Source organism: Desulfomonile tiedjei DSM 6799, assembly GCF_000266945.1.
Lineage (GTDB): Bacteria > Desulfobacterota > Desulfomonilia > Desulfomonilales > Desulfomonilaceae > Desulfomonile > Desulfomonile tiedjei.
On record NC_018025.1, the window covers coordinates 2479872 to 2710557 of the forward strand.

General features: G+C 49.9%; 190 protein-coding genes, 3 tRNA genes, 4 pseudogenes and 1 riboswitch (2 of these 198 only partly in view). Of the genes and pseudogenes, 91 read left to right on the plus strand and 106 right to left on the minus strand.

What is annotated here, in order from left to right; all coding sequences use genetic code 11:
* The 3 genes in view from DESTI_RS10325 to DESTI_RS10335 are tightly spaced (at most 22 nt apart) and all read left to right on the plus strand, a layout consistent with a single transcriptional unit that may run on beyond the window.
* Nucleotides 1–749 carry the 3' portion of a (Fe-S)-binding protein gene (locus DESTI_RS10325; protein ID WP_014809908.1) on the plus strand. 1285 nt of this gene lie to the left of the window's left edge, so 749 of the gene's 2034 nt are visible here — the last part of the coding sequence; its start codon lies beyond the left edge, outside the window; the stop codon is at nucleotides 747–749.
* A 22-nt stretch (nucleotides 750–771) separates the two neighbouring features.
* Nucleotides 772–1563 carry an electron transfer flavoprotein subunit beta/FixA family protein gene (locus DESTI_RS10330; RefSeq protein WP_014809909.1) on the plus strand — a complete coding sequence of 264 codons (792 nt, stop codon included), beginning with the start codon at nucleotides 772–774 and terminating at the stop codon, nucleotides 1561–1563.
* The gene (locus DESTI_RS10335; RefSeq protein ID WP_014809910.1) at nucleotides 1563–2537 is read left to right on the plus strand and encodes an electron transfer flavoprotein subunit alpha/FixB family protein; all 975 of its coding nucleotides are present in this window, start codon (nucleotides 1563–1565) and stop codon (nucleotides 2535–2537) included. Before DESTI_RS10330 ends, DESTI_RS10335 begins: the two co-directional genes overlap by 1 nt.
* 179 nt (nucleotides 2538–2716) lie before the next feature.
* Here the strand turns inward: DESTI_RS10335 and DESTI_RS10340 are convergent, their stop codons facing one another.
* Entirely contained in the window at nucleotides 2717–4342 is a 1626-nt protein-coding gene (locus DESTI_RS10340; protein ID WP_014809911.1) for a DUF8728 domain-containing protein, read from the minus strand.
* 383 nt (nucleotides 4343–4725) lie between these two features.
* Between DESTI_RS10340 and DESTI_RS28720 the strand changes: the two genes are divergently transcribed.
* The 4 genes from DESTI_RS28720 (at nucleotide 4726) to DESTI_RS10360 (ending at nucleotide 13136) form a co-directional block, all read left to right on the plus strand.
* Complete coding sequence (locus tag DESTI_RS28720; RefSeq protein ID WP_014809912.1) at nucleotides 4726–7401, plus strand: ATP-binding protein; 2676 nt, start codon at nucleotides 4726–4728, stop codon at nucleotides 7399–7401.
* 421 nt (nucleotides 7402–7822) lie between these two features.
* Entirely contained in the window at nucleotides 7823–8083 is a 261-nt protein-coding gene (locus DESTI_RS10350) for a GlsB/YeaQ/YmgE family stress response membrane protein (protein ID WP_014809913.1), read from the plus strand.
* Nucleotides 8084–8732: 649 nt separating this feature from the next.
* On the plus strand, nucleotides 8733–11933 hold the full coding sequence (locus tag DESTI_RS10355) for an efflux RND transporter permease subunit (protein WP_014809914.1): 3201 nt from the start codon (nucleotides 8733–8735) through the stop codon (nucleotides 11931–11933).
* Nucleotides 11934–11948: 15 nt separating this feature from the next.
* Nucleotides 11949–13136, plus strand: coding sequence for an efflux RND transporter periplasmic adaptor subunit (locus DESTI_RS10360; protein ID WP_014809915.1), 1188 nt, complete (start codon nucleotides 11949–11951; stop codon nucleotides 13134–13136).
* A 47-nt stretch (nucleotides 13137–13183) separates the two neighbouring features.
* On the opposite strand, the gene DESTI_RS10365 is transcribed toward DESTI_RS10360, so the two are convergent.
* Nucleotides 13184–14293, minus strand: a complete 1110-nt coding sequence (locus tag DESTI_RS10365; protein WP_014809916.1) for a TOBE domain-containing protein — start codon at nucleotides 14291–14293, stop codon at nucleotides 13184–13186.
* 235 nt (nucleotides 14294–14528) lie between these two features.
* Here DESTI_RS10365 and DESTI_RS10370 point away from each other — a divergent pair, with 235 nt between their 5' ends.
* From DESTI_RS10370 to DESTI_RS10430, 11 genes are all read left to right on the plus strand, one after another.
* Nucleotides 14529–15032: a universal stress protein gene (locus DESTI_RS10370; RefSeq protein WP_014809917.1), complete on the plus strand. Its 504-nt coding sequence runs from the start codon at nucleotides 14529–14531 to the stop codon at nucleotides 15030–15032.
* A 154-nt stretch (nucleotides 15033–15186) separates the two neighbouring features.
* Nucleotides 15187–16131 (plus strand): sulfite exporter TauE/SafE family protein, encoded by a 945-nt coding sequence (locus DESTI_RS10375; RefSeq protein ID WP_014809918.1) that lies wholly within the window; start codon nucleotides 15187–15189, stop codon nucleotides 16129–16131.
* 666 nt (nucleotides 16132–16797) lie between these two features.
* Complete coding sequence (tsoR, locus tag DESTI_RS10380; protein ID WP_014809919.1) at nucleotides 16798–17133, plus strand: ArsR/SmtB-type metalloregulator TsoR; 336 nt, start codon at nucleotides 16798–16800, stop codon at nucleotides 17131–17133.
* 17 nt (nucleotides 17134–17150) lie between these two features.
* Nucleotides 17151–17606 (plus strand): LULAXC motif selenoprotein TsoA, encoded by a 456-nt coding sequence (tsoA, locus tag DESTI_RS31675; RefSeq protein WP_336884482.1) that lies wholly within the window; start codon nucleotides 17151–17153, stop codon nucleotides 17604–17606.
* 48 nt (nucleotides 17607–17654) lie between these two features.
* Nucleotides 17655–17915 (plus strand): HSGNPxU motif (seleno)protein TsoX, encoded by a 261-nt coding sequence (tsoX, locus tag DESTI_RS10395; RefSeq protein ID WP_337661136.1) that lies wholly within the window; start codon nucleotides 17655–17657, stop codon nucleotides 17913–17915.
* Between the two features lie 15 nt (nucleotides 17916–17930).
* Complete coding sequence (gene tsoB / locus DESTI_RS10405) at nucleotides 17931–19691, plus strand: rhodanese/DsbD fusion-like selenoprotein TsoB (RefSeq protein WP_332113268.1); 1761 nt, start codon at nucleotides 17931–17933, stop codon at nucleotides 19689–19691.
* Between the two features lie 28 nt (nucleotides 19692–19719).
* Nucleotides 19720–20034: an NEPxGxxU motif selenoprotein TsoC gene (gene tsoC / locus DESTI_RS10410; RefSeq protein ID WP_332369931.1), complete on the plus strand. Its 315-nt coding sequence runs from the start codon at nucleotides 19720–19722 to the stop codon at nucleotides 20032–20034.
* A gap of 165 nt (nucleotides 20035–20199) precedes the next feature.
* Complete coding sequence (locus DESTI_RS10415) at nucleotides 20200–20901, plus strand: 4Fe-4S binding protein (protein ID WP_014809925.1); 702 nt, start codon at nucleotides 20200–20202, stop codon at nucleotides 20899–20901.
* 24 nt (nucleotides 20902–20925) lie between these two features.
* Nucleotides 20926–21438 carry a GcvH-related protein gene (locus DESTI_RS10420; protein ID WP_014809926.1) on the plus strand — a complete coding sequence of 171 codons (513 nt, stop codon included), beginning with the start codon at nucleotides 20926–20928 and terminating at the stop codon, nucleotides 21436–21438.
* A gap of 84 nt (nucleotides 21439–21522) precedes the next feature.
* On the plus strand, nucleotides 21523–22173 hold the full coding sequence (locus tag DESTI_RS10425) for a class I SAM-dependent methyltransferase (RefSeq protein ID WP_014809927.1): 651 nt from the start codon (nucleotides 21523–21525) through the stop codon (nucleotides 22171–22173).
* A 31-nt stretch (nucleotides 22174–22204) separates the two neighbouring features.
* Nucleotides 22205–23056, plus strand: a complete 852-nt coding sequence (locus DESTI_RS10430) for a sterol desaturase family protein (protein WP_014809928.1) — start codon at nucleotides 22205–22207, stop codon at nucleotides 23054–23056.
* Between the two features lie 92 nt (nucleotides 23057–23148).
* Here DESTI_RS10430 and DESTI_RS10435 read toward each other — a convergent pair whose 3' ends face one another.
* Nucleotides 23149–23385 (minus strand): SHOCT domain-containing protein, encoded by a 237-nt coding sequence (locus DESTI_RS10435; RefSeq protein WP_014809929.1) that lies wholly within the window; start codon nucleotides 23383–23385, stop codon nucleotides 23149–23151.
* 317 nt (nucleotides 23386–23702) lie between these two features.
* Between DESTI_RS10435 and DESTI_RS10440 the strand changes: the two genes are divergently transcribed.
* Entirely contained in the window at nucleotides 23703–23954 is a 252-nt protein-coding gene (locus DESTI_RS10440; RefSeq protein ID WP_014809930.1) for a hypothetical protein, read from the plus strand.
* Between the two features lie 147 nt (nucleotides 23955–24101).
* Here DESTI_RS10440 and DESTI_RS10445 read toward each other — a convergent pair.
* The 3 genes from DESTI_RS10445 to DESTI_RS10455 all read right to left on the minus strand — a co-directional run bounded on the left by DESTI_RS10445 (nucleotide 24102) and on the right by DESTI_RS10455 (nucleotide 25346).
* Nucleotides 24102–24178 (minus strand) — tRNA-Arg (locus tag DESTI_RS10445).
* Nucleotides 24179–24240: 62 nt separating this feature from the next.
* Nucleotides 24241–24316, minus strand: a tRNA-His gene (locus DESTI_RS10450).
* A gap of 112 nt (nucleotides 24317–24428) precedes the next feature.
* The gene (locus DESTI_RS10455; protein WP_014809931.1) at nucleotides 24429–25346 is read right to left on the minus strand and encodes a tetratricopeptide repeat protein; all 918 of its coding nucleotides are present in this window, start codon (nucleotides 25344–25346) and stop codon (nucleotides 24429–24431) included.
* Nucleotides 25347–25629: 283 nt separating this feature from the next.
* On the opposite strand from DESTI_RS10455, the gene DESTI_RS10460 reads away from it, so the two are divergent.
* Nucleotides 25630–26232 (plus strand): L,D-transpeptidase, encoded by a 603-nt coding sequence (locus tag DESTI_RS10460; protein WP_041286112.1) that lies wholly within the window; start codon nucleotides 25630–25632, stop codon nucleotides 26230–26232.
* 102 nt (nucleotides 26233–26334) lie between these two features.
* On the opposite strand, the gene DESTI_RS10465 is transcribed toward DESTI_RS10460, so the two are convergent.
* The 6 genes from DESTI_RS10465 to DESTI_RS10500 all read right to left on the minus strand — a co-directional run bounded on the left by DESTI_RS10465 (nucleotide 26335) and on the right by DESTI_RS10500 (nucleotide 32844).
* On the minus strand, nucleotides 26335–26844 hold the full coding sequence (locus DESTI_RS10465) for a DinB family protein (protein ID WP_014809933.1): 510 nt from the start codon (nucleotides 26842–26844) through the stop codon (nucleotides 26335–26337).
* 169 nt (nucleotides 26845–27013) lie between these two features.
* Nucleotides 27014–27628: a hypothetical protein gene (locus DESTI_RS10470; protein ID WP_014809934.1), complete on the minus strand. Its 615-nt coding sequence runs from the start codon at nucleotides 27626–27628 to the stop codon at nucleotides 27014–27016.
* Nucleotides 27629–28255: 627 nt separating this feature from the next.
* Nucleotides 28256–29176 (minus strand): DMT family transporter, encoded by a 921-nt coding sequence (locus DESTI_RS10480; RefSeq protein WP_237671471.1) that lies wholly within the window; start codon nucleotides 29174–29176, stop codon nucleotides 28256–28258.
* 328 nt (nucleotides 29177–29504) lie between these two features.
* Nucleotides 29505–29810, minus strand: a complete 306-nt coding sequence (locus tag DESTI_RS10485) for a hypothetical protein (protein WP_014809937.1) — start codon at nucleotides 29808–29810, stop codon at nucleotides 29505–29507.
* Between the two features lie 716 nt (nucleotides 29811–30526).
* Nucleotides 30527–31888, minus strand: coding sequence for an MFS transporter (locus tag DESTI_RS10495; RefSeq protein ID WP_014809938.1), 1362 nt, complete (start codon nucleotides 31886–31888; stop codon nucleotides 30527–30529).
* A 161-nt stretch (nucleotides 31889–32049) separates the two neighbouring features.
* The gene (locus DESTI_RS10500; RefSeq protein WP_014809939.1) at nucleotides 32050–32844 is read right to left on the minus strand and encodes a methyltetrahydrofolate--corrinoid methyltransferase; all 795 of its coding nucleotides are present in this window, start codon (nucleotides 32842–32844) and stop codon (nucleotides 32050–32052) included.
* Between the two features lie 470 nt (nucleotides 32845–33314).
* On the opposite strand from DESTI_RS10500, the gene DESTI_RS10510 reads away from it, so the two are divergent.
* The 10 genes from DESTI_RS10510 to DESTI_RS10560 all read left to right on the plus strand — a co-directional run bounded on the left by DESTI_RS10510 (nucleotide 33315) and on the right by DESTI_RS10560 (nucleotide 46212).
* Nucleotides 33315–35078, plus strand: coding sequence for a sigma 54-interacting transcriptional regulator (locus DESTI_RS10510; RefSeq protein ID WP_014809941.1), 1764 nt, complete (start codon nucleotides 33315–33317; stop codon nucleotides 35076–35078).
* Nucleotides 35079–35401: 323 nt separating this feature from the next.
* Complete coding sequence (locus tag DESTI_RS10515) at nucleotides 35402–36037, plus strand: cobalamin B12-binding domain-containing protein (protein ID WP_014809942.1); 636 nt, start codon at nucleotides 35402–35404, stop codon at nucleotides 36035–36037.
* 15 nt (nucleotides 36038–36052) lie between these two features.
* The gene (locus DESTI_RS10520; protein WP_014809943.1) at nucleotides 36053–37162 is read left to right on the plus strand and encodes a uroporphyrinogen decarboxylase family protein; all 1110 of its coding nucleotides are present in this window, start codon (nucleotides 36053–36055) and stop codon (nucleotides 37160–37162) included.
* A 195-nt stretch (nucleotides 37163–37357) separates the two neighbouring features.
* Nucleotides 37358–38734 carry an MFS transporter gene (locus tag DESTI_RS10525; RefSeq protein WP_014809944.1) on the plus strand — a complete coding sequence of 459 codons (1377 nt, stop codon included), beginning with the start codon at nucleotides 37358–37360 and terminating at the stop codon, nucleotides 38732–38734.
* Nucleotides 38735–38842: 108 nt separating this feature from the next.
* Nucleotides 38843–39541, plus strand: coding sequence for a DUF1638 domain-containing protein (locus DESTI_RS10530; RefSeq protein WP_014809945.1), 699 nt, complete (start codon nucleotides 38843–38845; stop codon nucleotides 39539–39541).
* Complete coding sequence (locus DESTI_RS10535) at nucleotides 39538–41364, plus strand: ASKHA domain-containing protein (RefSeq protein ID WP_014809946.1); 1827 nt, start codon at nucleotides 39538–39540, stop codon at nucleotides 41362–41364. Before DESTI_RS10530 ends, DESTI_RS10535 begins: the two co-directional genes overlap by 4 nt.
* Nucleotides 41365–41760: 396 nt before the next feature.
* A complete protein-coding gene (locus DESTI_RS10545) occupies nucleotides 41761–42744 on the plus strand; it encodes a vWA domain-containing protein (protein ID WP_014809947.1) in 984 nt (327 codons plus the stop codon).
* Nucleotides 42745–42936: 192 nt separating this feature from the next.
* Nucleotides 42937–44589 carry an RIO2 family protein gene (locus DESTI_RS28725; RefSeq protein ID WP_014809948.1) on the plus strand — a complete coding sequence of 551 codons (1653 nt, stop codon included), beginning with the start codon at nucleotides 42937–42939 and terminating at the stop codon, nucleotides 44587–44589.
* Nucleotides 44590–44657: 68 nt separating this feature from the next.
* A complete protein-coding gene (locus tag DESTI_RS10555; RefSeq protein WP_014809949.1) occupies nucleotides 44658–45413 on the plus strand; it encodes a protein phosphatase 2C domain-containing protein in 756 nt (251 codons plus the stop codon).
* Nucleotides 45414–45564: 151 nt separating this feature from the next.
* Nucleotides 45565–46212, plus strand: a complete 648-nt coding sequence (locus DESTI_RS10560; RefSeq protein ID WP_014809950.1) for a cyclase family protein — start codon at nucleotides 45565–45567, stop codon at nucleotides 46210–46212.
* Nucleotides 46213–46457: 245 nt separating this feature from the next.
* On the opposite strand, the gene gnd is transcribed toward DESTI_RS10560, so the two are convergent.
* The 4 genes from gnd to tkt are packed head-to-tail and all read right to left on the minus strand — an operon-like array spanning nucleotide 46458 to nucleotide 53221.
* Nucleotides 46458–47873: an NADP-dependent phosphogluconate dehydrogenase gene (gene gnd, locus DESTI_RS10565; protein WP_014809951.1), complete on the minus strand. Its 1416-nt coding sequence runs from the start codon at nucleotides 47871–47873 to the stop codon at nucleotides 46458–46460.
* 37 nt (nucleotides 47874–47910) lie between these two features.
* Nucleotides 47911–50748 (minus strand): bifunctional transaldolase/phosoglucose isomerase, encoded by a 2838-nt coding sequence (locus tag DESTI_RS10570; RefSeq protein WP_014809952.1) that lies wholly within the window; start codon nucleotides 50746–50748, stop codon nucleotides 47911–47913.
* The gene (locus tag DESTI_RS10575) at nucleotides 50745–51197 is read right to left on the minus strand and encodes an RpiB/LacA/LacB family sugar-phosphate isomerase (RefSeq protein WP_041287005.1); all 453 of its coding nucleotides are present in this window, start codon (nucleotides 51195–51197) and stop codon (nucleotides 50745–50747) included. Before DESTI_RS10575 ends, DESTI_RS10570 begins: the two co-directional genes overlap by 4 nt.
* A gap of 8 nt (nucleotides 51198–51205) precedes the next feature.
* Nucleotides 51206–53221 carry a transketolase gene (tkt, locus tag DESTI_RS10580; protein WP_014809954.1) on the minus strand — a complete coding sequence of 672 codons (2016 nt, stop codon included), beginning with the start codon at nucleotides 53219–53221 and terminating at the stop codon, nucleotides 51206–51208.
* A gap of 501 nt (nucleotides 53222–53722) precedes the next feature.
* On the opposite strand from tkt, the gene DESTI_RS10585 reads away from it, so the two are divergent.
* Both DESTI_RS10585 and DESTI_RS10590 read left to right on the plus strand, forming a co-directional pair.
* Nucleotides 53723–54919: an HlyD family secretion protein gene (locus tag DESTI_RS10585; protein WP_211213769.1), complete on the plus strand. Its 1197-nt coding sequence runs from the start codon at nucleotides 53723–53725 to the stop codon at nucleotides 54917–54919.
* A complete protein-coding gene (locus DESTI_RS10590) occupies nucleotides 54855–56411 on the plus strand; it encodes a DHA2 family efflux MFS transporter permease subunit (protein ID WP_014809956.1) in 1557 nt (518 codons plus the stop codon). Before DESTI_RS10585 ends, DESTI_RS10590 begins: the two co-directional genes overlap by 65 nt.
* Nucleotides 56412–56544: 133 nt before the next feature.
* On the opposite strand, the gene DESTI_RS10595 is transcribed toward DESTI_RS10590, so the two are convergent.
* The 3 genes from DESTI_RS10595 to DESTI_RS10605 form a co-directional block, all read right to left on the minus strand.
* Nucleotides 56545–57906 carry an IS701 family transposase gene (locus DESTI_RS10595; RefSeq protein WP_014808181.1) on the minus strand — a complete coding sequence of 454 codons (1362 nt, stop codon included), beginning with the start codon at nucleotides 57904–57906 and terminating at the stop codon, nucleotides 56545–56547.
* 568 nt (nucleotides 57907–58474) lie between these two features.
* Entirely contained in the window at nucleotides 58475–63598 is a 5124-nt protein-coding gene (locus DESTI_RS10600; RefSeq protein WP_014809957.1) for a pilus assembly protein, read from the minus strand.
* Nucleotides 63588–64061 carry a hypothetical protein gene (locus DESTI_RS10605; RefSeq protein ID WP_014809958.1) on the minus strand — a complete coding sequence of 158 codons (474 nt, stop codon included), beginning with the start codon at nucleotides 64059–64061 and terminating at the stop codon, nucleotides 63588–63590. Before DESTI_RS10605 ends, DESTI_RS10600 begins: the two co-directional genes overlap by 11 nt.
* Before the next feature lie 641 nt (nucleotides 64062–64702).
* Between DESTI_RS10605 and DESTI_RS10615 the strand changes: the two genes are divergently transcribed.
* Nucleotides 64703–64954, plus strand: a complete 252-nt coding sequence (locus tag DESTI_RS10615) for a hypothetical protein (RefSeq protein ID WP_014809959.1) — start codon at nucleotides 64703–64705, stop codon at nucleotides 64952–64954.
* A 517-nt stretch (nucleotides 64955–65471) separates the two neighbouring features.
* Here DESTI_RS10615 and DESTI_RS10620 read toward each other — a convergent pair.
* The 20 genes from DESTI_RS10620 to DESTI_RS10715 all read right to left on the minus strand — a co-directional run bounded on the left by DESTI_RS10620 (nucleotide 65472) and on the right by DESTI_RS10715 (nucleotide 88394).
* The gene (locus tag DESTI_RS10620; RefSeq protein ID WP_014809960.1) at nucleotides 65472–66938 is read right to left on the minus strand and encodes an NAD-dependent succinate-semialdehyde dehydrogenase; all 1467 of its coding nucleotides are present in this window, start codon (nucleotides 66936–66938) and stop codon (nucleotides 65472–65474) included.
* 607 nt (nucleotides 66939–67545) lie between these two features.
* Nucleotides 67546–68886 carry an acetyl-CoA carboxylase biotin carboxylase subunit gene (locus DESTI_RS10625; RefSeq protein WP_014809961.1) on the minus strand — a complete coding sequence of 447 codons (1341 nt, stop codon included), beginning with the start codon at nucleotides 68884–68886 and terminating at the stop codon, nucleotides 67546–67548.
* Nucleotides 68887–68890: 4 nt separating this feature from the next.
* Complete coding sequence (locus DESTI_RS10630; RefSeq protein ID WP_014809962.1) at nucleotides 68891–69121, minus strand: acyl-CoA carboxylase biotin carboxyl carrier protein subunit; 231 nt, start codon at nucleotides 69119–69121, stop codon at nucleotides 68891–68893.
* A 56-nt stretch (nucleotides 69122–69177) separates the two neighbouring features.
* Nucleotides 69178–70161 (minus strand): 5-oxoprolinase subunit C family protein, encoded by a 984-nt coding sequence (locus DESTI_RS10635; RefSeq protein WP_014809963.1) that lies wholly within the window; start codon nucleotides 70159–70161, stop codon nucleotides 69178–69180.
* 24 nt (nucleotides 70162–70185) lie between these two features.
* Complete coding sequence (locus tag DESTI_RS10640) at nucleotides 70186–71172, minus strand: carboxyltransferase domain-containing protein (RefSeq protein ID WP_014809964.1); 987 nt, start codon at nucleotides 71170–71172, stop codon at nucleotides 70186–70188.
* 87 nt (nucleotides 71173–71259) lie between these two features.
* The gene (gene gabT / locus DESTI_RS10645; RefSeq protein ID WP_014809965.1) at nucleotides 71260–72570 is read right to left on the minus strand and encodes a 4-aminobutyrate--2-oxoglutarate transaminase; all 1311 of its coding nucleotides are present in this window, start codon (nucleotides 72568–72570) and stop codon (nucleotides 71260–71262) included.
* 356 nt (nucleotides 72571–72926) lie between these two features.
* Nucleotides 72927–73679 carry a LamB/YcsF family protein gene (locus DESTI_RS10650; protein WP_014809966.1) on the minus strand — a complete coding sequence of 251 codons (753 nt, stop codon included), beginning with the start codon at nucleotides 73677–73679 and terminating at the stop codon, nucleotides 72927–72929.
* Between the two features lie 22 nt (nucleotides 73680–73701).
* Entirely contained in the window at nucleotides 73702–74661 is a 960-nt protein-coding gene (locus tag DESTI_RS10655; RefSeq protein WP_014809967.1) for an ABC transporter permease, read from the minus strand.
* Between the two features lie 17 nt (nucleotides 74662–74678).
* Nucleotides 74679–76250 (minus strand): sugar ABC transporter ATP-binding protein, encoded by a 1572-nt coding sequence (locus tag DESTI_RS10660; protein ID WP_014809968.1) that lies wholly within the window; start codon nucleotides 76248–76250, stop codon nucleotides 74679–74681.
* 95 nt (nucleotides 76251–76345) lie between these two features.
* Nucleotides 76346–77512, minus strand: coding sequence for a TMAO reductase system periplasmic protein TorT (torT, locus tag DESTI_RS10665; RefSeq protein WP_014809969.1), 1167 nt, complete (start codon nucleotides 77510–77512; stop codon nucleotides 76346–76348).
* Nucleotides 77513–77784: 272 nt separating this feature from the next.
* Nucleotides 77785–78090, minus strand: a complete 306-nt coding sequence (locus DESTI_RS10670; RefSeq protein ID WP_014809970.1) for a hypothetical protein — start codon at nucleotides 78088–78090, stop codon at nucleotides 77785–77787.
* Nucleotides 78091–78397: 307 nt separating this feature from the next.
* Complete coding sequence (locus DESTI_RS10675) at nucleotides 78398–80149, minus strand: sigma-54-dependent Fis family transcriptional regulator (protein WP_014809971.1); 1752 nt, start codon at nucleotides 80147–80149, stop codon at nucleotides 78398–78400.
* A gap of 433 nt (nucleotides 80150–80582) precedes the next feature.
* On the minus strand, nucleotides 80583–81224 hold the full coding sequence (locus DESTI_RS10680; protein ID WP_014809972.1) for a response regulator: 642 nt from the start codon (nucleotides 81222–81224) through the stop codon (nucleotides 80583–80585).
* Entirely contained in the window at nucleotides 81193–81828 is a 636-nt protein-coding gene (locus tag DESTI_RS10685) for a sensor histidine kinase (RefSeq protein WP_041286122.1), read from the minus strand. The genes DESTI_RS10680 and DESTI_RS10685 overlap by 32 nt, the downstream gene beginning before the upstream one ends.
* Nucleotides 81829–81837: 9 nt before the next feature.
* Nucleotides 81838–83013, minus strand: coding sequence for an ABC transporter substrate-binding protein (locus DESTI_RS10690; protein WP_041286124.1), 1176 nt, complete (start codon nucleotides 83011–83013; stop codon nucleotides 81838–81840).
* 384 nt (nucleotides 83014–83397) lie between these two features.
* On the minus strand, nucleotides 83398–84777 hold the full coding sequence (locus DESTI_RS10695; RefSeq protein WP_014809973.1) for an MFS transporter: 1380 nt from the start codon (nucleotides 84775–84777) through the stop codon (nucleotides 83398–83400).
* Between the two features lie 356 nt (nucleotides 84778–85133).
* Nucleotides 85134–85436, minus strand: coding sequence for a hypothetical protein (locus tag DESTI_RS10700; protein WP_014809974.1), 303 nt, complete (start codon nucleotides 85434–85436; stop codon nucleotides 85134–85136).
* A gap of 44 nt (nucleotides 85437–85480) precedes the next feature.
* Complete coding sequence (locus tag DESTI_RS10705; RefSeq protein WP_014809975.1) at nucleotides 85481–86404, minus strand: NAD(P)/FAD-dependent oxidoreductase; 924 nt, start codon at nucleotides 86402–86404, stop codon at nucleotides 85481–85483.
* Between the two features lie 27 nt (nucleotides 86405–86431).
* Nucleotides 86432–86740 (minus strand): thioredoxin family protein, encoded by a 309-nt coding sequence (locus DESTI_RS10710; RefSeq protein ID WP_014809976.1) that lies wholly within the window; start codon nucleotides 86738–86740, stop codon nucleotides 86432–86434.
* Between the two features lie 67 nt (nucleotides 86741–86807).
* Nucleotides 86808–88394: a sulfatase gene (locus DESTI_RS10715; protein WP_014809977.1), complete on the minus strand. Its 1587-nt coding sequence runs from the start codon at nucleotides 88392–88394 to the stop codon at nucleotides 86808–86810.
* Between the two features lie 938 nt (nucleotides 88395–89332).
* Here DESTI_RS10715 and DESTI_RS10720 point away from each other — a divergent pair.
* Together DESTI_RS10720 and DESTI_RS10725 are read left to right on the plus strand one after the other, a co-directional pair.
* The gene (locus DESTI_RS10720; protein ID WP_014809978.1) at nucleotides 89333–91462 is read left to right on the plus strand and encodes a 3-hydroxyacyl-CoA dehydrogenase NAD-binding domain-containing protein; all 2130 of its coding nucleotides are present in this window, start codon (nucleotides 89333–89335) and stop codon (nucleotides 91460–91462) included.
* Nucleotides 91463–91527: 65 nt separating this feature from the next.
* Nucleotides 91528–92736: an acetyl-CoA C-acetyltransferase gene (locus DESTI_RS10725; RefSeq protein WP_014809979.1), complete on the plus strand. Its 1209-nt coding sequence runs from the start codon at nucleotides 91528–91530 to the stop codon at nucleotides 92734–92736.
* Between the two features lie 621 nt (nucleotides 92737–93357).
* On the opposite strand, the gene DESTI_RS10730 is transcribed toward DESTI_RS10725, so the two are convergent.
* The 4 genes from DESTI_RS10730 to DESTI_RS10745 all read right to left on the minus strand — a co-directional run bounded on the left by DESTI_RS10730 (nucleotide 93358) and on the right by DESTI_RS10745 (nucleotide 100792).
* The gene (locus DESTI_RS10730) at nucleotides 93358–94281 is read right to left on the minus strand and encodes a glycyl-radical enzyme activating protein (protein ID WP_014809981.1); all 924 of its coding nucleotides are present in this window, start codon (nucleotides 94279–94281) and stop codon (nucleotides 93358–93360) included.
* A gap of 109 nt (nucleotides 94282–94390) precedes the next feature.
* Nucleotides 94391–96892 (minus strand): glycyl radical protein, encoded by a 2502-nt coding sequence (locus DESTI_RS10735; RefSeq protein WP_014809982.1) that lies wholly within the window; start codon nucleotides 96890–96892, stop codon nucleotides 94391–94393.
* A 41-nt stretch (nucleotides 96893–96933) separates the two neighbouring features.
* Nucleotides 96934–98766, minus strand: a complete 1833-nt coding sequence (locus DESTI_RS10740) for an acyl-CoA dehydrogenase family protein (protein WP_014809983.1) — start codon at nucleotides 98764–98766, stop codon at nucleotides 96934–96936.
* A 298-nt stretch (nucleotides 98767–99064) separates the two neighbouring features.
* Complete coding sequence (locus DESTI_RS10745; protein WP_014809984.1) at nucleotides 99065–100792, minus strand: AMP-binding protein; 1728 nt, start codon at nucleotides 100790–100792, stop codon at nucleotides 99065–99067.
* 816 nt (nucleotides 100793–101608) lie between these two features.
* Between DESTI_RS10745 and DESTI_RS10755 the strand changes: the two genes are divergently transcribed.
* Nucleotides 101609–103579 carry a sigma-54-dependent Fis family transcriptional regulator gene (locus DESTI_RS10755; RefSeq protein ID WP_014809986.1) on the plus strand — a complete coding sequence of 657 codons (1971 nt, stop codon included), beginning with the start codon at nucleotides 101609–101611 and terminating at the stop codon, nucleotides 103577–103579.
* Nucleotides 103580–103645: 66 nt separating this feature from the next.
* On the opposite strand, the gene DESTI_RS28730 is transcribed toward DESTI_RS10755, so the two are convergent.
* From DESTI_RS28730 to DESTI_RS31380, 20 genes and pseudogenes are all read right to left on the minus strand, one after another.
* On the minus strand, nucleotides 103646–104164 hold the full coding sequence (locus tag DESTI_RS28730; RefSeq protein ID WP_014809987.1) for a cysteine--tRNA ligase: 519 nt from the start codon (nucleotides 104162–104164) through the stop codon (nucleotides 103646–103648).
* Entirely contained in the window at nucleotides 104161–105321 is a 1161-nt protein-coding gene (locus DESTI_RS10765; protein WP_083846707.1) for an AAA family ATPase, read from the minus strand. Before DESTI_RS10765 ends, DESTI_RS28730 begins: the two co-directional genes overlap by 4 nt.
* A 517-nt stretch (nucleotides 105322–105838) precedes the next feature.
* Nucleotides 105839–106486, minus strand: a complete 648-nt coding sequence (locus DESTI_RS10770; protein ID WP_014809989.1) for a hypothetical protein — start codon at nucleotides 106484–106486, stop codon at nucleotides 105839–105841.
* A gap of 297 nt (nucleotides 106487–106783) precedes the next feature.
* Nucleotides 106784–108586, minus strand: a complete 1803-nt coding sequence (locus tag DESTI_RS10775) for an acyl-CoA dehydrogenase (RefSeq protein WP_014809990.1) — start codon at nucleotides 108584–108586, stop codon at nucleotides 106784–106786.
* A 137-nt stretch (nucleotides 108587–108723) separates the two neighbouring features.
* Nucleotides 108724–109941, minus strand: coding sequence for an ABC transporter substrate-binding protein (locus DESTI_RS10780; RefSeq protein ID WP_014809991.1), 1218 nt, complete (start codon nucleotides 109939–109941; stop codon nucleotides 108724–108726).
* A gap of 136 nt (nucleotides 109942–110077) precedes the next feature.
* Entirely contained in the window at nucleotides 110078–110788 is a 711-nt protein-coding gene (locus tag DESTI_RS10785; protein ID WP_014809992.1) for an ABC transporter ATP-binding protein, read from the minus strand.
* The gene (locus DESTI_RS10790) at nucleotides 110775–111524 is read right to left on the minus strand and encodes an ABC transporter ATP-binding protein (protein WP_014809993.1); all 750 of its coding nucleotides are present in this window, start codon (nucleotides 111522–111524) and stop codon (nucleotides 110775–110777) included. Before DESTI_RS10790 ends, DESTI_RS10785 begins: the two co-directional genes overlap by 14 nt.
* Nucleotides 111524–112498: a branched-chain amino acid ABC transporter permease gene (locus DESTI_RS10795; protein WP_014809994.1), complete on the minus strand. Its 975-nt coding sequence runs from the start codon at nucleotides 112496–112498 to the stop codon at nucleotides 111524–111526. The genes DESTI_RS10790 and DESTI_RS10795 overlap by 1 nt, the downstream gene beginning before the upstream one ends.
* A gap of 3 nt (nucleotides 112499–112501) precedes the next feature.
* The gene (locus DESTI_RS10800; protein ID WP_014809995.1) at nucleotides 112502–113365 is read right to left on the minus strand and encodes a branched-chain amino acid ABC transporter permease; all 864 of its coding nucleotides are present in this window, start codon (nucleotides 113363–113365) and stop codon (nucleotides 112502–112504) included.
* A 30-nt stretch (nucleotides 113366–113395) separates the two neighbouring features.
* Nucleotides 113396–114160, minus strand: a complete 765-nt coding sequence (locus DESTI_RS10805; RefSeq protein ID WP_014809996.1) for an SDR family NAD(P)-dependent oxidoreductase — start codon at nucleotides 114158–114160, stop codon at nucleotides 113396–113398.
* A gap of 42 nt (nucleotides 114161–114202) precedes the next feature.
* Nucleotides 114203–115441, minus strand: a complete 1239-nt coding sequence (locus tag DESTI_RS10810; RefSeq protein ID WP_014809997.1) for a TetR/AcrR family transcriptional regulator — start codon at nucleotides 115439–115441, stop codon at nucleotides 114203–114205.
* Nucleotides 115442–115454: 13 nt separating this feature from the next.
* Nucleotides 115455–115700 carry an AMP-binding enzyme gene (locus tag DESTI_RS10815; RefSeq protein WP_041286130.1) on the minus strand — a complete coding sequence of 82 codons (246 nt, stop codon included), beginning with the start codon at nucleotides 115698–115700 and terminating at the stop codon, nucleotides 115455–115457.
* Between the two features lie 27 nt (nucleotides 115701–115727).
* Nucleotides 115728–116591: a 3-hydroxyacyl-CoA dehydrogenase family protein gene (locus DESTI_RS10820; protein WP_014809998.1), complete on the minus strand. Its 864-nt coding sequence runs from the start codon at nucleotides 116589–116591 to the stop codon at nucleotides 115728–115730.
* A 118-nt stretch (nucleotides 116592–116709) separates the two neighbouring features.
* On the minus strand, nucleotides 116710–118065 hold the full coding sequence (locus tag DESTI_RS10825; RefSeq protein ID WP_083846708.1) for a thiolase family protein: 1356 nt from the start codon (nucleotides 118063–118065) through the stop codon (nucleotides 116710–116712).
* 922 nt (nucleotides 118066–118987) lie between these two features.
* On the minus strand, nucleotides 118988–119566 hold the full coding sequence (locus tag DESTI_RS10830; RefSeq protein WP_014810000.1) for a Chromate resistance protein ChrB: 579 nt from the start codon (nucleotides 119564–119566) through the stop codon (nucleotides 118988–118990).
* Nucleotides 119567–119628: 62 nt separating this feature from the next.
* The gene (locus DESTI_RS10835; protein WP_014810001.1) at nucleotides 119629–120843 is read right to left on the minus strand and encodes an MFS transporter; all 1215 of its coding nucleotides are present in this window, start codon (nucleotides 120841–120843) and stop codon (nucleotides 119629–119631) included.
* 184 nt (nucleotides 120844–121027) lie between these two features.
* Nucleotides 121028–121450 (minus strand): universal stress protein, encoded by a 423-nt coding sequence (locus tag DESTI_RS10840; protein WP_014810002.1) that lies wholly within the window; start codon nucleotides 121448–121450, stop codon nucleotides 121028–121030.
* 26 nt (nucleotides 121451–121476) lie between these two features.
* Entirely contained in the window at nucleotides 121477–122622 is a 1146-nt protein-coding gene (locus DESTI_RS10845; RefSeq protein WP_014810003.1) for a cation:proton antiporter, read from the minus strand.
* A 196-nt stretch (nucleotides 122623–122818) separates the two neighbouring features.
* Nucleotides 122819–123052, minus strand: a pseudogene (eno, locus tag DESTI_RS31375) (phosphopyruvate hydratase); the annotation flags it as partial.
* Nucleotides 123053–123169: 117 nt separating this feature from the next.
* A pseudogene (locus DESTI_RS31380) lies at nucleotides 123170–123979 on the minus strand (dynamin family protein); the annotation flags it as partial.
* Between the two features lie 126 nt (nucleotides 123980–124105).
* Nucleotides 124106–124168: riboswitch (Fluoride riboswitch) on the minus strand.
* Between the two features lie 211 nt (nucleotides 124169–124379).
* Between DESTI_RS31380 and DESTI_RS10855 the strand changes: the two are divergent.
* The 4 genes from DESTI_RS10855 (at nucleotide 124380) to DESTI_RS10875 (ending at nucleotide 128597) form a co-directional block, all read left to right on the plus strand.
* On the plus strand, nucleotides 124380–125648 hold the full coding sequence (locus tag DESTI_RS10855; protein WP_014810005.1) for a lysozyme inhibitor LprI family protein: 1269 nt from the start codon (nucleotides 124380–124382) through the stop codon (nucleotides 125646–125648).
* Nucleotides 125649–126074: 426 nt separating this feature from the next.
* Nucleotides 126075–126410, plus strand: a complete 336-nt coding sequence (locus tag DESTI_RS10865) for a type II toxin-antitoxin system RelE/ParE family toxin (protein ID WP_014810006.1) — start codon at nucleotides 126075–126077, stop codon at nucleotides 126408–126410.
* Nucleotides 126410–127501: a HigA family addiction module antitoxin gene (locus DESTI_RS10870; protein ID WP_014810007.1), complete on the plus strand. Its 1092-nt coding sequence runs from the start codon at nucleotides 126410–126412 to the stop codon at nucleotides 127499–127501. The genes DESTI_RS10865 and DESTI_RS10870 overlap by 1 nt, the downstream gene beginning before the upstream one ends.
* A gap of 241 nt (nucleotides 127502–127742) precedes the next feature.
* Complete coding sequence (locus DESTI_RS10875; protein WP_014810009.1) at nucleotides 127743–128597, plus strand: DUF4238 domain-containing protein; 855 nt, start codon at nucleotides 127743–127745, stop codon at nucleotides 128595–128597.
* 73 nt (nucleotides 128598–128670) lie between these two features.
* Here DESTI_RS10875 and DESTI_RS10880 read toward each other — a convergent pair whose 3' ends face one another.
* From DESTI_RS10880 to DESTI_RS10895, 4 genes are all read right to left on the minus strand, one after another.
* Entirely contained in the window at nucleotides 128671–129114 is a 444-nt protein-coding gene (locus DESTI_RS10880) for a nucleoside 2-deoxyribosyltransferase (protein WP_014810010.1), read from the minus strand.
* Nucleotides 129115–129194: 80 nt separating this feature from the next.
* Nucleotides 129195–129770 (minus strand): hypothetical protein, encoded by a 576-nt coding sequence (locus DESTI_RS10885; RefSeq protein WP_014810012.1) that lies wholly within the window; start codon nucleotides 129768–129770, stop codon nucleotides 129195–129197.
* Nucleotides 129771–129929: 159 nt separating this feature from the next.
* Complete coding sequence (locus DESTI_RS10890) at nucleotides 129930–130997, minus strand: hypothetical protein (protein ID WP_014810013.1); 1068 nt, start codon at nucleotides 130995–130997, stop codon at nucleotides 129930–129932.
* A 452-nt stretch (nucleotides 130998–131449) separates the two neighbouring features.
* Nucleotides 131450–131638, minus strand: a complete 189-nt coding sequence (locus DESTI_RS10895; RefSeq protein ID WP_014810014.1) for a hypothetical protein — start codon at nucleotides 131636–131638, stop codon at nucleotides 131450–131452.
* Nucleotides 131639–132065: 427 nt separating this feature from the next.
* On the opposite strand from DESTI_RS10895, the gene DESTI_RS10900 reads away from it, so the two are divergent.
* The 3 genes from DESTI_RS10900 to DESTI_RS10905 all read left to right on the plus strand — a co-directional run bounded on the left by DESTI_RS10900 (nucleotide 132066) and on the right by DESTI_RS10905 (nucleotide 133153).
* A complete protein-coding gene (locus DESTI_RS10900; protein WP_041286133.1) occupies nucleotides 132066–132392 on the plus strand; it encodes a phage integrase in 327 nt (108 codons plus the stop codon).
* Between the two features lie 126 nt (nucleotides 132393–132518).
* Nucleotides 132519–132800, plus strand: coding sequence for a site-specific integrase (locus DESTI_RS31735; RefSeq protein ID WP_353743188.1), 282 nt, complete (start codon nucleotides 132519–132521; stop codon nucleotides 132798–132800).
* Nucleotides 132713–133153, plus strand: a complete 441-nt coding sequence (locus DESTI_RS10905; protein ID WP_041286134.1) for a tyrosine-type recombinase/integrase — start codon at nucleotides 132713–132715, stop codon at nucleotides 133151–133153. Before DESTI_RS31735 ends, DESTI_RS10905 begins: the two co-directional genes overlap by 88 nt.
* A 215-nt stretch (nucleotides 133154–133368) precedes the next feature.
* Here DESTI_RS10905 and DESTI_RS10910 read toward each other — a convergent pair whose 3' ends face one another.
* The 3 genes and pseudogenes from DESTI_RS10910 to DESTI_RS28740 form a co-directional block, all read right to left on the minus strand.
* Entirely contained in the window at nucleotides 133369–134232 is an 864-nt protein-coding gene (locus DESTI_RS10910; RefSeq protein ID WP_014810015.1) for a DUF5677 domain-containing protein, read from the minus strand.
* Between the two features lie 126 nt (nucleotides 134233–134358).
* Nucleotides 134359–134565 carry a zinc-ribbon domain-containing protein gene (locus DESTI_RS31905; RefSeq protein ID WP_492222824.1) on the minus strand — a complete coding sequence of 69 codons (207 nt, stop codon included), beginning with the start codon at nucleotides 134563–134565 and terminating at the stop codon, nucleotides 134359–134361.
* Nucleotides 134566–134578: 13 nt separating this feature from the next.
* Nucleotides 134579–137131 (minus strand): annotated as a pseudogene (locus DESTI_RS28740) (zinc-ribbon domain-containing protein); the annotation flags it as partial.
* A 653-nt stretch (nucleotides 137132–137784) separates the two neighbouring features.
* On the opposite strand from DESTI_RS28740, the gene DESTI_RS10925 reads away from it, so the two are divergent.
* Nucleotides 137785–138546: a hypothetical protein gene (locus DESTI_RS10925; RefSeq protein ID WP_014810016.1), complete on the plus strand. Its 762-nt coding sequence runs from the start codon at nucleotides 137785–137787 to the stop codon at nucleotides 138544–138546.
* Between the two features lie 481 nt (nucleotides 138547–139027).
* On the opposite strand, the gene DESTI_RS10930 is transcribed toward DESTI_RS10925, so the two are convergent.
* The 3 genes from DESTI_RS10930 to DESTI_RS29940 form a co-directional block, all read right to left on the minus strand.
* Nucleotides 139028–139789 (minus strand): RecB family exonuclease, encoded by a 762-nt coding sequence (locus tag DESTI_RS10930; protein WP_014810017.1) that lies wholly within the window; start codon nucleotides 139787–139789, stop codon nucleotides 139028–139030.
* A gap of 80 nt (nucleotides 139790–139869) precedes the next feature.
* On the minus strand, nucleotides 139870–140568 hold the full coding sequence (locus DESTI_RS10935) for a hypothetical protein (RefSeq protein ID WP_014810018.1): 699 nt from the start codon (nucleotides 140566–140568) through the stop codon (nucleotides 139870–139872).
* A 117-nt stretch (nucleotides 140569–140685) separates the two neighbouring features.
* Nucleotides 140686–140850, minus strand: a complete 165-nt coding sequence (locus DESTI_RS29940; protein WP_014810020.1) for a DUF1232 domain-containing protein — start codon at nucleotides 140848–140850, stop codon at nucleotides 140686–140688.
* 474 nt (nucleotides 140851–141324) lie between these two features.
* Between DESTI_RS29940 and DESTI_RS10940 the strand changes: the two genes are divergently transcribed.
* The 5 genes from DESTI_RS10940 to DESTI_RS10960 all read left to right on the plus strand — a co-directional run bounded on the left by DESTI_RS10940 (nucleotide 141325) and on the right by DESTI_RS10960 (nucleotide 144774).
* Nucleotides 141325–141567, plus strand: coding sequence for a helix-turn-helix domain-containing protein (locus DESTI_RS10940; RefSeq protein WP_014810021.1), 243 nt, complete (start codon nucleotides 141325–141327; stop codon nucleotides 141565–141567).
* Nucleotides 141560–141793, plus strand: a complete 234-nt coding sequence (locus DESTI_RS10945; RefSeq protein ID WP_014810022.1) for a hypothetical protein — start codon at nucleotides 141560–141562, stop codon at nucleotides 141791–141793. The genes DESTI_RS10940 and DESTI_RS10945 overlap by 8 nt, the downstream gene beginning before the upstream one ends.
* Nucleotides 141794–142141: 348 nt before the next feature.
* Nucleotides 142142–142774 (plus strand): hypothetical protein, encoded by a 633-nt coding sequence (locus DESTI_RS10950; RefSeq protein WP_014810023.1) that lies wholly within the window; start codon nucleotides 142142–142144, stop codon nucleotides 142772–142774.
* Nucleotides 142775–143197: 423 nt separating this feature from the next.
* Nucleotides 143198–143512 (plus strand): helix-turn-helix domain-containing protein, encoded by a 315-nt coding sequence (locus DESTI_RS10955; protein WP_014810024.1) that lies wholly within the window; start codon nucleotides 143198–143200, stop codon nucleotides 143510–143512.
* Nucleotides 143503–144774 (plus strand): tyrosine-type recombinase/integrase, encoded by a 1272-nt coding sequence (locus DESTI_RS10960; RefSeq protein ID WP_014810025.1) that lies wholly within the window; start codon nucleotides 143503–143505, stop codon nucleotides 144772–144774. Before DESTI_RS10955 ends, DESTI_RS10960 begins: the two co-directional genes overlap by 10 nt.
* Nucleotides 144775–145025: 251 nt before the next feature.
* On the opposite strand, the gene DESTI_RS10965 is transcribed toward DESTI_RS10960, so the two are convergent.
* Nucleotides 145026–145544: a hypothetical protein gene (locus tag DESTI_RS10965; protein WP_014810026.1), complete on the minus strand. Its 519-nt coding sequence runs from the start codon at nucleotides 145542–145544 to the stop codon at nucleotides 145026–145028.
* A 9-nt stretch (nucleotides 145545–145553) separates the two neighbouring features.
* Complete coding sequence (locus DESTI_RS10970; protein WP_014810027.1) at nucleotides 145554–146201, minus strand: hypothetical protein; 648 nt, start codon at nucleotides 146199–146201, stop codon at nucleotides 145554–145556.
* Between the two features lie 901 nt (nucleotides 146202–147102).
* Here DESTI_RS10970 and DESTI_RS10980 point away from each other — a divergent pair.
* The 8 genes from DESTI_RS10980 (at nucleotide 147103) to DESTI_RS11015 (ending at nucleotide 155927) form a co-directional block, all read left to right on the plus strand.
* Nucleotides 147103–147786: a recombinase family protein gene (locus DESTI_RS10980; RefSeq protein WP_041286135.1), complete on the plus strand. Its 684-nt coding sequence runs from the start codon at nucleotides 147103–147105 to the stop codon at nucleotides 147784–147786.
* 65 nt (nucleotides 147787–147851) lie between these two features.
* Entirely contained in the window at nucleotides 147852–148427 is a 576-nt protein-coding gene (locus DESTI_RS10985; RefSeq protein WP_014810030.1) for a hypothetical protein, read from the plus strand.
* 115 nt (nucleotides 148428–148542) lie between these two features.
* Nucleotides 148543–148782 carry a helix-turn-helix domain-containing protein gene (locus DESTI_RS10990; RefSeq protein WP_041286136.1) on the plus strand — a complete coding sequence of 80 codons (240 nt, stop codon included), beginning with the start codon at nucleotides 148543–148545 and terminating at the stop codon, nucleotides 148780–148782.
* Nucleotides 148783–149061: 279 nt separating this feature from the next.
* On the plus strand, nucleotides 149062–151854 hold the full coding sequence (locus DESTI_RS28745; RefSeq protein ID WP_014810031.1) for a bifunctional DNA primase/polymerase: 2793 nt from the start codon (nucleotides 149062–149064) through the stop codon (nucleotides 151852–151854).
* A 368-nt stretch (nucleotides 151855–152222) separates the two neighbouring features.
* Nucleotides 152223–152771 (plus strand): hypothetical protein, encoded by a 549-nt coding sequence (locus DESTI_RS11000; protein WP_014810032.1) that lies wholly within the window; start codon nucleotides 152223–152225, stop codon nucleotides 152769–152771.
* Between the two features lie 288 nt (nucleotides 152772–153059).
* The gene (locus DESTI_RS11005; protein ID WP_014810034.1) at nucleotides 153060–153842 is read left to right on the plus strand and encodes a DUF5131 family protein; all 783 of its coding nucleotides are present in this window, start codon (nucleotides 153060–153062) and stop codon (nucleotides 153840–153842) included.
* Between the two features lie 307 nt (nucleotides 153843–154149).
* On the plus strand, nucleotides 154150–154611 hold the full coding sequence (locus tag DESTI_RS31745; RefSeq protein ID WP_014810035.1) for a helix-turn-helix domain-containing protein: 462 nt from the start codon (nucleotides 154150–154152) through the stop codon (nucleotides 154609–154611).
* On the plus strand, nucleotides 154605–155927 hold the full coding sequence (locus tag DESTI_RS11015; RefSeq protein ID WP_014810036.1) for a tyrosine-type recombinase/integrase: 1323 nt from the start codon (nucleotides 154605–154607) through the stop codon (nucleotides 155925–155927). The genes DESTI_RS31745 and DESTI_RS11015 overlap by 7 nt, the downstream gene beginning before the upstream one ends.
* A gap of 18 nt (nucleotides 155928–155945) precedes the next feature.
* Here the strand turns inward: DESTI_RS11015 and DESTI_RS11020 are convergent.
* The 5 genes from DESTI_RS11020 to DESTI_RS11040 all read right to left on the minus strand — a co-directional run bounded on the left by DESTI_RS11020 (nucleotide 155946) and on the right by DESTI_RS11040 (nucleotide 159638).
* Nucleotides 155946–156022, minus strand: a tRNA-Pro gene (locus DESTI_RS11020).
* A gap of 449 nt (nucleotides 156023–156471) precedes the next feature.
* The gene (locus tag DESTI_RS11025) at nucleotides 156472–157497 is read right to left on the minus strand and encodes an efflux RND transporter periplasmic adaptor subunit (protein WP_014810037.1); all 1026 of its coding nucleotides are present in this window, start codon (nucleotides 157495–157497) and stop codon (nucleotides 156472–156474) included.
* Nucleotides 157494–158057, minus strand: coding sequence for an ABC transporter ATP-binding protein (locus tag DESTI_RS11030; protein WP_237671472.1), 564 nt, complete (start codon nucleotides 158055–158057; stop codon nucleotides 157494–157496). Before DESTI_RS11030 ends, DESTI_RS11025 begins: the two co-directional genes overlap by 4 nt.
* Complete coding sequence (locus tag DESTI_RS31220) at nucleotides 158039–158239, minus strand: hypothetical protein (RefSeq protein WP_211213773.1); 201 nt, start codon at nucleotides 158237–158239, stop codon at nucleotides 158039–158041. Before DESTI_RS31220 ends, DESTI_RS11030 begins: the two co-directional genes overlap by 19 nt.
* Before the next feature lie 769 nt (nucleotides 158240–159008).
* Nucleotides 159009–159638, minus strand: a complete 630-nt coding sequence (locus DESTI_RS11040; protein ID WP_014810038.1) for a DUF3157 family protein — start codon at nucleotides 159636–159638, stop codon at nucleotides 159009–159011.
* Nucleotides 159639–160099: 461 nt separating this feature from the next.
* Between DESTI_RS11040 and DESTI_RS11045 the strand changes: the two genes are divergently transcribed.
* Nucleotides 160100–160462 (plus strand): hypothetical protein, encoded by a 363-nt coding sequence (locus tag DESTI_RS11045; protein WP_014810039.1) that lies wholly within the window; start codon nucleotides 160100–160102, stop codon nucleotides 160460–160462.
* A gap of 722 nt (nucleotides 160463–161184) precedes the next feature.
* Here the strand turns inward: DESTI_RS11045 and DESTI_RS11050 are convergent.
* On the minus strand, nucleotides 161185–161796 hold the full coding sequence (locus DESTI_RS11050) for a class I SAM-dependent methyltransferase (protein ID WP_014810040.1): 612 nt from the start codon (nucleotides 161794–161796) through the stop codon (nucleotides 161185–161187).
* Nucleotides 161797–161825: 29 nt separating this feature from the next.
* Nucleotides 161826–163529 (minus strand): hypothetical protein, encoded by a 1704-nt coding sequence (locus DESTI_RS11055; protein WP_014810041.1) that lies wholly within the window; start codon nucleotides 163527–163529, stop codon nucleotides 161826–161828.
* A 498-nt stretch (nucleotides 163530–164027) separates the two neighbouring features.
* On the opposite strand from DESTI_RS11055, the gene DESTI_RS11065 reads away from it, so the two are divergent.
* The 3 genes from DESTI_RS11065 (at nucleotide 164028) to DESTI_RS11075 (ending at nucleotide 167683) form a co-directional block, all read left to right on the plus strand.
* Complete coding sequence (locus tag DESTI_RS11065) at nucleotides 164028–165383, plus strand: cytochrome B6 (protein ID WP_237671490.1); 1356 nt, start codon at nucleotides 164028–164030, stop codon at nucleotides 165381–165383.
* Nucleotides 165384–165550: 167 nt separating this feature from the next.
* Nucleotides 165551–166036 carry a Fur family transcriptional regulator gene (locus DESTI_RS11070; protein ID WP_014810043.1) on the plus strand — a complete coding sequence of 162 codons (486 nt, stop codon included), beginning with the start codon at nucleotides 165551–165553 and terminating at the stop codon, nucleotides 166034–166036.
* 351 nt (nucleotides 166037–166387) lie between these two features.
* Complete coding sequence (locus DESTI_RS11075; protein WP_014810044.1) at nucleotides 166388–167683, plus strand: hypothetical protein; 1296 nt, start codon at nucleotides 166388–166390, stop codon at nucleotides 167681–167683.
* Between the two features lie 19 nt (nucleotides 167684–167702).
* Here the strand turns inward: DESTI_RS11075 and DESTI_RS11080 are convergent, their stop codons facing one another.
* Nucleotides 167703–168305, minus strand: coding sequence for an FmdE family protein (locus DESTI_RS11080; RefSeq protein ID WP_014810045.1), 603 nt, complete (start codon nucleotides 168303–168305; stop codon nucleotides 167703–167705).
* Between the two features lie 64 nt (nucleotides 168306–168369).
* Nucleotides 168370–168978, minus strand: a complete 609-nt coding sequence (locus DESTI_RS11085; RefSeq protein WP_014810046.1) for a flavin reductase family protein — start codon at nucleotides 168976–168978, stop codon at nucleotides 168370–168372.
* A gap of 281 nt (nucleotides 168979–169259) precedes the next feature.
* On the opposite strand from DESTI_RS11085, the gene DESTI_RS11095 reads away from it, so the two are divergent.
* The 8 genes from DESTI_RS11095 to DESTI_RS31225 all read left to right on the plus strand — a co-directional run bounded on the left by DESTI_RS11095 (nucleotide 169260) and on the right by DESTI_RS31225 (nucleotide 178057).
* The gene (locus DESTI_RS11095; protein WP_041286142.1) at nucleotides 169260–170354 is read left to right on the plus strand and encodes a FecCD family ABC transporter permease; all 1095 of its coding nucleotides are present in this window, start codon (nucleotides 169260–169262) and stop codon (nucleotides 170352–170354) included.
* Entirely contained in the window at nucleotides 170351–171139 is a 789-nt protein-coding gene (locus DESTI_RS11100) for an ABC transporter ATP-binding protein (RefSeq protein ID WP_014810049.1), read from the plus strand. The genes DESTI_RS11095 and DESTI_RS11100 overlap by 4 nt, the downstream gene beginning before the upstream one ends.
* Nucleotides 171136–172221 carry an iron ABC transporter substrate-binding protein gene (locus DESTI_RS11105; protein ID WP_014810050.1) on the plus strand — a complete coding sequence of 362 codons (1086 nt, stop codon included), beginning with the start codon at nucleotides 171136–171138 and terminating at the stop codon, nucleotides 172219–172221. The genes DESTI_RS11100 and DESTI_RS11105 overlap by 4 nt, the downstream gene beginning before the upstream one ends.
* 296 nt (nucleotides 172222–172517) lie before the next feature.
* Nucleotides 172518–173090 (plus strand): HdeD family acid-resistance protein, encoded by a 573-nt coding sequence (locus DESTI_RS11110; RefSeq protein WP_014810051.1) that lies wholly within the window; start codon nucleotides 172518–172520, stop codon nucleotides 173088–173090.
* A 374-nt stretch (nucleotides 173091–173464) separates the two neighbouring features.
* Nucleotides 173465–174661 carry a BtaA family protein gene (locus DESTI_RS11115; protein ID WP_014810052.1) on the plus strand — a complete coding sequence of 399 codons (1197 nt, stop codon included), beginning with the start codon at nucleotides 173465–173467 and terminating at the stop codon, nucleotides 174659–174661.
* A gap of 47 nt (nucleotides 174662–174708) precedes the next feature.
* Entirely contained in the window at nucleotides 174709–175476 is a 768-nt protein-coding gene (locus DESTI_RS11120; RefSeq protein ID WP_014810053.1) for a class I SAM-dependent methyltransferase, read from the plus strand.
* A 162-nt stretch (nucleotides 175477–175638) separates the two neighbouring features.
* The gene (locus DESTI_RS11125) at nucleotides 175639–176559 is read left to right on the plus strand and encodes a YybH family protein (protein ID WP_014810054.1); all 921 of its coding nucleotides are present in this window, start codon (nucleotides 175639–175641) and stop codon (nucleotides 176557–176559) included.
* 10 nt (nucleotides 176560–176569) lie between these two features.
* Entirely contained in the window at nucleotides 176570–178057 is a 1488-nt protein-coding gene (locus DESTI_RS31225; protein WP_014810055.1) for a chromosomal replication initiator protein DnaA, read from the plus strand.
* A 518-nt stretch (nucleotides 178058–178575) separates the two neighbouring features.
* Here the strand turns inward: DESTI_RS31225 and DESTI_RS11135 are convergent.
* From DESTI_RS11135 to DESTI_RS11180, 10 genes are all read right to left on the minus strand, one after another.
* Nucleotides 178576–181689, minus strand: coding sequence for an efflux RND transporter permease subunit (locus DESTI_RS11135; RefSeq protein ID WP_014810056.1), 3114 nt, complete (start codon nucleotides 181687–181689; stop codon nucleotides 178576–178578).
* A gap of 12 nt (nucleotides 181690–181701) precedes the next feature.
* Nucleotides 181702–182880: an efflux RND transporter periplasmic adaptor subunit gene (locus tag DESTI_RS11140; RefSeq protein WP_014810057.1), complete on the minus strand. Its 1179-nt coding sequence runs from the start codon at nucleotides 182878–182880 to the stop codon at nucleotides 181702–181704.
* Nucleotides 182881–183334: 454 nt separating this feature from the next.
* A complete protein-coding gene (locus DESTI_RS11145) occupies nucleotides 183335–183829 on the minus strand; it encodes a pyridoxamine 5'-phosphate oxidase family protein (protein WP_014810059.1) in 495 nt (164 codons plus the stop codon).
* Nucleotides 183822–184151, minus strand: a complete 330-nt coding sequence (locus DESTI_RS11150) for a hypothetical protein (RefSeq protein ID WP_014810060.1) — start codon at nucleotides 184149–184151, stop codon at nucleotides 183822–183824. The genes DESTI_RS11145 and DESTI_RS11150 overlap by 8 nt, the downstream gene beginning before the upstream one ends.
* Before the next feature lie 24 nt (nucleotides 184152–184175).
* Nucleotides 184176–185006, minus strand: a complete 831-nt coding sequence (locus DESTI_RS11155; RefSeq protein ID WP_014810061.1) for a cytidylate kinase family protein — start codon at nucleotides 185004–185006, stop codon at nucleotides 184176–184178.
* A 41-nt stretch (nucleotides 185007–185047) separates the two neighbouring features.
* A complete protein-coding gene (locus DESTI_RS11160; protein ID WP_014810062.1) occupies nucleotides 185048–186379 on the minus strand; it encodes a TRAP transporter large permease in 1332 nt (443 codons plus the stop codon).
* A complete protein-coding gene (locus tag DESTI_RS11165; RefSeq protein WP_014810063.1) occupies nucleotides 186376–186876 on the minus strand; it encodes a TRAP transporter small permease subunit in 501 nt (166 codons plus the stop codon). The genes DESTI_RS11160 and DESTI_RS11165 overlap by 4 nt, the downstream gene beginning before the upstream one ends.
* 95 nt (nucleotides 186877–186971) lie before the next feature.
* Nucleotides 186972–188141 (minus strand): TRAP transporter substrate-binding protein, encoded by a 1170-nt coding sequence (locus DESTI_RS11170; protein WP_014810064.1) that lies wholly within the window; start codon nucleotides 188139–188141, stop codon nucleotides 186972–186974.
* A gap of 213 nt (nucleotides 188142–188354) precedes the next feature.
* Complete coding sequence (locus DESTI_RS11175; protein ID WP_014810065.1) at nucleotides 188355–189671, minus strand: (Fe-S)-binding protein; 1317 nt, start codon at nucleotides 189669–189671, stop codon at nucleotides 188355–188357.
* Between the two features lie 3 nt (nucleotides 189672–189674).
* Nucleotides 189675–191063, minus strand: coding sequence for an FAD-binding oxidoreductase (locus DESTI_RS11180; RefSeq protein ID WP_014810066.1), 1389 nt, complete (start codon nucleotides 191061–191063; stop codon nucleotides 189675–189677).
* Nucleotides 191064–191191: 128 nt separating this feature from the next.
* Between DESTI_RS11180 and DESTI_RS11185 the strand changes: the two genes are divergently transcribed.
* Complete coding sequence (locus tag DESTI_RS11185; RefSeq protein ID WP_014810067.1) at nucleotides 191192–191935, plus strand: FadR/GntR family transcriptional regulator; 744 nt, start codon at nucleotides 191192–191194, stop codon at nucleotides 191933–191935.
* A gap of 309 nt (nucleotides 191936–192244) precedes the next feature.
* Here the strand turns inward: DESTI_RS11185 and DESTI_RS11190 are convergent, their stop codons facing one another.
* Complete coding sequence (locus DESTI_RS11190; protein WP_014810068.1) at nucleotides 192245–193885, minus strand: L-lactate permease; 1641 nt, start codon at nucleotides 193883–193885, stop codon at nucleotides 192245–192247.
* Nucleotides 193886–194249: 364 nt separating this feature from the next.
* Between DESTI_RS11190 and DESTI_RS11195 the strand changes: the two genes are divergently transcribed.
* On the plus strand, nucleotides 194250–195320 hold the full coding sequence (locus DESTI_RS11195) for an HD-GYP domain-containing protein (protein ID WP_014810069.1): 1071 nt from the start codon (nucleotides 194250–194252) through the stop codon (nucleotides 195318–195320).
* A gap of 36 nt (nucleotides 195321–195356) precedes the next feature.
* Here DESTI_RS11195 and DESTI_RS11200 read toward each other — a convergent pair whose 3' ends face one another.
* The 3 genes from DESTI_RS11200 to DESTI_RS11210 all read right to left on the minus strand — a co-directional run bounded on the left by DESTI_RS11200 (nucleotide 195357) and on the right by DESTI_RS11210 (nucleotide 198706).
* The gene (locus DESTI_RS11200) at nucleotides 195357–196061 is read right to left on the minus strand and encodes a PAS domain-containing protein (protein WP_014810070.1); all 705 of its coding nucleotides are present in this window, start codon (nucleotides 196059–196061) and stop codon (nucleotides 195357–195359) included.
* 88 nt (nucleotides 196062–196149) lie between these two features.
* Nucleotides 196150–197040, minus strand: a complete 891-nt coding sequence (locus DESTI_RS11205) for a substrate-binding domain-containing protein (protein WP_014810071.1) — start codon at nucleotides 197038–197040, stop codon at nucleotides 196150–196152.
* A 253-nt stretch (nucleotides 197041–197293) separates the two neighbouring features.
* Nucleotides 197294–198706, minus strand: a complete 1413-nt coding sequence (locus DESTI_RS11210) for a sigma-54-dependent transcriptional regulator (RefSeq protein ID WP_014810073.1) — start codon at nucleotides 198704–198706, stop codon at nucleotides 197294–197296.
* Between the two features lie 778 nt (nucleotides 198707–199484).
* Between DESTI_RS11210 and DESTI_RS11215 the strand changes: the two genes are divergently transcribed.
* The 20 genes and pseudogenes from DESTI_RS11215 to DESTI_RS31750 all read left to right on the plus strand — a co-directional run.
* Nucleotides 199485–200807: an SGNH/GDSL hydrolase family protein gene (locus tag DESTI_RS11215; protein ID WP_014810074.1), complete on the plus strand. Its 1323-nt coding sequence runs from the start codon at nucleotides 199485–199487 to the stop codon at nucleotides 200805–200807.
* Between the two features lie 17 nt (nucleotides 200808–200824).
* Nucleotides 200825–202507 carry a hypothetical protein gene (locus tag DESTI_RS11220; RefSeq protein WP_041286144.1) on the plus strand — a complete coding sequence of 561 codons (1683 nt, stop codon included), beginning with the start codon at nucleotides 200825–200827 and terminating at the stop codon, nucleotides 202505–202507.
* Between the two features lie 244 nt (nucleotides 202508–202751).
* Nucleotides 202752–203291, plus strand: a complete 540-nt coding sequence (locus tag DESTI_RS11225; RefSeq protein WP_014810076.1) for a gamma carbonic anhydrase family protein — start codon at nucleotides 202752–202754, stop codon at nucleotides 203289–203291.
* Between the two features lie 282 nt (nucleotides 203292–203573).
* Nucleotides 203574–205538, plus strand: a complete 1965-nt coding sequence (locus DESTI_RS28755) for a sigma-54-dependent Fis family transcriptional regulator (protein WP_052316032.1) — start codon at nucleotides 203574–203576, stop codon at nucleotides 205536–205538.
* A 349-nt stretch (nucleotides 205539–205887) separates the two neighbouring features.
* Nucleotides 205888–207018: an oxidoreductase gene (locus tag DESTI_RS28760; protein ID WP_014810078.1), complete on the plus strand. Its 1131-nt coding sequence runs from the start codon at nucleotides 205888–205890 to the stop codon at nucleotides 207016–207018.
* A gap of 47 nt (nucleotides 207019–207065) precedes the next feature.
* Complete coding sequence (locus tag DESTI_RS11240) at nucleotides 207066–208724, plus strand: (2,3-dihydroxybenzoyl)adenylate synthase (protein ID WP_014810079.1); 1659 nt, start codon at nucleotides 207066–207068, stop codon at nucleotides 208722–208724.
* 52 nt (nucleotides 208725–208776) lie between these two features.
* A complete protein-coding gene (locus DESTI_RS11245) occupies nucleotides 208777–209538 on the plus strand; it encodes an SDR family NAD(P)-dependent oxidoreductase (RefSeq protein ID WP_014810080.1) in 762 nt (253 codons plus the stop codon).
* 21 nt (nucleotides 209539–209559) lie between these two features.
* Nucleotides 209560–210684 (plus strand): acyl-CoA dehydrogenase family protein, encoded by a 1125-nt coding sequence (locus DESTI_RS11250; protein ID WP_014810081.1) that lies wholly within the window; start codon nucleotides 209560–209562, stop codon nucleotides 210682–210684.
* Nucleotides 210685–210872: 188 nt separating this feature from the next.
* Nucleotides 210873–212216: an MFS transporter gene (locus DESTI_RS11255; protein ID WP_014810082.1), complete on the plus strand. Its 1344-nt coding sequence runs from the start codon at nucleotides 210873–210875 to the stop codon at nucleotides 212214–212216.
* A 147-nt stretch (nucleotides 212217–212363) separates the two neighbouring features.
* Entirely contained in the window at nucleotides 212364–213494 is a 1131-nt protein-coding gene (gene oah, locus DESTI_RS11260) for a 6-oxocyclohex-1-ene-1-carbonyl-CoA hydratase (RefSeq protein ID WP_014810083.1), read from the plus strand.
* Between the two features lie 127 nt (nucleotides 213495–213621).
* Nucleotides 213622–214776, plus strand: a complete 1155-nt coding sequence (locus DESTI_RS11265) for a thiolase domain-containing protein (protein WP_014810084.1) — start codon at nucleotides 213622–213624, stop codon at nucleotides 214774–214776.
* A gap of 17 nt (nucleotides 214777–214793) precedes the next feature.
* A complete protein-coding gene (locus DESTI_RS11270) occupies nucleotides 214794–215207 on the plus strand; it encodes a Zn-ribbon domain-containing OB-fold protein (RefSeq protein WP_014810085.1) in 414 nt (137 codons plus the stop codon).
* A 602-nt stretch (nucleotides 215208–215809) separates the two neighbouring features.
* Nucleotides 215810–216982 (plus strand): acyl-CoA dehydrogenase family protein, encoded by a 1173-nt coding sequence (locus tag DESTI_RS11275; RefSeq protein ID WP_014810086.1) that lies wholly within the window; start codon nucleotides 215810–215812, stop codon nucleotides 216980–216982.
* 519 nt (nucleotides 216983–217501) lie between these two features.
* Complete coding sequence (locus DESTI_RS11280) at nucleotides 217502–217714, plus strand: biotin/lipoyl-containing protein (RefSeq protein ID WP_014810087.1); 213 nt, start codon at nucleotides 217502–217504, stop codon at nucleotides 217712–217714.
* A gap of 253 nt (nucleotides 217715–217967) precedes the next feature.
* A complete protein-coding gene (locus DESTI_RS11285) occupies nucleotides 217968–219701 on the plus strand; it encodes an acyl-CoA carboxylase subunit beta (protein ID WP_014810088.1) in 1734 nt (577 codons plus the stop codon).
* Between the two features lie 306 nt (nucleotides 219702–220007).
* Nucleotides 220008–220523, plus strand: coding sequence for a hypothetical protein (locus DESTI_RS11290; RefSeq protein WP_014810089.1), 516 nt, complete (start codon nucleotides 220008–220010; stop codon nucleotides 220521–220523).
* A gap of 439 nt (nucleotides 220524–220962) precedes the next feature.
* Nucleotides 220963–221697 carry a hemerythrin domain-containing protein gene (locus tag DESTI_RS11295; protein ID WP_014810090.1) on the plus strand — a complete coding sequence of 245 codons (735 nt, stop codon included), beginning with the start codon at nucleotides 220963–220965 and terminating at the stop codon, nucleotides 221695–221697.
* Nucleotides 221698–221713: 16 nt separating this feature from the next.
* Nucleotides 221714–222310 (plus strand): phosphatase PAP2 family protein, encoded by a 597-nt coding sequence (locus DESTI_RS11300; protein WP_014810091.1) that lies wholly within the window; start codon nucleotides 221714–221716, stop codon nucleotides 222308–222310.
* 42 nt (nucleotides 222311–222352) lie between these two features.
* On the plus strand, nucleotides 222353–223498 hold the full coding sequence (locus DESTI_RS11305) for a radical SAM protein (protein ID WP_014810092.1): 1146 nt from the start codon (nucleotides 222353–222355) through the stop codon (nucleotides 223496–223498).
* A gap of 12 nt (nucleotides 223499–223510) precedes the next feature.
* Nucleotides 223511–223624, plus strand: a pseudogene (locus DESTI_RS31750) (chromate transporter); the annotation flags it as partial.
* Between the two features lie 372 nt (nucleotides 223625–223996).
* Here DESTI_RS31750 and DESTI_RS11310 read toward each other — a convergent pair.
* The 8 genes from DESTI_RS11310 to DESTI_RS11340 all read right to left on the minus strand — a co-directional run.
* Nucleotides 223997–224785, minus strand: coding sequence for a sulfite exporter TauE/SafE family protein (locus DESTI_RS11310; RefSeq protein WP_014810094.1), 789 nt, complete (start codon nucleotides 224783–224785; stop codon nucleotides 223997–223999).
* Between the two features lie 2 nt (nucleotides 224786–224787).
* Nucleotides 224788–225144, minus strand: coding sequence for a PadR family transcriptional regulator (locus tag DESTI_RS11315; RefSeq protein ID WP_014810095.1), 357 nt, complete (start codon nucleotides 225142–225144; stop codon nucleotides 224788–224790).
* Nucleotides 225145–225473: 329 nt separating this feature from the next.
* Nucleotides 225474–225722, minus strand: coding sequence for a hypothetical protein (locus DESTI_RS11320; RefSeq protein WP_014810096.1), 249 nt, complete (start codon nucleotides 225720–225722; stop codon nucleotides 225474–225476).
* An 88-nt stretch (nucleotides 225723–225810) separates the two neighbouring features.
* The gene (locus DESTI_RS11325) at nucleotides 225811–226038 is read right to left on the minus strand and encodes a hypothetical protein (protein WP_014810097.1); all 228 of its coding nucleotides are present in this window, start codon (nucleotides 226036–226038) and stop codon (nucleotides 225811–225813) included.
* A gap of 208 nt (nucleotides 226039–226246) precedes the next feature.
* Entirely contained in the window at nucleotides 226247–226624 is a 378-nt protein-coding gene (locus DESTI_RS30705; RefSeq protein WP_014810098.1) for a hypothetical protein, read from the minus strand.
* 123 nt (nucleotides 226625–226747) lie between these two features.
* Nucleotides 226748–227509, minus strand: coding sequence for a nitrous oxide reductase accessory protein NosL (locus DESTI_RS28765; RefSeq protein ID WP_014810099.1), 762 nt, complete (start codon nucleotides 227507–227509; stop codon nucleotides 226748–226750).
* 361 nt (nucleotides 227510–227870) lie between these two features.
* A complete protein-coding gene (locus tag DESTI_RS11335; RefSeq protein WP_014810100.1) occupies nucleotides 227871–228413 on the minus strand; it encodes a hypothetical protein in 543 nt (180 codons plus the stop codon).
* A 21-nt stretch (nucleotides 228414–228434) separates the two neighbouring features.
* Nucleotides 228435–230686, minus strand: partial view of an efflux RND transporter permease subunit gene (locus DESTI_RS11340; RefSeq protein ID WP_014810101.1) — the 3' portion only. The gene runs 1612 nt beyond the window's last position; the window shows 2252 of its 3864 coding nt (coding positions 1613–3864); the start codon falls outside the window, past its right edge; its stop codon occupies nucleotides 228435–228437.

The following is a 230686-nucleotide window of genomic DNA, read 5'->3' on the forward strand; positions in this document are numbered from 1 at the left end:
GAGAGCTGAAGAAAGGCGATTCTGCTGACTACCTCTTCTTTGTAGATTCCTGCGGGTCTTTCGATCCGAGAATTCAGGAAATCACGAAAGCATTCGCACGAATTCTGTCCAAAGCTTCCTGTGATTTCGGCATACTCGGTCAGGACGAAACCGAATCCGGAAATGAAATCCGCAGGCTTGGCGAAGAAGGTCTCTTCGAACAGGTGGCTCAGAAAAACATCGATGCTTTTCAAGAGCGACAGTTCAGGGAAATTGTCACATTTGACCCCCACGCTTTCAATGTCATCAAGAATGACTATCCCGTAAAATTTCCTGTCCTGCATGCCTCCCAACTCATGGCTCAGCTCTTGAAATCGGGAAAGCTGCAATTGTCGGGAGATTATTTGCAGAGTAGGGTGGTGACATATCATGATCCGTGCTATCTCGGTCGGCATAACGACATGTATGAAGACCCGAGATTCGTTTTGGGGAGAGTTCCCGGCATGCGATTACGTGAAATGACCAGATCCTTTTCCCGTAGCTTTTGCTGCAGTGGCGGAGGCCTGTTGCTGTGGTACGAAAGCGAAGAAGAAAAAGAACGCATGGGAGAAAAAAGAGTCCGCATGGCTCAGGAAGTCCAGGCGGAAGTGATTGTCACTGCCTGCCCGTTCTGCCTTATCAATCTTGAAGACGCAGTAAAAACGACCGGAAACGAAGGCAAAATCGAGGTTATCGATCTGGTGGAGCTTGTGGACAGGTCATTGACCTGACAGCGGAATATGTGGAGGAGCGATGGATATTATAGTCTGCATGAAATGGACGCCCGATACCTCCGAAGCCGATCTCGCGATCGCCGGGGGAGGCAAGGACATCAAAAAGGATGACCTCAGTTATGATATGAACGACTGGGATCGATTTGCTATTGAAGAGGCTGTCCTTATCAAAGAAAAGACCGGAGGCAAGGTGATAGTGGTAACAGTGGCTCCGGAAGATGCGGAAGAAATGCTTCGAGAAAGCCTTGCCCGTGGAGCGGACGAGGCATTCCACATCTGGGATGAAGCCATGGAAGCCTCAGACGGGTTTGCCACTGCCCGTATTCTGGCTCAGTTCATAAGAAACCGCCCGCATGATCTCGTGCTCACGGGTACTCTCGCGGACGACAACTGCTCGGGTCAGACCGGCGGGATGCTCGCTGCGATGCTCGGAATCCCGGTGGCCACTCTCGCTTCAGGAATACAAGTGGAAGACGGGAAAGTGAAACTCCGCAGAGAATTGGAAGGCGGGCTCTACGAAGCAATCGAAATGGACCTGCCCTGTGTAATCTCCGTGGCAACAGGCTTAAACGAGCCCAGGTTCGTGTCCATTCGTGCAGTCCGCAAGGTTGCGAGTCTGGACATTCCGGTGCTGGAATTGGGCGATGTAGGACTCGATGCTTCTCAAGTGGGCTCAGACGGCTCCAGACTGGAAACGGTTTCCATGTCTTTGCCGCCTGAAGGCGAAGGAGCCGAGATAATCAAAGGCAAAGCTGAGGAAGCCGCTGCACGGCTCGCTGAGATCCTGAAGGAAAAGGGAGGTATCGGCTGATGAATATTTTCGTTCTGGCTGAGCATCGCAATAAACAATTGAGAGATACCACCTGGGAAGCACTGGCAGCGGGCAAGAAGATTGCATCGGATCTCGGCGGCGACGTAACCTGTCTCGTTCTTGCAGACGCAGTGGATGAAATGGCTGACAAACTGGCAAAAGAGTGCCCGAAAGTCATCGCAGTGGAGGATGACCGGTTTGCGACATTCAACTCCGAGGCTTTCATGAAAGCTCTTGCTGCCATCCTGAAAGATCGCGGACCTTTTGTCCTGCTGATGGGAAACTCTAATGCCGTAATCGATCTCGCTCCCGGCCTTTCCGTTGTATTGGATGCCGCACTCGCTATGGACTGCTTCGGACTGGAAGTTCAGGACGGCAAGCCGCTGGCTGTCAGGCAGGTGTACAGCTATAAGGTGAATACCACGGTATCTTTCAAGGATTCCGAACGGATCGTCATTACGCTGCGAGCGGGTTCATTTCCTTATTCACCGGCAGGCAGCGAATCGGGTGCTGTGGAGAAAATCGCATCACCATTGGGGGACGAACCGCTCAAAAAGAGATTTCTCAACTATCTTGAAGCAGAAAAAGGCGATGTTGATATTGCATCCGCGGATATCATCGTTTCGCTCGGTCGAGGCATCGGCGATGAGCCTGACATGGAGGTATTCGAGTCACTGGCCGATACCATGGGCGGAGTGCTCGCATGCTCAAGGCCTATCGTGGACAAGAGTATTCTCCCCAAATACCACCAGGTCGGAACGTCAGGTATCGAAGTAAAGCCGAAAGTGTACCTTGCCCTCGGCATAAGCGGCGCTTTCCAGCACGTCGGAGGAATAAAGGGATCTCCGCTGATTGTTGCCATCAATAAAGACGCCCGGGCGCCTATCTTCCGGGTTGCCCAATACGGCATCGTAGGCGATATCTATGAAGTCGTTCCCGCGCTCGAAGAAAAAATCAAAGAGCTAAAAAGCTGAAAGCAGTAAGATTTGGGGAACCTTCTTTGGAAAGAAGGTTCCCCAAGCCCTTCTAAGAAACTTTCAATATTTTGTCAAACTGCCTATTTCCACAGGAAATAAGCAGTTTGAACAAAGCATTTGAAGTTCTTGGGATGGGGTTCGGGGAAACACTTCTTACAAGAAGGGTTTCCCCGATCTTATTGCCTTGCAACGGGATGGACGAGCCACTTTTTCGTTTCGATAGCTTTATCGATAGTTGGGTTTTTCACAACGTACCAGGCGAAGAAGGTCCTCCCGTCGGATGTAGGAATTTCGATGAGGCAGGAATCTGGCGGGATATCCCGTGGACTGTGGATTATTGCATGCCAACCCCTCATTTCTTGGTATGAGTGAACCCGACTCTCGTTTCCCGGAGTGCGCCGCATTCCTCCTATTACGAGATTAACGTCTCTGGATACCAGGTACGTCAGCTCAGCCCTTTTCTGGTGGCCCGGCACACTGGTCCAGGGAACTCCGTATTTGGCGATGTGCTCGTCAGTAAGACCGTACAGATCTACGGCTCTGAGTCCGGAATAGTAGGGGATAGCTCCCGAAGCTCCCGTGGCAATGGCCACGTCCGAGTCGGCGTTGAACTCTTTTGCGAGAGCACGCCCCATATCGATCCAGTTCCCACCATCAGGGGTAAGGTGTTTTTCCAGGAATGAGATGCTTTCGTACCCGATTTTGCCATTCATCTCAAACGTTATGGCATGATAAGCCGACCCGGTAATAACGAGCAGAACCAAAGCGTATCTGATTTCCATCTGCCGGACAAATTCCACGATGAGCCATGCAATGAACATCATAAGCAACGGGATAATGGGGACAAGGATTCTGAACTCCATGAAATCACCCCCGACAAACACCACGTAACCGCTCCACAGCAGAATCACGACGGTAATAGGCAGAATATGTCGCGGCGACCTCTCCAGAATGAACCTCAGTGAAAATGGCAGAAGTATCACGAAAGGTAATAACCAGTACGCAGCATAGAAACTGAAAAGATACTGTGCTCCACGAACCATGCTCGTTTGCGTGTTGAATTTTGCGTAAAAAGTATTTGGTACAATGTCGCCGTAATAAGAGAGTTTCCACAGAAACCAGGGAAGCACGAGAAGAACTGCCGGAAGGCAAAGCAACACGATTCGGGATATTTGCTCGGATCGTGAGCCTCGGCCCGAAATGGACCGGAAGAGCATGAGAGTAACGGGAATCAAGTATACTGCGGAATCCAGCCGAGTAAGAATAGAGAGGCCTGCAAGAACAGAATACCCTGCCAGCATACCTCCGCCGGCTTTTTTTCGTGTACCGACCATGGCAAGAAGCACACAGCCCATGAGCAGACAGGTCTGCATTTGGGTTTCCAGTCCACCTGTCGCATACGCACTGAAGGTATAATTCGTAGATAACAGCACCAGAGTCAGAAGAGCCGTTGCCTGAGAGTTGCTTATCTCAAGAGCGGTGCGGTACGTCAGCAGTAGAGTGCCTAAGAAAAAAGCCATTCCCAGCCACGTCGCAAATTGCACGACATCGGTTCCCATGAAATGGGGGATAGCCATGAACAGCGTCCACAGAAAATTGGTGTACCCCTCGATACGTTCGCCGGGATTCCACACCAGCCCGTGTCCTTTGACGAGATTCAGGGCATATCTGAAGGAGATAAATGCATCGTCCTGGATGAATCTGTTCATCCAAGCGAGAACAAGCGCTCCGGCTACTATGAACCAGAAGGCCAATCTAGGCCAAAACGGCTTCGGGATTTCGGCAGGAGTACTCAAATTCAAGCCGGCCTCTTTCGATTATTTTTGCGGAGCAGAGTAGATTTCGGATTCATGTTCATCTGAGTGAGCAGATTCTAGCAGGAACTGATGCTGTCGCCACTCAGAAAATAAGAAACCGGCAGGATTTTTCATCAAGCCGGTTCATTATCTTGACACGCCCGGCCGAATTGAACGGACGAGTAACCGATTCGACTCGGAAAACCAATCCATCTTACCGTATTCGGTTGTGATATAGCCAGAAAAACTACTTCTGTGTTGACGAACCGGGTCCTATGCTGTAAACGTACGTCTCCGTTCCTCCATGCCTAAATACTAGATGGCTGAATAACACTGATACAGCATCAATATTCATCTTCACGAATGCCGTATCCTGCGGGAATTTAGGAATGACTATCCGAACCAGATTGATGAGTGGCTACCTTATTTTAACAATGCTCGTAGCAGTGTCAGGTTTTTTCGGCTGGTTCGCTGCACGGGACATGCTCAGTTCTTTTGAGGGAAGTGAAGAACGCGTCCACGCAATCGTTGCCACTGCGACAGATTTGAGCTTGCACGCTAAGAGGCTTCAGACTCATCTCATCTGGTATCTGACCTTTCACAATGAATCTCAAAAGCAAAAGCTTATGGACATTTCCTCTGCCATCAAAGAACACGTGATGGATTTGGACAGTGTGATTAAGATCCCAAAAGCAAAAGAGGTGGCGAAAGAAGCATCCAAAGAGGCTGCTGCTCTGCTCTCCAGTGTCGATAAATTGATAGAAAGCCACGATCGGCAGTACGGGGACACAGGATCCTTTGATATATCTCAGTACGCTGGATCCTTATTGGATGTATCGGATTTATCATCGAAGCTTCGATCTCATGGCGTAAAGCTTGCGGAAATTGAGACGGATTATCTCGACCGGCAAGAAGGAATAATTGCAGCCACTAAATCTATGAGTTTCGCCCAGCGTGCGGAAGGACACTTGTTGCTCTTTCTCACACTGGGAGATGAGGTGGATCGGACGAAGTTTTATCAGAGACTCTCTTCCTTGAAACAAGAGATCGAGGTTTTGGAGGACAGAGTCGTCACGTCGGATGGCGAGCGATTGGTTTCAGAGTTGAAAGCTCATGAGAAGGAATTGTTTTTTGCCGGCGACGCCTTGGTCCACGCTTACGACGACGCTATGACGGGTAAGAAGCGTTTCATTCTTTCTCATCACAGTGAATTGCTCCAGGATCTTCGAAATGCCACTCATCAAATCGATACCATCGCCATGGCTCTGGCACAGATGAAATTGGAATCGGAAATAAGGCCGAAGAAAGTTGCCTTGGCCTATGCTGAGAGTCTCCAGCATAGAATTCTCATGGTTGCTCTGACTGCAATTATCGTAGCCCTCATGCTGGGTTATTGGATTTCACGCGGAATCTTGCGCCCTGTGACTGAACTTACCCGAGCTGCCCGTGAAATAGGTAATGGTGAATTGGGGATACGTTTGGCGGTGCCCGCAGGCGATGAAATCGGGGAGCTCGTCAATACGTTTAACAGAATGTCTGAAGACCTTCTCCGCACGACTGTACGAAAGGATTATGTCGAAAATATTTTCACCTGCATGGCTGAGGCGTTGATCGTAACTTCTGCCGAGGGGCTCGTGAAAAGAGTCAACAAGTCGGCTACGGACCTCTTGGGGTATTCCGAAGAGGAACTCCTGGACAGGCCCATCGAATCTATTGTCTTTGATGGACTGGGAAATAGACTTGCTCACATGGCACATGAAATGGGCTCATGCTCTAAAGGAGAGATTACTCTTCTCGCCAAATCCGGGCAACTAGTTCCGGCAATCTGTTCCATTTCGCAATTCGCAGGCTCAAATGGATGTGTCCAGGGAATAGTCATCACAGCACAGGATATATCCGAACTCAAACGAGCGCAGCAGGAGTTGAAGACTGCTCATGACGAATTGGAGTTGCGAGTTCAGGAACGAACGACCGAACTGGAGATTGCCAAAGAAACTATAACTGCCGAGCGCCAGAAGTTGTTCGACATTCTTGAAACCATGCCGGTTATGGTAATTCTGTTGACTCCAGACTATCATGTCCTTTTTGCGAACCGCAGCTTTCGCGAGATATTCGGCGATCACGAGGGTAGACGCTGCTTTGAATACTGTTTTGGGTTGGAAGCACCTTGTGAATTCTGCGAGACATGCAATGTGCTGAAAACCAATGAACCCCATCATGGGGAGCGTGTAACCGCTGGCGGTTCTATCATCGATACTTACGCTTTCCCATTCACAGATGGGAATGGGGCGCCTCTCATCCTTAAAATAGGTATTGACATCACCGTGCAGAGGCAAACGGAAAAAGATCTGGAAAAGACACTTAACGACCTGGTCAGGTCGAATGCGGATCTTGAACAATTTGCTTACATAGCTTCACACGATCTGCAGGAGCCCGTCCGTTCCGTATCAAACGCTCTACAAATGCTCGAGAAGGAGCATAAGGGCAAATTAGGTCAAGATTCTGACCTGTTGATTCATTTTGCCATAGAGCAATCAAGAAGGATGCAGGCACTCATACAGGACCTCTTAAAGTATTCTCGTATTCAGAGTCGGGGACAAACTTTCACGATGGTGGATACGCAAGAGGTGCTAAAGCACTCTATCCTGAATCTGGAAAGACTTATCGGAGAAAGAGGAACGAAGGTTACGCACTCTGAAATGCCGACAGTATTCGGAGATTCCACACAGTTGCTGCAAGTCTTTCAAAATCTGATCGGGAATGCCATTAAATTCGGGCGTGAAGAATCGCCGCACATCCATGTGTCTGCCGAAAGAGGACCACGCGAATGGTCATTTTCAGTCCAGGACAATGGAATAGGCATCGAAGCAGAATATTTCGATCGAATTTTTGAGGTGTTCCAGCAGTTGAACAGGACGGATACATTTACCGGAACAGGCATAGGACTGGCGATAGTCAAGAAAATCGTGGAACGGCATGGCGGGCGGGTTTGGGTAGAATCCGAACTTGGGGAAGGGGCGATATTTCGTTTTACTATCCCAAACGGCAAACAGGACGAATCCTGATCGAATGGAGCCGATTGGGCGTCCGACACTTGTACAAAGTGATCGTCAATCATCCCTCATCTTGGCACTTAGCCCATCTCCAATGTTTTTCACCGTGCAGAGATCGTCGCCCTGTGGAAGTCCCAAACTTCTCGGGTTTATAGGAATTGCCAAAATTAATGTCCGATTGAGGAGTAGGAGTATTGGTGGGTGCCGTGCCTCCGTGCCGGCACGTCTTAAATATGATCAATGATATCGCCAAGATGGACCGATAGAGACGCCGGTCCCTACCAATATCCTGCTATTCACTCGCGGGATAAACGACAGAATTTTGGGCACTGACTATAGAGCGTACAACGGCAAAACTCCTTATCGCTTCGAAACTTTCCAGCCATTCAGGCCATCATATTAAATAGCCTTTATTCTTGATGGGGGGAATCTCATGGGAATTCTAGCATGGATTATATTGGGGTTAGTAGCGGGTATTTTGGCCAAGTTGATTCTTCCGGGAGACGATCCCGGAGGTTTCATAATCACCATCATTATTGGAATTGTAGGCGGTGTTATTGGGGGATACATCGGCACTTATTTGGGCTGGGGCACTGTTACCGGTTTCAACCTACCCAGTATCGGGCTCGCCATTCTTGGGGCGATTGTGCTTTTGATCGGCTACAGGATTGTTGCCGGAGGCAAGCACATCTGATTCGGTTGATGCCGGATTTCCGGAAAGACGTGTTTGGTGATCGATGATCCACCATCGTCAAAGTCTGTGGCGCGCCTTGATTTGCCGAACATAGTCTGAATCTGACTTCTCTATTGGACACCGGACAGCTCAAGAAAGAGATGATGGACGCCGGCAAATCCCGCGCTACGATCGGACAGATGCTCTGTTTACTCGGACTCACATTCAATGAGGCAATCCAGTGGAGATCTTAGGGCCAGAGCCAATCCTACCGAAGGGGTTCCATTCCCGAAGAAAAATAGTGAACCACAAAGACTTCTTGTCTGCGCAATGACCTCTTATCTCATTTTACGGAATCATACGTACTTTTCTTGAAATTTTGACCGCATGATTTTCGATTTTCTCCTGTATATTATTGTAAGCCGTGGGCTGAAGTTTGGTCTGCGCCAACTCTTAGAAGTTTAAGGATTTCAGGCGTATGGTTCTTCATTAAAATATCGGTCTATCCATTGGGACAGGGCGAGCATCGATGTGAGATATTGTCGGCCATCGCGGGATTCCTGCTTCAGCTATATTAATCTTGGCAGTCTTCTTTTGTGTAGATGATTGCCGCATAGGAGATCGGTTCTTCCCATCTGCTTGTAGGAAAATTTTCGACAGGAAGTGAACTGTGTGGATAGTCAAACTTGCATTACGCAGGCCCTATACGTTCGTGGTCGCTGCTCTGGTGCTCTTGTTGCTGACCCCTTTCGTTTTGCTTCGTACTCCAACTGACATTTTCCCGGAAATCGATATACCGGTGGTGAGCGTTGTTTGGTGGTATAATGGTCTGAGCGCTAAAGAAATGGAGGAGCGCATTGTCTACAACCATGAGCGCATGATCAGCACTCTGGTCAACGATATCGAGCACATCGAATCCACCTCCTACAAAGGTGCGGGGGTCATAAAAGTATTTTTCCAACCCGGAGCATCGGTTGACGCCGGAATAGCGCAAATCACGGCAAGCGGTCAGACTATTTTGCGTTTGCTTCCCCCAGGCGCAACCCCGCCTTTTATTATCAAGTTCAATGCAGCCAGTGTCCCGATCCTTCAGTATAGCCTGGCAAGCAAGAAGTTTTCGGAGCAGGAACTCCAGGACATGGCAATGAATCGCGTTAAGGTCGGTCTTGCGACCGTCCGCGGCGCCTCCGTTCCATATCCCGCGGGCGGGAAAGCGCGGGTCGTTGCCGTAGATATCGATCTTACTGCTCTCAAAGCGAAAAATTTGGCTCCACAGGATGTGGTGAACGCCTTTACCGCTCAGAATTTTGTTCTACCCGGCGGTTCAGCTAAAATTGGGGACACCGAATATGACGTGTCTCTGAACAGCAACCCTACCGTATTAGCAGAACTGAACGATCTCCCGGTAAAGACGGTTAATGGCGCCGTGATTCGCGTGGGCGATGTCGCCCATGTGCATGATGGTTATCAACCTCAGCAGAATATCGTGCGTCTGGACGGAGTGCGAGGCGTTCTTATCACTGTTCTCAAGACTGGGCTGGCATCGACTCTTGGGGTAGTAGATGGCGTCAAAAAGGCAATGCCGCGTATCCTGAGCGATCTTCCGCCTGAGCTGGATGCGAAAGAATTTGCCGATCAGTCTATTTTTGTACGTGCGGCCGTAAACGGTGTAGTAAAGGAAGGCGTTATCGCTGCAGGACTAACGGCGATCATGATTCTGCTCTTCCTCGGTTCCTGGCGCAGCACATTCATCATAGCGCTGTCGATACCTCTTTCCGTTCTGACATCCCTTGCCGTTCTCAGTGCCCTCGGAGAGACTATTAACCTTATGACCCTCGGCGGTCTGGCGCTCGCTGTTGGAATCCTCGTGGACGATGCCACCGTCGAGATTGAGAACGTTCACCGCCAGATGGCGTTAGGCAAGCCGAACGTTCAGGCAATACTCGATGGTGCCCAGGAAATCGCCTTACCGGCTTTTGTGTCAACGCTTTGCATCTGCATAGTGTTCGTGCCAATGTTCTTTCTCACCGGAGTTGCACGTTATCTTTTTGTACCCCTGGCTGAAGCAGTGGTATTCGCTATGCTGGCAAGTTATGTACTATCTCGCACCCTGATTCCGACCCTGGTCATGTGGTTTTATCGCAATATAGAGTATCGCGGCCACGCTCCCGATCCGGACTCGGTAAGGCCCTGGCTTCGACCGTTTGTGGCTACTCAAATCCGGTTTGAACGAGGCTTTTCCAGGTTTCGGGATGGCTATCGGAAACTCTTGGGTGCTGTGCTGGCACATCGGATATATTTCGTGATTATATTTCTGGCGTTCTGCGTAGGTACGTTATTTCTTGTTCCGCAGCTTGGCGAGAACTTCTTTCCGTCTGTAGATGCGGGCCAATTCAGGTTGCACGTTCGGGCACCCGGAGGGACACGGATCGAAGAGACCACCAGGTTCGTAGACCGGATCGAGGCAGTGATCCGAGAGGAAATTCCGTCTGTGGAGCTTGCCGGCATTCTTGATAATATCGGTATTCCCTCCGGCGGCATTCCGCTCGCCTATATCGATAACGGTCTCACAGGCACAGCCGATGCAGACATCCTCGTTTCGTTGAAACGCGGTCACAAAAGCACTGAAGATTACGTGCGTCGCCTTCGTGTCCGTCTTAACAGGGAATTTCCGGGGCTTACCTTCTATTTTTTGCCGGCTGACATTGTGAACCAGACGATCAACTTTGGGTTACCTGCTCCCTTCGATATCCAAATCGTCGGTCGCGATCGTGACAAAAGCAGGGCTGTCGCTGCTCGGCTTGTAGAAAAGATTCGCCGAGTCCCTGGTGCTGTCGATCTGCGTATCCAACAACCGGCTGACCAGCCCGAGTTTCACTTCGCCGTTGACCGAACCAAGGCGTCACAAATAGGACTCACCGAACGCGACGTTGCCAACTCGGTACTCTTGAGTCTCAGCGGCAGCAGCCAGGTACAACCCAATTACTGGCTTAACCCCAAGAACGGCATCCAATATCTCGTCAACGTTAGGGTGCCTGAATATCCAATAGATTCGGTTGCCGCGCTCAAGGCGATTCCGATAAGCGCAAATCGTCCGGAGAAAAATGACGCACAGATTCTCGCTAATCTCACGTCGATGGAACGCGGGAAAGGAGCGCCCATCTTTTCCCACTACAATGTAATGCCCGTAATCGATGTGTTCGGCGGCGTAAGTGGTCGCGATTTGGGCGGCGTGCTGAAGGATATCGGTCCTCTAATCGAAGAGGCGAAAAAGGAGTTGCCAAAGGGGAGTTTCATCATTTTACGCGGCCAGGCGGCCACAATGCATGAAAGTTTCACGGGGCTCGGCATAGGACTGATCATGGCAGTGATCTTCGTCTACTTGCTCTTGGTGGTAAACTTCCAAAGCTGGCTAGACCCGTTCATCATCATCACGGCTTTGCCGGGCGCAATGGCAGGCGTAATATGGGGACTCTATCTCACATTCACGACATTGAGCGTCCCTGCATTAATGGGAGCAATCATGAGCCTTGGAGTTGCAACGGCCAATTCCGTGCTCGTAATCACCTTTGCACGAAACAATCTCCGGCAGGGATATAACCCTGTGAAAGCAGCCTGGGAAGCAGGCGTCGGGCGGCTACGACCAGTCCTCATGACTGCCCTTGCGATGATCATTGGCATGCTCCCAATGTCGCTCGCTCTGGGAGAAGGGGGCGAGCAGAATGCTCCACTTGGCATCGCAGTAATTGGCGGGCTGGTTCTCGCTACCTTCGCCACACTCTTCTTTGTCCCGGTTGTTTTTAGCTTGCTTCACCGGCGTACACCTGTAGGTTCGGCGGTTGAGCAACGCAGTTTGATAGAAAATCAATGACTAAAAGGTGTTGCCATGGATTCAAAGCAAAATGAGCCACATGGGCAGACCGTTGTTCGAAAGGCATCGTCAAAGTCCTGGCTTGCAGTCATCATTATTGCGGTGATTGTCATTGGTGTGATTGCCGGCCTGATACCGCGCTCGCGTCAGCAATCCAATTTGCGTGCTGAGATACTGGAATCGTCTATTCCCACGGTCACCGTTGTTTCGCCCGCGCCAGGACAATCCGGATGTCGTCTTCCGATTCCGGCAGAGATCAAGCCCTGGGTTGAGACGCCAATTTATGCACGTGCCAATGGTTATCTCAAAAATCGATTAGTGGATATTGGTGACCACGTCGAAGCTGGACAGCTCTTGGCCGAGATCGATACTCCGGAGCTCGACCAGGAGCTTGAACGGGCCAAGGCATTGCAAGTCCAGGCCGAGGCAGCACTCGAGCTTTCCAGGGTCACTTCATCTCGCTGGGCGGGCCTTTCCAAAACACGAGTTGTGAGCGACCAGGAAAATGAGGAAAAGCAAGCTGATTTTAAGCTAAAAGAGGCGGCCACCGAGTCAGCCCGTGCTGAGGTCCGCCGACTGGAAAAACTCAAATCTTTCACCAGCGTGCTTGCTCCCTTTGCCGGTACCATAACGGTTCGCAATATCGACTCAGGCGACCTCATCGTAGCAGCCGGAGGCAAGGAACTGTTTCATCTGGCGCAGACTCAGAGGCTTCGGGTTTTCGTCCAGGTGCCCCAGGCGATCGCCCGGAGCATCCATCCGGGCCAGAATGCAGAGATGACTATTCCGGAGATGCCGGGTCAGGTCTTCATAGCCAAGGTGGTCCGGACCGCAGGAGTAATAGCTTCCGATTCGAGGACTCTCCTGGTGGAGCTCAATGTAGACAACCCCAGAAACGAGATTGTTGCAGGAAGCTACGCACAGGTCCGCTTTACCGAAGCGCAGATGGTATCGGCACTGACGCTTCCGGCGAACACCGTCATGTTTCGCCCGGAAGGACCTCAGGTCGGAGTCGTGAAGGATGGTAGCAGGGTTGAGTTACGCACTGTGAAGCTCGGCCGGGACTTTGGCCGGACAATTGAGGTACTCACGGGTGTAGACGAGAAAGATCGCGTCATTGTAAACCCCGCGGACTCACTTGCAAGCGGAGCCGCAGTATCCATAAGGGAAACGATCAAGAAGGAAAAAGCCCAGCGAAGATGATCCGAGTTCCTGTTCGCTTTTCGGCGAACATCATCGGATCTCCGGTGCTAATCCGCACGCAGAATTACGGCAAAGCTGTTGAACACAACCCAAACCTTATCTCCTTCGTTGATAGCGAGCCTGCGCCTGCTCTCCTCTGTTACCAGGGAGCACAAGTCAGTACCGTCTTGGATACGAACGGTAAATTCGGTTGTGAGTTTCCCGCGAAGTATTTGCGTCACTGTGCCGTGAAGCATATTCTCGGCCGTGCATGAAGGTTTTGTCTTAGCTTTCTGCAATATTACCCAGGGGGCTTTTACTTCAGCGGCAATTAACGAGCCTTGTTTGATCCCCAACCGGTTCAGACTGTTATTCGTGATGACAGTGGTGATAATGTCTCCGCCAATGGTGACGAGTTCCACTTGGGACTGAATGTCTCCCTTCTGTATTGTGCTGATTTTACCGAAGAATGTGTTGCGAGCGCTTGTTTTCCGTCTGCTTTCCTTTTCAATAAAATGTCGCTCTACCTGACGGACTTCTTCCTGAGAAAAATCGACGAGAGAAGCTGTGAGATTGGGAGTGGAATGGCCGAGAACTCTCTGAACCACCGGCAGAGGCATGTTGCTCTGCATCAACTCGACTGCGCGCGCCCGGCGAATGGCATTCGGGGAGCCCAGGTCCTGCGCAAAACCGCACTGCACAGCACGTTCATAGAACTTCCTTCTAACATGAGCGGCGTCTACCCTTAATGACCAATTCGCCTCTCCTTGAGAATCAAGATCGGTCATTATCTCCTGAATCTCAGATATCAACTCGGATGAAATCTGAACTTCGCGTTGCGAGGTCTCGATCTCATCAGCATCTCGAAAACGAACAATCTGTTTAGGGATGTCAATATGTTTGCTGAGATCAAGAGCCAACACTTCATTAAGCCGTGCCCCTGTATAACGAATTAGGAGAAAAATCAAAAGAATCCGTTTTCTGGACGCCCTTACATCTGTTCGTGGTGAATCCTGTGCCCATGAGCGGAAAGACTGCTCCAAACTCGCCAGCTCAGTAGGGTCGAGACATTTGGTTTCTCCTGGAGCATAGATGCGGGCGGGATTCAGGAGACCGAAATCTGCACGCTCAAACATGAGATTCGAAGAATCAGATCTCTTATTTTTGCCCTTTTGCATAGTTCAATTCTCACCTTTCCGGGTGATTATCATCTAATGCTTAATAATAGATACTATTAGCACATCACGTTGGCGTGCCCAATAGGGGGTACACAAAAAAACCGCTTGACAAGAATCGGAGAGTGCGTCATTCTATTGACACGAGTTTAGTTAAAAGCGTGTCTATTGGTCAATCACCAACAAAATCAGGAGAATCCTCCCAAAAGCAGCATTAACTCACAAGGAGGTTCGTGTCATGCTTCCCAAGAAAATCCTCTTCTGCACTGATTTTTCGGAGAATAGCGAACCCGCTCGGCAATTGGCTGTGGACTATGCAAAAGCCTTCGGAGCTAATCTGCTCATAACTCATGTGATTGATTCGAGTGGATTTCCAAATTATGTGGACTGGGTGGGTGAGGAACTCGGCCAAATTCTCAATCGGACGGAAGAAACAGCCAATGCTCGCCTCAAATCATTGTCCAAGGAGTGCGAACCAATTACAGGGGGAGTGAGAACCTTCTGTAGAATCGGCTTACCGTCCCAGGAGATTGTCTCTCTGGCGGATGAAAAAGCAGTCGATCTGATAGTAGTGGGCACGCACGGACGGACTGGAGTAAAGCACCTGGTCATGGGGAGCATAGCTCGAAGTGTTTTGAAAACTGCTCATCGACCTGTGTTGATTGTAGAAGCTCCATCCGGCAAGGGCGAATCATCTGAAAGGCCTCATGAAATTCCCGTGCCAACGATCAGATCATGCTAGAGGTTTTGTAGATCGGGCTGGTGTCTTGAAAGCCTGGACAGCAGCCTGATCTTCCATTCGTACGAGCATTTCGCAATCAAGAAAACGCCGGAAGGAGTGTCATAAAGAGAAAGCGCATGTCATTCCTTCATAAACCGGCAGATTGGGGGTCAAGATGATATTCCCTGTTTCTGGAGTTGAAACGGCTATCTGGATTCCACCACTTGTAGGTTTGGTAATTTCCTTTTTCACTTCAATGGGCGGGATATCCGGAGCCTTTCTCATCTTGCCTTTTCAGATGAGCGTACTAGGTTTCACAAGCCCGGCAGTAACCCCAACGAATCTGGTATTCAATGTCGTCGGCATTCCCAGCGCAGTATACAAGTACTTCAAAGAAGGCAGGATGAACTGGCCTTTGGCTTGGAACATCATTGCCGGCACTGTGCCAGGACTTGTGCTCGGGCTTTTTATACGTGTGTGGTACCTGCCGGATCCTAAGGCATTCAAGCTGTTTGCCGGCTGCGTTCTCTTTTACATCGGCGGACGTATGCTTTATCAACTGATTGCCGACCGAAGCACGAAGACATCGGAGAAGGCGGCGGAAATCAAGATGCGCCAGCACGCAAAGGTACAAACCGCGGGCTCAAATCCAGGTCGGCCTGTCATTTGTACGACCAAATGGACCCTTACCTGCACTGAGTACGAATTTTTCGGAGAATGCTTCCGTTTCCATACATTGGGACTTTTTGCTCTTTCACTCGTAGTGGGTTTGATCGGGGGCGTTTATGGAATTGGCGGCGGCGCGATAATAGCCCCGTTCATCGTTTCCTTTTTCGGACTGCCGATTCACACCATTGCCGGCGCCACGCTCATGGGAACCTGTGTCACATCCATCGGGGGAGTCATATTTTATGAGCTTTTTGGTCCATACGTGGCTCTACCGGGTCAATCTGTCCGACCGGATTGGCTTTTGGGCTTTCTGTTCGGCATTGGTGGTTTCGCTGGAATGTATTTAGGAGCCTCCTGCCAAAAGCATGTCCCGGCCGCAATCATTCGACCGGCTCTGGCTATCGTTATAACGGGAGTCGGCGTGAGATATATTATTGGATATTTTACTTGATTCCAAGTGTTAGCTGGGATGGCTTCGTGAGGATTAGCCCTCGGGGAATTTTGTGATTTAATGCCGATCTCATTACGAGAAGTATGTGCAGGACCGATCTCAGCTCGATATCACATCGAGCTGTCTGATCGAAACAGACTATTTCAATGACACGTACAGAGCCTTTTCATTGATCCATATAGATACCCGAATGGACTGAGGTCGCGACTATGATCAGGTCTGTTCTGAGTCGAATGCAGTGCAAGAGTCTCCGCGGACCATAACAGCAACGACATGTTCTTGCAGAGGCAAAGATTCTTGCGTTGACACTGCCGTCTTTGCTGTCGAGCCCAACAGGGCTCCTTCTGAGAAGATTGCATCTTCGATTTTGCATGGATCTTCTGTCGCATTTCCCGATTAATCCAGCACTGCCAATTCACGTTCACACATTTCCTTTTCGGATGCACATCAAATTCATTTCACCCTTAGTTCCATTCGTCCGAGCCGCGGTACCTGACTGTCTTCGGACAGGGGAGGCTTTCGAAACTCGACTTCCGGAAAGTTTTGGGGCCCCGCGCTCTGAATGTTCCAATCCATTTGAAAAATGGCCTTGACAGTTAAGGCTGAAGATGGCATCAATATATCAATGATGATTGATATATTGATGCCGATGGGAGAAGTGAAAAAGTGCCCCCCAAGGAAAGAGACAAATCCCTGGAATTGAACGGTAGCCTAGGCGTGGTCGCATTTGTGGGAAAAAGTCTGTCCGATGAAAACCGTCTCAGAATCCTCTTGTCTCTGTGCAATGGCAGAAAGACTGTCTCCACAATAGTTGAGGAACTGGGCTTGTCTCAGCCTCTCGTGTCACATCATCTCAAAGAGTTGAGGCACTGTCTCCTGGTTAAAGTGGAGCGTAAAGGCCTTTTTGTGTACTACGAGATCGCTGACGAGAGAATCATAGATATAGTGCGACAGCTAGCGCACCTGGCAACAGACCTGCTGTCGCAAAGAGATACATTTTAGCCTTTGGAGAAGAATACATGAGCAAGGGCAAAATTCAGGAACTTGTCGAAACGATGGATCCGCATGAAGCGGCAACAGAACTGGCGGATGCAGCGAAAGGACTCTTTTCTCTGCTGGGCGAAGAAGCGCTTCGGGATTTTCTCACCAAGTTGATTGGAGATGGGGGCCAGGACAAGATCACCGGCCTCGTCCATTTGTGACTGGCCACCTGCATGGACGAAGGTGTCGATCCAACTGCAATGTGTCGGAGTCTAGTGGACAAATTCAGTCAGTCCGAGCAGTTACGCTCGGTGGCTCACCCGGAGATACTTGTGCTGTTCGAGGACTGGCTGGAAGAATTGGAAAACGAGGCAGTAACGATGATCAAACGGCAGGGAGCTATTACTCCTGAAAACCTTTCCAGAGATCTTGGTGTATCGGAATCCGGGGCAATGTTCCTTGTTACCAAACTCAAAAGAGACGGAAAGATTTAGATCTTTCTCATCTATTTCGGTCATTAGATTACGAAAGGAGAAGGCGTAATGTTGAAACTGGTGGTTTTTCACTCGGGAAGGCCAGGCTGAAAGAGTTGCGCCACAGCTACGGTGGTAGCGAAAAAAATGAAAGACCGTTTTGGTGATCAAATCGACTTGCAGATTCATCTGACAGACTCAAAGGAGGCCGAACAATACAAATTGAAAGGCGCTACCAGCGTCTTCATCGACGGCGAGTTTGTACCTCTGGATATAGCAATGTCAGAAGAGAAAATGTCACATCATTTGTATGCCAAAAGCGTTCATTAATAACGGGAGGACTACATGGCAATTGAGGTGAACTGGAAAAGACTTTGGCTCCCCTTCCTGGCCATCATGGTTACGGTGGGAGTTCTCTGGTTCACAAATAGAGCAGTGACACCAAAGGAATCAACCTGGGACGATGTAGTCGCTGAAGCCGGGGAAGGCGGCTACCGGCTCATAAATACCGATGAATTAAAACAAAAATATGAAACGGATTCCCGGAACATTCTGTTGGTGGATACACGCCAGGATTGGGAATTTGCAATGGGCCACATTAAAGGTGCAGTCAATTTCCCAATGGAACCCACTGCGTGGTCCAGATGGCAGAAGAAGGGAAAACTGGCGGAAGCGCTCGGGCCTGACAAGAATCGTCTCATCATCTTCTACTGAGCGGGCCTCACCTGAGTCCGCAGCGACTCAGCCGCTCGTGTAGCGGTGCAACTCGGTTACAAAAACGTATATCGTGACCCAAGAGGTTTTCCCGATTGGAAGGCTGCCGGTCTTCCCGTTGAAAGTATTCCTGCGGATCGGGCAAAGGCCGTATCTGAACCTCCAAATGCCGGGCCCCTGTATGGTTGGGCGATGTTGTGGACGTTGTTGGGGGTCTTCGCAGGTGGGCTGGCTCTCAACTTAACTCCTTGTGTTTATCCCCTGATCCCCATAACAGTCTCATATTTTGGGGGCCGGAGTAGCCAGGGACGCGGGAAACTGGCCGTTCACGGCTTATTATATTTGGGTGGTCTGTCTCTGACAAACTCGGTGTTGGGGGTTGTGGCGGCTCTCACAGGCAGCCTCATGGGGTCGGCGCTGCAGAATCCTATTGTGCTTTTGGTCGTGGCCGGCGTTTTGGTTTTCTTCGCGACGAGTCTTTTCGGATTCTGGGAACTGCAACTCCCGCAGGGCCTTACAAGTGCCGCATCCAGGTCCTATGCAGGGTATTTCGGTACCCTGTTCATGGGGTTGACTCTTGGTGTGGTGGCAGCTCCGTGTCTGGGCCCTTTTGTACTCGGGTTGCTTACCTGGGTCGCAAGCATGGGCAGCCCCTGGTTGGGTTTTCTCATCTTCTTTACCTTGAGTTTGGGTTTGGGGGTTCCGCTTTTCGTCCTGGCGATGTTTTCTGGAAGCCTGGAAAAGTTGCCCGGTTCGGGTGAGTGGATGCTCTGGGTGAGAAAACTGATGGGATGGGTGCTCGTGGGCATGGCCGCATATTTTGTCAAACCGCTGTTGCCATCCCCAGTTGCCGTTATTGTTTTAGCGGCAGTAGCCCTGGCCGCAGGATTGCATCTGGGATGGATCGACACTACCCGAGGAGGTTTCAGGGGATTCGGTGTAGTGCGGAACGTTGTCGGGGTTGCCGGTCTTGTTGTTGGTGTCTTTCTCATCGGTTCGTGGCTTATGATCGGCCCTGGGGTCTCGTGGCAGCCGTATTCCGATGAAGCTTTGGAACAGGCCCGAAAATCCAACAAACCGGTGATCGTAGACTTTTCAGCCACATGGTGCACGCCGTGTCGTGAACTGGAAGATGTCACCTTTCGCGATCCGGAAGTCGTGAGACAAGCTCAAACTCATTTCATCATGATTAAGGTTGACCTGACCACGAACGCCGACCCGCGCTATGAAAAACTCGTGGAGAAGTATTCGGTCAAAGGAGTTCCGACGGTCGTTTTCTTCGACGCAAACGGCCGAGAGCGTGCAGACCTGCGCCTGGTTGACTTCATCCCCGCGGATCAATTCTTGAGCAGGATGACCCAACTGAAGCAATTGTCCAAATCCGGTTCGTGAGAATCGGCAAGAACAAGGAGAAAGAATCATGCTGAAAGTGCACTTTTTTCTGAATGAACCCAATGGCAAGCCTTGAAGACACTTCAAAGAAATGGCGTCCAGGTTGGGCGCAGAGTACCCGATTGAGATCGAGACCACATCAAAACCTTTCGCTGAATATCGGACTGATGAATGGGCAGATACGGATCTACCGTGCGCTCCGGCAATCATGATCGGTGAGGAGATTGTGGCCGAGGGATCGGATGTAACTGAGGAGAAGGTCGCGAACGAGATCAGAAAACAGCTTGGAATGCCCCCACTCGAACCGGAGAAGAAAGGGATTATCGATCGTTTATTCAGATGACACCGATGCGACATTCTGCCCCGAATAGAATGCAAGATTAACGACAGAATCCATAAAGGGATTCGGGCAGATGGAAATTTCTGTAAGAGGTCTTATGAGATGAGCGCTGATCTGTGGAGCCGCCAGTCTCAACGTGATCGAGCATTTGAAAAAAGGAGTGTGTGAATGTCTTCAGAAAAGATGACGAGGAAAAATCGAGCGGAAGGTTTTGTCTCGGCCAGGAACGAATTGAGCTGGATCACGACAATGGTTTTCATTACAATCCTGGCTGTCGGCTGGATTTTTCCGTGGTTTGGCTATTTCGTCCCTCTCTGCATGGCGGGAGCAATACTGCCGGCCTTTGTGTGGGGACGTCGTTGGTGTGACTGGTGGTGTCCGAGAGGGAGTTTCTTGAATCAATGTCTCGATCCTGTCAGTAGAAAGACATCCCTACCCGGATTCATGAGACGTCTTCCGTTCCGGTTATCCATGATGGGAATCATGATGGCAGTATTTTCAACTCGCATTTACCAACTCTGGCCCGATCCGGTAAAAATCGGCGGGTTCTTTATAATGTTCCTTACCATCACCACAGTCGCAGGGGTATTCGTAGGCATAGCCTTCAAGCCGAGAAGTTGGTGCGCTTTCTGTCCTGTTGGAACTATGGCAAAATGGGCTGGCACTAACCGATATCCTTTGCATATCGATGAGAACTGCACTGAATGCAAACTTTGTGAAAGAGTCTGCCCTCTTGGGATCGCGCCGCATTCTTACAGGATTTCAGGTATTGTGGCAGACTGGGATTGCCTCAAGTGCAAACTCTGCGTCGTGAAATGTCCTCAAAAGTGTCTGCATGTCGGCGACGAGGACCTATCGCGGGCAGCGTAGAAATTATCGCAAATGGAGAGAAACATGGGTGTAAGATTTGAGAACTTCCTTGGCCGAGAACTCGTACTGCCTGATGACCGTTCATACGATCCAGCCGAAGGCTTATGGATCAAGAGAGAGGATACAGCAAAGCTGGCCGTCGGCATCACCGAACCGACCGTTCTCATGGGGGGAACGGTGCGGGAAGTCGAACTTCTTGTAGAAGACGGCAGTGAAGTAAGCAAGGGTGAGACAGTCATTCTGGTACTCACCTCCAAGCTCAAATACATAGCTGCTCCCGCTTCAGGCAGGCTGGTCTCTCCCAAGGATTTGGGTTCTCTCCCTGAGAAAATTGTCAAAGATCCTTACGGTTCCACATTATTTTATATTCTGTCTGAAAAAGATGAAATCTCAGACTTGCTCGATGCATCGGGGTATGCGAGTACTCTGAAGGATTCTGACGGCGCACGGAATCCCGGAGGGCACAAGGGCGGCGTTTCGCCCACTTGCAAAGCAGTTTATATGGCGATTGGAGAGCAGAATATCACAAAGAAGTGATTGAGAGAGCAGTTTCTCTGTTACGGAATCCCTGTGCATTGTGCAGTCGAATAGACGAAAGGCGTCGATTTGCTCAGGTTAGCAATGCAAAATAGAAAGCCAAGTCTGTTTGATGTGGACGCTGACCGATACGATCTGTGGTTTGAATCCCGTGGGGGAAAAGCGATCTTTGAAATTGAGAAGAATTGTCTGCGAAAGCTGATTCCAACTGATAAGGATCTATGGTTGGAAGTCGGTGTGGGTACTGGCCGCTTCGCATCATCCCTGGGCATCTCCGAAGGGGTAGACCCATCGCAGGAAATGCTGAGCATTGCAGCGCGGCGTGGTATTTACGTCGTTCGAGGCATCGGCGAAGACTTGCCTTATCGGGATGAGACATTCGACGGAGTTCTCATGGTAACGACGCTCTGTTTCTTAATCGATCCCGAGAGAACGTTGTCGGAGTGCCGTCGGGTCTTGCGCCACACCGGCATATTGGTCCTGGGAATAATGCCTGCTGAGAGTGCCTGGGGACGATTGTACATGAGAAAAGGGAGCGAAGGTCATCGTTTATATTCCAAGGCAATTTTCTATACGTGCGGACAAGTCATTCGTATCTGTGCCGAGGCAAGATTCTCATTTGACAGAGCTGTCAGTTGCCTTTCGACTCCCCCGGGTGAAGAGCCTTCGTCTATCTTAGAGGAAGGCATCAATGAGGGAGGCGGGTTTGTGGCAATGCGTTTCCATAAGACATGATCGGGCTGTCTGCGGAAAGTAGTGGCAGAAAATGAACATGCTCATTATAGAGAACGAGCCGTTCATAAGGCTTGGAGCGTTCCTGGGGATATTTTTCGGAATGGCCTTGGCAGAACTTGTCGCACCACGGCGCCGTCTCCTCACATCCAAAGCTTCCCGCTGGTTCGCCAACATTGGAATAGTGGCCATAAATACCGTCCTGGTGAGACTTCTGTTTCCTGTCGCAGCGGTGGGCATGGCAGTCATTGCGGCTCAAAGATCTTGGGGCTTGTTTAACAATGTCGCTGTTCCGTACTGGATGGCTGTTGTCTTGTCGGTCGTCATTCTCGACTTCGTGATTTATCTCCAGCACGTATTGTTTCATGCAACTCCGATCTTCTGGCGATTGCACATGATGCACCATGCCGATATGGACTTTGATTTCACCACAGGCTCTCGTTTTCACCCAATCGAAATCGTGCTTTCCATGCTCATCAAGATGGCATCTGTTGTCCTCATCGGAGCGCCCGCAGTATCTGTAATCATTTTCGAGGTTCTCCTGAATGCAACATCCATGTTTAACCACGCTAACGTCCGTCTTCCTCTTGGGATCGATCGAGTGTTGCGGCTTTTCGTGGTTACCCCGGATATGCACCGGGTTCACCATTCCGTGTTTCCCTTCGAGACAAACAGCAATTTCGGCTTCAATTTGCCGTGGTGGGACCGACTCATGGGAACGTATAGGGACCAGCCAAGGCTAGGACATGAAGGCATGACAATAGGGTTGAATCAGTTCAGAGACCCATCCCGTCTTACTTTGCTTGGAATACTGGCGCTCCCTTTCGTTGGGAAAACAGGCAATTATCCAATCAACCGGCGTGGAGTTTCCGATGAGGACTCGTGAACGCCCGGAGATTGAACCCGCTCGGATCGTGACACGTCGTCAAATCAAGTCTAATGAAGTTCAATAATAAATCTAAGACAATATGTCTTGTTTCATCCGAATTCTTCTTTGCTGATTTCCCCTTTTGCGTAGCGTTTCTTGAGAACGTCCAGGGCGGTTTCCGAAGGCGTATGAGTATCTGTTTCAAAGCCGCGAGGATTTCGACTGGAATAGCCTTTCCCAAGGTTCAGAACAAGCAGTACTATCAGTACTATGACAAGAAGAGGCCAGATCCACATTCCAAACCATCCGTGCATCCAGAGATCGTTCATCCATGGTCCCATTCCCATCTCAGCTTCCTCCAGGTGAATGGTTGTTGACGAATCCGCATTTGAGGCGGTTTTCCCACCGGTTTACAATCAACTCTAATATTGAATACAATTCTTGGGCCGGTTTCCCGCGTCACCGGACGAAAAGAATCTTCGGTCAAGAAACCATTCATAATCAGGAAACTAATCGCTTTTGATCTTGACCTAAAGATCTTAGAAGCTACATTTTTTAGTAATGAATTAGACTTTATTGAAAGAACTGCATCTGAGATAGAAAACGTGAATACTTGAACGCAAGCTGAAAATGTTAGCTAATTTAGCAAGAAGGGGAGAAAATCATGATAAAGCATTTCTTAGTCGCAGGCATCATTGTGGTGTCGTTAGTTGTAATGGCAATATTCGTTTCGGGAACTGTACAAGCGCGGGACGTAGCTGACGAAGGATTGGCGAGACCTCATATCAACTGCTGTTTGCAGGACGGCCAATGCCTCAAGACCAGGAAGGACAATTGCGCACTTAAAAAAGGCATTGTGGTGCAGGATTGTAGCGAATGTCCCGGCGTATGGGGCCAAGGCAAGAAAGAGAAATAAAGAATCACACGCTGAAAGAGGCACGTACGCATGCCTCTTTCAGCGTTGCCTGCGCGTGGTGAAAAAGTCTTGTTCCGACAGTGGTTATCGATAGGTTATCGCTGATTAAAAAAGGACTCAGAGTTGTCCTGAATCCTTGAGGGTCTCTGGCGCGCCCGGCAGGACTCGAACCTGCGACCTACGGATTCGAAGTCCGGCGCTCTATCCAACTGAGCTACGGGCGCAAGGCGGTAAGCACTAAGATATACGCAAGAAGCGCAAACTCGTTTCTTGCGGTATTTTCATATGGGGAGAGCGGCGGGACTCGAACCCGCGGCCACAGGGGCCACAACCCTGTGCTCTGCCAACTGAGCTACGCCCTCCATAAACCATCAATCTATATGGATTCGTATCCCAAGTCAACAGCGATTTGCTCCAAACGGCAATCATTCGGTTACGCGGGACTTCTCCACCTGCAATTTCTCGGTCCAGCGCTCACCAGAGAGCCCTTGGATGCCGTGTTCTCTTACTTGCAGGTTGAGATCGCCGTCTGAGTTCCAGGCGCGAAATCTTTTCCTGGATCGATTTTCTGAGTTCGTGATCGGGACGCCGTCCCAACGCCTCATGGCACTTTTCCAGGGCTGCATCGTAGTCCTGACGTTCTTCGAGCACCACAGCGAAATGGTAGAGCGCATTGGGATCGCGCGGATCGACTCGAGCCGCTTCCTCAAAATCCCGGCGAGCGGCTTCCGCATTCCCAAGCCTCAAATTCGCAAGGCCTTTCTGTACGTACGCTCCTCTCAATGTGGGAGAAATCCTGACTGTCTGCTCGAAATCTCCAAGGGCCTCTGCAAATCGATCTGCTTTGGAATTGAGTAAGCCCCTGCTGTAGTAGGCCTGGAACATCATGGGATCGAGAGCTATGGCTTTCGTGTAAAGAGATTCCGCAGCGGTGTAGTCTCCCCGCAATACAGCCTGATTGCCCAAATGCCAGCACCGTACGGCAGACGCATCTTCAGGCTGGAGCCGATTTTGAAGAATTGCTATCGAGGTGAGTAATTGATTCTTTGACTCAGTGTTTGTTTCCCCATTCAGGGCTCTGCGGTAGAGCTGAAGGGCCTCCGCGAAGGTCGCGGGTTTCTGCTCGTACATTCCCGCGAGTCTTTTCATTGCGTCCCGGTTAGATGGATCGAAATGCAAGGCCTTCCTGTAATCGTCGATTGCTTTCTGAGGCTGATTCAGCATCTCGAAAACTTCGCCGCGTTCTGCATACAAGGAACTCTGAGAAGGGTTTTTGTTGAGCGCTCTGGAGTAGAGATCCAGCGATTCCCTGTAAGATCCCTCGGAAAAAGCCCGCTGCGCTCGACCGACGAGTTCTTGCGGATCAACATCATCCTGGGCAAGAGTCGGCAAACCGCTGAGAAGCGTGCAAAGAAAACCGAGAATGAGCGACCTTGTGAATCCGGAAATCTGCTGTCTCCTATCTATGGACCGAATATATCTCCTGTGCTAAACAGAGGTATGTCAGCAATCTTGTATCAGGTAATACGTAAAAGAAAAAGGGGTGATACCATTCTCAATCGAAAAGAAGAATATCGGGTACTAAATCTCTTGAACAAGTTCCTGTCGGGCTCACCATGAGGAACTCTCTTCTCCTCCGGAGATTCTGGCTGCCAATGCCGGGAAGGAAGGTCTTTTGAGAGTATCGGTTACTGTTTTGACCATTATCGCGGGATTCTTCATGTGTTCATGGCAAGCCGGTTCTGCCTTCAGCCAAACCGAGACGAATGGCTCCCGAGATGAATTCCGCATCGTAATCCACTGCGGCATAAATGTGCTCCAATTGTGGCGCAAAAACGAAGCGATCAGAGAATATCCCATAGAAACGGGCAAGGGTGGCCTGGGTAAGCAGCGGGGCGGAGATCACTGCACACCGGTGGGCGATTATGAAATCTCCTGGATGGCTTCGCGCAATTCGACAAAAGGATATCGCATTGTTGAAAACAGAAGTTGGTGCAAGGGGAACAAGTTCATCTATGCCGATTCCGGACCCTCGCTGGAAAAATTATGGGCCGAATCGTACGGAGGCGATGAAGCTACCGTAATCAGCATAAATTATCCCAGCGTCAAAGATCGTCTACGAGGATTTACCGGAGATTGCATCCACATTCATGCAGACAAGAAGCTCAAAGATGGCATGCTGACGAAATCGTACGGCTGTATCCACATGTTTCCGAAAGATGCAATGGAGCTTTACGAAATGGTGGAAGTAGGCACTCCAGTCAAAATACTCCCCTGATTTTCCCCGCTTTCAGGGGAGCAGATATGCGAGCGATTTCCCCTGTTCACTGCTCTACCGCTATGATGGAAAATCCGTTTCTCGTTTACCCAATCCGCCTTTTTAATCCGGTTTTCCGGTGAGATACAGATTTCCCGCGGGCCAAAGATTCATGACTTGACGCATAATCGCGATTTCGCCTGTGTGATAGGCAGTGTGGTCCGCCGCAAGGACAATCTCCCGAAAAATAGTATAGTCCGGAGCGTGGGGAATCGGAGCGAACAAATCGGTTTTCTTATCTCGCACGATGGCTTTTAATGCTTCCCTATCTGAGATCACCCCGTTAATGCTTTTTTGCCAGCCTTTTTCGTCCGTCTGCTCTTCCGGTCGAGGACGGTAACCCTCCGGATAGTTCGGTGAAACGTGCTTCGGATCTCGAATGAATTCCAGGATATCCCACTGAGCAATGCGAATATGTTCGACAAAATGCCAAAACGAGTACGGCGTGTTCGGAGCCTTGCTGTTGATGTGCTCCAAAGGAAAATCGGCAAGTGCTCCCATAAAACCAAAATGAGCATTTCCGCCTTCGAGCAAAGCTATGAGTTCTTCCCTGAGAACGTCTTGTGCTTTCACGAAAAAACCCCCTAAGTATTTCTTGTACACGTATCAGTTTACAGGCGTGTTCTGAATACTCCAAGTGAGACAAGCCGGAGCCGTGGAGAAATTATGCTGAGACCCATCGGCGGAATAATTCTGTGGGATTGAGGCGTCTTATTCGATATCGATTGGTGTCGGATTCCGGCTAGTCTATTGCATCCAAAGCAACGGTGATGTCTATCAAGAGGATCATTGCAGGAACGACCAGCCGAAGATCCAAATGCACCTCATCTTCGGGAAACCGGAGCACCCAATCGCTTGGCGTTGCGAATGCCTGAAGAAAGCCTCTTATACCTTTCTTTGTAGTCTTCTCTCGAGGTTCCTTCTCGGTAGTTGCGGCAATACGGTCCTCCTGGATGATGCTATATTGGGAAGTACTGCCGCCAAAAAGGGATTTTCCTATCTTATCGACGCGTGATTCGGAATCGATCACTCGAAATGCCTCATTCTTGAAGGCATCCAAACCGACCCACTTTCCTTTGGAAAGCATGGCTTGACCGATGCTTCCGATGTCCACACCTGCGGCGTCTTTGACGAACCACTGAGTAGGCATGATCTTCCTGTTGGGACGCATAGAAAACCCCGGTTCCCCCGCAGGATCCAGGAAATTTGTCTCGCGGGATGCCACATGCCCCATCACATCGCATGTAAACAAGCAGAGGTCGCTTGCATCTTCCGGTACGATCCGGTACGTATGCTTGTATTCTTTGGGCTTACCTTTGTAGTCACGATCTTTCCGAAACCTCAGGGTCTTGGCCATAACCATTTCACCTTGTATTGTTTCTGCGGTTTTATATACGGAAAGAGGAGCCGGTCAGTCGATAAGGAGGTTGTTCGAATGATAAGCGGGTGCAGACCGGCTCCGAAAGTGTTGGATTTTTTTGCCGTATTCATCTTCTGTCAGGCCATCCTACCGTTTCTCAAATACAGCAGGCACTCTCAAAATCGTTCAGTCCGGAATGCCGCATATCCTCAGGATATCTGCAATAGAATCGGTAGCTTGCCTCATCAGAGTAGGCTTCCGGCTAAAGCCATAAACTATGATAATCATTTTTTCTTTAATCCGTCAATCATAACATCACCATGGCGTGTGCGAGCAAGAATCCTGTTGGCACTCAGGGTGCCGGGAAGTTTTCTTACTATTTTCCTGTTACAACTCGGCGCCTCGTACGTTCCGTGCACGGGGTTCGAGGAGTTTAGAAAATGAGTGCGCGGATGTCATCTGTTATCGAAAACGCATCTAATGCCGTTTCGCCGATATTCAACAAAACCGAGAGCTCCTGTGGGGAAATAAGCCTGTAACGATCCGCCCCCCCCCCCCGTGTGGACCAAATAAGATTGGTGGAAGCGAATTCGAATGAGATGCAGAGAATTCAACCACCAGGCATCAAGTCGATTCTCGAGTGGCAATAATGACCCCCGCCAATATGAGAATACCGCTGAGCGCATGGACAATATGAATCGGCTCCCCCAGAATCATAAGCGCCGCAACTCCGCTGAAAACGGGAAGAGAATAATAGACAAATGCGGAGCGCACAGGACCTATCAGCAGGATTGCTTTGTTCCAACAGAGAAAAGCCAGTAAGGAAGGGCCAAGGGCAAGGTACATGATAGCCGCAACAGAGGTCTCAGAAAGATGTATGTCCTGAGCGCTTCTTAGTTCCCACATGACCCAGGGTACCAGGAAAATAAGTCCGATAATCACAGTAGAGCAGAGGAAGGCCACTGGACTGAGAGCTACCGGCTTGATACGCACGAGAATGCTGTACGTTCCGAAAATCATCGCTGCGAAGAGCATCCACAAATCCCCTTGAGAGAACGTGAGACCCATGAGTCGGGAAACGTCACCTTCCGTGATAAGGAGGATGACACCCAAGGTCGCAGCAATGAGACCCACGATTCTGCGAACCGTGAAAGGTTCGCCGAGAATTAATCGCGCAAACAACACGATGAAGATCGGTGAGGAGACCGCTATCAATGAAAGGTTAATGGCTTTTGTCCAGTGAGCGGCGATGTAAATCAGCGTATTAAAGAGGGTGACCAGCAGGAACGCAGAAAGGCAAACATACCCCAGATGTGTTCGTATGACCTGGATATCGCGGTACAAGGGCCTTACTGCAAAAGGCAAAAGGAAGACGAGTGCGGCTGCCCATCGCAAGAAGTCCAGCGTAGCAGGAGGAATGGAATCGGAAAGGAGCCGAGCGACAATAAAGTTGCCTGACCAGATTGCTGTGGCAACTAATACAAGCACATATCCTATGAGAAGTTTCGACGCGGTCGGCATCAGCGCTGCAAAACTTTCCGGCAAAAGGGGGATTTCGACTGTGGTTTTGATTCTCAGGCGCGTGCATATGCAAGCGGACCTATCCTCGGGTCATCGCCTGTGGCCACATTCTCTTCATCTCTCTTGCGTTCCCGCTCAGAGCAATTTGTTTTCAAAGTTGGACGAAAATCCCCTCTTACCCCCCTTTATAAAGGGGGGTATGGGGGGATTTTGAATGCAAATTGGTATCAGAGCCGTTATGAGACGAAATTCATCCAAAAGATAATGTGAATATGACGTGCCCGGTGGAGCCTTGAGACCTGCTCAATGCAACTCCGGGGCGTCCGTGATGAAACTGGCGCTTCTCCCGGGATTATTGGCCCAGTCTAATTGTACCGGTTCCAGGCACTTTGATTGCTATGCCACCACCACCATATCCAATGCCTACTCCCACACCTGTAGTAGATGTACCTATAGCGCCCCACGCAATGCCGTTCCTCGTGTAATCGTCCGGCACCAGGTCACTTCCGTTCCAATTTCCGGCGCTCCAGCCTTGACCGCCGACACCATAATTAGCTGAAAAACCGTTGAAACCCTGAGCCATAACCTGAAAGCACATTACCAGAAACACTGCCAGTGTGGCTGCCACAATAAAGAAGGACTTTGTTTTGAATTTCACTTTCCCTTTTCTCCCTTCATTACAAACCAGTGAGATCCGGAACTTTATCAAGTTCGCGATCATTGACCCTTTTAGGCCTTTCAATACATGCATCATGGACTGTGAGAATGAGCATATTTCACCTTGTGAGCAATTCCAAGGCCAAAATACTCCCGGCCTCCATTTAATTGCTAAGGTGGCGATAATACAAGAATCCACTATTCGACAGTCTGAGACGAACATCAGGAAACGTGGTGGCATTACCACACAATATGGGAAGGATCCCATAGAAGCGTACAACTATTTCTTATAGCATTTTGCATTCAAGATGCTTGCTGCACTAACCTGGCTCCGCAGGTCAGTGGCACCCCAGTACAGAAACCGACAGCGGTTTTGGGTGCCACGGACCTGCCCTTGCAGGTCCGTGCTTCCACCTCAGTAAGAACTAATTTCACTATAAATTCGTATTAGATGTTGCATTACACGCAAATGAGAACAAGTCGGCCCTGAATAGAGATTATGTAGCAGATGACATAATTTCTGACCTTTTGAATACATTGTGCCCCAAATGAACGGTAGGGGGCGGCGTCCCTGCCGGCCCGAACCGGTTGATTTGTCTTTGAAAAATGTGCCGGCACGGAGGCACGGCACCTACCAATTGCCGAGAAGTGCTTTCCGCAATTGGACACTGTTCCATACACTTGCTATATATGTGGCCGAGCGGAGGTTTGTGTTGATTATCTGTTGATCTCTTCCAGTGTCTTGCCTCTCGTTTCGGGACCGATCAGAAGCACTGTTACAGCACCGAGAAGGAACATTGCCGCTCCCAATGAGAATACGCCGCTTGTGCCGACTTTCTCCAGAATCGCCCCTACGACGAAAGGTCCGATAAGTGCCCCAAGGCGTCCCAGAGATGAAGCAAAGCCGCATCCGGTCGCTCGCGCTCTTGTGGGATAGAGCTCAGGGGAATAGGTGTACAAGAGAGACCACATGCCGAACATAAAGAATTGCATTATGGATCCCCAGATCACCAGGGTCGTGAAATTCGCCGCATTGCCATAAAAATAACATGCAATGGCTGCGCTGATCATGTATCCAGCGACCATGGGCTTGCGACCCAGCTTGTCCACGAGGAATGCCGCGGATAAATAACCCGGAATACCGGGAAGAGAAATGAGAATGACATATTCGGCAGATTTTACAACGGTGAAACCAGCTTTCACCAGCAAGGCACTCATCCATGTCGTTAGACTGTAGAAGCCGAATAGTGCCGTGAACCACAAGGTCCAAATCATGATTGTCCGCAAGCGATACTTTTCCGTCCACAGTTCCAAGAATGCGAATTTGCTTCCTTCAGTCGTGGCCGCCTTGCTGGGCGGGATATCAGGGAGTGGGCTGTCAGTGGCTTTTTCGACATTATGCTCCATCTCCTCGATTACTTTTTTTGCCTGGTTCATGTTTCCGACTGTCTCGAACCAACGAGGAGATTCCGGAATGCCGATTCTTACCCAGAAGAAGTAAAGAGAACCTAGTCCTTGAATGAAGAAAACCGTTCGCCAGCCTGCGACTTGCAGGACCAGGTAAGACAAAACTCCACCTAAAAGGAATGCAATGGGCCAACCGCCTTCGAGAAGCGATATGTAACGTCCTCGATAATTGCTCGGGATGATCTCTGAGAGCATGGATTGCGTCATCGGAAAGTGCGTCCCCATTCCAAGCCCCAGCAACACCCTTGCTGCATAGAATATTTCCACAGTAGGTGACCATGCCAGCAGAAAACTGCCGATACCCCAAAGGGCTATCCCCACGAGCAACATGGTTTTACGACCGAATTTGTCACCGAGAATGCCGGAAAGTCCGGCGCTGATGAACATTCCCAAAAAGCTCATGGTGCCGATAAGCCCTGTCATTTTCGGGCTCAGACTGAATTCCTTACCAATGGGTGAAAGCAAGAAAGTGGTTGTGGCTAAACCGATTGAGCCGAGAATCCAACCTATTTCGTGGTAAAGAAAGAGCTTTCGATGATAGTTGCTTAATGGCAGCCGTTCGAGACGTCCAGCTATATTGCCCACATTATTCATAGTGACGGTAGCATCCATGGCATATCCTTTCAGCGTTGAAGTATTCCTGAAGATTGTCTCTGTATGAGTCTGGTAAGTCGAAGTTGCCTTCGACAAAGCTTCGAGCTTTACCAGACCGCTTGTTCGTACCTCAGCGTTTGTATTCCGGGCCTGAAACACCCCGATCTTTCGATTGTGAGCTATTTCAGCTTGCCCGCTCGAAATCCGCTCAGGTATTCCGCACAGTATTCATCCTGACCAAGAACCGCTTGAGATGCCAGGATGGTAGCCATCATACGTTTATCCAACGGATCGATGATGAACGTATCCATCCCGGCAGTCATGAGCGCAGTAAGGTACGTGCTGTTGAGCAACTTGCGCTCAGGTAGCCCGAAGCTGATGTTGCTCAATCCACAAGTGGTATGTGCTCCGGGAATTTTATTTCTGATGCCGATCACCGCTTCCAGGCATGCCATGCCGAAACTCGCGTCGACACTGATGGGTTGAACTAACACGTCAAAATAGATGTCTTCGTTTGCAATCCCGTCACTATTCAGCTTGTCCGCTAACCTGCAAGCTATTTCAATCCTGCCTGCTGCATCTTTCGGAATACCTTTATCGTCCATGCACAGAGCGACGACTGAAGCCTTGTGCTCTTTGACCACCGACACAACCCCGCTGTATCGTTCCGCTTCCAAGGATATGGAATTTACAAGCGACTTTTTTCGGCTCAAAGGCATGGCCTCCGCAAGAGCAACAGGATTCGGGCTGTCAATACATAAAGGAATATCGGCTACACTCTGGACCAATCCAATCAGCCATTTGAGCAAATCTATTTCTTCATCGACAAAGGTTCCGGCATTAACGTCGATCATCTGTGCGCCGGCCTCCATCTGATCGAGTGCCAACTTCGTCAAAAACCCTTCATCTCGAGCCTTGATAGCATTCGCTGTGGATGGAATGCTGCTGTTGATTTTTTCGCCGATTATTAACATAATGACTACTCTCCATCATGATTAAAGAAGGGAGTTTATCCGCTTATCTGAAATCACTACGTTCGATGTGGATGACACTGTGCAGTGCATAGTGCATGGCAGTATCAACGTATAGACTGAACAAGTAACCCCAATCATCTGTGCCGTGAGTCCCAGCAACTTTTGTACCAGTCTTGCGGAGATGGAGAATAGAGCCGGAAACTCTCTCAATAGAGCGACTATTGATCCGATTGAATCTCAAAAGTGAATGAATTACGAATTTTGAATCAGATTTCCGGGAATCTGCTTTCTGGGGAGCAGTTGCATGATCCGGCGTATTCCCCTGAGCGTTTCCTTGCTCATGGTTGAGCCGTTTCACAGATTACCGTCTGTCTTTGCTTTCCCAAGAAAATGGGAATCACCGATCACTTTTTTACTCGGAGTCTGTAATCACTGGAGTATACTGTCCTCCATTCTTGAGGAGCAACCCAATGGATTTTAATCTTTCGACGGAAGAGTGGCTAAATATTCTCGATTTTTCGCGCAACGGGGTTGTTGTAGTCGATCGGGAAGGCAGAATCGTTTTCATGAACCAAACCGCTGCAAAGGTGGTCGGGATTTCTTCCGAGGCTGCTATCGGGTGCCGAGTGGAAGAAATCATACCGAGTACGGCTCTTCTGGAAGTCATGAAGAAAGGCAAGAATCAGTCACGCCAGAAGATGATGGTAAACGGCAACATGGTTTTTACCGATCGAATGGTTTTGAGAAAAAAAGGAAAAGTCGTCGGCGCTGTAGGAATATTCCAGGACATTTCTGAATTGGAGAAGTCGTCAGCAGAGTTGGAAAGTGTCAAATCCATGTGCAAGGAATTGGATGCAATCTTCGAAGCTGTTGCGGACGGCCTCGTGTTGGTCGATGAAAAGGGTTGTGTCCTCAGAGTAAATCAGGCTTATCAGAATCTTACCGGAATAACCAACGAGGAATACAGAGGCAAACACGTTCACGAGCTTATAAAAGAAGGCTATATCGGTCGATCCCTGAGTGATAAGGTGATTCAGCGGAAAACACCATACTCAGCCATTGATATTCGCAATGGAAAAGAGCTCCTTCTTACTGCCATCCCGGTGTTCAATGAAGAGGGTGACATCATGCGAGTCGTCACGGCTACTCGGGATATAACCGAATTGAGCGACCTGAAGAACAAACTTGCGGAGAGCGAAGCAGCACGAGATCGTTATCTCCAGGAACTCAAGCGATTACATGCCCAATTGCCGTACAAATTCATCATAACCAACAGTCCGACGATCAAACAGAAGATCGAGCTCGCTCTTCATGTTGCCCAAGTCGATTCCAACGTACTGATTCTTGGTGAATCCGGTGTCGGAAAAGATTTACTGGCACGTCTGATTCATCGTTCGAGTAAACGCGCTCTCAAATCCTTCATAGAGATCAACTGCGGAGCCGTTCCCGCCAACCTTCTTGAATCGGAGTTTTTCGGGTATGAGGCGGGTGCCTTCACGGGGGCGTCGAAGGAAGGAAAGCCCGGTCTGTTTGAACTCGCACAGGGTGGCACCCTGTTCTTGGATGAAGTGGGAGATCTACCGCTTGAACTCCAGGTGAAAGTACTTCGCGCGGTTCAGAACAAACAGATTACTCGAATCGGAGGCACAAAAATCATCAATCTGAACGTGAGAATAATTGCCGCCACAAATCGCGATCTCGAAAAGATGGTGGCAGAGCGGACTTTTCGTCAGGATTTGTACTATCGACTGAATGTCGTGCCCATAGTGCTGCCCCCGTTACGTGAAAGGCGTGAAGATATCGCCCCACTGGCAAAGGAATTCCTGGCGAAATTCAACTCGAAATACGGGTACCAGAAATGGCTTCATCAGGATGTCATTACCCGCCTGACAAATTATGATTGGCCGGGGAATGTGCGGGAATTGGAGAACACCATAGAAAGAGCAGTCGTGACGTGCAGGAACGATTGCATCAACTTGGACTGTTTCAGTCTGGCTCCATGCGACGAACCCGCGAAATGCAGGGATATTTCGATGCTGAAGCAGAATAAGGCAGAAGAAGAAAAACAGCTTATCGTAGAGACTTACAGGCGCACTCACAGCACGAGAAAAACAGCGCAAGCTTTAGGAATTTCACAGTCATCCGTAGTCAAGAAAATGAAGAAATACGGGATTTCCGAGAATCATATTGTAGACGATGCTATGAGCAGGGATAGTAATTATGTGATCGAGTGATTCCATTGTGAATCGACAGGACGCAGACTCTAAGTTGCCGGATATTGACGGTTTACTTCTCGATTATCTCAGTGCCCCCTCCACTCGTCCGATTCCAATGTGAATAATGCCGGCACAAACGAGAGCGCTATTTCAGGCTTTTTGTTGTGGCATTCCTTTTGCATACAATTTCGTCGGCCGGTACCAACCATACGGCGCGTAACAGCCAAAGCAAGTAATCACAATCATATCCGAACGTACCTCGACCTGAATGACTGTTGGGCAGGTCACGAGAGAAGTGCGCCCAACGTGAAAAATCCGGAAAACATATGAGGAGGACTCTTATGAGTAACAATTCGGCCCTTGTTCAAAACGTAGTTGCAGGGGATTGGAAAGATATCGCGAGATTAACCAAGGAATCATTGGACTCAGGTACCAGGGCAGAAGACCTTATTCACCAGTTACAGGCTGGAATGGAAGTAGTTGGAGAAAAGTATTCATCAGGCGAATACTATCTGCCGGACATGATGAAATCGGCACGCTGCATGAATATAGCGTTTGAGGTGTTGAAGCCTGTTATGGAGGGTTCGAATGTCGCCTCATTGGGCAAAATCCTCATTGGCACCGTCAAATCCGATATGCATGACATCGGCAAAAACATCGTAATAGGCTTTCTCAAGGGAGTGGGGTTCGATGTCGTCGACCTTGGAACCGATGTCTCCGAAGAGAAATTTGCAGAAGAAATAGAGCGTCAAAAACCGGATATCGTCGGTTTGTCTTCTCTGTTGACGACGACCATGCACGAAATCGGAACAGTGATCAAGACGCTGGAAGACAAGGGGCTTCGATCGAGTGTCAGAGTAGTGGCAGGCGGAGCGCCCGTAACGGAAGCATTTGCGCTCAGTATGGGAGCGGACGCCTACGCGAAAGACGGCGGCCAGGCCGTTAAAATCTGCAAGCATCTTATGGAAAAGAACTGACGAGGAGATCTCATTATGGCTTTGACGCAAAAACAACGCATATTGGACGTCGTTGCCGGTAAAGTAGTCGACAAACTGCCTTTCGGCGCACGAATTGACGTTTGGTACAACTATCATGCAGCCCACGGTTCACTTCCCGAAAAGTACAAAGACTGGAAACAAACGGATATTATCGAAGATCAAGGGGCCGCCGCACAAAAGCGCTTCTTCTCGGTTTGTAAAGAGATATACCACGACATGGAAGTGGTCAAACGCAAAGAGCCGCCGTATGAAATCACTGAATTCAGAACCCCCATCGGAACCTGCTCCATCAGCTTACTCTGGTCTGTCAACGAAGGCCCCTGGTTGGCTTACGAACATGAGAAACTGTTCAAGAGCGAAAAAGATTACCCCATTATCAAATACATTCTCGAACATACCGAGCCCGTGTACGATGACAATTATACAAAAGAATATCAGGAAATGGGCGAACGTGGGATCGTCATGACCGGAACCGGTCTTTGGGGACCTTCACAGCGAGTGATGCGCGAAATAATGGGGTATGAACTCTTCTACAACGAGTACATGGACAGACCGGAAAAAGTCGATGAGCTGATGGAAGCCATGTTTGCGCTGGAGAGAAAGAAGCTCGACATCATACTGAAATCGGACATCGAGATTATCAACCTATGTGCAAACTGGAGTGATGATATCCACACACCAGTGTTCAGACAATACTTCACACCCTGGTTCCGGGAATGCAACGAGAAGATTCACGCAGCCGGAAAGTTTTCCATGGCCCACGCTGACGGAGAGATGCGAAGACTGATCCCCTTGTACTGCGAAACTATGCTAGATATAGCTGAGGCGATCACGCCTGTTCCGCAGACGCAATGTGAACTCGAAGAATTTCGAGCTATGGGTGACCACGTGACATTATGGGGAGGCATTCCTTCCATTCTGTTTGAGCCTAACTTCAGCGATCAGGAGTTTGATGACTACATCAAGAACATGATCAAGAGGATCAAGCCCGGTACCCGCTTCATAATGGGTATGGCAGACAACCTGCCCGTTGCAGCGGATATAGATCGAGTCGGCCGGGTCCAGAGAATCATAGACGAGTATGGCCGATTGCCCATCGAATAAATAGAGCTATGCATTTCTGCTCTCGCATGACTTCATGCTGATTCCACTCAGATAGGGAATCAGGTAGTCTGGTTCATCCGAATATCGTCTTCTCTGAAGACGATATTCCGTCATCCTTTGTATCCTCGGAAATGCATTGTTCTATGATCCGAATCACATCGCGTCAATCTCTCGCACCTTTTCAGGAGAGGTCACATGTTACAGACAGCATGCAAAGCAGAGAATGAATTCAAGGGCCTCAATCTTCCACAGAGGATGGAGAGGCTGCCTATGACGAAATACCAGAGAACGGTATTTCTCATAATAGCAACTGCTTGGTTTTTCGATTCCATGGACCTTGCGATGATGACATTCGTTCTAGCGCCAGTGAGCAGCACGTTTGGCCTCACTCCGTCTCAAACGGGTATCGTAGGCAGCGCCAGCTTGGCAGGAATGGCATTGGGGGCAGGTCTGGCCGGTATACTTGCGGATCGTTTCGGTCGTAAAGTTATCTTTCAGTACAGTATGATCGTTTGGGGTGCAGCAAGCATCTTCTGCGCTTTTGTGTGGAGTTATGAATCCTTCCTGGTGGCTCGTTTCATCCTTGGATTCGGTATGGGAGCAGAATTCCCGATTGCGCAATCGATGGTGTCGGAGACAATTCCCGCGACCCACAGAGGTAAGTACATCGCATTGCTGGAAGGCTTTTGGCCTCTCGGGTTTATTGGGGCAGGGATCTTGGCTTATTTCCTGGTACCATATGCAGGGTGGCGATCGGTATTCGTGGCAATGGGGTTACCGGCAATTTACGTGCTCGTCATACGGCGAGCCGTCCCCGAGTCGCCCCGCTGGTATGAGAGTCGTGGATATTTGGACAAAGCTGAGGAAACGATGCAATTTCTCGAGAAGAAGGTTGAAGCGGCACACGGCCGGCCTCTTCCTCCACCGGTTACAGACGGCGTAAAGGACGAAATTGCTGCGGGTTCTTTTTCTTTGGCAGAGCTATTTACAAAACAATACAGAATCCGAACTCTTATGGTGTGGCTACTGTGGTTCTTTACTCTTCTGGGGTATTACGGAATTACCACGTGGATGGGCAAACTCCTGGTGGAGAAAGGATTCACCATTACCAAATCCATTGAATTCGTGCTGTTGATGACCCTCTGGGGTGTCCCGGGATTCTTTTCTGCTGCCTATTTGGTGGAAAAGCTCGGAAGAAAACCGGCAGTTATCGGATACGTTTTGTTCAGTGGAGTGGCAGCTTATTTTTATGGAAAAGCCGCAAATCAGACTGAGCTCTTCATTGCCGGAGCATTCATGCAGTTCTTCTTCTTCGGCATGTGGTCAGTCCTGTATGCATATACTCCCGAGTTATTCCCGACCCGGGCGCGGGCAACCGGTTGCGGAACCGCATCCACATGGGGACGAATTGGGGCTCTCATTGGGCCGATGCTGGTCCCGATTATCATGGCGCATTGGGGTGTGGAATCCGTGTTCACACTGGGAGCGTTCTCCTTCTTAATGGGGGCTTTAAATGTGCTCATATTGGGGCCGGAAACGAAAGGGAAAATCCTTGAAGAAATAAGTGGATGAGGTGTTCATCAACTGGCACCCACTCTGGCGCTTTTCCTGTTCTTCACTCCATTCTCACATGGATCGACTGTCAACTGCGATAGATCCTGTACACTGACGGAAACCGCAATGAACACTCGAAGAAACGAGAATCCGACAGCCATAATTGCATGCGACGTCATGCGAAAGGAACTCGAAGCTGCTGCCGATGGCTCTCAAATTCAGTTCCATTTCCTGGATCAAGGTCTGCACCGGACGCCTCAAGAGATGGCTGGAATAATTCAGCAAGAAATAGACACTCTTGAAAGCGTTTCGAAAATCGTCCTCGGTTATGGTTTGTGCTCCGGTGGAATCAAGGGTGTTAAACCGCGTGGGGCGCAATTGATAATTCCCAGATGTCATGATTGTATTCCGCTGTTCTTCGGTTCCCTTGAAAAATACGATCTTATGTTCAAAGCAAGGCCTGGCACTTATTACTTGACGCCGGGGTGGGTAGCAGCTAAGAAAGATCCTTTGGGGATCATATATGACGACTATGCTCCGAAGCACGGTCTGGAAACAGCTTTCTGGGTTATGGAGGAGGAACTGAAACATTACACGCATATAGCGCTCATCGATACGAAAGTAGGCAACTGTCCTGAGCTGAAAACCAGAGCTAAAGAAAATTGCTCTATCTTGAAGAAAGATTACGACGAAATAGAAGGGAGTTTAAGCTACTTTGAGCGGCTCATTCACGGTCCGTACACTCCGGAAGAGTTCGTAACGATAGAAGCAGGTGGAGAGATCACAGAAGCACATTTTTTCGGCTATTTGGGACGAAGTCAATGAAAAGCGATCTGGTGCACCTCAAACCCGGGGCTGAAGGAACTGAAACCGTCCAGGACCTTCTGTTGGCGAAAGGATACCAAATCCGGGCGGATTGCGGTGGTAAAGGCGTATGCGGTAAATGCAAAATCCAAGTTCTGAGTAATTCTTCCGATCGCGCAGAGCATGTCGACCCCGGAACAGGCGCTTCACTCCAGGATTGCGACAATGGATACGTGCTTGCCTGCAAAACTAAAGTGCTTTCGGACCTGCTTGTACGGATTCCGGAAGAAACCTGGGAAACCGCAGATTCAAGCTGCAAAACAGATGTGGAATTCACCATTCCATTAAAGCCTGTAGTGGACAGCTTTTCGGTTGACTCTGTAAAGATTGGAGGCGCAAGAGCCAAAGACGTAGTATCGATAATGGGAAATCTTCCCTGGGGGAATCACAGCGATTTCTCTCGGAGAGCTTTAGCCGATTTCTCAACGTGCGTTCGACGCAACGTCCCTTTCACGCTTGTGCGGCACTTCCAAAGAGGAATTGTAAAAGTGCTTCCCTCAATTCAGCATCGAAGCCTCGGTCTTGCCATCGACCTGGGCACGACCACTCTAGCAGTTTACCTGTGCGATTTGAAAACAGGCAAGTTGGTAGTCGCCAAAGCAGCAGCAAATCCGCAGCGAAAGCATGGAGAGGATGTCATTACTCGTATCGAGTTCGCTTCGAAGGACGAACTCAATGTCAAGCTTCTCCAGACAACCGTTGTCGACAGAATAAACGATCTCATCAAACACTGTCTGTCACATGCAGGTGCAGACCACTCGGATATAGATGAAATAGTGGCCGTTGGTAACACGACTATGCAGCACCTGCTCTGCGGTCTTAACCCGCGTAGTTTAGGGCTTGCGCCTTATCTCCCTGTGACGAAAAAGCCTCTGGACTTTGAAGCTGCTGAAATCGGACTGGATTTCAATGAACGAACCAACCTTCACGTTTTCCCATCCATATCAGGGTTCGTTGGCGGAGATGCTGTGGCCGGAGCCTTGGCCGAAAACCTGGAGGATCGTTCAGGCGTCAATCTGTTAGTGGACATCGGTACGAATGGGGAACTGGTCCTCAGCAATAACGGCCGGTTATGGGCAACGAGCTGTGCAACAGGACCGGCTCTGGAGGGAGCACACATTGAATGCGGTATGAGGGCCGTGCCAGGTGCAATTGACTCCATCACATTCATCCCGGAAACTCGAGAACTGCAGTACTCCACAATTGGTGCAGAAAAAGGGGCTCTGCCGGTTGGTATTTGCGGATCGGGGATTATCGACGGCATAGCCGCCTTGAGAGCCGCGGGAATCATTCTTCCAAACGGGCGATTGAACGAAGCCCTTCCAGGGGTGACTTCGGACAATTCCGGGCTGGGGCGATTCTACACGATTGTTCCTCCGGAGAGGACAGCTTCCGGCAGGTCCGTTCATATTACCTTGAACGATATACGGCAAATCCAAACCGCAAAGGCAGCATTGGCTGTTGGGATCAAACTTCTCATGAGAGTCGCCGGGGTAGAAAAAATCGATCGTCTAGTGCTTACTGGTGCTTTCGGAGCACATTTTGACTGGAGAAACGCTGTGTCAATCGGTATGCTGCCTGAAGCAGCCGTTCAAGGTAACATCGATATCACCGAGAACGCAGCAGGGTTGGGGGCTGCCATGGCTCTCATGAACGGTGATTTGCGAAAGAAAGCGGCCGATCTGGCCGAAAAGACAACCGTCATAGAATTGGCCGAACATGCCGAATTCCAGGATGAATTCATAGACGCCCTCGATTTTCCACCTTTCCCTCAGAACACTTGAATTTTGTCATCAGCCCTAAAAACCAATTGCAGACTGGCAGGGGAGGGGGCATTATAAGCGCAAACGAGGCGGCACAGTTCGCTCATGTGTCTTCCCGTTTACGCACTTCGTTTTCACCTCTCTCGTGTTGAACTCTGGCCAGAACTCGTACCAAACCATGAAGCCGGCTCGGGCATGTCTCCGAAGCGAAGTCAGGCGGTGCCGTTCCTAGCGGAGGAGATTTGCCAGGGCCGGCAATGAACAAAATTGTCATCACAAGCGGCTGGCGGACTTGAAACCATTGAGCTCGATCGGTAGCGGTGATATATGCCTCCACGAAAAGCGATCGCCGTGTTTTTGCTCTCTAATGCGTGACCGGACAAGAAGATCGAAATGAGAGAAAAGGAGATAATAACAATGATTCAGCCCTATACAGAAGAAGTCTCTCGAAATAACCCCTTAACCGTGATCTTTCTCGTGGACCAGTCGGGTTCGATGGATGCCCCCTTTGGTGGAGGGATTTCCGTAAGCAAGGCACAGGTCACGTCCGATGCCCTGAACAAGTTACTGGATACATTAGTGATCAAGGCCACAAAGGGTGAGGAAGTGTACAACTACTGCTACGTCTCCATCATCGGATACGGAGAAAAGGTAGGCTCGGCTTTTGGCGGCATACTCGAGAAGAAGGAGCTGATCACTCTGTCGGAATTGCAGGAACACCGCTTGAGGGTGGAGATGAGAACCCGCAAAATATCTGATGGTGCCGGAGGTCTGGTCGAATATGAGGAGCCTTTCTCTGTGTGGGTCGAGCCCAAAGCCGAGGGGATGACTCCTATGAGACGGGCATTCGAGAAAGCTTTACAACTTGTGGATTCCGCTCTGCAGGAGAAGCCCAATTCACATCCTCCCATCGTGATAAATATCACCGACGGCGCCTATACCCCCCCGGGCGATCAGGGAACTCCAGCTTCCATTGCGCGGGAAATTATGTCCAAACAAAACACCAACGGCAGCAATGCGCTTGTGTTCAACAGCCATATCACCCATGAACAGATTGGCGCGATCCTTTACCCTGCTTCCGATACGGGGATCAAGGATGACTACGCCAAAGAACTTCTCTCCATGTCATCGCCCATCCCGCAGCTCTGGCTTTCATTGGCGGCAGCACGAAAAATGGATGCAATAGGGGAGGGGTCACGAGGCTTTGTGTACAACGCGGATGTTGTGACCCTGATCGAATTCATCAATTTTGGAACTCAGATAGCAGTAGGAGGAGAAATATATCCGGGACAAAGCGAACTCCGAGAAGTACGGCCGGATCGATCCTCCGGCTCCGGAGAAGCAATCGGCAAGCCCGACGGTAGACTCGCATCAGGTGAGCCCGATTTGAGCAAGGACTAAGCAAAGAAAATGAGCGCTGCTCTGACACTTGTATGCACAAGACCTCACAAGGGGGTTGGATATGGTTCATACCATTTCGCAGTTATACCAAGATAGCAGAGGATACTCCCAGCCTCCCAGATTATGAAAAGACAAGGGAATCGCTATTCAGAGTAGCGGGCATACAGTTGAGTGCCTTGTCGAGAGGTCGATATGGCGTGGCCACAGATCGTTGAGTTCCGGAATGCGATCCGGAATACGAAAAATCTCAAACATCCGCAGTTAGCGCAAGGGTTCGTTGAAACAGACAAATTCGGGCAGCCTAAGCCGTGGTCCGGAGGAATGGCTGTCGTTTACAAAATCAGGGTGGGAACACTCGATTGGGCTCTCAGAACTTTTCAGGGTGAAACAGATCTTCTCCAGACGTACGAGAAGCTTTCGGAATATTTCAAATTGGTTGAGCATGACAATCCGCTTCGCGCGTATTTCGCTCGCTTTTATTATATTCAAAAAGGCCTTTTTCTGCCTATGTACCCGAAAGATCCTCGCAATCCCTATCCTATCGTGCTTATGCGATGGATCGAAGGACAACCGCTTGATACCTGGGTGAAAGAGAACCTGGATCGACCCGGCGCTCTCCAGGAGATGGCAACAAAGTGGCTTGACATGGTATCGGCCCTGTACTCGGCAGGCATTGCGCATAACGATCTTCAGCAGGGAAACGTTCTGGTAACCCCGGAAAGTGATTTGAGGCTCATCGACTACGATGGGATGTTTGTGCCGTCAATGGAAGGAGAACGAGCGAGAGAACTGGGGCATCCCAATTGGAGACATCCGCGGCGCCGCTCAGACGATTTTGCTCCCTATCTGGATCAATTTCCGGGTTATGTGGGGTACGTCTCTCTCTTGGCTCTTTCGCAGTGCGGGAGCCTCTTTGATACATATCACAACGGACAGAATCTCATATTCACTTTTTCAGACCTTTGTCACCCTGGTTCCTCTTCTCTTTGTAAAGAATTGGGCAACCTGACGAAAACAGCAAATGGGTTCAAGTCGGTATCTGCTATGATGCGAGATTTGGTCGAGTGGGCCGATAATCCTGTCAATTCGAAGACCATTAAACAGCTCCTGGCAAAGCCTCGTCCGGTCGTTGTTCAGCCACCTGTTAGTCGAGCCATTGCCGCTTGCAGCATGTGCGGAGCCAAACCTGCAAATAATCTCATCAACAATCGGCCTGTCTGTCTCAAGTGTTATCACGGTCACTCGACCTCCCATCCGCGGCAGCAGAATATGCCGTTCAAGAGAGTTGAAGTAACCCAGAATGCGGGATCTCAGCCTCAGGGATCTCAGCCTGTTACCAAAAGTGACAGGAGATTCCCGGCAGATTTTCCACCACTGCAAATCACCACTTCTTACGGTATTCCCATAAGTGCCATGAGTGCTGTCGAGGCACGGAGAAGGCATCTCGTCATATTCGGTAAACGGTGGGTGACTTCGCAACAGAGGAGGGAGCTGCGGAAACAGTGGTGGACCATCTTTCTCGTCCGTTCCATAGCTTTGTGCCTTGCCGCTGCCGGTATCGGTATGGCCATTCTCGCATGGGTCGGATCGCCATCCTGGGAAGGATTCCTGGCAGGTGCCGTCTTCGGAAGTGGGTATATGCTGGTGGGCTTTTCCCTGAATCGGTTCAGAAAATGGGCTCATGGTCCAGCCGTGATACTTTTTTGCCTGATAGGCCTGGCCTCTTTGATCCTGATTTTGACCGCTAATTTTCTTCTCGGAGTAGTTTTCTCAGCTTTCCTGGCAGTAGTTTTGTGGGGCGCATTCAACAGGGAGGCTCGAAAGATATTCCCTATCAAGAACTGACAAGAAGAGTCCTATCGAATTTCGCAAACATAAGTGTGTCAGTTTGCTTGTGCAGTGAAGGAGATCGAATGAGTGAACAGACGTTGCTTGTGAGAGGGTGGAGCGTTCCGAAGTATAGCGAGACTCAAAACGAGGACTCCTGGGGCGCTGATACGTGTACCGGGCTCATAGCAATTGCAGACGGTGTGGGAACTGCCTCGTATTCTCGGGAATGGGCAGAAGTCCTTGTAAGCGGTTTTGTCGGCGGACAGTTGGCAATCCCTGAGAGTGTTGCGCTCTTTGAGAATCAGTTGGGGCCGCTCCGTAACCAATGGTGGGGAATGGTTCCATGGGAACGACTGGCGCAAAAGGGATACCCTTATGACTGGAAGGCCAAACAAGGCGGTTTTTCTACGTTTCTCGGACTGAAGATTCAAAATGGAGGGTGGTCGGCCTTTGCGATTGGCGACTGCAATCTTTTTGTCGTTACCTACGATGCAAATTACAGGATTTCATGGCCTGCATCGAGCGATGCCGATTTCGGAAACACACCTGTGTCGATCCGTTCGGTGAAGTTCGGCCGCTCGAACGATCCGCATTCTGATAAGAACGTCTTTCACGCCCTACAAAAACATGAGAGCCGGCTGGAATCGGGAGACTGCATCGTACTGTGCACAGATGCTCTGTCCGCATTCTTGCTTGCCAACAAGAATCGCTCGGAGCTCTGGTGGACCCTGCTGAGTTTCGACGATTCCCAGGAGAACTTTGCTGAATGGATCGGTCTTCTTCGCCGTGAAGGTCTCAAGAATGATGATACCACCGCCGTAGTGATCGAGACGCTCTAACCGAGACGAAGCATTTTATATGAATACGATAATTTGCCAATAGAAACAAACTGCGTGATACATTGTCAATATGCATGAATTGGTAAATCACTTGAATGGGATTTCGAGATCGTAAACAACGTAGCAATGCAGGATGGACACAGGAGCAAACATGAAAATACACGATGTTACCCTTACCATATCCTCATCGCTGCCTATTTATCCCGGAAATCCTGATGTTCGAATTACTCGTGTTCATACAATAGGCAAAGATCATCATTCCAATCTCACCAAAATAGAAATGGGGACTCACACAGGTACACATGTCGATGCTCCCATTCATTTCATCGAAGGATCTGCCGCTGCGGAAGCATTGGATATCAGCGCACTTATAGGGCCCGCGGCCGTAATCGATGCAACCCATGAGAACATTATCTCAGCGGAATGTTTGGAGAGGCTGAGCATACCTGAGGGAATCGAGCGCATTCTGTTTCGTACTCGCAACTCCGCAATGTGGAAATCCAGTCCGCATGATTTTGTACCTGAATTCGTGGGAATCTCGGCAGACGGCGCGGAATGGTTGGTGAATAGGGGGGTTAAAGTAGTGGGAATCGACTATCTTTCTATTGCTCCGTTCAAAAAGGCAGCGCCTACGCATAACACACTTCTGGCTGCTTCGGTCATCCCCATAGAAGGTCTGGATTTATCGACCGTCGATCCTGGTATGTACTTTCTGATTTGTCTGCCGCTAAAAATAGAAGGAAGTGACGGATCGCCGGCTCGAGTGGTGCTCATCGAGGATTTCGAGACGCTCTCTTGATACCATTCGCTTTCAAGCAGCAAACACTGGGGAAACCCTTCTTGCAAGAAGTGTTTCCCCAAGCCCCATCCCAAGAACTCTTAGCATTTGGCTTAAATCATGGTTTTTCCGTGAAAAAACCATGATTTAAGCAAGTGTTAAGAGTTTTTTGGAGGAGTTTGAGGAACCTTTTTTGCAAAAAAGGTTCCTCAAGTATTACTTCTTCGAAAGCGAATGGTGCCAGGGTTTCTTTGCTGATTTTGTAGTTATCTTTCAGGTTGTCCCCATTCAGTGTGAAAGGCGCCGGGTTCATCAATTCGTTCGTACGTGTGGCTTCCGAAGTAATCTCGTTGCGCCTGGATGAGATTTGCCGGCAGCCAACTGCTCCTGAACGAGTCAAAATAGGACAAGGATGCTGCGAAGGCGGGAATCGGGATTCCTACTGCCGTGGCACTCCGTACCAGCTTGCGCAGGCTCCCCTGGCATTCGTTTATTTTCTTGCCAAGTGATTCGTCAAACATCAAGTTGGATAGATCGGGCCGTTTCTCGAAGGCAGAACGAATCTTCTCCAGTACTGCTGCACGAATAATGCATCCACCCCGCCAAATTCGAGCCACATCACTCAAAGGCACGTCGTACTGATAGTGCTTCGATGCAGCACTCAGCAAAGCCATACCCTGGGCGTACGTCATGATCGTACACGCGTACAGCGCATTTCTGAGGTCCTCGACCTGGACCTCGCTTTTATCTTCAAAGCTACCGCACTCTCCAAAAATACTCGCACCCTGTTGCCGGTCGTGCCTGAGGGCAGAGAGATGCCTCATCACCACAGCGGTATCCATGGTCGATAGGGGAATGCCGAGATCCATCGAGTCCTGTGAAGCCCATTTGCCGGTTCCCTTTTGCTTCGCCTCGTCCAAGATCCGATCGATGAGAGGCAGAGACGTCTTCTTATCTCGCTGCAAAAATATTCCACTCGTAATCTGGACCAGATATGATTCAAGCTCACCTTGATTCCATTCTTCGTACACCTGGTGTAAGCGCTCTGCATCAAATTGGAGTCCGCGTTTCATAATGTCGTAGGTCTCGCCTATAAGCTGCATGATCCCATATTCGATCCCGTTATGGACCATTTTCACGTAGTGTCCGGCTGAGCCCGACCCGAGATAAGCCACGCACGGATCGCCGTTTACCTGGGCTGCAGCCGCCTCGAACAGAGGCCGAACCTGCTCGTATGCCTCCTTGTTCCCTCCTGGCATGATACTCGGTCCATACCGGGCTCCTTTCTCTCCTCCTGAAACTCCAACCCCCATGAAATGGATTCCTTTTTCGGAAACATATTCGATGCGTCGATCCGTGTCCGAAAAATGCGAGTTTCCCGCGTCTATTATGAGATCTCCCGGATTTAAGTGCGGTAAGAAATCTTTGATTGCCATATCGACCGGCTTACCGGCCGGAACGAGCATCAGGATGGCGCAAGGGGTTTTCAAGGCAGACACGAAATCCTCCACGGATCCGTATCCCTCGAATCGGCGTTCCATCGCGTCCGTATTCAGGGCTTTTACCTTACTGGAATCGATGTCAAAGCCTGCCACAGAGAAACCTTTGTCGCGGAAGTTCAAGGCAAGATTTCTACCCATAACCCCCAACCCGACCAGTCCTATGTCAGCATAGCGAACCATTGTGTTCTCCCGACCTCGTGGCGATCTTGACCACTTGTCACGATTTGAAAGCCTCTCGCATGATCTGCTGCATTGCCGCCAGGCCCTCATCCGTGTTTCGGCCTAAGTCGATCCGGAGAATCCGCCGGCCATGCCGCAGCAGGGCGTCGAGATCTCCCTTGGCCTGAGCCCTTTTTAGGGTGCCAAAAGTGTACCCGGCGCCCGGTATGCTTATGTCTTCCTTATCCTTTGCAGTGAGTTGCACGAAAATGCCGCTATTCGGGCCACCTTTATGAAACTGTCCTGTGGAATGAAGATACCGGGGGCCGTATCCCACCGTAGTTGCCACATGCAACTTGTCCCTGGCCAGGAGACGCATCTCTTGTAGCGCCCGATCCGTAGCGGAATTCTCTGTAAGGTATGCCTGAAACGCAATGTAGTCGCCCGGAGAGCACTGTCCAAAGAAATCGCGCAGGAGAGAAGATGCTGAAGAGCCCTCTTTGGCATGATAAAATGACAAGGGTCCACTTTTCAGACCTGGAAGCTCTTCTTCGAATGTCCCTTTGGATGTGATTTCCTTGAGCAGACGGTTCGTGTTTTCCTTGCTCTCTTGCACGTTTGGCTGATCGAACGGATTGATACCCATGACTGCTCCGGCAGTCGCAGTGGCAATTTCCCACCGGAAGAATTCCTGCCCGATATCCAATTTATCGCCCATTTGGATTGTTGTCACCGGGTGGCCTGCATCGAGGAGTCGCTTTACACGATTCGCCGCGGAATCGTTCTCTGTGCCGCCTATCTGAAAACAAACGAAATTCCGGTCCGTTCCGTAGACTTCCGGATCGCCCGGATCTTCGCCTGCTACGGGAAGAATGCCGGTGTCTTCTTTCCCGGTGCTCTCTGCTAGAAGTTGCTCGAGCCACATGCCGAAGGTGTTCAGGTCGGGAGGCGTAAGCAATGTGAGCTTGTTTCTGCCCAGGTTCGCAAGCTCACCTATGGCAGCACCCAATGCCACTCCAGATTCCTCTGATATATGAGAAGTGGCGTTGCAGGAGTACATCATGATCAGCGCTCGTTCCAAAAGCTCCGGAACGTCGACACCCATGAGAGCAGCGGGAACGAGCCCGAAGTACGAAAGAGCTGAATACCTGCCGCCGATGTCTGAAAAGTTCAAGAAGATCTGCAAAAAATTACGCTTCCTGGCCAATTCAACAAGAGGCGTTCTCGGGTCGGTTATCGCCACAAAATTGTCTCCTGCTGCAGACCCTTTAATAGATTTGAGCCGTTCATAAAAGTAGTCTCCGAAAGCACTGACTTCTGTTGTCGTGCCGGACTTGCTCGCCACGATGAAGAGAGTCTCCGCGAGAGGTACGGATCGTTCGATCTGCAAGATAGTGCCAGGGTCGGTAGTATCGAGCACCGAAAGAGGCAAGCCGTTTGGAGCGAGGGGAAAGGATCGTGCAAAAATCAGGGGTGCCAGACTGCTTCCACCCATTCCCATATGAACAACATGCCTGAATCCGCTCTTTTTGACTTCGGTAGCAAATCGTTGAAGATGCGGGGCAGCGGAGATCATCTTATCAGCCACATGGAGCCAGCCCAAGGCATTTGAAATCGTTTGACGATCCGCCGGATCGCTTTTCCAGGCCGTAGGATCCTTCCGCCACATACGTTTTACGAAATCCTGCTTTTCCAGGGAACGAACACTCTCGTCTATTGCTTCTCTACAATTCGGAGCCCTCATTTGTTGGTGTTCGGGACGCGCCTCGAGAGCTTCTTTACGCTTTTGCTTCAGCTCCTCCATTAATTTGTCGTATGGTTTGTTAAATTTCTCGATTCCCTCTTCCACCAACCGGCGAGTAACCTCATTCAGGTTAATGCCAATCTGATTAAGCCGATCGAGGGTCTGTTCCGCCTCTTGCACGTTCTCTTCCAGACGCGGAGCTGGTTCGCCATGATCGCGATACGCATTGAGCGTCTCCATGGGGAGCGTATTTACAGTGTCGGGACCTATGAGTGCTTCGACATATTTCACGTCGCTGTAGTCGGGGTTCTTTGTGCTGGTGCTTGCCCACAGCACTCTCTGCGGACGGCCTCCCCGATCGGCGAGTCTCCGGAAGCGATCGCTCGAGAACATTTCCTTGTAAATCTGATACGCTATTTTCGCGCTGGCAATGGCGACGTTCCCGTGAATGGAACGGGCAATATTTGCCGTCTCGCCTCCTTTGTCGGCTATCTCCTCCAGCTTGGGGTCCACCAGGATATCAATGCGGCTGAGGAAAAAACTGGCCACTGAAGCAATCCGATCGATGGGTTGACCGCTGGCCAGCCTGTCCTCGAGACCGGCTATGTACGCTTCGGCGACATCTCGATATCTATCCAACCCGAACAGGAGAGTAATATTCACATTTATGCCTTCACCTATGAGTTGTCGGATAGCAATCAGCCCCTCTCGGGTAGCAGGAACTTTTATGAGCAGGTTGGGACGATTCACAGCATGCCAGTAATTCCGCGCCTGCTTGATCGTATCTTCAGTCCGCCGAGCAAGATTCGGAGCGACTTCGAGACTCACAAACCCGTGACGACCGTCTGAAGCATCGTAAAGAGGCCTGAAAACGTCCGCAGTCTCCTGAATGTCAGCGAATGCGAGAGCCTCGTAAATTTCTATCTCTGTCTTACCTTCCAGCGCCAGAGAGTTGATTGCACTATCATATTCATCACTTCCGGCAATGGCTGTGTAGAATATTTGGGGATTTGACGTCACTCCCCTGAGTCCGTCTTCATCCACGAGCTGCTGCAATTCCCCTGAAAGGAGCATGTCTCGACGAATGTAGTCCAGCCAGATACTCTGACCGAATTCCTGGATTTTCATGAGGGGATTGTTGCTTGTTTTCATGAGTTTTTCCTCTCCAGTGCATCTATTGCAGCCAAACGTCTGCGGTGCCGCTGTTCGCCCGAGAATCGCGCACTGAGAAATGCATGCACCAGATCCCTGGCAAGAAACGAACCTATTACTCGGCCTCCAAGACACATGATATTCATGTTGTCGTCCTCAACTCCCTGATGTGCGGAAAAGACATCGTGAATAAGGGCTGCCCGTACACCGGCGATCTTGTTCGCGGCAATGCTTGCACCAACACCCGATCCGCACACGGCAATTCCCCTGCCCAATGACCCATTGGCCACTTCTATCGCAAGGGGCACAACAAAATCCGGATAGTCGTCATCTTTATTCAGACTGTAAGCACCGAAATCTGTCACTTTGTACCCTGCATCCCGAAGCGCGGCCGTTATCTCTTCTTTGAGATGAAAACCGCCGTGATCGCACGCGATTCCGATAGACATCATTGGATTTACTTTCCTTTTCCCAACATGTTCAGCGCCCGGTTACAGACGTTGTCAACACTGAAGCCAAGTTTCTCGAGTACCGTTTCCCCCGGAGCGGATGCACCGAAGCGGTCCACGCCTATGACTTCGATGCTCGGTCCTACGTATGGTCTCCATCCCAGGGTGGCTCCCGCCTCTACGGCAAGTATGGGTACGTGAGGAGTGAACACGGTGTTCCTGTAATCTTCATCTTGCTTATCGAACAGATTCCAGGATGGCATGCTTACGGCTCGAGCATGAACACCTCTTGAGAGAAGTCTCTCTTGCGCCTGCAGGATGAGCTGTACTTCAGATCCCGAGGCGACCAATATAATGTCGGGCGTGATTCCTTCTTTACTATCGGAGATAATATATCCGCCTTTTTCCACGCCGTTCGCTATATTCGGATATTTGGAGAGATCGAAAACGGGCAGATTTTGCCGGGTGAGGGCCAGGGCTACAGGACCTTCACGATGTTTCAGCGCCACTTGCCACGCCTTTGCGGTCTCATTTGCATCTGCAGGTCTGATAAGCACAAAATTAGGAATGGCTCTCAAACCGACCAACTGCTCAATCGGCTGATGAGTAGGTCCATCCTCTCCCAGGCCTATACTGTCATGGGTAAATACATAAATTACGTGCAATTCGGTCAATGCCGCCAACCGCATCGAAGGCCGCATGTAATCGCTGAAAATGAGAAATGTGGCAACGTAGGGGATGAATCCTCCATGAAGCGCTATGCCGTTGGCTGCTGCACCCATGATGTGCTCGCGGACACCGAAACGCAGGTTTCGTCCGCGGTAATCGTTTGCCTGAAAATCACTCAAGTCTTTGATCAGGGTTTTCGTACTCGGCGCCAAATCTGCCGCTCCGCCTATCAGTTCGGGCATTTTCGGAGCAAGCACATTAATCACCTTTCCCGAAGCGGAACGGGTTGCTATCGGACCGTCATCGGGCTTGAAAGACGGCAGTTCACGATCCCATCCTTCAGGAAACGATCCCGAGATCCGCCTCCTGAATTCGGAAGCAAGATCGGGATAACGTTTCTCGTACTCCTCGAGACTCGATTTCCACTCCGACTCCCGTGCTTTCCCCCTGTCAACTGCTTTGCGAAAATGTGTAAGGGCTTCGTCTGGAATGTAGAAGGTAGGCTCTGTCGGCCAGCCGAGATTTTCTTTCGTCAGCCGAACCTCTTCTTCGCCTAACGGCTCACCATGCGCTGCACTTGAATCCTGTTTGTGAGGACTGCCGTATCCGATATGGGTGCGCATTTCGATGAACGATGGTTTGTTTTTCTCTAACCGAGCTGCTTCGATGGCTGTATGGACTGCATTGAGGTCATACGGATTTCCCACCAGTTGAGTGTGCCAGCCAAAGGCATCGAAACGAGTTCGACAATTTTCGGTGAATGCCAAGTCGGTGCTTCCCTCTATGCTGATCTTGTTGCTGCAATAGCACACGATGAGCTTGCTCAAACGCAGGTGTCCGGCCAGAGATCCGGCTTCTGAGGATAAACCTTCCATGAGGTCGCCGTCGCTGACCATCACGTATGTATAGTGATCCACTATTTTGTGATCGGGTTTGTTGAACTGAGCCGCAAGAGCGGCTTCAGCCATGGCCATACCAATTGCATTTCCCAATCCCTGACCCAGGGGCCCTGTTGTTGCCTCGACACCGGGTGCTTTCCGATATTCAGGGTGACCTGGAGTTTTGCTCCCCCATTGGCGGAACTGTTTAATCTCATCCAATGAGAGATCGAAACCCGTGACATGAAGCATTGCATAGAGCAATGCGCAACCGTGGCCCGCGGAAAGCACGAAACGGTCTCGATCCGGCCATGAGGGATTTGTGGGGTTGTACTTTAAGAATTTGTCCCAGATAACGTACGCGATAGGCGCCGATCCCAAAGGTAGTCCCGGATGGCCGGAATTGGCTTTTTCCACCATGTCTACAGCCAGAAATCGAAGAGTATTTATGCATAATTGGTCAAGGTCAATCCCCATTGCAGTAGCCCTCTCATTGGTTTGTTAAAATGGACTTATTTTGTTAGTTTTTGCATATGTTTTCATGTGCTTGCCAATTCGTCTCCTATGTCGCCTACAGCATGGACAATACGAGCTTTTGGTTCTTTCCTTGTGAGACACTTGTAACAGGAAAATTTCCACAAAATTTGTGAGCGAACAGAGCATCTCCGACCAAAACCAATACAGCGGCACATTTATATGGTTGCACGGCATTGTAAGAAATCGCGGGCAACTCGATAACTAACATTTGAATATCAGGACATGTATTGAAAGACTTGTGTATATGAAAATGACTAATTCGGACCTATCAATTGACGTTTCAGAGTAAATATCATGAAATCTTGACACATTAAGCGGCGTGATTATCATTGTAGTAATGTTATGGAATTTAAGCATGCTGACGCTATGGAAAGAAAATCGACAAAGTTCAATTGGAGATCATATAAATGGCCCGCGCTAATTGTTGGAGTTGTCATACTATTGGCGGCTGGTATTACCTACTTTCTCTTGACCAGGGGACAGGTGTCCACTGACGACGCTTTTGTCGATGGTCATATTTTTATTATCACTCCACGTATTGCAGGTTATTTAACCAATGTTCTGGTGGACGACAATGAGAACGTGACTGAGGGGCAGCCCCTTGTCAAGCTGGACCCGACTCCGTACGAAGTGGCTTTGGCTCAAGCGCAGGCGAATCTTGCCGAAAGTCGGGCTACCCTCACTTCGTTGGAGTTAGGGGTACCTCTGCAGCTTACTCAAACCGCCGAACAGATCAAAGGTGCCCAGGCAGAGTTGGCAAGTTTGCAGAAGACGCTCGATCAACTTCTTAAAGACGAGGATGCGGCAATTCAAGAAGTGAAGCGTTTGGAGGCCCAGTTTGAGCTCAGTTCGATAGACCTGAAGCGGAATACCGATTTGAGAAAAACTGGAGCAATCTCTCAACAGACGCTTGACAATTCGGAAACGAGTTACAAATCGGCGCTTGCTCAGGTCCAGGAAGCAAAAGCCAAACTTGAGTCGGTCAGGAAGCAAAGAGCGGCACAGGAAGCGGACATCCAGTTAAGAGAGGCTAATGTTGCCCTTGCTGCGACAGGAAAAGAACAGGCTGAAATCAAAGCCCGCCAAACAGAAGCGCAGCAAGCGAAAGTGAAGCTCGCCGAGGAACAAGTAAGACAGGCTCAACTGGACTTGAGTTACACTACGATCGTTTCGCCCGCAAACGGCCATGTTACTGAGAAGAAGATCGAACCCGGTCAATATGTGTCTCCAGGCCAGCAGCTATTCGCCGTAGTGCCGCTGCATCCTCCTCAAGTGTGGATCACGGCAAATTATAAAGAGACTCAACTGACGGACGTCCGTCCGGGACAACCGGTGCAGATCGAGGTCGACACATACCCCGGCGTCATTGTACAGGGCACGGTCGATTCGATAATGGCAGGAACCGGCGGAGTGTTTTCGCTGTTCCCACCGGAGAATGCCACCGGAAATTTTGTGAAAGTTGTGCAACGTATTCCGGTGAAAATTACCATCAACAAAGAACAATGGCATCGATTACCGACATTGCGGATCGGCATGAGCGTCATTCCCACAATTTTGACTTCAGAAAAAAGCCATGGACAGGCCCCAGACAAACAAATGGCTGATCACTCTCGCAGTGATGCTCCCAACCCTCATTGAAATCCTGGACACAAGCGTTGCCAACGTAGCATTGCCGTACATTCAGGGCAGTCTTTCCGCAGGACAAGATGAGGTCACGTGGGTTCTGACTTCTTATCTGGTTTCCAATGCTATTGTTATTCCCATGAGCGGTTGGTTTGCCCGGGTATTCGGACGCAAAAAATACCTCCTGATTTCCATCGTAATATTCACGGTAAGTTCCGTATTCTGCGGTTGGGCTACCGGTCTCGGCGAGATAGTGACATTTCGGATACTCCAGGGAATTGGTGGGGGAGGACTCCAACCAATGTCGCAGGCAATTCTCCTGGAGACTTTTCCTGCAGAGGAACGAGGCCTCGCTATGGGTATCTTTGGGATGGGAGCCGTACTCGGCCCTATTTTGGGCCCGTTAGTCGGTGGATATCTCACTGACAATTACTCATGGCGTTGGATATTCTATATAAATTTACCGATCGGCATTCTTGCGTTGGGGTTGATTACGGCGTTCATATTCGATCCGGCCTATCAAGAACGCCGTAACCATGGAGAAAAAATCGATTATGTCGGGATAACACTCCTGAGTCTGGGACTGGGCAGTCTCCAAGTGGTATTGGATAAAGGGCAGAGAGAGGATTGGTTCGAATCGAATTTTATCGTTGTGCTCACAACCATTTCCGTTGTGTCTCTGATTACACTCATTTTTTGGGAATTGCGCCAAGAGAGACCGATACTGGACCTGAGGATTTTTAAAGACCGCAGTTTTGCTACGGCAAACCTGGTCATGTTCCTTACGTTTTTCGCTTTCCTCGGGTCTATTGTCCTCCTTCCGCTCTATCTTCAGACTCTCATGGGGTATACTGCTTTTCTTGCAGGCCAGGTTTTAGGCCTGGGAGGAGTCTTTCTGTTGGTCTTGCTGCCGTTGGCAGGAAAATTAACCGAACGAATAGATGCCCGCTACTTGCTCGCTGTCGGTGCGATAATCACCTCTTATTCGCTCTATTACATGTCAGGATTTAACGGTCAAATAGATTTTCATTCGGCGATTATGGGCAGGTTTATTCAAACGCTCGGCATGCCGTTCATTTTTGTGGCAGTTACGTTCGCGGCAATGGCGTACGTTCCACAAGAACAGATGAATAATGCTTCAGCAATATTCAACCTGCTCAGGAATTTGGGGGGATCTTTCGGTGTTGCATTTGTAAGCACCATGATCCAGTGGAGGTCGCAATTCCATCAAGCTCGACTGATTGAAAATCTGACCCCGTTCAATCCTATTTTCAACCAATCCGTGGAGCAGATGAAATCTTTTTTTGATGTGCAGATGGGAGCTTTTGCGGGAAATATGAAATTGGCGCAGCAGGCGATTTATCTCGAGATGCAGCGGCAGGCTTCTTTGTTGGCATTCAATGACGTATTTTTTCTTGAGGCCGTGATTATGATAGCCCTCATCGGAATTATATGGATTATCCGGAAACCGCCGGTAGGAGGTAAATCGGGTTTGCCGTCACACTGACCTGAAAGAGAGCTCAAGTCAGGTATCCGATTCTATCGATGTCAGGCGATGTAAGTTATCCCAAGGGAATACACCGTTGGGGTTACGGTCATGGGGGCAGCCTCGAAGGCCGCCCAGGCGAAAGATTAGTTATCTATAGTTTCGCGATTCTTGCATGGTCGAGTCCGCGCGTGGAGCGCGGGCCGTTGAGTTTTTCGAACTTATTGATTCGGCTGGCTTTCGAATAAATTCTCAGCGAGAAATGACTCCTTCGAGCTGCTGCCAGCATGTCTGAAAAGGTGAACGACTTTTTCCGGCAGTACCAGGGAGCCGGGTCGGCAACGAGGTTCTTTGCAGTGACGAATTGCCCAACGAACCAAAGCACTACAAAGCAGTAGGCCCAGTAAGCAAACATAGGGGCACGGGTTACCGAGGTCTCTTTCCGACACTGAGGTTCAGCCGCACCCAGGAGGTTCTTGGTCTCTCGATTGGTCATCTCAATGCTAAAGCGTGCAGCGTAGCGCTCGATAATCTGCTGTGGTGCAGCCTGAGGGTCCGTATCGAAAAACACCATATTGGCATGGTGGCCGGCCGGGTCATGGCACAACACGATCGAAAGAGGCTGTTGCCCTGCGCTATGATACCATAGCGCCGTGAACTGATGTATCAGGAGCTTAGTTTGTTTTCCATAGCAGAAGACCCTAATCTCATTCCACCCCAGATTGGGGTCCTGGAACATCGTTTCCAGGGAGGGCAGTCGAGCGCCTCTCTTGCGAGGTCTGCCCATCACTGTAAATGGAGCAGGTTCCAGCACAGCGAACAAAGCTGCATCCTTTCTCAGCCTCCCTGTAATGTGCACATTCTTGGGTCGTGCTTTGAGGATGGTATCGCAGCAGTATCCCAGGTCGAACACAATTCTCAGTCTTTCTCCCTCTTGGAGCCATGAATGAGTCAGATTTATAAGATCCAATCCAAGTTCGGGTTTTGTCTTGTAGGGCAGGCTCTTGGGATTAAACTTGGCCTTTGGCGGCCACCAAAGGCGGGCAGCGTATGGCAGACAAAACATGCGATCGCTGATGCCGGGAAGGCGAATCGCCAGTCCTATGATGACAAAGCACACTCCATACCCCTTTTGCTTAGTATGCTTTGGGAGTGAACCATCATGCTGCCAGCCCGCGCCACAGATCTTCTTGCCAGTGTGCTTGTTCAAGGTGTCGTCAATCACCACAAGGATCTCGATCCCTTCTGCAATCAGCGTTTCTACCAACATTCTGAAGACGAAATAGGAGACAAAGTCAGTCTCCCATCGTCCCTTGCCGAGGAATCGGTAGATGCTGGCGAAGTGCTTGGATTCATGGAGTCTCATGGTCAGAATCACCTGGCTGATAGTGTGCTTGCCCATAGTGAGCACCCAACCGACCACCAGCGCAACGAAGATACGGAAACTCGGTGCGCTGAAACACGCTCTGAAATGAATCTCGTCAATCCCGAACGGATCTGGTATAGATCTCTTCAACTGGCGTTCCTCCTTCCCAGAATCTTTACACAAAACCGGGTATGTGCGGAACGCCTTATTTTTTCAAGGATTATCTCACCATCTAACCGTCCAGAATACAAAAAGGGCGAAACTATAGTAGTTATAGCGATTGCCAAAAACTCTGACGTTTGTCCCGCGCTCCTGCAAGATACTAGTGGGGATCGGCGTCTCGAGACTGTCTCAAAATTCTCGAATACACAACACATCGTGCCACGATTCATCATCCTTGTAGGGGCAGGTCTCGTGCCTGCCCTCCCGCAATGACCGGCACAGAGGCCGGTCACTACCGGGCACCCACGAGGGGCGCCCCTACAATCAGACCGTGAAGATGATGAGAATTTCGTGCCACGATCGGGAATGAATCCCGGCTTTTGAGACAGCTTCTTTCTGTCGGTCCATCCTATTGATATCATGGATTATGTTGAATGTGCCGGCACGGAGGCACGGCACCCACCAATATCTCTGATCCTCAATCGGACACTAATTTTCTCAATTGTTACATCATCCTGAACGACACGAATAGCAGTTCAGGTTTGTCGTTTTTCCGTCATCTTTGTCTCCATCCTCGGAATTGCAGAGGCTTATTCGTTCCCAGATCCGGCTTCAGCTTCTTTATGGTGCCGTCGCTCATCTGGATGATAATGCTGTTGCCTTTGGAATCCAGGACGGCTCTACTGGGAACCCCTGACCCCAGACTTACCTGGTAGCCTACGGTGTTAGTCCCTGTTGAATTGGTAAGAGTGACCGTATCTTCGGAGGGGAAGGGATTGTAGTCCGAGGAGAAAGGTTGGCACATATAGTCGAATACGTACAAGTACCCTTGCCCGGTATACCCGCAAATATCGAATGGCGGCACAAAGGTGGTCACAAAGACCAGGCCGGCCGCCAGCAGAGGCTTGCCCAGCACACGCTCACCCGGCTTGCCTTCCGCCGGTGCATCTGCGGAATCAATCGGAGTCCCGCATCCATCACTCCCTGACTCGCATGGGGCACGAAAATCATAAATGCACTGGTAACAAGAATCGGTACATGAACTGTTCGAGGATTCACAACAGTCTCCCTGGTATAGACCGTATATGGCGGACGTGGTGTCCGACACTGTTGAATCGCTCGACCAATTGCAGTTGGTGTTAAAACCGGTCATGCTGTCGGGAAGTCCGCATTTTTTCACGATTTGGACTTTGAAGTTGGTGCTCCCCACAGTACTCCATGGATCTATCGCAGACGATCCTATGACGGGAAGCCCGTAGATAGTGCTGCCGCTCACTGTGGCGACCGGATCTCTCAGGTTGTACAGTGCCATTTTAGCAGTATCCGTCTTGTCGTCGGTCCCGTAGGTCACATCATCGTACTTACCCGTGCCGAAGATCACTCTCAATGCGGGTATGCTACTGGATGACGCCGATGACGAAGTGCTTTCGAAGCTCGCTACAGGAGCTACAGAAATGGGCTGAAGGGTTGACCTGTAGTAGTTTGAAATCAGATCCGACGAGCTTATCGGTTTGGTAGGCCATATATTCACCTCAACACCAAAGTTCGAATTGCTTGTGGTTGCGTCAGGGAAATACTCGGAGAGATTGAACTTTATCCCATAAAAATATCCGTTCATATCACCTACGTATACCCTGTCTACAAAGCCGTCGTCGCCCACTGCCGAATTTACCTGGTCCCACACATCCAGGGCAAGAACATCCGACATGGCATACGGAATCGTGTTGGCTCCCATCTGCCTGTTAGGAAAGGCTTTTGCGTTGGCATTAATTACTATCGGCCAGATATATTCCAACAGATTGTACCCTGTCTCGATATCCAGCATCAGGAGATTCGGCCAGAACAATGCCATCTTGAAACGGTCATCTATTGCAGGAGTAGTGGTGAAGCTCCTGTCATAAATGTGTATGCCCCCGCCAATGAACACCACCGGTCGATTATTGTTATTCGTATCCCATTGTACGGTTTGGGAGGGAAGGTTAGTGTTTGCGTCCGGCTCTCCCACATAGAATTTCACCGTGTTGGGAACGTGAATGCGTGCTACGTAGGGTTGAGACCAGGCCAAGGGGAGAGTCTTGATACTCTCATAAGCGGCCTTGAATGGAGCGTAAGCCTTGTACGTTGCGGAGCCGCAGGTCGAGGTCGCACAAATCGCCTCGCAATTCGACTGGCACGTAGCTTGAGTCGTAAGACAGGAGGTTTTGCACGCCGTGGTCGAACATTTCGAATAGCAAGTGTCATACGTGCTTTGGCAGTTCGTTGTACAACTGTTTCGGCATGCCTGCATGCAGGTGGTGGTAGAAGTAGTTCCCTGTTCGGCCACTATTCGGTTTTTGAGGACCGAGTATTCCCACAGAACCTTCGGTCCCTTGCTGCTATCTGAAGAATCGGGCACAGGATCGGTGATGTCGATGGCGAAATACACGTCGCCTCCTCCCCGCTCACCTCCTATGATGACACTACGCCAGCATCTCCCTTGAGCATCCGCGCTACTGCCGCAATAATCGGATTTTATGTAGACTTCCCAGTGCCTGGGCCCAAGATCCACCATAGCCCTGTGAACGCAAGGGCTGGTACCGGTGGTCGTGCCGTACGATGTTGACTTCAGTGCTTGCAACTCGGTGAGGAGATTACCGGGAATATACGCCCACAACTCTTTGCCTATGTTGGAGTCGACACCGGGTTCGAAAACCCATGTACTGCCATCGGTCGTCGTTCCCATGAGAAATGCATGGAGCATTCCGTCGTTCGCCCCCACGTAGATGACTTTGGAACGTGTGGATTGGTTTCCCAGGTAAGTCATGTATTCGTTGATATTGGGGTCTCGCTTGGAAACGCTTCCCAATTTGGGTGGACCTACGACGACAGGGGTTGAATATACTATATCTCCAAGAATCCACCCGTTTCTGTTCCGGTATCCGGTTACCGTATTGCCTCGTACCCAGTTGATTATATTGTCCCTTTCCGTGGTGTTGACGACACCCAGATCCGACGTAGAAATGTTCGTGGAATCGAACGTCTTTTGTTTGTATGTGTCGGAACTCGAATCATATACCCACGTGTATATCAATCTCGCGTCCGAGCTTACCGGACTCTGGCTATAGAGTATTTGTCCGGAATCCCAGCAATGTCTGCTCGATGAGGATAGGCCCATGCAAAGTCCGGCGAGATCCGGGTCGGACGTATTCAGGAAGCTGGATAGCTCGAAATCATAATAGGTTGTGTCTCCACTGGTAAACGGAAAATAAGCCTCTATATGTCCTTTCCAGAGGAAATCTGTAGGATTGTCCGGGTCTGCAGCCTGGAACACTCCTCTGACGATGACGTCATCGCTCGAGGTTTCCTGCGAAACCGTTGCTACTGCGCTGGCTGCGGCATTCCCGGTGGTTACCGCTGACATGACTTTCGTGAGCGCTTCTTCCAACTTCCTCCCGTCGTCAGCCTGATAATAGCCGTCCGGTATCCCCTGTGATTCGTAAACACCGTCGCCATCGCGGTCCCACGTGGCATTCCACTCTGCGCAGCATTTGGTGCAAAAGCATGAGGTGCTGCACGTCGACGAACATTCTGAATTGGAAGGATTACAGGCGCTGACAGGCCATGTGAAATTGAGACTGTTGCTGGGGAGACCTGTTTGAGGATAGGGATACGCCTTGCTACTCCCGCAATTTGTAATGTGCTTGAATCCGCCGTACATCGCCACGGCTTTCATGGAATTGTACCCGGTCGTCGTAGTTGAGAAAGCCATAATTGAGTAGACGGTCACGTGTATATCCGATATATCCGAGCGAAAGGTCGTTGATGAGGGATTATGCATGTACTGGGCGGCCTTTACCGGATCCACCGACCCATTCCAGTCGCCATCCGATACGAGCACGACAAAACTGTTGCGGCAATTCACGGCAACCGCGGTACCCAGCGTATTTGTGGTATAGTAGGGATCTGCAGCCGTACCCTTGACTATAAAGCTGGAATTGTCCGCATAGCTGTGAGTGTTTGCCTGCTGAAAGTAGTCACTGGCTTCGTAAAGACCTTCACCCGTGGGCGTCCCGTTATACGGATAAATCTGAGTGAAATCTACCTTCGCACTCGAATTATCGACTCCTTCAAGCGCATTTATCAGGAGACTCTGGCTTGTGTTGTCGCACCCCACTGCAATCTTGCCTCTTTTGTCCGGAGTGCTGCCACTGGATGTAGTGGAGTTGTAATATTCAAATCCGAACCTCACGTATCCGAAAGACTTTTGAATGACTCCGCTTCTGGAGTCTTTCGTTCCGTCTGCCGCTGGTTCCAGTCGAAGTCTCGCTCGACCGGATGGGAAGGCGCCGATTTTGGTGAGAATCGAACCGTTATGTGGATAGCCTGATACGGTGTACGTTGTGAGGTTTACGTTTGAGAAAAGTGTGTACGACGCTTGATAAGAAGATGTGGTCTTCTGATCGTAATAGGTTGCAACCACGTAGTAGGTTCCCGCCGCGAAATCAGTATCTATGCTGGCCGTAGTGGCGGAATTCGAGGTCACGAGATACGAAGATCCACCCCAGTTGTTGGACGGCGCAGCAGAATATATCATGAGGTATGCTTTGTTCGGCCAATTACCCGATAGAGTGAGCTGAACCCTGGTCTTCTGAGTGAGCGTGAACTGCCATGTCTCAAAATACCTGCTCAGATTTTGGGCGCTCGTTGATTTCAACTGTCCGGTGTACTTGCCCTTTATCGTCAGAAACATATCCCTGTCATAGCCGGATGAACTTTTGTAATAACCTCCGGAAGAATTGTAGTCGTTGGGATACGTTGTACTGGACTCAAGGGTGGCTGGCCTCACGTAGAAATCTGCATACAGATAGGATGTGTCCTGGACACGTCTCCTGGCGCCCTGTGGTCTCAAGTAGCAATAGCTGTCATCTGAAGGGCAAATCGATCGACCCCCGATCAAGGCTTTGAGGGCTGCGTCTATGCGGGAAGTGAGAACGAAATTTAAAATATTCCCGCTGATGCCGGTCTGATTACCTGAGCTGTCAAGGACGAAGGTCCCGTTGATTCTCTTTACGACATATCCTGCCGTATCCGCTGTGCTGTTCCACAAAACAGTGTTGTAACTCGATGATGTAACGGTAAATGTGTTCCCGCTGATAGCCGTTACCGTGAAAGCGTTTCCGTTCAGCCCCGTGTGACTCGTCAAATCGGAAAAAGCCACGATATCGCCTACGGCAAAGGTGTGGCCTGCTGCAGTGAAGGTAATCTTGTCCGTGCCGCCGTTAGCGCTGTTCGTTACGCTATATGTGGTGACAGGCTGGGTGCTGGCGAGTTTGAAATAATCATAGGTCGTGGTCGTGGTGGATGGTACATAAACGTAATACTTGTCGGTTTCAAACGTGCCGTAATAGGAATACATCTGATCGTAGGCTTTGTAGATGCTACTCGAATAACACTCCGCAATGTAGTTGGAGAAATAACTGGAAAAGGCATTCGAGACATCGTAATACGCAGGGAATTGCATACTTCCCGAATAATCCATTACAAGCATTACGTTGGGTCTACTGGCGGACCCTACAATAGGGGGAATGCTGCAGGGTGAATACGTAGCGGCAGTTGCCTCGCAAGTGAACAGAATCCCTGTTGCAGAGAAGAGAACCAGCAACGCCAAGATACGGAGGCCATAGTGTATTCTAATATTCATTGGTCCCCTCCTTCTTTTTTAGAACGAGAATGACGACATTACTCTTCTTCTGGCACGTGTAAACCTTGCTCTGGGATTGGACTTGGCTCAATGAGAGGGTCTGGCCCTGGTAATCGCTTATCTTCACGTTCTTGTCGGCCAGACTCAATTTCCAGGTGGTCTTACCTGTCTTGAAAATGGTAAGTGACGATCGGCCGACCTCAACGACCTCAGAAGGGCCGTCCACTGCGTATCCTTCTTTCACGAGATCCTTCACTTTTTGGTCTATGTAGCTCGTGCTTATCTCATCCTGGGAAATGGTTGTCTGGCTGGAAGTAGATGTGGTTCCTGTTGCTCCGCCTGTACCGGTTCCGGCAGCCCAGGTTGGAGAGCATAGTGTCCCAAGAGTCAACGCGGCCGAGAGTACCAGAGCAGCGAGGTCCGAACCGAAACAAATGGGATTTGGTTGTCTCTTTCTGTTCATGAAGATGCCTCCTAAATGGCAACAAAAAGAAGCAGTTGATTGATCGGTCAATCAAGACAAGGCTGGAGCAATAGACGCCACGGTCCTGCTACTAATGTCATTTTGCTTTTTGAAGGGAAATACTAGAGGCAAGATGTGGAGGAAATATGGAGGAGGTGTGTTAACATTGTGGAGTGATGCATTCCTTGAGAAAAGCTGTTCTCTGCAATTTTGCACGCTGCAACGATGCTCGGCAGACGCTCTTATGAAAGAGAATGGAAAAAAGAGCGCACAGAGCGGGACTTCTTTATATAGCAAAATTCATCAGAATAACGGAGAATACCGATCTCCAGCATACAGTCGCGTCAGAGAAGCCGGACAATCGTGAGAAAACACCGGAAACGCGATCCGGACCATCTCAGCGGAGACAGATTCGGGGGGCGATTCGACTCAGAATGTGACCGAGTCACCGAGTGGGTCCCCTTTCTTCGACCAGGATACCAGGGTGATCCGGAACAATTCCTTCATGTCAGTTTTTGATTCAGCTTGCGATACCTTAAGTAGCTTCACGGAAAAGGCCACAAGGTCTCCAAGACGACCTCGCTGCCGATTCGAGCTAAGGGCGATTTCTTCGTCCAAGAAGCAACTTGAAGGAGAAGGCAATGAAGAAAACTGTTCGGTTCATAGTGGTAATGATGGCGCTTATGACTTTTGTATCAGGTACTGTCGCTATGGCGGCGGCCGAATTCTACTTGACCAAGGATTCACAAGGCAAAGTGTCCATAGTGGACAAGAAACCGATGGAGGCAACCTCCATAGTCAAGGGGCCTTTTGCTACCAAAGCAGAAGCCGAGAAAGCCATGAAGGATGTGCAGACTGCAAAACCGGCTACTACGCTCCCCTCAGGCAAATAATACCTGAAAGCGTCTGACGTGCTGAATTTGGGGGGAAGGCACCTTCGCGAGCGAGGCGCTTCCCCGCCAATCATCCTTGATCCAGGGTAACTCAGACTTTCTGCAGACACTCTCCAATGTAAGGGCCAATACCGAGAGCAGGGAACACGAAGCTTGCAATGTACCTGGAGTAGGAAATTAACTCGGCAATATTTCGAAAAGGCTTGTCGGAACCCTCGTCAGGTAATCGTTCAGTTACGAGCGGGCACTAGGGATTCTGCGCCCTGGAAGGACGGCGCAGTAGTAGCCACGGGTGTCAACCCGTGGACATGCGTCATGTCCATAAGCACGGTTCAACGACCCTGAAAGGGTCGACCAAAGGTAACTATTCCCAAATGTCATTGGTGGACCCATTCAGGGTCTTGAAGACAAAGGCTTTGCCGTATCGCTTCCGTGGGTTTGCACCCACGGCTACTATTGGGTAGCCCGCTTCAGGGCTGAAGAAAGCATTCCGATGCGTAACTGAATAGATACCTCGTCACAGAATATTGCCGAGACACACGTACTTGATCTCCAAGTAGTCTTCGATGCCGTACCTGGATCCTTCCCGCCCGATCCCGGATTGTTTGACTCCTCCAAAAGGAGCAACCTCAGTGGAGATGAGTCCCGTGTTAACGCCGACGATTCCATATTCCAGCGCTTCGCTCACGCGGATAACCCTCGCCAGGTCGCGACTATACAGGTAAGCCGCAAGGCCATAAGCCGTATCGTTAGCTATAGAAATGGCATCCTTTTCTGAGGAGAATCGTATGATGGGAGCAATCGGGCCAAAAGTCTCCTCTCGAGCACAAAGCATTTGCGACGTCACTTCAGTCAATACAGTCGGCTCGAAAAATGTACGGCCAAGTTGGTGGCGCTTTCCTCCGAGCGTAAGAGTAGCTCCCAATGTGACTGCGTCATGGATCTGCTCTTCCATTTTCTCTACAGCGGCTTCGTCGATGAGCGGCCCCACGTTCACTATCGGATCAAGTCCGTTTCCAACCTGGAGTCCACTGGCCGCAGCGACAAATTTGTTGACAAACTCATCATAGACGCTGTCCTGCACCAGAATCCGGTTGGTGCACACGCACGTTTGCCCCGCGGCACGATACTTTGACACTATGGCTCCCTCGACCGCTGAACCCAAGTCTGCGTCATCGAATACGATGAAGGGGGAATGGCCTCCCAATTCCAGAGATATCTTCTTTACAGTTCCTGCACATTGTCGCATAAGCAGTCTTCCGACCTCGGTGGATCCGGTAAAAGTGAGCTTTCGCACGAGCGGATTTTCCGTCAATTCTCTCCCAATGATTGAAGAAGAGCCGGTCACAACGTTGAACACCCCTTTCGGAATTCCCGCCCGTTCAGCCAGTTCCGCTAGAGCCAGAGCAGAATAGGGCGTCTGGCTCGCGGGCTTCAATACCATAGTGCAGCCAGCGGCGAGAGCTGGTGCTGCCTTTCGGGCAGGCATTGCGATTGGAAAATTCCATGGAGTGATTGCCGCGCAAACACCTACGGGCTGTTTTATCACTATAATGCGGCTATCGTGCCGGTTAGAGGGAATGACATCACCATAGGTGCGTTTGCCTTCTTCTGCAAACCATTCTACAAATGCTGCAGCATAAGCCACTTCGTCTTTAGCCTCTCGAAAAGTCTTGCCCATTTCTGAAGTGAGGATCATGGCCAAGTCGTCCTGGTTCGCCATTATCAGCTCATTCCAGCGCCGGAGAATTAGGGCTCTTTCTTTTGCCGTCCGATCGCGCCACGCCGGATATGCCGCGTACGCAGCTTCTACAGCGCGCCGCACTTCAGTCGATCCAAGGTTTGGAACTCGTCCGAGTGTCGTACCATCAGCCGGATTAGTCACTACTAAACCAGTCCCGTCGTCTGCATCGACCCACTTACCGTCGATATAGTTTTGCTGTCTAAACAGGGTTTTGTCACTGAGCTTAAGTGATACATTCATTCAAATTTCCTTTGCAGATTCCTTTGCAGACGATCAAATCACTATTGATCGGTTAGAGCGATTGTCAAAAATTCTGGCATTTATTCCGCGCTCGAATACAACCTATTAGTCGGGACCGGCGTCTCGAGATTGTCTCAAAATTCTCGAATGCGCAAAGAAATCGTGGCACGATTGCTATCATGGGGTAGGTTGTCTCTGATTGGCACCTGAGATTCCTGATGGCCAGCGTAGGATGCGGTGACCAGCGGGAACCGCATCAGTCGAGGCCTTTCGCGACCGATGCGGTTCGCTTCGCTCACCACATCCTTGTGAGCTACAATCAGGCCGGGCAGACGATGAGAAATCGTGCCACGATCTGGGGTAGATTTCGATTTTTGAGACACTTTCTCTCTGCCTGTCCATTCCAGCGATATCATTTAATCATATGGAAGATGTGCCGGCACGGAGGCCGGCACCCACCAATATTTTAATCTTCAATCGGACATTGATTCTGACAATTCCTATGAATAGTGGATCCCGTGACACTCGGAACGGACAACGAGCGTTTGCTCGACAAAAAAGCGCACATGCCTCCTACGATTTTCAACGTGGAATTGATACTAGCCGGCTATCCGAAAGACTCCTCCAGGAATGCTGTGGTGAAGTCGCCCTGCTCGAATTTCGGATGCCCGAGTATTTTCAGATTGGCGGTAATGGTGGTTTTAATGCCCTCTATTCGGAACTCACGCAACGCGTTGATGAGGTGATTTCGAGCCTCGGTTCTGTTTTGACCTCTGGCAATCACTTTTGCCAGCAACGGATCGTAGTATGGAGGAACCGAACTGTTGGCCTGCAGTGCATGGTCCACCCTCAAATTCGTGCCTGTTTCGGGAAGTTGTAGCTCCACTATTTTGCCGGGAGAAGGAAGAAACGTTTCAGGGTCTTCAGCGTAGATTCGGGCCTCTATGGCATGGCCTCGCATCCTCACATCTTCTTGACGGAAGTGTAAGGGTTGACCGGAAGCGATTTCCAACTGACACTTCACTATATCCGTATCGGTCAACATTTCGGACACCCCGTGTTCCACCTGAAGTCTGGCGTTTACCTCCATGAAATAGTAGTTCCCGTCCTCGGAACGAAGACCTTCCAAAGTACCGGCGCCGTGATATTCCATCTTTCGAACCATTCGCCTTGCGTACTCGAAAAGCATTTGGCGCTCGTCGTCAGTCACTATGACAGAAGGAGCTTCCTCGATGATTTTCTGGTGTCTGCGCTGAATAGAACATTCCCGCTCGCCAAGCAAGACACAATTACCGTAATCATCGGCCACGAACTGTATTTCGATGTGCCTGGGTTGATGAACGAGTTGCTCTATGTAGCAGGCTGACGATCCGAAGGCCATATTGCCGATGCTGCATGCACGCTGAAAAATTGCCTCCACCTGGTCTTCGGAATCAACTCTCTCGATACCTTTTCCGCCGCCGCCTTTGTCCAGTTTAAGGAGCAGTGGATAACCGTGCTTGCGACCGAATACAACGACTTCTTGCGGATCGTTCACAGGGTCCATGGTCCCCGGAATAAACGGCACGTCTGCACTGTCGGCAAGGTGTCTGCAATAACATTTGGAACTTATGCGTTTCATGACCGTCGAAGACGGGCCCACCCAGGTCAGGCCGGCGTCCGAAACCGCTTGCGCAAATATGGCCCGCTCCGAGAGAAATCCGTATCCGGGATGCACCGCATCGGCATTTGTCGTTTGAGCCGCCCCAATAATCGCGTCCATGTTCAGGTAGCTCAATAGAGGGTTGGCAGGACCGATGGATACGGCCTCATCCGCAGTGCTCAGGTACGCTGCATCCCGGTCTGCTTCCGAAAACACTGCCACGGTTTTTATGCCCATTTCCCTGCAAGTCCGGGTTATCCTCGCGACGACTTCGCCCCGGTTGGCAATGAGCAACTTCTTGATCATAGTTTTAGCCTCCGTTAGGCACTTCCAGGACCACCATCGGCGTGCCGACTTCCAGTTCGTCCCATTCCTTCGACAGAACCTTCGTTACAATGCCGTCCCACTCGGACATGACGGATATTTCCGTTTTCATGCAATTGATGACCGCCACTTCTTGTCCTTTTGCCACCTTATCCCCTTCATTCACGACAACGCGAGCACAGAGTCCCGGAACGCACGCGTCCACATTTTTTTCCATAGCGATTTTCCTTTCTCGTATCAGTCACAGTTTCCCGCACAAGAGCCTTTCCCTTGTTACACCACGGTGTCTTCCACAAAGAGTTTCGTCTGGTCGATACGTGCCTGGATTGCCTCTTCTTGAGAGCACAGTTGAAATTTGATGAAGTCCCTGGCCGGTGTTCCCTGGCCGACCTTCCACAGGTCCGCATTGATCACGTTCAGAGCGCACATATACCCGCCCAGTGTCGGACCGTCGGCAATCAGGAGCACAGGCGTGTTGCCGCAAATGTTCAAAGCTCCTCGCATTGCATACCCATGATCGATTATGTTGGATGGATGGCTTCCTCCGACTCCGCCGTCAGCACGCGAGAAGAAGCTGTCCGGCAGTGCTTCCAATCTGTATGCGGAACGGTTGGAGGTATGCTGGACTTTGAATGAATGAGTAAAGAGATATTCCATTCCCTCTTCGGTGGCATAATCGGGACAGGTGTTAGGCCCTGGAATGGCACGCAGAGTCCATTCACGGGAATACTCAGGGATGAACTCTTGTTTCAGCTTCCTTCCTGTCAAATCACTGAGGTTGCGTGAAGGATTGCCGAATTTCAAGACGTCGCCCGGCTGCAGCTTGCGCCCTTCAAATCCACCATAATTTCCGAATATACAGGTGGATTTGCTGCCCAGATAGGGCTGGACGTCAATGCCGCCGGCAATGCCGAGGTACCATCGAAAGCCGGTCGAACCGATATGAGAGAACTTGATAGTATCTCCCTTGTGCACTTCCACAGATTGCCACATTGCTACTGGCTGACCGTTTATCGTGGGAGGTTGAGGGGTTCCCGTTACGGCAATCACCGTGTCCGCGTTGAATTCTGCCTCGAAAAAACCTGCTGTAACCTCCAAAGCCGCCTCGCCTGGAAGATTTCCGACGAGAAGGTTTGCGTAACCCAGGCCGACATTGTCAAAAGCACCGGACGGTGCCATGCCTTTTCCGAGAAATCCCAGCCTGCCCGGCCAATCCTCCACCAGTGTCTCGATTCCGCCTTGTTTGACTGTAAGCATACTCTTCGTCTCCTTATTGCAGGATCACAGGCGAGGCGCCATTTTGAGACCCTGCACACGTTTGGCGGCCAGTTCCGCGATGCCCTGTTGAACCTCGGCGGAGTTGTACCAGGCCATGTAGTCTTTCACCACGATCTTTCCCTGTTCAATCCTGTATTCGTAGTCGGTTTCCACGTGGACATGTTGGTAGATGTCGACAACTTCTTCTTCGGTGACTTCGTGAAACCTCACCCGGTCGGCAGGCTTATAAAGAAAGGGGCCATCCTTGAATATCGGGTGTTTCTGGTTGAACTGAAATGTCGGAATGGTACGGCCGAAAAGCTGGTACCCGCCACCAGTTGGCGTCGTGTACGTGAAAACGCACGGTCCTCCTATTCCGGCTGCTCCCTCAGGCGTCCAAGTCCGAGGAGGATTGTACTTCGGCACGATCAGAGCGCAGCGGGGATCGGTAGGCCACAGGAAAGCTCCTCCCGGCCAGAAGCCGCCTCCGCTGTTGAACCATTCAGTGCCCAGGAACATGTCTTTGGTTTCCTGAACCGAGACCCCGTTGCACATGGCTATGTATTCGAGATTATGCCCATTAATGACATTCGGGGAGCCGGGCCGCACTTCTTTGAGATACTTGTCTATAGCCTTCTTCGTTTCGGAATCCTCAAACGCAAGCGGCAGATGAATCACCCTCGATTCCAGCACGACGTCGTCGATAGTGGGCATGGAATTTTCAGCTTCTTTGACGTATTCGATAAGCTGAGACGTCTTGAGGACAGTAGGATCGAAATGAAACAGGTTTGTTCGCAAACCCGGGACGGTTTCGATCAGCCCTGCGATCTTTTTGGAGTGGATGATATCGTTCACAGCCAACATACGGAACGAGTCCTGCAATGCCGCACGTTGCTCGTGACCGTATTCCACTTGGATAAATCCATCGCCGGCCTCCCTGAACAAGACTTCAAGCCTTGATGCGGTTTCCGGCATGGTGTCCAGTAGCACCTCATACTTGTTTCGACTCATGTTTTGGTTCTCCCATTAGGGCTTTCGGACTCGACAGGCCGATACGAGATCCCCTCGATTCGGCCGCTTTTTATCGAGCCGCCTTGGTCATGCGCAGCTTACCGCAGCTAGCGCTTCCTCCAGGATGTCCAGACCTTCTTCCAATTGCTCGTCAGTGATCACCAGAGGCATTAAGGTTCTGATGACATTGCTGAATCTTCCACACGCCAGGATGATGAGACCGTGTTCGTGGGCATAACTGACTATCTTGCGTGCCTCCTCATGAGCGGGCTCCTTTGTCTTGCGATCTTTCACCAGTTCCAACGCTGTCATTGCTCCAAGACCCCGAACGTCGCCTATAAGGGGGAATCGTTCTGACATTTTGTGAAAGCGTTGTTGGATGATCTCGCCTATCTTCTCAGCGCGGGCGCTCAAGTCTTGCTCTTCTACAAAATCGAGAACCGCCAAGGCTGCTCTGCACGAAACAGGATTGCCGGAATACGTTCCTCCTAAACCGCCAACCTGAGGTTGCTCCATTATCTCTGCCCGGCCGGTGACAGCCGCCAGGGGCATACCGCCGGCGAGGGATTTAGCTGTGATAATGATGTCCGGAGCTATGCCGTAATGCTCGATAGCAAAGAGCTTCCCTGTTCGGCATATGCCGGATTGGATCTCGTCTGCAACGAAGACGATCCCTCGCTTCTTGCATGACTCGAAAAGGATAGAAAAATACTCCCGTGGAGGTGCCACAAAGCCGCCTTCTCCGAGAACCGGCTCAACCACCATGGCCGCAGTCTCTTCGGCAGCTACGTGATTCAAGAGGAAAGATTCAAAGTGATGTGCGCAGTACACATCGCAATTCGGATATGTAAGTCCGAAAGCGCATCGGTAGCAATATGCGTAAGGCATACGATAAATTTCAGGAGCAAACGGCCCAAAACGAAATTTATACGGCTTCACCTTGCTGGTCATAGTCATGGTGAGCAGGGTGCGCCCGTGAAAGGCATCTTCAAAGACGATAATGGCTGGTCGCCCCGTATGGCCGCGAGCGACTTTAACCGCGTTTTCAACGCCTTCCGCTCCACTATTGACCAATATCGTCTTCTTCTCGAAGTCGCCGGGTGTAAGGCGGTTCAGCCTTGAAGCCAGCTCCAGGTACGGCTCGTACATGACGATGTGGAAGCAGGTGTGCAAGAACTGGTCGGCCTGATCCTTGATTGCAGCTACGACTTGTTCATTGCAGTGTCCCACATTGTTGACGCCTATCCCACCAGCAAAATCCAAGTACCTTTTACCCTCCACGTCCCATATTTCGGCTCCCTTAGCTCTCGAAACAAAATAAGGGGTGACATAAAAAGGACCCCTCGGGACCTCCGAGAACCTCTCCTCCAGGAGTTCTGTATTCGACTTATTGAGCAAAACGACACTCCTCTCGCAAATTTGTTATCTGAAAAGGGTAATGCACGAACTTATCGGACAGCGCTTATCTGCAAGCCGAGCAGTCAATGCATCCCTGTGAACGACAATGATATTCACTTTATGGGTCTGTCATGTCGAGCCTATAAAAGGCATATGCCCTAACTTAGAGCGGTTTTGGTTGTTTGTTCCGGAGGAACACGTGAAAATAGGCCGGCGATTCATCGCCGGTTAAGAAGAAACACCATGGATTTTCGAGTCCCAGAGGGACGACTGATACACAAATTCCCGGCAATGAATTACCGGGCTATTTTCTTTAGTCCCTTCAGGACAAAGAATTACGGCAAAGGCTCATGCCTCTAAAGAGGCGGCGCAGCCACAACTATCCCATTCTCGTGAAAGGCACGCCGAACAGCCGAGACAATCGCTAATGCTCCCGGTGTGTCGCCATGAACACAAACCGAGCTACCTTCAATCGCTATTTCCTCGCCATTTTCGGCGATCACTTTCCGATCCATGACCATCTTGAGAACCCGTTGGGCCACGTGAGCGGGGTCGTGGGCGCCATGTTCGCGCGTGATGACCAGATTACCTTCCGCGTCGTATCCGAGGTCTGCGTACAGCTCGAACACCGTCCGTATGCCCATATCCTCAGCGACCGCCCCGATCGCTCCCTTCTTCATGGCATAGAGATAGAGCTTCGGGTCCACGTCCTTCAGTGCCTGGCAAACGGCTCGAGCAATTTCTTCGCGACGATGAGCCATGCCATACAGAGACCCGTGCGGCTTAACATGATGAAGACGCAGACCGCTTGCTTCGACAAAGGCTTTCAAGGAACCGATTTGATACAGGACGTCGCAGTAGACCTCGTCTGGCGTAAGATTCATTTCTCTTCTGCCGAATCCGGCAAGGTCGGGTAATCCGGGGTGAGCGCCAACCTGCACGCCGCATCGCCGGGCAAAGCCCACCGTCTTCTTCATTACGCTCGGGTCCCCTGCGTGGAAGCCGCATGCCACATTGGCTGCGGAGATGTATTGCATGAATTCTTCGTCATTGCCGAGCTTGTACATCCCGAAGCTCTCACCCATATCCGCATTGAGATCGATTTGCATAGACATGCTCCAGTGTTTCTCTCTATCGGCCTTTCAAAGACAGCCGGAATTGGTCCATGACCACAGCGAAGACCAGAAGACAGCCCATGACCACCATTTGCAAGTAAGAGCTGACATTCATGAGGTCCATCCCGTTCCTGATCAGGACGATCAAAATGGCTCCGAAAATGGCTCCAATAACGTTCCCTTCACCTCCCCGGAGCGACACGCCGCCGATGACTGCCGCAGCTATGGACTCCAGAGGCAAGGCTGCTCCAAGATTCGGTTCACCGGAAGCCACCCGGGCGGTCAGCATCACGCCTGTCAAACCTGCAAGTGCGCCACAGAGTATGTAGGCCAGGCAATTGTATTTTTTCACATGAATGCCCGACAGTCTGGCTGCTTCCTCGTTTCCCCCGATGGCATAAAAGTATCGCCCGACTCGCGTCCTCGTCAGCATGATGTATATTGCGATCACTACAAACGAAGCGACAAACAATGGCACAGGAATCCCACAGAGCCTACCTATGGCCAGGTACTCGTTGAACTGGTCGGGAAGATTGAAGATCGGAACCCCTCCGGAAATGAGAAGGGCCATTCCATGTGCCACTGACATCATGCCCAGGGTCACCACGAAGGGAGAAACTCGGAACAGGGAAATGGTTATGCCGTTGACAGCGCCTAATGCAGTGCCTGTGGCCACTCCCACCAGCACCCCGGCAGTAATTCCTCCCGCGGGATGCGGCAGCGATATGATGGTGTGAGCGGTGACAATGCTGGTCAGGGCGACTGAGGACCCGACTGAAAGATCGAAACCCGCACACAATATAGTGATCATCTGCCCGCAGGTAACCATGACCAGGTATGTTGCCTGTCTACTCACCGTCATCATGTTCGACAGTGTCATGAAGCGACTTTCTGCCAGACTGAAGAGAACGATCAAGGCGACCAGAAGAAACGGGAGCACCCCTACGGATATGAATATTCGTTTTACCGACTCCACCAACTGTCTCCCCTTCCTCAGTGGTATTGCGACGGTGCGCCTGCGCAGGCGGTGCGCCCGCTAAGGCCGTCCCGGATCGCTTGCTGTGTCACAGAACTTGCGAAATCGTAACCGAAACAGCCTGCCAGGACTCTTTCCTCAGTCGCTTCAGAACCGGGCATTATCGAGCACGGTGCCCCTGCGTGCATGACCATAACCGTATGACAGAGATTCAAAATTTCCGGCAATTCCGAAGAGATGAAGATTACAGCCATGCCTTTTTCCGCATAGTCCTTCAATAACCAGTACACGTCCCGCTTGGCTCCCACGTCGATGCCGCAACTTGCCTCGTCAAAGATGAACACTTTGATATCTCTCGTTAGCCCCCTCGCGAGCATAACCTTTTGCTGATTCCCGCCACTGAGATCGTTAACGGTCTGGTCGATGTGGGGTGGGCGAATTTTGAGTCTGTCTATCAGGCTTCGAGCCGTGGATTTCTCGCGGCCGATATCTATGAACGGTCCCTTCTCGAAAAGGGGGACTGCTGCCAGTGTCTGATTTTCCCTCACCGAACGACACAGCACCAAACCTTCCTTGTGCCTGTCCGCGGGGAAATAGAGTATTCCGTTTCTTATGGCTTTTGACGGGTTCATTTTCTCGAGCGGCCGGTCGAAGAGAAGGCTCGATCCGGCTGTAATTCTCTCCAGACCGAAAATTGCCCGCCCGACCCGTGATTTGCCTGCACCCACCAGACCGGCGATACCGAAAATCTCACCCTCCCGCACGGTAAAGCTCACGTCACGAAGCCCACTGGCCGTCGTAAGTCCTTGTACCGTGAGCACCGGTTTTCCCGGAGTGTGGGTAAGAGTTGGAAAAACCTCAGCATATTCGGTGCCGGTCATCAGGGAGATCAATTTTTTTTCATCAGCATCGGCCATCTCGAGTGTGTCTACATATTTTCCATCCCTGAAGACAGTTATGCGGTCACCTATCTTCCTGAGCTCGTCCATGCGATGAGAAATGTACACGACTCCCACACGCTCGCTTTTGAGCTTCCTGATAATCTCGAAGAGCTTTTTGACTTCCTTGTCCGTAAGGGATGCGGTGGGTTCGTCCAGGATGAGTACGGACATCTTCTCTTGAAAGGCCTTGGCAATCTCCACCATCTGACGTTCGGCCCGAGTCAAGTCTGCCACCTTGGCAGTCAGGTCGAGATCGAAGTCAAGGCGCTTCAATGACTCCTCAGCCTTTCTCTGCATGGACTCCTTGTCCAGCAAACCTCCCTTAACGATCTCTCTGCCCAGAAAGAGATTCTCCAATACAGTGAGTTGCGGTACAAGGCTGAACTCCTGGTACACCGCAGAAATCCCTGCCATTCTTGCATCGTGAGGACTCTCGAATATCGTCTGCTCACCGTGGACGAAGATTTCTCCGCCATCCGGCTGGTACGATCCGGCTATGATTTTCGTTAACGTGGACTTGCCTGCTCCGTTCTGGCCGAAGAGAACGTGCACCTCACCTGGCAAAAGCTCAAAGCAAACACGATCCAATGCCAGCACACCAGGGAATTTTTTGGTGATGTTGACAAGTTTCAGTGCGAGATCAGGCACGGTGCATTCTCCTTTTCACGTTACTGCTACTGCAGCAGGGAGGTATCGGGCGACGCTCCTGATTGAAGGAGCGGCACCCTATCGATTGCCCATTGCTATTTCTTGGGCTCCACCTTAAACTCCGGTCGAAAATCCCGAGGCCCAAACAACAACTCATAAGGGTATTGATCGATGTTTGCCTGGGTGAGAGTCGGGATGATCGGGCCTGCTCTGAACGGGAAATCCTTTCCCGCTTTTTGGCCGTTAAGAATCCGAACCATCATATCAACAGCCATCTGTCCTTGAGTCACCGTGAGGTCGGACGGTGCAGCGGCAACAGTGCCTTTCTTAATTTTTTCATAGAGTGGCGGGATGATATAAGTTGACACGACCTTGACGGATTTGGTCCGGCCCGTTTCGGCAAGGGGACCTACCGCTGCGTCGGCTGCAACCGCATTTCCTACCAAATAGTCGATTGTGGGGAAGGTTTTCAGCGAGTTCTCGATGAGATCGAGTTGCACGTTCTTGCCCGTGTCTCCCCACTTGACCGCAAGCATGTTGACCTTGCCTTCAAACTGTTTGATGGCCTCGTTGAACCCATCCAGGGTATCCGGTGCCCAACCCGACCCGGCGGGACCCGGCAAGAAAACTACATTGATTTCCTTCTTGCTCTGGGTCTTCGCATCCGATACGACAAACTCTCCTGCATGCTTACCCATGTCGAAAAACGAGACGAGCGCCTTGCCGGCTATGTCTTGAGCCTGAATATCGTTGATGACTTCTACGACAGGAATTTTCTTCTTGGTTAACTCCGCCACTGCGGGATCCAGCGCCGTATAGGAGATGGAGCCCAGGATGATCCCATCGACTTTTTGCTGCCCGAGGTTTTCCACCTGCGAGACTTGCTTCTCGACTTCCGTATATCCACCGGCAGCGACCAGTTGAACTCCCACTCCCAACCGCTTGGCTTCGGACATGATGCCGTAGTTCACCGCAAGCCAATACGGGTCCTTCAGGTGAGGGAAAGAAACGCCAATGACATATGGTTTGTCGGCCTTTTCAGGGGGCGACCAGTCTTCCGCTTTGGGGCCGTCGAGGCTTGCAGCCGGTTTCCCTGACTTCTTCTGTTTCACATCGTACGTGCCGTAATAAGAATTCACTTTGACCGGCCACCAGGGTTTTTCCGCTGCCAGGCACATGAGGCTGTTCGCCAGAAAAATCCCGCTTACCAGCACAATTGCCGAGACCAACTTTCTCGACGACATAGATCTACCGACACCCATTTGTTTCTCCTTTGCACTCAACGCATTTTCACCCGGACAACTCCCATGAGGCAGTTGTCGGAATGTTTTCCGATTGCACGAGGGCGGTTCTTGAAGTTCCCCGCGTTCGGACAGAGCAAGGCGGTCGCTCCAAACCGGCTGGCGGAACCTGTCAGAAACCTGGCGTTCACCATGCGGATTGACGACTCGTTTTCCCGACAACTCGGCAGTCCGGAGGCTCACTCATCACCGTGAAAAAGGCCACTTCTGAGAAAATGCCTTACAACCCCCTCTTATCGGTCGCGGTGATGGCGAGTCACTGCCTCCGGTGCAGTTTTTAGGTTGATTCCTCGAATGTTCCCGCTGAGCCCTTTTTCGATGAGTTCCAGAATCAGTTTGCGTATGTCTTCCATCAAGACCGACACGATCAGCCACTGGCGGTCATTGTCGTCAACGTGGACTATCTGGCTCTCAACTGACACTCCCCTGTTCTCGAGATACGATCGAGGGTCGAATTTCAATCCTCTCTGCGGGATCTCGATGAGTATGTGTGACAATCCCTGAGGCAAACGCTGAAGGGCGAAATCTTCCGGGCCCATTTTCTCACCAGGACAGGCTACTTTTTCGAGCGGAGGAGTATCAAAAAGTGGGCCAAAGGACGAATATCGGCAGAAAGAAAACGCAAGTGGTTGGAGTGATTGGAGATATTTGATATTAGTGGGGGTGGATGCGTCAGGATTCTAGTCTACAATTTCTACTTTCCTGTAGCCGTAACCGATGCAATATTGCATAGGCGCTGTGGAAGGACGGCTTATTTTGCAGATAGGAGCTTGATTATGCAGAAATGCATTGAATGATGCATAGGTGCATTGATCGTTCGGCCGCATCTCTCTCGTACGCGGACGCTCAACTTCCCAAATATTTCTTCATCTTGCGCGAAATTGTCGATTGATTGATGCCCAGGTGCGGTGCTGCTTTCTGCTGGGAACCGTACTTACGGACAGCTTCTGCAATGTGCTCCAGCTCTAATTGGTCTATCGCCTTCTTTAGAGAGCCCTGTTCAATGGCGTTCTTTAAACGGCCGGGATCGGCATGTCCGCGTACTGATGGTGGAAGCTCGTTCAAGGTGACCACATCTCTTCTACTCAGAACCATTGCTGATTCGACAATGTTTTCAAGTTCTCGCACATTTCCGGGGTATTCGTAGTGGAGCAGTGCATCGAGGGCTTCACTGTCTATGGATCTATCAATGCCGTGCTTGGACCTGAACTTCCTGGTGAAAAAGGTTATCAGATCCAGGATGTCCTGTGTGCGGCCTCTCAGAGGCGGAACTGTCAGAGATACTACGTTCAACCGGTAGAACAGGTCTTCTCTAAAAAGATTCTTCTTTACTTGTTCAGCCAGATCTCTGTTTGTGGCTGCTATGACTCTGGTATCGACAGCCCGAACAGTCGACCCTCCCACACGCATGATACATTTCTCGTCGAGGAAACGCAGCAATTTCACCTGCTGACCCAGTGGAGCTTCGGATATCTCGTCGAAAAATAAGGTACCGCCCTCGGCCATTTCCACCAGTCCCGGTTTTCCTTTTGCTCCGGCCCCGGTAAAAGCGCCTTTTTCATATCCGTACAGCTCTGACTCAAATAACGTGTCTACGATTGCTGCGCAATCAACCCTGACGAATGGCCCTTCCGATCGTTCGGACTTGTGGTGGATGAGTTTTGCCAACTGGCCTTTCCCCACGCCCGATTCTCCATTAATCAGGACAGTGGAATCGAATCGGGCCACTCTGAGTGCCCTTTCATAGATTGATTCCATCTCCCGGCTGCGGCATACGAAAAAGTTGCTCTCGAGGTCTCGAAGCTGAAAGTCCAGCAGCTCGCTTCGGTATTGATCGACCAGAGCTTTACTCTCGTCCAGTTCACGGCGGATGCGATCGAGTTCTGTTATGTCACGATCGTTTATGATGATGACATCAATTTCCCCTTTGGAATTGAGTATCGGGTTGCCGGTGGCGAGCACTCTCTTATCCGCTTTCGTAGTCTGCACCAGAGTTACAGTGGTTTTTCGCTTGAGCACCTCCATGGTGACCGATTCGTCTACGTACCCGTTCGCGACAAGCTCGGCGACGTTCCGTCCGAGGATGTCGTCGGTCTTGCATCCGGTGATCCGTTCGGCAGCTTTATTGAGCTTTACCACGTTACCCTGCCTGTCCGTGATCCACAGGCCGTCGTACGAGGATTCCATGATCGAATCCAGAAGTTGCGCCATTTCTCTGTACGATTCCAGTTCCATGGCGTACTTATCGTACACGAACACTGCTTGAAAAAAAGAGACTACTCCTTCAATTCCGGTTTTGAAACGCAGAGGCAGATGATTGGTTATATAAAGCTTGCCTCCGATGGAACTGCGGACTCCGAGCTGTGGAGTCCCGTCCTGGAAGATCTTCGACATGTCGTCCCAGAGTGAACGTTGAATGTCCCGGGCATGGCACTTTACCAGCTCCTCTTGGGAGCTTCCCAGGAATCTGGCTGCAGCTCTGTTTGCGTACGCCACCGTTCCAGACGGTAAAACGACAATGATTCCGTCCGGCACAATGTCCGTTACGGAACCGAAGACTTCAAGAAGCTCAGAGAGCGTGTTGTGGGGTGTTTGCATCGGTCGGTCGCCAAGCCTGTCACTCGGCTCTGTTTCAGATTTATGTGCAATTGTTACACGTTCCCATGCGGAGACGCAAGGCTCCTGAATTTGCAGTAGCAGGCATCAACGGGAGAGAACAGGAACACATATCGAGTTTCAGGACGATCTGTCGGTGAAATTATCGATTCGAAATAGAACCAACCCTGTTTTATGACGATTCTCTAAAGTAATAGCGGATTACTAAGGATGCCAAAATTAGTGTCCGATTGAAGATTAGGAATATTGGTGGGTGCCGGCCTCCGTGCCGGCGCATCTTCCACATAGTCAATGATATCGATATAATAGACCGGCAGGGACGCCGGTCTCCACTAATAGGTTGTCTTTGAACGCGGAACAAACGCCAGAAATTTTGACAATCGCTGTGTGAAGAGCGACTCCTCGAAATTGGAAGCTATTTGTCGACAATACCATGCTTAACTGCGTAGCGGACCAACTCTACGGAAGTCTTCAGGCCGAGACTCTCCATCATGCTGTATTTATGGAATTCAACAGTCTTCGGGGAAATACCTAAAATCGAAGCGATTTCTTTGACACTGTGACCTTCCGCAATCAATTGCAGGACCTCACGTTGACGTCCCGTCAGTCTGGTGCTTTCGTCAAAGGGCTCCTGGGATTTCTGCTTGTGAAACTGTAGCAGGCTTCCTGCCAAGAGAGGTGTTATATAGGTTCGACCTCTGTATGCGTTGGAAACAGCAGTCACTAGTTCCGAAGAAGCAGAATGCTTCAGAACGTATCCCGATGCTCCGGCCTCGAATGCCTCCGCAGCATACATGACATCCGTGTGCATGGTCAAAATAACCACCGCGATGTTCTTATACTTCTTCTTGAATTGGCGCATCGCTTCGATGCCGTTAAGCAGTGGCATGGAAACATCTGCCACCACGACATCGGGCTGGAGTTTTTCCACAGCCTCGACCAGTGTTCGGCCGTCCTCAACGATGCCTACGAGTTCGAACTCGGGTTCCAGGATACTCTTTAAGCCTTCAGCCACAATGCGGTGGTCATCTGCCAGGAGCACTCTTGCACGTCTCATGCGTTCCTCCTTCCAAGGGCGCTGAAAGCTCGATCACCGTTCCCATGCCCGGCTCGGAGCAGACACTGAGCTTGCCGTTTATGTAGTCCACTCGTTCTCTCATACTTGCGAGGCCTATGCCAGGAGTCTGACGTACACCCTGCGGAACGAATCCGATGCCATCGTCTTTTATGGTAAGAACCAGGTGTCCGTCCAAACTTCGAAGAAAAATACTTACTCGTTTGGCTTTCGCATGCTTCGCTACGTTTCTCAAGCTCTCCTGGATGACTCGATAGACACACAAAGCAGCATCTTCTCGGATAAAGTCAGGGACATTTTCGTGATCGAAATCTACAGGAATGTCTTCCCGGTCGAAAAAGCGTACGCAAAGAGATGTCACGGCTCTAACCAAGCCAAGATCTTTCAGTATTGATGGATGGATTTGTCTCGATAGGGCATGCACGTCTTCAGAAAGTGCGATCAATTGGTCCTTCATGGAACCGATCTTCTTTTGTGCCGATTCCTCGATTCCGCTTCCCCGGATTTCCAGTGTCCCAGCCTCGATGGCTACGGCCGCAAGCCTTTGCACAATGTCATCGTGAAACTCGCGGGAAAGTCTGCTCAACTCCTCTTCTTACGATGAAATGAGTCTTCCGGCAAGCGTTCTGAGATCTTGACGACTTTCCAGGAGTGACATTTCAGCCCTTTTGCGTTTTTGAAGATTGACAAAAAGTGTAACAATCAGGAGGGATTCAAGAGCAATGAGAGTGATTACTGCTATCGCCTGGGCTCGGTAGAGCTCCCAAATAGAGAGTTGACGGTATCGAATTTCACTCCCGTGCGGAAGGTCACTTTCGTTAATGTTCCACCTGCGAAGCTGGCGCCAGTCATAAGCGTCGACCATAGTGCTGGAGCCGAAATCAAAGGGGATTTCGCCGGCCGGTTTACCGCGGAGGATTTGAATAGCCATTTCTGCAGCCCTGCGGCCCTGTAGCCGAAAGCTGGTCAGCGGCCCGCCGACTATCCCATGGCCAAGGTACGATTCGTAAGGAGCGAAAACGGGGAAGCTCGCTTCACTGGATATGAGTTTGATTACATCCCGAGGAATGAAGCTTCTGCCTTTCGAGTCTACGAAAAAAGTTGTGAAGAAAACTACAGAGTCTGCCGGCAGTTTTCTTACTCTTTCAAGGAGACCTCCAATAGAAAGACCTGATAGGTCGGTTATGGAAATCTTCCCCCGAAAAGCCTCCAAAGACTTTCGCAGATCCAGAGAACGAATTTCGTCATTTTCGAATGCTCCGGAGATCAAGACTGCGTTTTTCGTGTCCGGCATGAGAGAGAGTGCTGCATGAATGAGCACGGTTCCATTAGTCGGCTCCAGCACGCAGGTGGACCTTTTTCGGAGTGGCGAAGTCTCGAGCCTGTTCCCAAGTTCCTGGGGAATTGCGCACATGACCACGGGCGTATTCGGAAAGACTTCCTCCGAATTCTCTATCAAGAAATTGGAAGCAGGAACATCGAAGCTGATGACCACGTCTGTTGCGGAATCCGCGTATCGATGGCGCAGAAGTTCCACCAGAGCCTTTCTCTGGTTTGAGTCTCTAAATCTGGTAAGATCGAGGTACTCGACGAACAGTTGAATGTTGAGGTCAGTATTTCTTGAGATTACCTCTCGAATACCTTGCTCAGCCATTTCCGTGGCCGGAAAATCGAGAGGTTCGGAATACAGAATCACAAGCCGCCGGGCATGGTTGATATCAGAGCCAGACTCCGCATCCGGCGCGCCGGAGAGGCTCAGCAAAACCGTCATGATCGCCACGACACGAAGGAATGGCGTAATCCACTCATTTACGGCAGCTTCTGAAGCTTCAGTATCGGTTCGATGAACACAACGCAATGAACTTTTTGGTTGCAAGAGAGTGCCTTTGTTGCAAAGACTGTTGCCCCGGTGTTTCCGTGCTCGCCCGAAAAAAGCTTATACTATTCGCTTTTCTTTTCATAATCCGGGAGGCTGGAAATATCCTTCGCTCCGGACGACGCAGAGCCGTCTAATCACTGCGCTCAGGACACCCCGGCCTTCGCCATCTTTTGTGCGTAACTGCGGAATGGTATTACATCTTTCTTGCTGGAATTCAAGCCATTGAGGAGGCCCAAGAAAGCCTCCTCACAAATTGGGAACGCATCGACAGCGAGTTTATTTAATGTCCTCCAAGGACTTGCCGCCGGTACGCAAGCCCCACAGAAGGACAGGGATAATCGGCAATACGAAGAGAATCCCTACTGCATTGAAAACTCCGGAAAAACCTGCAACCTTATGGATGATTGGGATTACCGGCTGAGCCGCCGAAACTGAAAGTCGAGCCAATCCATTGTGGAACCCCGTTGCGGTATTCCGCATCTTTGTGGGGTACGATTCCGCCGTGTAGGAGAACAAAACAAAACTGACTGCCATGATGAAAACATTAAAAAGGAATCCAAAACCCACCAGCAGGGTGAAAGAATCCAAGTGAGCAAAAACAAATGCAAATGCTGCACAAAGCGCTCCCAGACATAGCAGCGGAATTTTGCGTCCACCGAGGTCCGAGACAAACGATGCAAGGAAACAACCCACGGGCACGCCAATGCTGATGATGGTCGATGCCGTAAGGCTATCCGCCACAGTAAAGCCTTTCATTTTCAGCAATTGGGTGGTCCACGTCGTCAGGGTGAAAGTGGCCGGTGTAATTGTTATGAACAGCAGAATGAGCAGCAGGGTACGTACGATATAACTCTTTGTAAACATCCCATACAGAACTTCGGACATTCTCTCTCTGGGTGGGACCTTAGTGGCTGCTTCTGAAAGGTCTATTTTGCGGTGAGTTATGAATTCCATAACTTCTTCAGCCTCGGGCAATCTTTTTTGAGCCACAAGCCATCTGGGCGATTCTTTCAGATATTTCAATCCGAGGAAGAAACCTATGAGGCCGCATCCTCCTATGTAAAAGATTATCCGATACGCATCAGGCCCCATCGGTATGATCAGTCTGCACAAAAAAGCGATTACCGGCACTGCGCAGAATCCTACCCCAGCCACGCGACCCTGCCATTTACCTCGTGATTCTGCGGGTGCCATTTCTGCGATATAGGCCTGAGAAGTCACCATAAGGCAGAACACCCCGAATCCTGTGAGGGAACGGGAAATTATGAAAATCGTGAAGTCATTGGTAAGTCCGTTCGCTACCGATGCAACGGAAAAAATAAGTATCGAGGCCAGAAAAGTCTTACGACGCCCGATAAAATCTGAAATGACCCCTCCAAGAAAACCGCCGGAAGTCATTCCTATGAAATACCAGAAGACAATCGTCGCAATATCTGTCATCTTCAAATGCCAGGACTCTTGAAGAGCAGGAGCAATGAAACCGAAGTTCCAATTGTCCAGTTGCTCGAAGAAATACGCCATCATAATGATATAGAAGATGAACTTGTGGACTCCGGTCACTTCAAGTCCGTCAAAGTAGTTATTAATGATCTTCCCTTCGGTCGAAGCCTTGGGAAATATCTGCTTTTCAACAGTAATCGCTGCCTCTTGTGACATGTTCGGCTCCTTCTACAATACACTTCATGTGGCTCGTGATGATCTGGGCGCAGGAATCCCCTTCACCGAAATGACTCGGCTCCGCTTCGAACAGTGCTTAACGGGAAGGGTTCACTAAGTAGCTTGCCGTTGCATAGGCGCTGACTTAGAGTGTTTCTTTGTTCGTTGTTCCGAAGGAACAAGTGAAAATAGGCCGGCGATTCATCGCCGGTTAAGCGGTTAAGAGAAAACAAAAAGATTTTCGAGTCCCGGAGGGACGTCTGATACACGAATTCCCGGCAATGAACTACCGGGCTATTTTCTTCAGTCCCTTTGAGACAAAGAATTGGAAGAAAGTTAGCGCCTATGAGCTGCCGTTATGTTCCTGGTGCGTTTACATCCCCGTTGTTGAGCACTTGCCACCTCGCAAGTCTGGCTGAACAATCTTCCAGCATTGCCCTGGTGATCGGTTTTCTGACGCTGATTGTCAGTCCGTTGACCTCTAAAACAGGCACATAATCGATTTTGTTATGTCTCTGTATTTCGAGAAAACAGGAGATAGGCTGAATCTCAAAGTCTTGAACTCCGTAGGCTTTGAGACTCTTCCGCAAGGCTGACTCAGTCTCTTCAAGTTTGACAGTATCGGTATCGAAAATTCGTACAAGTATGCTCGTATCCATTTGATTACCCTGGGGTTATCCGTTAGTGCTATCGTCTCTTGGATTTAACACCGGTCGGAGCTTATGTATCGCTCGCATGTCAATGCGGCAATCGTCCCATCGTTCATGGCCGTGGTCAGTTGTCGATATCGTTTACGATTGAGGTCTCCGGCAGAGTACACGCCAGGGATGTTTGTGCTCATATCTTCGCCGACCAACACATAACCGTCGTCGTCCAGGTTAACTATTCCTTTCAGGAAATCCGTTTCAGGTTTCTGACCTAAAAACGCAAAGATCCCGTCCACCGGTATGGTCTCGCTTACACCTGTTACGACGTTTTCAATTACGACCTCTTTCAGTTTCTTGTTTTCGAGGATTAAGTCGACCACTCTGGTATTTGTTCGAGCCTCGACGTTTTTGTTGTGAAGCAACTCGTCTTGAACGGTTTTGGCTGCAAAAAAGCGATCAGCGACCTCAATGAGCGTGAGATGAGAAATGCCGATTCTCATGAGGTAGAGACTCTCATCAAAGCCGCTATTTCCACCTCCCAAAACGAGGACGCGCTTGCCGGCATAAGGAAATCCGTCGCATATCGAGCAATAATGAACTTGCTCACATTCCGGGAGACTCAGGGGAATCGGCTTGCGACCGGTGGCTACGATGAGAGCTTTTCCGTGATATATGGCGTCATCACTCTCGATAATTTTCTCTGTGCCGGAAATATCCATGGACTGGATCATGCAAACTTCCTCGATAGACACCCCGAGGTGATCTACATGGTCGCGAACCTTTTGCATCAGGTCCATGCCATGAATGGAGATGTACGAAGGAAAGTTTTCGACCATGTATGTGTAATTGCACAATCCTCCGCAAATACTCTTTTCCAGGATCGCAGTCTTAACCCGTGCTCTTGAGAGATAAATTGCGGCAGTCATCCCGGCAATGCCGCCCCCAAGTATCAAAACATCGAATGGACGGACTTCTTTCATCTGAACCCTCTTTTCATCGGTACCGTTCTAAGCGGCTTCGTAAAAAGCAGCCATTTCTCGGGGGTTCATTAACCCATTTTTCTGAGCCGAAATTTCACCCTTCTTGACCACACACACTGTCGGAACTCGTTCCACTCCTGCCAAATCCATGGAGTTAGGACATTCCTCGCTATCCACCGTGAAAACAGGGACCCCCGGGATTATCGCTTGGAACTTTTCGAGCACCTTCAGCATATTTTTGCAGTGTGGACAGAGTTTCTTTACAAATATGATTACTCCGGTTTCCAGACTCTGGACGGTCGATCTGAAATCCATATCTTGAATAGCCGTAAACATGATTCACTCCACTCCGGGCAGAATTTAATGCCGAGGGCCGGGTGTCACAGCCCTCGGTCTCAACAAATTACGAAGTGCGCAGCTCGCCGATAATTGCTTTTAACTGCTGCAAGAGTTCCTTGCCGATTTCAGGTTTGTCTTCGATGATGTTATTTAGCTGAAACGGATCGGAATTCCTGTCGTAAAGTTCATCCTTCGCCGGTAACACTACTTCCGCTCCGGGAGTGCAGGTCCACATTTCTTCCTTCACTTCGACTTTTGCCGACTGCTTTCCTGCGTTGCCTCCACCCAAAGCGTCGTCATAGAAGACTTTGTGCATCTCCGAGATAGACAGGGATTCTTGGTCTTTTAGCCAGTGGATATATGTGTAGTCGTCGGTTATAAGTGACCACGACATCCCGTAGTAGCCGGCGATGGCATAGTCCCGCACCCGGTCCTTTTCACCGTAAGCGATTGGTAACAGGCTGGAGCCCTGAATATCCATCGTGCCGAAAGTTCTGATTCCTTCATGACCTGCTTCCCGGAGAGCCTCTTCATCCAGATAGCCAAGTGCATCCAAAATAGTGGGCATGATGTCTGTGTTTTGGACGAAGCTTCTAATTCTGCGTCCGCCTTTGACTCCTGGTACCTGCATCATGAGTGGAATGTGAACCAGCTCCTCGTATGGCCAAGGTCTGCTCTTACGCATGATTCCATGACCGTGTTCGCCTTCACCCATGGGCTGACCGTGATCTGAACAGATGACAATGAGAGTGTCCTCCATAAGCCCCATCTGTTGTATTTGATCCAGTAGCTTACCGATCCATTTATCTACTACGGTGATCTTCTCTGCTGTGAGGGCTCGGACATGTTGGCATTCACGCTCGGTGATACGACCTTTCACATCGCTCCAGGGTGCCAGCACCAACGGATTGCCTTCATAATCAGGGTCATAAGGACACTTGAGATCCGGATCCCAGACAGAGGGCGGATCCCAGGGCTCGTGAGGATCGAATGAATCGATCCATAAGAAAAAAGGCCTCTTAGGATTGCGCTCGAATCTGAGCCACTTTTCTGCCTCTCTCGCCACCACGGCGATATAATTGTCCGCATCGCTGCGCCAATGCTGTCTGATCTTCAGATAGCACTCTATTTCACGCAGCAGGGCTGAACTCATCTGATCTCTCAAATTACCGTTTTCATCGTACAGCATGGTGGGCGAAATATAGCTTTCGGGTTTCATGCATGGATCGAGCGGTTCGTGGTAAAAGGTTTCATGGTCCAGTTCGTGACCGCTGCAAAACTTGACGTAATCGAATCCACGGGAATAGCCGTATTTCGGTAAGCGAAGTGGTGGAGAGTCGTAAATGAGAGCCGTCTGAACATTGCGGCCCCACAAGATATCGGTAATCGTTGTGTCCTCAAGGCCCAAAGGCTTCCATCCGCCGAAAGGTAGGGTGAAACGACCGGTCAGCAACGATCGTCTTACCGGTATAGTGGGAAGACCCTCCGAGTAGGCGTTTTCAAATAAGATCCCCTTGCGGGCGAATCGATCCAAATTCGGCGTGCTTATCCAGTCGTTTCCGTAACATCCCAGGTAGTTGAATGGGAGCGTGTCGAGCATTACAAAAATTGCGTTTCTGATTGCCTTCTTAGTCGGTGCATCCTCCGGCATGAGTCTCCTCCTTGATTAGGTGTCACTGATGAAGTTCTCTTCGATTTGGTTGCCGCTGTGGCCGGGTATTTTGCTGGAAACTTGGGGGAGATCCCTCGAAAATCTTCCATTCTGTCGTGAAACCTGGCCCATCGCATTATTTCCTGCGATTTTCACTCGTCGTAGTCGAATTGGACCACGTTCACACGGAGAATACACCTAGGAGGATTCCCAGGTTTTTCAGGTATTTTTTCCAGGTTTAATGGATTGGTTTTGTTTGAAGGAATGGAAACCAGGATTTGAGTGGGCTTTATCGCGCAGCGTTAGGCAAAACAAGTGTTGTTCGAAAAGGACGGCTGTCTTGGAGTGATCCAGTAACAAAAAGCCACGTTACGCGTGACTTATGTCAACTATTTCAGGACGTGACTCCACGCAGAGCAGTCAATGACCGAATCAAAATATGATTCTACATATCATAATACACTTATACAAAGGTGTCGGCTGCTCAATCCGTCCCGCAAATGCGCCGTTCATAGGTGACGCCTCATTTGGCAAATTCATCGAGACCCAACTAGCAGTTTTTTCGGGAAGATCGGTTGTGAGTATCAGACTCTGGTGTCCGCAGGCTGGGCTAATTTCCTCATTGTCCGCCATAACACTTTGTCACGGTGTGATGTTACACGTTGTAACCATCTGCCGCCATTCTTGAATTTCAGAATTCCGTGTAGAAGACGTACAACTGCTGCGGCAAAGCCTCATTGCAGTAACGAAGTTCACTAAGGATGCAATCCGGCCTTGGCATAGTTCGTGCTTTCCAAACACCGATCCGGGTTCTCGAAAGAAAGGCCGGAAAAATGGTGGAAGAAAGCCCGTCACAACGCCGGCCCGTCGCTTGTGCATACGTTGTTTGCTCGAGCAGCTTTGAACGCCAATGGGAGCTTCCCAACAGAGGAACGAATATGAAGACTGATTTCATGACCATACATGTGAAAGTACAGGATAACGTGGCGGTCCTCTTCATGAACAACCCTCCGGTAAACCAGCTATCTCAGTCCTTTGTAGATGATCTGGCTGAAGCTGTTTCCAGCGGATTCGACGACCCGACCGTCAAAGGTATTGTGCTGACGGGTACAGGGAAGAACTTCATCGCAGGCGCGGATCTTACAGAAATATACGTGCTGAAGGAAAAGGAGTCTCTGCTGCCTAGAGTAGAGGCTATGTCGGCATTCTTTCACCAGATCGAACTGGGGCCCAAGCCTGTCATTGCAGCGATCAACGGCAATGCGCTTGGTGGAGGATTAGAGCTTGCTATGGCCTGCCACTATCGTGTGGCGCTGCACGGAGTGCAATTGGGTCAACCCGAGGTCAAAGTGGGGCTCATCCCTGGTGCCGGCGGCACTCAACGATTGCCCAGGTTCGTCGGTTTGCACGATGCCTTGGAGATGATGACGGTGGGCGATCCTATCGATAGTCGAACAGCGCTCTCCAGAGGCCTTATTGACGAAGTGACTGAACCGGAACATTTCCTGCGTGTGGCCTTGTCAGCAGCAACCAACCTTGCAGAAGGAACAATATCGCTGGAAAGCAGCCGGACCCGCAATCGGAACAATCGCCTTCCCAGTTCTGCCGAGTTGAAAGCTGTTACCAGCGCAGCAAGAGTTCAGGCCGAGAAGAAAGCCAAAGGCTACCTCGCTCCTTTCAAAGTGATCGAAGCCTTGGAAAACGGTCTGTCACCGGACATTGAAGCAGATATTCGGCGAGAAGGGGAGCTCTTTGCTGAATGCGCACTATCAGACGTGGCTAAAAACCTTATCGGCATATTCCTCAACACCAGAGCCGCGGGCCGGCTAACCCGAATTTCACGCGTGAAACCGGCCGACACCAAACAAGTGGCGGTGCTGGGTGGCGGAGTCATGGGTTCGGGAATCGTCAACCTTTTGCTTCGCAGGGGCTTTGATGCTGTTCTCTGGGACATCACCGAGGAAGCAGTGGATCGGGGTGTCGCGTCCGTACGGAAGACCTTCGAGCACGCCATAAAACGGAAAAAGATGCTGCCAACGGAACTGGAAACGCTCCTCGACAAACGATTGAGGGTGACCACGTCACTTGAGGACATGCAAGAAGCGGATTTGATTATCGAGGCGGTGATCGAGAACATGGACATCAAGCAGAGCATCTGGAAGCAGCTCGAGGAGATCTGTAAGACGGAAGCCGTGTTTGCTACCAACACCTCTGCGTTGCCGATCGCCGAAATCGCCTCAATACTGAAGGACCAGGGAAGAGCGATCGGTCTGCATTTCTTCAATCCTGCCCATCAGATGCAACTTCTAGAAATCATCTGTACGCAAAAGACTTCCGACCTGACGTTGGCTACTTCGGTAGCGTTTGCACGAGCGATCGGGAAGATACCCGTGATAGTCAATGATTCCCCTGGATTTTACGTTTCCAGACAGCTTGGAGGTTTATTGGGAGGAGCTGTCTATCTTATGGCAGACGGCGTGGACTGGAGCCGGATAGAAAATGCCATGAAAGATTTCGGCATGCCCATGGGGCCTGCTGAACTGGCCGACCTCACGGGTATTGACATCAACTATCACGTGTACAAGACCTTCGAGCAACGACTGGGTCCCAGGTACAAGATGCACCCGCTCATGGAGAGTATCTATCAAACGGGATGCTATGGGAGGAAAACCGGGATGGGCTACATGGACTACGGCGGTGATGAGCTGGTTCCCAACAAAAAGGTTCTGGACGTAATACAAAACTACTTGAGCGACAACCATGTGTCTCCCAAAAACGTATCCGATCAGGAGATCATAGATACCATGCTTGCCCTGGCAATAAACGAGGGCGCACTCATAATCGAGGAAGGTGTATGCGACGAGCCTCAGCATATGGATTTGGCGATGATCTACGGTACCGGTTTTCCTCCGTTTCGAGGGGGTATATTCCGCTATGCCGACAAATGGGGCATTGCAAATGTGTACGAGACACTGATCAAGCTTGAAAGACAATTCGGGCCCCGTTTTGAGCCCTCAAATCTTCTCAAGAAGATGGTGGAGGCAGGCCGGACTTTTTATCCCGCGTGAAAGACATCTCACCATTTAATGATCCGCGATGACAAGAAGAAACCACGTGTGCGAGGAGACCATAGATGAGAGACGCAGTGATTGCAGGATACCTCAGGACCGCTCAATCCCGATCCCGACCCAACGATCCCGCCAGAGACGTTTTTTTTAAAACCAGAGCCGACGAGCTGTTAGCCAGGCTGCTTCCGGAACTGATGCGAAGAACGGGCATCCAGCCTGAGGAGATCGACGACTTCATAGTCGGTTGTGCGACAGCGGTTGGGGAACAATGGGCCTACGGAGGTCGGCTTCCGATCTTCTTGGCCAATTTCCCCAAAACACTTGCCGCGAAATTCGTGGACCAGCAGTGTGGCTCTTCCATGGCCGCCATTCACATGGGTTTCCTCGAGATCGCAACAAACAACGCCGACATTGTTATGGTGGGTGGGATGGAACACATGACAAGGGTTCCAATGGGGCAAATGACTATCGGACGAGGGTTGATTTCCCCAAACCTGGCTCTGTTGTCCGCGCCCGAGTATTCGCATTGGGACATGACAACCACGCTCAACATGGGGTTGACCGCTCAGAAGTTGTTTGTCGGCACCGGTCTGACCCGAGAGGACATGGACAAGTGGGCTGTGAGATCTCATCAACTGGCAGCAGAGGCTCAGGCTGAAGGTTTCTTTGAAGGGGAGATTTTTCCCATTGAGGCGGAACAGGCTGACGGTTCGGTCATCACCGTTAAGACGGACCAGGCGGTGCGAGGAGACACGACACTTGAAGGCCTGGCAAGTTTACCGCCAGCATTCAAGAAGGATCATCAGATCACTGCAGGAAATTCGTCTCCGCTCAACGCCGCAGCCTCATCCATGATTTTGATGGCGAAAGAGACGGCAGAAGCAAAAGGAATCAGGCCATTAGCCACGATCAGGTCCATCGGCTTCGCGGGAGTCGATCCCACTGTCATGGGCGTGGGGCCTGTGCCTGCAAGCAAGAAAGCCCTTCAACGCGCGGGCCTCCGATCCGACGAGATTGACTACTGGGAAATCAACGAGGCCTTTTCTATTGTGGCTCTCAACTGCATCAAAGAACTGGGACTCGATCCGGACAGGGTCAATGTCATGGGGGGAGGAATCGCTATGGGGCATGCTCTCGGAGCAACAGGAATTCGGCTTGTAGGAACTCTCGCCCGCATATTACAGCAAAAAGGTGGACGATTCGGATGTGCGAACGCCTGTGTGGGCGGTGGCCAGGGTGTCGCTACGATCATCGAACGAACATCGGACGATTGACGGAAGTGTGCGCAGTGCTTTCGTCCTTCGCGACGCCAACAGACCATGGCCTGGAGAGCGAGAGTCGCATCGCTCGCCCTAAACCCATGCTTGCGGGAGGGCAGAGGAGCCCGTTCCCATGAGTCATAGTATTTGGCAAGAGTTTTGTCCGATTCAAATCCCCCCAACCCCCCATAGGCGTTAAAATAAGAATGGAGCCATATCAAAATCAATGGGTTAGAAAAATCCCCCCTCGCCCCCCTTTACCAAAGGGGGGGAGCAGAAGTTGGCTTTCCGCCCCCTTTTCTAAAGGGGGTTAGGGGGATTTTGGTGAATCAAGCACGTTATTTTAACGCCTATGCCCCAACCCCCCTTTTTTAAAGGGGGGCAAAGAAGTAACTTGCAATTCCCCCCTTAGTAAAGGGGGGTAGGGGGGATTTTATAAAGTCGGAAGGACGTGATCGCAGAATTAAGATTTTCTCTACCCCGTGTAACTGAATGGTTACGGTAATGAGCATAATTTACCAGATTATTCCCCTGTCTCATGCTGGAGTTCGAGACAAAGTGGTGGATCCGCTTGCTGTTGCCCTCTCCGATCAACCGGCAGGATTTGTGGAGCATTCTTGCCTCGTCTCGTTTCACTCAAAGACCCCGTCCCGCCACCCGGACCTGGATTCCACAGCCCTCGGTCGCGCTGCGTAGCAGCTCCATGCGCTCATCACTTGGAGGTTCAACTTCGGTCAGTTGGTAATTCTTTCCAAGCCGCTCATAGTTCCCCAATCCCAGTTTGTGGTATGGCAGCAGCTCTATTCTTAGGAGGTTCTTCCCGAGTTGCGCCGCGAATTTTGCAGTCGCCCTTACGTTTTCTTCCGAGTCATTCAACCCGGGCACAACAGGAATTCTTACGATCAGGGGTCTTTTCTGCGCAACCTTGCGGGCGTTTTCCCGGATCGACCGATTGGAAACACCGGTAAGCCGACGGTGGACTCGGTCGTCCATGTGTTTGATATCCATGAACACCGTATCGGTGTGCTCCAATATGTTGTCCAGGCTCTCCCAAGGGCAATAGCCACACGTCTCCATAGCTGTGTGTATGTTGCTGTCCTTGCATCGCCGCATGAACTCCGAGACGAACCTCGGCTGGAAGGTGGGTTCGCCCCCGCCTACTGTGATCCCGCCCTTTGACCTGCGGAAGAAGGCGCTGTCTCTTGTTACCTCCCGGAACAGATCTTCAGTGCTCAGCCATCTCCCCATCAATTGCAGTGCATTTCCGGGACAGACGGTGAGGCACTTGTCGCAGCGGTCGCATAGCGTGAAATCTGCTCGTACACCGCTGTCAGGGGAAAAGGTGAGTGCTTGTGTCGGACAGGAGGCAGCGCAGGCCCCGCACTTCCGGCAGGCTGAGTAATCATAGGTGATTTGGGCGTGTGGTTCTTGGGTTTGAGGCGAAGAACACCAGAGGCATCTCAGGGGGCAGCCCTTCATAAACACGAGGGTTCGGATCCCGGGACCGTCATGCAAGGCAAATCGCTCTATTCCGAAGATCAGTCCTCGCAGTGGTTCCATGACAGGCTCCTTTCTCGTGCAGATCCTGCATCCTCTGGCGCATGGGCATGGCATTTTGCTCGAACCATGCCCATTGTTGAATCGTTAAAAAGAGTGCCTGTCCTTAGCTTTACAAAGCATGTTCCGTACGCGCGATGATGCTGTCCTGCAACCCCTTGGACAAATTGACAAAGTAAGCGACATAGCCGGCGACCCGCACCATGAGATCCTGGTATTCCTCCGGTTTCTCCTGCGCTGCCCTGAGTGTTGCAGAAGAAACAAGATTGAACTGGATATGGTGAATTTTCAGATCGACAAAGGTCCTCAGTAGCGCGGCAAGCCGGTAAACTCCCTCGTCGGCTGCAACCACATCGGGGCTCAGCCTCAAATTCAGAGTTTCACCCAAGAAAATCGATGCATTATCTATCTTGCCAGCGGAATTCAAGACAGCGGTCGGACCATTGACATCGCTGCCCCGGGTGGGCGAGATCCCGTCAGACAGGGGCTCTCCCGCTTTTCGCCCTGAAGGCAAAGCTCCCATCAGTCTCCCCATCCCAACATATCCGGACAGCGGATTTTGATAGGGTAATACGTGTCCTCCTCTGGTGTTCTTGTGCCTGATCACTTCCCTGCTAAAAACGTCCATTACCCATGCCACCAGTCGGTCGACATAGTCATCGTCGTTGCCGAATTTTGGCGCTTTGAGCAGAAGCTGCCGAATCTCCTCTCTATCCTCGAAGTCGGTTTCCAGGGCCTCTATCAGTTGCTCCATGGTGATCCGCTTCTCCTCGAACACCAGCTTCTTGATGGCTGCGAGGGAATCCCCCACATCTGTTGCCCCCAGGGTCGCCACGCACGGTCCGAAGTTGAACCTGGCTCCACCATCCTCACGGGACACGCCTTTTTCGATGCAATCCTCAATCAGCGCAGACTGGTAAACGGTAGGGTACACCTCAGCCATGGCCAGCTCAAAGGCCCGAATAGCAGCACCGCAGTGCCCGACCATGTAGGCCAACTGTCTCTCGAAGGCCTTTAGAAGGTCTTCAAAGTTTTGGAACTCTGTCGCTTCTCCGGTTTCGAGTCCCATCAACTTCTTGTGAAAACGGCTCATCCCATTAAATAGGACCAATTCCAATACTATGGGCATCTGAAATATGGCACCCACATTATGATCCGATTCGTAGTTGGCCACATGGGGCTCGTTGCACCCGATGGCCCCACTTGTTCGAGCAAGCTCGAGGGGGACTGGCGGACCTCCCAGGGTTCCCCGGGACAGCAGGTTTTCAACAAAAACGTCATTGTTCAGGAACATCGGGTGCCCGGTTCCCAACGAGCAAAGTCGGCACGCTTTAATCAAGAAGTCGTCCGGAGTCTTGCTGTGAATCAAAACGCCGATATTGGGTTCAATCATGCGGGTATGCATCATTCCTTCAAGAAACATGAAGGACAACTCGTTGGTTGCGTCGCTACCGTCTGCTTTGAAGCCACCTACGTCAATATGGAAGGCGGCTCCGGAGTGTGAGACAAAAGGCGCTACGCCCTGGGCAAACCTCATGAGCCAGCAATCGATCAATTCTTGAGCTTCGTCCTTCGTCAATCTTCCTTCACGTATATCGGATTCGTAATAGGGACGGAGGTACTGGTCAACCCTGCCCGGGGATACTGAAAGGATGAGAGGTGTCTCCCACCAGTTCATGATCTGGGTAAACCATACGGATTGTAGCGCCTCCCGAAAGGTGCGGGCTGGATGAGCAGGCACACGGTCACACGTATCGGCAATCGTAAGGAGGTCTTTCTTTCTTGCCGAGTCGCTCTCTTCAGCGGCCATGTCCCGTGCTCGCGCGGCAAAGCGTGTGCCGATTCTCGCAGCCGCTTCCATGGCGATGATTACACCTTTCAAGAAGGCGGTTTTCTTCATGTCTTCGGGCTCGGCTACGTTCAGTCGTGCAATCCTCTCCTCAGCGTCTCTCTTTATGCCAGAGAATCCCTTCTTCAAAACCTTCTCATAGCCGAAGCAAGAATGACCGATATGATGGCGGCTCATCAGATCCGTGATAATCCCCATGCCGAGAGTTTTTACCCGACCGGGTACGTCCACGCGGGGTTGAGCCGGGGGGTTGGAGTTGGTCAGAATACCGATCTTTTCCTCTCGGGGATCCGGGTCACCATACAGCGCCTTTCGGGTTTCCGGGGGCAGCAGTTGATAGGCCCGGGCGAACCAGTGGCGTTTCCAGTTGCCGTCTCCCTTCCAGTAGGGGATGATTTCCTCTTGCAGAATCCTTCTGTCTTCGTCATTGATAAATCGGTAGTGATCGAGTTCAATTTCCATTCGCGAGCCCCTCTGCTCCGCGCTAATCTGCACGGACACGGGGTCACCGGCTACCCAACCGACAAAGGGTTCGTCAGGAAATATGTCCACCGGCGCCGCTTCAACAACCGCAGCAAAGGCCTTGGCCCGTCTCAGGGCCATGGGCTCTCCTTCAGTCTGTTTCATGACTCGGGCAATCGCCAGGTCGGAAAATATATTGTAATTCGGCTCAGATCCCTTGGCTGCGTTGATATAATATGCACGGAGCCTTTCCACTCTGGGGCTCGGCACGGTCGCATACATATCTTCAGGCGATCGTGACATTCGCAATCCTCCGTTTGATGCACTTCCATATGTGATTGATTTCAAAAATCGAATACGGCATCGGGAGCATCGAGCACTGATGTATCCCCAATTTCAATGAGTTCCGCCACGTGCCATACATTTGGAACAACATTGTTCAGGTAATAGCGAGCAGACAGGACTTTGCCCAAGTAGAAATTATAATCGTGGTTATCCGGGCTCAGTTCCTTCATCCGCGATGATGCGATAAGCGCTTGATCCATGAGGAGGTACCCACAATATAACTGGGCCGTGGTCGTAAGAATGCGGCGTGCGTAAACCGCCATGAGTCCCAGTTTATCCGAACGCGCGTACCCGGCGATCGTCGCCTGAATGCTCCGGTAGGCTGCTAGCGCTTTTTCCAGGATCTCGAATTCCTTTTCCCGTTCGCCCCCTTTGTCTTTGTTGGCAGCGATAAATTCTTCCACTTCTTTTAGAATACCTTCGAATATGACGCCTTTCCCCTGCGTCCATTTGCGCCCGATCAGGTCCATGGATTGGATAAAGTTTGTCCCTTCCCATATAGACCAGATTTTGCAGTCCCGTGCAGCGTTCGCCGCGGGATACTCTTCGCAATACCCGTATCCACCGTAAGATTGCAGAGACTCAGCTACTAAACCCCAGACTTCATCGCTGGGATAGGCCTTGCACAAGGGGGTTAGCATGTCCAGCTTATTTTGTGCCCACTCTCTGCGTTCCTTGTCTGGAGCAAATTCTCTGGCATCCTCGAAAAAGTAGCACCTTGAGAGTAAAGCGCGGCATGCTTCAGTGGTGGCCTTACTGAGCATGTACATGCGTTTGACGTCTTCGTGCTTGTTTATCGATACTCGACCTGCTTTGGGGTTGGTCAGGAGTCGGCCCTGAATCCTGTCTCTTCCGTAATCTTTGGCATTCCAGTAAGCGTTGGCGGCTACGGCCACAGATAGACGCCCTGTGTCTAACCGTGCCTCGTTCATCATATTAAACATTTGCATAATTCCCTGCCCGACCCCCTTTTCATCAGGCGGATTCCCGATAAGCCACGCGCGGCAATTGTCGTTGTCACCCATTATAAGCTGGGTTGTGGCGCTGCCCTTAAGGCCCATTTTGTGTTCTATTCCTATGCACTGCACGTCGTTGTCTTCCAGGGTGCCATCGTCATTGACCCAGTACTTCGGCAAAATAAAGAGAGAGAGGCCTTTAGTGCCGGGCGCAGCGCCCTGAACACGCGCAAGATAAAGATGTATGACGTTCTCCACGTCGTCCCGATCTCCTGCCGTGATGAACACCTTTTGCCCCTTGATCTTGTAGAGCCCAGGGATCTCGGTGGGAAAGGCCTTGGAAAGCAAGTCTCCCACGTCAGATCCGGCAGTGGGTTCCGTCATGCCCATGGCTCCTCCCCAGACCCCAGTCAGTAAGTTGGGTAAGAACTTTTGCTTCAGCTCTTCACTTGCGTAAAGTTGAATAACGCGAGCCACCGGCCCTGCGTTCGCCACATAGGCCATGATGGCCGGGTTGGCCGCAGATAGGATTTCCCACACCAATCCGAGAATGGTGAAGGGAAGGGTTCCTTCTCTCTCAACATCAAAATTGCTGGCTCCCCAGCCCTGGTCCTGCAAAAAGCGATGGGCCGCGGCGAATGAAGGGGGAATGTAGACTTTTCCGGCCTCCCAGCGTGCCCCGATCGATTCCCCATCCTGGGCCGTTGGCGCCACCACTTCTTCAGCGACTTTTCTCACCTGCTCCAAGATGAGATCCACATCCTCCCTGCTGTAATTGCCTCCAAAGTGGTCGTAGCTCAGCACTTCATCGAGAGGCAGCCATTCCTTTAAGATGAACTGGATGTCTCTGGTATTATATGCATATTTGTAGGACATTCTCCGGACTTTCCTTTCTCCAAGATTGCTGCGGACTCCTAAGGGCATGAATCATGCCAATTCAGGAACGACTGGCATTGATTACTGTCATTGGGGTAGGGCGTAGCCACGGTAGTCCTCGCATACCCGTCCTGTGGGCTTGTGAGATGTGGCGAAGCCGCTAATGGTCACAATTTGTAACGTCACAACGTTACAAATTGTAATGTTGTGCAACGTGAAAACGGCAAATCCCTCCTACAGACACCGCGCCGTGTTTCCTCAAAGATAGAGATCCTCTTGTGTCCCGTCATGGCCCCGGTCAACAGTTTCTCTGCAATTGCTTTAAGATGATCTCCTTGAGCTCGTATTTCTTCAATTTGTTGGTGGGGGTTCGCGGCAAGTCACTTACGAACCTTATGTGTTGAGGCTGCATGAACTTGGGCATTTTCCCTTCTATCCATTGTCTGAGCTGACCTTCGTCAAGTTCTTCCCCAGGCTGTACGACGACGAATACCACGATGTCATCTTCCGCCCCTTCTGCTGCGGGGATGGGGAATGCCGCGCAACAGTTCACGGAGGGATGGCCGTTGATGATGTCCTCTATATGATAGGAAGAAATGTTCTCGCCTCTGCGCCTGATACAGCCGCTTTGCCGGTCGAGAAAGTAGAAGAATCCTTCTTCATCCTTGAAGCCGGCGTCTCCCGAATGGAACCACTGGTTGCTGAATACTTCTGCCGTGGCTTGGGGTTTGCCGAAATATTCGTCGAAAATGGTATTGGGCAAATGAGAGCGGAAACATATTTGACCTGCCTGTCCGGGGAGGCACTCTTGATCGTCGTCGTTGAGAACAGTCGCTTGCAGAAAGAATGGAGGCCTTCCCATGAAACCTTTCTTGAGCTCTATTTCTCCCGGAACGATGGCCGCTTCGATTTTCTCGGATAGCTCCCGCATTTCTTTGTGCGAATACCCTTTGTAGAGTTCGGGAGGGGTGCCTTCGCCTTCGCGTAACTCCTCGAAGATGCCGGCAAATCCATTCCCTGCTTCTGTCTGTCCGTATCCCGTGATGACAAAGTCAAATCCGAACCTTCGGGCGATCTCATGATGGTTTATGGGCATCGGCTGCATGTACACCTTGTTCAGGGTATTCCGACGATCGTCCGGAGTCTCCTTGGCTTTCACCAACCAGGGAATCATAACGTCCAGCAAAATAGCTGTAGTCGACCCGGAGACTCTAATCCTGTTCCAGAAGTCGCTTGGGCTGAACTTATCCCATACAGCGACTGTACATCCTACCCATGCCGCCCTGACCACATTCTGGAAGGCTCCCCCGATATGATACAAAGGGAGATCGGAGTAAATGACGTCTTTCTGATTGGTGAAATTTCTCCAGAAGGCGGTGTACAGATTCACGTAACGGTGTGACTGAACAACCCCTTTTGCGGGCCCCGTGGTTCCGGACGTGTAGACGATGTTGGCAGTATCTTGAAAGGTGAGGTCAGTCTTCAAATTCGAGGTTTGTCCTGTCAGGAGCGCATCGAATGACATTTCGCTGAACTTGTCGTGAAGCCCAATTCCGGAGACCTGAGGATTGTAGTCGTGGTGGCTTTCTTTGGGCGCATAGACAGCTACCGGGAAATTCCCAACTTGATGTTGTATGTCGTTGACAAGCGGAACCAGGTTTTTCTCGGTTATGATCATCTTGGGGTTGGTATCGTTGATTTGATAGGCCAGCAAGGGTCCCATGTAACTGGTGTTCACAGGGATGAATACCGCTCCAGCCTTCCAGATCCCGAACATGGCCAACGTCGTTGCAACCGGATTCTTTAGAAAGACCAATACCCTGTCGCCTTTGCCAAGCCCCATGGAGATCAGATTGTGCGCAATACTGTTCGTGAGCTCGTTGAATTCCTTAAATGATATGTGCTCGTCTTCTTCCCCATAGAAGAAAAAGGTCTTTTCCGGAATGAGCTCCGCCCACATCTCCAACCGGTGAGCAGCGAATTCACCGTCGCTTTTTGCCAACGTGTCGATGCGATCCTTGTCCATTTTGTCGTTCCTTTCACTGAAGATAGACCTCGGACGGGCAACAAAAGCAATATGCATACCAACATCAAAACGGCTAGTTCTTCGAGCCAAACCCCTCGTTGCAGTGTTACACTCTGTCACGGTGACATGTCCCCTTTCCACAAGGGCGGGGTCTGCGACCTCTTCTGATACCAATGAGCGTTCAAAGAAGTAACATCTGGCAAATTCGGTCCCGGCATGTCTCCGAAGCGAAGTCAGGCAGTGCCGTTCGTAGCGAAGGAGATTTGCCGGGACCGGCAAATAACAGGTTTCTCAATATTCCCTCTATGAGAGCACATTGGTATGATACCGGTTCAGGAACGAATGAGTAAGATCTCGCCTGCACACCGCTACTGGCTTGTTCATCAGTGCCTTCAACCTCCTGATTCAGTCCGCTCATCCGGGTGAGTTTCCGCGTGCTCAGGGGACTGCAGAACGTCCTGGATGAGGCAGAGCCTGGGTTCGGGCCGACAAGCACCTTGACAGCCCTAAACGGATTTGCCAGGATCACACGCGGCATATAGTGTGCAACATAGGCAGAATTGATCCCAGGTGGTATTTGAACGATCTCATACGCAAATCCGTTGAGGTAGGATTCTCCAATAACCCCCCGCACCCAACCCGCCTCCCGGAAAAGGGAGGATGATAAGCGCCTCTTTCCCAGAACAGCGGAGAGGAGGATTAGGCGCTCTTTAAAGCCTGCCAAGGATTATTTGTGAGGAGCCTTGCGCTCAGGGAGCGGGAAACACAGTAGTTGTCGTGGAGAATATTACCACTGTCCAGGCAAAGGGAGTGAATGTGAAAAATCTTCTGAGACCGGAGACAAGGCGCGCCTTGCCCTGGGAAAAGGTTAAGCAAATCTGGAAAGATCTCCACGAAAGGCCGGATTTGCGTAAGGGCTTGCGCCCGGAAATCTATGATTCCTGGGAACGGAGTTACCATTACAACGTGCAGCGCGGTATGCGGGAAACTACGAATTTGATCCCGGAGCGAGAGTTCGCATTCGCAAAAGAAAATTCTAAATACCTCATGGAAACCGCTGTTCCAGTTATGGAACGCTTGTCGGAATTCGTAAGAGGAACCGGATTCGTGGTTCTCTTAAGTGATGCCAACTGCGTCAGCCTCAAGACCATAGGAGATGAAGCCTCCCTGGAATGGTCCAGGCGGGCTAATGTCGTCGAACGCACCGTATGGAGGGAGGAAAAAGTCGGAACCAATGCAGGCCACCTGTGTATGTTACTGGTTAAGCCCATTTCCATATACTCTTATGAGCATTTCTGTTTGTTTGCCATACTTGGAGCAGCGTCATTCGCTCCAATAGTAGATAAAGGACGTGTTATCGGAAGCATCGGTATGGTTGCCCCTTATGAGAGAGTAAGCCACCATACCCTCGGTATGGTGGTGGCTGCAGCAGACCACATTCAGTCGATCCTGGCGCTCAATCGTGTCTCCAAGTACCATCAGGTGATCACCGATTCTATGTCGGATGGTGTTATGGTGGTCGATTTGGACGGAACTATTACCTATATGAACGAGAAGTGTTCCAAGATCTTGCGCGTGGGCTCAACTGATGTGATAGGAGCCAACATCCACAGCATATTCGGGACCAAACCTGAGAACCAGTTTTTTGTCAACACCGTGACCCAGGGCCGAACATTGATCGATGATCTGTTGGTTCTCTATCATGGGAAGAATCAAATCCGCTGCCACATTACTTGCACACCTCTGCATGGGACCAATCCGACGGACATGGGAACGGTGGTCATCTTCCGGGAAAGTGAGCGGATGAACAGCATCGTAGGCAAATGGATCGGCCGAAGCACCAAGATGACCTTTGACGACATTATCGGCAATAACCCTAAATTTCAACACTGCGTAAATATCGCGAAGACCACCTGCCAATCCGATTCCAGCATATTGCTGTTGGGTGAAAGCGGAACCGGCAAAGATGTCATCGCTCAGGCCATGCACAATGAAAGTCCCCGAAAAAACAATCCCTTCCTGGCCATTAACTGTGCAGCTCTGCCCCGAGAACTTATTGCCAGTGAGCTTTTTGGATACGAGGAGGGTGCTTTCACAGGGGCAAAGAAGGGCGGAAATGTTGGAAAATTCGAATTGGCCAACCAGGGCACACTTTTCCTCGATGAAATAGGGGATGTCCCCCTGGATTTACAAGTGGCCTTATTGAGGGTTCTCGAGGAAAAGAGCGTGATTCGCATGGGAGGCAACAAGCTTGTGCCGGTGAATGTCAGAATAATTGCCGCCACCAATCGAAATCTGGAAGAGGAAATAGCCCGCAATCGATTTCGCAGAGACTTGTACTACAGATTGGGAGTGATCAGGCTGATTATTCCGCCTTTACGCGAAAGGGCTGACGATATCCCGCTCCTGGTACATCACTTCCTGGGGCTCATATGCAAAAGATTCGGCAAGCCTTTGAAAAAGGTCAGCCTCCAGGCAATGGAAGCTTTGATGAACTATGAGTGGCCCGGCAATATCAGGGAACTCCAAAACGTGCTTGAGAGCGCTATTCAATTGGCTCCGGACGATGAAATCGATTACGAATTTTTCAAGCAGAACCTGGGTTTTGAGACCCCGCTTCCTGTTACGGCTGAGAGTAACACTTCGGAAGACTCTTCCTCTGAAGAACTGCGTATATTGAGGGAAACCCTTTTGAGGAACCGCTATAACAAGAGCGCCACCGCAAAGGAGTTGGGCGTATCTCGGCAATGTATTTATCGAAGGTTGCAGAAATATAACTTGCTGTAGAGGGAAGTGACGCGGCCAAGCCGCGGTCAAACTGAAACATGTTTTGCGACGAGAATTCACGACATCTCATCGGACAGTCCAACCGTAATTTCCAGGCACATCCGAACAATTGTGCAGGTTACAGTGGACATTCAAATATCTTAGTCTTTGGTTGATTGCAGTGAGTAGATTAGGCCTGATTCTTTTGAAACTCTTGTGCCCCGTTGGCGGGCGGTCTTCCTCTAGAAGCAGTATCACTTTAATGGGCCGGACGGTCTGAGAGTAAAGGTAACTGCAAAATTCAGAAAGTTCCTGGTTTTCGTGCCTGTAAGCACCATATAATACTGCCACAGTATCTCTGACTTTCTTTGCTATTTCCAATACCAATTCATCGTTTGACATTCGTTGCTTGCTTTGTATGCGGTATCTTCTAAAGTCCTTGGCTTCGATGATGAACAGTCCATGTCCGATGGCCAGTACATCGACAGCTTTCACGTCTACAAGTTGGCCGAACCGATTTCGATAAAAAACGCAGTCGTCGTATTTGATAGTCAACCATGAGTCTGGGAATTCAAACGTAAAAGTATCAACTCTTTGCGTCGTCATTGCATTTCCTCCAGAATGGAGGATTGTTCTCTATCATCCTGGCTCAAGACTTCGTCCAATGCAACTATGGTTTGAAGATCTTCGAGAAGTTCGCCTTCTTCCAGTGCTATACCACCTTCCTCTAAGCGCAAGCTGAAAAAGCGAGCAGGAATTTGTTTCTTGGAACGCTCCACCAATAATGACAATTCCTTCATGACAAACAGACTATGTGTCGCCAGTATTACTTGAACGCCTTTGTTGGCTAATTCGGTAAGCGTTTTTGCTAGACTGGTGATTATTTTCGGATTCAAATTAGCTTCGGGTTCATCCCAAAAAAGGATGCCTTTGTTGGTTAATGAGCCATTCGCTGCAAGATATGCCAATGCAGCGACTTTTCTTAATCCTTCAGCAATCAGAGAAATCTCCATTTTCCCTTGACCACGAAGATGCAAATAAAACCGTCCGGAGTCTACTCTGACGAATCCACCCATTATCTCTGTCAAAGGTTTCACAATGTCAGCTATTTCACTAGCGTACTTGCCTCTCAACAAAGGTACACTCAACAATTTACAAAGATCATAATAGGTTTCATCTATATGTATTTCACGTTGCTCATAAAGACTAGCGAAACCTGGATAAAAGGACATAACCTCTTTAGGAGGAAAAAATATTGGAGCATCGTGCGGAGCATTAGCTGGTGACCTTAGAAGAACTACGTCCTTCTGGCTGTTCGAAGCAAAAGAGAAATTCAAATCTCCAGGCGGCCCAAAATCAGCGAAGATCTCAGTCCGAGAACGACCTATACCCCGGCGGCACAAACGACCTAAAGAATCAGGTCTGAATACTCCTACTAATTTTTCGGCAATACGGCGTTGGAACCAAGATTTACTCGACCCTGCCAGCAAGTGCCCTACTGCTTCATCACTGGTCCTTCTAGACTCATGTAGGACGTATGCGACAACATACGCCAATTTCAAAAGATGACTTTTTCCCGTAGCGTTCTCGCCAATTATCACGTTCAGTCCGGGAGAGAAATCCATCTTCAGTCGGGAAAATGCAGTGAAATTGAAGAGACTCAATGAACTCAGGGACACAGTAGTCCTCCAAGGCGAGTGATCAATTACTGGGACTTCAAACCCGGTAACTTTTGCTTGATTAGAGCACATGAAGTTTTTCATCACAAGCTCTTTCTCTGAACAGGCCGTAGGTGCTTTTCAATTTTAGTTTCTTTTCATTCTATAATTTCCCACTCGCAACCCATATTTCCGAGGGGTCATCCTAAGGGGGCAATCTTAAGTGATCACTTAACGGGACTTACGGGTTAGTCTGCCCTTGACTCATGTTGGAGTCTCCTGATTATTGTGTGAGCATGTGGCAGCCTTTACGCATTGAATATCAAAGCCTTCGGGATATTCAACTACAACTGTGTGAGCAGCGTGGATTGTCGCATGAACAATGAGATCAAAAGGGAGGCGAGCATCCCAGGCGAATAGAGCGTATCGAGCGAAAGCTCCGTATGAGCAGGCCTGACCCCAGGTTTCCGGGTTTAGCTTAGTTATATCCAATTCAAGAGCTATTTGTACACGGTTAGCTGCAATTAGACGGGCTGTTATGCTGGCAGTCAGTCACAACATCGCGTACGATGTTGCATTCAAGACATATCTTTTCGCTGCGCAACCCACAGTGGATTGGAGGCTACGTGCTGAGGACATTCCAGAGGACAGGCACAACGAAGCCAGGCACGACGAAGTAATGAAGTAGAAGCACCGACACAAAGGTTAGAAGCCACGCTATCCGGAACAGCGTCGTCCGATTAATCACTACAGTAATCATTTTGTCCAGATGGTCTTCAGCAGCTTTGACACCCCTATCCAGGGAGCTGAGATTCTGATCTTGATGCGGAGGCTGTAATTCACCCCAGATGAACCAGTTAGCGCCCACGAGACAGAAGAAAGTCGTCGCGAACCAGAGCGGGGCTAGCCAAGCAAGACCCTCGAGTGATAAGGGTTGGATCTTCTGCTCCCCTATGCGAAGAAGAAGCCCTGCAGCCACCGCAAGAAGCGCCTGAAACTGCAATAAGCTTGCGAACTTTGCGTCGAGAACCTGAAGATGACCGGCTATGAACTTGATACCACTGACGACCGCATCGGCTTTCGTGCTGGGGCCAAATCGTGTTTTACAGTTTTCGAGTTGAGTGAAGACCTCTACATGACGTCGCCAACGAGCCTTCCGGTCATCGAGTTCAATGAATGGAAATAGAAGGCGCATGACTGGTTGAAATACGTAGAGAACCTCACGGATATTCGTTTCTACCAGATATGGGAGCCCGCCAGGACTAAACATCGTCGAACCCTCCAGGTCAAGTTGCACGCGTATGCAGCGCAAGCGGCCACTGAAACTCTAGCTGAATTCTCGACTACAATCCACACTCACCGAGCTGGCAACCTCGTTATCCGATCCCGTTTCCGGTCCACGATAATACGAGCCGGGTTGGAGACTTAGCTGTCCGTCGGAGTCTGACCACGTGCACAGCACGTGGATTGCTACGCCTCACCAAATACGACCCATTTTCTTGGCCCACAAGCGAGGGGAAAACCGGGAGTAGATTCGAGATTCGACATCGTTTAGGAGACGAATTCATCAGTCCCAAAACAGTGAATCGTTCATCCTTACGGTCAAGCCGTCTGCTTCGAGAAGGCGTTTCACGAGGCCTTCTGTTTTCGGCAGTTCGTAGTGGAAGAAGTACTTGGACGTGAAGATCTTGCCCTCGTAGAACTGCACATCCTGCTCCGGGAGAGGACCTTCCAGTTTGATCGTTGCTGCCATCGCCTGTAAGAGCCATTGCCAGCCCACACTGATGATCCCGAATAGCTCCAGATACAGGGTGGCGTCAGCAAGAAAAACTTCAGTATCTCTCTGCTGACCCATCTGCGCCAGAACCGACGTGACCTCCTGGAGACTATTCAAGGCAGCTTCCAGTCTTTCAGCGTAGTTGCGGAGGTTCGGATATCCCATAGCCGCTTGCGTTGCTTTTTGCACTTCTGCAACGAACAGACGAAAACCCGCTCCGTTTTTCATGACCACTTTCCTGCCGAGCAAGTCAAGTCCGTGGATTCCGGTGGTGCCCTCATGTATGGGATGGATGCGAGCATCTCGGAAGAATTGCTCCACAGGGAACTCATCGCAGTACCCATACCCTCCCAGGCACTGAAGCGCTTGACTCACTGCCAAAATCCCCATTTCAGATGGGTAGGTCTTGGCCACCGGAACGAGAACGTCGAGCAATAGAGCATACTTCTCCCGCTCCTCTCCTTGTGTGACCCTGGCCAGGTCCGCATACTTCGAGCACTGAAGGAGGAGCGAAAGGCCGCCGTCGACCACTGAACGCTGGAAAAGCAGCATGCGCTTGACGTCAGGGTGTTCGATGATAAGGACGGCCGGTTTAGCAGGGTCTGTTTCCGTAAGCTTTCGTCCCTGCTGTCTCTCACGGGTGTATTGAAGCGCGGCATAGTACGCGGCAGAGGCGATTCCTGCTGCCCCCACTCCAACCCCGATGCGGGCCTCGTTCATCATCTGGAACATGTAAGAGAGGCCTTTGTGAGGCTCGCCCACCAAATATCCTCGGCAGTCGTCGTTTTCTCCCATGCTGAGCTGCGCAATCGGGGCTCCCCGATAACCCAGTTTGTGATAGAGACCCGCCACGTTGACGTCGTTGGGTGTCAAACCTCCTTGTCCGTCCGGTCGCAGCTTGGGAACCACGAAGAGCGAAATGCCCCTAACGCCGGGAGGGGCGCCCTGTATTCTGGCAAGCATCAAATGAACAATATTCTCCACTCCATCGTGATCGCTGGCCGATATGAAGATCTTTTGCCCGCGAATCCTGTAATATCCCGCGTCCGTAGGTTCCGCCTGAGTGGTGATCTCAGCCAATGAACTGCCTGCCTGCGGTTCGGTCAGCGCCATTGTTCCTTGCCACTGGCCGGCAAACATTTTGGGCACAAATGTCTCAATGAGTTCGGGGTTGCCGAAGGCTTCTATGAGATGCGCTGCTCCCGTGGTGAGCATCGGGTAGACGCTCGCGGAGTAATTGGCTGCACTAAAAATAAAGAGACAGGAATTGGTTACTATCGTGGGAAGTTGTTGTCCTCCCAGTTCGAATGGCGCATTGGCCGCAATCCAGCCTCCTTCACCGCACTCCCTCATATATGTTTTCACAATGGGGTGAACTTTGACTTGTCCATTCACCATCGCAGGTGGAATCCGATCCATTTCTTCTAGATGTGGCAGGAGCATGTCTCGTCCCATTTTCAGGGCGGTCTCCAAGACCATGTCGAACGTCTCCCTGTTGTGCTCCTGGAAATACTCATATTGCGTGAGCGATTCAGTGTCCAGGACCTCGTATAGGAGGAACCTGAGATTTCGCTCACTGACAAATTTCCTCATCGTTTCACCTCATGTGCAATTGCCTGATGCATTTCCCGCAAGGAAGATCGGGGAGGGGGCTATTGAAGAAAAGTCTCTCCCCGACCGATTTTCGGCAACTTCCAGCGACTGTGCAGTCGCCTCTTCGGAACTGCCGATTACTTCTTCATCCATGGCGGCAACATGTATTCCCCAGTGGCCACGTTGGCAGGCCACACTACTTGACGGCTGCCGTCTTCCCTCCACTGTACCATGGGCAGTTCTCGGTACCCGGGGCCGTACTTGGCGTTGTGAAGGTCATCGAAGACCCATCTTCCCACGACGCCGACCTGATCGGTTTTTTCCAATACGGGGACAAGCTTGGCCGAGTCGCTAGTCTTGGCCTTCTCCACGGCATTCTTGTATATGTACAGAGCGTCGTAGGTATAACCGGAAGTATAACCGGGTGCCTCATTGAAGAGCTGCTTATATTTGTCAAAAAATTCGACAGATTTTGGGGTCAGCGGGACTCTAAAGGAGCCCATTGCCACCAGTGTCTCTCCAACAGCCTTTCCTCCGCTGTCTTTCCAGTAGCGGTCCGATGCACCGGTGCCTGAGACACCCCCGATCATGGGACCCTTAAGGTCGTACCACTGCTTTATGTACAGCGCACCATCCACATGGGCCGAGATCTCATAGATGTAGTCCGCTTTGGCATTCATGATCTTGGTGAAGACAGGGGTGAAATCCTTTGTCTCACCATCGAAGAATTCAGAGTAAACGGTTTCGACACCCTTTTGCTTAAAGAACTCCTCGGCAGCTTTGACCATGTCTCGAGTCCAGAGGGCATTTTCAGCCATAATTGCCATCTTCTTGGCCCCCATCTTCTGGATAGGCAGTTCCCACATGAATTGTTGGAGAGCGTCTATCAAGTCTCCCGACTGATGCATGACTCTGAACCAGTACTTGTATTTCTCCTTATCTGACTTGTACTGATCGGCCAGGGCTTCGGAAGCCGCCCCGGTAGAGATGAACAAAACCTTGTAGCGCCCCATCTGGTCCATGACTGATTTTGCCACTCCGGATGAACACGTTCCGAACACCACCTGGCATTTGTCCTCGATCACCAGCTTCTTGTAGGCCGTGGCGCCGACCTGCGGCTTGTACTCCGTATTGGCAGTGATCAACTCAACTTTCTTCCCCATGATGCCGCCACTGGCATTGATTTCATCGACGGCCATCTTGGCTCCATTCAGAAGACTTTCCCCGGAGGGGGTCTTGAACGGTGCAATAACCCCGATCTTGATCGTCTCCGCAGCCGCGGCGATGCCGACAGACAGCAATACCAGCAAGCTCAATACCGAGAGCGCAAAGCCCCACCACATCCTTCCTCTCATCTTCTCCTCCTACTCTGGTGAATGGTTGGTTGAAAGCGATGTCCCTAATGGGACTCCGCAGCGGTTTATGAATGCTTGCACGGCCAGACATAGCCTGCCGCACGGCTTCATCACGGAGTCAAGATCCGGGAGCGATTTAATCCATGCCAAGATAAGCCTGGAGAATGGATTTCTTGGTGGAAAGCCCGATGCTCAGGCCTTCATCCACGATTCGGCCTTCTTCGAGGACGTAAGCAAATCTACTGAACTCAAGTGCCAACGATGCATTTTGCTCAACCAGCAGGATAGTTACTCCTTCGGCATTCAGGCGTTTGATGACCTCGAAGATGGCATTTACCACGAGCGGTGCCAGCCCGAATGAAGGTTCGTCCAGGGTCAACAGCCGGGGATGCCCCATGATCGCCCTGCCGATAGCAACCATTTGCTGTTCGCCTCCGGAAAGGGTTGCAGCCCACTGGTTCTTCCTGTTGGCCAGAGTAGGAAGATAGTCGTAGACTCTTTCCAGGTCTTGTCTGACCCCATCCGTGTCGCGTCTGAGAAACGCTCCCATCATCAGATTCTGGAGCACGGTCATCTCCGGGAACAGCAGCCTACCTTCGGGGCAGTGAACGATCCCCTGTCTGACGCAATCTCTCGGTCTTGAACGGACCATGTCCTGTCCGCCGAAAAGGATGCTCCCCTGAACGGCGATCAGCCTTGAAATGGAGCGAAGTAGTGTGGTTTTTCCAGCTCCATTGCTGCCTATCACTGCGACGAAGTCACCCTCGTCCACACGGAGATCGAGTCCATGGAGAACCTCGGTACCATGATAGAAGGCCTTGAGATCTCGTATTTCAAGCCAGGCCAAGATCGACTCCTTTTCTTCCCAGATAGGCCTCGATAACCTGCGGTTCCTTTACCACCTCAGCGGGAGTTCCCTGGGCTATCTTTCGACCGAAGTTGACCACCACGACTTTGTGCACCATCTTCATCAGTTCACGTAATCGATGCTCTATAATCAGCACAGTAAGACCGTCACTGTTGAGAGCCTGCACTGTGGCCGATATTCTGGCGATTTCTCTGTGCGACAAACCGGAAAACGGCTCATCCAGCAGGAGGATTAAAGGATTGGTCACCATTGCTCGAGCAATATCCAGCAGGCGCAATTCACCCTGATTGAGATTATCTACCCAGTCGTCGAGCCGATCCGTCAGGCCAAGTGATTCCGCTGTGCGGGCGATGCGGGATTCTACGTCGTCAGAAACTTCCGGAGAGGATCTTGAACGTCGGCAATACGATGGTACATAGAGAGCCTCGATCACCCTCATTCCGAAGAAAGGGCGTACCAGTTGCCAGGTTCGTGAAAGGCCGTGATTCACAATTTCGTGAGGTTTCTTGCCCCTCAGCGGCGTGCCGGACAATGTTATAGACCCGGCATCAACGGCGGTAAATCCTGTGATGCAGTTGAACGCTGTCGTCTTTCCGGCGCCGTTCGGCCCGATTATGCCTGCAATTTCACCCTGCTCCACCGAGAAACTGAGATCGGAGAGAGCCATGAGACCGCGGAAACGTTTGACGAGGCCGTTGACTTCAAGCAGACTCATCACATCTTCTCCTGCCCGTGAAAGAGGAAAGAAAGCATCTTGGATCTCTTGACGAAGCGCAGGTTGACAAGACCTTCGGGGGCCAAATATATTAAGAGGATTAGCAATCCGCTATATATAACTATCCGATACTGCTCTATAACTCTCAAATAGTCGTTGACGAGAGACAGGGCGATGGCCCCGATAAGCGGCCCTACAATGGTCCCCATCCCACCGATCATCGCCAGCAGGACCACAAGGATGGAGATGTGTCCGGAAAGCATCGTAGGCCCGACCTGCATTTGGGAGTGAGCGAAGACAGCTCCTCCAATTCCCCCGAGAAAACCGCTCAGTGCGAACGCTTCTATCTTGTAATAGGCAGTGTTGATTCCGGAGGACTGAGTGGCGTCCTCGTCGGCACGAATAGCCTTAAGTATGCTCCCATGCTTCGATTTGGCGTAAGCCCGGAGCAGCAGATACACAGCCGTAGTAATTACCCACACAACCAGGAAGTCATGGCGAGGGTCGGAGGTCAGTCCGGTCAACCCGGAAATCCCTTCTTCTCCTCCTGTATAGGAATAGAGGAGAAAGGCCAGCTTGAAGAGAATCGATGCAAAGGCAAGCGTAACCATCGCAAAGTACGGCCCTTTGAGACGGAGAGTCAGATAACCGACAATTATTCCCGCAATCCCGGCGGTTAGAGCGCCCAGAGGGATAGTTAGAGCAGGAGACAAGCCAAGACGAAGATTGGCGATGCCCGAAATGTATCCTGCTCCGCCTACAAAGAAAGCAAACCCGAAATTCACATCATGCGTGTAACCGGTAAGTATGTCCCAGCTCATCGCGAACACGGCATAAATTGCAGCCAGAGTCATAATTTCAATGTAGAATATCTGATCCGACAGCACGCCGAAGATGAAACCCGCCGCCAACACAATCAGTCCTGCGGGGGCCTCGTTGCGAAACCAGGAGAGAAACCAGGATTTAGCTTTCATCGATCATCTCATTTTCTGTCCCAGGATTCCGGACGGCTTTACAATGAGAACCAGGGCAATGACTACAAGTGCGAGCATTTCGCTCAGGTGCTCGCCTATTAAGAAAGAAGTGAAGACTTCCGCATATCCCATGAGAAAAGAGGCTATGACTGCACCGACGAGGGAACCCATGCCGCCGAGGATAGCAATGGCAAAGGCCTTAATCAGCGGGAAAAGCCACATGTCAGGGACTACCGAAGATACCGGCGCAATCAGGATGCCCGCACAGGCGGCCATGACTGCGCTCAACGAATAGGTCATGAGCAGAGCGCGATCCGCGTCTACTCCGGCGAGGATTGCTGCGAGCCTTTGTTGAGCTACTGCATCTATTCCCTGTCCCATCCTGGTCTTTTTCAAGAAGAGCCAGAGTCCAGGCAAGATGCAGAGAACCACCGGGATCAGGACAAGTTGTTGATTGACTACTTTGACACTCCCGATACGGGTATTGCCTTCTACGAGGCTGGGAATCGATGCTCCGGAGACCCCGAAAAGAAGTGACATGATCTCGCTTGCAAAAAGGGCCAGGGCCAGGGTCATGACCATGACATACGTCACGGACTGAATATTGGGCCTGAGCAGGACCTGGTAGACCAGAGCGGCGATCAACCCGACTGAAAGCAAGGATAGAGCTGCAGATAGTAGCAACCCGCCCGTGCTCGCACTTTGAAAGACCAGAGAACAGAAGATAAACGTCAGATACGCTCCCAACATGTAATAGGTGCCGTGAGCAAGGTTGAGGATGCCCCCCACGCTGAATACAAGCACAAAGCCCACCGCGATGAGGGAGTACAAAGCCCCGCGCACGAGTCCCAGTATCAAGATTTCCATCGCCTTGCATGAACCTTTCCCGGATTGTTCTCAGAGATATCCGTAGGCGCTCCATCCGCCGTCTACAGGTATGACGGCACCGGTCATAAATGAGCTTTCGTCGCTTGCAAGAAGCACGGCAATGCCCAGAAGGTCGTCGACCTCCCCGATGCGTCCTTGAGGGGTCCTCTTCTGAATGGCACCCACAGGGAGCATGCCCTTGTCTATGATGCCTTGCACCAGTTCGGTCCGGATGTAACCCGGTGCTATAGCGTTGACGCGAATGTTTTTTGCAGCCCACTCGCAGGCGAGGAGCTTGGTCAGCATGTTAGCGCCGGCTTTGCTGGCGCAATAGGCTGCCCGCATGGGAGCAGCGATAATTCCATACATAGAGCTAATGTTGATGATGCAACCGCCGCTTGCCTGGCTCAGCATCTGTCGAGCTGCAGACTGGCAGCCATAGAAGACGCCGAAGAGGTCTGTTTCAAGCGCTCTTTGCCAGTCTTCCGGCTTGAGGTCCTCCGATGGGTGTACCATGGAAATACCTGCGTTGTTAATCATGATGTCCAAGCGACCGAACTCGCTTGCGGTCTTCCTGACTACAGCTTCGAGGCTTTCCGGACGTCTCACATCGACGGTCAGCGCGAGGGCTCGGCCTCCGGAATCCTGTATCCGGCTAGCGATGGAGGCCAACAGATCTTCCGAGCGACTGGCCAACACGACGGTTGCCCCTTCCTCGGCATAACGAATGGCTATGCTCTTGCCGATGCCCTTGCTGGCGCCCGTTACGATCGCGACTTTGTCTTTGAGTTTCATAAAGCCCTTTCTTCGAATTCAGTCGAGTCAATCCTTTGTCGGCTAGTCTCGAACAGTCTGCACTGTCACAGCCGATGCGAGCAGGTCAGTCACCTCATTTATCTCCTCCATCCTGTCAGTGTCGGTGGATTCGCGCACGATGAGCCAACGCAGCGCCAAGTGGCTGAATGCACCCAGAAACATGTTTCTGAAGACCCGTTTGTTGACCGCCGAAGAGAAAATACCCGCTTCTTTTCCTTCTTGGATTACATCCTCAATCACGCTGTAGTATGAACGGAACGCGTCGAACGCTTTTGACCCGTAGAAGCATCTATTGAGCTGGAGCTGCAATAGAAAGATCTTCAAGAATTCGCGTTCACTGAGGAAGATGCCGAAATGGTACTTGATCAACCTGCGAAGCTTGCGGACCGGGTCCTTGATTTCGAATACGTTTGAAACATCCAGCAAGTAGGTGTCGAAGCGCTTGGCCGCGAGGGACAAGAGTATGTCTTCCTTGTTCCGAAAATACTCGTACACGGTAGCGTCCGAGATGCCGACCAGCTTGGCTATTTCCGAGATCCTGGCCTGGCGGTAATCCTTCTCCGCAAACACCTTCTGAGCGGCATTCATGATTGCGTCCATCCTGTTGACTCTCCCGGTCTCTTGAGGCTCATTCAGGCCGATCATGGCGTCCACCAGAGTCATAATGTCTTCGAAATCCGCCTCACTGTCCGGTATCTCGCCGCTTGCAAGAGACCCTACGGCTTCCATATCCAGTGTCCCCAAAATGACGTCTCGGACGAGTTTGGTTTGAACGTCCGCTCGAAACTTGCCTTCCTCGACACCCCGCTCGATTATGGAAGAAAGAATGCCCGAGTACTCCCGGACCAACGAATAGGCAGGCGTATCGTAAAAAGCGTTGGATGAGCGGCACTCCAAGAGTAAGAGTCGTGCATAACCTCTGTGGGTGTCGTTGTACCTCAGATGAAACCAGATCATCTTTCGTAACTGACTCTGCACGTCCTGAATACCGGTGAGTTGTTCCACCAGGATGGCCAAAACCTCCTTCATCCTTTCTCCGGGCACAGAAAAGAGGAGATCCTGTTTCCCTTTGAAGTACTGATAGATGACGGAATCGGCCACTCCAGCCTTTCGAGCTATCTCCGAAATGGATGACCCGGCAAGCCCTTTCTCTGACATGACCTCCTCGGCCGCGCACAAAATCCTCGACCTGGTACCGGATACCTCAGTGTCTCCGGTGTCACGCACAGGGTTCCCCCTATGACCACTTAGCGCCTGCATGTCGTCTCCTCGTCTACTTGCCGTACATCTTACGAAGCACAGATTTCAGTATCTTGCCTGTACCGCCTTTAGGCAGCTCCGGCACTATTTCTGCTTCTCTCAGGGTTTTGAAATGAGCCATTCGTTCCCTTGTAAAGTTCACGATGTCCTGCGAGGTCAACTTTGAACCCGGTTGAAGCACGACGATCCCTTTCGGTATCTCACCCCATTTCGGATCTTCCTTAGCTATAACAGCGCACGGTGTTAGAGTAACATTCATAGTCCGATTCTCCTTCCAAGCCGGGAGTCACAATTTGCCGTACTTGATCCAGCCTATTCCGGCCTTTCTGCCCAGATGCCCTGCGTAGACTTTTTGCTTCAAATTCGGACGCGGCATGAATCGCTCGCCATAGTCTTGGTACAGTATCTCCTGGACCTGCAGACAGAGGTCATTTCCGGCCAAGTCCATGAGAGTGTAGGGACCTATAGGATGTCCGAGGCCCAGCTTGCAGGCGATGTCACAATCCTCTACGGTGACCACCTCTTCTTCGACCAAGCGGCAGGCTTCTATTAACATCGCATGAAGAATCCGGTTAACTGCGAAGCCGGGCACGTCCTTAACCCGAATCGGAGTCTTGCCGATCTTACGGCAGATCTCGAGGGCCTGCGCCGCTGTCTCTTCGCTCGTCTCGAGTCCCACGATGACTTCTACTAACAGCATCACGGACACGGGAGCAAAAAAATGCGTGCCGAGAAAACGGGAGCGGCGTTGAAGTTGCACAGTGGAAGCGAGCTGCGTAATCGGGATACTGGAGGTATTGGTGAAGAGCAGGCATTCGGGCTTGCACACTCGATCCAAGTTCTTGAACACCTCACTTTTGACCTGGAAACTCTCAAAAACTGCTTCTACGACCACCTTTGCTTCCTCGAAAGGATCCCATGCGTCGACGGGAACGATGCGAGCCAGGGTGGCTTCCTTGTTTTGCTGTTCGAATCGTCCCTTGGCTATGTTCCGATCGAGAACAGAACTCAATCGATCTATCCCGCGTTTGGCTAACTCCAAGGAGGCATCCTTCAACATTACTCGGCTGCCTGAAATCGCGAAGCACAGCGCTATCTCAGAGCCCATCAGGCCAGCCCCAACAACTCCCACCTTTTCAAGATTATTCATCGGAGACATCTCTCCCCGCAGACGCGTGACCCGCCTGCACCGGCCAAGTTAATGAGAATTCCCTCAAAACCGTTCAAGCCTCGAATGAAAATCCGATGGCAAAGTCGGAGTGCCACCTCTACGAAACCTTCAGTACACATGCATCACCCTGAGCTAAACCTCCGCAGATGGCGGCCAATGCATAGCCGCCGCCAAGGCGCCTCAATTCGTACATGAGATTCATGATAAGTCTGGCCCCGCTCGCTGTGTTAGGGTGGCCCGTGGCTATCGCACTTCCGTTCACGTTGGTCTTGGCACGTATAGCTTCCGCTTTGGTCTTGTCGTTTCCAGCCAGAAGGAGCGTCGAGACAAGAGGCACGGCAGCGAACGCCTCGTTGATCTCTATGAGCTTGATGTCGTCCAGGGTGAGATCGGTCAGGTCCAACACCTTTCGAATGGCTTTTGCCGGAGCCTCCGGAAGACGATTCGGCAGGATTGCGACAGAGGTCATCGCCACGATTTCGGCCAGCGGCTCCAACCCTAAATCCTTGGCCTTTGTCCGCGTCATGAAGAGCAGGGCAGCGGAGCCGTCATTCAATCCCGGTGCATTGCCCGCAGTTATGCCTTTGCACCCGTAGATGCCGGGAAGAGCGGCAAGTTTCTCCATTGTCACATCACGCCGGAACTGCTCGTCGATGTCGAGAATTTTGGGTTCCCCACCTTTCTGCGGTATCTCGATGGGCATCATTTCATCGCTGAATTTGCCATCATCCCACGCCCGACCATAATTCCGATGGCTTCTCAATGCCCAGGCATCCTGTTCTTCACGAAAAATCCCATGCTCCGCTGCCACGTTATCGCTGTCCACCGAGACAGGGTTGAAGTCTTTGTATCCCAGGGCCAAAAGCGGATCTTCCATAGCCACGTTTCCCATGCGAAACCCTTTCCAGCGAAGGCCCCTGACAATGAGCGGCTCCTGGCTAAAAGAGGTCGCCCCACCTGCGATGGCGGTTTGGATCTCTCCCGCGGCAATAGCCCTACAACCGTAGTGAACAGCGGACATAGCCGATACGCATGCCTTGTCCAGCGAAACCGAAGGAGTCTCAGCAGGCAGGCCAGCCTTGAGCAACGTTTGGCGCGCTGCAACAGGAGTGTAGACGTCTTTGCATACAGAGGTATCGCCCACTCCCCACCAGAGCTCGTCAATCGCGTCCCCTGGCAAGTGCGCTCGGACCAAAAGCTCCCTGATCGGCAGAGCGCCGAGATCGTAGTAATCAAATTCTTTCAGTGCTCCGCAGTATCGCCCGAATGGGGTTCTGACTGCTCCGACAATTACGATTTCCTTATACACTCTGAAGCCTCCTCGGATCTTCAAATGCTGCCCACATGGAGTCTCGGCCAGAAAGATCCGAATAGTGTCAGTTGCTCCACGTTTCGGAATCGAAATAAGACCCCGGTAGGATCGCGCCAGAACGAAGTGGTTCAGGCAGAGCATTCTTGTCGAACTTCCGGATATAGGTCCAACGGCCTTCGAGTCGCGTCTACCCTCCGGTTGACTTGCGACGGAGATGATCGAATCCAAAGAAATACTCGAACGACGTGACTATTCTATAGCGAGCGGTCAGAATTATTGTCAAGTTATTTTTAATTGCTGACATATATTCTGTTGCCCCCTAATCCCTATCTTCGGCGGCAAAACCGTTCATGACTAGCAACCGCGTGGATATCGCGCTGGCTTTAAGAGGCAGGTTTCCAAATGTTTTTGATATATCCTATCTCGCCAGCGGGTAAGCATAAGAGTTATGTACCTGATCTACGAGCAGTGATGGAACATCGAGCCCCTGACTCCCGGTAAGCATCAGTCTAGACCTGTCAGCGATTGGCGGACCGTTTGTTTTTCCGCATGAGAAGCGGGGGATAACGGTCAAATCACCGGGGGGCTGTCAGGATCATAATTTGTATCGTAGCTTATTTTTTCTTGACAAATATTCTGTCACCCTCTACTCTACTGTTAAGCTAGTGCCCCGCGATAAATTACGTTTCCTTTGGTCATGATCCGAGTGACTGCCGATCGGCTGCATCCGCTTACCGTCGATCTCGCTGAGGCAGACTTAGGGGCAGAGCAGACGCCACAATGTGAGTCCCGCCCAAAAAGCTTCGCAGATGGCTCACGGCTTTGATGTTTAACCTATCTCATTTTAACCAGTATTCCGATAGTTATTCGTTTGACAGATCGAGGAATGAGATCACAGCGGAGGCCGCAAGAGGTGCCCTTGTTTTATGACCCTCAGCAATTATCCATAAGATGGGGTGACTTCCTTAAGGTTACCTTCGGACAGAAATACTTCATAATTGTAGATCAGCCTTTGGACGACTGCTCCGGCCAATCTGGTTGAACCCGACAAAATTTCGTCCATTCATTCTTTAGGTTCAGATGGCTCCTTGGCGACGCTTTTCCTCCTTTTTCGATCCTTGAGTTGGCTGTGCTCATAGACTTTCAGTGCGAAATCCTGAAATAGGTTTTCGCAAGTCTTTATTTTTTCTGCGGCTGCCTCGCGCAAGGGTGCTTCCACGATGTCCCTTTTTTCTACCTTTTTCAGCCACAGTTTTAGCTTTTCAAGCTCCTCTTCGTTTTCTTCGACTTCGGCAAAAATGAAATTCTGCCTGCTTATCTCAAATTCGATTTCTTTCGCGTAATCTTCGCATTTACCTATGATCTCACGGTATTCTTCGTCTCTCGATTCTACGAATTCCCTGTTGATCCGATCTTCCTGGTCTCTGTTCAAGACTTTGCCGTCGATGAGCAGACCTTCACCCTTCCAGTTCTCAATATCCTCTATGAGCTTTTTGACTTCATTGACGCGCTCGCTCGAATAAGGAAGAACCCAGACGGATTGGTAATTGACCGCTCCGAGCTTCTTGATCTGCCTCCAAACGGAGACCCTTGCTCGTGACGGGCGTGACGGAAGTGTATATGAAAAAAAGAGCCATCTCATGTAACCATTGTTACCCGGAGTAACATGAGAGTCAATGGGAACTTTCTTTCATCGTCATATGATCAGTGTCTGAATTCCTTTTTAGCCGTCAGGAGGATTGGAACAGAAATGAGTTGCGATGCCATTGAGAACACAATGAGGCTGCTCACGGAAAAATCGTACAGGATGCCCATGAGCGCACTTCCCAGAAACCAGAACAATCCGTAGCCTGTATTAAACACCCCAAAAGCAAAGCCGAGCCTGTTCCTTGGAACCATGCCCGCGATGGCAGCCCTCATTACGGACTCTTGGGCTCCCATGCCTACGCCCCACAAAGCCATTCCTGCGAGAGCCCAATAGAATCCACCCATGAATACCAGAGGAGCAAAAAGCGATGACAGCAGGATGGCTACGACCATCACCGAAAAGCCCAGCCTGTCAAAGAGCCGCCCCAAAAGTAGGGCAGTCAAGGCATCAACACCCATTGCCACAGCATAAAAGATCGGAATCCAGTAATCCGGAACTGCGGCTACTTTCTTGAAGTGATAGGCTATCAGAGGAAAATCAGCGAATCCGGCTGCAACGCAGCCGATGGCAATCACGTAAAACCAGTACGTCTTGGGGAAGCCATTGCTCTGCAACTTGACCGATGCCGGTTCGAGATCCTGGGGATTGGGGTACAGCTTATATGCGGTGAAAAGCACGCTTAATGCAATAAGAGCCGGGATCAGCAATAACCCGAATCCGGACTGATAGTCGCCTCTGAAATGAAAAACAGCAGCCACGACCAACGGGCCGAGAATGGCTCCTATCTGGTCCAAAGCCTCATGCAGACCGAATCCCCATCCCCTCCCAATCCGATCGGAAGCGCAGGAAAGCATCACATCACGGGCTGGCGTTCTGACTGCTTTGCCCATTCTTTCCGCGATCATCAGAACCGCAGCTAGTTCCCAGTGGCCAGCCAGCGCCAAAAGAGGCACTGCCAACAGGTTCATGCCATAGCCCAGGAACACGATAGTCCAATACTGTCGTGTTTTGTCAGCAAAGTAGCCTGACGCAAGTCGCAACGCATATCCGATGAGTTCGCCAAATCCAGCTACTACCCCAACAACTGTTGCGCTTGCTCCTAACATGGCCAGGAACGGTCCAGTTATACTTCGAGCGCCTTCATACGTGAAATCCGAAAACAGACTGACGACCCCGATCAGGACCACGAACTTCGTTGCGCTCATCGGTGAAATGTCGCAGGATTGTCTTGATGCATGTAATTGGCTTTTCATGAGTTTCTGATCGCCCATAGGAAATCCCTCCTATCTGAACCAGTATATGTAACCAATGTTACATATAGAAAAGCCAGTGTCAAGCAACTCGAGTAACCATCGTTACAACCGATGAGATCGTGCTAGGCATTCATTCCAGTCAGAAGAAATGAGAGCATTGTATTTCATAACTATTCCCTTCAAACACGAGACGCGAGCTTGATCACTTCACGATCAGGACAGAGCACGGGGAAAACCTTGCAATATTTCGAGAAGTCCCTCCCCATATACGTTCGAAAATGCGGCTATGGCCGGTGAAGCCCACCACGACAAGATCGAAACCTTGCGATTTGCAGAACTCCACGATCCTATCGACCGCATGACCGGCGACAACATGCCGCTTTATCATCGTTTTTCCAGCCTTAGCCAATTCCCGGGCTTCTTCGTTGAGCTGTTCGAAATAGGCATCCTTCTGGAGTTTAACCTCCTCGAACTCACCGACTGTGGCAACGTATTTCGGGAGGTCGACCTCTACGGATATCGAATGGAGTTCCGCCTCGAAAGCGGAAGCCAGTTCGATAGCCTTCTTCAATGCAATACGAGAGCCTTCAGATCCATCAAATGCAACCAATATTTTCTTAAACATCTTCACCTCTTAGCCAATGCCCGAATTTATTTCTGCCAATCTCCATTTACTTCATGATGCTCGGGTTCGAAGAACCATTGAGCAATGAGTGTGGGGATTACTGCGCTCCCGATTACCACGGTAACTAAGACCGTATACTGTTCCTGCGTTATGATGCCTCGGGTGTAACCGAACAGGGCGGAAATACTGCCAAATGTGAGACCTGTACTCATCAGCAATGTTGTGTACATGCCTATCTTCCGGGAAAAACGAAATGCTGAGGTCAGAGGAAAAACTCCGATAAATTTCGCAGACACCTTAACCACTAGCAAGACAATAATCAAACCGATGCTGGTTAGAATGGCCGGAAGGGATACTATTGTCCCGGCTTTGAGGAAGTAGAAGGGCGTGAGCAGAGCGAACGTTGCAGTGCGAAGATGCCGCACCATTTCCTTGTGATCCTTAAATAATCCGGCCACTACCAGGCCCAGCAGATATGCAGGCAAGACTGCCTCGCTATTTGCGTGTGTAGCAAGCCAGCCCAAACCAAACAGCAGAAAGAAGAGGAGCTTGATTTCCGGCTCGCTTACATGACCGCTGAATACCCTAAAAAACCACCTTGTGAACCATGGCGTGACGATGAGGACTATCGTGGTCACAACGGCAAATATGATTAACCACAAATCGTAATGCGCAAACAGAATACCCAGCGCAACAACGGTCCCAAGATCGGTGACGAAACACGCCGCCAGGATAAGCTTGCCCAATTCTTCCTTGTTCAAGCCTGTTTCCACCATTACTGCATAAACCACTGCAACAGACGTTGTTGACAGTGCTATGCCGCAAATCATTGAAGCTTCGAGGGTCCATTTAGCCACATACAATGCGTAAGCCATTGCACCCAAGAATGGCAGCAAGAAACTGAGAAAACCTATGCTGATGCTCTCTTTGCCGTACTTGCGAAGAACATCGGGTTCGATTTCTGCTCCAGCCAAAAAAGTGAGGAGAATCGCTCCGAAACCCGCCAGAAAACTTATCCATTCTGTTTTGGGGTCCAGCCCCAGAAAGTTTCCGCCTATGACGCCGACACAAATTTCAACGAGAGCTACTGAAATGGCGGTTCGCATCGAGATGACGCTTGCCAGGAGCGCCAGTCCGATCCAAACCGTGGCTATATACCAAGTGTTGTCCATAAAGCCTCCGTGAGTCGTGCAGAATTACTTACGAATTCTAAGCGTGACTATATCCTCAATGTTTTTGAGTGTACTTCGGCAATCCTGGAGGCAACTCACCATATCTGCGAAGATGACGACTTTCGAGTTCAGAAAGTGACACCCAGTTGGTGAAGCACGAACCCAAGATCATTTTGTCCGCGCTCCGAATGGTCTTCAGAATAGCATTGGCTCCAAGTTTGCTTTTGGTGGCGGTTCCATCCAATTCGATCATTAAGCGATCGATTTCCGCCCGTTGCGTTGCAGACATGCCGACCACTTTTGGTGCAATTGTTCGGTTCACATTGTCCACAGCCTTCAGGACGCCTTTCCCACCGTACCGGTTTTTATCTCCATCACGCAATTCAAGTGCTTCATTCTCCCCGGTAGAAGCTCCGGAAGGTACAGAAGCAGGTTCACGAAGAGCATTGGCCTTTTCAGAAACGAGGAATCCCACCAGATGGTTTTCTACTTCGCATAATCCACTGTCAGTCCAAAGTCCTGGATCGTCAATGAGCTTAGAATCTAGTCCCCGGCGAGCCGAGACACAGAAAATGGGATGATCGTTCGATGATTGAGTCTTTTCGGTTAAGACTCTCTTGAAGAAACCTACTGCTTCTTGCAGCTCTTCGGCACTCAGGTAATCAACTTTATTGAATATGAAGAAGAGCCTGGACACTCTGGAGTGTACGTTCTTGAGGAATTCCGCTTCCACTTCGGTAAGAGGTGGATCGGCGGACACTACAAATAACGCTGCATCACATTGAGGGAGAAAATTGAGAGTTGCCTCTGTGTTATGAGTAAAGGTGGAACCAATTCCAGGCGTATCTATGAGAACGACGCCGTGCTGAAGAATCTGGGCAGGATGAAAAATATCCACATGAAGCACACCTAGTCGATTCTTAGGATTCCCTTTTTCAGTGACGAATCCCTCCAAAATCGAAACCAAATCCTTAAGACTCTCACCTGAGAATTCTCTCGCTGGACGATTGTCCTGATAAGATACCCGTACCAAAATCTTGGGACCGTATTGCAGAAAAGTCGGTATGGCCGTGAGCGAAACTACTGAAGTGGGCAGCAGGGCTTCTCCGAGAAATGCATTGAGCAGGGTGCTCTTGCCACGTTTGAACTGACCTAAAACAGCAAGGTGAAAACGCCCTTCTTCCAAGCGTTCCCGCAGAAATAGCAGTTTTTCAGAGTCTCCGATGAACTCTGGCCCCAGTCCATCCACAGTCTTAATGGCTTCACCAACGAGAATTTGAAAATCGAGTGCCGCCCTGGATTCATGTTCAGATGCGGATATTTCACATTCAGAATGGTTGCTCGTTTGAGAATGCATGGCGAATACCCTTCTGGAGCCGACTGTTCCGGTTCAGATCCTGCGACAAAATCAAAGATTTCACGCCAAATAAAAAACCCACCTTTCGGTGGGTTCCACTTATGCCGATCTCCCACCGCACAATCTGTAGCGGTAGGAGTCATCAGCTCATTACGAGCATTTTGGGGGGACTCCATCCCCGTCATCTGTATAATTTCTTGTAAAATTTTTTGCTGTGAAAGTCAAGACGCTGCTGTGAGCTGTTTACAGAATTTCCATGAATCTTCCTCATTATTGTCATCACAGATGCACAAACCGATGGTATGTTGAGCTCTGGGGGAGAAAGGCACTAGGCGGTTGTTTACGCCCTAGATCGGTGAAGAGACAGAGTGTAATCGAACAACGAGCTGGGGACTAAGCCATGAAGATACATACCCTTGTTCCAGGCATATTTCTTCTTCTCATAATTACCGGAAACATCCATGCGGCTAGCTTTGACTGTGAGAAAGCAACATCTGAAGCGGAGAAACTTATCTGCGCAGACCAGACACTCTCCAAAAGCGACGAGGACCTGGCAGCGTTATACGCCGAAACATTGAAACGAGCGGCAGATCCGTTGCTGCTGGAGAGGCAACAGCGAGCGTGGCTTAGCAACGTCCGTGACCAATGCATTGATCCGTCGATCCTTAAGGATGCATACGTGACACGGATAAAGCAGCTTTCATCGGTGCTCAGAACAATGTCACGTGGAACAGCCAAGACGATAAAGTCCGACGCCGAAGCTTGTCAAGTTGTGGTAGATTTCGTTCTCGACAACCTTTCAGTGCCGCCTGAGGACTCTCAGCCAACGATGGAGGAGCTCGAACGTATCTTCGGCAAAGATACACTGGGTACACTCTACGGTTGTAGCCCATCGTATTGGCGTCACGACTTCAACAACGACGGTACCCCCGACCATCTGATCATCTCGGTTCAGGGAACCGCTCACGTGAGCGTTGGCTACGTGCTTTCAGGCAAGAAAGGGTCCGCCGTGCAAGAGGTTGGCGACTATGAATGTTACGACCTCTCGGTTCTCAATGTGGGTACACGATATTATGTCCTCTCTCATCACGGCGGCCGGCTGGGCAAGCTTTGGCGACTCTCCAGAAGCGGGGAATTCATGCCAGTGTGCAAGTTTAGCCCACGAAAAGAGCCGATGGTCGAACTCGTTGCGGGAAAGGAAAACGGAGTTTGTTTGGAAGCCCGTCTGGGCCGTGTTCATCATGCCAGATATGGCCTGACGCACGGGCTTGGGCCTTTGCCCCTGGGAGCCCCAAACTTGTCAAAAGACCCGATAGAAGGGCTGGCTCTTGTGGATATCAATAACGACGGGACACCAGACAACGTGGTCCGTATTGACTTCTCACGTGTTGGAGGACGCGGTTGCAAAGGGAGAGACCTAGCGGTTACGGACGCAACCCGCACCAAGATCCCCGACACGAAACTGAATGAGATTCTGATTGATAGAGCTGAATGTGACTCAAATATGGATGTCTTCGTGTATGAGGGAATTGCATACGTGGATTTGCAGGACGACTCCGGCAACCGTCAGATCTATCGAATTAGAGGCGAAAAGATCGAAACGATCTGCGAATTTAGTGGCCACCTCCTCTATGATGTGGTTGACGTTGTCGAGAAATCAGAGGAATGAAGGCGCTTCTTCTACTCATCGGGAACCTTATGCTATGGATCGGTATTTCTTCGTGTGTGAATCGAGAAATGGATAACTCGGATAGGTAAATGCGGCACTAATCCTTTACATACTGGTTATGAGACTTCTGGAGCGGAATCCCATCCGAGTTATGTGCCTCTTGAAACTTCCGAAACTGGTTTCGGAAGTTTATCGTTCTTCAAGTCAGTCCTTTGTCCTTGCCGATTTCCCATCTCCCGTTCCAATGCTGCCGCTATTGCGACCCTCTCACTTTTAGTAAAATCTTTCCGCATCTCGTTTTCGGCGTATTCACCCTCAAGGATGCTGAGGACAGGGGCCATACTTGAAAGAGATTCTTTTAATAGGCAGAGTCCTCTTGATTTTTCATTACCTATGACGTAAAGTGTTTTCAGGTATGGATAGGAAATGGATATAGATTTCAAGTCTAAGAAATTGATGAAGATTTTCAACTCAGAGGAACGTCTTCGCAAAGAATACGGTCCCGAGCAAGCGCGACTCATCCAAAGGCGGATGTGGATACTTCGCGCCGCACCAACGCTTGCAGATGTACCGACCGATAAGCCAGAGCGAAGACACCAACTGAAAGGGGACAGGAAAAATCAATTTGCCGTGGATTTGAAACAACCGTTTCGGCTTATTTTTGAGCCAAACCATAATCCTATTCCGAGGTCAGAAGACGGTAATATCATCACCAGTAACGTCACTGCGATTACGATACTGGAAGTAAAGGACTATCACTGATGATCACACAAACAGCCAATAAATTTACTCCGGATTATGTCATATCACCTGGAGAAATTCTTGAGGAAACCCTCGAGGCGCGGGGGATCAAAAAGAAAGAATTCGCCGAACGATGCGGCCTCTCGGATAAGACTGTAAGTCTCATAATTCACGGGAAAGCTCCAGTTCTACCAGAAACAGCTATCCAGTTTGAGCGGGTGCTGGGGGTCTCCGCGGCAATATGGAACAACCTTGAAGCCGCGTATCGTTTACACCATGCCAACAAAGCCGAACAAGATAAACTCAATACTCAGCGGCAATGGGCGAAACGTTTCCCTGTCAATGAGCTCGCCAAAAGAGGGTTTATAGAAAAGCCGGACGATGCAATTGATGCCGTCAGGAAGCTCTTGAATTTCTTCGCTGTCGCGTCAATAGAAATTTGGGAGAAGCGCTATGCTTCCATGCTTGTGGCATATAGGCATTCTCCGTCCTTCAAGAGCGCACCCGAAGCTGTAGCTACCTGGTTGAGAATAGGGGAACTGGTGGCAGAAAGAATAGAAACTGCACCATATTCCAGAGATACCTTTCTTGCTGCCTTGAATCAGATAAGAAGTTTAACAAGCTCATCCGATTTTGAACATAAAATGAAGACACTTTGCCAAGAAGCCGGCATAGCATTAGTTTTTGTGCCAGAATTTAAGAATACGCGTCTCAGTGGCGCAACACGTTGGCTCACAAAGGACAAAGCGCTGATCATCCTCAGTCTTCGCCACAAAAGAGATGATCATTTGTGGTTCAGTTTCTTTCACGAGTCTGCCCACATTTTGCACCACGGGAAAAAAGAGACATTTCTGGACGAGAAAGACACACCTGAAAGTGATCAAGAAAAAGAAGCGGATGCTTTTGCAGCGGACTTCTTGATACCTGCCAAGAGTTATCGTGATTTCATAAAGAATAAAATCTTTTCCGAAAAATCAATCAGGTTATTTGCTGAACAGCAAGGCATAGCACCTGGAATAATCGTTGGGAGACTCCAACGAGACAAACAGATTACATATGGTAGCCTCAATCATCTAAAAAGAGTCTTTGAATTCAAGACAGAAATTTCATAAGAAAACTGAAAGGACCCTTCCCATGAACTTCGGCGGCCTCTCATGGAAACGCCTCTCCGGTTACTCTGCGGCCAAATCGCGACTATCCAGACAGATCGGTATCCCGTTCACCAGGTCTGGACGTCAAAGGAAATTCGGTGCCAAAATGGGCTGTATGACTTTGGCCATCCCTCTGACCGCTTTAGTGATATTAGCACTATGGTGGTCGTTCTGAATTACTGCATATCTTGAGATGCGAAAAGTGACCGTAATAAAACAAATTACTCGAAAGCAGCATTATGTTCCAAGATTTTATTTGAAATCTTGGCTTATTCCAGGGTTGGATAAGGTGTGGACGTACGATCTCTACCACAATAAGATCAAAAATCTTAGTCCGTCATCCATTGTTTTTGAAAATTACTATTATGAGCACGATAGAGATTTTCCAGACAACTCAATAGAAGACGTTTTGAAAAAAATGGAGGACAAGACCGCCCCAATTTTACAGGAAATGAATAGCATCGTTCAGCAGCACCCGAATTTTTCACAAGAAAAACAACTCACAAGAGCCTTACAGGATTTTCTTGTTGAAGAAAAACGGAAACAAATCAAAGAATTCGCTGCGTACCAATATCTGCGAATCCCAGGAGCAATGGAACGAAAGGCTTACGAGCTTATACCCGCAAAGATTCCAGATGAAGAGCTCAGAGAACAACTCAAACCCGCCAACTTCGTCACCACAGGATTTGACTACGTTAGAAACAAGTTTTTTCAAAAATTGAGAATGCTGCTTTCCTGTTCATTCGATTATGAATTCTTAACATCTGACTGGCCCTGTTTTGATTTTATGCATTCGCCTTATGCACCAGCACTAGGCGTTGATATAGGCAATTCACGAGGCGTTTTTCTCATATTTCCGCTTCTTCCAAGAGTTCTACTGACTCTCTTTTCACGTTCAATTTCCCCAGGTGTGTTGAGCCCACCTGAACCCATAGTAAGACCGATCTCAGCAGGAGAAGTCAGAAATACCAATACCCTGACAATTCAACAAGCAAGACGATGGGTCATATACAACAAGAATGTAGATTTCGTTCTCAAGGTAGCAAGAAACAGCTGAACCAATATAATCACGTAAATCTGATAAACGAAAGCTGAACTCAGTCGAAAAGGATTACGGTTCCGTCAGAAATTCACCGCTTCCACCCTCTAAACAACCGTCCCCCGCTTCGCTCAATCCACCAAATCACCTGCAGATTGATCGGAATACCGCCAAAATCACCGCAGTTTCGGAAATCCGTTCGTAACCCGTAACATTTCTTCTCGATTCCAGCGGCAAAGCCAATCTCACTAGTAACACCGGAATCGACTTCAAGACCGTCCAGGACGCAACGGATAATGTGGCATTCGCGGATCATATCTTCGTTTGCTCGGCCAATCCGCGCCGCTATATCCCAGAACAGTTTCATGCGTGCCGGCCAATCATTAATCAGCTTTGCCTGCTCAATCTCATGATGAAAGACTTGCTCCCAGGGATCCAAAACGGAATGGCCGAGCTTGACCAGTCTTGTCTTGATTTTGTCTCGATAGCCGCGCCACTCAGGAGAAAAACCGAGAGGGGAGGCGAGATAAACTATGGATACTGGTAACTCCGTCGCAGATTATGAAACCAACAAGACTCCTACCCCGGACGAGATCAAAATTCTCCTCGGTTTCTTCACTTTTGATCAATGCGGAATGCTTCAAACGTTATGAGATAAAAGATATCGTCAACTTCGTCTGTTTCCTGTCTCCGGACTAAGCCTTGTTCTTCAAGCATACACAACAAAATATTGTTAAGCTGATCATCTAGGCCAGTAGCACCAGCAATTTGAGAGGACTTCAATGGCCCGCTGTTTAATGCGTCAAGAGCTTTGTTTGAAGCTGCCACAAATTCATCTACTGAATTATTGATGTGATAAAGATTGATAGTGACTGGGTTGGGAACTTCTGTCTTAATTTCATTATGATCTAAAAAAGAGATGATACCTTTTGTAAGGTCGGATTTCAGAAACTCGAATTGCTCAGTTTTTGCTCTTCGCACGGCCATCCCTGAGAAGAGCGTTCGTCGATCAATCTTGCTGATTCCCACGCACTTGGGAAGGATTGGCACCGCTTTTATTACAAAATCATCTGCTTGTTTATCCATTGTCTGGCTTAAAAAGACACGAAAAAGCTCTTTGTTTTTTTCAATATCGGCAGGAGAAACTTCCTTCACTCGGACAGTCATCGAAATAATGGCAATTTTTTCCATAGACGCTCCTTTCAGATAGTTCCAAATTGTTTTTTCAAAACCTAATCGCTTTTGACCTGGCCTGCGATAGCGAGACTTTCGACCTGACCAGGAGCGCAGGGCTAATGGTTAGAAGATCCCCAGGGCTAGGTTTCTTGCCTCTCCATTAGGGGGTTGCTGTTACCACTTTTGTTTGTCACCAATAGGATTGTAACCTCTAATGGCGTTTAGCTCCTTGATCGCCCCTTCCCATCGATTGCCTAATGTGAGGACATCTGACTTCTCAGAAGGAGAAGCCTCAACAAGTGCCTCCAGATTGTACGATGGCAGTTTCTTGGCTTTAGAGAGGGCGATTGCAGCGGAGGCTTCAGTATCGATTCGCTTTACCGTCTCATGCATCGCTAGAGCAGCTAGCCACGGATCTGTGCTCGCTATAATCCGCACGATCATATGGTTATTTTTGAGTCGGCTGCCCTGGTACTTAAGCCCTTCCACAGCGTCATACGAAAGATTTTTGCCAACGAGATTCTCTAAAGGAAGTGCCCCCGAATCTCTTTGACTAGGTCCAATCACTATCGCATGGACGCCCGGCTTCTCAGTATAATATGCAGCTTTTTCCCCTTGTAAGAAGCGTACACCGAAACTCGCAAACGGAACAGTGTCAGCTCCCTCCTTAATCGCATTATCTATAACCTCGCTCCAGGAGTCTCCAAATACGGATGCAAATTCAACGTAGGGGTTCCCTGGCACAGGAATCTTTTTGCTGACAGCAATGATCGTCTGCAGGGTTTTTGAGAAGTCTGTTTTATCTCTCTTCTTGCTCAGCGAGAGGTCCACAATGATGCTGGTAACGAAATACTCGCTTCCACTTAATCGAAACGTGTCTAGCAATGGAAGACTTTTGAGAGGAATCTCAATTTTTCCGTCATCGTATATGGAAACATCAAATTTATAAACGCGACTGATAGTTAATGATCCCGAAGTACGATCTTTCTTTTGAGAATTAATTGTCATGCGGGCAGTTACCGCTATTTCTTTGTCTCTTGTGATCCATCCATTCTCTTTGAACAAAACGGCTTTTTCAAGATAAATTGAGGCCGTATCGGTCTTGAGATTGAATGCCGACTGAGGTAGACCTTCATCGATTGGAAGAATAGTTGCTCCTCCCGAAAACTCTTCTGCATTAGCAAATGCGAAGACAAATGCTACAAGTGCTAAACAAATAAACCCGCCAAGCATGAGTCTCATTCTGGTCCCCCTTCAGTATAAACAGTAAAAAGGAATCACTGTCGTGAATTACTCAAAGAATCAGACAAGCCTCGAAAAGCTCCCAAATACAGATGATGCTCTGCTACACGCAGGCGTACTTAAAGAACGCCGACGAGACTCTCCTAACTATAGCATGCCTCTCTTGGCGATCTCACATCTTATAGTAGGTAACGAACCGATATCATGCCTGCTCATAGTGTAAGACGTACCCAAGATAACCGTCAATTAAATTCTGGTTCCAAAACAAGAAGATGCGAAAAACTGTAAATTGAAGACCATGCCGTCTATGCAATAATTGAGAGTATTTCGAGTATCGCCACAAAATCGCACCAAAAAATTCTCAGAAATTTGTCACCAATAATTAACCCTCGTATGTGACCGCAATCGGTCGAGAAAATCTGGTTCCAATACCGGGGGGTAGGCGCGTCATCTCACACGCGCTCTGCCGTCTCCGAAAATTCCCGCGCCACCTCATACCATTCATCACTCTCGGGCTCGAGTCCCTCGAGTTTCCGGAAGAGCTCGCAGTTGAGAGAATCAAGCTGGCCTTGGGTGTATCCGTCTGAATTATCAGATCGAAATCCAATCAGGCGCACATAGTAATCATTCAAGCAGGCCATACGGGACAACTCCATTTCCACATTGGGTAATTCAACTCATTATATCATGAGGAAGCGAGCGTGTTCTCTTCCTAAATCCCACTCTTTTTCTATCCTCAAACCCGTAACACTGTCTGTACATGCACCCGCAAAACTGACAATTCTTGTCACCGACTGTCCATTCTGTTTACGTTTGTCTCGCGCTAATTGTGCAGTATTCGAAACTAGTTGCGGTAAAGTGACAATAAGTGCCAATTCGTGTGCCGATAATTGTCATAAAGACGTACTAAGTGCGTAACACTGGAGAGAAAAAGCATTGAGTAACACACTAGAATGTGAATTTAACTAAAATAGATACACATATAGTCACAGTAACAACACAATGTCTGCACAATGTCGTGCGTATTGCTACTTATTCAGGTAATAAGCGAACACATGAAAATCGAAAATGGGGAGAAGGGAAGATTTGGGCGGAGACGAACTCAAACAAGAGCTCACCTTTCGAGATGCATGTAAGATCTTCATAACGGGTCCCGGAATCCATGACAGTCCTGGACGATGGCGCCATGAGCTGTCACTGGCGAACATCGGAGCAAAGATTGGTGTGGACCGCCCGATAAAATCAATTTGGGTACCGGAGCTCGAGCAGTATCAGCATGATCGATTGACAGACAAAGTGAGTCCGGCAACGGTTAATAGGGAACTTACCACACTATCCAAACTCTTTTCGGTTCTGATAAAGCATCGTCTCATTGATGCAAATCCAGTGCGATAACTGGACGGGCTATCAGTTCGTGATGGCGAACGTCAGGTCTACATCAGCTTTGGGGATGTGAAATTAATCATCAGCAAGACTCCAGAATGGTTTAGACCTTTGGCGCTGACAGCGTATTACACTGGAATGAGGCGCGGGGAAATCCTTGGACTCACGAGAAAACAAGTGAATCTTTCCAAGCGAATCATAGTGTTATCTCCCGAAACCACAAAAGAGGCTCATTGGAAACGAGTGCCAATTCATAAGGAGTTGATTCCCATTTTAGAGGGCAGTCTGGAGAGGGGCACTCAAAAAGTAACAAGCCTTAGTAACAAGGTTTTTTGTTCTATGACAAAAAAGGATCTCGTCCACTCGAGCTCGAAACGTTCAAAAATGTTTGGCCACGTGCATGTGATGCTTTGGGGCTGAAAGAACCTTGGCCGCGATTCCATGATCTCAGACACACGTGGCGGACGAACGCACGCCGATCCGGAATGGATTTTCAAATAGCCGAGTCTATTCTTGGACATCAAAGCAAAGCACGATCAGTCAGCGATAGGTACGGCCGAATCGGTGACGAAGAACTAGTGAATGCCATAGATCAGATGACCTTCAACCATGGCGATACGGAAATTCTCGTTGCGAAAGATGTGGCGGGACGTTCGTCAAAAAATAGTAACTCAGTAGTGACTGGAAAGCGGTCCAAAAACAAAAGGCCACATTATCATGTGACCGTGTTTCAACTATTTCAACCGGTTAGTGGTCGGGACGACTGGATTTGAACCAGCGACCCCTGCATCCCGAAGGCTTACAACCAGCTAATCCCAGAGCCGTCTTGCCGAGATTCCCCTGTAAAATCAATAACCATTGAAGGCCATGGACGACCGTCACTGACCACCGAGGGGCCAAAAGGGGCCCAAAAAGTGCCAAAGGAATCTAGGTCCGGCTAGATTTCAAGTTCCATGCGTTTCAAATACAGATCAAGAAAAGTTGGCTGCTATTCTGGCATTCTTGACCAGCTCTTTGTTATGAGATTCTCAACTCTCCTGCACAACGACATTGCATTTTGGGCAACACCCTCATCCTCAAGAATATCTCCTGCCAATGCTAAATTGGCAGTCATCTGGGCAATGGAGTCCATTACTGCAGCATCAGCGTGATTAATGGCTGGGCCAAGCATAAATGTCCGTTGATCTGGATTGTCCTCCACAAGACCGCCCAAACATGCATGAAGACCATGCGTGAAAAGAGAATCAGCTTTGTAGTTTACTAGATAATATTCTTCACTGGCGTGCTCTCTACAGAGGCTGCGGACGCTGGTTCTTGCAAAATTTCGCTGGATCTCTTCGGCAATTAGTCCTCTGTCCTTCGCCAAATCTCCCAGAAGAGAATGAAAGTTTTTCCATTCTTCCAGATTTCTCGGCAGATTCAAGGCGTTGCCCCCTTTTGTATTCAGTCGTCCTAGTTCCGTCTCCATTGAAATTATTTCCTCTTGGACGCTATGAAGCATGTATCCTAAAGCTACTGCCACTGGATTAGAGCTCATGTTCAAGAGCATCAGTCCTATTTCCATCACAGATCTCTTCAAATTCGGGACAACGTCAGCGTAACCAGAAAGGCTCAAAATCATACTTGACACAAAGAGGCGAAAAGACCTGACGACCAGAATTGACACTACGTAATCTTGAGGTCGCTCGGAGGCATAGCTTGTGGGACGATCAACGACTTGCTGAACTATTAGATCAACTTCCGAAACAAAGTCTAGTAGTTGTTTGATCTGCGGCTCGATGGTCCTGGCTGTCTGGTTTATGCTCGACCTAAACCAATTCCAATCATATTTTTCCTCTTTGTCGAAGCCCATTACGGTACCTTTTTCTCGTTTATTCTTTGATGACTCGGATTACTTCGGCCTAAGTACGTCACTTTTTGGATGTACTCAATGTGTGGACACCCCTAAAAAAGTGTTAGCTTATGCAATTGGACTTCCTCAGGATATTTCCTCTCGATCAAGCAGAGCACAGATAGGACAAATTTTACTCCGAACCTGATGCATGACCCTGCGCTCCCATTCATGGCCTTCAGGGCAGATCCACCACACTTTCTTGTCGCTGCCGCCTTTCACATCGTGAGGAGTCAAACTTCCATTCTTAGTCGGGTGCCATTGCTTTGCTATTTGTGGGAACTTTACTGCCAAGTTGTTTAAGTCAGTCACTCTCGTTCCAAAGCAGTTGGGGCATCCCGCCCCTCCCGTACGTCTACAAATAGGGGCTTTCCATTCGTGCTCCCTCTTACAAATCCACCACACTTTTCTTCCACTTTTTGGCGTAAAATCAAAAGGAGTGAGATTTTCATTCCTGGTCGGATGCCACTCCTTAGTCAATTCAGGATGACTTATTGCAAGATTGTGCTCTTCGGAAGGTAGTTTCCCAGCGCAATAGGGGCATCCGATTCCAGCTGCTCTGCTGGCGACCACAGCTTTCCATTCATGACCATGCTGGCATTGCCACCATACTTTCTTGTTCATGCCTGGGGTAACCATATCTGGACTGAGGTCCGTATTTTTGGTGGGATGCCACTCCCTCGCCAATTCTGGAAACTTGACAGCGAGATTATATTCGGAACTCAGCTTCCCTCTATGCATTTGGCTGGGGTCTTTGCCAGCGCAATATGGGCAGCCAGTTCCCCTCGTCCTGTTATTAGGGCTTGCCTCCCACTCGTGACCGTTTTGGCAAATCCACCATAGCTTTCTATTGCTCTTCGGGGTCACCATCTGTGGATTCAAGGCACCATTTTTCGAGGGGTGCCACTGCTGAATAATCTCTGGAAACTTTGTCGCAAGATTATTCTCAGGCAGTGCTCTTTGGCCAGCGCAATAAGGACATCCACGCCCTTTGGTTCGGCTCCCAATCATGGCCTTCCACTCATGACCTTTTTCGCAGATCCACCATATTTTCAGGTTGCTTCCTGGCGTGACCATGCTTGGTTCCAAGTGACCATTATTAGAGGGATGCCATTGGTGAATTAGCTCCGGACATTTTGTGGCAAGATTATGGTCATTCGAAGCTTTCTGTCCAGCGCAGTACGGGCATCCAGCCCCTTTCAAACGATTCTGGATCATGGCCTTCCACTCATGACCTTTTTTCGCAGATCCACCAGACTTTCTTCCCACTATGTGGGGAAAACATTTCTGGGGTAAGAGGACTATTCTTGGTATAATGCCACTGTTTGGCGACCTCAGGAGTTTCCCCCAGCAGAGACTTCTCCAGAGGCGGCCCTGGCAGATAAGAAACTATTCTCCTGAATTCTTTGGGATTAGCAAAGTCGTTTCGCCGCAAATAGTCGGCCACTTTATTTGTGTCCTGTTCATCCAAATTCAAAACTCTACTAAAGACACTAAGAAGGGATTTAACGACATCAACTTCTGGATCCCTCGTTTGTTTGTCTGACAACAGAATGTCATTTTCAGATGATCGGGGGAGACCTTCTCCACGCACTCGGAATAATCGAATGCTCATTCCTTCGAGTTTCTCGTTCTTAAGCGCATCCTGTTCAGTTCTTTCCATATGCCAGAAGGCACCATCATACTCGACGGCTGCTCCGTACTTTGGAATGAAAATGTCGCACTCGATGCCATCAACACGGTGCCGCCACAGCACCTCGTGAAACAGGAATTTTAGTTCAGAAAAGAGTCGAATCTCGGGTAAGGACGTGTTGGGCTTACATTCAGGACAGTTTTGGCCTTTGGCCCTATTCGAGACGCTGGATTCCCATTCGTGACCTCGACTGCATTGCCACCAAACCTTCTTGTTGCTGCGAGGGGTCACAAGACGAGGAGTCAATGCTCCATTCTTACTTGGATGCCATTCTTTCGCCAAATCAGGTAATTTCAGGGCTAAGTTATGGTGCGAATGTGCCTGCTTCCCTATGCATTTGGCGCACTGCCTTCCTTTTGCCCTGTCACAAATAGAAGCTTTCCATTCGTGACCTTTTTGGCATTTCCACCAGACCACCTTTCCGCTTCCCGCAACAACCTGATCTGTTTTCAGCGTGCCATTCTTGGTAGGATGCCACTCAGCTGCTAATTTCGGATATAGGGTGGAGAGGTTGTTGGATATTGACACTCTTCTGTTGAGGCAAAATGGACAGTTTTCGCTATTTCTCCGCTGCGCAGGGCTGGCTTCCCATTCGTGGCCATGTCGGCACAGCCACCAATACTTCCTACTGCTAGCGGGGACAACATCAAACGGTGTGAGAATTCCATTTTTTGTGGGATGCCACTGTCTTGCTATTTTGGGATTGATCACTGCCAGATTGTATTCTGGTGACGCATGCCTGCCTAGGCAGTAGGGGCACCCGCTTCCCTTAACTCGATTACTGGGCGAAGCTTTCCATTCATGGCCTTTCTCACAAATCCACCAAATCAGCTTATTACTCTTCGGTCTCACCTGAAAAGGGGTCAATGAGCCGTTCTTTTGGGGGTGCCATTCTCGTGTGAGCATCGGAAATGTTGCACCCAAGCTCCTTTCTAGACTGACTTTTTGCCCTGCACAATAAGGACAGCCCCTTCCGTTGGACCTCTTTGAGACAGTCGCTTCCCATTCATGTTGCTTTTCACAGATCCACCACACTTTCTGACCACTGCCATGTGTAACATCAGATGGCTTCACGTCGCCGTTTTTTTGGGGGTGCCATTCATTAGCAAGATCGGGGTGGGTGACAGCAAGGCTGGGTTTGTCTGGCAACGTTTCTTGAGGGGACAAATTCCACGACCTCGAATTAGAATGAATTTAGAATTCGGTTTCTTGCCTTTCATGTAATATTGCTCTTGCTTGTCCAATCTTCAAGCAAAAAGTTCCTCGATAGAGCAGTCAATTTGGGTTCCAATTCACTTGCCTCTATAATCATTCGTGTTCCGCACGAACTTGCCGTACGTACGGCATCTTCTCCGAGGCATGCTCAAAAATTCCTAAACTGGTCAACAATAGCAATCTGCTGAGCGAGTCAGTTGTATATTAATGCAATCAAGTAATCCGCAACTGTTAACTGGACCAATTGTCTCGGCAATCAGGGCCTGATTTTTGTTTGGGTTCTCTCACATAATCTTTTCCAAGATGGATTTTCCTCATTTTTTCCAGGTTGATCATTAACAGGATTGGACTCCCAAGATATTTTTTTTGCCTGTACCAGTTGACTAAACGGGATAGCAGACACAGATGTAAAAAGTCACCGTAAGGTGGCTGTTGGCCATCCACGCGGAGGTGTGCGTCCCTATACCCTGTGGCGGTGGGGTCCCTTGGGGGGCAGTGGAAATATAATACACCGTAACAAATTTGTTGTAACAGCCGTCTGGTCTGGCAAATGCCCGCATCAGGCATAGGAAAGGAGTTATATTAAGCTGAAAGGAACGTGAGCCATGGCAAAAAAAGCTAAAGAGTCAAACTCTGCGAAGACCAAAAATAAGAGCACCGATGTATTGTCGGACGACCAGATCAAGAAAATAGTTGGCGAGATCAACAAGCTGGCTATAGATACAGTTGAACGTGGTCAAATGGATATTGGCGATTTGGTGCTTAGTAAGGTCTTTCAGGGAAGCTTGGATGAAGCGACTTCAAAAAGCCCATATAAGAACAAGACGATGAAGTCTATTATAGATCATGACAATCTGCGGGTTAATCGCAGACGATTGGGTGAGTGGGTGAGAGCCGCTTTTCTACGCAAGCAACTCTTAGCGAAAGAAGTGGATTGCTCCAATCTGAGCTATTCACACTTTGCCGTTTTGTTGCAGGTTGAAAACGAAGCAACGCGGGTTAAATTGGCCAACAAGGCAAATAAAAAGAAAGCCTCGGCCCGTAAACTTGCTGACGAAGTAGGCAAGCTTCACCGCGTGGTGCATTCCGAAGAAGATGGCAAGGCCCTTCTGAGGCTTCTGGGTAATCCCGAGGCCCTGATGAAGGACGAGAAAGCCAAAAAGACCCTTGAGAATCAGGAGGATCTGGAAAAATTGCCATTTGATATCCGCATGCTCATTGCGAAGCGGGCGGAAGAGGTGGCCAAACACATGATTGATTCCATGAACCTTCTGAAGGTGGCCAAGAAGAATATCGCTCTCATCGAACTAAGAGAAACCGATGTCATAGACATCGAGGCAACGAATTTGGTGGCTGTAAAAGCGTAATTTCAAATATCCGTGCCCTCGACCCTCCCGAGGGCACGTTACAAGACAACCTCCCAAAGGCACCGAATAAACGACAATCAGAAGCAAACCGAAGATGCCGTACGTACGGCATGTTAAAAAAATAACTCTGATATGGACCGCTGTATACCATCGGAGTTTATCATGGGTAGACTTTTGTGAGTCCCCTTGCTGAAGCTGATGCCGTTCGCATTAGCGTAATAGCATCTGAATAACGAAAAGATGTAGTATCCATGCGGATAATATCCTTAGCTTTCTTATCGGCCGTAATTAGAAGCGCTCCTGGAAATAGCAGAAAAGCAAGGCCCAGCCTTGATTCTTGTAAAGGGGGGTGGGCCCGCCTACAAAGACTCCCATCTGCGGACGTTCGGACATGGCCGAAAAGGCTGGAATATAGGTGTCTGGGCGGGAAATAAAAGACCTTTCGGTCTTTAAGAATTGCATGTAATCGCATATCACATAACTACCATTCTCGGCAATGATCTGCCCATGCACATTGAGCACAATGCCAGTCGTCGCGGGGAAAGAATGCGTGCCGTTCAATAGCGGACCAGACCTGTTTGACAAGCTTTACGAATCTGTCTCTTTCCAGATGAGTGCGGGTAGTCTCGTATCGCACCATCTCAGGGCTCTTGGTCTTTGTGAGCACATCCAGTCGCATCGTAAGGCTGTCAGGATCGAACCCCAGAGCTTCAGCTCCTAAAGAATAGGCCGTGAGCTGGAGATTGCTGTGGACATTATTGTCTCCCAGCTTTTTCGCTGCTGTCTTCAGGTCCGCGACCGTGATCATCCCATCTGGCGATTGCTCAATTAGGTCAATGTAGCCTTGAAATGGTGGCACGCCCTCAATGTTGAACTCAAAGAACTCCTCCACGCCCAGCACCAAAGTATCTGGGCTGACATTCTCGTGAAACACGTCAATAAGTTGCTTTGCTTTCTGAAGCAGAGTTTTCTCATTATCGCCGTTGAAATACTTGATGTTTTCTGCATCTTGCCATGTTGCTCGATACACGTCATGCATCTGGTCAGGCTTCAGAGCTTCTCCTTCGAGGCGGGACTGATAATAGGCACCTACCGCTTCATGTAAAGCGGAACCAAAGGCCAATGCAACGGATGTAAATGCCGGCGGGATGAGTTCCACGTATTGCAGTCTGTATTTCAATGGACAGCTCAGATAGGTGTTGAGCTGGGAATATGAGAAGTGCGTAATAGGTCCTTCTGGCATCGCGCTATTCTCCTTTCTCGGGAACAAGACGCAGTTGTCCTGTTCCCCGTTAAATAGTGGATTTTTTGGTTGTGAGGTTACTAGGCCGCGACTTCAATCTGGAGAGTCTGAATCAAGTTGGAAGCGTCTTGTCTGGTGAGTTCTTGGAATGAAGAGGCATTGAGCGGGCCGAGCAAAGAGGCAATGTCCTCGTCACTATATTGGGCCCGTTTCGTCAAAGCATGTAAAGCTCGAACTTGTGCAGAAGTCACAGTTCCTTTACCGCAATGTTGCGGTTTTGATCCGTTGTCGGGTCGATCAATAGCGTCACTTGACGCTTTTGTTCCTGTTTTGCTGTTTCCGTCACCCTGATCGAACACCTTTTCAGGCTTTTTGTTGATGGTTTGCTCTGCTTCGGGTTCTGCGGAAGCCACATGAGACACTTCCTCTGCTGAAGTGTACTCTACTCCTATTCCTCCGAAGCGTAAGGCCCTTGCTATGGCCCTAGTTTCAGCCAATTCAACCAACGAATCCGAAAGTCTTGAGTCTCTTTGGCCTGATGCAGTCCCAGTACCATTGAATTTTCCTTTCTGGCATTCCACGGTCGCTTTTACCACTACGAAGTCGCTATCCAGCTTCGCGATCTCAGTCTGGATGCTCAGGTGATCATTGTTTTCATGCAGAATACGCAAACGACCCGCGATAATCGGGAATACTCGGTTTTGCCATTCTTGGCCGACTTTAATTTTTCGGTTCACCAGCTCATCTTCTCTGAAAAGTCCATTTCCATTGTTGCTCATGTTGGAACTCCTTTCATGTGGTGTATTTCCATTTCTGAATAAGTTTAAGGATCTCCGCGGTCGCCTGGACGACAATTAAAGCGATTATGGCTATTTCAGATAGCTTCATGCTGCCTCCTATTTTCGACCTCCTGCCAACGCTACCGCTCCTGCTCCTAAACCGACTGCCACATCGTCGGCCCAGCCAACCACTGGAATCACATCTGGAACCAAGTCGATTGGGGAGATTATGTACAGCAAGGCCAGAATGAGGATGTATGTTACGAATCCGCTGTCTTTCATGAGCGTGTGCCTCCTTCTTGATCTTGATGGTCTATCCTTCTATGGATAAACCCTCTAACCCTTAAACAATTATGATTCTGATGGGATATTGATTGCGGACGCGGGTGAACGGGCAAATGTTGGCAATCTACCCATGCTGAACCATTACGTTCTCAAAAATTTCGCAGAGAATCGATTTGGCTAAGCCTAAGGACATGTGTCGTGTGAGATCGCTTGCGACAGGTCGGTACACATCGAGAATGTATCGACGCTAGAATAGCTGAAATCAGAGTAATCCTGCGTCAGTCCGACCATTACTAATGATAAACCTTATTCAAGACTTGATCTGCTCGAATTAATACAAAAAGCCTCCTTTGGCCTGACATGGCAAAACCTTTCACGGATCATCATGACCGTGGGCGGTTCCAATGAATTAACTTCCCATCTGGAAATGGATAGAGGTCTACCTCTACACATAACTACAGGAGGACGATTATGAAATATTACGGCATCAATGCTGTGGCACACGACCTGAAAGTGCACCCGTCGTCATTAAGGCGATGGGAGGAAAAGGCCCTGATTTTCCCAGATCGTTTGCAGATGGGCAAATCTACCCTGCGGATCTACGACGAAGAAGCCCTGCAGGTTTTAAGACTCGCGAAAGAATTTATGGACGCGGGCATGAATGCTAAAGAAGCATTTGAGAAAGCTAATAAGGAGGAACAATGCCATGTTTGATAAAGATATGATCCGCCGAATGAACAACAACGATCTTGACGCAATAATTCGACTTCTGGAATTGAATGAAGACCGTCTCCATGCTTGGCTCATAGAAGATGCCCCGACTGTGGTGCGAGACGATTTGGATGCGTCAGTGAACTATGTGAGAACATTGCGGGAAATAGTTAAGGCCGAGCGACCTGATTACGTGAGTCCCTATGAATCTGAATTGCCCATTCGATAGGGAAGACCTGTCTGGGTGCGTGGCTTCAACTCGCCGTACGTACGGCATGTTTCCTGCCGTGGACCAAAACCGACAGGTGTCGGCATTGATTTTTAATTAAAATCGCAAACATCTTCAGACCTTATTTTTCAAATAATTGATATTACGCCATTTCAGTTAGAGATGAATTTGTGGCCTAGTTAATATGTAGAGACGGAAAATCAATGTGAAAAATTTTTTTGCTGGGGGAATTTCAGAGAGGGTTCAGCTGAATTCATGATTATTACCCCCAGCACTTCATCACGGCGAAAAGGAAAAATTATTATTTTGGGCAAAAGGGGCCGAGCACACACGGCCCGAGGAGTAAACATGTTGAAAAAACCTATGACCATTGAAGAATGGAGAAAGGAGCGTTTGAAAAAGGCAAAACAGGAAAAGGGGTTCATACGCATTCCTATGGAGCTATGGAACGGAGAAGCCTTCCATGCCCTGACCAAGGCAGAGAAATTGATTCTCTTAGAATGTCTGTCCCAACTACGGTACGCCCCCAAGAGCAAACCGAAGCTAAATAAGATCCCCAAAGACCAGCTCTTCGAGAGTGGCCTTGGGGTGCTCTTAAACAAGGGCGAGTTCGGACTGCCTACAAAATATCTTCAGGAAAGAGGGTTTAAGGGCGAGGACACCATAGCACGGGCAAAGAAGAAACTGGTACAGGTCGGATTCATGGATGTGGTAACGCAGGGATCTTTTACCAAAGCTGGGAGATTCAGATACGCGGACAGGTGGCGGACTTATAATTCTGGGGCTCTCATTGCTGAGCAGGGAGAACCTTTCTATGATGTACCACTGCCGGGCTACTGTCATTACCCAAATATTACTAAATACAACTTAGCAATTGCAAGCTCTAGATCTTTGCTAACTGATACTAAAGAAACTGATGACTCAGGTTATGTACAACTAGATCTCTTTAATCAATACTCTAGTTGCTCTGCTAACTCATAATATAGTTGATCATGTACCTACAAATAGGACTATTGATATGGTACATATATGAGATGTGTGATAATCGAATAGGAAGGGTCTGTTACTGATGTGTGATAATCAAAGGAATATGAATAGTGGTTTTGCGATTATCAAAGGAATGTGGGTATACCCGCTGGGATTATCACACTGGACTGCAACTTGTAGTTATAATTAAGACAGTTGAATCAGCAAGGCCTTACATACGAAACAATACCGACACAAAGAAATCAACCATAAGGGGCTCAGAATCAATTCTGAGCGATTTTACATATCAGGGTACATACTGCCCTGCCCAAACAGAGAATTCGCGTCTGCGAGGTTCTCGTTAACCAAACATAAGAAGGCCTCCGCACCCTCCGACGGGGGCCTTCAAACAATTGCTAACGGAGGAAGGAACCATGAATGGAAAGAAAGGAGTTATTGACGGCTGAAGAAGCTGGAGCCTATTTGAATGTGTCAAAGGCCACCATTTTGAAATGGGCAAGAAAAGGCAAAATTGAAAGAGTAAAGATTTCGGCCAAGATCGTGTTATTTAGCAGAGAGGCCATAGATAATTTTTTGAGAGAGAAAACGGATAAGGTAGAATCAAAAACAACGAATCACCAACATGCCGTACGTACGGCAAGTTACCCTAAGGCGGTTCAGAAAGGAGGTGGTAAGAAAAGTTCAGGGGAATCTTGGCGAGACCTCAGACAGGAGGTTTCGTCATGGGATTGATGAAAATCGGCGATAAATACTATGTTTCATTCAAGTGGAAGGGGCACCGCATAAGGACGGTATCCCCAGCCACGAACTCGACAGACGCAAAGAAGATAGAGAAAGCTGTGAAGACGGCATTTACCATTGGCTCTTTTGGCCATTTAGACCCTGACTGTCTTGATGTTGTCCTCAGGACGTATGAGAACAAGGGATGGGCTTTGCCCCCTGAACTTGCACGCCCCGAGCCGACCGAGGAACTGACTTTGATTAGGGCCACGAGAGAATACCTGAAGGCTGACCCCAAACACAGGTCTGAGAGAAACCTCTATGCTATTGACCGCATCACTGAGCACTTTGGCGAGCAGTATCCGCTGAAGGACATGAAGGTTGCCCAGATCAGGAAATACCAGGTGGCTAGACAGAAGAAAGTGGAAAACAGCACGATTAACAGAGAGGTTTCTGTGCTATCTGGGATCATGCGGAACCAGGTTGAACTCGGCCATCTGGAATTCAATCCTTGCTTAATGGCGAGGCGGCTGCCTGCCAATCAAAGGGACTCGTATCTATCCTGGAAGGACTTCAACTCGTTGTTAAAGCACTCCTGGTGGTTGCATGACGTTTTGGTCATGCTTTACTACACGGGAATGCGATTCAATGAGGTGGTAAACCTACGATGGGAGATGTACAAACCCGAGAGGCGCATGCTGATATTGCCCCCTGATACTACGAAAGAGGGAAAAAACCCAAACAAGCTCAGGCTAAGGCCCAAACGTGTTCCTTTAAGGAAAGAGGTCGTCGAGCTTCTGGAATCTCTGCGTAGAAAGCGGGGCGGCAATGTGGTCCAAGCCGTAGGAAAGATCTTCTCCTATACGGGCCGCTTCAAGAATAGCGAGAAGATGTATCACGGGATGGACATCGATCATTCCACGGTAAGGAAGTGCTGGGCACGTGCAATCAAATTGGCTGAAGTGCCTGGGCTCCAAATGCGGGACTTACGTCATACGTGGAAAACGAACGCGCAGAGATCGGGTATGGACCCAACAGTTCGTAATCTGATCGTGGGGCATTCCACCGAGAGGTCAGTGGCCGACAGGTACATACGAGTTTCTGATGAAGAGCTTCTCAGAGCAGTGGACAGTATGAGCTTCGATCATGGATGGACGGAGCTGGATCTCGTCGAGGATACCGAAGAGAAGCTCGATGAAAAAGGGGCCAAAAAAGTGCCAAAAGGTCAGTCAAAAAGAAAAATCAGAGTGCAGCGCTCCATTGCAACACTCTGATTTAATTTAGCTTTTCTGGTCGGGACGACTGGATTTGAACCAGCGACCCCTGCATCCCGAATGCAAATAACAGTAAAAACAGCACTTTAAGAGAATCGCTTCATCAGGCGCTTTTCCCTATGATTCCAAATAGCTGAATGTCTTTATTAAGACCCTTTGAACCTTTTTAATCCCTATTAATTCCCTTCATTTTCGAGCTTGGGAGTAATATGGGAGTAACGGTTTTTGAGCAAATAAAAATGCGGGTTTTACTACCAAGGCCAGAACTTCCCACCTTGATCATCAGCTTTAATCGTCTCCACAGGCGCGATGTCTACAGTATGCACGTCATGGTTAAAATTCCAGAATGAAGTGGATTGTTGAGGCGAATCATCAGCTTTGGATAGGCTGACAGAATCGGTACCAAAGGCATTGTCGTACGATATGGGATCTGGCGCTAATGCGTCAATACGTTTTGACAGGCTGGCAATATCCGATTTGAGCTGGCCTATTGCTGGACTCGAAGAAGAGGATTGTCTACCATTGCGAGCATTCGCACTTTTCGCAAGCTGGCGAACATTATCCCTTATCGTGTTAGCATCTTTGACTGCACCCTGTAATTTTTGCAAAACGCTATTAATACTCATGTTTTCTCCTGTATCAGCTTTAATTATCTGAAATGGTATTTGATTCGCACCTTTAGGCACGAGACTGATAAATTGCACGTCAATGTTCGTCAATTTGTTGACTGGCACCCATTTTTCTGACCATTCGACAGTTTTAATCGCCATTTCGACACCTTATCCAGCTTTGCGAAGCACTTTCTCAGAAATGGGGGTGAGATGGGTACGCGGGTCTCTACTCCCCAAAGGCGCGAGCAGGCATTCCCAGCGCAAGTCAAAGCCTGTCAGATTGGCGAAAAATCGCTCGTACAGCTTCACGACATAGCCCTTATGCTTCTCGCGTGCCGGTCTGTTCGTCTCAATGGATTTGACCAATTCAAGGGTGATTTCGATGAAATCAGGCTCCGGATTCGTTTTCAACCATTTCGACATGACGGCGAAACTAGACACAGATTGCGACCAAATCTTGTAATCGTTGGGTGAGAGAGCAGCTTTCGCAAATGCAATTTGCGATTCCCGCCATGCTTTGCGCTGGTTAGACAAATCGGTCTTTGCAAACTGGCTCAATGCAGCCCTAAAATCCTCGATGCTCCACCCCTGTTCCTGTCTGATTTTCTGGAGTAAACAAATACCCCGATAATTGCGACCACGGTTGATATCCCGTGCATGCTGAACAGTGAAGCAGGTTCCCACAAGAGCCTGTAATTGCGGTGCTGGCATTGCGTCCATAAGCTCAACGCATTGACGGAAACCACGATCTAAAAGGTGATATCGCACTTCGTAAATATCGTTAGAATATGCCTGAATCGAATTAGAGTTTTCCATAATGTATGCCTTTCCTGAGATATCCGTATTCAATTATACCAAAATGAGGTTGTGCTGGTTGTCTCTACCAATTACCGCGCGACCCGCGTCTATTCGCAATTGCTGGACGCACATTACTGTTATCACCCATGCCTAACGCACGCGCTACCAGTTCGCGAGTGAGAGCAGAAATAGTCTTGCGCTGTTCGTTCGCCATATTAACCAATGCATCATGCATCGTTTGAGGCAATTTGAACGTGACCGGGACCGTTATAGGCTGGCTCTCTGTTGCAATCATGGGGATTTCTCCTATCAACGTATCATTTAGCAGGAACTTCCTGCGCACTGTCTCAGCCTGAACTGTAGTATTTAGGCTGATTATCAATTGGTTGCTGCATGGTGACTGTAACAATTAACGAGCCATACAGGTGGAAAAGGTATACTTCACAAAGGAGCATACAGCAAGACATATTCGATGCAAGACGTGCACATAATCGCGGGCAAAATTTGCCGCGCATTGGCCTGAGATATCAACTACCCCGGTTCAGACATCGCTTTTTCCGACGAAATGGTTCCAATGCTGGGGTGGTAGCTAACCTGCTGACATGACAGGCGGAACGCCAATCGTGCTACGCTGGGCGCAACGTGAGCGCTGGTTGATGCCTATCGACCTGGACGTGTGAGCGTATGACACTTCAAAGTCTCATACATGCAAGACACTGAGCGCGCAGTGTATGACATTAATGGTGTCGTCTGTTATGGCTCATTTTACATGTCTTGCACGAGATGCGCGCTGTCATACAAGAGACTGATAGAAAAAGATGCAAGTGTCTTGCAAGTGTATTGCATTTCTCTTGACAGGGTGGAATAAGTGTCATACACTGCAATACATAAGGGATGCACGTTGAAAGGGGTAGAGACAATGAGAGCCATAGGATACGCAAGAGTGAGCAGCAGGGAACAGATTGACGGTACGAGCCTGGAATCTCAAGAGACTATGATTCGCCAGTATGCAGCACTGAAGGGTATGGAGCTGGTTGACGTGCTGGTTGACGCTGGCGTATCTGGTGGCAAGCCTCTCGCCTCAAGACCTGAAGGTGCACGTCTGGCTGAAATGGTGGGCTCTGGTGAGGTTCAGGCTGTCATTATTTGCAAGCTGGACAGAGGTTTTAGAAGCGCCTCCGATTGCCTGAACAATGTTGAGGCATGGGAAAAAGACAGTGTGAGCTTGCATATCCTGAATCTTGGGGGACAGAGCATCGATACGAGCACTCCGACCGGAAAGTTTTTCATTACGATAATGGCCGGTGCAGCCGAACTCGAAAGGAATATGATAAACGAGCGCTGCAATGAAGGAAGGAAAGCGAGAAAAGCAGAGGGAAAAAGGATTGGCGAACTCCCCTATGGTTATGACCTCGCAGACGATGGAAAGCTGGTCGAAAACGAGACTGAGCAGAGAGCATTGACGATAATCAGAGACATGAAAAATGCTGGTAGCTCTCTGAGAACCATAGCGAATCATCTGAATGAGCATGGTTACACCCCCAAGAAATCGCCAGTATGGACTCATGGACACGTTCAAAGCGTTTTAAGACGTGCCGCATAACAGATACGACCATAACGGACTTGGGGGAACTCCCCCCAGGTTCCCTATTATAAGGAAGGTACAACATGGAAAAATCGCAGATTATCGCAGAAATTATCAGGGTTGCTGGTGAGATTGGCTTCAATCGCAAAGATTGGCAGAAATTCGTGGACACATTGAATAAACAGGAGATTACTACCACGACAGGCAAAGCGTGGAGCAAATCCAGTCTTGATATGTTTTGCAAAAGAGAGCACATCGAATTTGCAATACAGCCAAACGCAGTGCAAGACACGCGACCTGATGAAATACAGTGTGCTCCACTGCAAGACAGCGAACCAATTGACGAACCTGCAAGACAAGAGAGTGCATCTGTCATACAGCTAAATGACCATGATGCAGGCGAACTGAACGAATTACTGACATGGTGGAAAGAAAATAAAGGAGTAATGATGCCTAAACCTATTGATATCAGACCCTCATTCAAGAGGGGGTCTGTTCAAGAACAGAAAACTGTTACATTCCGATTCAACCAAGAGCTGCTGAATAGAGCGCGAGAGCTGGCTGTAAGCAAAAAATCTCTGACAGGTGGCACTCTGAATGGACTTGTCGAGGTCTTGCTATGGCAGGCGCTGGGGTCTCCTGACGACTTGATTGACTAAAAAAATATTGACCTCTGGTTTGAACGCGTATACTCCTACCCCCCAAGGGGAAGGTTTACATGCTTTGGCATGTAATAAAAAGTGACTCTGGAAGGTACCTGCACTTTTGGAGGGAATGAAGGTTCCGTTGACTCGCTTAGAATGCCTCAGACGTTTGGCTGGTTTATCGCAGAAAGAATTAGCGCAAAAAATCAATTATGGCTCCACGACGCCAATTTCATTAGTGGAGCGCGAGCGTAAGACCTCGCAAAGAGTTGTTACTGGCAAGTTTAAGAAATTGTTAGAGCAGTTTTTCGATGTTCCTTTTCCCAAATTGGCTGAAAAACTCGATTTATCGAAACTCTTGACCCAATAGTTTTACTGTAATTCGTCGTATCTCTCCCCCTGTTTCCAGGCGTGTGTGACAAGCTACGTGCTGTGTATGACATGCCGGAAAAACTGAAACCCATCTGGTGAGGATGGGTTCCTGGAGAGATTCCGATGGAAAAAATGATGTGATGACCATTTATTTATTCAAAAACTCCCCATTTATCAAGCATTTTTGTCGAATTCGACACGAAAAAAATCGCGTCAAGGTGTGTACGTACTGGTGCGACTTCAATTCATTTTCAATTTTTTACCTGGAGGATTACCGATGGAATCTGCTGGCGCTATTGTTACGACAGAAATTAAGAGGCTGGAATCTATTGTCTCGCCAGACGTGAGCTTGGTAAGTCAAAGCCACGCGAGAGACATAATTACAAATCACCACAATTACAGGTTCCCAGATATATTTGAGAAATACTTCCCTGACTGTTCAAAAAACCAGACGTGTCCAAAATGTGGGGTTGAGGGATACCAAATAAACGAGACTCAGGGGATTTGCGCCAATGAGGACTGTAAAGAGTCTTTAGACGTAATGGACCTGAGAATGATGCGTCACAATCTAACTGAAAGAACCTGCACAAAGACTGACATTTACGCTCTGTACGCTGCTGAAATTGGTTTTTGTGTTGAGCGCAGACCTTTGACCTTAGAGCAGCGAACCTACACAAAAGCTCTCCTGAGTTCAATTCTCAGGTATCTGAGGCTTGGCTGGTCACTCTTTTTATGCTGGTGGATTGTGCCAGAGGAAACAGAGAAGGGGATTCAATACGTCTGCGCATGCTCGAAATGGAAACGTAAAAGCGCGAATACGAAATGTAGTCAGGGAAAACATCCTTTAGGGAGTCTCTACCCAGAAGGGTTCAAGGACGCCACAAAATCGCGTGTGGAGCTGTTTCAGCACGTCTCTAAAAATCCGATGGCGAATCTCGCAGTGGCGACAGGTAGCGTCTCAGGAATTTGGGTGCTGGACGTGGATTTATCCAAAGGTGAAGCGATTGGCCAAGAGAGTCTTGATAAGCTCATTCAGCAATATGGGGAGCTTCCTGACACTGTTGAGGGTATTACTGGTTCAAGTGGACGCCATTTGCTGTTTAAGTGGCCAAAAGGCAAGGTTATCAAATGCAGCAGTAATCAGGTTGCTCCTAAGCTCGATGTCCGCGCGGAAGGTGGATACATCGTCACAGCTCCGTCACTTCATGAAAGTGGATCCGCGTACCGCTGGAAAGAAGGACACGCACCAGGAGAAATCGAGATTGCAGAGGCTCCTAATTGGCTGATTGACCTTTGTGTTCAGGCTGGGGAGAAACAGGAACGTGAGAGCCAAAAGGAGCCAAAACGCGAGAAGCAGAACCACGCTCATTCTTCACGTCATGACAGCGACCCCAGACTAGAAACATTAAAGAAGTTAGACCCTTATCGCGTGATAACTGCATGTGGAAAACAGGCGTATGGCAAGAAAACGAGCGTCCGCGATGAAAAAGACCCCAGCGTGCAAATTAATGACGATTGGTCCCCCCCTGCATTCTACGACCATGGGACCAAAGAAACTTTCGATATTATTGGTTTTGTGGAGCGCTCTCTAGGCCTCAGTTTTATTGAAGCGTGCAATTTTTTGTGTGACCTGGAAGGATTGCCGCGATTCCAATTTGGTTCAAAAGATTATCAGAGGAAGCAGGAAGGGAGTTTCTACAATGAAGGTGGAGTTAAGCGAGAGCCAAACAAGGTCCATATTTTCCCTGATTACGAGACAGCATGCCTATTCGCTGACGTTTGCAGCACTGCACTAATTGGTGGTTATGGCGCTGCAACAGGCAAAGAGAGGCTTCCAGGGAGTATGGGGGACGATTCGCGCGAGGTGTTTATCTTCACTGACGCTGCCAATGATATCCAGGTTAAAGGCTCCCAGAAGCTCGCTAATGGTATTTGTCGATGTAATAAAGAATTGAAACTAGTCGATTTGTCCCCTTTTTTGGGGGGTATCTCCCTGCAATCGTATTGCGCGAAACACGACCTTGACCACGTGAAGACCCTCTTGAGAGGCGTTTCCCAAAAAACAGAGCTTTTCGAGCCTCCGATTTTACAGACCAATACTGGCCACCTGATTCAAGTCAGTAATTATGCAGACCTTGCCAAAAAGGTCTTTCCAAAAATCAACTGGATAGTCCCCAGGATTATCATGGAAAGCAATCTCATCCTATTCGCAGCGCCACCTAAAGGTGGAAAGTCACTATTCTGCACCAATGTTTCGCTTGCTGTTTCGTCTGGTGGCCTAGCGCTGGGAGAACTCCAGTGTATCCAAGGCAAAACGCTGTATTTGGCTCTGGAAGACTCTGAACGTCGATTGCAGGCACGTCTGATAACTATGAATGAGGGTAAGCCTCTGCCTGCTGATGCCTTGTACACCCGCGACTGGCCAGCATTTCCAGAAGGAATTGAGATGCTTCAGCGTTGGCTGGACAAAAATCAGGATTGCAGGCTGGTCATAATCGACACAATTCAGAAATTGAAGCCTCTTTCTGACAAATCGCGAAGCGAATATGCGAACGATTATGCTTTGCTTGGTCCGCTACACCGATTGGCACTGGATCGCAATTTGGCAATCATTGCAGTGCATCACACTCGAAAACAGCAGGCTGGCAACGATTCAGACCCTTTCGAGCGTCCTTTAGGCTCCCAAGCGCAGATGGGAGTATGCGACAGCACAATCATTCTTGAGCGCTCTTTTGGGACAAATGAGGGGACGCTATACATCAAAGGACGCGACATTGAGGAATCGACTTTTACCCTCGAATTCGACGCAGCAACGCTGAACTGGCGATATGTTGGGATTGCGTCAGACGTGAAGCTGTCCAAGGAATCGAAAGAAATTCTGGAAATATTGCGTAAGGCTAAAGGCGTGCCTCTGTCTGCAAGAGATTTCGCTGAAAAGCTCGATGTGAGCAGGCGTACAATCCAGAAACGCTTGGAGCGCTTGGTTGATAGGGAAGAGATTGTCAAAGCTGCTGGCCAGGAAGGAAAGTATCTGCTGTCGCCTGACGAGAGATTCAAGTGTCCATTTTAATCAGAAATTCCTTAGATACCTGTCGCCATGTCGCTATATATAGCAAAGTGTAATAATAATAATAATATAGAGGTATATAAGTGACTACACCCCCCCCCTTCACCCCCTGTCGCTCCTGTCGCCACATGCATAATTACTGGCGACAGGGGCGACACCCAGCGACACCCCCCCCTGTCGCACAGAAGTAATGGATATGACAGGGGATATATACCATTGCGACAGTTTTACGTATATATGGCGACAATGAGTTTTTTCGACTGTCGCTACGAACGAACGAACGAGACGAACGAACGCATTTCTGAAATTGGTTGACTGACGACAGCCTGAATTTCAGGCGAACGATAATTGATACATGGAGGAATTGTGCTATGAAAGGCTTGATTGGCGAGGAGCAGACGTATGGACCCTGGAAACTCTCACGCGAGACAGTGGACCGCTGGCCATTGCTCGACAAATGCTACGCACAATCGATTAACACCGACCTGTCCCGAGCAATCGAGACGGGATTTCTGGTTGATACGGTATCTGGACGGAGACGGTACCGGGATGGAATCCGGGGGATTGTTGCGCATGAGAGATATTATGGCTGGGCATGCTCCGTATTAATCCCGTTCGTATCTTTCGTCCCGAGACGGAAATTGACGTCCGTTCAAATCGATCTGTTACCATCGTGCCAAACATTTCCGGAAACGGTCCTGGACAAGCTCGAAACGCTTCTGATGCAGTATCGGGTACCGCGCGGTGATTACCTGATAGGACAGCGAGTGTCATTCGTGGACGCATTGCGATGCGATGCTGACGAGCTTGGCGCGCGGCTGGTCGAATTCGTGCAGGCCAATGCGAGATACAGAGAGCCTGAACGAACGGAATTTGAGCAAAGGCTGGGAGTTGTCAGGCCAGCACCATTTGCGTGCTAAGAGTGCTCACGTTCAGCATAGTGAAGACTGGCATACCCCCACCCCCAGTAATCGAGGGTTGCGAGAGGTACGCGAGCGGGTGAGACAGTAACGCTAATTCACTATGCTGAATATCCTGACACATAACGAAAATAAAGGCTTAATCATTTCGAGCACTTGCGCGTCTTATAAAATCATGCGTGTGCAGGGAATAAATGATTGACTGGAGTCACTGCCATGATATGACAGGGGAAGGACACGTATACGTCAAGCATTTTAATGATTTGGTTCATTTTGGAGGGATTGACGATGATGAATTTGAGTGGTGCGAGACAGAGTAGTTTATTTGCTGAGGAAACGAGGGTTGAGCAGGTTGAGCAGGTTGTTACTGCGCGGAAGGTTGCCAGGAAGACGTTTAATCGACCTAACGAAAATATCGAATGGACTGCATACTCTTGGAATCCAGTGACAGGGTGTCGATATAATTGCAGCTATTGCTATGCCAGAGGAATAGCGCATCGCTTCAATGGTGAGGCTGGATTTACGCCACAATTCCACGAGGACAGGTTGAACATGCCATACGACACGCCAATTCCACGAGGTGATGAGGCTGGAACCAGAAACGTGTTCGTCTGTTCGATGGCAGATTTATTTGGAGACTGGGTACCATGCGAATGGATTAACGCGATTTTGGACGTATGCAGGCGAACGCCACAAAGGACATACCTATTTCTGACGAAGAATCCCAAGGGGTATTTGGAGTTCAGCTTTCCGGAGAACTCATGGTTAGGTACGACCATTGACAGGCAATCGAGGGTTGAGCAAGCAATTGAGGCATTCGGTCAATTGGAGCATGGCACGAAATTCGTCTCGTGCGAGCCCATGCTTGAGGAATTGAGTTTCGAGAGTTTTCCATTCCATTGGTGCATCATTGGTGGAATGTCTCGCACTGGTAAGCCACCTATGCAGCCAGAATGGAGCTGGGTTGAATCTCTGATGACGACTGCCAGGGAAGCAGGAGCCAAGATATATCACAAGCCAAATTTGATTGTGCCTGCTGGAAGCGAGAGGTTGAAAGAGTATCCGGTATAAAATTCTATTGACACGTTGCGAGAGTTTCGACTACTCAGTGGAGCAAATCGAATCGGTAAAGTTTTGAAAGCGAACAAATTGCATGCTGTCAGTTCCCAGAATTGGCAGAGAACGGGATTTCCCATAGTATTGACGTCAATTGATTGCGATGCGCGTAATTGGATATCCGGTCTGTGTAGCTTCCCTGCTGCACCCTATCGTCTCACGAGAAAGGCACGCGGCTTGACGCGCTGTCTTGAGGCAAGTCGCACCTGTTAAGGTGTCCCCTGCATCGCGACCAGGGATAACGCGGAGGTGACCATGTATAGTGAATCACCTGGACAGAGAAGAGAGCGTAACAGAAGGACCATTTGAAGAAACTTTACAGCCAGTAAAGCAAGACTCCCCCATCCCTACCATTTTACGACCCCAGCAGGTTGCTGAACTCCTGCAAATGTCCACGAAGACCGTTCATGCGTTGTGTCGAGCTGGGAGATTGTCCTATTTCTGGATTAATGCCAAAGAGAGGCGTTTCACTGCTGACGATGTACACGCTTATTTAAGAGCGTGCCATGTGGAGTCGAGCGCTGTTCCTGCTGTTCGTGCTGGACGTGCGCGAGCTCAACAGAGGCGAATTGACGCGACCCCTGCGCAAGATCCTGTTGACACGTCCTGTCATAAACTCTTACCCTCTGACTCGAAAGGGGGTGACAGACAGGCGAGACGCAAGACGAATCATAGGGGAAACACTGATAGAGCGAGACTCAAAGAGGAGTTTCGTTCATGGTAATCATCAAAACGAGCAAAGGTCAGAGTGAGTACGCTCTTTTCTTCTATCCCTTCACAATACGACAGCTTGAAGGGATGGGATTAGAGGCGAAGAAAAAGAAAGTATTGTTGAGGCTTCCAGCATTAAAGTGTCCTTCTGCCAGAGGTGAGAAAGAGGCGAAGAGGATTGAAGCATTGATTTCCAATGCGTGCAAAAACTGGAATTTCAGTGAGCTGGACAGCGCGAGTCGTGAAGCGTGCGGTACAATGTTCAGGTCATTGGGAATCGAAGTACCGGCATCTTTAGGGATTGGACCAGAGCCAAGGCGCGAGTTTACGTTGAAAGATGCAAGCAAGCTATTTCTGACAGATCCAGAAATAAGAGATTCGCCTGGACGCTGGAGACACGAGGCGTCATTACTGAACCTTGTACCAAGGCTTGGCGCGAATACCCCAGTGAAGTTGATTAAGGTGGCGCACCTGAAACAGTATCAGAACGATAGACTGCGCGAGCGTAAACAGGCTTCGACAATCAATCGTGAGCTGGCCACCTTATCGAAGCTGTTCAGGATTCTGGTCGAGAATGACGTGGTGGACGTAAACCCTGTTCGTTCATTAAAGGCACTGTCTACACGGTCAGGCGAGCGCCAAGTGTATCTATCGTTCGCAGATGTGCAGCTAATCGCCTCGCATTGTCCAAAATGGTATCAGGATCTTATTTGGACTGCGTATTACACAGGCGCGAGACGTGGCGAGCTTTTAGCACTGACTCGAAAACAGGTGGACTTGGCCAAGCGCATTATCGTGATTTCACCAATGGCGACAAAAGAGGCGCACTGGAAAAGAATTCCCATTCATCAAGATTTACTCCCCACCATTGAACCATTGGTCAGGTTTGCACCTGCTGACACTGACAACCTTTTTCTGCTGAGAGATAGCAAGGGAGCACGTCCTATTGGTCTTGAGACTTTCAAAAACTGCTGGGATCGTGCATTGACTGCATTGGAGAAGAGTGGAGAGTGGAAACATGCACGTCCACGATTCCACGATTTACGTCATACGTGGCGAACCAATGCGCGAAGGTCTGGTATCGATTTCCAGATAGCGGAAACGATTTTAGGCCACCAAAATAAGGCTAGGAGCGTTTCTGACAGGTATGGACGCATCAGTGATAAAGAACTACTCGAAGCTATAGAGAAGCTCATAGTGGAAAATGGTGAAACTGAAGTCTTGTTAGCACGCGAGATTACAGGCAAAAATGGTCATGGGAGTAATATGGGAGTAACAGTTGAGCATCAGGGAAAGAAAAAAGCCACCCAGTTGGGTGGCCTGTCTTAATGATTTCAAGTAGTTACATGGTCGGGACGACTGGATTTGAACCAGCGACCCCTGCATCCCGAATGCAGTGCTCTACCAGGCTGAGCCACGTCCCGACTCCGCTAAACTACAGGCTTCTCGCGCTCCTGTCAAGTGCCTGCTGATTCTAAGATTGTCCCCGAGCTAACACCCAGCTAACAGGTTTCAAAACGAGGGGGCTGCAGCGGAAATGGGACATGCGTTACCGTAGGAGGTCGAAGTATCACGAACAATCCGGACATTGTCCGATGCGCTCATGGAGTGGACATGACACTAGTCTTTGTAAGGATTGTTTTACTGAATGAGTGCCCTCATCTCGTGACCAAACCCTCCGCCCCGTGCTTCCGAACTGCGTGTCCACAACTTTGGATTTTCCTGCCAGGAACTCGACGGCCAACCGATGGATTTTTATGATAGCAGATTTGCCGGAAAATAACGCCGAAAAAGACCGCCCCAGAATGTCCAGGGCTGATGGCCTATTCGGCCGCAAGCGCCGTTGGCAAGGTCTATGCGGGACATGGATCAATCAATGGTCGCAGGGGACCCGCACGGCATTCAGGAGATCTGCCAATGATTGTAGTTCGGGCCAAGAAGGACACAACCGGCAAGAAGCAACATTAGACTGCCTCAGAGGGTAACTGACCCCACTGCCATCGCTTGCTGATTCCTCGATGAACAAATCCATCTGCTGGCCAACATAGACGGGGCGCGCCGAATTGTTCGGGAATTTGTAAATGACTTGGAGCACGCTCGTGTCCACCCGCTCGGTACTTAATCCGGTGAGATTACGCTTCGGCGTGATGTAGGGCTCGATGCGAACAAACTCCATCGGGATGGGGCGCTGTGTGTCGCCCTTGAGGTAGCCGACGGCGTTGCTGCTGGGTTTTACGCGTGGTGCGATCTGCTCATCCACGTCGGCCCGCACCTGCAGTTCGTCAATCGAACCGAGCAAAATCAGCGTGGTACTCACGCCAGGCATGGCGTACTCACCCGCGCGCGTGTTGACTTGCAACACCGTCCCGGCGATGGGAGCTCGGACGGTCAGCCTGCTGATGAGCGACTCGGTTTGCTCAACAGTGGCGCAAGCGGACTCCACCCGCGCCTGTGCGATGGCGAACTCTTCACGACGCGTGTCGGCCTCGTCACGTGAAACCACATTGCTCGGCCGCAACGATTCCTTGACCTCGTACTGGCGGCGTGCCTTGGCGAGCTCGGCCTCTCGCACATGCAACTCGGCTCGTTGTGTCTTGAGTTGCGCCTGCAGTTCGCGGTCGTCCAACTGGAGTAACGGTGCGCCGGCCTCAACTCTGTCCCACACTTCTACGAACACGGTTTTCACCAGGGAAGACACAGGTACACCAATACTCGTGTTCTCACGCAAGGCTTCGACCATGCCTGCCGCTGCGATGACGTGCTCGGTCAGCTTTTGTACGGGCGCGACGGGCGGCTGCGGCATGGGCTCAACCGCCGTTGTTCTGTGAACCATAAGAATGACTGCTACGATACCAACGACAGCGGCTAACAAGGAAGACTTGCGCAGGAGTATGCTCACGAATCACCTCCTTGAAGTGTTTCAATGTTCGAGTAAGGCGCGACCCGCAAAATGCGTCCGTCTTCCATATGGGCGATGCGGTCGGCGTATTTGTATGTGCGCGGGTCGTGGGTGACGATGATGACAAGACGGTGGGCGTCACTCGCTGTTGCGCGAAGTATTTCCATGACCTGCCTGCCGGTTTCGGAGTCCAGAGCGGAAGTTGGCTCGTCGCAGACAAGCAGCGACGGCTCGTGTACCAAAGCGCGAGCGATGGCAACACGCTGCTGCTGTCCGCCGGAAAGACGTGACGGACGCTCGTTCGCCTTTTCATGGAGGCCGACGCGAGAGAGCATTTCCACGGAGCGAGTCATGGCTTTACCGGATGACACGCCCTGAATGCGGAGCGGGACGGCGACATTCTCCACGACGGTGAGCGTGGGCAGCAGATTGAACTGTTGGAAAATGAAGCCGACATGACGTGCACGAAATTGTGTGATGCGGGACGGCGACAACTGATGCAGATGGTGGCCGAACAAGGTCACTTCGCCCGAGTCCGCGTTCAGAGTGCCGCACAGCACGGAGAGTAGCGTCGTCTTACCACAGCCCGAAGGTCCAACGACAAGAGCATTTCGCCCATGTACGCGGTGAATTCGACGTGCTTAAGCACCGGCGTGACCTGCTCGCCGTTCCGGAACGATTTGTTCACAGCGGACAGATGCACGGCGGCCTTCAGGTCAGTTGTTTGTGCACTCGTGCTCATGCTCATCCTCGGAACACGATAGCTGGTTCAATACGAGACACGCGCCAGACGCTGAGGATCGCCACTCCCGTGCAAATCAGCGTAATCGCTATGAAGACAATCACGGGGATCTGCCAGAGGAGCAGCAAGGGCGCGCGACCTTCCGGCAAGACCTTTCGGCCTTCTCCGCTGCGCACCCACTCATCCCGCGCGTCGACCTTCTCGCCACAGAGGCGCAGAGGCTGTTGAACTTCAAAGTGGAGGCCGATGCACTCCGACGCGATCTGCGCTCATGGCCGGTCGCTTCTCGATTCGCTTCAGAACGTATGCAGTCCCGATAGGCGGCTAGCTGGATGGTCTGACCTCATCGGAGGTTACCATTGCGGAGTTGTTATCGAGGCAAGGCTACGCGACGTGGGATATGGGGGAAGTGGCATCTGGGAAGTGCCGAGGATCGATTTCCAACCAACAAAAATAGAGAGTTGGCATGGATGTTGTCCATCGGAAAAACCAGCTAACACAGCTAACAGAATTTGAAACGAGGAGTGATCAAACGAAACCGAATGAGACGAAACGTCGTGAAATTATTGAAGGTGAGTCGCAATTAAGTGCTATAAGAAGGCCCGACACCAATCCCGAATGCAGTGCTCTACCGGCTAAGCCACGTCCCGGCCGCGTAGAGATCGGCCAAATGGGATGTATTGTCAAGGAGAGGTCAGATGACCATCCCCGTTTCCTCGATTCAGGAAAATTCTAGCTATGCGTTCTCCGCCGCCCCCAAAAACATGCGCTAAGGACGCGTAATCACCAGCCCGCTCAGCAATTCATCGAAATCCGGCTGAAATTCTTCAAGAAGATTTTGAGCCGTATAGGTAATGAGCTGAATACAACCAGCTTTTCCGGTCCAATATATTCCGTAGTATGCAAAAGGAATTCCTTGAATCGAGCCGAGCATTTTCATCTTGAGGAAATTTTGTCCATTCACTCTGACATTTTGTTCGTCAGTTACCTCAAGGTCCTGGGCCACCTTCTTTCCATTATCAATCGCTATCTTCCGGAGGGTCTCTATCGGCACGGAAATCCTCTCAGCAATAACCATCGCTTGGCCTTCTTTGGAGGAATTCACGAGTTGATATTCAGCCACAGGATGCCGTGAATTCGGATTCAACGTCCATTTTTCAGGGTTGTACCAGAGTTCGTAGAAACCGGCTTTCCCTTTAAGAATGCTTGTGGCATTCTTCGTTTTTCTCAATTCCGTACCAGCCGATGATGACTCCTTGTCGGAAGCATACTTCCACGTTCCGTCAGAATTCAGGATGACTTTTCGACCTTCGTCGGTGGTGGCAGTCATCGCGTTAGCACAGACAACGCCGGCAGCGAACAGAACTAACATCATCTTGACTATCGAAAAATAGCGCATGGTTCCAGCCCCTCTGTAATTAGTCAGAACTGCAGATCTGTCTTCCCGATACTGTCAGACATCAGTTCTCATTGCAGAATTGTCATACGTGAGCATCCAGCCCCACTGTAGTTATTAGCTATTCCTTTCCCGTTTTCAAGCTCATTCTCAAAGAAAATGCAGTTTCGACATCGTAACGCCTTACATTTGAACCGGACACTGTGGCTTGTCAGTTACGAAAGTGCAGAATGGCCTTTCCGAACCGAGCATGTGAATATCTTGAGATTCATCACGCTTTGACAAAAGAAAGAGGGTAAGGATACCTCCAGCCTCCCGGACTATGAGAAGAAAAGCGAATCAGCACAAGAACAGAACCTTGTGCTAGGATTTTGTAAGGGAGTCGAGACTCCTTGACTCGCCATCGGCACATTGATTAGGGTCACGTTCGGTAGAGCAATCAACAGGAAAGGGGAATAGTCGTTATGGAGTCTGTCAACATACCGGAAGAGGCTCAAGATGTGATAGAGCGTCTCCTCAAATTGGCGCATCTGATCGAGATGAGCGATCACACTGCCGGGAAAATTGTGACGACGACTTCTTTTTCAAATCTTCCCAAAGTCATGTCAATCCTCCAGGACGTTGATATCGATAAAGGATTGAGGCTCATCCCAGGCCTAAAGGGATATAGGATCAGCGTCTGGTCGAGAACTGCAACGATCAGCTATGACCCTGCCATTTTACTGCCCCGTTTTTGGGAACAGTTCTTTCAAATTAGAAGAAATCCTTCCATGGAGAAGAATGTTCGAGAGAACTTCCGGGCGCTCTTTGTAAATCGATCCTGCTGAAAATTCGGATAGTCCAATCAGTGCCGAGCACAGGCCGTCTGCCGATAGGTAGAGATCGTCCGTCCTCCAAAAAAGAGAGTGGCAGAAGAAAGTGCTCTGCCACTCTCGAATTCGAGGCCGCATGGACAGAAAACCCTGATCCGTGCACCGAAACTCGAAGCGTTTACTGCGTGTTGGAATTGGTTATGTATTGGGTAGAAATAAATTCAGGTGAGGCGACACTGTAATAATTAAAAGATTCGATATGCGAAATCGTAGCAATTTCTGTGGTGAATCAATTTTACAATTCGGGGGTCTGTACCAATAACCCTCTGTATCAATATCCTCCCCTTGGTCTTTTCGCCGAGACCCTCACCCCATTGAACTGCGTCGCCCCACTAGTTTCTTTACACTAAGCAAACACAATGCCAACATTAAGATAACCTATGGTTACAGTAGTTTATGTAAATATGAATGGTTTCATCCTGTGGGTGTGGGCGAAAAACAACCGTAATCCCCATTCCCTGTTTTTCGGCTTAGAAACCTATCTTGATGTTAATTCATTAAGAATAGTCGATTTTTTGTTCTGTCTGTTTACTGATTGTTGTGTGGGAAAAAAACCCGAAGTGCGAAATTGACCGGGCAAAAAAGACTTGTGAAACAGCCAATTACATGAGTTGACACAACACCGGCCTGTTAGTTCCAAGGTTTTCAAGACTTTGACCATAATTCGTTTTGTTGAATCAGCGATTCCGAGTGGCTGAAAGCAGATATCCAAGTTCATCGTCCCGGAGCATGTCGATGCTCATCCCCGCAGCTCGGAAAAGATTGCGCATTTCCGTTTCTGCCGGGAGCATATCATGCAACACCGATACATCGGCTTTGCGGTGAAGATCGTTGATACCGGCCGAATTCATGAAGTGAAAGACAATGAATCTTCCTCCTTTCTTCAGAGCGGTTGCAAGACACCGAAGCGCAGCGGGTTTGTCATCAAAATGGGGGAATACATTGTGACAGAGCACAATGTCATAGTCCTCCGGAGCAAACGGATATGCTTCAACAGGTTCCAGGAGGAGCAACACATTTTCTCGTGTGCGCATGCGTCGCAGAGCTGCTTCTCTCATTTCCCGGCTGATCTCGAATCCGAGAACCATGCCCGTCGGTCCGACAGCTTGGGCGAGAATGGCAGTCAGTCTCCCTGTACCGCAACCCGGTTCAATGACGCGGTGTCCCCGACGGAGGTCTGCATACGCCAGCATTCGGTTTATTTTTGCAATCTCTTCCGCCCCATAGTCCGAGGCAGCCCAGGCTTCATTCACCTGGGAATCAAAGAATTCCGCTTTTGCTCTGTTCATGAGAAAACTCTCCTCAAAGATGCTATGCTCTAAAAATCCACTGTCAGGGAGACACATCCCCCAAGAATGGGGTCTATAGTACGGTCGGGATTTGTGCCGAAAGGATAAGCAGGGGTAGAGTCCGTCTGAGTGTCCCATCCGGGAATGCTTCTGTCAATCGAAGCATATTTGAACCATTTTCCCGGCTGCCAATAAGATATCAGTCCTCCCAGCGTATAGCGTTCCAGCAGCTTCCAATCAAAACCGGTCGTGACTTCCCAGCCCAGGGCTGTATCGGGAATATTTGGCGCGTTCCTGTGCTGTTTATAGGTAAGGACAGGAGTCCATGTTACTGTATCTACGAGCGTCCCGGCGGCATTCACGGTTCTCACTGCTGTGGCTGTCTGATTGGGTCTCAAGTATCCCCACCCGTAGCCGTGGGACGACCGTTCAGCCCAGAGAAAAGAGCTGAAAACATTCAAGTTGGCCGCAACCGAATAATCTACTCGAGAAGCAAGCACCCAGGCTGCATTGATATAGCCGTCTCCATTCACGTTAAATGCATTCACACCGGAACCGTAGGCATAACCGAGCAAATAGCTGTAAGGACGAAACACGTCATATGCTCCTTGACCTGCACCCTGGGTGTACGGTTGCTTGTTTATCAGTGCGCCTCCGCGCCGATCCGGGCCGGGCATAAAAGCATAGAGGAAACTCACCTTCGTCGGACCTGCCATGATTCCTGTTTCGGCCATGTATCTCCACGATTCCTTATATCTTGGGCCCGGAAGTGCCGTCACAAGGGTGTCGATGATTTCATTATAGTAGGCCAACTCGGTATTAAAAAAGAAGCGTCCGTTATTGTATTTAAGATAGAACGTGCCCAGATTCAGCAGTACGTCATATGGATAAAAGGTGTTGCGGGTAGCCGCTCCCGTGGGAGGAACCGTGACTATCAACCCCTGTGATTCCTTGCCCGCATGCCATCGCATGCCGGCCCAGAAGATTCCTATATCGACGGGACCATTCTGATAGTTCGCAAAGACCCGCACTGAAAGCTGTCTCAGATTGTTTTTATCGAGAATGTTGAAGAAATTGTACCGGGAGTTCAGTTCATAATCAGGCTGCAAGAGCCACTGAGGTCTTAGAGCCAAGCTGAGACGGAGCGGACCGTAAGGCGCTATCAGGGCGAGCCCTTCAGTCGTATTATTGCTGTACCCATTGAATTGAAGACCTGTTCCAAAAGCTTCCGGCCTCTTACCGACCGCGATTTGACCGAGAGGCGTCTGCGCGACTACCCACCACATGGTCCATTGCCCATCGGAGGTTGCCACATTAGTGCCTGGCTTGGTATTAGTCAAATAATCGGAATTGTTGGGGTCGCCGTACGCACCAAGGCGGTACTTGCCTCTGAAGCGTATAGCTTTGGTAACGGTGAATTGGGGCCACAGTTCAAGATTCTGATAAGCCTTAACAGCGTCGGATCCAGCAGCAAAGTCGTTTCCTTGCCGTCCGATCTGCCGACCGACCCAGGCATTGACTGCAGTATAATCCCCAGCAGATAGACCTCCAACGCCGACACTTCTATCTACATTGAACTGGCCGAAGAATCCCTGGTTTCCCTGCTGACCGTAGTATTCATACACATAGTTGAACCCGCCGTCCATGGAGAATTCCCAGGCCGAAGCCGGAGAGGAAACGAACGACACGAGGACGATACAAATGAGAACAATGGAAGACCGTACGAAAGGCATACCTCACCCTCCCTCCAAATTGCCAAATCCTGCTGCGGTTCTGACAAAGTGCACCGCCATGGATGGCTACAAAAAATTAAATCATGACATAGAATGCTACGGCAGAAGAATACGTAGCACTATCAAAAATGTCAAGTGTTTTCCATCCGGAAATGTGCTGATTATGTCAGGGATGTCATCCTTGAGCTGCAGGCGATCCGATCGGGCAATGCGCCATTGATGGCCAAACCGGTTTGTAACATATATAACAACCTTGTTTATTGATTTTTGGTTAGTCCCAGTTAAGACGGGCACAATGTCTTGACAGAGAATAGTTGCTCCACTATGATCAGAAATAGGAAGTATTCCTAACAACTGCTATGCAGTGCTTGCATAGGAGCTCATCTTCCGAAATCCTGGAAGAGAGGGCATTAGTAACTAACCCGACAAACAATTGGAAAAGGAGGTACTTTAGTGAAATTCGTACGACCCAAGTTAATCTTTGTTATGGCCTGCTGCATGATTGTGGCTCTTGCTGGATTGATCTATGCTGAATCCAAGAAGGTCCCAAGCAGTTATTCTCCGGTTGTCATCACTGAGCCCTTTGATTCGATTATGACTCGGATGAAGGCAGCCAAACCTGAAATCGAGAAGAAACATACCGACCTGCTCAGTTCTCGTTACGATCTCAGCAATAAGCCGGCCCAGGGCGTTACTATGTCCCGGGGGAAGGCAATACAGGAAGGCGTGCGAGTCAAGCTTCCTCAGGGCGGCGTTACATGGGAGCAGCTCGCTGCCATGACACCCGAGCAGATTAAAGAAAAGAATGTATGGCCTGAAGGCTTCTATCCGCTTCCTCATCCGAATCATCCTGAAGGCGGCATGGTCTTCCCGAAGACGCACATAGAGGAAATCAAGAAACAGGAGCAAAGAGACCTCACGCGCTTCGACCTGGATTTCGACCTGCCGGACCACGTTTTGCCGGAATCTCCTGCTGCAATCTTTTTGACAACAAGACCGGACCTTGGGGACGTTTCCAAGGGTAAACTGGTGACCATCGACAATTACTTCGAGCTATTTAACGGAATTCTTAACCCCAAACAGCTTGAGGGTCTCAGACTTCTTGTTACTCCATTTCCTCAGCAGCAGTTCAACCAGACGGACGATCGTCGTTCCGAAAAGCCTTCTCGTGGAGTCACCTGTTTTGATTGTCACGCAAACGGGCATACGAACGGGGCTACTCACCTGGTGGGTGACATTCGACCCCAGGAATTTCGCCATCGACTCGACACTCCTACACTGCGAGGAGTCAACATTCAGCGTTTGTTCGGTTCTCAACGCGCCCTGAAGAGTGTCGAGGATTTCACTGAATTCGAACAGCGTGCGGCCTATTTCGACGGCGATCCTGTCATAGCAACCAAGAAAGGCGTCAACGTTCTGGAGCGGGGCAGTCAGGTGCATTTCATGGCTGAATTCCAGGAGCTTCTTGACTTTCCACCTGCCCCCAAGTTGGATATCTATGGGAAACTCGATCCCCAAAAGGCATCCGAGCTCGAACTAAAGGGTCAGGAAGTGTTTTTCGGAAAAGCCAAATGCGCAGTGTGTCATCCTGCCCCTTACTATACGGATAACCTCATGCACAATCTGAAAGCCGAGCGATTCTTCAAACCGAAAATGATAAACGGAAGAATGGCTTCCGCTGACGGACCGATCAAGACCTTTCCCCTCAGAGGCATCAAAGAGTCGCCTCCGTATCTTCATGACGGCAGGTTGATCACACTTGAAGACACAGTAGAATTTTTCAACCTCATTCAGGGTCTCAACTTGAATGCAGACGAGAAAAAGGCTCTCGTTGCCTTCATGAGGGCGCTGTAAACCCATAAACGTTCGGCAGGATCGGTGCCAACCTGCTGTCACAGCCCATCATCCTTCAGAGGTCGTTTGAACACCTCTGAAGGATCTTCATTTCGAACTGCCGGGGAACCAGGAACTTTTCGCGAATTGAGGCTACAGAACGTGAAGTACTTACAAGGATTTCTTCAGTGAAACAGTCCAGAAATCAAAAAATTGAGATGTTTCGCACTGTTTGTAAAGAGCACGCTATCAAAGTTACGCCTCAGCGCCTTGAGATTTTCCTTGAAGTTATTTCTGCCAACGATCATCCCTCGGCTGAAGAGATATTCAGACGTGTACAAAAAAGACTGCCTACTGTTTCACTCGATACGGTGTACAGAACGCTCAGCACGTTTGATGAGCAAGGATTGATCGCCAAAGTTCATTTTCTTGATGACAAAACGCGGTTTGACCCGAATACTCAGCAACATCATCACATGAGCTGTATCAAATGCGGCAGTATTACGGATTTCGTATGGCCGGAAATTGACGCGATGTCCCTCCCTTCCGAAGTAGAGGGATGGGGTAAAGTGAGCGACCGACACGTGCTCGTTCGTGGAGTATGCTCACGCTGTGCGGATAAAATCGATCGCGGAGACGGCAAAGATGCTGATACCAGTCCCAACGATTCATAAATTGCGTACAGATATTGTTGATTAGACAGATATTGTTGCTCCATTATTGCCGGCCTGCAAGCCGATTACAAAAAAGGACGGTCATTTCAGGTAAGTAGTTTTCTTCAATATTCCTTAGTCTTATACGAATTGTCCGAAAGAGTGCCGATTGACAAAAGCATTGGTAGGTGCCGGCCTCCATGTCGGCGGATGTTCAAAATAATCAATTGTGTCAATAGAATAGACCGAAAGAGACACCGACCGTGCTTATATCTTGACTTCGAGTGTGAGACGAGCATCAGAATTTTAAACAATTACTCTAACGCACATGAGTTCACTACAATCTGAAGTTGTTCTGAAATGGAGGTTTCCATGGAAATACTCTCCGAGAAGCGGGGCCTTGAGGACATGCTTTCTTTCAGCCTGATGGAGGCTCTCATTGGGCGTAGATCGAGAAGATTTTTCAGAGGAGCGGAAATTCCCGATGGGGTATTTGCATACAAATCTCGTCATGAACCCTTTCCTCTCTCCGAATTGGAAAAGCTCCTTGTGTTGGCTGCATGCGGGGGCAATACCGGGTGGAACTACATGATTTACCGGGCGGAGCACTATGCGCCGTTTCTTTCCAATTATGCCGGAGCAGCGGGAGGCCGCACGTTTCCATCCTCGGCCGGATTTCACACCAGCACGACGTTCTTTACTGATGATGAAGGTGTTTATGTCCTGGATCTACGAGATGCCCCTGCATGTGCAGAACCTGACGAGAGCGGACAAGTCAGTCTGGTGACAGTCCTGGATTTTCTCAAACAACATATCAGAAAGCTCCAGGATGGACGGCTCGGCATTCCCCCTGAGGTTCCTTATACCGAACCTCACAATACGTGGGTTGTCAATCGCCCGGGATCGTTTCTCGTAATACCGGTCGCGGATCTTGCGCAGCATGTTCTCCTCAATATCTGCTACATGCTGCAAAACGGTGTGGTCCTGACAGATGATATTAATAAACGCTCAATACCCGGAATCGAGAAATTCGGCCATATGGTGGATGTAAACAATACTTGGCCGTTGACTTTTGTCGAACAATGGTCGTTGGGAGAAGTCTCTGTAGAAGTGTCATTGAGCTGCTACGCCGGGGCCTTGATGTTGCAGGCAATGGGGCTCGGCGGCTGGATGTTCAACGGCATCGATCCTTTCAGCGTGCTTGGTGCCAGCGGCGATCCTGCTGTCCCGGGGCTGCGATTCCGTTATGACGAGAACGAAAACTGGCCGTACCCGAATCCCACGGGTCTCGAAGGCGTGATGGAAGGATTCTGTCCACCGCATTATAGTTCCATGCGTGAAGCGGTGGAAGCAGTGTGCCGGCGAAAGTTCGGTCCCGGAGGCCCTTTCAACCCAGATACTCCGGGAATTTGGAAGGACAGCCGCAAAGTTCGTTCCGCGGCTCAAGTGCATAATGAAGAATTCAAAGAATGTGTTGCACTACAGGCTCAATACATATTCGACACATTCGGCAAATTCCCCGGGACAGTGCCGTCCATGTTTCTGATCACCGTGCTTCAGGCACACCATCTCGATCTTGAATTTTACGATAAATTCTACAAATCCGGAGCATACCTGAGAACCCACGCAGCCCACATGGAACAATGGCATTCGGAGCCTCAGGACTAATTAGCCGGCGATTCTGCTATCACATGGCTCCTGAACAGGTCTTACACACAAGAACCCCGTCCTTCTGCTCCAGCCTTGATTGCATGGTCGGTTCCTGGCATTGGGCGCAGGATACGGACGGCTCGATAGTCGCTTTTGGAGGCAGTTCAACGGTGACGGATTCGATAGTGAACAGTTCCATCGGATCTCTTTCCAGAATGGCGAGGCTCCTTTGCTCGTGCAGGCTTCGAAACTCGGAGCGTTCCTGTTCGGTTGCCGTGTCCGTCCTTATTTTCTGAATAAGCTCCATGTGTCTTTCATTCGGCTGAAATGCGCCTGCACGAAGCGCCACTCTCACGCCATTTCCCGAGAGACGGCTGACGAGAGAAAACACGTTCTTGCCGTAATCCTTATAGATGAAGTTTCCCTTGCCAAAGGTGCACCCCGTGATGACCTGAACCGCATCGGCACTGCAGGCGTTGGTCTCGACGATTGCTACCAGTTCCTCATCCTCAGAGCGATTTTGTTTGAGCCATTCCATTCCGGCTGTAGCCGCTTTGAAACCGATAGCCAAACCTGGGCATACATGACCGTGAAAATCAACTGCTTTTTTCCAGGCATCGCTTGACTGAGCTTTATTCATGAGAATTGACCTCCTTTTGTGCAATCAGGTTAATTGTAATACTCTCCATCGGTAAATCCAGTATTCAGCAATCGTATTTCTTGGCCAGCGGGTCGTTGCCATCCTCAAACATGGCAGAAAACGGCTCGAAATGGTTTATCTCATGCACAGTACAAAAATTCATGCCTTTTCGCAAACTCGTCATCATGAGAGGCTGTGCTTTGGATAAATCGAGAGTCCCGTCAGGTGTGAGAACATCGTCACAAATCTCCAACCTGACCACTTGTCCCACTATGAGAACATAATGCGTTTCTTCATACAGTGTGACAAGCTTACATTCCATCCAGGCATAGCAACCCGCGATACCGGGAGCCTTAATCAGCTCCGATTTTTTCTCGTCCAATCCTGAAAAAGCGAACTCGTCGGCTTCCGGCGGTATGGGCTTTGCCGTGGGAATCACCTTATTCGCAAGCTGAATGCCCGGCAAGTTGATAACAAATTCTCCGGTATCTCGAATGTTCCGGAGGGTGTCGCGTTTATGGGCGGATGCGGCGCAAATGAGGTCGAGTGGGCGCAAGATCGGCATTATGCAAGACCATGGCGCAATATTCCTGATCCCGTCGACGCTCACCGTCGAGATGAACGTGATGGGAAGGGACATAACTCCCTCTCTGAGAAAGGGTTTCAGAATCATTGGTTTCTCCTCTGCAACTCATATGAACAGACGGCTATTCTTCGTCTCCGGAAATCGCCTTATGATTCGACGCGAGTCCCCATCGGACGACATCATGAATGCTTGACATCGTGGCACAGTTATTGATAATGATAGCACAGAAAGGGCTGCGGTTGTCAAGACGTGCTACTGATCGGCCTCTTCGGATGAATGCATGTGTGCACCGCTGACAGCACATTCCAAGCGGTTCCAGGATATATGCCCGATCTTCCCATGTCGCAGAACGGATAGGTACAGTCTGCATGGAGCGCTCCTCTGTCATTCAAGCATATACGGATTTGATCAGAAGGAAGATGCTGCTTTTCGTAATCTTCTCTTGCGCGGTTGTTGGGCTCGGGTGTTATGCACTGGCTCGAGGTTCGTTCGATATCTCTCCTTTGAGGGTGATTGCGACAGTATTCGGTCAAGGCGAGGGATCGACCGGAGTCGTTATCTGGAACATCAGAATGCCGCGCATTATTGCTGCAATAGTTGCCGGATGGTGCCTGGGGTTGTCCGGTGCGGTCATGCAGTGTCTACTGAAGAATCCGCTCGCGTCCCCATTCACTCTCGGAATTAGCCAGGGGGCAGCTTTTGGAGCTGCTTTTGCCATTGTAGTTCTGGGAGCGGGAGGCGCTGAGGTGGCCGTCGGCCATTCCAGCACTGTCCAAACTACCAGTGCCGCGGGACCTATGACGATAAAGAATATCTACTCGGTGACCTTTTGTGCTTTCATCGGGGCTCTCATCGGAACTCTCGTCATCTTGGCGCTGGCACGGTTGAAGAAGATGGCTGCAGAATCCATTATTCTGGCGGGGGTTGCCCTTTCATCCTTGTTCGTGTCGGGAACCATCCTCGTTCAGTATTTTGCAACAGAAGTCGAAATAGCGTCGGTCGTCTTTTGGACTTTCGGAGATGTAAGTCGATCGAACTGGCGTGAAATAGGTTTCATGACAGCTTCTGCAGTTGTGGTCACGTTCTATTTCGGTCTGAGATTTTGGGACCTGAATGCTCTCTCGGCCGGGGAAGACGTTGCACGCAGCTTGGGTGTGAATGTTGATAGGTTTCGTCTTATCGGCATGTTTCTTACGGCTCTCATAGCCTCACTGGTGACTGCTTTTCTGGGTGTCATTGCATTTCTGGGACTGTTAGCGCCTCATATCGGCAGACGTCTCGTTGGCGGAGATCATAGATATCTTATTCCTCATAGCTGCATAATCGGATCGCTCCTGCTTCTGCTCGCCGATACGATAAGTCGCATTCTGGTAGGCTCCGGCACGTTGCCAGTCGGGGTCCTCACGTCCTTTATGGGAGCGCCATTATTTCTCTATCTTCTGATGAGGGGGTATTCCCGGTGATTCTGTCGGTTAACGATGTAAGCTTTCGATATAACAGTCATCCCGTGCTTCAGGATGTCAGGTTCGAGTTGTCCGAAGGTCAAATACTTGGTGTATTGGGTGTCAACGGTGCAGGTAAATCCACCTTGCTAAAATGCATAAACAAAGTGTTGCGGCCGCAATGCGGCTCGGTACTCTTGGAAGGCAAGGATTTGTCTGCTCTTACGGGTGAAGCGGTTGCACGGCGGATCGGATACGTGCCTCAACGCTTCAGTGAAGACCGGATCACGGTCTTTGACATGGTCCTCCTTGGCCGCAAGCCTCATATCAAGTGGGCTGCAACTGAAAGAGACATGCAGGTCGTGGAAAGAGTGCTCACGTTGATGAAGCTCGGGGAACATGCATTGCGGCCCGTTTCCACACTCAGCGGGGGCGAAGCGCAGAAAGTTGTCATCGCCAGAGCGCTCGCACAGGAACCGAAGGTGCTTCTCTTGGACGAACCTACGAGCAGCCTGGATCTCAAGAATCAACTGGACGTCATGAATCTGATCGCCGATGTAGTGAGGACCGAAGGGATTTCCGTTGTTATGGCGATTCACGATCTCAATCTCACTCTGAGATTTGCAGACCTGTTTCTCATCTTGAAGAAGGGATCGGTGCACGCAATGGGAACCACGGATTCCATGACACCGGAAGTGATAGAGGAAGTGTACGGCGTGCATAGCATCTTGAGAATGGTCGAGGGGTATCCGGTTGTCATTCCGGTCCACTGCTGCAGAGGCGGGGCCGAAGGAGCGTGTTCATGAAGAGACTTTCTTTCGTGCTGTTTGGTGCTTTTCTCGGGTTGCTTCTCGTTCAAGGAGCAGTTTATGCGGAAAGAGTTACCGTATGCGACATGGGAAAACGGACTGTTGAAATATCGTCAAGCGCGCAGAGGATTATCTGTCTGAGTCCTGGAACCCTGAGACAGATTGTGTATCTCGGTGCATCCGATCGAGTGGTTGGAGTCGAAGAATTCGAGAAGACGCGTCCCTCCGGCAGACCATACATTCTAGCACATCCCGAGCTGACGAAGTTGCCGACTATCGGTCCCGGCGGTCCTGGGAGTATCAACAAGGAACCGGACCTGGAAGCGGTCCTCTCCGTTCGTCCGGATGTGATCTTTATTTCCTATATGGAGCCGTCCAATGCGGATGCACTGCAAAAGAAGCTGGGCATTCCGGTAGTTATTCTCTCCCACGGCAGGTTCGCCTCCTTCGACGCACTCATGTACGATTCGCTGAGGGTTGCGGGAAAAGTCCTTAACGCGGAACAGCAAGCAGAAAAGGTGATCTCGTACATTGAAAACGCAAGGAAGGATCTTCAATCCCGCACCGAAGGAATTGCCGAAAATCAGAAACCCACGGTTTACATAGGAGCCCTTGGATACAAAGGGATTCAGGGGATTGAGAGCACAGACCCAAGCTACACCCCTTTGGACTGGGTCCGAGCAAAAAACCTTGCCAAAACGGTTTCACAAAAGGACCATTTGTTTACGGATAAGGAGAAACTTCTCTCGTGGAATCCAGATATCATTTTCATCGATGCTGGTGGCCTGTCACTGGTGAAACAGGATTTTCAGAAAAAACCGGAATTTTATAAAGAGCTGAGAGCATTTCGCGAAAACAAGGTGTTCGTGGTCTATCCGTTCAACTATTATGTTACGAACATCAGCACAGCCGTTGCCGATGCGTACGCCATAGGAAAGATTTTGTACCCCGACCGTTTTGCAGATGTTGATATTCAAGCGAAATCCGATGAGATTTACGGATTTCTGTACGGGAAGCCCCTTTACAAAGCCATGGAAGAATCCTACGGACCTCTTGGAAGCTTACTGCAATTGAACTAGAATTCATCATCAGCGGAAACAGCGGAGTGAAACACGCGGAACGAGAGAATTAATGCTCCATGGGAACTTTTTCACATTTGCGAGCGTCAATAACGTTGAACTGAGTTGAAAGTCATCTGTTTCCGGTGCCAATATCATGCGGACAAAACATTATTGACCTTAATTGATATGTAACCAGCAACAAGAAATTATGGTAACGCTGCACATTTGAAACCTTTACGGCGATCAGGCATCAATTTAGTAAAGTAAGGTAAGTTCATCATCCCAACGGAATCTGCAGGAAGGGGGGAGCTGGAATGCCGGAACTCAGCGAAAATCAATACGGACAATCTCAAGAGAAAGTCTTTGGAGAAGTCGGGCGAAACTGGATATGGCTTCTGGCGCTTGGAATACTGTTCGTTATCCTTGGGTTCATCGGACTGGGAATGACTTTTGCCGTTACTCTGGCGAGTGTTCTCTTTTTTGGTGTTCTCCTGCTGATTGGCTCTGGCGCACAGTTCGTAGAGGCAGTCAAATGTAAGGGGTGGAAAAGCCTGTTGTTGCATGTGCTCATTGCATTCCTCTATCTGATCGCAGGGATCGGCGCGATTGTGGCTCCGTTGGGAGCCTCAGTAATGCTCACCCTCATGATTGCAGGGGCGCTGATCTTTATAGGATTGTCTCGTGCAATCATGGCATTTCAAATGCGAAAATTCGGCTCCTGGCTATGGCTGCTTCTCGGGGGAATCATCTCTGTGGTCCTTGGAGGGCTCATACTGGCCAATTGGCCGGTGTCCGGATTATGGATAATCGGACTTTTTGTTTCAATAGAGTTGATTGTGAACGGTTGGTCGTACATCTTTGTTGCTCTCGCAGCCAGGAATGCATAGGGAATGCTCCTCTAACGAGTTTGCAGATAGGGCATGAATAAACGTCTTCCTTCGTCAGGCGATTCACTCGCACGAAGAGCTGTGCGCCTGCAACTGCGTGATCCTTTTTTCATACGCTTCATTTGAATCTACAAATAGCAGAATCGTAACCAAATCCTTATAATGTTTAGTATAATGCCACTTGACGGTCGGTCGCTAAGGGGTGAATGAAATCTTAGAACCATATCGATCTCGAATATCGGCTTCACCTATCACAGATACGTCAATAATCGCCTGATCTCTCGGCCCGAATAAGCCATGGAGTGCACGAGAATCGAACACATTTTTCGGTGTAGTGCGGGCATGGAGTCCGTTCATGCGTATGGAGAGAATGAATGCAGGTTAATGCTCTTTCGGAGAAGCTGTTCGGGCTCATTCACGGGAACAGCCTAGTGTACAATACGTGCTGGGAAGATCCGCGAATAGATCGTATGGCGTTGGATTTGACTCCACAGGATCGGGTTATGGTCATTACATCCGCAGGCTGTAATGCTCTCGATTATGCGCTGAAGAATCCGGATCGTATCTATGCTGTGGACATGAACCCCAGACAAAATTTCTTGCTGCAGTTCAAGATCGCAGGGATTCGATCCCTGGACTTTGAAAACTTTTTCTCGCTTTTTGGCAACGGGTACTCGCCTCAATCGACCGAAATGTATCGCGATGCTATGCGCAGACATCTCTCTCCGGATGCCCGGAGATTCTGGGACAGAAAGATTTCGTACTTTTCGGGGAAGAGTTGGAGATCGTCTTTTTATTTTCGCGGTTCTGCCGGATTAGTCGCAAAAACGGCGAATTATTACATCGATTATGTCGCAAAGGCCCGCAATCATATCGAAGATATTTTGGAGGCACCTTCTTTAGAGGTACAGCAGCGGATCTATGAAGACCATCTTAAAAGGAAGTTCTTCTCTCCTTTCGTCCGTCAACTAGTCAAAACCAATCTAGTGTTGTATCCCGTGGGTGTTCCCGCTGCACAAAAAGATCTTTTGAACAGGACATACTCCGGAGGAGTGGAAAAACTGCTCACCGATTGCCTGGATTACGTGTTTTCAAGGCTTCCGCTTTCCGACAATTACTTTTGGCAGGTCTATCTGAACGGGAAATATTCGAAATCTTGCTGTCCGGAGTACCTGAGACCTGAGAACTTCAATCGTCTCAAAGAAGGACTTGTTGACAAGATTGAGTGGTTTAACGGGTCGGTATCCGATTTCCTCTCCCAACATGACGGCTCCATTTCGCGTTTCGTTCTTCTGGATCATATGGATTGGCTGGCGGCAAATTATCGCGAAGAGCTGTACAGAGAGTGGCAATGGTTAGTGCGGCGTGCGAGCTCGCCTGCTCGCGTTATCTGGAGAAGTGCTGCGACCGGAATCAACTTCGTCAATCCTCTCGAAGTTCAAATACGTGGCAAAAGTGTGCTTCTGAAAGAACTCCTCTCGTACCAGACCGAACGAGCCGCAACCCTTCATCAGCAGGACCGGGTCCACATGTACAGCAGTTTCTTTATTGCAGATTTGCCGGAAATGTGAAGGCGGCTCAAACGGCCCTCGAGAAATCGGATCTGTGGAGAAGATGAATGGGCGCAGAAAACGGAATTACAAGAATGAAGAACATGTTGCAGGATTTGGAGACGCTCTATCATCTCGTATTTAAACGTATGTATGGAAAGACCCTTCAGGAGCGGCTTAACAGTTTCTATAGAGGGCAGGAGTCTCACTATGACAGTTTTCGCGAACGCCTCCTTTCGGGTAGGGCGGATCTCTTCAATCTTGTTACCTTGAAACCGGGAAGCATCTGGGTGGACATGGGCGGAGGAACTGGGGCAAGCTTCGAAGCCTTGGGCACGAAGATGACCATGCTGAAGAAGGCATACGTCGTGGATTTGTGCGAACCTCTTCTTGAAATGGCACAACAGAGAAAAAAGCGTAACGGATGGGATAATATGGAGATAATCCATGCAGATGCTTTGAGCTTTATACTGCCCGGAAATGAACAAGCGGATGTGCTCTCGTTTACGTATTCTCTTACCATGATCCCGGAATGGTATGCGGCAATCGATAGAGCAGCAGCTATGCTGAAACCGGGTGGATGTTGCGCTGCTTGCGACTTCTTCATCGGAAACCCGTTCCGTATTACTGAAAAGCAGAACCCTCACAATTGGACAACGCGCTTATTCTGGCGGGTTTGGTTTGAAACGGACGGCGTATTCCCCAGTACCGACCATGTCCCTTACCTGAGCCGCCGGTTCGAAGTGCAATACTACCGCCAGGATCGGGCCAAACTGCCATATCTTCCTCTTGCCTCCGCTCCTTACTACCTGTTCGTCGGGATAAAACCCGAATAGATTTTCCTCGGATCCGCTTTGCACGAGCCTAAACTGCCAAAGGGCGGCAGGATTTCAGAACCATTGCAGAAATGGCTTTTGGGCTCTCGTCTTGACTCGGCCTGCACGCACATCTATCCTGAAACATAGGAGCAGAACCGAAAGAGAGGAGGGGGATTTTTCATGTACAAAGTTATGACAAGTTTGTGCATAACGCTTCTTCTTGCAGGCCTTGTCTGTGCCGCGGAACCCGGTAATCCCACAAAAAACGATCAGGAAATCCGTAAAGCCGTGGAAGAATACGTGCAGGCGTACAATCAGGGCGATGCTACGACTTTGGCATCACATTGGAGCCGAAAAGGTGAATTCGTCTCAGCTTCCGGGGAACGCCTCAAAGGAAGGGACAAAATAAAACCGGCACTGGAAAAATTTCTCCAGGACAACAAGGGTATCCAATTAAAAGTGGCACTCTACGATGTGGAATTTAAATCTTCGGATCGCTCGGTCGCAAAAGGTATTGCGCTGGTTCAGAGGCAAGGAGACGAGCCCGAGGAAACTCACTTCACAGCCGCTTTCGTCAAAGAAGATGGCAATTGGAAACTCTCGAGCGTTGATGAAGAAGAGTCTTCCGTCCCCTTTGCCACCATTGCTCAATTAGGGCAACTCGAATGGCTACTGGGGGACTGGGTAGACAAAGATGAAGACGCCACGGTCGAAACATCTTTCAGGTGGGCCAAGAACTATGGATTCATCAACGGAACCTTTCGGGTCATCGTCGATGGCAGATTGGATGTAGAGGGAACTCAGGTGATCGGATGGGACCCCGAAGCCAAGACAATTCGTTCCTGGGTCTTTGATTCAAACGGCGGTTTTGCTGAAGGAACCTGGAGCGGTAGTGAAAATCGATGGACGGTTAAACTGAAGAGCATACTCCCGGACGGTCGAAAAGCCTCTTCCGTCAACGTGTACTCGTACGTCGATCCGGGCTCGTTTACTTGGCAGTCAATAGGACGGGAAGTAAACGGTGAGCCGTTGCCGAATATCAACCCGGTGACCGTGGTCCGCAAAGAGGTTCGTTCAGCGGTCTCAGGAGCAACGAGGTGAGGGAAAGATCATGAAAAAATCAGTCATCGTTAGTATTCCGATTCTGCTTCTTTTCTGTGGTTACCTCTTCCTTGAAGACGCCTATTCTCGTGGCGGTCGCGGTGGCGGTTTCGGCGGTGGCGGTTTCGGCGGCGGCCGTGGTGGGGGATACAGTGGCGGATACAGGGGAGGGGGAGCTTCCTACCGAAGTCCCTCCATGAGCTCTCACTCGAGACCCTCTGTTTCCCGTTCCAGACCTTCCAGCCAGGTATCGAGACCGCAGCGATCTTCAGGACAACAAAGACAGGTAGCCCAACGCCCTTCCACACCAGCAACCAGACCTTCACCCGGAAAGGGAAGAGTAGACGGAAGACCTGGCCCGAGTGCATCGGCAAGGCCAAGCCAATCCCAGGTCCAGCAATTTCTGAATCTTCCGCAACAACCCCGCAGTGGTTTGTCCGATATGGGGAAAGTTGGGATAGGTGCTGCTGCCGGCGCACTTGGATATGCCGGCGCCCAGCAGTTGTTGGGAGGGGATCGTCCTGGAGCCGGCGACCGTCCAGGCGCTGGCGATCGAATGGCTGGAACCCTTCCCGCAGAGAGACCCGGCATGGGACAGCGACCGGGAATAGGTGACCGACCGGGCATAGGCGACCGACCCGGTATAGGCGATAGACCTGGACCAGGTGAGAGGCCCGGTATAGGCGATAGGCCCGGAGCAGGCGAGAGACCGGGTATAGGAGAGAGACCGGGTGCCGGCGATCGACCCAGTGCAGGCGACCGACCAAGGCCGGGAGAGAGGCCATCCCAACTGCCTTCACATCCCCATGCAGATCAGATAAGAGAGAACTTCCAGAATCGGCATGACAATATGTTCACTCCGCAGTGGTGGAAAGATCATCCACACCTGGCACACGCCTATTGGGATCACAACAGACATCCCTGGAATTACTGGTGGAGAGCCGCGACCTGGGCTGCGGTAGGAGCAGCGGTGTACGGTTCTGCCGGTGGTTACAGTGGCGAGCCGGTGTACTATGACTATGGCGAAAATATCTACTATGAAGGCGATCAAGTGTATGTCGGAGGGCAACCCGTTGCCACTGCCGAACAGTATTATCAGCAGGCCAGCGATATAGCGGCTTCAGCTCCTGCAGAACCGCAGGCCGATGCTGACTGGCTTCCGTTGGGAGTATTCGCTTTGACAAAGGAGGGAGCTTCCGATTCAAACATGGTGTTGCAGCTTGCGGTCAACAAAGAAGGCGTGATAACCGGAACCTATTACAATACCACTACGAACACCACAAGACCCATCAAAGGAATGGTTGACAAGAAAACCCAGCGTGCCGCGTGGACCTTTGCTGATGGAAAGAACACCGACATCATAATGGAAACGGGGCTTTACAATCTTACTCAAGATCAGACCGAAGCTCTCATGCATTTCGGTAAAGACAATACGCAGCAATGGATGATGGTGCGACTCAATCAACCAACTGCAGAATCGGCGAAAAAGACAGAATAGTGATAGGCTTGTTGTAGGACGTTTGTGCAAACGGACCCGGGGAATCTCCGCCAAGAAGATTCCCCTTTTTCTTTTCTGTTTATCGTCAGTGCCAAAAACTCTGTCGTTTATCCCGCGTGTGAATTACAGGATATTGGTAGGGACCGGTGTTCTGTCCCGAGACTGTCTCAAAAGTCGAAATTCATACCAAATCGTGGCACGAATTCTCAGCATCTTCACGCTTGATTGTAGGGGCGCCCCTCGTGGGTGCCCGGTAGTGACCGGCCTCCGTGCCGGTCATTGCGGGAGGGCAGGCACGAGACCTGCCCCTACAAGGATGATGAATCGTGGCACGATTTTTGTGCATTCGAGAATTTTGAGACACTTTTTCTCTGCCGGTATATCATGGCGATATCATTTATGAATATTGAAGATGTGCCGGCACGGAGGCCGGCACCCACCAATGTTCTTTTTCTGAATCAGACATTAGTTCTGGCACTTACGATAATTGGATTCCCATTGCCTAAAAATTCATACGATCAGCCTTGGGGTGGTTGGTACTCGTTCTTCCGGCGACCTTGCATCAGGACATAAAGCGCGGGAGTAAAGAAAACTCCGAGGATTGTCACCCCCAACATTCCGGCGAACACCACCGTTCCCACCGAAACCCGGCTCACGGCACCTGCTCCCGATGCTGAAACAAGAGGTAATACTCCCAGAATGAATGCAAATGATGTCATGAGAATAGGGCGAAACCGCAGCTTCGATGCTTCGACCACCGCTTCGTACAATCCCTTTCCTTTTGCCCTGGTATCTCGTGCAAACTCCACGATGAGGATAGCGTTCTTGGCCGACAACCCGACAAGAAGCACAAGTCCGACCTGAGTGTACAAATTGTTGTCAAGTCCTGCGATCAGGAGGCCGATTGCCGAACCCAATACCGCCAAAGGCACAATGAGAACAACAGCAAGCGGATCGGTCCAACTCTCGTATAGTGCCGCGAGGACCAAGATAACGACAAATATCGCGACCAGGAAAACTATAGAGCCTTTTCCTGCAGACTTCTTTTCCTCGAAAGCCATATTCGTCCATTCGAATGACATTCCCGGTGGAAGGACTTTTTTCGCGAGCTGTTCCATAGTATCGAGAGCTTGTCCCGAGCTGAATCCGGGAGCCGGAGAGCCCATGACTTTTGAAGTGGGGAACAGGTTGTAACGGTCGACACGCATGGGACCGACCTCATAGCGTGCGCTGACCAGCGTTCCCAATGGAATCATCTTGCCTTCACTGCTTCTGACGTACAATTGGGAAATGTCCTCGGGATTCCTTCGGAATGCGCTCTCAGCTTGAGCCCTCACTTGCCAGGTTCGGCTGAATTTAGTGAAATCATTAACATATGCCGATCCCAGGTAGGTTTGAAGAGTGTCAAACACGCTCTCGAGCGGCACTTTCAAAGCGAGTGCTTTCGTTCGATCAATGTCCAAGTATACCGCAGGATAGGTCGCTCGGAACGTAGCCACGACCGATGTAAGATCGGGTTGACTGTTGGCCGAGCGGGCCAATTCATTACCTGCCTCTTGCAGAGCTGGGAACCCGAGGTTCGCTTTATCCAGCAGTTGCATCTCGAAGCCGCCACCAGTTCCCAAGCCGATCACTGGAGGAAGCGTGAAGGGAAAAATGGTACCCTCAGGGATTTTCTGGAATTGAGCGTAAAGCTCTTTCATTATGACGTCTCTCGAGCGGCCTTTCGCAAGACGTTCTTCCCACGGCTTTAACGGAACAAAAAACGTGGCAAGATTCGACCTTGCCGAGTCGATCATCGAATACCCGATCAGCGCTCCCCAACTTTCCACGCCATCTGTCCGGTCAAGAACCTTGCCTACCGCTTGTGCGGTTTCGTACGTCCGATTCAGGGTAGCTCCATCCGGCATCTGAACATTCACGAGCACCAGTCCGTCATCTTCCAACGGGAGAAATCCGCCGGGAATCTTCTGAAATGCAAGCACTCCGATAACGACCAGTCCGACGAACAGGATCATGGCTATCCCGATCCGTCTGATTGCAGCAGATACGACACGGGTGTACCAGTTGGTCGTTCGGTCAAAAACCGTGTTAAAGCCTCGGAAGAAGAAATTCTTCGATCCATGCCCCGGTTTCAGGATCAATGCGCACATGGCCGGGCTCATGGTCAATGCATTCAGCGCACTGAAAAACGTAGAGATGGCAATAGTAAGAGAAAATTGGCGAAACAGTTGCCCGGTGATCCCTCCCATGAAAGCCGGAGGCACGAAAACCGCCATGAGAACCAGTGTGGTGCCGATAATCGCACCGGTGACTTCTTCCATGGACCGAATGGCAGCTTCCTTGGGGTTCATGCCGTGCTCTGCCATGTTGCGTTCGACGTTCTCCACCACCACGATTGCATCATCCACGACAATGCCTATGGCAAGCACCAATCCGAAGAGCGTCACCATGTTGATGGAAAATCCCATGAAAGGCATTACCGCGAAAGTACCTATGAGCGATACGGGAATAGCAATGAGCGGTATCAGAGTCGCCCGCCAGTTTTGCAGAAAAACGAACACCACTATGACAACGAGAAGAAACGCTTCAAACAATGTCTTGATTACTTCGTGAATCGAAGCATCTATAAAGTCTGAAATCTTATAGATCACACGGTACTCAAGCCCTTGCGGGAAAGTCTTCTTGAGTTCATCCATCGCTTTGGTCAAATTCTCGGTAACTTCGATAGCATTGGAACCTGGAGATTGATACACGATCAGAGTGGCTGCAGGCTGGCCGTTGAACAACGACTGGAAATCGTAAGCTTTGCCGCCCAGATCGACCCGCGCGACATCCTTGACTCGAATGGCCCGAGTGCCTTCGCCGGTTTTAATAATGATATCAGAAAATTGCTCAACATCGGTGAGCCGTCCCAGGGTGTTCACGTTGATCTGGTAGGCTTGATCCTTGGGAACCGGAGGCTGTCCCAACTGGCCGGAAGCAACCTGCACATTCTGCTGCCGCAAGGCTTTTACTACATCATCCACCGTTATGCCTCGTGCACGCAGTTTATCCGGGTCCAGCCAGATACGCATGGAATAATCCTTGGTAGGGAACGTCGAAATGTCCCCCACGCCTCGTATTCTCGAAAGGACGTCTTTTACGTTAATGGTGAGATAATTTGTGATGAAGAGATCGTCGTATCGGCCTTCCGGAGAATAGAAAGAAATGACTGCCACAAGTGCGCTGGACACTTTCTTGGTCGTGACTCCTTGCCGTTGAACTTCTTCCGGTAATTGCGAGAGAGCTGCCGATACACGGTTCTGTGTGAGAACCGTATTCATATCGATATCCGTTCCTAACTCGAAGGTTACGTTCAGCGTGTACGAGCCGTCAGCGGAGCTCTGGCTCGACATATAAAGCATGTTCTCAACGCCGTTCACCTGTTGCTCGATAGGGGCTGCGACCGTCTCTGCGATTACTTGCGGGTCCGCTCCAGGGTAGTAAGCTTTTACTTGTACTACCGGAGGTACGATTTCCGGATACTGCGCAATTGGAAGTGACAAAATGGCAACTGCACCGGCGAATACGATGACGATCGAGATGACTGAGGCGAATATGGGTCTTTCAATAAAAAAACGACTGAACATGATGAGCCTCGATTACTTTCCGGAAGACGGAGCCGCTTTGCCGGTCTCCTGGGATGGGGCTGAAATCGAGGACTCCTTGGGAGCTACCTTCAAACCGGGTCGTGCCCTCTGGATGGCATTCACGACCACCCAGTCGTCTTTTGTGAGCCCTTCCTGGATGACTCGAAGAGTGCCTTCCAATTGTCCCGTCTTGACGGGCCGCAATTCCACTACGTTGTCCTTGTTCACCAGGAGAACGTACCTTCCACCCTGGCCGATGCCAACCGCAGTTTCAGGTACAAGGACTGCATCCTTCTTCTCGATCGGAACACGGATTCGACCGAACAGACCGCTGACAAGCAGGCCTTTGTCGTTCGCAAAGATAGCTCGTACCCGCAGAGTGCCCGTGCTCGGATCGACCCGCGGGTCAACAAAATCTATTCGGCCCTCGTGGGGATATCCGGTCTCATCCGCAAGCTGAAGATAGGCAGGTGCTCTATTTCTGTCCGATTCTGCTTCTCTCTCAATATTGGGAAACTTGCGAATCAGCATGAGAATGTCCCGCTCGCTGACATCAAAGTAGACATATACCGAGCTGTCGTTCACTATTTCAGTGAGAAGGGTCTTGTCTTTTGCTCCGACAAGATTTCCTATATCCACCATGTTACGACTGACACGTCCATCAATGGGAGCGGTTAATTGCGTGTACGCGAGATCGAGTTTGGCTTTTTCGAGGTCAGCTTTTGCGATTCCCACCTGAGCCAGAGCGACCGATTCGTCTGCATTCTGGATGTCGTACTGAAGCTGGCTGATGGAGGCCGAGGCGAGCAGTTGTTGAGCACGCTTGAGATTTGCCTGTTTCAGTTGGAGGTCGGCTTCTTTACCCTTCAGGGCAGCCTGAGCCTGATCGACCTGGGCCTGGAAGGGGCGCGGATCTATGACAAAAAGCAGATCGCCTTTTTTTACTCGAGCCCCGGATTCAAAATGAATGCTCTGCAGCCATCCCTCAACTCTGGCTCTGACCTCGACAAATTCCAATGCGGCAGTGGTTCCCGTAAACTCAAGAAACTGGGTGACTTCCTTCTTGAGCGGTTTACTTACGTAGACCTCAGGCAAAGAAGGCGTCGCAACTTGCGGTTTTTCGCTGCAGCCTACAATGCTCAAAGAAATGAAAGCGATGAGGATTAGAACTCCCGGCAATCTCATGGTCATGAACCAGTCTCCTGATTGTGTTGAGGATAATATATGAACTATAGGACTGTTACAGCTCTGGGGTCAACAAAAAGACTTATTCGAGACCGCGGGAGGCTGGAGGTATCCTTCGCTCCGGACGACGCAAAGCCGTCTAATCACTGCGCTCAGGACACCACAGCCTTCGCTATCTATAACTGATGACATAATTTCTGACCTTTTGAACACTTTGTGCTTTGAATGAACGGTAGGGGCCGGCGTCTCTGCCGGCCCGACCTGGTCGACTTGACATGAAAAATGTGCCGGCACGGAGGCACGGCACCTACCAATTGCCGAGAAGTGCTTTTCGCAATTGGACACTGTTTATCATTTCCTACCAGTGTGCATAGCGAGGAAATTGTACTACTGTGAAAGACTGAAATAAAGAACGATTGTGCTGGAACCGGCAGCTTGGTAAAGCCATGTACGGCAAGAGCTAAATGACGTTTCCGTTTCGGATTTCCAATTTCTGTCTTTTTCCAAATCCGACTTCATTATCAACAAAGAAGACGTAGTCCGGCCGAAATACATACAGAGCAATTTTTGCCATCTTACCCGCGAGACCGTCAGCAATCAGTCCGGGTCGAGAAATGAAATCCTTGACGAAAGGATACCGGAGTAAATAGGTCGTCAATGCACGGGTCTTTGCGGTAACACCTGTGATTGGCTCGACGAGGCCCTCCAATTGCAGCCCTTTGATTTCCTTCCAGCCCTTGTAATCTCCGTGAATTGTTGCCGCTGCCCTGGGATTTTCTGCGAGGAATGTTGCATGTCGGGATTGGGGAGAAGAGAAGAATATGAGATCGAACCCATCTCGTGCATAATAAACAGCAGCCACCCATGGTTGTCCTTCGCTGCAGCATGCCAGAGACATAGTGGTGTATGAGTCCATGAACTGGAGCACGGTTTTTTCCAGATCTTGATTAGTCATGCACCTGCTCATCATTGGAAAGGCTGCCTCGCCCGTCTAAGCGCAAGTAGTACTTTTCGGTTGTCGTCTTTCCCACCACTCCTTCACTCAGCATAAATTCGATGGCTTTGGCATGATAGTTTCTCATTCCGATGCGCAGCGGATTGTGCCGGGCGTACGGTAACTCCACTGCGCTGACGGGATCGAGGGCCCTATGCTTTTGCAGATCTCGAATTATGTAGCCAGTGGCACGTTTGATCCGGTACGCTACGATGTACCGGGTGAGGACAAATACACCAGCCAATCCAAAAAGACCGAGAGCGATTTGCAGGTATTCAGGCATACTTTTTCAATTCATGTCGTTGACTTACACGCGAAAAGTGAGGTCGGTAACTTTTAATTCGTTCACCACTTGCGTGACTCCGGAGTATTCCGCAGCAATCTTTTCCACCCTGGCCCGGTCAGCCTTTTCGCGTATGCGTCCGGATATCCGAATTACGCCCCCGGGTTCGGCGCTGATCTCAACGTTACCAGCTACTGCAGAAGTGAGCTTCCTTCGCACGAGGGCTTCAATTCTTTTTGCCAGAGCCATATTCTTCAGGGTTTCCACAAGCTGGTCGCCATCTGGCCGTTTATCCATTTTGCCGATTGCATGCACGATTACGTCCGCAGCATTTTCTGCAGTGTAATGATCGGTATTGATAAGCAGATTGTACAGCATTAAGTCTGTAGGATCCTTATCAAAAACCGTTTTGATCAGGGTGATTCGTTCTGCATCGTACTTGTCTACGTAATATTCTGCTTCTTCCAAGGGAATTCCGAGTTTTTGCATAATGCGCTGAACGCGATTGACGCGAGAGGCAATAACACCCACACAAAACACACCGGGAAGATCGTGAAGCACGATCTGGGCTCCCCGACCGACCATTACGACGTTTCCCCTGCCGGCCTGCTCGTAGGTGAGTGCTTCGAAAAGGCTTTTATGGGAAGGTCTGTCAAAAAAGAGACGCTCGAAGAAGCCAGGGCCGTGTTCTGTCTCGTACAAAGTGCACGCTTCGCGGTATTCGAGATCGCAGCTCATGGCCAGCTCATGCAAACCAGTGCGTCCGACAAATTCCAGCCCCATTTTCTCCGCTACTTTGGACGCAATATCGTCTCCATACGAGCCGACGAGCCGTGATACGGTTATGATATTCATGTAGACTCCCCTTGGATTTGGAGCATTGCCCAATCGGTTGCTTATTCCCCGAAAAGGGCGGTTGGAAGATACATTATCAAAGGCTGATACATAACGCACGCAATCAATCCAATCCATTGCAGACAAATAAATGGAATCACACCCTTGTAGATGAGGCCCATGGTCATTTCAGGCGGGGCAATGCCTCTCAAGTAAAACAGCGAATACCCGAATGGTGGCGTAAGAAAAGCCATCTGAAGATTCACGCAGATGAGAGTGCCGAACCACAGTGGATCGAACCCGAGTTCTTGAGCAACCGGCGTAAACACCGGAATTACAATGAGCAAAATCCCTAGCCAGTCAATGAACATGCCGAGAAAAAATACGATACCCATCATGATAAAGAGAACCACATAGGGGCTTACCTGAAGGCCTAATAATACACTCGAAACCGCATCACCGCCCCCAAGACCCATGAAGATCGACTGAAACGCGTTTCCTCCGAGAAACAGAACCATGACCATACAGGTGATCTTCATCGTGGCTGTTGCGGAATCCACAATTGCAGCCCATGTAAGGCGTCGATAGGCAAGGGCCAAAAGCATTGCCCCAATCGCACCAAGACCTGCAGCCTCCGTTGTGGTCGCTATTCCGGCCACGATACTTCCGAGGACCATGAAAATCAGAAACAGAGGCGGAATCAAGGAAGTGAATACCATCCCAAGCTTTTGCTTTGCTGATTGCGTTCGCTCTTCTTTGGGAAGCGGAGGCCCCATCTTAGGGTTAAGACCGCAGCGAACAGCCACATAGATGATGTAGAGAGAAGATAACGTCAATCCGGGTAACATTGCGGCAGCGAACAGCTTACCCACGGATATGTTCGTTAGTCCGCCGTACACCACCAGCATGATACTGGGAGGAATAAGAATTCCCAGAGTACCACCAGCGCAGATGCATCCGGCGGTCATGGGGATGTCATAGCCCCGCTTCAACAGATTCGGTGCAGCAAGAAGCCCGATGGCAACTTCCGTCGCGCCTACCACGCCCGTTGATGCCGCGAACACAGTACAAACAAGGATTACGGCAATTCCGAGTCCTCCTCGTACAGGCCCCCACAGGACGTGCATGGTATGAAAGAGCTTTTCCGCCACCCCGGAAGCATCCAGCATCTGGGCCATAAAGATAAAGAGAGGGACAGCGACGAGAACGTACTCCTCCATGACTCCATACGTTTTATTGGCAAATATACCGAAAATCTGATCCGGAGAACCTCCCCACCCAAGAAGTCCGAACAGGACCGCCACCGCACCCAGTGAAAAAGCCAGGGGATGTCCCATGAACAGCACCACGAAAAGGGTCCCGAACATGGCGACGGCAACGAATTCAGGGCTCATATCTCTTCCCCTTTCAGCCTATAGATATCTCGCACGAAGTTGGCCGCTCCTTGAAGGAAAAGTAACAGGAGCCCGACGGGCATAACTGTCTTGTACAGGTAGAGCGGAGGTTTCCATGCACTCCAGCTATGTTCCCAGCTTGCCCATGAATGTGCGGCGTACGATACGGCAGCGTAAGAAAGGCCGCCAACAAAAGGAACGAATAATAGCCAGAATGTGATGACTGACAGCCAAATTTGAACTTTTTCCGGAAGCTTCTGGGACAAAATGTCTATTCGGACGTGACGATCATGGAGGTGCGTATAAGCCGCACCGAGCATGAAGTGAGCTCCGTAAAGCCAAACCGTGACTTCAAAAGCCCAGACGGTAGGAGAATGAAATATTTTCCTGGCTATAACTTCGTACACCACCACGAAGACAAGCGGCAAGATGAGCAAGGCCATGTTCTTACCAAAGAATTCGTTGAACACGTCCACAGCGCGGACGAACTTCTTCATCGCGGTTCCCCTTCTAAAAATCTCGATGAGGTTGTGGCCCCGGAGAGGTCAAGCTCTCCGGGGGAGGGATGCTCCAGGGTCAACAGACGAATCGCCTACTGGTAGAGTTGCCCCTTGATGAGCTGCTCGTGCGGCCACGGCGCTATGCCGCCTCGCATTTTGCGCCAGGGGGCAAAGTCTTTTTTGAACTGCTCTTGCGAATCCAGGACTTTCTTCACATCGGGACTCTTGGCACCCAGGTCATCGAGGTACTTCTTACTGACCCTGGCGAATTCGATGATGGTGGCATCGTCCATCTGAACGTATTCCACTTTCTTGCCCATTTGCTCGATTGCCCCGATATTGAGGTTTTCGATCCAGGCCGTGGACCAGAGTTGCGTCTCTTTCGCACAGATCTCAACGATAGCTTTCAGATCGTCCGGGAGTTCGTCCCATTTCTTCTTGTTTATGAAGATATCTGTCTGACAGCTCGGCTGATGCACACCCGGCTCGATCACGAATTTTGTGATCTCGTGGTACCCTTGTGGAAGATTGATTGCCGGGCTACTGAATTCGCATCCGTCAATGACGCCTCTTTCCAATGCCAGGTAGATTTCCGGGCCCGGAAGCGGTGTCACGTTGGCGCCGAGCAGGTTCAGGATATCCTGGTACCACCCCACCGTCCTTACCTTCATCCCCTTGAAGTCTTCCATCTTCGTGGCCTTTTTATTTGAGTGAATACCAAGTTCCTGACCGGAATTGCCACAGAAGAACCCAACCATGTTGAAGGGTGCATAGAGGTCGTTCAACATCTTTGCTCCGCCGCGCTCGTAGTACCAAATGTTGTATCCCTCTACATCAAGACCGAACGGAACGGAGGCAAATGCCACAAAGGCCTCGTTCTTCCCTTTCCAGTAACCGGGCCAGGCATGGCCCATGTCGAGAGTGCCCTTTGACACGGCATCGAAGGTCTCCATTGCGGGTACGATCGCACCGGTCTGGAAGACCTTGATATCAAGCCGACCGCCGCTTGCAGCTCGTACGCTGTCAGCGAAATGAATCAGGAAATCGTGGAAGATCAGACCTCCCCAGGGGTCACTCGCACGCCAGGTAAACTTCTTGTCAGATGTGGTCCATCTCTTCCCTTTCCATTCTTTGGCTCTCTGATCTTCGCCGAATTTCTCGATTTTTTTCGCAGGTTTTTCCTGAGCAAACGAGTTGCTTGCCGTGATGCCAAAAGCGAACGCAGTCACGAGCACTAATAACGCCAAAGCCACTCTTTTCATAAAGCCTTCCTCCATGGTTTTTGTTGAGATGTTAGCTATTTACTCACAAGGGCACTTTATTCGGGAAAATCGCCTCCTCTCTACCGGGAACCGGCAAATGTAGAATAAAGGACGAAGCCGACCGCTCATGTAGTCGTTTTACTGACAGTTAGAATGACAACCTGTTATGAGGAACTGTCTCCGAACCACGAAGCCAAACTCCCCCCCTGGAAATCACGCTTCTTTGTGCTCCAATGACATACGGATAACCTGAGATATGTGCGACAATGACCAAGATTTTTTCCACTGCTCCCGGGCGAATTGAAGCTGCATAAGACAACCCGGATTGGATGTTATCACCCGATCTGCACCAGTCTTATCGATAGCTGCAATCTTCGCCTCAAGTATCTTCATGGAGCGTTCACGATGGGTGATATTGTATATCCCCGCAGATCCGCAGCACTGACCTTCATCCGGAACATCGACCAGGAAGAGGTCCGGAATTCGACGCAAGAGCTCTCGCTGAGGCGAGACAAGATTCTGACCGTGACGCAAATGACATGGATCGTGGAAACACACCTTCTCGCCAAGGGAACCAAAGTCGCTATGCGGGCCGAATGCGGAAACCAGGAATTCCGAAATGTCTTTGACTTTTCCCGAGAACATCTCGGCTCTTTTCGAAGCCCGAGTCACCGGAGCCAGAGTCTCTCTATACGACTTGAGTTCCATGCCGCATGCGGCGCAATCACTCACGATGGCGTCTACATCATGTCTCTCGAAAAGAGACACATTGTGTTCGGCCATCTCCCGGTAGATCTTGCGTTCACCTTCCGCAATATTGGGTGTGCCGCAGCATTGTTGGCTCTTGGGCACTATTACCGTGTAACCGGCTTGTGTCAGACAATGAATGGTGTCTCGACTGATGTCCGCAAAGACCAAATTCATTGCGCATCCGAGAAAGAAACCTACTTTGCCCTTTTCCTGACCTGCAGCGGGTATAATTTCCGGGATCGTATCGATCAGCGGTCGATCGGGAAGTCGGGGCAAAAGCGACTCCATAAAATCCAGGTCTGACGAGAGCGATTGGAGTATGTGAGATCGGCGAACTAACCGTTGGATTCCGAGATTCTGATATAATCGCAAAGGGGAAAGATAGCGGGAAAGCTTCGTCTGATCGCGAATGGCAGATTCGAGAATGAAACGCTTCAGAAGCGGTTGTGGGGTGTGCTGCTCGATTCTGTGGCGTGCTTCGAGCACCAATTCACCTACTTTTACTCCCGCAGGACAGACTGTCTGACAATTGCGACAATCCAGGCAGTGGTACATATGCCGGGCGAACTCTTCTTCAGGCGTCAACCGTCCATCGATTACTGCCTTGATCATGGCCACTCGGCCTCGCGGTGACTGCGTTTCGATTCCATCTGTGCGGTAGGTAGGACAATAAGGGAGGCATGAGCCGCATCGCATGCATTGCAGGACGTCTCCGTAATCATGAATGTCCAGCGTGGACATGGACTTGGCTATTTTTTCAACGTTCATGTGCTTTGCCACGAATTATCTCTCGGTGGGGAGGAATATCTTACCGGGATTGAGCCGGTTTTCCGGATCGAATGCATGCTTGATCCGTTTCATCACTTCAAGTGCTTTGGAACCCACCATTTTGGGAAGGTACTTGGCCTTACTAATCCCGGTGCCGTGCTCTCCGGATATAGTGCCTCCGAGAGCGATTGCTTTCTCGAAGATGACCTCGTACGCTTGTTCGACACGATGGATTTCGTCTTTGTCTCGCTCGTCGGTCAGGCATGTCGGATGAAGATTGCCGTCGCCGGCATGACCGAACGTGCCAATGGTAATGCCGTACTGTTCAGCCGCTTGCCTGATGGTCACCATCATCTCAGGAATTACCGGACGAGGAACCGTGATATCTTCAAGAATAGTTGTAGGTTTTACCCGAGCAAGAGCACTCAGAGCATTCCTGCGGGCCGTGAAAAGCTCTTCGGACTCTCTCGCATTTGCTGCAATCCTCAATGAGCGCACTCTATTCGCCGTACACGCTTCTCTGATAATTTCCGCTTCTTCTCGCACGACCTCCGGATGCCCGTCAGTCTCGATGAGGAGGAGCGCTTCAACGTCCCGCGGTAGGCCGATGTTCACGTGATCCTCCACGCAGTTGATCGTTACGGAATCCATCAGCTCCAGCGTGGAAGGAATGACTTTACGGGATATAATGGCTGAAACTGTGCGGGCGGCGTCCACAATGTCGTCATACAAAGCCAGAAAAGTTGTCTTTGTTTTTGGTTTCGGGATCAGTTTAAGAACTATTCTGGAGAATATGCCGATAGTCCCCTCGGTTCCGATCAAGAATTTGGTGAGATTATACCCGGCAACGTCCTTGAGGCACTTGGTTCCATACCGGATTTTGGACCCGTCGATAAAGTAAGTATCGAGCGACAGGACGTAATCACCGGTGACTCCGTATTTGAGTCCCCGTAAGCCACCAGCATTCTCGGCAACATTTCCGCCGATTGTGGAAATCTTCATACTGCCCGGATCGGGAGGATAGAAGAGACCTTGAGCTTCCACAAGCGCGTGAAGATTTGCAGTGATCACCCCCGGTTCCACTGTTGCAGACATGTCATGAGCATCTATTTCAATAACGCGATTCATCGAGGTCGTAACGATCAGTATCCCCCCGTTCACCGGCACAGATCCGCCACTCAATCCTGTGCCGCTCCCTCGAGTGGTTACAGGTAATCCTTCCTGTGCAGCGAATTCCAGAACAAGTCGAATATCTTCCTCGGAATCGACCAACGTAACGACGTCAGGTTTGTGATAGAGCAGGGGGGTTGCATCAAATGAATAGCAGAGGAGCTCTGCATCAGAATCCAGGACTTTGCGCTTACCAAGGATATCCCGAAGCTTACTTACGAGAGGGGAAACCATGATGAATCCTTACCAGCAAAGTGGTATGACCAGTTTAATCATAGAGTCATCAAACTTGTCAAGTATTTTTACAAAGACAGGAACCAAAGGACTTGACAATTCATGTGCCTTTGCTTATGTAAAAGCGTATGAATGCTAAACGCAAAGCGCCCGCCGAACCCGTTTTCGAGCCTATTCGCCTGGAACGTATTTCCCACAAGGTAGCAAGTCAACTGAAGAAAGCTATTGGAGCCGGGGTTTTCAGGGTGGGGGATCGTCTTCCCTCCGAACGAGAGTTGGCCGAGCAGATGGGGGTCAGTCGACCGTCCGTTCGGGAGGCCATTCAGCAACTGGAAATACAGGGATTTGTCGACATTGTGCATGGAGGCGGGAGTCTGGTCAAGAATATCGCCGAGCAGGAAATCCAGCAACCGATGGAACTCGTGCTTGGAGATGACAAGCAACGCGTGCTCGAATTGGCGGAAATCAGAGCTTACATGGAGTCATTGGCTGCGAGGAAAGCTGCGGAGAATCGGACCGAAGAAGAACTGAAGCGAATACGGTACTACCTGAAAGAAATGCAACGCGATTTTGAGAAGGGGCAAATTCGGTACGAGGTTGATTTCAAATTTCATACAGAGATAACGGCAGCTTCGCACAATATGATATTCCTCCATCTAATGAGCAGTATTTACCGGCTCATGAATTTCTCGATCAAAGTTCATAGAGAACAGATGTTTCTCAGCAAAGATTCTCAGAAAAAGATTCTCGATCATCATATGGCCATATTCAAAGGTATCCAGAAGAAAGACCCGGAGGCTGCAGAAGCCGCTATGAAGGAGCACCTCCTGTTCGTCATCGAAGAATTTCGAAGATGGTCTGCTTCGCAATAGCGCTTGCCCCATTCATCCCGCCCGCACCCGCGTAAAACCTTTCCCCCACTTAAGTCTATAGTGCTTCTCAGAAGTTTTGAAGTAATCCATAAAGAAGAGTCTTAGTAGCGCCCGGCGTCCCTGCCGGGCACAATCAACCAATTGATTTATTTACATATTGTCCACCGGCACGGAGGCCGGTGGCTACTAATTTTCGATGAATCGCTTTTCACAATCCGCGATTACTCTTGAAAATCACTACAAGTCTCATCATCTCGAGTGTAGTGTAAGATGTGCTCCGATGTCAGGAATTTAGAGTGTTGAGACAAGTCACTTAACCACCAGGTACGTAAAGGGAGGCACATACGCCATGAGGAAGACCAGCAACCCTACGATTACCGCCAAGACAATGCTGTGAAAAAAGACATATCGCAGGATATCTCCTTCATGGCCGTACCATTGGGTTGCAGTGCTGGCCACGACAATACTTTGAGCGTCAATCATTTTTCCCATAACTCCACCGGTACTGTTGGCAGAAGCCATGAGATTCGAGCTGAGGCCGAGTTGCTCTGCAGATATGCGTTGCAGACTTCCAAAGAGGACGTTGGAAGCTGTGTCCGAACCTGTCAGAGCGACACCGATCCAGCCGAGGAGCGTTCCGAAAAAAGGGTAGAATGGTCCGGTCATGGCAAAGGTAAGCCCCAAAGTCGCATCCAGTCCTGAATAACGAGTGGTAAAGCCCAGTGAAAGCATGGCGGCTATCGTAAGTAACGAAAAACGAATTGATCTGATGGTCTGGAAATATACTCTGAGAAGATCTCGCAAAGAGTATCCCAAGAGAAGTCCCGATATTACTGCGGCCACCAGAATTGCCGATCCTGTAGTGGTTAGCAGGTTAAAAGAGAACACGGCCGGCTCGGCAGTTGGAGCAGACACCACAGGAGGCATCCGTACGACCGTTCCGTCCAGGCCGGGCACCGATATCTTCGCCGAGAAGATTCCATCCAGGAAAGCTTTCACCTGAGGAAGTCCCCAGACGAAGACCAGAACACTCAGGATTACCCATGGCATCCACGCCCTTGCTATCTGTCTGGTAGAGTATCCGTGAGATCCTCGTGCGGAAGCTTCGGAATCATAGCCGTTCAATCCCCAGATGTGCTGGGGATGCCAATACAGCAGAAATATGGTCGTCACCGCCATAGAACAGACAGAAGAAACGATTCCCACGAGCCAGGGCCCATGGAGGTTGGAAACCAGCACCTGTGGAACAGCAAAGGAAATCCCTGCGACAAGAATAGCCGGCCAGACTTCTAACATTCCTCGAAAACCGGCAAACACCCATACCAGCCAGAACGGGATCAGAACTGAAAATAGTGCAAGCTGTCTACCTGCCATTGCGCTCAGAGCCAATACATCCAGATCGGTCACCGCTGCCAGTGTGATAATGGGAATCCCCAGTGCAGCGAAAGCCACAGGGGCTGTATTGGCAATAAGCGACAACCCGGAGGCTTGCAGCGGTCCGAAACCGAGTCCGATGAGAATTGCAGAAGTGACTGCTACGGGCGTCCCGAAACCTGCAACGCCTTCAAAGAACGCTCCGAAAGCAAAAGCGATAAGTACGAGCTGCAGCCTGCTGTCCTGAGTGATTCCGGTCAAACTGTGCTGCAGGACCGTGAACTCACCTTTTTCTTTTGTAAGCTGATAGAGGAAGATCACGTGAAGAATGATCCAGCCGATGGGCAGAAGTCCAAAAGCTGCCCCGTAAATGGCTGTCGCAAAAGCAATTCTCGCAGGCATTCCAAAAACGGAGATGGATACGGTCAGAGCTGCGGCAAGCCCCATGAGAGCCGCCCAATGTGCCCTCACTCGAAAGACGGCCAAGGTTCCGAGAAGCACTACCACGGGGATTGAGGCAACCAGAGTTGAGAGAACAAAATTGTTCAGCGGATTGTACACCTGTTCCCAGGCCATCCAAATTTCTCCTCGCAATGATATTAAACGGCGATGATCTGAAAGCGGCACGACGTACCGTTAAGTTCACAATGCTGAACCATGACGTCGTTTGGCTCCTGAGCGTACCTCATCTTACGTCAGGCAGTCAATCGGAATCTTCTGCGCAAGCCAATCATTTGCAGTCTCCCAAAGGGCCTGTAACATGGGCTTCATAAGACGAGGAACTACGATAGAATGACAATTCTTGGATCGGTCTGGTGGATAACAGATAACAGTATTAAACGCCTCTGCTGCATCTATTCGGTTGAAAGTGGCGAAAATTCCCTGTAAATTCATTGATGCCACATATTACGTCAGATTTCGATTTCAACCGGGAGATCTCATGGATAGTGCATCAGCAGTCAAGATCTTAATTGTGGATGATGAGCCGCATATCTGCGAACTCCTATCGCGTTGGATATCTGCTGAAGGTTATCACTGCACTTTGGTCCACGATGGTGAAGCTGCAATAAGAGAGCTCCAAAAAGAGGCTTACGCATTGGTCGTAAGTGACATCATGATGCCTGGAATGTCAGGATTAGATCTGCTGACGATTGCCCACAAACTGTTTCCGGATTCCGCTTTCGTCATGGTGACGGCTGTTGACGATCGAAAGACAGCCATCCTGACGCTGGAACTCGGAGCCTACGGGTATGTTATCAAGCCCTTCGATCGCAACGAAATATTGATAAATGTTGCAGGAGCTTTGGAAAGACGGAGGCTCCAGATTCTAAGCCGAGAGTACGAGCGCAGCCTTGAATTACAGGTGGAGAAACGGACGAAAGAAGTGCGAGACAGAGAGGAAGAGATCATCCTCCGTCTGATTTCTGCGACGGGATATCGTGATGATGAAACTGGCGCTCATGTGAAAAGGATCGGGCTCTATGCAGCGGAAATGGCCACAGCGTTCGGATGGAGTCGTCTCCAAATAGAAGAATTGAGGCTTGCAGCCCCCATGCATGACGTTGGAAAAATAGGCATTCCTGACAGCATTCTCCGGAAACCGGGAGGATTGGATCCTGAAGAATTCGAAATCATGAAGACACACACGGAAATTGGAGCCAAAATACTTCACGATTCCAACGTCCCACTTATCAGGATGGCGCAAGAAATTGCTTATTGCCATCATGAGCGATGGGACGGTTCGGGGTATCCCAGAGGACTATCCGGAGAGGAAATTCCGCAATCAGCCGCAATAGTTGCAGTTGTTGACGTCTATGACGCTCTGACTCACGACAGAGTCTACCGACCGGCACTTTCGGAAGAAAAAGCATTGAACATAATGATGGGCGCAAATACCGGACACTTTGGCAAAGAGATCTTTGACTGCTTCTTGAGTCTTCTGCCAATTCTTCGCGAAATCAGAGAGACCGTGAAAGATGAAGTCATTCATGATCGAATATCTTCCGTGTAGCGAGATCGCATTCAGATCATCCGGAGAATCCCCATCCTAATGCTTTGCCGCTGCAAAGTTTTCCAAGAGTACTTGCTGTTTCGTCATCTCGTGTCGCTCTCTCTCAGTCTGTAGGTTAGCGGTAGTCTCAGCCAATTGTTTCTGCAAACGGTTAATTCTCGCCTTGTACTCAGCGAGTTCTTTCCTCAGGCGTTTTTGACCTTTCTGAAACGTATAGTTTTGGGTTCTGTCGGAAGTGATGTCCTGAATTATAGCCATTATGTGGCGATCCGCGGAAAACCGAACAGATCGCAAATGCAGCCGCGCCCATATTCTTTTGTCCCCGATCTTGAGGATTGCTTCCGTGTGCACGGGTTTTCTATCTGCAAGAACCTTTTCCAGGAGCGCTGTGGTCTTTTCCTTGAGAACGAGAGCTTTGTCCGGATCGTCGGGAACAGGCAACGCATCAATGAACCGTGAACCTTGTAGGTTCTCGCAATTAGAACTGATAGAATTCAGTGCGCCATTCGCATAAACAACGAAGAACCATTTGTCTATGAGCATGATGGGGATAGGAATCGCCTCGAGCAATTTTCCGAGAGCGGTGCTGCCAATACTCCTGAGATCGAAGAGTCCGGAAGAAGTGAATTCCGGAGAAAACAGATTCTTCAGATCGATGGAGCACGTTGGTTCATCTCGAAGTCCCAAGTTTTGAGGGCATTCCTCCAGCGTATCGAAGCTGTAAAATGTTTGAGATGTCATATTCTATCCTTATCTTGAATGCAAATTGGATGATTGCTGTGGATCGATGAAATAATCTTTGCGTACAGATCCACTCGTTGCGTTGCTTTTACCGGGTAGTCAGCATCACCGGTTTTTGATCTTGAGAGATCGCCGGAATTACGCCCGAATTCGAATTCGTCGTTCTGTTGGGAACCATTGGGTAAGAGCCGTCTGCCAGGGTGAATCTGCTGGGCATTACGGGTTGCGAGTTTTCATCGTTCTTCACCGCAATCTTCCGGAGCGATTCATGCCCCAACAAAAAGTTCAACTGTTCCATGTTCTGGGTCGGGAGAAAACCGACGCCACCCTTTACTCGATCTACATAGGGAATGATGAGGCTGACATAACGAACTCGAGCAGCTTTGGGAGTCAAGGTAGCCTTGAGCATGTCTTCTATTTTTCCGGTGCTTTCCTGCCACGTGAACACTTTGATCTCCATGTCCGGCCCGCCGACTTGACTCCAGTTGGTATATTCTCCCGAAAACACCTTTCTCAGTTGATCGACGGTCAGAACACGCACGGGATTTTTCGGATTCGTCACAATGGACACCAGTTCACCCCGGGCCAGTTGATCTGCTGCAGCCGTGTCGGAGGCATTTTGTGCCGGACGATGTACTGCCGGATCGGCTGGACGCTGTGTCAACATCTGTTTCCCCAGAACAGTCATGGCGTGTACGGTATCGAAATTTTGGTGCGAAATTTCCGGCTTGCCGGTCTGAGCAAGAAGCTCCGCAAGTTCAATGGGCTGTTTTCCTGAGGTCAGTTCTTTCTTCACATCTGCTACCATTTGCTTCGCGACTTCTTCCATGAGTTCTTTCTTGAGGCGATTGATCACGTCTTTGGGAAGAGCCTGGACCAGGTGCTTTGTCAAATCGCTCATTATGGAAACCTCCTGGGCATTTGCTCCTGTGACTGACGCAATCGCGAAAACCACTATTGCTACAAGAAGTCTTTTCATTTTGAGGTCTCCTTTCCACGGGAATACACCTACTAAGGTATTCTCATAGGCAATTTATATGCCATGCGTCCGTTTTGCTTTCACAGCAGGCTTTGGAGACCGCAACGTCACCCGGACAAACATGATTCAAAGTGAGTATGGTGTGAAAATTTGTGGGATTCGTCCCATATTTTCATGGGACAAAATCATCGACCGAAGGGAAAATACGCGGCAATGCGTCGTTCGAATCAGCAGGGAAGGGGTAGCAGACCGCTCAGTTATCTTCTGTGTTGATGCGGTATTGTTTTATCTTGGCATGAATCGTTGTGTAATCTATTTGCAGGAGACGCGCTGCTTTGGCTTTGTTTCCGCCCGTTTTTCGTAGGGCTTCCTCCAGAATGCGCCTTTCTATTTCAGTAGTGCTGCGGCGCACGAGCTCCTTGAACGAGAGCCCTGTCTCCAGGATGGATTCCATAGAATCGGAGTTGTTTTCGCACCCATCCGTGAGAGTGTCTTCAAGACCGAGGTGGTCCGGATCGATGAAATCCCTGGCTTGCAGAACCGCTCGACGGACCGCAGATCTCAATTCCCGAACGTTCCCGGGCCAGGCGTGGTTCACGACCGTATCAGATGCTGATGGAGAAAACCCTTTGACTTGCTTGCCTAATTCAATATTAGTGGCTTCAAGTATACGATTTGCGATATGCAAAATGTCTTCTTTGCGCCCGCGAAGCGGAGGGATAGTAATAGTGAACTCACTCAATCTATAGAACAGATCGCGACAGAATGAACCATTCCGTACCCCTATGTTCAGATCTTCATTCGTTGCTATCAAAATTCGTACATCTACTGTTACCGGCTTCTTGCCTCCAACCCGAAAAAAGCTCTTTTCCTGTATGGCTCGAAGCAGCTTGATTTGAGATCCGAGGGGCATATTTCTGATTTCATCCAGGAAAAGCGTGCCTCCTGCCGCCAATTCGAATTTTCCCGGCTTTGCAGCATTCGCTCCCGTAAAAGCTCCTTTTTCATAGCCAAATAATTCGCTCTCGAAGAGAGTCTCAGGAATGGCACCGCAATCGACCGGGACCATCTGGGCTTGAGCCCTTTGACTTGCATCGTGAATAGCGCGGGCTACCAATTCTTTACCGGTACCGGTTTCTCCTTGGATGATGACCGAGAAATTGGATGGGGCTACCAGGGCTATTTCCCCGACGATTTTGGTCACCGCATCACTCGGCCCCATCATTTCCTGCAATCTCAAAATCGCAGCATTCTGGTTTTCATCACAAAAGGTCCGTTTGGCGAGACTGGGTCTTCTGTCCTCCAAGGCTTTCCTGATTTTTGAAAGAAAGTCCTGGAAATTAAAAGGCTTTTCAACATAATCGAATGCGCCCAGCTTGACTGCTTCGACTGCTCCGTCAATCCCTCCCCATGCGGTTATCATGATCACCGGCAGATTCGTGTCCAGGGAACGCGCTTGCTTCAGCAGTTCCATACCGGACATGCCCGGCATCCTCACATCGGTGATCATCAGATCCGGCATGCCGAGCCGTATCATCTCGAGCGCGGTAAATCCGTTATGTGCAACTATCGGCGAGAATCCTTCCTTTTCAAGTAGCCGAAAAATAAGATCGCAAATGTCTTCTTCATCGTCAACGATCAGAATTCTTTCTTTTTGACGACCCATATCATCAACTCCTAGCAAACGAACCTCATGGTAGAGAATGGACCAGAGGAAGGCTCATCATGATTTTCATATAAAATATACTTGGAACAAACAAACATACAAGGCTTGTACTGCTGGCAATACAAAAAAAGCTCGGGCGGACCCGAAACGAGAGCTGAAAAATGTGCACACCAGTGCTCCACCCCCAAGCCACATGAACTTTTCGGAATTGCTACTTGGAAGACGCCATCCACTGAGGACTTCGTCCTGTGCGTCCCGCTGCATACGCATCCAAGAGTTGGTTCAACTCGTGTTGTTCAGACATCTACGAAATAGACCAAAATAGGTTAATTGACAAGAAAAATCATGAAATTTCACCCCATATGCAGTATTCTGATATCCAGTTGTTAAAGAGGACACTGAAATCGTGAAAGGCGGGAACCTTTTATCGGGCCGAACAAAGGGTTTCCCCTCAACTTCTCTGTATCGGTCGTCTCTGTCGGATTCCAATTGTGCACGAGCTGACGATCCATACAGGAATCCTTGGAAGAATTTCGTTGACAGCTACTTAAATTGTGCTAAATAGCGACGCCATCCCTGCTCAGTGATGACGAACGGTTTGCGGAACGTGTCGGGATTCGTGACCTCAGAGCGACCGGATTTCTGTACGCCGGAAAGAACTCAAGGCGAAGGGGAAGCGAAGAGTGGTTCCAATTTCCGGAAATCTTCAACGCTGGAGCTATGGCATTATTCCCAACTGCGATGCTGAGCCGTAATTAACCTCAAAACGGAAGGGACCATGGAATCAAAAGAAGTCCCGGGAATTTCTACAGACGTGATGACTGGAACGGGCTGGTTCCGTAGGCTGGTGAGATCTCTACCCAATTATTACAGCACCTTGGCATTGATATTTTTCAATTGTCTGTTATTATTTGTAATTATCAATCTGATTGCAGATGCTGCACTCGAAATGCACTCGCAAAAAAAGAAAGCGGATGCACAAAAGGGAACCCCGTGGTCGTACAGAAGGTTTCACGATTCGTTGACCCGAGTGTATCCGGGTCTTACGAACGACCAAATATCGAAACTAATGGTTGAAACTCGACATCTCAGACAGGAGTACGAATCGTATACCGAATTCAGAGAGAGTCCCTGTAATGGAGAATACGTCAACGTAGATGTCAAAGGTTACCGACCCATAAAGAATCAGGGACCCTGGCCCCCGACTACCGACAAGTTCACCATTTTCGTCTTTGGCGGCTCTACAGCCTTCGGATACGGCGTTGCCGATGATATGACCGTGGCATCACGCATGCAAGATCTGCTTGCATCCGAGTACGGAATCGCTGCAAACGTGTACAATCTCGGCCGTGGCAGCTATTTTTCCGTTCAGGAACGCGTGCTCTTCGAAAAACTGCTCCTTGCCGGATACGTGCCGGATATGGCGATCTTTATCGATGGGCTGAACGACCTGACACTTTACGACGGTGTGCCGGCTCGTACGCGAAACCTGAGGGCATTCATGGATGAAGGAGAAATACCTTTAATAACGAAAGTTATCAAAGGACTTCCACTCATGAAGGCCACCAAGATCGCAATGTCGTCACACGATACCGGGGATGTAAAGATCCAGGATCTGTTCAAAATAGCTTCTCCTTCGGATCGATCCAGCATAATGCAAGGTGTGGCAAAACGCTACTTCTCGAACATCAAGCTTACGGAGGCAATAGCAGCGGGTTACCGCGTGACTCCGGTTTTTGTCTGGCAACCGGTGCCTGTCTATGCATATGATCGTAAATACTGTATCTTCGGTGAATTCGATTACGAAGGGCAACTTCCAGCCTTGAAGCCCGGATACGATTTTATGGCGCGGACGTTTGCAGAGCATCCTCCAAACAAGAATGTGATCTGGGCCGCGGACATTCAACAGAATCTGAAAATGCCTCTGTATGTCGATGCAGTTCACTACAGTCCGGAAATGACCACCATTCTGGCCAAATTCATTCTCGACACTGTCATGAGTCGCGGTCTTTATGAGGAATCCCTGAATCGCCGACAGAACCGCATCGATAAGAGTCACTCTTTCGAGAAGCAATTCCAAGCGGGCCCCGCGCAGGAATGACTCGTGAGGAGCGACTTGTGAACACTGCCTTCCATTCTTGTTCCTCTGAAAAGTATTGGGAAGACAGAATTCGGCAGATTTTCTGGATTGTCGGAATACTGGCCGGCGCCACTCTTACCTACACTACTCGCCACTTCATCAATGGTGACGCCATCAACTACATCGAAATGGGAGAGGCGTTCCGTCAGGCAAATGTCCGGGATTTTGTCAATCTCACTGCAAGTCCGGGCTATGCAGTTTTGCTGGGTCTCACGCAAAGCCTGCTGAATACGAATCCCTGGACCGAGATCCCCTTGTTGAAAGGAGTCAATTTTGTCCTGCTGTTAATTGGCATGTGGGCATGCGATTTTCTCCTCCGCTCTCTGAGGAAGAGCTACGCACCCTTGAGCGATAAGGGGATGCTCCTGCCCTGGTTCATGATAATGGCCCTTGCCTATGCAATGTTCCTGTTTTGTGCTCTCGTTTGGATCACTCCGAAATTGGTTGCTCCTGACATGGCCACCTTCTCCACGACTCTATTGTCTATGGCCATGATTCTGCAGATTCGAGAGAACCCGCAATCATATCGGCCATATTTGTGGCTGGGTGTCTTGCTGGGTATAGCGTATCTCTTCAAAACCTTCTTCTTCTCGTTTTCGCTCATATTCCTGGGGGCAGCCGTCATAGCCTGTGGTTCGATCCAGAGGGCTATTCCGAGAATCACGCTTGCACTCGTATCTATGATTTTGGTGAGCGCTTTGTGGATAATCCCCTTGTCCATGAAACTCGGGACCTTATCCTACGGAGAAACAGGACCGCTCAATTATGCAATATACGTGAAAGCAGAAGGAAAGGGACGTTATTGCCCCGTCATTCTCGACGACCGTCCGGAAGTGTTGCTCTATAAGACTGATTTCGTCGAGAAATGCACGCGCCCTGCAACATTCGACCCGAGCTATTGGAAAGTGGGTATGAAGCCGGTGTTCGATTTGAAGATTCACCTGACACTGGTCTTCGAGCATGCTCTTCAGATCTGCTCGGACAAACCTTGGCTTTTCCTTGCAGTGCTCATCTGGATAGCATGGAATATAACAGCAGGAGGCTTCCGATTCAGAGAGTCGGGCACTTTCGTCATTCCTCTGTATTTGGTGGTCCCATCTCTCGTCGGCATCTTGATGTACAGCGTGATCCATGTGGAAATGAGGTACATCGCTCCGTTCATATTCCTCGTCTTTCTGGGGGTGGTTCTCTGTTTGAGATACGATACAAACCACTCTTCTATGAAGAACGGCGTTATCGGGGCATTCGGAATGCTTGCGGTCATTCTCGTGCTACTGGCACTTTCCGTGATCGATCAGAGTATTCGAGGGTCGATCTCCGGTGGAACCAAACCGACGTACAAAGAAGCATACTCCGAATTATTCGCGGTAAAAGATTACCTTCAAGACCAGGGGCTGCAACCAGGGGATCAAGTAGCAGTGATAGGGTATCCGCCAATTTACTGGGCCAGAATATCGGGGGTCAAGATCTCGGCAGAAATTCCGAACGAGAAAGAAATGATGTCGGCCACAGTTGAAGACAGGAAGAAAGCCCTTGCTACTCTTCGCCCGGCTGGAGTGAACGCCGTAGTGGTTAAAGGCAAAGAGTTTGCCGGACTGATTGCAGAAGGATGGAAGCTCATTCCCGGTACCCGTGATTTCTATGCATTCACTTTCAGATGAAGCAATATTTTCCTGCCCAATCGAAAACCGCAATTGCTCTGCACCGGAGACGGCCCGCCTTTCGTGAAGACGATCTTCTTTCAACTCGGAGAATTCAGTTTCGTACGCCATGGGGTTGGTAAGAAGAAGCATACAGGTGTATGGTGAAGCGGAATTCCGGTGAGGAGTTCCATACCATTTCGCAATATGTATATAAAATGGTGAAATGGCTGTCAAATTTGATGCAAATACAGGAGGTTTCTGCATGCCGTGGTATGAATTTGAAAACAAACGTCCTCAAGTCCACTATGAGGCTTTTGTTCATCCTCAGGCAGTCCTCATAGGAGATGTGCGGATCGATGCAGGATGCTACATAGGTGCCGGAGCCGTTTTGCGGGGTGATATCGGCTTTATTCAGGTGGGACGCGGATCGAACGTCCAGGAAAATTGTGTGCTTCATACGTTTCCGGATAAGGGGACCATTCTTCATCCCGAAACTCACATAGGCCACGGAGCAATCCTTCACGGATGCGAGATTTGCTCCAACGTCCTTGTGGGGATGGGATCCATCCTCGCCGATGATGTCAAGATAAATTCCAATTGCTTGATTGGTGCCCGGAGCTTTATCAATTCCGGGGTGGAGATTCCACCCAATAACCTCGTGATGGGAGCACCGGCCAGAATCGTGAGTCCGATCACTTCCGATCAACTGGAAAACATGGCAGAGGGTAGGGCGCTTTATCAGGAGCTTGCTCGACGGTACCTTCGAAGTTTTCATAAAATACCCGATTACCGAGTCCGCTGAAAACATAAATGCAAAGAAGTATGGTCTGCTGAATACCTGACGATTTGTGGGAAACGAGGGCGTTTCTCGAGATTGGAGAATCATCCGCATGCCCTGGCGAAATTAGTCGCCTTGACTTCCACGGCGACCATGCCCTATATCCATTCCTTGGAGACTCTCAGGCAATAGAGTATGTTACTATAAGGTTCCCTTTATCGCGATGACCCAACTCGGGAGTTCAAATCGTACGGACTCGAGTCGGCCTGCTCGAAGATCTGCTGAAATTGAACAGGAGATCGACATTTGACTGAGGAACCGGTGATGAACGAGAGTAAGAAGCCGAATGAACCGACAAAACTTGATGATTTCCAAATTCCATACGACGGAGCACAGTTTAACGTTCTTGAGTTATCATCGAGAGATGAACCGGAATGGTCGTGGGAGAGATTGCACCAATCCCGACAAATTTTGGATTCCTTGCCCATGGGAATCGGCTTGGTGGTTCACGGGAAATTATTGTTCTTAAATCGGCGAATGGCCGAAATCCTGGCTGATACTGGTGAATCCAATTTAGTCGGGCGAGACTTTCTTGGGTTCATCCCTCTGGGATGCCAGCAATTAGTGGCAAAATCTCTCAGAAACGCACTGGCTACATCCGCTTTGACTCCAGTGGGAGAAACGGATTTTATTCGGACCAATGGAAAACTCATTACAACGCACATGATCGTAAGGGCGATCAAGTTCGAGGAACAAGACGCAGTACTAGCCCTTCTTTCGGAGATTTCCCCCCTCCCTGCGATGCCTGCCTCCACGGAGGTTCCCTGGAAGGAAGCAGCAGATCCTCTTCAGGAAAATGCTCACGAAACGACTGAGGCGGTCAGAGTTCTGCTCGAGAGAATAGACGACCTTACTCAGCAGTGCGAGAGCTTGCGCAGAAGAGGACAACTCATTGGCGCAATCTTCGACGAAGCGCAGGATCTTGTCTTCAGCAAAGACATAAACCTCCGGTACACCTTTGTAAATCCTGCCATGCAGAAATTGCACGGACGCAGTGCGTCGGAGATTCTGGGGCTTTCTGCTGACGATCTGATGCCCGGAGAGGCCGGAAAACGTGTCAATGCCGTTGATGCCAGAGTGATTGCAGGTGAAACGGTCGAAGAGGTCTATACCACCCCCATACATGGAATCCCGCTGACTTTTCATGGGATCCGAGCACCGTTGAGGAATCCTGCAGGACACATCATTGGAATGTTCGGCATCGTCAGGAACATTACAGACAATAAAGGGATCAGAAACCCCGAACTGTCTCCTGCGAAACGCAGCTATCCTTCCCGGGTCATGAAAGAAACATTGCTACAGGCGCAATCTGTTGCTGCCTCGGACGGTACAGTGCTCCTCTTGGGTGAGAGTGGGAGCGGAAAAGACTTCATGGCTAAATGGATTCACGACCATTCCAAACGTGCGGACGGCCGTTTCTTTTCCATCAACTGCGCCGCCGTTTCCGGTGAACTTGCCGATTCCGAGTTGTTCGGTCATGAGGCAGGTGCCTTCACTGGAGCCCGTACGGCAAAAAAAGGTCTCCTGCAACTGGCTGAAGGCGGAACTTTGCTGCTCAACGAAATCGGCGAGTTTTCTCTGCCGCTCCAGGCAAAGCTTCTCACCTTCTTGGACACGAAATCCTTTCTCCGAGTGGGTGGAGAACAAATTATTCACGTCAATGTTCGCATTATGGCCGCAACGCACAGGGTGTTGGCGAACGAAGTTGCCGAGGGTCGTTTTCTTGCGCCCTTGTTCTACCGGCTGAATGTCCTCAAACTCGACGTTCCTCCATTGCGGGAACGAGTGGAGGATATACCGATCATCGCGCGAGAAATCATATCCTCACTGGCGAAAGAAATGCAGTTGAAGAGAGTGCCCGAATTTGACTCATCTTCTCTGTACGCTCTGGCGAATTATCATTGGCCCGGAAATGTCCGCGAGTTAAAGAATGTGGTCGAGCGTGCTCTCATGCTCTGGAAAGGGGGCAGCCTTCGCATAGATACGCGCTCCTTGGACGTGATTCCGGAACCGTGGTCCCATAAGGTGAATCTCGATGCCGACAGATCGCTTCATGAAGTCCTGGACGAAGTGGCCAGAGCCCTGTGTGTTGAATCCGTACGCAGATGCAATGGGAGCAAGACAAAGGCGGCTCGCATGTTGGGCATATCTCGCGGCGTCCTCTATCGCAGCATGAAACGGACGAATATGTCGCGCGATTTTGAAACATAATTTGTTCGGATCGCGCGCTTTTAGACCAATCGCTCTTAGGGGACCCCATGATATATCAATAGGTTACCCCTTGGCACTGTTTCATATTCGCGCGAATGGCCCCGTCAGATTCCTTCCACTTTTGTAAGCTAACCTTTAGAATTCAATAAATACACTGATTCCACCGCCTAAAACGCCACATTTCTTTGGCGAAACCACTTTGGCACGTTACATGCTAACCTGACCTCGAGAGTCCCTGCGAGCAGTCGATTCCCGTATCTGAACAAAACGTTTTCACGAATCAGCAGCACCCATTGCCAAGCAGATCTCGAAGTCTGCTCATCGGCAAATTTCCTGAGGAGCTTATTACATGAAACTTTTCGAAAACTATTCGCTCAAAGACAAGCTCACGTTGAACAATCGCATCATGATGCCGCCTGTTGTGACGAGACTGGCGACAAGCGAAGGTCATGTCACCGATGCATTGGTAGATCGGTACGTCCTCTATGCAAAGGGCGGAGCGGGTTTGGTAGTCACAGAAGCCGTTTCGGTGAAGAAGCAGAAAAGCGGTCAGCTTTTGCGACTCAATGATGACGAGTTCATACCTGGGCTGAAGAAGCTGACTCAAACCGTTCATGATGAATCGGAAGCCAAAATTGCTCCACAAATAATTCATTTCCTCAAAATCTCGCGAAGCGGATACCGGCAGAAGGTTGAAGATCTCACTCTCGAAGAGATCAAGGAAATTCCAACTCTCTTCGCCCAAGCGGCTGAAAGAGCCTGTAGAGCCGGTTTTGACGCTGTAGAGCTCCACTTCGCACATTCCTACACAATGTCTTCTTTCCTGTCACGACATAATCACAGAACTGACGAGTACGGGGGATCCTTAAAGAAACGACTTCGTCTCGCCGAAGAGGTTGTCACTGCTTCCCGAAAGGCCGTTGGAGATAATTTCGTTTTGGGAGCTCGCATCAATGGAGACGAGTTCACGCTCGGGGGAAACAGCCTGGAGCAATCAAGCGCTATTGCTGTGCGTTTGGCAGAGCTCGGTCTTGATTACATAAGCGTCTCGGCTGGTGGAAAGTTCGAGGATGCAATTCCTAAAGAGGGCGAATCGCTCGATCCGTACACGGGATACAGCGGAAACAGGAGCATGCCGCCGAAATGGATGCCTGAAAAGGTCAATGTGTATCTGGCCGCAAATATCAAGAAGGCATTGATGGCCGCGGGATACGATACGACGGTCGTGACAGCCGGGAGAATTCCCACAGCTCAGATTGCAGAGGGCGTCCTTCAAAACGGCGAAGCAGATCTGATCGCCATCGCTCGCCCGATTCTCTGCGATCCCTATTGGCCCAAGAAGTCAAAAGAAGGCCGCGAAGACGAGATCCTGAAATGCATCTACTGTAACAAATGCAGAGAGGCCGAAGGATCTTTCGAAGAAGTCACATGTATTCAGTGGAAGAAGAAAGATGGAATTGTTCAGATTCCGAAGAGCTGATGTGCCGTCGGGAACATCAAAACCTGTCATCATAAAGGGGGATTCTCATGACGTTAGAGGGGTTTACACCGTACAAACCTGAAGCAGCCCAACTTTATGAAAAGAAGCGTTGGTGGCTGGGGCTGACCATGGGAGACGTGTTTGACAAAGCCTCTGATTTGTATCCCAACAAGGAAGCGCTGGTCGGTTCAGGGAAACGCTACACTTATGGCCAACTACGGCGGATCGTGGATCGCTTGGCTTACAGGTTCCACAAGGAGGGACTGAATAAAGGCGATACGGTTTTACTGCAACTTCCTAACTGGTCGGAATTCTATCTGGCGTACTTTGCGGCACAAAAAGCCGGGCTCGTAGTGGTCTTGCTCACTGTTAACCACAATGCAAGAGAGATCTCTCACCTTGCCAATCTGACACGGCCGAAAGGCTGGATTCTGCCCGCAGTCTATCGAAAGACAGACTTTCTCAAAGAAGTGAGGCAGGTCCAACAAACCAATCCTGATTTGAAAAAAGTGATTCTCGTGGGCGATAACGTACCGGAAGACTGTCTGTCTTTTGAAGAACTCCTGAAGACCGAAGGAGATGAGGACGAGATCCGGAAAATATTGGAAGCTTCTCGACCGGATCCTGGAGACGTCTTACAGATATTGCCGTCGGGAGGAACCACGGGACTCCCCAAAGGTGCACCAAGGACTCATAACGATTATTTATGTAACGTGGAATATAAATCTCTGGCATGGGACTTAAACGTGAATGACATTTGCGGTGTGGTCAGTACTGTGGGCCATAATCTTGCGCTCTTGGTTTGTGTTACCGCTCCTGTTCTTCACGGTGCCAAAGTAGTGATGATCGATTCCACTTACGGGGAAGACTTCTGCAAAGCTGTTGAGGAAGAAAAAATCACTGCTACTTGTGCAGTTCCTACCATTGTCAGCCGATTGGTCAATACCCCAAATATAGAAAAATACGATCTGAGCTCGCTCGAGAAGATGTATGTGGGCGCTGCACACAGTGCTCCAGAACTGGTAAAAAGCATCGAATCGAAACTCGGCTGCCGGTACGTCAATGCATTCGGCATGGTGGAAGGTCCCTGCTGTCAATCACGCCCTGACGATCCTGAGGAGGTAACCCTCAACACAATAGGGCGGCCTATATGTCCATACGACGATTTTCGGACTTTAGACGTTGACGGGAAACCGACGCCGCGCGGTGTTGAAGGGGAATTGGCAGCAAAAGGACCGGGAATCTTTACAGGATATTTCAAGAATCCCCAGGCGAACGAAACCGCTTTCACTCCGGACGGCTATTTCCGTACTGGAGACCTCGCTGTAATAGACCACAACGGCAATGTAAAAATAACCGGCAGAATAAAAGATGTCATTATAAGAGGCGGCGAAAATATCGCTGCGCAGGAAGTCGAGGAACTCATCTCTTCCCATCCTCTGGTAGTCCACGCGTCTGCCATCGGTATACCGCATGTGGACCTTGGAGAAGAGGTGTGCGCATTCGTAACAGTCGTAGAAGGAGCCCAAATAGGGGCACAAGATATACTTACCCATCTCGAGGCGGTAGGGGCTTCTAAGCTATTGCGCCCGGCACGAATTGAATTCGTGGATCACATGCCCCTGACAGCCGCGGGGAAGATCGATAAAAAAGCACAAAGAAACGAAATGCAGGAAAAATTGAAAGCCGAACAAGGAATGAGTTAGCTGGCGGTTGACTCGAGTTATTTTGTTCTCTCGATTAATAAGGAGATGAAAAATGAGTTTAGGCGGTAAGAACGCAATCATCACAGGTGGTGCGAAAGGAATAGGAAAAGCTATCGGTATGAGGCTCGCATCTGATGGTGCGAACATTGGAATTCTTGACCTCGATAGAGATTTGGCAGAAGAGACTGCAAAAGAGATAAGGCAAAAAGGCGTGGAAGCGATGCCGATCAAATGCGACGTCACCGACTACGCACAGGTAAAACAGTCCGTCGAATCATTTGTTGCCAGATTTCAGACTATCGACATTCTCATCAACAATGCTGGTATGGACAGATCTGCGTTTTTCATCGATACGGATCAAACCCTCTGGGACAAAATGATCAGCGTAAACTATAGAAGCTTCTTGAACGCTACTCATGTGTGTATCCCTTACATGATAGAGAAGCAAACAGGCAATATCGTCAGTCTTGGTTCAGACGCCGGCCGCGTAGGCAATAGTGGCGAACTCGTGTACTGCGGCACCAAAGCTGCCTTGATGGCCAGTTCCAAGGCACTGGCGAGAGAAGTAGCAAGATTTAATATCAGAGTCAATTGCGTCGCACCCGGGCCCGTACAGACTGACTTGCTCCTCGGCCTGCATGAAGGGGAAAAAGGGAAGAAGATTATGGAGGCTGTCGCGAAGATGATCCCTATGAAGAGACTCGGACTTCCTCAGGATGTTGCCGATGTCGTGGCTTTCTTCGTGAGTGATGACGCGAGATACTTGACCGGCCAGGTGCTAAGCGTGGACGGCGGTCTGACCATGATTGGTTGAAATGGGAAAAGGAGCCAGATAATGGATTTTACGCTTCCTGATCATATCCTCAAAATCAAGTACGAAACTCGAGAGTGGGTGGAGAATGTCCTGAATCCGCTGTCAGCTCCCCTCGAGGAAGAAGAGCGCATCCCGGAAGAACTCGTGGCAGAGCTGAAAAAGGGGCGTTTCTTCGGGCTGACCATACCCAAAGAGTACGGTGGACAAGGATGGTCGGTTGTAGAGTGGTTTACGGTTCTCGAAGAAATCGCCAAAGCCTATGCCACAGTACGACTTATCGCTCATTGTATGAATGGACTCTTCTGGAGACCGTTACAACAGTACGGCACTGAGGAGCAAAGAAGAAAATATTTGCCGAAACTGGCTACCGGCGAGATCTGGGCGGCAAATACCCTTACGGAACCGGAGGCGGGCACTGGAAAAGACATTAACTCCAAGACAACCCGTGACGGCGACGACTACCTCATAAATGGCCGCAAGTGGCTCATCTCGACGTTTCCCGATCAAACGAAACTGCTTTATTCTTTTGCCGCTACAGAAGAGGGGATTACTTCGTTCCTCATCGATCTCCCCACAGAGGGTATCACGTTTGTGCCGATGGAAAAGATGATGGGATGCGTCGGACCTCGTCACTACAACGTCATTTACAAGGATTGCCGAGTCCCGGCCTCCAGTATTCTGGGAGAAAAAGGGAAGGGCTTGGACGTGGCATTCGGAATGCTTCACTTGAGCCGAGTGTCAATTGCTTTCGGTTGCATCGGTTTAGCTCAAAAAATGTTCGACCTCGCTGTAGCATACGCAAAGAAGAGGAGCACCTTCGGAAAACTCCTGGTTCAGCGTCAGGCTATTCAGAACAACGTTGCGCAGATGGCTACCGAAATTCAAGCTGCTCGAATGCTTGCCTATGAAGCTGCCTGGAGGTTCGATCAAGGACAAGATATTGTCACCAACGCAGCCATGGCAAAGATGTTTGCCGAGCAGGTGGTGACCCGTGTATCCGAAATGGCTTTGAGAATGCATGGAGGTGTGGGGTACACGAAAGCATATCCGCTGGAAAGACATTTCCGGGATTGCCGATCTTTTCATTTCGAGGAGGGCACTGAGGAAATTCAGAAACTACTCATAGCGAGAAAATTCCTTAAGTAGGCAATCACGTTCTTAACAAAGCAGCGGAATTGCCTCAGGACATGGGCCCATAGGTGGACGGTTCTTCCGACGATAGTGATGGTCGTGACGGAAGAGCGTTCCCTATGGCGACCATGATAAGACATGGCCGCCGGTTCGAACGTGATTGCTGCACAGCCGGCCCAACCTGGATGTGTTAGGAGGTGGGTATGCGAACGATTCAGGTAAATAAGATGATTGATGAGAGCAAGTACAACAGCTTTCATCTCTCAGTGCTTATACTCTGTCTTTTCGTTATCATCAGTGACGGATATGATTTGGTCGTTTATGGCACAATCGTTCCGGCCCTTATGAAGGACTGGAGCTTAACACCCATTCAAGCTGGCATGATAGGTAGTTACGCCATGGTCGGCATGCTGTTGGGTGCCTTGATATTCGGTCCATTGGCGGACCGAGTTGGCAGAAAAGCAGTCATCCTGGTCTGTCTTGCTCTTTTTGGCACCTTCACCGGAACCGTAGGTTTTGCGCGAGACGCTACCGAATTCGGAATTTATCGATTCATTGCCGGACTGGGGCTGGGCGGTGTCATGCCGAACTGTATCTCACTCGTCACGGAATACATGCCCAGGAAGGTGCGAAGCACGATGGTGGCTATCATGTTCTGCGGAATGCAGATCGGGTCCATAGCTGCTGCAGGCCTAGGCATCTTCCTCATTCCTGCCTACGGCTGGAAGATAATGTTCTGGTTGGGTGCACTGCCTCTGCTCTTGATACCCTTTCTTTGGGCCTATCTTCCGGAGTCCCTCGATTTCTATATGAAACGCAATCAAATGGATAAGCTTGCGCATGTAGTAAAGTCCTCAGTGCCGGAATTTGAGCCGAAGCCAGACGATGTGTACGATTTAGCCACTGTTAAAATCCATAAGATACCGGTGGTCAACCTGTTTGAAGAGGGGCGTGCTTTCAGCACTATCATGTTCTGGATTGCGTATGTTTGTAATCTTCTCATTATCTACGCAATAGCGGTTTGGTTGCCAAAACTGATGCAGAATGCCGGCTATTCCATGGGCTCGAGCCTCTGGTTCCTGGTTGTGAGCAATATGGGAGCAGTAGTCGGAGCCGTTTCAGGATCATGGCTCTCTGACAAAGTTGATGGCAAGAAGATTTTGGTTACCTACTTCTTCCTGGCGTTTGTATCCATAAATCTCTTGGCCTTGAATGTGAACTTTGTGTTACTGTCCATCTTTGTAGCAATATCCGGAGCCACCACCATGGGAACGCAAATAGCTGCCAATGCATATGTTTCTCAGTATTATCCGCTGAGTATGCGTTCAAGCGGTATCGGTTGGGCACTTGGCATAGGGCGTTTCGGAGCAGTGATCGGACCCACCATGGGAGGTTTCCTGCTTGCTATGAACCTGTCACTCGCCATGAACTTCTTCGTGTTCGCTGTTCCGGGACTGATTGCTTCCGCTGCCATGGCATTAGTGCAAAGAAGATATGGTTACACATGGAATCAGAGACAAGCTGCCAACATGGAGAAGGTAGCCTAGTCTCACGTGTCGTGAAACGGTCATGGTTGTAAGACAATGACAACAACTATAATGATTTGACTCTTTGAGCGGCTTCTCTGCCCCGGTTACAACTGCCATGAAAGGGAGACTGGGTAGGGAAGCCGTATTCAGCATAGGAGGTCGTGTATGTCGTTGGAATGGTTACCAAGGGATAACAACTGCAGAGATCATATCCTCTTGGGGTCTGAGCATTGGGGAACCGATGCTCCTTGTACAGTATACGAAAAAAAACCTTTAGTCTCTCCGGACGGGAAACAGATTGACGGACTGTATGTTGCCTGGATCCGCCTGAACAATCCGAAGCAGTACAATTCCTACACAACCGAAATGGTCAAAGGAGTGATTGCCGGATTTTTCGCGGCAAGCCAAGATCGTTCAGTTGTTGCCGCGGTCTTCACCGGTACCGGGGATACAGCCTTCTGTTCTGGGGGAAACACCAGAGAGTATGCAGAATACTATTCCATGCGTCCCAATGAATATGGCGAGTACATGGACCTGTTCAATGGAATGGTTGACGCTATTCTTAACTGCAAAAAGCCGGTGATTTGCCGAGTGAACGGGTTGAGGGTCGCCGGTGGTCAGGAAATCGGAATGGCTTGCGACTTGGCCATTTCAAGTGATCTGGCCGTTTACGGCCAGGCCGGACCCCGGCATGGTTCCAGTCCCGATGGTGGTGCTACCGATTTTCTTCCCTGGTATCTGTCCATGGAAGATGCAATGTGGAATTGCGTGAGTTGCGAAATGTGGAGCGCCTACAAAATGAAGGCAAAAAATCTCATTTCCAAGGCGATTCCTGTTCTCAAACAAGGGGATAAGTTCATTCGGAATCCCCTCGTAATCACCGATTCCTATGTGCAAGATGGCGAGATCGTCTACGGCGAATTCAAGACCGGGGCTGCAGCAGAAGAAGCCAAGAAAATGATGAAGGAGCTTCCTCGAGACTTTGAGTTGGTCGACAAGGAAGTAAACAGGATAGTATGGACTTTTGCCAATCTCTTTCCCGGTTGTCTGATCAAGGCTATCGATGGAATCCGAGCCAAGAAGAAGTTCTTCTGGGATCAAACCAAACTCTGCAACCGGCATTGGCTGATGACTAACATGAGTTACGAAGCGTACCTGGGCTTCAATGCTTTCAATGCTAAGAAGATCTCGGGTCGGGATACTATAGATTTCATCAAATGGCGCCAACGTATCGCGGAAGCAGCTTCCATGACACCGGAAGTCTTCTCCGAAGTACTGGGAGAGCCTCAAAAATAAGCATTGGCAAGTTGTCTTGTTTCACGTTTCCAGGATAACCTGAGAACGAAAAATGATAAAGAGCGTTGCGTTCGGTGCGACCTATAATGGAATCGCACCGAACACCGTCTCCATATAGGAGGATTACATGGCCAAGGTCGCAGTAATTGGCGTCGGCCAAAGTGAGTTTGTTCGATCCTACCCGGGGTCGATACGAGAACTGGCCTTTGAGGCCTATAGAGATGCCATGAAGGATGCGGCAATCAACTCAGAGCAAATCGATGCAACCGTAATCTGTTCCGCTCCCGAATACGATAAGCAGAGAACACCCGCAGGCCTTATGGCGGAGTACCTGGGACTCAATCCCCAACCGACGTTCTACGTAGAAAGCGTATGCTCATCAAGTTCCAGCGGGCTCAGAACAGCATACGCACTTATTGCCTCCGGGCTTCACGATATAGTGGTGGTGTTGGGCTTTCAGAAAATGTCAGAAATCACCTCTGCAGATTCTCAGGAGAGAATGGGGCGAGGGGCTGATATTCAATGGGAAGCTCCTTTTGGAACAATGATGCCGGCCTACTATGCACTGTACGCGAGAGGACATTTTGAGAAGTACGGCACAACAGAGGAAGATCTTGCTTTGATTCGGGTCAAGTCTTCCACGTACGGCAGGATAAACGATAAAGCGGTTTTCAGAAAACCCCTGACCTTAGAAAAGGTCCTCGAGCCCAATTACATTGCTACTCCCTTGAAAGTGTTTGATTGTTGCGCGAATGCGGATGGATCTTCATGTATCATACTTGCCTCTGAGGAAAAGGCAAAAAGCCTCTGCAAAAAGCCTGTGTGGATAAAAGGGCTTGGAATGGCCACCGCCCCTATAACCATGACGGAAAGAGATACTTTCAGCGGACTAAGATGTGCACAATTGGCTGCAAAACGTGCTTACCAGATGGCCGGCATAACACCCGGCGATGTGGATGTGGCCGAGGTGCATGATTGTTTCACGATAGCGGAGATGATGGCTTATGAAGACCTTGGATTCGCCGAACCCGGCAAAGGCAAGGATCTTATCCGAAACAAAGAAACTTATAAGGAAGGGAAAATACCGGTCAATGTGGATGGTGGCTTGCTGTCGAAAGGGCACCCCATAGGGGCTACCGGCGGTTCGCAGATTCGCACCATTGTCTTGCAGTTAAGAAGTGAAGCGGGTGAAATGCAGGTTCCGAACGCCAAGATCGGTTTAGTCCATAATATCGGAGGAGTCGGAATCTACGGTAATGTGAGTATATTCGGGGTCGAGTGACATTCCTGGAGGAAAAGATGGGTTTCGAGCAGTTCGGCATTATAAGTTTTACTGGCGTAACGAAGGTTGATGAGTTTGTGGGGTACCTCAAGGATCAGGAAATACGCGGCACCTTGTGCATGCGATGCGGTACCAGATTCTTTCCACCTCGCAGCGATTGCGATGTTTGCCTTAGCAGCATCATGCAATGGTTCCCCATCACCGGCGAAGGGACTGTCATCACGTATACGAAGGCGATGTACGCTCCTGCGGGATTTGAAAAAGACGTCCCATACGTACTCGCTGTTGCAGAGTTTTCCGATGGGGTCAAAGTATTCGGTCGAATGGATCGTACTATTCCGGAAGACCGAATCAAAGCGGGCATGAAGGTGAAAACACGCGTAACGAATCTTGAAAACGATCGCTTCACATATGAATTTGTCGTCAACTAGGAGGCTGTTGCGGAACACGATTTTTTGTAGTAGGTACGATCACCATCTGTTCGGCGATGTCTCTCCTGAGGACGACGGAGAAGATGGCTATTTATTTTAATTGTAGAAGCCTCTCCGGAACGGAATCGAGTCGGATTTTCACGGACGCGGCAAAAGCCGGCGCAGGCCTGGATCAAGCGACACCGGGAAATTTTCCCGACCGCAGTGCAGGTTCGCCCTCTCGGCATGGAGTAGGCTTCCCGACTTGTCGCCGCCTTCATGAACATTCACTGGAGAGCCTGGAGTTGAATAGATGACGGATCTGGTCAAAACTTGAGGTATTTCCCCTCTGGGAGGTAATGGCTTTCTTAACGAATTCGATGTGCCAAACCATCGTCGTACCATGACCCGGCAGGAAGGGCTGTTGCAGCTTTACTGTCGTTAGCACACTACAGGTCTATCGTGTGCATCAGCATTCGTTCCGGTTGTGTACGCTTTGGGGTGGTTTTGTCAACGGGGTTGGCTTAGCGGTTATATTACCCGTTTCGTCATAGTATGGGAACCGCCTATGCAGCCCGGCCCGGAACTCTTTTGTTCCGGAAAATCCTTTTAAGGAGCCTCGCATGAGCGACGAGTACGATGTGGAGTTGTCTGAAGAGCATATAATGCTCCGAGATATGGTTCGTAAATTCGCGGATAACGAAGTAGCACCTGTTGTCGATAAAGATGAGAACGATCACCGTTTCCAGCGTGAACTGGTGAACCAGATGGCTGAATTGGGTCTTTTTGGCTGCCCGGTCCCTGAACAATACGGCGGCAATAACATGGGCTATCTGGCGCACGCGATAGCCACCGAAGAGATCGGTAGGGTCTCGGGATCGCTCAGGGTCGCTTTCAACATGCAGACGATGGGCACTTCGATGTCCATTTTGAAATGGGGAAGTGATGAGTTAAAACAAAAATATATTCCAGCTCTTGTTTCCGCTGAAATTCTCGGTTGTTTCGGTATCACCGAGCCTGATTCGGGATCCGATACCGCAGCCATGGCTACCACGGCAGAGAGGGATGGAAACGAGTACGTGCTAAACGGCCGGAAGATGTGGATCACCTGGTGCCCGGTCGCTGATATGGCCGTCATCTTTGCCATGACTGACAAAAAGGCCAAACACAGAGGTATGAGCGTCTTTGTCATGGATATGGATTCTCCGGGTGTCTCCACCATAGCCACGAAAGACAAACTCGGTCTTTGGGCTTGCCCCACCGGCGAAATCATCATGGAAGACGTGAGAATCCCTGCTGGTAACCGCCTTGGCGAAGAAGGCAAAGGATTCGGTTATCTCATGCAGGAGCTTATAAGCACGAGGCTTTCTGCAGCGGCAGGCGCAGTGGGCACTTGCCAGGCAGCTCTAGACGAATCAGTCAAATATGCAACCGAACGGCGACAATTCGGCCAATCCATAGCCGAATTCCAGATGGTCCAGGAAGTCATAGCAAGGATGGTTGCTGAAACCGAAGCTGCTCGGGCGCTTGTCTGGCGATGCGCAATTCAGAAGGATCGCGGGCTTGTGCACAACATGCGAGAGACCGTGCTCGCAAAGTATTATGCATGTCGAGCGGCTGATGAAGTACCCAACCTCGCTCTCGAAGTGTTGAGTGCATATGGATATTCCAATGAATATCCCATAGCCAGAATCCTTCGTGACGGAAAAGTGTACAAGATTCTCGAAGGCGCTACCAACATTATGAAGATGATAATCGCCCAGGACGCTCTGGGCCTCAAAAAGGCGAACAGATAGTCGAAGCGCGGAGAGATCGACTCCTTCCGGGGTGAATGCAAAGGTCCGGCAGTGGCTGCGGTGATCCGAGAGTTCGAGAAGAACCGGTCCGAGCCGATAAATTAGAGGAATTTCTCGTCGGATCTCGCCGTCACCCCGTACGAAAATAAAGGCGAAGAGGCTGTGAATTTCTTCAGCTCTTCGCCGGAATAACGGTACCGCTTGCTTTAGATGCATGAAGGACCGCGCTGATATATCTCTACTGCCATTTTTTTTGAGAGAGGGATTTTAACAAATTCTTTGCCTCCATCTTGTCCGTGAACATTAAGAACTTATCCTGGAGGGCATGCACAATTTGCTGTGCAACCCCAGGGTGATCGAAGTCGTACGACATAAGGCCGCACAATGGTGACTCTTGAAAGATCGAATCTGCTGAAAAAAGAATAACCTGAACGTAATGTCTTGAAAATGTGCGTATTACGAACAGTGTCCCGGAATCGGAACTGTTTGTCAGGAACACGATTGTAGGAGGTTTTCAACATGGCGGAAATCACCATGCCCATGAACGGCAAGGTTATCGCGATAACGACCGAAGTGGGCGAGGGCGTCTCGGAAGATGCCGAGCTGGTCATTATAGAGGCAATGAAGATGGAATTGCCTGTGGTCGCCACCCATGATGGAACAGTAAAAGAAATCAAGGCCAAAGTTGGCGAGTCATATAACGTCGGGGACGTTTTGCTCATAATAGAGTAAGAATTTCTGTCAGATTGCTGTGGAAGAAGAAGGAAGCGTTATTTCGACCTTTGGACATTCCATCGGCTTTTCACGCAATTTTCAAATGCCGAGAATATGAGGCTGATTAAACCTGGAGATGCACGAAGTTGCCCGCAGGAAGGGGACAAGGATTGTCCCTCAATCCATGAACAATGGCTACCGTGCCTCTATAGCCGAAGAAGATCAAATCTACTCCGTTGAAGTGAGAATGTTCGACGGAGGGAGGAAAACAATGAGACCATACTTCGAAAGCATGGCAAAGATCGGAAAACCGCTCAGCCAGGCTAGAATCAAGAATACGCAAGAAAACGTCGAACAGATCAGGGCAATAGAACAGGAATTGGCAGCAGCCATAGAAGACGTCAAGAATGCCGGAATTCCTGCAAAGAAGATCAATGAAAGAGGACAACTCACTGTTTGGCAACGCCTCGAATACCTGGTTGACCCTGGAACCTGGTGCCCCTTGCACTCAATATTCAATCCCAAGAACAACGAAGAAGGGACTACCGGCGTCGTCAACGGTTTAGGCAAGATAAATGGCAAATGGGCGGTTATCATAGGCTTTGACAACAAGGTGATAGCCGGCGCATGGATCTCTGGTCAGTCGGAGAACATCCTCAGAGTCACCGACATGGCGAAGCGCCTTCGTATTCCTCTGGTTTGGCTGGTGAACTGCTCAGGCGTGAAACTCACCGAACAGGAAGAAGTCTATCCGGATCGAAGGGGTGGAGGAACCCCGTTTTTCCGCCACGCAGAATTGGAACAGCTCGGGATTCCCGTCCTGGCAGGGATTTGGGGAACCAATCCTGCGGGTGGTGGTTACCAGGGCATCAGCCCCACGATCCTCCTCGCGCATAAAGACTGCAATATAGCTGTAGGTGGAGGAGGAATAGTCAGCGGGATGACCCCGAAAGGGTACTTCGATGAAGAAGGAGCTGAACAACTCATCGAAGCGACAAGGCATTTCACCGAACTTCCCCCGGGGAGCGTTCAGGTCCATTATGATAGCACGGGCTTTTTCAAGGCGGTGTTCGAGACTGAAGAAGCTGTTCTCGATGCACTCAAGGGCTATATGGACATGATCCCTGCTTACGACCCGAAGTTTTTCCGTGTGGCAGAGCCGGCGGAACCTCAATTCGGCAAAGAGGATCTGAACCACATCATCCCCGTGAACCAGAAATCGGTGTACGCCTTTGATGAAGTGCTCGCACGACTCACCGACAACAGCGAGCACATGGAGTACAAACCGCAGTACGGTCCGGAAGTGTACACAGGATTGGTCAAACTGAACGGATTCCTGGTCGGAGTCATCGGCAACAAGCAGGGATTTCTCGGGGCAGGATATCCGGAATATGCGCCATATCCCGGCATTGGAGGCAAGCTGTACAGGCAAGGGCTCATCAAAATGAATGAGTTCGTTACTTTGTGCGGCAGAGATCGACTCCCCATAATTTGGTTCCAGGATACGTCGGGGATAGACGTGGGTGACATCGCGGAGAAGGCTGAGCTTCTCGGACTGGGGCAGTCGCTCATCTACTCTATTGAACAAACCGATGTTCCCATGATGCTCTTCGTGCTTCGTAAGGGAACTGCTGCCGCCCACTATATTATGGGCGGGCCGACAGCGAACAATCATACCGCTTTTGCACTGGGTACTCCTGCCACCGAGATTTACGTCATGCATGGTGAGACCGCCTCAGCCGCATCTTTTGCCAGACGCCTCGTGAAAGAAAAGGACGCAGGTAGACCCCTACAGCCGATCATTGACAAGATGAACGCTCTTGCCAAGCAATATTCCGATCAGTCCAAACCAATCTATTGCGCCAAGAGAGGATTCGTGGACGAGGTGGTTTCTTTTACCGAGATGCGCAAATACATGCTCGCATTCGCAGAGTGCGCATACCAGAATCCCGGCTCGATTTGTCCTCATCACATGATGATGATTCCGAGGATAGCAAAAGGATAAACACCTCAGGGTTCAGGATGAAAACAACGTCACAATGAACGTGGAAAACTGAGCTCCACCGGGGAGCGACAGAAGCAGCTTAGACCCCCAAAGACCAAAATGGCAGGACCGCCGCACAGCGGTCCTTTTCCGTTCTGCGAAGTTGCGGTCGTTTATTTTGGCAATGCCTATACGTGTGAGATAGCGTCTGAAGTCGGAAATTGACTGCCAGGCGGTAGTCCGGTAGATTCCAGAACTGAAGAGAGCTATACTGCGACCCCATTATTCTTGTGATCAAACATATCTCCAGATTTTCAGGATGAATCCATGGAAGTGAACAGACAAGCTCGGCTTTATGCAGGAATAACCTTGCTCATTCTTGCGACGATCTCGCCATTATTCGGATTCCTGGTTGTTAAGACGAATTGGTCCGCGGTGATGAAAACCACGATAATCGGACTGTTGACAGCCGGTATTCCTGAAGTTCTCATCTTTGCTGCAGCGGCGATTCTCGGAAAAGAGAATTTCCAACGTATCAAGTCAAAAGCCTTCTCACTTATGAAACGTCTGAGACCGACTGCACGGGTGGGCAAGACCCGATACTCTATCGGGCTAATAATGTTCCTTATCCCACTGGTTCCCACCTATGTCATGGCTTATGCGCCTCAATGGCTTCCCGACGACTCTCCTGCCAGACTTTACGTTAACCTGGCTGCTGATTTCATTTTTGCTGCGAGCCTATTTGTTCTCGGTGGAGACTTCTGGGACAAGCTTACGGCATTGTTCGTATACGATTCCAAAGCACAATTCGACGACAAGGTACAGCCTGGGGCCTCTCAATGATCTCATACCAACTCCCATGGCGCACAACGCCACAACAAACAATAAAAGACCTGATGCAGTATATGGTCTTTTATTGGAATGTGCGTTCAAAGAAGTAATCCCACCATCGGCGGGAGCAAATTCGGTCCCGGCATGCCTCCGAAGCGAAGTCAGGCGGTTCCGTTCGTAGGGAAGGAGATTTGCCGGGACCGGCAACTAACAGGTTTCTCAATATTCCCTCTATGAAAGCACATTGGTACCAGACATTGAAAAGCGTGGTTCTCTTGTTGCATCGTTTCTTATAAGGGCAGGTCTTTAGATATCATTTCGTAATGCCCTGTTCCTTTTGCATTCGAGGCGACCAAATTGACGGATCCGTGCACAATGTCTTACAGTGAGAAATTAGAATTAGTTTCGGCATGATTGATATTGTTGAGAACAGAAAAGGGGGATCATTATTATGAGTGAAATTATCTTATGTGAAACTCGAAGAACATTTCTAACGAAAGCGGGAATTCTTCTTACCGGTACCGCTGTGATCAATTCTACAGCCCACATTGCCCATGCAGAATCAAAAGAGAAAAAAAAGAAAAAAGAAGAGAAGAAAGCCGAAGAGGTTTCCCCACCCGAGGACCTGATGCGTGAGCATGGGGTCCTTCGTCGAATCTTGCTTGTCTACGAAGACATTCAGGGTCGCCTCATGGGTGGGAAAGAATTTCCTGCTGAAGTGCTTTCAAATGCAGCCGGAATAATACGTAAATTCGTCGAGGACTATCATGAAAAACTCGAGGAAGACTACCTGTTTCCTCGGTTTGAGAAAGCCGGCAAGCTGGTCGATCTGGTAACGATCCTCAAAGAGCAGCACAAGGCGGGCCGTCGCTTGACGGAATTCATCAAGAAATCTGCCGAGCCTGTAACATTAAAGGATGCTCCGAAACAGAAAGAATTGGCTGAAACGCTGCACTTGTTCATAAGAATGTATCGACCCCATGCTTCACGCGAAGACACCGTCCTATTTCCTGCCTTGCGAACCATTGTATCCGGGAAAGAATTTGATTCTCTTGGTGAAGAATTCGAGGAAAAGGAAGAGAAACTCTTCGGTGAAGGCGGTTTTGAAAAAATAGTTGCTCAAGTGGCGGAACAGGAAAGAACTCTGGGCATCTATGAACTAGCTCAATTTACGCCACCCAAGTGAGAAAACCGGGGTCACAATGAAAACCAAAGACGTGGTGTGGCTGGTTCTGCTCATCATGGCAATTTTGCTTACAATTTGTCTCAATTACTATCCCTATCTTCCGGGGGACGTGAGCAGCACCCGACTGATACAATCCTTGCTGCCCGAATCTAAACACTGGGCTCAAGTCCTATCGTCAACAGCCAAAAGCCCGTTCGTCTTTATCTTGATTGCGATCACGTTTGCCCTTTCATGGGTGATTGCGGGCTGGCGTGCAGCTTTGTTGTCTGTCGCCAGCTTCATTGGTCTGTGGTTGCTGGGAACATGGCTTGGTCCGGTAATTTCCCAGCCACGACCTTCCCCGGAACTGGTTCAGGTGACCGAAGCAAGTCCAGGCTCTGCATTTCCGTCGATCTTCGCTTTCAATTTCATGGCGACAGTCGGCTTCCTGGCTGTTCTGGCCGGAGTCAAGGCGTCGGGAGGTCTTCGATGGGGTCTGATGGTGATCTGCATCTCGCTTCTTATTATTGGAGGGATTGCAAGAATTGCCCTGGCAGCGCATTGGCCCAGTGATGTAGCCATATCGTACTTGATAGGGCTTCTCTGGATCACTTTGCTCATTCGATTCATTTGAAGAATGAGAAATTCAGAAAGCAGGAAAGCAAGGGAGCGATTGGTGAAAGTGAACGAGAATTATTCTTTTCTGATCGATGTAGCGTCTACATGCAATTTGAAATGTCCTTCCTGTCCGCAGGCAAACCCGAAGAACCCGGTTCGCAGAAATGAACTCATGGAGCCGGAACTGCTGGATTCTATACTGAGAAAAGCAACTTCAGAGTGCCAAATCTCTTTTGTCTATCTCTACAACTGGGCAGAGCCTTTCTTGAATCCCAAACTGCCCGACCTCATCGACATAGTGAATTCCCATAATATTCCTTGCGGAGTAAGTTCCAACCTGAACATTAGACGCAATATAGATCGCGTTGTGGCAAGCAATCCCGCGAACTTTGTTATCAGCACTTCGGGCTTTAATCAACATACATACGGGAAAATGCACGCGGCAGGAAATGTCGAGCGGGTCAAAGAAAACATGATTTGGCTTTCTGAGGTGAGGAAGAATACTAACAGCCGCACTCGGGTAGAAGTTAATTATATACGCTATCTTGGTAACTTGGACGAGCTCGTGCTCATGCGGAAATTTGCCGCCTCACTTGGGTTCTTTTTCAGACAATCCATAGCTGCGCTATTTCCTCTGGAAAGATTGTTAAAGTATCTCTCCGACTCGCAAAAAAAGGAAAGGACGATCGACGAGGAAAAAGAACTGTTTGAAATCCTGCTTTTTCCCTATGAAGAACTGATGCAACTATCAGGTCCCTTCAAGAGATTTCCATGCAGTTATCGGGAAGAGCAAATCGTGCTAAATTCTCGCGGACAGGTCCAGCTCTGTTGTCTTGTTTTCGATCCGACCAGGTTCACCATAACCGATTTCTTGTCTGATTCCATTGAGCGGATACGAGAGCTGAAACGAGGACAGGATTTCTGCAAGTCATGCATTGAAAAGGGAATTCATACCTTAGGCCTGAGATTTGGTCCTAATCTCAGACCGGTTGTTTTAAAGAAAGTCGCCGATTACTACTCCGAGGCTGGCGTGGACTTTCACAACCTGCCTCGAACTTCAAACGGCCTTTGGTTCGATCGGTCAGTCAGACTACTAAAGGAGTCAGCCAGGCGCTCGATCGTACTTCGTCGCTTGACGCGGGAGGCTGTCACCAGATTCCCCGTATTGAAGAGACTGCCTGGAGATATATTGTCTTTAGAATGAAATAAGGGAGGCATGAACTCATCCGTGTCACCTAGACCAACCGAAGTCGCACTTCTATTTCTCAAGTTGGGCATTATCGCGTTCGGTGGACCGGCAGCCCACATAGCGATGATGCACAATGAAATGTGAAACGAAAATCTTTGTCTGGCCGACTGGCTGGTTCAATCAGTGTTTTTGAAAGAGGTCTCGGGGTATCAGAGACTCCATCTACAAACGCAGGTTTGTGGGACCTGAGCCCATCATTCAAGTCATGGGAGCAGCAGGATTTTACCATCGCCCATGTTATGGACCGTGTCTCTACAGTTTTATGGCCGGCTACAGTCAGATCGTGACAAAACACTCCGGTCAGCCCAGGCCGAATTCCTCTTTGGCAGGCGCGGCGTATAGCCTTGAGGTAGACGGAGCTATCAATGTGAGACCTGACATTCTAGTTGGGATATTCGGCGCTTACCATAGGCTTCAGCTTGACATACTTGTTCTGAGAGCTGTTTTTTCCTCTCAAATGATTCCTGCCCCCAAGGCAATCGCCAGCAACAGCAGCATCATTCCGACAATCATCTGCACAGTCTTCATGGTGATCTTTTTCATAAGCCTTGCCCCGATGAATGAACCTGCAAAAGCTGCGGCTATTCCGGCCATGATGAGTCCAGTCCCGTCGTGAGTTCCCAATAGGGCAGAATCCCTTGCGACGAACGTGCTGCTATAGATGACGAGTCGGGACATATCCACTGCCACAGTTGACACCACACCAGTCGCAATAAAGGCCTCTTTGCTCAGACCGCATCGGATCAGGAATGCGCTCCGCAAAGCTCCTTGAAGCCCTGAAAGACCACCAAAGAACCCTGACATCGCACCCCCAACGGGGACATATTTGGAGTCGAACTGCAGCTTCTCGAAATAAGGTAACAGGTCCCACAAAGCGAAAGAAGCAATCAGAGCTCCCATAACTGTCTTTACTACAGTAATCTCATACAAATGGCCACCCAAGCTATATTGTGTGAGAGGTTTCATATCGGAGAGATAACCGAGCAGGAAAGCGCCGACCGCTGCGAACAATGCGGCTGGAACTGTGAATCTCAATGCAGTTTTCGCGTCCGCATGCCTGCCTACCAACAGAACCTTAAATAGATTGTTCGCCAGATGAACCACCGCTGTGGCGGCCACCGCGAAATTGATGGGAAAAAAGATAGCAAAGGCTGGCATCAAGAGAGTTCCCAAGCCGAATCCCGAAAACAGAGTCAGCGCTGACACGACAAGGGCAACGACACAAATGACGAAGTATTCCACGATTAATCCTTATTCCCATTTCTCGGCGTCTTCGAGCTCGGTTTCGTTTGGGCAGTTTCTAACCCGAAAAGCTCACCAAAGAGTTCAATGAGCTTTTCCTTCGCCTCATCCAAGACCGTCTTGCCCAACTCGGTTGTTTTGTAAAGCCGACGAAATTTGCCGTTGTTCAGCTCTTTCTCTGACAGCAATAGCCCCCTTTCCTCCATTCGATGGAGAAGCGGATACATGGTGCCTGGGCTAATTTTGTAACCATGGCTGCCGAGTTCCTCCAGAATGCCGAGTCCGAATATAGGTTCCTCGGAAGCATGGTGAAGTACGTGCAGACGGATGAATCCGGAAAAGAACTCGTTAGGTTCCATATTATCTCCAGTATCGTAGTTCGTTATCGTAATTCGATATTAAATCTCGGAAAGATGCCTGTCAAGTGGAAAGGCATCCTTTGCCGAGATCCTATTGAGATGCTCGGATGATCTTGCCGAGCACGTCTCTCTGGCGCATGAGCTCTCATCATTCTAGATGCATCGCACGGATGGATTGAACCGAACTGCTTGATCATTCGGTGAGCAAAGCTACCGATAATGGCCAAGGGCTGTCTCAGTTCATGAGCTACTTCCGTGCCAGCTCGACACTCCTTACCACTGGGGACACTTCAGGCCCCCAGTGGTTTTCTTCGCTTGTGCCTGAACACTTAAGGCATCGGCTCCCAGGCTCTGATGTTGCCATAAGGACTTGGATGCGTACGCGATTCAGGGAGAGCATCGCCCGATCGGGCCTCTCTCTCAATGGCTTCGAATTTCTCCGATTGTCTTTTCTGCTGAGCCTCGATTCTTTTCCATTTTTTATCTAGATTAAACCGGGTGTGCCCGCCTCTGCCAAAGGCAACAGGAACGGAGACGAGGAACGCTAAAAGCGTCAACATGGTAATAAGCTTCTTCATTTCACTATCCTTTGCGCTTATGCGCTGTTAGATGCAGATTCTGCCAGCAGTTCTGTGGTAATAAGCCTAGTATTTCAGCTATCCTGCTTCATGGCCAAGGCTCCCAGAGCCGTGGCAAATTGTACACATATGTCTTGTAGGCTTCTTCCCTCTCAGCGAGGGTTTTGGCCGTCATGACTGCTCGCCACCGTTTCTGATCGCCCTGCTGCTGTTTCCAAATATGCATGAGATAATCCCGGCTCGCATCCCTGGCCACGGCGAATGGAGCAGGAGCCAACATTGCCAACAACATGAATATGACTAGAAGTTTTTTCATCTATTTTCTCCGTTATCCCAAGTTCTTGTGTCCCGCACGCATTAGCGGATAATGCACGCCCAAGCTTGAAACTGGACTGCGCCCTTTTCGTTCTCGATTGCACAGGTTCAAGCAGGGTATCGGGATAATCTCTTCTTGCGCCAAACGACGCTCATGACTGAGCTCAAATTATCCAAATGCTCGAAACAGTGATAAACAGTGATAAGACTTAAATGAGGAGAGCGATCGTACGAAGTGAGGTAATAAGAGGATTGACAGGCAACTGTCCCTGAAGGAACAAGTTTCCTCTTGAAATTTGCGGGCTAGAGACCGCAGGGGATATGAGGGTGGAGAACCCCCACTGTGCGCCCATCAGGTAAGTACCCTTGAATTGTGAAGTCTGGGATTCCGAACCGTTAGCGACTGCAGAAATGTTCGGGCACGGTCCGCAGTCGCAAGATTCTGAAGCGCCGGTAGACGATCCTATAGCACAGGGAGTATATTCCTGGTGGTGAAACACACAACAACACACTTGCGTACCCATTGTTACCAGGAATATCAGGGTGATGAAGTATGCTCCATAATGAGGTCTCGCCATGATCGTCATGGATTTTATTCTCCCTGATTAAACCATAAGACGTCCAATTGCGCTGTCAAGGTGGCTCGGTACAAATCTGAATGCTTCATGGAATCTATGCGGGTCAGTAACATACTTCTCCATCAATACTCATCAATGATGACCACCGCCGTGATGCCCACGCCCACCCACAGAAGGTTCGTACGGGTCTGATCGTTGCCTCCGTTGGGGCGCTGTGCGTCTTCTGGGAGCCTCAATTGCTTGTTCTTTGGGTTGAGCCGTACTCGGTTCGACTGCGGGAGCCGGCACCTTCTCTTCTGCAACGCTCGGTGGCTCCGTTTTTTCTTTTACTCCGATGTCTGCGGGCTCTTCCTGTGCTGCTCGGGCCACTTCGTGGAGCTGAACAATCCATTTTCCATCGTTGTTAGATGCAAATTTTGCTGCTCCATCCATATTGCTGAAGGCAATAAGCTCATACCCCATGGGCCCTTTGACCTCGCTGCCAAGGACTAGAAAGGCTGTCCGAAGTTCAATCATCTTCTTAGTCACAAAATCGGTGACATACTGGCGGGCGAGATCTGCAACGTTTATATCGTATTTCTGAGGCACTGAATTGTAGATGAATAAGCAGCGTGCCCCATCGAAACCCACCACGCGTCCATCCTTAAAAACAGCAGCAGCCACTCCATGAAATCCTACTACTCGTCCTTCTTTGAATGTGACGGTGACACCCTGTCCGTCTCTTCCGCCTATAACCATTCCGCAAACCGGACACTTATGAGATAGATCCACTTTGGACCCATCGGGCAGTTGAAGAAATTGGTCTGCATGCGAAACATGGATTGCAACAAAAACAAGGATGATCGATATGGTGATTACTCGCGAAAACATCCGGGGACTATGCTTTTCATACATTTCTATTCTCCCTCTTGTACCAACTTGTTCCTTCGTTTAAATTCAATTTCCTTCTCCAGACAATAAATAGTCGGAACGACGAACACGGTAATCAGGTCCAGGAACATTCCTTTTCATAGCCCAAAGCGATCTCACTCTTTAAGGGCCGAGGCTGTGGTGAACGGCGCCCGTAAGACCACCCTCCTCTGTCCCTCTCGTCAAGGCCGTCAAAGGAATCCCGCGTTTCGCGGGGTCTCCCCTGGCGGGACAGGAAAGTGAGGGCGATTCCTATTCTGTTTCAAGAGCGCAATTTTCAATAAGCTTCATCATGCTCCGTTGCGCTCGCAATGACAATTTCCTCCAGAACGCGGCGATCTCATTCCTATTGGTTCGGTTTCTCCTTCGGCGCTGGAGTCTCCTGACCAGACTCCAACTTCTTCCCGGCTTCGTGGACATGACTATGACCTTCGTCCAGCTCCTTTTTTCCTTCGGTCATCTGCTCCTTCTTATCCATCATTTTCATGCCCGACTGCATCATCTTGCAGCCTTTCATCATCTTCTCCATCTTCTCCATCATGGGCTTCATCTTCTCGCCCATTTTACCGCCCATCATCTTCTCTTGAGCGGCATCTGCCAGCTTCTGGCCCTGCTGCATCATCGCTTGGCCCTTTTCCATCAATTGCATGGCGTCTTCCCTGTTCTTGCCCTTCTCCAACATGTCCGCGCCTTTTTTCATCATCTCGGAGCCGTCCATGATGAGCTTTATGCCGTTCTTCAACTCCGGCGTCGCGGATGGAGTCTCGGATACCTTTGGCGTCTCTTTGACTTCCTGTGCCAGCGCTGGTGACGTGGCAGCGAGTTGCAGGCCGAACAACGCCAAGCAAGCCATAAGGATCCATCCCGAATTCATAAGTCTCGATCTCATTTCTCGAACCTCCTGTTCTTTCTATGTGGTTTCCTCTGTAATTCTCCTCTTGAACACGATTTCTTTCTCCAAGCAATAGATGGTGGGTACGACAAAAATGGTGATTGTTGCCACCAGCATGCCTCCAAACGTGGGCAGCGCCATGGGGACCATCACGTCCGAGCCGCGTCCTGTGGACGTCAAGACTGGGATGAGAGCCAAAATCGCGCACGACGCTGTCATGAGAGCGGGCCTGATTCTCTTGATACCCGCTTCAACTGTTGCTTCCCTGATTTCAGAGACAGAATGAAAGGTATGTTTTTCGAACACTTGATCCAGATACGTGGAGTATATGACGCCGTCGTTTGTGGCTATACCGAAGAGAGCGAGAAAACCGACCCACACCGCCACGCTGAGATTGTACGGCCTCACCTGGAACAGATGCCGCATGTTTACGCCGAAAATGCTGAAATCCAGGAACCACGGTTGCGAATAGAGCCATATCAGCAGGAATCCGCCTGACCATGCGACGAATATCCCCGAAAAGACGTTCAGGGAAGTCGGAATCGACCTGAACTGAAAGTACAGGATCAAAAACACCAACAACAATGTTGCCGGAATAACGATCATCATGGTCTTCTCTGAACGAACCTGGTTCTCGTATGCCCCCGCAAACCAGTACGAAGTATTGGGGGCCAGTTTAAGCTCTCCTGTCATTATCTTGTGTTTCAAATAGTTATCCGCGTCCTGAACGACATTTACCTCGGCTACTCCGGGCTTTTTGTCAAAGATCACGTAGCTCACAAGAAAAGTGTCCTCGCTTTTAATCACCATAGGGCCTCGGACATATTCTATCTGGGCCACGAGATTCATTGGAATGTGTGCGCCATTCACGGCAGGGATCAAGATATTTCTTAGCGCATCAACCGAGTCGCGTAATTCTCGGTCGTAGCGGACTCGAACCGGGAAACGCTCTCGGCCCTCGACGGTCGTGGTGATTTGCCTGCCTCCAATGGCTATTTCGATGACATCATTTACATCCTGAATGTTGACACCATATCTGGCTATCGCTTCCCGGTTGATGACGATCTCAAGATATGCAGCGCCGATGAGCCGGTCCGCTATAACTGAAGACGGCTCTATGCTTGGGACTTCCCTGAGATACTTTTCGATTTGGAGACCGGCTTTTTCAAGGTCCTCCAGACTATTTCCTCTGATCTTGACCCCCATTGCCGATCGCATTCCTGTCTGCAGCATGATTACTCGTGTAGCTATTGGCTGCAGCTTCGGGGCCATGGTAACCCCGGGAATATGTGCGGCCTTCGCGATCTCATCCCAGATGTCATCCATGGACTTGATCTCCGGTCGCCAGTTCCGGATTGGCTTGCCCGTCTTTGGATCGATCTCATGGTGGCCTTTTTCTGGTTCCATCTTGTACTCGGGCACTACGGTTATTATTGTTTCCACCATTGAAATGGGTGCGGGATCCAAAGCGCTTTCCACGCGACCGATCTTTCCCACCACGGATTGGATTTCAGGAATTGCCTTGATTGCAAGATTCTGCTTTGCAAGGATATCAAGCGCGACTCCGATGGAGGCGTGCGGCATAAGCGTGGGCATGTACAGAAATGAACCTTCCTCCAGATGCGGCATGAACTCCTTGCCCAGCCCGGGGAAGAGTCCTGCAAGCTTCCTCCACACCTTGGTCTCTCTAATCGGACCTTTGGGCATCTCAGCTTCGCCCGGCTTACCTGTGCCCATGTCGTGGCTCATGCCGGGCATGCCGGCTTTGGGGGTTTTCGTTTGCTGCGTTTCCTTTGCCTCGACGCTGATCGTGGGGCGCACTATACCCGTCCACTCCGCAGCAGCAGGAATAAACGAGAAAACTTTGTCGAACCCGAGCCATATCACCAAGCCAAAAATCACCAGTGATATCGGGATAGTCAGAAAAGTCGCTTTGTGGTCCAGAGCCCAGGCCAAGGCACGGGGATAATAGATGGTAAGGACCTTGTTGAAGGCCAGCAGCACAAAAATGATTCCCGCTGCAAAAATCATATTCCTAGTCAGTCCTTTTTCGACTCCGAGGGGCATCCAGTGCTCCGCTAGCAGAAACACTACCAGAACCAACGCGACCAGATTCATGATGGTAGGGATTTTCCCTCGAGCCTTCTCTGGCAAGAACAGTGATACAACTTTGATGACGCCCATTAGCATGATGGCCATCCCAATGGGCCAGGAGAGTGAATATCCAATTCCAAAACCCGCGACTACTACGAGGCCGTAGACGGTGGCAA

What these genes read in the sequence shown, in the direction of transcription:
- DESTI_RS10330 (WP_014809909.1), top strand. Translation starts at nt 772, where the DNA reads ATGGATATTATAGTCTGCATGAAATGGACGCCCGATACCTCCGAAGCC.
- DESTI_RS10335 (WP_014809910.1), top strand. Translation starts at nt 1,563, where the DNA reads ATGAATATTTTCGTTCTGGCTGAGCATCGCAATAAACAATTGAGAGAT.
- DESTI_RS28720 (WP_014809912.1), top strand. Translation starts at nt 4,726, where the DNA reads ATGACTATCCGAACCAGATTGATGAGTGGCTACCTTATTTTAACAATG.
- DESTI_RS10350 (WP_014809913.1), top strand. Translation starts at nt 7,823, where the DNA reads ATGGGAATTCTAGCATGGATTATATTGGGGTTAGTAGCGGGTATTTTG.
- DESTI_RS10360 (WP_014809915.1), top strand. Translation starts at nt 11,949, where the DNA reads ATGGATTCAAAGCAAAATGAGCCACATGGGCAGACCGTTGTTCGAAAG.
- DESTI_RS10365 (WP_014809916.1), bottom strand. Translation starts at nt 14,293, where the DNA reads ATGCAAAAGGGCAAAAATAAGAGATCTGATTCTTCGAATCTCATGTTT.
- DESTI_RS10370 (WP_014809917.1), top strand. Translation starts at nt 14,529, where the DNA reads ATGCTTCCCAAGAAAATCCTCTTCTGCACTGATTTTTCGGAGAATAGC.
- DESTI_RS10375 (WP_014809918.1), top strand. Translation starts at nt 15,187, where the DNA reads ATGATATTCCCTGTTTCTGGAGTTGAAACGGCTATCTGGATTCCACCA.
- DESTI_RS10415 (WP_014809925.1), top strand. Translation starts at nt 20,200, where the DNA reads ATGTCTTCAGAAAAGATGACGAGGAAAAATCGAGCGGAAGGTTTTGTC.
- DESTI_RS10420 (WP_014809926.1), top strand. Translation starts at nt 20,926, where the DNA reads ATGGGTGTAAGATTTGAGAACTTCCTTGGCCGAGAACTCGTACTGCCT.
- DESTI_RS10425 (WP_014809927.1), top strand. Translation starts at nt 21,523, where the DNA reads ATGCAAAATAGAAAGCCAAGTCTGTTTGATGTGGACGCTGACCGATAC.
- DESTI_RS10430 (WP_014809928.1), top strand. Translation starts at nt 22,205, where the DNA reads ATGAACATGCTCATTATAGAGAACGAGCCGTTCATAAGGCTTGGAGCG.
- DESTI_RS10435 (WP_014809929.1), bottom strand. Translation starts at nt 23,385, where the DNA reads ATGGGAATGGGACCATGGATGAACGATCTCTGGATGCACGGATGGTTT.
- DESTI_RS10440 (WP_014809930.1), top strand. Translation starts at nt 23,703, where the DNA reads ATGATAAAGCATTTCTTAGTCGCAGGCATCATTGTGGTGTCGTTAGTT.
- DESTI_RS10470 (WP_014809934.1), bottom strand. Translation starts at nt 27,628, where the DNA reads ATGGCCAAGACCCTGAGGTTTCGGAAAGATCGTGACTACAAAGGTAAG.
- DESTI_RS10495 (WP_014809938.1), bottom strand. Translation starts at nt 31,888, where the DNA reads ATGGATGCTACCGTCACTATGAATAATGTGGGCAATATAGCTGGACGT.
- DESTI_RS10500 (WP_014809939.1), bottom strand. Translation starts at nt 32,844, where the DNA reads ATGTTAATAATCGGCGAAAAAATCAACAGCAGCATTCCATCCACAGCG.
- DESTI_RS10510 (WP_014809941.1), top strand. Translation starts at nt 33,315, where the DNA reads ATGGATTTTAATCTTTCGACGGAAGAGTGGCTAAATATTCTCGATTTT.
- DESTI_RS10515 (WP_014809942.1), top strand. Translation starts at nt 35,402, where the DNA reads ATGAGTAACAATTCGGCCCTTGTTCAAAACGTAGTTGCAGGGGATTGG.
- DESTI_RS10520 (WP_014809943.1), top strand. Translation starts at nt 36,053, where the DNA reads ATGGCTTTGACGCAAAAACAACGCATATTGGACGTCGTTGCCGGTAAA.
- DESTI_RS10525 (WP_014809944.1), top strand. Translation starts at nt 37,358, where the DNA reads ATGTTACAGACAGCATGCAAAGCAGAGAATGAATTCAAGGGCCTCAAT.
- DESTI_RS10530 (WP_014809945.1), top strand. Translation starts at nt 38,843, where the DNA reads ATGAACACTCGAAGAAACGAGAATCCGACAGCCATAATTGCATGCGAC.
- DESTI_RS10535 (WP_014809946.1), top strand. Translation starts at nt 39,538, where the DNA reads ATGAAAAGCGATCTGGTGCACCTCAAACCCGGGGCTGAAGGAACTGAA.
- DESTI_RS10545 (WP_014809947.1), top strand. Translation starts at nt 41,761, where the DNA reads ATGATTCAGCCCTATACAGAAGAAGTCTCTCGAAATAACCCCTTAACC.
- DESTI_RS28725 (WP_014809948.1), top strand. Translation starts at nt 42,937, where the DNA reads ATGGCGTGGCCACAGATCGTTGAGTTCCGGAATGCGATCCGGAATACG.
- DESTI_RS10555 (WP_014809949.1), top strand. Translation starts at nt 44,658, where the DNA reads ATGAGTGAACAGACGTTGCTTGTGAGAGGGTGGAGCGTTCCGAAGTAT.
- DESTI_RS10560 (WP_014809950.1), top strand. Translation starts at nt 45,565, where the DNA reads ATGAAAATACACGATGTTACCCTTACCATATCCTCATCGCTGCCTATT.
- gnd (WP_014809951.1), bottom strand. Translation starts at nt 47,873, where the DNA reads ATGGTTCGCTATGCTGACATAGGACTGGTCGGGTTGGGGGTTATGGGT.
- DESTI_RS10570 (WP_014809952.1), bottom strand. Translation starts at nt 50,748, where the DNA reads ATGAAAACAAGCAACAATCCCCTCATGAAAATCCAGGAATTCGGTCAG.
- DESTI_RS10575 (WP_041287005.1), bottom strand. Translation starts at nt 51,197, where the DNA reads ATGTCTATCGGAATCGCGTGCGATCACGGCGGTTTTCATCTCAAAGAA.
- tkt (WP_014809954.1), bottom strand. Translation starts at nt 53,221, where the DNA reads ATGGGGATTGACCTTGACCAATTATGCATAAATACTCTTCGATTTCTG.
- DESTI_RS10590 (WP_014809956.1), top strand. Translation starts at nt 54,855, where the DNA reads ATGGACAGGCCCCAGACAAACAAATGGCTGATCACTCTCGCAGTGATG.
- DESTI_RS10600 (WP_014809957.1), bottom strand. Translation starts at nt 63,598, where the DNA reads ATGAATATTAGAATACACTATGGCCTCCGTATCTTGGCGTTGCTGGTT.
- DESTI_RS10605 (WP_014809958.1), bottom strand. Translation starts at nt 64,061, where the DNA reads ATGAACAGAAAGAGACAACCAAATCCCATTTGTTTCGGTTCGGACCTC.
- DESTI_RS10615 (WP_014809959.1), top strand. Translation starts at nt 64,703, where the DNA reads ATGAAGAAAACTGTTCGGTTCATAGTGGTAATGATGGCGCTTATGACT.
- DESTI_RS10620 (WP_014809960.1), bottom strand. Translation starts at nt 66,938, where the DNA reads ATGAATGTATCACTTAAGCTCAGTGACAAAACCCTGTTTAGACAGCAA.
- DESTI_RS10625 (WP_014809961.1), bottom strand. Translation starts at nt 68,886, where the DNA reads ATGATCAAGAAGTTGCTCATTGCCAACCGGGGCGAAGTCGTCGCGAGG.
- DESTI_RS10630 (WP_014809962.1), bottom strand. Translation starts at nt 69,121, where the DNA reads ATGGAAAAAAATGTGGACGCGTGCGTTCCGGGACTCTGTGCTCGCGTT.
- DESTI_RS10635 (WP_014809963.1), bottom strand. Translation starts at nt 70,161, where the DNA reads ATGCTTACAGTCAAACAAGGCGGAATCGAGACACTGGTGGAGGATTGG.
- DESTI_RS10640 (WP_014809964.1), bottom strand. Translation starts at nt 71,172, where the DNA reads ATGAGTCGAAACAAGTATGAGGTGCTACTGGACACCATGCCGGAAACC.
- DESTI_RS10650 (WP_014809966.1), bottom strand. Translation starts at nt 73,679, where the DNA reads ATGCAAATCGATCTCAATGCGGATATGGGTGAGAGCTTCGGGATGTAC.
- torT (WP_014809969.1), bottom strand. Translation starts at nt 77,512, where the DNA reads ATGGGTGTCGGTAGATCTATGTCGTCGAGAAAGTTGGTCTCGGCAATT.
- DESTI_RS10670 (WP_014809970.1), bottom strand. Translation starts at nt 78,090, where the DNA reads ATGGGCCCGGAAGATTTCGCCCTTCAGCGTTTGCCTCAGGGATTGTCA.
- DESTI_RS10675 (WP_014809971.1), bottom strand. Translation starts at nt 80,149, where the DNA reads ATGCAAACACCCCACAACACGCTCTCTGAGCTTCTTGAAGTCTTCGGT.
- DESTI_RS10680 (WP_014809972.1), bottom strand. Translation starts at nt 81,224, where the DNA reads ATGAGACGTGCAAGAGTGCTCCTGGCAGATGACCACCGCATTGTGGCT.
- DESTI_RS10690 (WP_041286124.1), bottom strand. Translation starts at nt 83,013, where the DNA reads ATGACGGTTTTGCTGAGCCTCTCCGGCGCGCCGGATGCGGAGTCTGGC.
- DESTI_RS10695 (WP_014809973.1), bottom strand. Translation starts at nt 84,777, where the DNA reads ATGTCACAAGAGGCAGCGATTACTGTTGAAAAGCAGATATTTCCCAAG.
- DESTI_RS10700 (WP_014809974.1), bottom strand. Translation starts at nt 85,436, where the DNA reads ATGGATACGAGCATACTTGTACGAATTTTCGATACCGATACTGTCAAA.
- DESTI_RS10705 (WP_014809975.1), bottom strand. Translation starts at nt 86,404, where the DNA reads ATGAAAGAAGTCCGTCCATTCGATGTTTTGATACTTGGGGGCGGCATT.
- DESTI_RS10710 (WP_014809976.1), bottom strand. Translation starts at nt 86,740, where the DNA reads ATGTTTACGGCTATTCAAGATATGGATTTCAGATCGACCGTCCAGAGT.
- DESTI_RS10715 (WP_014809977.1), bottom strand. Translation starts at nt 88,394, where the DNA reads ATGCCGGAGGATGCACCGACTAAGAAGGCAATCAGAAACGCAATTTTT.
- DESTI_RS10720 (WP_014809978.1), top strand. Translation starts at nt 89,333, where the DNA reads ATGAAGACTGATTTCATGACCATACATGTGAAAGTACAGGATAACGTG.
- DESTI_RS10725 (WP_014809979.1), top strand. Translation starts at nt 91,528, where the DNA reads ATGAGAGACGCAGTGATTGCAGGATACCTCAGGACCGCTCAATCCCGA.
- DESTI_RS10730 (WP_014809981.1), bottom strand. Translation starts at nt 94,281, where the DNA reads ATGGAACCACTGCGAGGACTGATCTTCGGAATAGAGCGATTTGCCTTG.
- DESTI_RS10735 (WP_014809982.1), bottom strand. Translation starts at nt 96,892, where the DNA reads ATGTCACGATCGCCTGAAGATATGTATGCGACCGTGCCGAGCCCCAGA.
- DESTI_RS10740 (WP_014809983.1), bottom strand. Translation starts at nt 98,766, where the DNA reads ATGTCCTACAAATATGCATATAATACCAGAGACATCCAGTTCATCTTA.
- DESTI_RS10745 (WP_014809984.1), bottom strand. Translation starts at nt 100,792, where the DNA reads ATGGACAAGGATCGCATCGACACGTTGGCAAAAAGCGACGGTGAATTC.
- DESTI_RS28730 (WP_014809987.1), bottom strand. Translation starts at nt 104,164, where the DNA reads ATGACGACGCAAAGAGTTGATACTTTTACGTTTGAATTCCCAGACTCA.
- DESTI_RS10765 (WP_083846707.1), bottom strand. Translation starts at nt 105,321, where the DNA reads ATGAAAAACTTCATGTGCTCTAATCAAGCAAAAGTTACCGGGTTTGAA.
- DESTI_RS10770 (WP_014809989.1), bottom strand. Translation starts at nt 106,486, where the DNA reads ATGTTTAGTCCTGGCGGGCTCCCATATCTGGTAGAAACGAATATCCGT.
- DESTI_RS10775 (WP_014809990.1), bottom strand. Translation starts at nt 108,586, where the DNA reads ATGAGGAAATTTGTCAGTGAGCGAAATCTCAGGTTCCTCCTATACGAG.
- DESTI_RS10780 (WP_014809991.1), bottom strand. Translation starts at nt 109,941, where the DNA reads ATGAGAGGAAGGATGTGGTGGGGCTTTGCGCTCTCGGTATTGAGCTTG.
- DESTI_RS10790 (WP_014809993.1), bottom strand. Translation starts at nt 111,524, where the DNA reads ATGAGTCTGCTTGAAGTCAACGGCCTCGTCAAACGTTTCCGCGGTCTC.
- DESTI_RS10795 (WP_014809994.1), bottom strand. Translation starts at nt 112,498, where the DNA reads ATGAAAGCTAAATCCTGGTTTCTCTCCTGGTTTCGCAACGAGGCCCCC.
- DESTI_RS10800 (WP_014809995.1), bottom strand. Translation starts at nt 113,365, where the DNA reads ATGGAAATCTTGATACTGGGACTCGTGCGCGGGGCTTTGTACTCCCTC.
- DESTI_RS10805 (WP_014809996.1), bottom strand. Translation starts at nt 114,160, where the DNA reads ATGAAACTCAAAGACAAAGTCGCGATCGTAACGGGCGCCAGCAAGGGC.
- DESTI_RS10810 (WP_014809997.1), bottom strand. Translation starts at nt 115,441, where the DNA reads ATGCAGGCGCTAAGTGGTCATAGGGGGAACCCTGTGCGTGACACCGGA.
- DESTI_RS10815 (WP_041286130.1), bottom strand. Translation starts at nt 115,700, where the DNA reads ATGAATGTTACTCTAACACCGTGCGCTGTTATAGCTAAGGAAGATCCG.
- DESTI_RS10820 (WP_014809998.1), bottom strand. Translation starts at nt 116,591, where the DNA reads ATGAATAATCTTGAAAAGGTGGGAGTTGTTGGGGCTGGCCTGATGGGC.
- DESTI_RS10825 (WP_083846708.1), bottom strand. Translation starts at nt 118,065, where the DNA reads ATGCTCTGCCTGAACCACTTCGTTCTGGCGCGATCCTACCGGGGTCTT.
- DESTI_RS10830 (WP_014810000.1), bottom strand. Translation starts at nt 119,566, where the DNA reads ATGAGATGGCTCTTTTTTTCATATACACTTCCGTCACGCCCGTCACGA.
- DESTI_RS10835 (WP_014810001.1), bottom strand. Translation starts at nt 120,843, where the DNA reads ATGGGCGATCAGAAACTCATGAAAAGCCAATTACATGCATCAAGACAA.
- DESTI_RS10840 (WP_014810002.1), bottom strand. Translation starts at nt 121,450, where the DNA reads ATGTTTAAGAAAATATTGGTTGCATTTGATGGATCTGAAGGCTCTCGT.
- DESTI_RS10845 (WP_014810003.1), bottom strand. Translation starts at nt 122,622, where the DNA reads ATGGACAACACTTGGTATATAGCCACGGTTTGGATCGGACTGGCGCTC.
- DESTI_RS10855 (WP_014810005.1), top strand. Translation starts at nt 124,380, where the DNA reads ATGAAGATACATACCCTTGTTCCAGGCATATTTCTTCTTCTCATAATT.
- DESTI_RS10865 (WP_014810006.1), top strand. Translation starts at nt 126,075, where the DNA reads ATGGATATAGATTTCAAGTCTAAGAAATTGATGAAGATTTTCAACTCA.
- DESTI_RS10870 (WP_014810007.1), top strand. Translation starts at nt 126,410, where the DNA reads ATGATCACACAAACAGCCAATAAATTTACTCCGGATTATGTCATATCA.
- DESTI_RS10885 (WP_014810012.1), bottom strand. Translation starts at nt 129,770, where the DNA reads ATGGAAAAAATTGCCATTATTTCGATGACTGTCCGAGTGAAGGAAGTT.
- DESTI_RS10890 (WP_014810013.1), bottom strand. Translation starts at nt 130,997, where the DNA reads ATGAGACTCATGCTTGGCGGGTTTATTTGTTTAGCACTTGTAGCATTT.
- DESTI_RS10895 (WP_014810014.1), bottom strand. Translation starts at nt 131,638, where the DNA reads ATGGCCTGCTTGAATGATTACTATGTGCGCCTGATTGGATTTCGATCT.
- DESTI_RS10900 (WP_041286133.1), top strand. Translation starts at nt 132,066, where the DNA reads ATGGGGAGAAGGGAAGATTTGGGCGGAGACGAACTCAAACAAGAGCTC.
- DESTI_RS31735 (WP_353743188.1), top strand. Translation starts at nt 132,519, where the DNA reads ATGAGGCGCGGGGAAATCCTTGGACTCACGAGAAAACAAGTGAATCTT.
- DESTI_RS10910 (WP_014810015.1), bottom strand. Translation starts at nt 134,232, where the DNA reads ATGGGCTTCGACAAAGAGGAAAAATATGATTGGAATTGGTTTAGGTCG.
- DESTI_RS10925 (WP_014810016.1), top strand. Translation starts at nt 137,785, where the DNA reads ATGGCAAAAAAAGCTAAAGAGTCAAACTCTGCGAAGACCAAAAATAAG.
- DESTI_RS10930 (WP_014810017.1), bottom strand. Translation starts at nt 139,789, where the DNA reads ATGCCAGAAGGACCTATTACGCACTTCTCATATTCCCAGCTCAACACC.
- DESTI_RS10935 (WP_014810018.1), bottom strand. Translation starts at nt 140,568, where the DNA reads ATGAGCAACAATGGAAATGGACTTTTCAGAGAAGATGAGCTGGTGAAC.
- DESTI_RS29940 (WP_014810020.1), bottom strand. Translation starts at nt 140,850, where the DNA reads ATGAAAGACAGCGGATTCGTAACATACATCCTCATTCTGGCCTTGCTG.
- DESTI_RS10940 (WP_014810021.1), top strand. Translation starts at nt 141,325, where the DNA reads ATGAAATATTACGGCATCAATGCTGTGGCACACGACCTGAAAGTGCAC.
- DESTI_RS10945 (WP_014810022.1), top strand. Translation starts at nt 141,560, where the DNA reads ATGTTTGATAAAGATATGATCCGCCGAATGAACAACAACGATCTTGAC.
- DESTI_RS10950 (WP_014810023.1), top strand. Translation starts at nt 142,142, where the DNA reads ATGTTGAAAAAACCTATGACCATTGAAGAATGGAGAAAGGAGCGTTTG.
- DESTI_RS10955 (WP_014810024.1), top strand. Translation starts at nt 143,198, where the DNA reads ATGGAAAGAAAGGAGTTATTGACGGCTGAAGAAGCTGGAGCCTATTTG.
- DESTI_RS10960 (WP_014810025.1), top strand. Translation starts at nt 143,503, where the DNA reads ATGGGATTGATGAAAATCGGCGATAAATACTATGTTTCATTCAAGTGG.
- DESTI_RS10965 (WP_014810026.1), bottom strand. Translation starts at nt 145,544, where the DNA reads ATGGCGATTAAAACTGTCGAATGGTCAGAAAAATGGGTGCCAGTCAAC.
- DESTI_RS10970 (WP_014810027.1), bottom strand. Translation starts at nt 146,201, where the DNA reads ATGGAAAACTCTAATTCGATTCAGGCATATTCTAACGATATTTACGAA.
- DESTI_RS10980 (WP_041286135.1), top strand. Translation starts at nt 147,103, where the DNA reads ATGAGAGCCATAGGATACGCAAGAGTGAGCAGCAGGGAACAGATTGAC.
- DESTI_RS10985 (WP_014810030.1), top strand. Translation starts at nt 147,852, where the DNA reads ATGGAAAAATCGCAGATTATCGCAGAAATTATCAGGGTTGCTGGTGAG.
- DESTI_RS10990 (WP_041286136.1), top strand. Translation starts at nt 148,543, where the DNA reads ATGAAGGTTCCGTTGACTCGCTTAGAATGCCTCAGACGTTTGGCTGGT.
- DESTI_RS28745 (WP_014810031.1), top strand. Translation starts at nt 149,062, where the DNA reads ATGGAATCTGCTGGCGCTATTGTTACGACAGAAATTAAGAGGCTGGAA.
- DESTI_RS11000 (WP_014810032.1), top strand. Translation starts at nt 152,223, where the DNA reads ATGAAAGGCTTGATTGGCGAGGAGCAGACGTATGGACCCTGGAAACTC.
- DESTI_RS11005 (WP_014810034.1), top strand. Translation starts at nt 153,060, where the DNA reads ATGATGAATTTGAGTGGTGCGAGACAGAGTAGTTTATTTGCTGAGGAA.
- DESTI_RS11015 (WP_014810036.1), top strand. Translation starts at nt 154,605, where the DNA reads ATGGTAATCATCAAAACGAGCAAAGGTCAGAGTGAGTACGCTCTTTTC.
- DESTI_RS31220 (WP_211213773.1), bottom strand. Translation starts at nt 158,239, where the DNA reads ATGAGCACGAGTGCACAAACAACTGACCTGAAGGCCGCCGTGCATCTG.
- DESTI_RS11040 (WP_014810038.1), bottom strand. Translation starts at nt 159,638, where the DNA reads ATGCGCTATTTTTCGATAGTCAAGATGATGTTAGTTCTGTTCGCTGCC.
- DESTI_RS11045 (WP_014810039.1), top strand. Translation starts at nt 160,100, where the DNA reads ATGGAGTCTGTCAACATACCGGAAGAGGCTCAAGATGTGATAGAGCGT.
- DESTI_RS11050 (WP_014810040.1), bottom strand. Translation starts at nt 161,796, where the DNA reads ATGAACAGAGCAAAAGCGGAATTCTTTGATTCCCAGGTGAATGAAGCC.
- DESTI_RS11055 (WP_014810041.1), bottom strand. Translation starts at nt 163,529, where the DNA reads ATGCCTTTCGTACGGTCTTCCATTGTTCTCATTTGTATCGTCCTCGTG.
- DESTI_RS11065 (WP_237671490.1), top strand. Translation starts at nt 164,028, where the DNA reads ATGATTGTGGCTCTTGCTGGATTGATCTATGCTGAATCCAAGAAGGTC.
- DESTI_RS11075 (WP_014810044.1), top strand. Translation starts at nt 166,388, where the DNA reads ATGGAAATACTCTCCGAGAAGCGGGGCCTTGAGGACATGCTTTCTTTC.
- DESTI_RS11080 (WP_014810045.1), bottom strand. Translation starts at nt 168,305, where the DNA reads ATGAATAAAGCTCAGTCAAGCGATGCCTGGAAAAAAGCAGTTGATTTT.
- DESTI_RS11085 (WP_014810046.1), bottom strand. Translation starts at nt 168,978, where the DNA reads ATGATTCTGAAACCCTTTCTCAGAGAGGGAGTTATGTCCCTTCCCATC.
- DESTI_RS11095 (WP_041286142.1), top strand. Translation starts at nt 169,260, where the DNA reads ATGGAGCGCTCCTCTGTCATTCAAGCATATACGGATTTGATCAGAAGG.
- DESTI_RS11105 (WP_014810050.1), top strand. Translation starts at nt 171,136, where the DNA reads ATGAAGAGACTTTCTTTCGTGCTGTTTGGTGCTTTTCTCGGGTTGCTT.
- DESTI_RS11110 (WP_014810051.1), top strand. Translation starts at nt 172,518, where the DNA reads ATGCCGGAACTCAGCGAAAATCAATACGGACAATCTCAAGAGAAAGTC.
- DESTI_RS11115 (WP_014810052.1), top strand. Translation starts at nt 173,465, where the DNA reads ATGCAGGTTAATGCTCTTTCGGAGAAGCTGTTCGGGCTCATTCACGGG.
- DESTI_RS11120 (WP_014810053.1), top strand. Translation starts at nt 174,709, where the DNA reads ATGGGCGCAGAAAACGGAATTACAAGAATGAAGAACATGTTGCAGGAT.
- DESTI_RS11125 (WP_014810054.1), top strand. Translation starts at nt 175,639, where the DNA reads ATGTACAAAGTTATGACAAGTTTGTGCATAACGCTTCTTCTTGCAGGC.
- DESTI_RS31225 (WP_014810055.1), top strand. Translation starts at nt 176,570, where the DNA reads ATGAAAAAATCAGTCATCGTTAGTATTCCGATTCTGCTTCTTTTCTGT.
- DESTI_RS11135 (WP_014810056.1), bottom strand. Translation starts at nt 181,689, where the DNA reads ATGTTCAGTCGTTTTTTTATTGAAAGACCCATATTCGCCTCAGTCATC.
- DESTI_RS11140 (WP_014810057.1), bottom strand. Translation starts at nt 182,880, where the DNA reads ATGACCATGAGATTGCCGGGAGTTCTAATCCTCATCGCTTTCATTTCT.
- DESTI_RS11145 (WP_014810059.1), bottom strand. Translation starts at nt 183,829, where the DNA reads ATGACTAATCAAGATCTGGAAAAAACCGTGCTCCAGTTCATGGACTCA.
- DESTI_RS11150 (WP_014810060.1), bottom strand. Translation starts at nt 184,151, where the DNA reads ATGCCTGAATACCTGCAAATCGCTCTCGGTCTTTTTGGATTGGCTGGT.
- DESTI_RS11155 (WP_014810061.1), bottom strand. Translation starts at nt 185,006, where the DNA reads ATGAATATCATAACCGTATCACGGCTCGTCGGCTCGTATGGAGACGAT.
- DESTI_RS11160 (WP_014810062.1), bottom strand. Translation starts at nt 186,379, where the DNA reads ATGAGCCCTGAATTCGTTGCCGTCGCCATGTTCGGGACCCTTTTCGTG.
- DESTI_RS11165 (WP_014810063.1), bottom strand. Translation starts at nt 186,876, where the DNA reads ATGAAGAAGTTCGTCCGCGCTGTGGACGTGTTCAACGAATTCTTTGGT.
- DESTI_RS11170 (WP_014810064.1), bottom strand. Translation starts at nt 188,141, where the DNA reads ATGAAAAGAGTGGCTTTGGCGTTATTAGTGCTCGTGACTGCGTTCGCT.
- DESTI_RS11180 (WP_014810066.1), bottom strand. Translation starts at nt 191,063, where the DNA reads ATGGTTTCCCCTCTCGTAAGTAAGCTTCGGGATATCCTTGGTAAGCGC.
- DESTI_RS11185 (WP_014810067.1), top strand. Translation starts at nt 191,192, where the DNA reads ATGAATGCTAAACGCAAAGCGCCCGCCGAACCCGTTTTCGAGCCTATT.
- DESTI_RS11190 (WP_014810068.1), bottom strand. Translation starts at nt 193,885, where the DNA reads ATGGCCTGGGAACAGGTGTACAATCCGCTGAACAATTTTGTTCTCTCA.
- DESTI_RS11195 (WP_014810069.1), top strand. Translation starts at nt 194,250, where the DNA reads ATGGATAGTGCATCAGCAGTCAAGATCTTAATTGTGGATGATGAGCCG.
- DESTI_RS11200 (WP_014810070.1), bottom strand. Translation starts at nt 196,061, where the DNA reads ATGACATCTCAAACATTTTACAGCTTCGATACGCTGGAGGAATGCCCT.
- DESTI_RS11205 (WP_014810071.1), bottom strand. Translation starts at nt 197,040, where the DNA reads ATGAAAAGACTTCTTGTAGCAATAGTGGTTTTCGCGATTGCGTCAGTC.
- DESTI_RS11210 (WP_014810073.1), bottom strand. Translation starts at nt 198,706, where the DNA reads ATGGGTCGTCAAAAAGAAAGAATTCTGATCGTTGACGATGAAGAAGAC.
- DESTI_RS11215 (WP_014810074.1), top strand. Translation starts at nt 199,485, where the DNA reads ATGGAATCAAAAGAAGTCCCGGGAATTTCTACAGACGTGATGACTGGA.
- DESTI_RS11225 (WP_014810076.1), top strand. Translation starts at nt 202,752, where the DNA reads ATGCCGTGGTATGAATTTGAAAACAAACGTCCTCAAGTCCACTATGAG.
- DESTI_RS28760 (WP_014810078.1), top strand. Translation starts at nt 205,888, where the DNA reads ATGAAACTTTTCGAAAACTATTCGCTCAAAGACAAGCTCACGTTGAAC.
- DESTI_RS11240 (WP_014810079.1), top strand. Translation starts at nt 207,066, where the DNA reads ATGACGTTAGAGGGGTTTACACCGTACAAACCTGAAGCAGCCCAACTT.
- DESTI_RS11245 (WP_014810080.1), top strand. Translation starts at nt 208,777, where the DNA reads ATGAGTTTAGGCGGTAAGAACGCAATCATCACAGGTGGTGCGAAAGGA.
- DESTI_RS11250 (WP_014810081.1), top strand. Translation starts at nt 209,560, where the DNA reads ATGGATTTTACGCTTCCTGATCATATCCTCAAAATCAAGTACGAAACT.
- DESTI_RS11255 (WP_014810082.1), top strand. Translation starts at nt 210,873, where the DNA reads ATGCGAACGATTCAGGTAAATAAGATGATTGATGAGAGCAAGTACAAC.
- oah (WP_014810083.1), top strand. Translation starts at nt 212,364, where the DNA reads ATGTCGTTGGAATGGTTACCAAGGGATAACAACTGCAGAGATCATATC.
- DESTI_RS11265 (WP_014810084.1), top strand. Translation starts at nt 213,622, where the DNA reads ATGGCCAAGGTCGCAGTAATTGGCGTCGGCCAAAGTGAGTTTGTTCGA.
- DESTI_RS11270 (WP_014810085.1), top strand. Translation starts at nt 214,794, where the DNA reads ATGGGTTTCGAGCAGTTCGGCATTATAAGTTTTACTGGCGTAACGAAG.
- DESTI_RS11275 (WP_014810086.1), top strand. Translation starts at nt 215,810, where the DNA reads ATGAGCGACGAGTACGATGTGGAGTTGTCTGAAGAGCATATAATGCTC.
- DESTI_RS11280 (WP_014810087.1), top strand. Translation starts at nt 217,502, where the DNA reads ATGGCGGAAATCACCATGCCCATGAACGGCAAGGTTATCGCGATAACG.
- DESTI_RS11285 (WP_014810088.1), top strand. Translation starts at nt 217,968, where the DNA reads ATGAGACCATACTTCGAAAGCATGGCAAAGATCGGAAAACCGCTCAGC.
- DESTI_RS11290 (WP_014810089.1), top strand. Translation starts at nt 220,008, where the DNA reads ATGGAAGTGAACAGACAAGCTCGGCTTTATGCAGGAATAACCTTGCTC.
- DESTI_RS11295 (WP_014810090.1), top strand. Translation starts at nt 220,963, where the DNA reads ATGAGTGAAATTATCTTATGTGAAACTCGAAGAACATTTCTAACGAAA.
- DESTI_RS11300 (WP_014810091.1), top strand. Translation starts at nt 221,714, where the DNA reads ATGAAAACCAAAGACGTGGTGTGGCTGGTTCTGCTCATCATGGCAATT.
- DESTI_RS11315 (WP_014810095.1), bottom strand. Translation starts at nt 225,144, where the DNA reads ATGGAACCTAACGAGTTCTTTTCCGGATTCATCCGTCTGCACGTACTT.
- DESTI_RS11320 (WP_014810096.1), bottom strand. Translation starts at nt 225,722, where the DNA reads ATGAAGAAGCTTATTACCATGTTGACGCTTTTAGCGTTCCTCGTCTCC.
- DESTI_RS11325 (WP_014810097.1), bottom strand. Translation starts at nt 226,038, where the DNA reads ATGAAAAAACTTCTAGTCATATTCATGTTGTTGGCAATGTTGGCTCCT.
- DESTI_RS30705 (WP_014810098.1), bottom strand. Translation starts at nt 226,624, where the DNA reads ATGACGATCATGGCGAGACCTCATTATGGAGCATACTTCATCACCCTG.
- DESTI_RS28765 (WP_014810099.1), bottom strand. Translation starts at nt 227,509, where the DNA reads ATGTATGAAAAGCATAGTCCCCGGATGTTTTCGCGAGTAATCACCATA.
- DESTI_RS11335 (WP_014810100.1), bottom strand. Translation starts at nt 228,413, where the DNA reads ATGAGATCGAGACTTATGAATTCGGGATGGATCCTTATGGCTTGCTTG.